Here is a 230,686-nt window from a genome sequence, read left to right as displayed (position 1 = left end):
GGTAACTGCATGAGAACTGATTTTAGCTGTGACGTCTTGCGCATTTAATGGTTTTCTGTGCGACCAATCAGTAAAGAAATGCTTTCGATTTTTGTAACTAATATCCTTATTAATATAACGCGTCCCGACAAGTTGCTGAACAAAGCTAGCACGGTCTGTCGACTTACGCAGTGAATTAACATAGTCAAGATAGGTAAAACAATCCAGCCCTCTGAAGTCTATAACCAATTTTTCAGGTTCAGTCGAAGAGCCGATCAGCGTATTCGCTTTATAAGGTGTCCCTAGAAACTCGGCTGAGACTTTATTGATCACCTCTCCAGAATTACCACTATTGGCAGTCTTTACTTGAGTTTCGATAATATAATTAATACGTTTTTCTGTGTAATTATCAATATCTATTGTTTTATGTGAACTATTACCGCAACCCACTAATACTGCAATGAAAACTAAAGATAAAGATTTATGCATAAGATCCCTCTGCTATTTATCATTCCATACACGCCAAGAATTGCTACTCTAGTATTCAAGTTTTAAACAGAGCATCAACAAAAGCACATTCCATTAAATTGTCTTAATTTTGAGGGTGCCAACATTAACTTGGTTTAATAAAACATCGACACATAAATATCCCGATAATTTTATAAATCCTCTTGTTTTTCAAAAAATTAAACTATTGTTAATTTGATTATGAATAGCTCGCCATCGGGTAACTCTGTGATCAATCTTGGATTTTTGCATTCTTATTGCTTCCCCCACTTGTACCTTTAACCTAATCGTGTTTATCTCTTAAGGCTTATTACACTTATTGATGAGATATCCCGTGAACTATTCCACTACTCATTTCGCCCTACTAAACACCGCGCATGTTGACGCGGTAGTCGTCGTGCGCGTGGTGGTGGTGGTCGGCAGCGCGCCGTAACGGGTACCGAATCCAGAAAGATTCCCAAACCCCGCCGGCGCCAGCCGAGCGGGGTTTCTTTTTTGCCCCACTCTGTTAGCCGCCGGCCCTGATGAAGGATATAACCATGCGTTATACAGGCGCCCAATTAATAGTTCGCTTGCTGGAACAGCAAGGCATAACCACAGTTGCAGGCATCCCCGGTGGGGCCGCATTACCGCTGTATGATGCTCTGGGGCAAAGTCGCACGATTCGCCATGTATTGGCGCGACATGAGCAAGGTGCTGGTTTTATGGCTCAAGGCATGGCCCGGGCAACGGGGCAAACTGCTGTTTGCTTAGCTTCCAGTGGCCCCGGTGCGACGAATCTGGTGACAGCGATTGCTGATGCCAAGCTTGACTCAATTCCACTGGTTTGCATTACCGGCCAAGTTTCGTCGTCCATGATTGGCACTGATGCTTTTCAAGAAGTTGATACCTACGGTATGTCGATTCCTATAACCAAACATAACTATTTAGTTCGTGATATCAGCGAACTGGCTCGCGTGATCCCAGCGGCATTTCGTATTGCGCAGTCTGGCCGCCCCGGTCCAGTATGGATTGATATTCCGAAAGATGTACAAACAGCCACGATTGAGCTTGATAGCCTGCCCGAACCAGGAATGGCAGATTCGCCTTGTCCAATTGATCCAGTGGCTATTGCACAGGCAGCTCAAATGATTAATCGTGCCATCCGACCGGTACTTTATCTGGGTGGCGGGATCGTGAGTTCTGAAGCTCATCAACAAGCAATACAGTTGGCGGAACAAGCCGGTTTACCAACCACCATGACATTAATGGCGCTAGGCACTATGCCAGTTGACCACCCACTATCCTTAGGAATGTTGGGAATGCATGCAGCACGCTCGACCAACTTAATTATGCAACAAGCAGACTTATTGATTGTGTTGGGGGCCAGATTTGATGATCGTGCCATCGGAAAAGCCGAGCAGTTTTGCCCGGATGCCAGCATTATTCATATCGATATCGATCCGGCCGAACTGGGCAAAATCCGCCGCCCACATCTGGCGATGAATGCAGATATTAAGCAGGTATTAACCCATTTGTTACCCTTGGTAGATACCCAAACTCGCAGTGAATGGCGTGCAACAGTCAGTGACATGCAGCGTGAATTTCCATTTAATCAACCCAATAGCGGAAATCCGCTGTGCCACTATGGTTTGATTCGTGCCGCCGCCGAAGCATTGGATGACGACACTATCATCACCACCGATGTGGGTCAGCATCAAATGTGGGTTGCGCAAGCTTATCCCCTGCACCGACCACGCCAATGGTTAACCTCTGGTGGACTCGGCACTATGGGCTTTGGCCTGCCCGCGGCTATTGGCGCAGCACTGGCAAAACCAGAGGCTAAAGTGGTGTGTTTCTCCGGTGATGGCAGTTTGATGATGAATATTCAGGAAATGGCGACGGCGGCAGAAGAGCAACTGAACGTTAAGATTATTTTGATGAATAACCAATCATTAGGATTGGTCCATCAACAACAGGAGTTGTTCTTCGGTAAACGAATTTTTGCTGCTGACTATCCTTATCGCACTAATTTTATTCATATTGCTGAAGGGTTTGGTTTCTCAACCTGTGATCTCAATACTGCAAATAATCCTTACGCTGCATTGCATGAAGCTTTAAACCGTCCAGGCCCAGTTCTGATCCACGCGCTGATTGATGTAGATGAAAAAGTATATCCGATGGTGCCTCCGGGCGCGGCAAATATCGATATGATTGGAGGTGAGTAATATGACAAATCAACAGATAGCAACTCAGCAAGCAATAACCCCACCCACTTCTGCACGGGTGACACTTTTGCTCACTGTACGCAACCACCCTGGCGTTATGTCCCACATCTGCGGTTTATTTGCTCGTCGCGCATTCAACGTAGAAGGGATTCTATGTATGCCGCTCGCAGGCGGTGAAGAAAGCCGTATTTGGTTACAGGTGTGGGATGATCAGCGCCTGCTACAAATGATAAGCCAGCTTGAGAAATTAGAGGATGTACTTCAGGTTCAGCGTTTTGGTCCTGAAATGCCTATTTTTGATCAAGTAGAAGATTTGGTCGCTAATCAACGTTGATACATTCAAGTTGACCGCATCTTTAAGACTAATACTGCCGCTTTTGGCGGTGGTGTTAGTAAAGATAAAGAGGCTAATAACTAAAGTGCCGATTAGATTGCGACTAAGAAATACGCATTGCATTACAATACGTCAAAATAAATTACATTTTAATATACAAAATCGCAACATACCGCACTCGCAGCTAAATCAAGAGCACGGTACCCGCATAAACTTGACTGGTATCTCCCCCGACAATTATTCGCCTGAGTGAGAGGATTCTGCCCTATGGCAGACAACGTATTTGCTACGAAATATGCAGGTATAATATGAACACTCAATTCAAATATGCTCTCGTCATTGCCATCATCACTGTAGCCAGTAGTCATATTGCCCAAGCGGTGGACTCACAGATCCCTTGGGCCGATAACAGTGGTGGAACTGAAAGCACACACATTGCAGCCGTTGGTCAGGACTTGAATTCACAACATCAGACCATGACCAAAACACAAGAAGGTGTTTGGGCAGCGAATAGCGGCAGCATCAGCCAAGATGAGCAGGCACTTCAGAGCAACAAGCCCGCCTTTGCCGGAACGCCATCATTAATGCCGCATCAGGGATAATATAACTTTTTTATTATTCTACAGGCATAAATAAGCGACCAGACAAATAAAAAATGCCGTTATCGAAAATATATCGTTAACGGCATTCTCTATTTAAATATGAATAAATTATGCTAATAATAATTTTTGTAGTTCTGCCAGTGAACTAACCTGGTAACGAGGCGCAATGTTATTATCTGCAATAGCGCCATGCATATTAAGCCAGCAGGTATCAATACCGGCATTGATTCCCCCTTGAATATCAGAATGGAGGTTATCGCCTACCATCAAAATATTTTCTTTCGCAGGATTATTCATTAAATTGAAAGCATGTTCGAATATTGCGACATCGGGTTTGGCTGCCCCCACTTGTTCAGAAATAATCAGTGGGGAAAAAACATTTTTTAATCCTGTGCGTTCCAAACGTACAGTTTGCAACTCAGTAAAACCATTCGTAATAATGCCCATATTAACTTTACCGCTCAGGGCGTCCACCAATTCGCGTGCACCGGGTAACAATGAACAGATATCGGCCATAGCGATTAGAAACTCACTGTTCAGTCGCGTAGCGGCAACACCCAACTTTTCAGCCCACATCTCAAAACGGGTATTCTGTAATTCAGTCGCTGATATTTTCCCATCTTGATAGTCAACCCACAGCGGCTTATTAACCAATTGATAATGGTCGAAATCCTGTACGGAGAAATCCACGTTAAAACGTGAAAACATCAGCTTTAACCCCTCATAGGCATCAAAGTGAAATAATGTTTCGTCCGCATCGAACAGTATCCATTGGTATTTCATTACTCTTATCTCTCAGACATTATTAGGCGCGTTATGGTAGCGATTATTGTGCATTGACTCAAGCAAGTAGTGCAGCTGATATCTCACGATTAATCGTCAGTGTCGCCTCTCCCGTGATCAGTGGTACATCAAATGCTGCTAATATTTTCCGGTTGATTTCAACCATAGCATCGTCAAGTTTTACCTCCATATCTGCCGCAATATCGGCTAATTTATCCCGTTCCCATGAATCCCGAGAAATAAGCAACTTCAAGAATGTCTTAATACTATCCGGTAACTGAGTGGTGACTGCAGCCATTGATTGCGGATTAATTTCTTCCGGGGTTGGAACAATGGCTGTTTCTATGACAAACAGATTTTCAAGTAATTTGACCAATTCTTGGCTTTCTTTTTTCAGCAGATTTACCCGGTCGGCATCAGTAATAATCTCAGTGGCTGGAGATGGCAGGCTTAATGTCATTGGGGTCGCGCGGCTATCTAGGTCGGAATAAACCAATTTGCTATCCAGAGCAAAGCGCTGGTATACCCGCTCAAGAAATTTCACTTCTTGCGGCGTTATTGTCCCCTCGACTTGAATGAGGTGAGCCAGAAAACGAGCAATAACGCGACGATTCTCTATTGAAAGTGGTTCCAGATTATTTTTGAGCGCCAACAGCGTATTACTTTTGCGAATCCCCGGTTGTAGATAGGCTTTTAGCCGCATACGTTGACCTGGACTTAAAAAGCCCCAAGCATCAATATGCCGGGTGAGTATGATGGATTCAGGTTCCCCAATACGACCATCGATCATCACCGCAGCACAGGCCAGTTCCACTGCAAGCATGGTCACACGGTAAATATCAAAAGTGGCTGACTCGGCAACCAACGATTCAATAGGGAATAACGCGACAGTATCTTGTAATACTGGCGTACGGTTATCAGCCCTTACATCAGGCTCAACCCCTACTTGCAAGGAAGCCAATGCATAGGTCAACGCCATCACATGGCTGCGTGATAAACGCTCTAATGGCTGAGTACCGCAAGCCGTGCTGAGTTGAGTAAATAATTCAGCTAATGTCACCATCAGCAAACCATAACCCACTCTAGCCTTAATACTTTCCAGCTCGGTTTTTAATTCCTTAGACCACAATATCATTGGCATTAATAACTGCCCTTCCAACGACATTTTCTTCTTAGGATTGACACTGGCAAAACGGTTATAGATATCGAGATCTTGCTGACAGGCTTCAAATATTGTCCGAAGTTTATCGCGGTGTGCCTTACACACAGCGACATTGGGTAGGTCAGCTATCTGCTGGAAAAACTCTTGCCCCATTAAACCCGCTGAGGCTGGGCGATAAAATATCTGTAACTTAGTTTTATTAATCGGTAATAGGAAACCCTCACCATACTGTTCTTGATATCGCTGTTGGAACAATGTGGCAAAAGCCTCTGCGCAATGAGCCATCGAAATATTCTGATTGATGGCAGGATCCGCTTCCCCCCAAGCAAGTGCCCATGCCGCGGGCAAAGGTTTCTGGTCTATAGCCAATTGCCCTAACCCAACCAAGAGCGCCAGAGGAAGTTCGGTCGAGGCTTCACGTGTGACAGGAGGGGGTGATAGATAGAGTTTCTCATCTATATTCACTCTGGATATATAAACTAATAAGTTCTGCGCATAATGATTGAATGCATTATTTTTGCCATAAATATTTAGCAGACGATTAATTTCAGTTTCGATAACGGGGAGTTCTTTTTTGGCCACGGGATCTATAGCTGCATCAATAAGTACGCGATGCTCTAGCCCATAGAAAAATAAGAACACATAGCCAATATCAGCCGTTGGGGATTTACGTCCCTCCGATAACCATTGCAAATAGGCTTTTCTCGCCTCTGGTGAACAAGTCGAATAATCCGGCGCACTGTCGATCAGCGGCAATGAAATATCGACATCTTCTGTTGCAACCTCCATGGAGGGATTAATAAATGCCGGTTCAGCACCGGTACGGTTACTTTTGTATTTATTACCGATGTAAACCATACCATCGGGTAAATTGATTCCAGCCACTACCGCCAGTTCTCCGGGGCGGAGCCAAGAAGCTCGGGCTAAAGAACCTCGGGATGCATCAGAGTGCTTGGGTTTGGGTTTTTTGTCCTCATCCACTTGTGGGTTTTTAGTTGATTCATCAGCTGCAACAGAATGTTCTGGATCTAATTGCGTAGGTGTCATTGGATAATCACCCAGATCAGGTATCGTCGCAGTTTTTTGCATATCAGTGTTGATAGATGGGACGGTGTGGGTCTTGGCACCTTTGAGATTTTGCCAGACAAAGTACATACATAAGATAGCTGCACTTAGTGCAATCCACGCCTCTCTTGGGATACCTGTTATCAGCCCTAAAACAACGATCAGTAGGATAACCCAGCCAGTACCGGTAGATTTTCTCTTAGCCACGATGGTTTATATGCCCCTATCTTAAAATAGTATTTTTTATTCTGCCTTTAATGGCAATTTTTAATAAATAATTCTTTTACACCGCTTTTTACATAAATAAAATGGTGTAAAAACCACAAAGGAAGCCAATAAATTAGACTTAAGCTAAATTTATCGGTTAAATAATAAGTCGCGTTTTATTTTAAATACTATCAGCTCCGCACTATTACCGAACTGAGTATGCAATAGATCAATTATGCCAGTTGATTATGCATTCAGCTAGCAAAGACTCAGGATCCACTGGATAAATTCTACGGCTTTAGGTTTGTCCAACGTGCGCTTAGGGTAAATTAAATAATAAGGTTTAGTGACGGGCAGTTTGTGTTGCGATAATTGAATTAAACGACCCTCTGCTAATTCTTTCTCAATCAAATGTTGCTGCCCTAGCAAAATGCCATTGCCTGCGATGGCTGAGTCAATCGCCATTGAGGTTAGATTGTAAATTGGCCCACGATTTGGCACGCAGTGCGCCCATTTAGCGGACAACAACCACTCATGCCAGTCGGGCAGAAACTGCCCTTCTTTACCCCAATCAACATGAATCATCGGGTAATTAATCTTGTGCTTCCCCTCTGACCACGGAGTGATTAATAAATTTGGACTGGCGACGGGGAAAACACAATCTTGAAATAACCTCTTTTTTTCTTGCTGAGGATAATGTTCGTCACCAAAGGCCAAATAAAAATCAGCAGAGGTTCGGTTGAAATCTACTGCTGAATGCGTTGCATGAATATGGATATCAATATCAGGATGTTGCGACAGCCATTGTTTAAGATGAGGATTGAGCCAACGGCTAGCCAGTGCAGGTAATGCAAAGATATTCAGTGATAAATCGCCTTTATCACGCTCAATACTGTGTTGTGCCATACGCAATGTTTCAAAAGCTTGCTGTACATAAGCTAAATAAGCACTGCCTTGCGGGGTCAACGCCACACCAGATTTTGATCGGGTAAAAAGTTGAAGCCCCAAGTGCTGCTCTAACTGGCGAATTTGCTGACTAATGGCCGCAGGCGTTAATGACAAATGCTCTGCCGCACTAGCCAGGCTACCTGTCTTGGCTGCGGTTTCAAAGGCTAAAATAGTGGTTAATTTCGGTAAGCGAACTGCTTTATGACTGTTCATTCATCGCTTCCTTACCCATCTTACTGTGTCGTTATCGATAGCCAAACTTAACTTATCAGTAACGTTTTATTGTTATTCCAGTTACACGTAATCCTATACCGTTAGAAAGATAAACCAAGCAACATTTAGCATGACTGTGGGGATATATGCAGAAACTCGCTGAAATCATTAATATGACCACCCATCCCATCAATGATGTGACATTCGTCGCGCAATGTAAAAACACCTTAGAAACTTACGGCGCATTAGTCTTATCGGATTTTTTATTACCGCTGGCCCTAGGTAGCATTAAGCAAGAGGGAGTTGAGAATCAGCACTTGGCTTATTATGCCGCGAATCAACACAATGTTTATCTGACAAAAACTGATGCAAATTTTCCCACTGACCATCCCAGAAATCGACTGGTAACGTCATCAAAAGGTTGTATTACTGACGAACAAATTCCTGCAAATTCAGCGCTCAGAGCCTTATATACCGCTAACGCTTTTCAAGATTTTCTATGTGCCGTATTAAATGAAGAACAGCTCTACCCCTATGCTGACTCGCTCTCTTCCATTAATTTGCACTATGCCAGTCAAGGTCAAGAGTTGGGCTGGCATTTTGATAACTCGTCATTTGCCATCACCTTATTAGTTCAAAAACCTCAGGCGGGAGGTGTTTTTGAATATATAGAAGAGATGAGAGATGCAGATAAAGGTGAAATGAATTATGCCGGGGTAGAAAAGTTGCTCAATCACCAAATTACCCCTAAAACATTACAGATTGAACCTGGTGACTTAGTGCTATTTAGAGGTAGAAATGCAATTCATCGAGTGACGCCAACCCAAGGTGATATCACCCGCATGCTGGTAGTGTTGGCGTATAATGCCCAGCCAAATATTTCATTATCTGAAACTGCCCGAATGACTTTCTATGGGCGTATCTAACTTTTATCTGGCATTACGAATAAACTTATTTCTGCTTGACGGATACACGGCCCGCCAAGCAGAAAATATCCGTCTTAAACAACCCCGGTTGTCACACTAAAATGGCGAGTTTCTCCCGGTGCCAACATCAATAACGTACCCTTTTCTTTTGCAGCTAAATACCCTTCAGGGCGGCAAGTCGCCGGTAAAATAAATGCGGCCACTTTTTGATCGCCATTATATAGGATCCAGCGAGTACCATAATTAAATTGCGTCGTTGAAAAACGAGTTACAAAACGATGTCCTTGTGGGGCCAACATAAAGAACTCGGCTTCATCAACGTATTGTGATAAATCATCAGCAAAGAAAACAATCTCCGGATCATAAAACTCCGGCTCATTTAAATCCGTTAACCCTGCCGGACGATCCCGTAATTGTTGGGTGTATTCCAACCATTGCGGTGTAGGGCGAACATGAGCAGGAACCGTCTCACGTAATTTTAAGGCTGATCCCGGTAAGTTTTGGCGGAATGTAGCTCCGGGAATATAGGTGTAATTCATATGACACATATATTGGAGAGGCATTGGGACACTGGCCAAGTTGGTGACATTCATTTCTATATCAAACTGCGTACTACCCGCTTTCAGTCTTACTAACGGTTGGGCGCAATAGTGATCACCAAATCCTTTTACATATTCCACACTGCCCGCCAATGCCAGTTGATCGCCATCAATAAGTAACCAAGCATAATCCATCTCAGCACAGGGCATTTCTCCATGCAGAACGTGATCATCTTCCGGTGAAGGGCAACCATTGCGACGTAAACCTGAATGGAAAGCAAAACAACCGTAGGTGTCCACAATATTCTCTCCCCGCTTGGGCTGAGAAAACATGTTATCCATTTTCAGATTATGGCCATCAAACTCTGCATCCCAAATCATCTGACCATAGTAAGGTAAAATTGTCACATAACCCCGGGAGTTGGTTATTTTTAATGCTTCAATACCAGATGCATACTTAAAACTGGTCACGGTAAAGTTGTCGCAACGGAAGATTTCCTGCTCATGGCGACTGAATTGTTCGCGAAACAGCGCTATTTTAGCGATCATTATAAATACTCCCCGCTTAACTAGGATTCGTTATTTGCCAATGTTGCCGCATTTGTCCGCTGTTTATTGCGCAGCTCACCCCAGAAATAGAAACCGACATAGGCGAAACACAATAAAGAGACAAAGAAAGCGTGCTGCATTGAACCCAAATGGTCAGAAACAAAGCCCTGTAACGCAGGAACTACCGCAGCACCAACAATTGACATAACAATAATGGCTCCTGCAACTTCGGTATATTTGTTGTCTACTGTATCCAAAGTACCCGCATAGATAGTGGCCCAGCACGGTCCAAATAACACACTAACAAACACTGCTGCATAAACAGCCGTAAAGTTAGGTACACAGACCACATATAACAGGGTTAACACCCCCAAGATGGAATAGGCAATTAATACTTTCTCGGCTTTAAAACGGGTCATCAGGAAATTGGCGACAAACTTACCGATGAAGAAACAAATAAAGCTGTAGATCATAAAATTTGAGGCATCTCGTTCATTAGATGCACCAAGATTCAACGCCAGACGGATGGTAAAAGACCATACAGCAACTTGCATACCAACATAGAGGAATTGAGCCACAATCCCTTTTTTGAAACGGCTGTTCCCTGCCAGATATTTCAGCGTCTCTTTTAATGAAGGTTGAGCAACTTTTTTATTACTGTCACCCTGAGGTTTACAATGGGGATAACGAGTAACAATAAACAACAACATTACCAGTAATAAAACAAAAATCAGGTATTTATATGGCTCTAATGTATGTTCTAACATACTAAGACGAAATTCATGGATCTGTTCCGGTGTCATCGATGCCATTTGAGTTTGTAAACTATCACCCTCTTGGAATACCAGATACTTCCCTAAAACAATTCCCATCAATGCGCCAATAGGATAAAACGTCTGGCTGATATTAAGGCGTAGAGTGGCATAATCTTTATGACCAATCATTGAGCTGTAGGTATTCGCCGCAGTTTCAAGGAAACTTAGTCCAATGGCAATGGCAAAAATAGCCGCCAGAAACATAGTGTAAGTTGCCATGTGGGACGCTGGATAAAACAACGTACAGCCAACAATATAAAGTGTTAACCCAATCAAGATGGCCACTTTATAACTACTTCTTTTAATAACTAATGATGCGGGGATTGCAATCAGGAAATAGCCACCGTAGAACGCACTTTGAACCAATGCACTCGCAAAATCACTAAGTGCAAAAACACTTTTGAATTGGGTAATTAAAATATCATTCAGGCTGGCTGCGCATCCCCAAAGCGGGAATAAGCATGAGAGTAAAATAAATTGGAACAGAGGTGTTTTATTTAAATAGCCATCTGGCAATTGAACGGTATTCAGGCGCATTTTATTTTCCTTGGTGTAGGGTATTTAAAAAATCAATAAATTGCGACGCGTCAGGGTAAGAACGTTGTGTTCCTTTGCCAGTGACACTGTATGCTGCAAAAGCAGAAGCGATTTCCATCGCTTTTAATACATTTCCGTGTTGAACATATTCATGAGCAAAACACCCAATGAATGCATCGCCAGCACCGCTAGTATCGATGGCGTGGACACTCACTGGGGGCACATGATGAATTTCTTCACCGTGCATCCATAATGAACCTCGGTGACCCAAGGTAATGATTAGATTATGCAAACCTTTATCAAGTAAGCTGCGCCCTGCCCGATAAATATTATCAAGGCTGTCTACGGGCATTCCGGTCAAAATAGCGAGTTCAGTTTCATTCGGCATAAAGAATTCACACTGACAGGCATAGCCAATATCGAGAGCTTTAGACGCAGGTGCAGGATTAAGAATGACTTTGATATGGTGCTGACGAGCAAAATCAATGGCGGCGTAGACAGTTTCCAGCGGTATTTCGAGTTGCAGTATGATTAATTGGCAGGCTTTTAAGGCATCGGCAGCAGCATCTATATCTGCTGGTAACAAGTGATTATTCGCCCCTTTGATAATTAGAATGCGATTTTGTGACGATTTATCGACAAAAATTGGCGCTACACCACTGGAGGTTCCTGCAACTGTTTGCACATATTGAGTATCTACCCCAGCTTTTTGCAGATTTTGTATCGTATTTTCAGCAAAAAGATCATCACCCACACGAGTGACCATCATAACGTTAGCACCTAATCTGGCTGCTGCTACCGCCTGATTAGCCCCTTTCCCACCACACCCAATTTCAAAATCCGGGGCCTCTAATGTTTCCCCAACTTGCGGCATTTCATCAATGTAGGTGATTAAATCAACCATGTTCGAACCAATGACTGCGATATCCATTGTCCCTTCCTTTATACTTTTTTTATCGTTTAATGTTAATGCAATAACATTATCAGGCGATAAATGTTATGTATGTGACAATGATCGCAGCATTGAAAGGGAGTTAATTCCACTAGGCCTTAACCAGGCAGTCATAAATGTTATTATTATAACAACTGGTAAGCAGCGATAATGTGAATGGAGGATATCGACGGGAAAAGGAATGTTGATGGGACAACAGCAATAAAAATCCCGGCCAAGACAGCACCGGGATGATTCTGCAGAAAGTGAGGAAACTTATTTAATCGCCATATTATTTAATCGCCATAGCATCACGCATGGTAAAGAACAGGTCCGTTTGATCTGTTAAACCCACAACATTTGCCGCATGTGGCCCGTAAGCGGCTATACGCAGCTGTGTACCAGTATGGCCTTGAGAATCATCTTCAGAATTACCGTAACTGATAGCCATTACCGCACCATCTTTTGTCGTTAATGCCTGAGTCAGGCCGGGTGCTTTCGCATCGGCTTCGATAATTTGGCTGGAATGTGCATGGTCTGCCGTTACGATAACTAAAGTGTTGCCATCTGCACGGGCGAATTCCAATGCTTTTTGTACTGCTTCGTCTAGATCAACTGTTTCGCCAAATTGGCCACACGGGTTAGCGGCGTGATCTTGCTTATCAATGGATGCTCCCTCGACTTGCAAGAAGAAACCATTTTTATTGGTTTTGAGCAAATCAATGGCTTTTTCCGTCATGACCGCCAGTGTTGGAATATCTTTAGTACGTTCAGCATTGTTTTCACAAACGACAGGCGGTTTATCAACATTGCCGTGGTAAGAGGCTTTTGGCCCCTGCCAACGCACAGGCATATTACCTGAGCTAAATAGCCCTAATAGCGGTTTTTGTTGGTCTGCTTGGTTGATTGCGTTCAAGTCATTAAGATTTTCAACAATCACATAACCGCGTGCTACAGCTTGATCACGCAAGGATTTATCTTTCCATTCACCGGCTTTAGCGAGTTGGCTGAATGATTTTGAGCCACCGCCTAAGGTGACATCAGCGCGTCCTTCAATCATTTGCTCAGTAATAGAACCTCGGCCGCCGTTTTCCAGCGCATTAGTACCGCATTTTTCACTGGTTTCTTCTGGACCGTAGCATTTACGCCCTGTGACATGCGCAAACTGTGCCGCTGGTGTGGCATCTTGTAATTCAGCCGTTGACACATTTCCAGTCGCTTTACCTGCTTTTTTAGCTAGCTCTAAAATAGTGACGTGATCTTTACCAAAAACATCAACACCCAGCGCGCCATTATAGGTTTTGACACCGGAAGACCAAGCCGTCGCTGAAGCAGCCGAGTCAGTGACATAATCGGGTTTCTGTGTTTTTTTATCTAATGAATAGTGAATGTATTGTCCAGTGAGTGGTAGAGCATCAATGCCTTTGAAGAATCCGCCCGCCCCCATCGCATAATTACGTGCTGAGGTAATTTCTGAATCACCCATACCGTCGCCAATCAGTAAAATGACATTTTTTACCGTCTTATTGGATAACGAGTCGCGAAGTGCCTGAGTTTGATCACTCGTCAAACGGCGAGCTCCGCCAAATTGCGTGACATCGCCGTGAGCACTGCGATCATATAAACCTGTGGCGGCAGCAACCGCATTAGGCACGAATATTGAACTGCTTAAGATCAAGGCGGATAAGGCTATGCCGGACAAAGTGGATACGCGATTCTGCATGAGTAGAATTCCTTGTTGTAAAACAGTAATACAATTTGTATTTATTGGTTACAACGGATACTAGAACAGGCGAATGACGCTTTTATGACAATCGCAATGAATTATTAACCCTTATCTTTCAAGATTATTCTCAGCCCTTTCGCTGCCAAACGACAAAGTAGCGTTAAATTAGCCCCCCATTGGCACGCAAAACTTGCCCATTGATCCAACGGCCATCCTTGCCAACCAAAAATGCCACTGCTGCGGCGATATCTTCTGGGGTTCCTAATCTTTCTAATGGTGCCATTTTAGCCATTTTTTCAATCAGTTCTGGCGATTTACCATCCAAGAATAGATCCGTAGCTGTTGGCCCAGGAGCTACCGCATTGACCGTAATATTTCGGCCTCGTAACTCTTTAGCCAGAATGGCCGTCATCGTTTCAACCGCCGCTTTAGTGGCGGCATAAACCGCATATTTTTCCAGTTTCAAACCCACCACACTGGTTGAGAAATTAACAATGTGCCCTCCCTCTCTGAGCCGTTTCGCGGCTTCACGCATCCCGTTAAAACTTCCTTTTAAATTAATCGCAATGAGGTGATCAAAGTGTTCATCATCACTATCAGCAATTGTACTGAGAGACATAATTCCGGCATTATTGACTAAGACATCAACCCCACCAAAAGCCGTTTCTGCTTTAGCAAATAGTTGCGCCACCGCGGCAGAGTCACTGATATCCCCTTTTGCTGCCAGTGCATATCCTCCCGCTTGTTGAATTTTGCGCACCAATGCCTCGGCTTCATCGTCAGCTCGTGAATAATTTATAAGCACAGCAAAGCCATCTTGTGCTAAACGCTCTGCGATTGCAGCGCCAATCCCACGAGAGGCCCCCGTGATAATGGCGACGGGCTGAGTTGTATTCGTCATAATCTTCCCCTAAAAGTGAGTTTAATTGTTCATCCACGTTCGTTGGCAGTGCGCCTGAAAGAGAGTTATTGCCAATGACATGAGTCAACAAAGAATGCCACTTTTGTCTATTCGGATAATCCACTATTATTCGATAACACTATCCGAATAAAGCGAACAATAAAGTGGACAGAATAGAGGCAATACGCGTGTTTATCAGAATAGTAGAGCAGCGCAGTTTTACCCAAACAGCCCAAGATTTAAATTTGCCACGATCTACAGTGACAGACGCAGTAAAACAACTTGAAAAACGCTTAAATGTCCGCCTATTGCAACGAACAACCCGACATGTCAGCCCAACACTGGATGGGGAAGCTTACTATCAGCGCTGCCTGCGAATTATTGCTGATATTGAAGATGCTGAAATGGCCTTTGCCAATGCGAAGCCTCGAGGTTTGCTGAGAATAGATGTACAAGGGACTCTGGCGCGCCATTTTGTTCTGCCACAATTACCTGATTTTATTGCTCGATATCCGGATATTGAATTATTTATCAGTGAAGGTGACCGACTGGTTGATTTAATTCGCGAAGGTATTGACGGGGTGTTACGTGTCGGCAACTTACAAGACAGCGATATGGTTGCCCGCCGAGTGGCCCTATTGCCGCAAGTCACCTGTGCTGCACCACGTTATTTGCAACAGCATGGCACACCCAATACGCTGAATGAACTTGCCGGGCATCAGATGGTTGGTTTTCGCTCCAGCGCAACAGGCAGTTTGATGCCGTTAGAGTTTGTAACTGGCGCTATAATGCTGCCTGTCGCCGAAAAAGATCATTCGCTTCAGCTCTCGATAACTCACGCAACACCTGAAGTTCATCAAGTAAAGTTACCGACAGTGCTATCAGTCAGTGGCGCAGAAAGTTTCGTGGCTGCTGCCCGGCTAGGGCTTGGGATTATCCAAGTACCGCGCTATCACCTTGAGCCAGACTTAATGGCTGGTACGTTGGTTGAGATATTGCCAGAATATGCTCCACCTCCCATGCCAGTCTCTTTTCTATATCCTCATAGCCGCCAACTTTCACCACGAGTACGTATTTTCAGTGACTGGTTAAAGCAATTGTTTCTTGTGACCGAGATATGAATGCCTCGATCTGTCATATACAAATTGATTGTGGTTTAAATCATGGCAGCCGAACGGATTAACCTGACTGCCGTGATGTATTATTGTACTTTCTCGACTGACTGATAAATATCAATATCAAAATAGCCATCAGTCATGCCGTCATTGAGGTAAACCTCATAACACGCACCTTCAACTGACCGATACCCACTTTGGGGCAGATGCTGGTTATATAATTCACCCCATGCTTTAGCGTAATCATCATCTATTACTCGAGTGTGATACACGGCATATAAACCACCGGGGATCACTTGTAATTGTAGTTGACCACTGAGTTGTGCGGGCAAGACATAATCATCAGCGACGGACAATGAGACATCAGCTCGCAATTGAGCCGGAGGGTTGGTATCTGGGTTATCCCAGTAAAGTGCTAGCCAATCTTTACCTGGAATTTGGTGCTGCGTATAAAGTGATGAAAGTTGCTCAAAGCCCCGGGGAATAGTCTCATGATACGGGCCTACGACCCGGATGCTGACGATCTGCTGCGGTTGTTTTTCAACTATCTTGAATGTCATATCGCGACCTCGACTTAATGGTTTCAATAAAAATTAAGTGACTATAGATACGATGTTACAGATACTGTTCATTTATACAGTATAGCGTGATTTTATGACATTTGATTAATTTTCGACCTTGATTTGTGAACGGCTTCGCAAAAAATCATCAGCCTGTTCAAGTTGAAGATGGCTGAAAACCATGATTCCGTGGCGGCGTAATAATGCAGTGGTTACCCCCGGACCAGTGCGTTGCGTTCCACTAAAATGGCCATCATAAATGCGACTACTGCCACACGATGGACTACCTTCAGTCAACACGGCCAAGAGACAGTGGTGTTTTTGTGCAACGTCTAATGCTTGATAAGCGCCTTGTAGAAACTCCCGGCTGACATCATTGCCCCACTGTTCAATCACCCGCGCCTGGCCTTGCAACACAGCTTCACCATTGCCCTGTTGAATTTCAGCCGGGGGACGTGGTACAGGCATTCCTGCTGCTAATTCAGGACAAGCCAACACTAGCCGCCCTTCATCCTGCCAACGCTGGATAATTTCATCATGGACAGACAAAGCTCTGCCATTATAACGGACGGGTTTCCCCATGAGACAGGCACTAATCAGGATACGCGCAGGTTTGGATTCCACGTGATTATCAACCTTACTATTATGAGTGTTATAAACTAAACATGACGATTAAGATCGATAATAACGAATTAATGGTTACCCGTCATAAATCCAGCTTGATGATTAGCACAAAACAGATATTTCCGGGGAAATAAATGAGCCAGCCACTTATTTTGAGTACCCAATATTCGCTAAAACTTGCGGTAACAATTGTGCTAGACGGCGAGCCCACGCTTTCTGACCATCGTGCTCAGTAATAAGATCTTGGCGAATTTCAATCCCCACATAGGGCAATTGCCGCTGTTCGGCGTGGAATGGCAACGTAAAATCGGTGGCATCCGTCATCGCATAAGGTTCATTAATACCGACATGCAATGAACTATCTTGTTGTAACAATGCAACTAATTGCAAAGCAAAATCTGGATTGCGGTTAAATAAAGTGCCAATTTGCCAAGGGCGGTCACTGTTTTTAAATGATGGTGTAAAACTGTGCATGGAGATAATAACACTGGGCTGACCGCTATCACGGCGTCTATCAAGTGTCTGTGTAATCAAATCATGATATGGCTGGAAGACTTCAATTCGACGGGCTTGTGCTTCTTCTACGGTAACACCTATATTGCGTACAATTCGTGTATGTTCCGAGATTTCGGGGATAGAACTGGCAATACCCGGTGTGCGGTTACAATCAATAACTAAACGCGAATAACGTTGGTGAATTAATGTCGCATCAAGATACTTACTGAGTAACTGCGCAGTCGCTAATGATCCAATATCCCAACCAATATGACGGTCAATCTCTCCTGCGGGTAAACCCAAATCGCCTAGCTGAGTTGGGATACGTTGCCCTGCATGGTCAGCTAGCAGAATAAAAGGTGAGCAACTCTCGGGGTTTTCAATGACGGCAGCCTGAGGATCGCCATCGCGTAATAAAGGATACGAAATCGTATTCGACATGAATTGAGCACCTGATTAGGAGTGGGTTTCACAAACAATACTGTCTATGAAGTCTGTTTAACAAACTCTCATCCTAGCGGCTAATACCCGCTTCGCCCACCTCAACCTTATAACTAAACGCTCTGCGTTATGCGATTGATGCCGCAATAAGAACAGTTTTTTGCTTTCATACCGGGATTGTGATCTATCGATGCTATCTTTCATGCAATAATTACCGCTAAAATTTTCATCAACCTCTCTTTTCATCAACCAATGGCAGCAAGGTAGCGGAAACTTATGGAAACGTTTTTGATTGATAGGATGGCAACCCCGCAAGGTGAACTGTTGCTAATTGCAGATGAGGAGCACCGGCTACGCGCTATTGATTGGACCGATCATTACGACCGTCTGATGAAATTACTGCACAATCATTACGGCAAAAATAGCTTTACGTTGGTTGAAAAACGTAATCCCGGTGGGTTAAGTGAAAGTATGCAACGCTATTTTGCCGGTGAACTTAGTATTATTGACACGTTGCCAGTGAAGACTGCCGGCACTGATTTTCAGCGTCAGGTCTGGGAGCAACTGCGAAAAATCCCTTGCGGTCAGACGATTACCTATGGCGAGTTAGCAAAACGTATTCATCGTCCAACTGCTTCGCGAGCGGTTGGGATGGCGAATGGCTTAAACCCAATTTCTATTGTTGTCCCCTGTCACAGGGTGATTGGCCAGCAAGGCGCATTGACGGGTTATGCTGGTGGTGTAGAGCGAAAACGGTGGCTATTAATGCACGAGGGTTATCTTTTAGCACGCTAACTATTCTTACTCTTATCAGAAGCAAGAAAAGATGTTAAAATTGACGCATATCAATATTAATGGGAATACCCTATGATCCCGGAAAAACGCGTAATCCGACGTATCCAGTCTGGTGGTTGTGCAATTCACTGTCAGGATTGCAGTATTAGCCAGCTCTGTATTCCGTTTACCTTAAATGAAAATGAGCTGGACCAGCTCGACAATATCATTGAAAGGAAAAAACCTATTCAGAAAGGACAGGCGCTGTTTAAAGCAGGTGATGAACTTAAATCCCTGTATGCCATCCGTTCCGGGACCATTAAAAGTTATACCATTACCGAAGAAGGTGATGAGCAGATTACCGGTTTTCATTTGGCTGGCGACTTAGTCGGCTTTGATGCTATCAGTAATTTACAACACCCAAGTTTTGCGCAAGCCTTGGAAACATCCATGGTGTGCGAAATCCCGTTTGACACACTGGATGACTTATCTGGCAAAATGCCAAATCTGCGCCAGCAGATGATGCGATTAATGAGTGGCGAGATAAAAGGTGATCAAGACATGATCTTACTGCTTTCTAAAAAGAATGCAGAAGAGCGTCTGGCTGCCTTTATTTATAATCTTTCCCGCCGCTTTGCACAGCGTGGTTTCTCCCCACGCGAGTTTCGTCTAACTATGACGCGCGGCGATATCGGCAATTATTTAGGTCTAACAGTAGAAACCATTAGCCGCCTATTGGGCCGTTTCCAGAAAAGCGATATTCTGAGTGTGAAAGGCAAGTATATCACTATCGAGAATACCGAAGCGCTGGCACAGCTAGCGGGTAATCCAAGACCCAGTCTTTAAACCGAATATCAGACCAGTAAATACTTCAGAGGATAACTCTTATTTATTGGTCTGATTAGCGCTCTCCCTGTCCTCTTTGACTTTCATGGTTTACTCTTTAACTAACATACTGTTAATTCACGGTTGTAAGGAGACTCTATGGCAAAGTATCAGAATATTCTGGTGGCTATTGACCCCAATCAGGATGATCAGCCTGCATTAAGACGTGCAGTTTATCTTGTGCAGCGCAATGGCGGCACAATTAAAGCATTTTTAGCTATTTATGACTTGTCCTATGACATGACCACCCTGCTATCTCCTGATGAGCGTACGGCTATGCGCAAAGGGGTTATCAGCCAGCGTTCAGCATGGATAGGCGAACAGTGTCGGTTTTACCTTGATGCTGGCGTCCCTATAGAAATAAAAGTGGTGTGGCACAACAAACCCTACGAAGCTATTATTCAGGAAGTGCTGAAGTTCAAGCACGATTTGCTGTTGAAAATGGCACATCAACACGATCGTCTAGAATCTATTATTTTCACACCAACTGATTGGCATCTATTACGTAAATGTCCGTGCCCGGTTTGGATGGTTAAAGACCAACCTTGGCCGGAGGGCGGGACAGCATTGGTCGCAGTCAACCTCTCTAGCGAAGACCCATTACATGACCCACTTAATTTACGCCTAGTGAAAGAAACCCAAGAGTTGGCCGAACATGTTAACCAAACTCAAGTTCACTTGATTAGCGCCTATCCAGTAACTCCGATTAATATCGCCATTGAATTGCCTGATTTTGACCCGAGCGTTTATAACGATGCTATTCGTGGTCAGCATTTGGTGGCCATGAAAGCATTACGTCAGCAGTTTGGTATTGATGAAAAATTCACCCATGTGGAGAAAGGGTTACCTGAAGAGGTTATTCCCGATCTGGCTGAGCACTTACGTGCGGGAGTGGTGGTTCTGGGGACATTGGGCCGCACTGGATTATCTGCCGCCTTTATTGGTAACACGACAGAACATGTGATCGACCATCTAAAATGTGATTTGTTGGCGATTAAGCCGGAAGGATTCACATGCCCAATTGAAAGTGATGAAGATCAAGAGGATGTAGAGTAACCGCCCTTTCACTTGATGTTCATGTTTACTCCAAAAAAGAAGGGCCACATCAGTGGCCCTTTTCAGTTATCGCGTTAACGATTACAACGCGCGTAAAATAGCTTCAACGCTATCTTTCGCATCGCCAAACAACATCTGAGTATTGTCTTTGAAGAATAACGGATTCTGCACGCCAGCATAGCCGGTGTTCATTGAGCGTTTAAAAGCGATAACGCTTTGCGCTTTCCACACTTCCAACACTGGCATCCCTGCAATCGGGCTACGCGGATCTTCAAGCGCGGCTGGGTTGACAGTATCGTTGGCACCAATCACCAACACGACATCAGTACTTGGGAAATCATCATTGATTTCGTCCATTTCCAGCACCACGTCGTAGGGTACTTTTGCTTCAGCCAATAACACGTTCATATGACCAGGCAAGCGCCCCGCTACCGGGTGAATACCAAAGCGAACTTTGACCCCACGAGCTTGTAATTTTGCAGTGATTTCCGCCACCGGATACTGTGCTTGCGCTACCGCCATACCATAGCCAGGGGTGATAATAACTGAACTTGAGTTTTTCAACAGCTCGGCCACTTCCTCCGCAGTAGTTTCGCGGTATTCACCCATCTCTTCAGCATCACCGGTAGAAGAACCGTCAGTACCAAAGCCGCCAGCGATAACGCTGATAAATGAGCGGTTCATCGCTTTACACATGATGTACGACAGAATGGCACCGGAAGAACCGACTAATGCCCCGGTGACGATCAACAGGTCGTTGCTCAACATAAAACCAGCGGCGGCTGCAGCCCAACCAGAGTATGAGTTCAGCATCGAAACCACAACCGGCATGTCTGCACCGCCAATAGACGCCACCAGATGCCAGCCGAAGCCCAGCGCAATTAACGTCATCAATAACAGTGCGACCACTTGAAGGGCCACGCTGTCGGTTTTGACGAACAGAATCATCAGCAGGAATGAAACAATCAGCGCGACCAAATTCAACTTATGGCGTTGTGGCAACATCAGCGGCTTGGATGAAATAATTCCGCGTAATTTACCGAAGGCAACAATAGAGCCAGTAAATGTTACCGCACCGATAAAGATACCGAGGAACACCTCTGTCAGGTGGATATTCACCATCACGGCATCCATGACTTCAGAGCCATGATCCAGATAGCTGTTAAAGCCAACCAGAACTGCCGCCAAGCCCACGAAGCTGTGCAGAATCGCCACCAATTCTGGCATTTCAGTCATTTCGACTTTCTTCGCCAGATAAATACCAATTGCCCCACCAATCACCATGGCAATGATAATCCAGGCAACGTTACCTGAGTCAGGCCCCAGGATGGTCGCAATAAGTGCGATGGCCATACCGGTGATACCGAAAGTATTACCTTGTTTGGATGTTTCGTGGCGCGACAGCCCAGCCAAACTGAAAATAAATAAAATCGCAGCAACTATGTACGCAGCTGTAACGAGACCACTAGACATCAGTTACCCCTTCATTTTTGTATGACATTGTTTTTATCAACATTTTTATATAAACCTAGTTTTATATAAGCTTAATTTTTACGGAACATTTTCAGCATGCGCTGGGTGACGGTAAAGCCACCAAAAATGTTGATACTGGCGATCAGCACGGCAATAAAGGATAAGAAGCTCACCCAGCCGCCATGACCAATCTGCAACAATGCACCAACCACAATAATACCTGAAATGGCGTTAGTTACTGACATCAAAGGGGTATGCAGTGCATGACTGACATTCCACACGACGTAGTATCCAACCACACACGCCAATGCAAAAACCGTAAAGTGGGATAAAAACTCTTTCGGAGCAACATTCGCTAACCAACCAAACAACACAATCGCCAGTGCCATAATGATATATTTCGGCCACGGCGATGATGGTTTAGCCTCTTCTTTCACCAGTGGTGCAGCTTTAGCCGCTTGAGGTTGTGCTGATACTTGAATAGGTGGTGCAGGCCAAGTAATTTCACCGGTTTTCACTACGGTAACGCCACGAATCACGGTATCTTCGAAATCAATATCAATCTCGCCATTTTTCTCTTTGCAGAGTAATTTCAGCAAGTTAACCAGGTTCGTACCATAAAGCTGGGAGGATTGAGTTGGTAAACGGCTTGGTAAGTCAGTGTAGCCGATGATTTTCACGCCATTCTCTGTGACTGTGACTTTATCAGCAACGGTGAGTTCACAGTTCCCTCCGGTTTGCGCGGCTAAATCGACAATCACGCTACCTGATTTCATTGATGCCACCATCTCTTTGGTGATCAAACGTGGCGCAGGTTTGCCAGGAATCAATGCCGTTGTGACGATAATATCGACTTCAGCCGCTTGCGCTGCAAACAGTTCCATCTCGGCTTTGATGAAAGCTTCAGACATCACTTTTGCGTAGCCATCACCGCTGCCTGCTTCCTCTTCAAAATCGAGTTCAAGGAATTCAGCGCCCATACTTTGGACTTGTTCTTTTACTTCCGGACGGGTGTCAAAAGCACGAACAATCGCCCCTAGACTCCCCGCGGCACCGATGGCAGCCAGCCCGGCGACACCAGCCCCGATGATCACCACTTTTGCCGGTGGCACTTTACCTGCGGCAGTAATTTGCCCGGTGAAGAAACGGCCAAATTCATGTGCGGCTTCAACAATGGCGCGATAACCTGCAATGTTAGCCATTGAGCTAAGTGCATCCATGGATTGCGCACGCGAGATACGTGGTACAGAATCCATTGCTAATACAGTGACTTGACGCTCTGCCAGCTTTTGCAGTAATTCAGGGTTCTGAGCCGGCCAGATAAAGCTGACTAAAGTGCTCCCCGCACGCATCAGAGCAATTTCATCCTCAAGGGGGGAATTCACTTTGAGAATAAGATCGGATTGCCACACATCGGTGGTATCCGTAATGGTGGCACCCGCTTCCTGGTACGCCGCATCGTCAAAACTGGCTAAATGGCCAGCTCCGCTTTCAATCGCCACGGTGAAACCTAATTTCAGCAATTGTTCCACCGTTTTCGGCGTTGCTGCAACACGGGCTTCATTGGCCAACCGCTCTCTTGGTACACCAATACGCATAATGTTCCCTTTTTACCTGTCTTTGATGATGAGTATTGTCATCCTGCCTATATACCCTACAATTTCAATTATTCTAGGGTGAGTCTCGGTTCTACCGAGCCACGGGCAAAACCTGCTTCGCTATAGCTCCCTATAACCTACTGAAAATGTGACCGATGATCCATATCTGTGTGTGCTGCAAATGCAGTTTTTGCACTAAAACTGGCAAGCGGAAAGAACTCTGTATAATTCACTATAAAAATATTATTTACTAGCGGCTTGTCCTGCAACTTTGCGCCAAAATAATGAGCGTTATCAAAATCACGCAACTCAGTAACGGCGCGGTTTCAGGTTAGCAAAATGTAAATAATCCGCACTTATGACGTTAAAGCTATTATTCGTAAAGCTTATTACCATTCTTAATGTAAAGTAACTCTAGGCTAAACTTCATAATTCACATGCTAAGTCATATAAATTGCGGAGACACTCGCCATTATTACATGTAATAATCATCTGCTAGTCTGTTACACATCAATTGTTCCGCACGTATCAACGTTAATGCGCAAGGCGAAAGGATTTTTTATGAAGCTGAAATACACGATCATCGCATCGGCATTGCTATCACTCACCGCGCTTTCTGCTGCACAAGCGGCAAAAGAACTCGCACCAGAGCAAGCAGCAGCCATCAAGCCCTTTGATCGCATTACTATTACTGGCCGGTTTAATGCAATCAATGAAGCAGCTGATGCGGTATCCCGCCGTGCTGACAAATTAGGCGCCGACTCCTTCTATATCCAAGATATCAACAGCAACAACAATGGCGGCAACTGGCGTGTAACGGCCGATGTTTATCATAATGATGCACCGGAAGTGAGCAAAGATACCCAGTATCGCGTCTTTAATGGTGTTAAAGAATTACCTAAGACTGAAGCCTACACCCTGCAACCTTATGACACCGTGTCTGTCAGTGGTTTCTTCCGTAGCCAGCCTGATATCAGTGAAGCTATCTCCAAAGCGGCCAAAGAGAAAGGTGCATACTCTTTCTTCATCGTTCGTCAGGTAGATGCAAACCAAGGTGGCAATCAGTTTGTGACGGCTTATATCTATAAAGAAGACGCCGCTAAACGTGTAGTACAAAGCCCAGATGTTATCCCTGCTGATTCTGATGCAGGTCGTGCGGCTCTTGCCGCCGGTGGCGCAGCCGCGGCTAACGTAGAAATTCCAGGTGTTGCTTCTTCCGGCACACCAAGTGCTGATGTTGGCCGTTTCTTTGAGACCCAATCATCAACAGGTAAGCGTTACACTGTAACTCTGCCTGATGGTACTCAAATTCAGGAATTGAATAACACCACGGCTGCACAGATGGTGCCGTTCGATTCTATTAGCTTTACTGGTCACTACAACAGCATGACGGACGTTTCTCACGAAGTCGCTAAACGTGCCGCGGCGAAAGGTGCGAAGTATTACCATGTGACTCGCCAATGGCAGAACAAAAGTGGCGGTAACTTGAGTGTTAGCGCAGATCTGTTCAAATAAGATTGTTTAAATATTCAGCGTAAGGGCAGCCATGAGCTGCCCTTTTGTTATTGACCCTCATTACAACATCCTTTTACTCATACTGATTGAATAATTTTTTATCTAAATCGCATAACCAATCATTGCATGATTGCCCCTCACTCCGTAAAATCTCCCGAAAATTTTAGGGCTATTATCTGTCAATTCTCGATGAATTAGCCTCATATAATGCTGCTTAATAGCCAGTAGCCACTCATTAATATTCTAAAAACCAGGATTCACAATTGGAAAGAAAACTCGGCCTGACTGCGCTAACTGCGCTGGTTCTTAGCTCAATGCTAGGCGCAGGTGTCTTCAGCTTGCCGCAAAATATGGCTGAAGTTGCCAGCCCGGCGGCATTACTTATTGGCTGGAGTATTACCGGCGTGGGGATTATTTTCCTGGCGTTTGCGATGTTACTACTAACCCGTCTACGCCCGGATCTAGATGGTGGGATATTCACCTATGCCAAAGAGGGATTTGGTGATCTCATCGGGTTTTTCTCCGCCTGGGGCTACTGGTTGTGCGCCGTGATTGCCAATGTCTCTTATTTAGTGATTGTGTTCGCCGCATTGAGCTTCTTTACCGATAAATCGGGCAGCATTATCTTTGGCGAAGGTAATACTTGGCAGGCGCTACTGGGTGCCTCTTTTCTGCTGTGGTTAGTGCATTGCCTAGTATTGCGTGGCGTACAGACTGCCGCCAGCATTAATCTGGCCGCAACGCTGGCAAAACTGCTCCCCATTGGCGGTTTTATTGTTCTGGCGGGGCTTGCTTTCAGCCTCGACACTTTCCGTTTTGATTTCACTGGTATCGCTCTGCACACCCCGGTTTGGCAGCAAGTAAAAGACACGATGCTTATCACTCTTTGGGTCTTTATTGGTGTTGAGGGGGCGGTGGTAGTTTCTGCTAGAGCACGCAATAAAAAAGATGTTGGTCGGGCCACCATGCTGGCGGTGGTTTCTGCTTTGTGCGTTTATCTATTGATTACATTATTGTCGCTCGGTGTGGTACCCCGTGCCGAATTGGCCGACATGCGTAACCCATCGATGGCTGGCATTATGGTTGAGATGATCGGGCCTTGGGGTGAAGTGATTATTGCTACTGGGCTGATTATTTCTGTTTGTGGTGCATATCTTAGCTGGACCATTATGGCCGCTGAAGTCCCGATGGTTGCCGCGAACCATGGTGCATTTCCTAAAATGTTCCGACAGCAAAATAAGCACAATGCCCCAGCAAAATCACTGTGGCTGACAAACAGCGCCGTACAAGTGGCACTGATTCTTATCTGGCTAACAGGCAGCAACTACAATACGTTGCTCACAATTGCATCTGAAATGATTCTAGTGCCTTACTTTTTGGTTGGCGCATTCTTATTCAAGGTAGCGATAAAACGTCAGGACTGGCGGTTAATTGTGGCGGCGAGTGGGGCTTGTCTATATGGCTTATGGCTGATTTATGCCGCCGGCTTGCTGTATTTGCTGTTATCTGCCCTCTTATATGCGCCGGGTTTATTGGTGTTTATTTATGCACGAAAAGGGCATGAAGGGCTTCGATTACTCAATACTGTGGAACGTGCGGCAATCTGTCTGGTATTAATGGCTACCATTCCAGCAACTTGGCTCGTTATGCATTGAGTGCCCTGGCGCGTTGATGTTAATAATTCTCATGGGCAGGCCGGTTAAACCTGTTTGCCCATACGAGCATGGTCTTAAAATAGCTCATGGTTTTCCGTGCCTAATATATCTACAGATAAACATTCGCCCTTCTGACTTAATCCCATTGAAAGCGGAAATCTTTGCTTAATCTCACCAAGCTGTGCCGTTTCCAAAGGATAAGGTAGCTGAATATCTAACGCAGTTATCCCCTGTTGCTCGGCCAATTTAATCAATCGAATAATATTCGTTTCGTCACTGAGCTGAGTGGATAATACCTGTAATGCCAAGGCAGTAAGCCGCTCTTGGGGGGTGTTCTCTAATTCAGCCTGTGTTTTTACAACCATACCAAAAATGGGCATAACACCATAAATGGCATCAAGAAAACTCCACCGCTTTTTGCACGACGCGGCCAGAAATTCCGTGTAATCGAAGCAGACTTTTTCGCTCTGTGCTGGCACACCAATGTGTTCGCCACTCATCCCTCAGTCCTCAGTTGATCGATACAGCTATTCATTAACCACAGATATTGATATATAAACGATGGACGCAACTAAATAGAGATGACGATATAATCACTTTCATTAATATAATGAAATAATTTGCCCGTTGTCTAGCAATCAGTCATTGGCATTAATGACAAACAGAATAAGTAACATGCATAGTATTGCTGACAACAGCGCGCTATGCTGAATTCCGGCATTTTTAAAAACTGAAAAACATGACCAAAATTGTTTTTGTTGAAGACGACCCGGAGGTCGGGAAACTGATAGCAGCCTATCTTGGCAAACATGACATTGATGTGTTTGTTGAGCCACGTGGTGATACCGCGCAAGCTGTTATTGAACATCAGCAACCTGACTTAGTGTTGCTTGATATCATGCTGCCGGGAAAAGATGGGATGACGCTTTGTCGTGATCTGCGGCCCCGCTATGAAGGCCCGATCGTGCTGTTAACTTCTCTAGACAGTGATATGAACCATATTCTCTCTTTAGAGATGGGCGCGAACGACTATATCCTGAAAACCACCCCGCCGGCGGTATTGTTAGCGCGTTTGCGTTTACATCTACGTCAACATAATCAACAGCAGACCAAAGAAACCATCAGCCCCCCACTCACAGGTCATAACGCAATTCATTTTGGCTTACTGTGCATCGACCCAGTTAATCGACAAGTTAATCTAAGTGATGAAGAGATTACCTTATCAACTTCAGATTTCGATCTGCTGTGGGAACTGGCAACTCATGCCGGAGTCATTATGGATCGAGAAGCGCTATTAAAAAACTTGCGTGGTGTCAGTTATGACGGGATGGACCGCAGTATCGATGTCGCAATTTCGCGCTTGCGCCGCAAACTCTATGACAATGCCCTAGAGCCTTTCCGTATCAAGACGGTACGCAATAAAGGCTATCTATTTGCGCCCAATGCTTGGGAGTTTGTGCAGCAATGAGGAAACTATTTATTCAGTTTTTCCTATTGCTATTCGTCTGCTTTTTGGTAATGGCGATGTTGGTCGGACTGGTTTATAAAGTCACAGCCGAACGTGCAGGCCGACAGTCATTAGATGACTTAATGAAAAGTTCGCTATCTCTCATGCGCAGCGAGCTACGTGAAATCCCGCTAAAGGACTGGAACAAAACCATTGCCACATTAGATTTAAATCTTTCTTTTCAATTGCATATTGAGCCACTAGATAAACGAGACCTTGGTGAGCGATTAAATAAACGCCTGCGAGCAGGTGAAATTATCGCTTTAGATGATGAATACACCTTCCTGCAACGGATACCGCGTAGTCACTACGTTCTTGCTGTCGGTCCGGTCCCCTATCTGTTTTATCTACATCAAATGCGTTTGCTTGATCTGGCCTTACTCATTCTGATTGGTATGTCTTTGGCTTTACCTGTATTTCTCTGGATGCGCCCTCATTGGAAAGATTTGCTTAAGTTGGAAAATGCAGCCCAACGCCTAGGGGCTGGGCACCTTGATGAGCGAACACATTTTGATCCTACATCCAGTTTGAGCCGCTTGGGAGTCGCCTTTAATCAGATGGCTGACAACATCAGCACATTGATTGTTAGCAAAAAACTCCTTATTGACGGCATTGCTCATGAGTTGCGGACCCCACTAGTTCGCTTACGTTATCGTTTAGCCATGAGCGATAATCTGACAGAAAGTGAACAACAAGCGTTAAATCATGATATTGGTCAGTTAGAAGCCTTGATTGACGAACTTCTCACCTATGCTCGTCTGGATCGCCCGCAGGTTTCCCTTAATCTGGAACCCATAGATCTACCGGGTTGGTTAACCACGAAAGTTATGGATATGCGCTTGATTCATAGTGAGCGTGAGATTGAACTTGATATCCCTCATCGCGGAGATTTTGGCGCTGTTGACTTGCGTTTAATGGAACGAGTTTTGGATAACCTGGTCAACAATGCGCTACGTTATTCCACTAAACGGCTGCGTATCGGGTTGTGGTTCGATGGTGATAATGCGTGTTTGCAAGTTGAAGATGACGGCCCAGGCATTCCATTGGATGAGCGAACCCGTATTTTTGAACCCTTTGTGCGCCTTGATCCCAGCCGAGATCGTGCAACAGGGGGATGCGGCTTGGGATTAGCGATTGTTCACTCCATCGCACAGGCATATCAAGGGAGTATCTCTGTCGATGCCAGTTCACTGGGAGGAGCCAGCTTCCGATTTTGTTGGCCAGTAAAAACGCTTTATGTGGTATCCACTGACCCAGATAGTGCCAAATAATCTAGTCCTATAAACAGCCACCAATAAAAACACGTTGGCATATCAGATTTTATGGAGTGTTCTATGACGACTGCCTATCATCACCTGCGCACCACCTTCACTCGCCTTTCTCGCTTCGAGCATTTATCCGCTATTGCGGGATGGGATATGCAGACCATGATGCCAGCAAAAGGGAACCTTGCGCGTTCCGAGGCCATGGCTGAACTGAATGTACTACAACATCAGATTCTAACGGCTAAACAGGTGGGTGAATGGCTCACACAAGCCGAGCAAGAAAGTCTCAACGAGATTGAGCTGGCGAATTTGCGCGAAATACGTCGTCATTACAATAATTCGGTGTTGCTACCAGAAGCGTTGGTTGAGGCTAAATCACTTGCTGGAGCCAAATGCGAGCATGCCTGGCGTCAACAACGTATCGCCAATGACTGGAACGGATTTGCAGAAAATCTGCGAGAAGTGGTCAAACTCAGTCGCGAAGAAGCATCAATTCGTGCTCGAGCGGCAGGTACCTCCCGCTATGACGCCTTGCTCAACTTATACGAGCCAGGGACAAACAGCGCCGATCTGGATCGTATTTTTGGTGACCTCAAACAATGGCTACCAACATTGCTGCAAAAAGTGACCACCAAACAAGCGAACGAGCCTTGCCTCATACCACAAGGGCCATTTGATGTAGAAAAACAGCGTCAATTAGGTTTGAGTGTCATGAAAGTGCTGGGCTTTGATTTTGACGGCGGGCGTGTTGATGTCAGTGTTCATCCATTCTGCGGCGGTGTGCCTCAAGATGTACGCATCACAACCCGCTATAATGAGCAAGAATTTCTCAGCTCATTAATGGGCATTGTGCATGAAACTGGGCATGCTCGTTATGAACAAAACTTACCGCGTGAATGGTTGGGTCAACCAATATCGCATGCACGCTCAACGGCCATTCACGAATCACAAAGTTTATTGTTTGAGATGCAATTAGCGCGCAGTAAAGAATTTTTGCACGTCATTCGGCCGCAAGTTATACACCAATTTGGGGAGCAGGCAGCCTTCGAGGAAAATAATTTCATTGCGTTAAATCAACGTGTTAAAACCGGCTTTATTCGAGTTGATGCTGATGAGGTCAGTTACCCTGCTCACGTCATTTTGCGCTATGAGATTGAAAAAGCGTTAATAAGTGGCGAGATTGAAGTCGATGATATTCCTGCCCTCTGGAATGAAAAAATGCAGCAATACCTCGGAATTAACACCGAAGGTAATTATTGTAATGGATGTATGCAAGACATTCACTGGACAGATGGTGCTTTTGGCTATTTCCCAACCTATACATTAGGTGCCATGTACGCAGCCCAACTCTTCCAAACGGCTCGTAACGCCATCCCAGAATTAGACAAGAATATTGCCAACGGCGACCTGAGTGCCCTATTCACTTGGTTGCAGCAAAATATCTGGCAACATGGCAGCCGTTATTCGACTGCGGAGTTGATCACCAAAGCGACGGGAGAACCGCTTAATCCGCGCTTTTTCCGCCAGCATCTAGAACAACGTTATCTGTAATATTCATCTCAACCCAAAGTACAATGTAAAATGCTGCCCTCGCCTTGAGTGGCAGTATTTTGCTCGTAAGCCAAAATGTCAGTTTAATTTCAGCTTTGCACGTAATGATAGAGAGCACCTTGTTGGCATAAATACTACTGTATGTTGTAACTAAAAATAGGTTTTTGACAAGTCGCATTGATCACTTGAGCCGTCGATTACTGATAGCAATCAACTCTGTACAATCGGTTACAAGCCGAAACCAATGACTTACGGAAGACATTTATCATTTCCTCTACTCTTTCTACAACGACCCAACGGGGCCGATTGACAAACAGAACACTGAGGAATAAATCATGAAAACAGTATTAGCTCTGATTGTTGCTGCAACTTTGGGGATCTCTTCTGTCGCATTCGCCGCAGATACCGTTGCACCACCTGCCGCACCAATGGCATCTGCGCCAGCAGCCCACAGTGCACCAGCTAAAACTATGCACCATAAAAAAGCTAAAAAATCGATGAAATCCGATTCGATGAAAAAAATGGATAAAGCGGCACCAGTACAGAAAGCTCAAGCCGCCCATAAACACCATAAAAAAGCGACACACAGCAAATCGGCTCCGGCAGCCGTACCTGCCGTAAAATAGCAGTAGCATTTAACGCGATAAAGCTGAAGCCAGCTCTCCACGATTGACTGTAACAGCTGATTGACTCAACACCCGGTTTACCGGGTGTTTTTTATCAGGAGTGCTGAAAATGCTGCGCCGTTATTTATTCGAAATAACTCTAGGTACATTGGTTATTTGCGGTCTGATCACATTATTTTTTTATTTATAGAGCAAGCGGCTTAAGTCGCGTAAAAATTATTGAAATATCAATTACTGACAACATACCCTCTGACTAATAATGTCTATAGTTAGCAATAGTAGAACTCGTGATGAGTCATTTAATTCGTCGTTATTGGGTATGTTCATAAATAACCTCTTGGTCAGTAAATAAAGGCAAGGTTAACTATTTATGCGTTTATCTTCATTATTACTATTGAGTCTATTCCCTCTTTCTAGCGCTCTTGCCCTTTCGCAGACTGACACACCAAATGCTGACAACAGTATTGCTGATCAAACTACACTGTTTTTTGGTAAAGATGATCGCACCGCGGTATCCGATAGTGCTGACTGGCCATGGCAAGCCATAGGACAGGTTGAGACCGCCAGCGGCAACCTTTGTACCGCAACCTTAATATCCCCTCACCTAGCGCTCACTGCCGGCCACTGTGTTCTGACGCCTCCGGGTAAAATTGATCATGCGGTAGCCCTGAGGTTTGTTTCGCATAATGGCCATTGGAAATATCAAGTGACTGACTTAGAAACACTGGTTGAAGCTAAGTTAGGCAAGAAACTGAAACCGGATGGTGAAGGCTGGATAGTGCCGCCTGCTGCTGCAGCATATGATTTTGCACTTATTCGATTAACTAATACCAAACCAATCCCAATAAAACCGTTGCCACTGTGGAGTGGTGCCGCAAATGAGCTGACACAGGTGCTGAAACAAAATAACCGTAAAATAACGCAAGCAGGTTATCCTCTTGATCACTTAGATTCGCTCTACAGCCATGAGAATTGTCTGGTTACCGGCTGGGCGCAGCAAGGCGTACTTTCCCATCAGTGTGACACGCTCCCCGGAGATAGTGGATCTCCTTTACTCTTGAAAAAGGGCGATAATTGGTCTCTGATTGCCATTCAAAGTTCAGCTCCTGCCGCCAAGGACCGTTATCTCGCAGATAACCGTGCATTAGCCGTGACTGCTATAAAAGACCGGTTAAAAGTATTGGCGAATAAAGTGGTCAAAAAATCCAAATAAAAACTCCGCGCCCAATGCCATTCAGCATCAAGCGCGGAGACATTATTAATTAGGCAGAAAGCTGTTCCATGGTTTGTAAAATACGCTTGTCGGAAATGGGATACGGTGTGCCTAATTGCTGGGCAAATAAGCTGACACGCAGTTCCTCAATCATCCAACGAACATCTTTAACATCATCATCTTGCTGGCGTTTCGGTGGCAATTTATTAAGCCATTGTTGCCACATCTGCTGTACATGCTCCACTCGCTGCATTTGCGCGCGATCACGGTGTGGGTCGACTGCCAACTTTTCCATTCGTCGTTCAATCGCCTGCAAATAACGTAGCGTATCCGGCAAACGTTTCCAGCCGTTATTGGTCACAAAACCACGGTAAATTAGGCCGCCAAGTTGTGCTTTGATGTCTGAGAGTGCTAAGGCCTGCGAGATATCTACCCGGCCTTTCAGTCGCTTATTAATACTGAAGACTGTAGTAAGGATCTGCTCAACTTGCTTGGCAATATCAACAACCGTTTCATTCAGTTCAGCACGAACTTTTTCTTGTAAACGGGCAAAATCTGCCTCTTGCCAGACTGGACCACCATATTGGGCCACGAGCTTATCGACCCCACAAGCGATGCAATCATCAATCAAATCCATCACTTTGCCATAAGTATTAAAATAGAGACCGAGCTTGGATTTATTCGGCAGCTTTTCATGTAAATACTTAATTGGAGATGGAATATTCAATAGCAATAGACGTCGAGTTCCCTGCCACATCGCTTGTTGCTGCTGAGATTCTGTATCAAACAAGCGAATGGCGACACTGTCTTTTTCGTCCACCAATGCTGGGTAGGCTTTTACTTCGTACCCACCACGGCGCTGTTCATAGCACTCAGGCAAAGAACCAAAACTCCAGATGTGTAGGCCACTTTGTTCAATGCCATCATCAGCAACAGCAGAGAGCGTTTCCTGCACTTTGTCTTGTAATTGCAATTTCAACGCGGCCAGATCTTTTCCTTCGCGGAGTGTCCGGTTCTTATCATCTACCACGCGGAACGTCATTTTCAGATGATCGGGGACTTGTTCCCACTGCCAACTTTCACGTGACACCGTCACGCCCGTCATGCGTCTTAACTCGCGCTCTAAGGCATCCAACAGACCGGTTGCCAGTGGCGTAGCACGGGCCAGAAATGCTTCGGCATAATTTGGTGCGGGGACAAAATTTCGCCGAACTGGTTTTGGCAATGACTTGATCAGTGCTATCACCAATTCACGGCGAATTCCTGGGATTTGCCAATCGAAGCCCTGCTCTTGAACCTGATTTAAAATAGGCAATGGAATATGTACCGTCACCCCATCAGCATCAGTACCCGGTTCAAATTGATAGGAAAGCCGCAGTTTCAGCGAGCCTTGATACCAAAAATTCGGGTAATCCAGCGGACTCACTTTGTTCGCACCATCCTTAATCAGCATGGTTTTTTCAAAATTCAACAATTCTGGCTGGGTTTGACTAGTTTTCTTCCACCAGCTATCAAAATGACGAGCAGAAATAACATCACGACCAATGCGCTGATCATAGAAGTTAAACAGTGTCTCATCATCAACCAGAATATCGCGGCGGCGAGATTTATGCTCCAGCTCTTCGACTTCAGCCAGTAACTTTAAATTGGCTCGGAAGAAAGCATGGCGTGTTTGCCAATCCCCTTCGACCAATCCGTGGCGGATGAACAATTCACGGCAAAGCGGCGGATCGATCGGGCCATAATTTATTTTGCGGTCAACCACCACTGGCAACCCGAATAGGGTCACTTTCTCGCTGGCCATCACCGCTCCTTGCGCTTTCTCCCAATGTGGATCGCTATAGTGATGTTTAACCAAATGCTGTGCTAAAGGTTCAATCCACTCGGGTTCAATACGTGCAGCAATACGGCCCCATAAACGGCTGGTTTCAACTAATTCTGCCACCATGCACCACTTGGGTGGTTTTTTGAATAAACCTGAGCCAGGGAAAATAGCAAATCGCGCATTCCGTGCGCCGGTATACTCTTGTTTATCCACATCTTTCTGGCCAATATGGGATAATAGCCCGGTCAGTATTGCTGTATGTACGCTACGATAATCGGCCGCCACGCTGTTAACCGGGATCCCCAGTTCTTTCACAACCTGACGTAGCTGGGTATAAATATCCTGCCATTCGCGTACCCGCAGATAATTCAAGAAATCACTGCGACACAATTTACGAAACTGCGCTGAAGACAGCTCTTTTTGTTGCTCTTTCAGGTAATCCCACAAGTTCACAAACGCGAGGAAATCAGAGTCTTTATCGGCAAAACGACGATGTTTTTCATCTGAGGCCTGTTGTTTGTCCATCGGGCGTTCGCGTGGATCCTGAATGGACAGAGCCGAAGTGATGATCATTAACTCCCGCACACTACCACTCTTCTGCGCTTCAAGTACCATGCGGGCTAGCCGTGGATCGACAGGCAGTTGCGCCAATTGACGACCCAACGGTGTTAATTGCTGATGACCATTACTCGCAGTCTGTATCGCGCCCAACTCTTCCAGCAACCGCACGCCATCTTGAATATTGCGTTTATCTGGGGCTTCAACAAATGGAAATGCCGCAATATCGCCCAGACCCAGTGAGGTCATTTGCAGAATAACTGACGCCAAGTTAGTACGTAGAATCTCAGGATCGGTAAATTCAGGGCGTGAAAGGAAATCCTGCTCAGAATAAAGACGAATACAAATACCGTCAGAGACACGGCCACAGCGACCTTTACGTTGATTAGCCGAGGCTTGAGAAACCGGCTCAATCGGTAGCCGCTGCACCTTGGTACGAAAACTGTAGCGGCTAATACGGGCCGTACCGGGATCGATAACATATTTGATCCCGGGTACTGTCAGTGACGTTTCCGCAACGTTCGTCGCCAGCACAATTCGCCGTCCGTGATGGGACTGAAACACTCTATTTTGCTCGCTATTTGATAGGCGGGCGTAAAGTGGCAGTACCTCGGTATGCGGTAAATTTTGTTTTATTAGCGCGTCGGCGGTGTCACGAATTTCACGTTCACCGCTCATAAAGATCAGAATATCACCGGGGCTTTCACGTCCTAACTCATCGACAGCATCGAAAATAGCCTGAAGTTGATCCCGCTCAACGTCGTCGGCATCATCCACTATAGGGCGATAACGCACTTCCACGGGATAAGTGCGACCAGACACTTCAATAATCGGTGCATTGTTGAAGTGCTTGGAGAAACGCTGCGGATCGATAGTTGCGGAGGTAATAATGACTTTTAAATCAGGGCGTTTTGGTAATAACTCACGCAAGTATCCTAAAATGAAATCGATATTTAGGCTGCGCTCATGCGCCTCATCAATAATTAAGGTGTCATATTGCATCAGCAGGCGATCTTGCTGGATTTCAGCCAGCAAAATACCGTCGGTCATTAACTTAACCAGCGTGTTCTCACCCACCTGATCATTAAAACGGACTTTATAACCAACACAGCCGCCAAGGGGGGTATCTAGCTCATCAGCAATACGGTTTGCCACTGTTCGAGCTGCCAAACGCCGCGGCTGAGTATGGCCAATCACACCTTTGACACCGCGCCCCAACTCCAAGCAGATCTTTGGCAACTGTGTGGTTTTACCCGATCCCGTTTCCCCCGCGACGATAACAACTTGATGGTCACGAATGGCATTATAAATATCTTGTTTCTTCTGGCTGACGGGTAAGTTTTCGGGATAAGTGATCGCTGGACAGGCTGCTCGACGGCTGATAACACGCTGCATCGCAGTGGCTATTTCAGTTTCTATTTCGCGAGAAATGGCCTCGATGGCCTCAGGATTATTGACTTTTCGTGCGCCTTGCAGCCGACGCCGCATGCGCTGTTGGTCACGAAGCATCAACTCACCGAGTTGGGAAGATAATGCTGCGAGTGAAGATTTCACGTTCAGTGTTCCTTGTTACGATGCGGCTGCCATCGACGGTTTCAGCCCAATGATTTTATGCTATGAAATTGATTAGCCGATATTTTTTATTAATAGGTAGTCATTTTTTACCGACGAACATGCGATGAGTAACCCATAGCTTTTAGTGATATAAATCTTGCCTAATATGGTAACACAGTCAGAGTTTGCGCCGTAACCCAGCCGATATTGGCTATCTGATTATCGTCATTCAATAAAATCGAACAAAGAACGCAAAATATTGCGCTATCACTGATAGAAAAAGATCAATAAAGTGTATTCCATTGAAAGGGCGTATCGCCTAAGTCTCTGTTACCTTTTAAGGAATTACGATGAGCAAAGTTCTGGTCCTGAAATCAAGCATCCTGGCAACTTATTCACAGTCTAACCAACTGGCTGATTTTTTTGTTGAACAATGGCAAGCCGCTCACCCTGATGATGAAATCACGGTACGTGATCTGGCAGCTCAACCGATTCCGGTATTAGATGGCGAGCTGGTTGGTGCTTTGCGCCCTTCAGATACAGCACTGACACCACGTCAACAAGAAGCTCTGGCGCTGTCTGATGAACTGATTGCCCAATTGCAGGCCAATGACGTGATTGTTATGGCCGCACCGATGTACAACTTCAACATCCCGACACAGTTGAAGAACTATTTTGACCTGATTGCTCGTGCTGGCGTAACTTTCCGTTACACCGAAAAAGGCCCTGAAGGTCTGATTACCGGCAAACGTGCCATTATTCTGACCAGCCGTGGTGGGATTCACAAAGATACCCCAACTGATCTGGTGGTCCCTTACCTGCGTCTGTTCTTAGGCTTTATCGGGATAACCGATGTTGAGTTCGTGTTCGCTGAAGGTATCGCTTATGGTCCTGAAGTGGCAACTAAAGCCCAAGCCGATGCCAAAGAGTTATTGACTCAGGTTGTTAGCGCTTAGTGGATAACTTTCGCGCACTGACGGGTGTCTCCGTTAATGCACGACTGAAGTAACCTTGTATTACCCTCGTTTTACCCAATGTTAAGAATTGCACGCTTTCGGGCGTGCTTTTTTATGTCCTGAAATCTCATACCTCAGCCAACAATGCCATTGCGCTCTCTTCATCGGTCACCAACCCATTTACCCAATGACCACTCAGCGCTGCTTTAATAGCATTGTGTTTCTCCTTGCCTCCCGCGATGGCAATTACCGGTTTTTCTGGCTGAATACGCAGGCTGACGCTGGTTAAACGACTATCTAATTCGTCACTAACACGCTGACCCTTGATATCGATAAAATTGCCTAACATTTCTGCCACCACATTTGATGCCATCAGCACATCCACATCCTGCTCAGAGATAAAACCATCTTTGTGCAGCGGACAGTGATACCCCATGGAGCCAATACCGATAAAGGTGACATCGGCCAGGGCGGCTTTTTCTGTCACTGTGCGATAAATACGGTGGTTGCACCACAAGTCGCGATCAGCCGCACTATCGGCAAACAGCGGTGCAGGCAAAATAAAATAGCGACCTTGTGTTTTCTCGGCCATCCACAGTGGGACGTCATAACGAGTACAAGAACCATCCGAGGCAATTGCCCCGATAAGTGAAACACAACTGTGCTGTGGGCGCTCAAAATCTGGCAACTCATCAATGGCGGCTTTCAGGCTACGCCCTGACCCCACGCCAATGACCAGCGGTTGCTCTTGTCGCAGAAATTGCGCCATCACCTCCGCTCCGACTACGGCAATCGCCCGCTGAATCCCCGCGCTGTCCATCCCTAAGCTGGGGACCACATGGCACTGATGCAAACCATACTGTTTTTGCAATTGATCAGCCAAAGCCATACAGCGACCAACGGGATGAGCAATGCTGACATTGACCAGGCCATTATCAATCGCACAAGCCACCAGCCGCTGTGCGACTTGGCGTGAAACCCCCAGTGCGTCAGCAATTTCATGTTGAGTCTGCCCGGCAACGTAATACATCCAAGCCGCTCTGGCCGCTTGATCCAATTTTTTATCACTTTTATGCATGGGATTATCTGCGTGGGTATCTGCGTGTGAAGTCATCATGTTAATCATTTTACGCTGCTCTTTGTCAGATTTTTACCTCTACTGTCAATTATGTGAGCTAAAGCCCATCTAAAGGGCAAAAGTTACACTAACCTAACGCAATCAGAGCAAATGCCCAATAAAAGGGCTTATGCTCAATTTTATATTAATGCCTACTGTGATTGCGGAGAACACATAATGAACACTGAGCTGAACTCATCCCCTGCTGTGTGGCTACATATTGGTGCTGGCTCTTTCCATCGCGCCCATCAGGCTTGGTATCTGCACCGCTTGCTGGCTATGGGTGATAACCGCTGGTCTATTGCACTGGCGAATATTCGTGATGATGCCGCCCCCTTACTTGCAGCACTTCAGGCCCAAAAGGGCGAGTACGTATTGGAAACTGTCACTCCTGCCGGTGAGCGTCAGTACGAGAAAATCACATCACTGCGTAACATCATTCCTTGGGATAAAGAACTCAACCATCTGGTTGAACAAGGTAGCCAGCCAGAAACCCGCGTTATTTCTTTTACCGTGACAGAAAGTGGCTACTACTTAGATAATCAATTTAATTTACAGCAAGATAATGCCGATATTCAGGCGGATCTCAAAGGGGATTGCCGGACGATTTACGGGGCCATTAGCCGTATTTTACTGCAACGCCAACAGAAACAGTGTGGCCCGGTAACGCTGCTCAACTGTGATAACCTGCGCCATAATGGTGAACGCTTCCGCCATTGTCTGCTGGAGTTTCTTGCCCTACGCGATCAGCAGAGTTTGCTCAGTTGGGCCAGCAGTCAAACTCGTAGCCCAAATACCATGGTTGACCGCATTACCCCCCGTCCTTCCGCCGACATCGCCCCGCGGGTGCTGGAGCAAACCGGTTTTGCCGATAAAGTCCCAGTGATGGGTGAATCATTCATCCAGTGGGTGATTGAAGATGATTTTATTGCTGGACGCCCAGCACTTGAGAACGTTGGCGTCGAAATGGTGGAGTCTGTCCTACCCTACGAAGAAGCAAAAATTCGTATTCTCAATGCCAGCCACAGCTGTATCGCCTGGGCAGGAACCTTGATCGGGCAAAATTATATTCATGAAAGCACTCAAACTGACGCTATTCGCCAGATGGCTTATGACTATGTCACTCAGGACGTGATCCCATCACTGTCACCCAGCCCCTTAGATTTAGCCAATTATCGTGATGTCGTATTGGACCGTTTCAGTAACCCGTATATCCGCGACACTAACCAACGCGTCGCTGCCGATGGTTTCTCCAAAATCCCGGGATTCATTACACCAACATTAATCGAGTGCTATCAGCGTGGCAGTCAACCCGCAGCGACAGCCATGTTACCCGCCCTGTTCTTTGTCTTTATGGAAAGTTGGCATCAAGGCACTCTGCCATATGAATACCAAGATGGCATTTTGGATGCGTCTGCCGTTCACGCCATGTTCCAATCAACTGACCCGGTCGGTTTGTTTGCCCGTGACAGCAAACTGTTTGGCCCGCTCGCTAGCGACAGTCAGTTTGAACAACTGTTACGTCAATCCATTGACCGGGTAAATGCCTGGGTTTTAGCTAACCGTTAATCATCGACAAGGAGTGGCTATGTATCTGGGACTTGATTTGGGCACATCAGAAATTAAAGCCATGGTTATTGATGACCAAGGGCAAATTATGGCCAGTGAGGGCGAATCTCTCACTGTTCAGCGCCCGCATCCGCTATGGTCAGAGCAAAATCCGATAGATTGGTGGCAAGCCACGCAACGCGTGATTGGTCGCCTTCGGCATAAAATACCGCAGCGCTGGGGAGAGATTCTTGCGATTGGTCTGTCAGGACAAATGCACGGTGCGGTCTTGCTCAACCGAGAAGATCGCATTTTACGCCCAGCTATTTTGTGGAATGACGCTCGCTGCGCACGAGAGTGTGAAGAGCTGACTCGCAATGCGCCACAGTTACATCAAATTGCTGGCAATCTGGCGATGCCCGGTTTTACCGCACCGAAGCTGCTGTGGGTTGCTCGTCATGAACCTGAAATTTTCTCTCAACTGGCAACCGTTCTCCTGCCCAAAGATTATCTGCGCTGGATGATGAGTGACGACAAAGTCAGCGACATGTCCGACTCAGCCGGTACATTGTGGCTAGATGTGGCCAAACGAGACTGGTCTGACACCTTGCTGGCAGCTTGCGGGCTGTCACGCGATATGATGCCGCGATTAATTGAGGGGAATGAGCCTAGCGGCTATCTGAAATCTGATATTGCCCGTGAGTGGGGCTTATCTGATAACGTGGTCATTGCGGGCGGTGGCGGCGATAACGCAGCCAGTGCTGTTGGGATTGGCGCTATCAATCCTGGTGATGGTTTTATCTCCTTAGGTACATCTGGAGTATTGTTCGCCGTCAATGATTGCTACCGTCCGAATCCGCAATCTGCCGTGCATGCCTTTTGTCATGCGTTGCCACATCGTTGGCATCAAATGAGCGTGATGTTAACGGCAGCCAGCGCCCTGCGCTGGTTATGCCAGTTGCTGGGGACCAATGAAACCACTCTGCTGTCAGAGATAGCCCAATTGAGCCGAGCAGAGCAACGACTCGCACCGATTTTCCTGCCATATCTGTCCGGTGAACGTACCCCCCATAACGATCCTTTAGCCACTGGGGCATTCCATGGCATGACCCATGCAACCGATCGTGCCGCACTCGGGTATGCGGTGCTTGAGGGCGTCACTTTCGGTATCGCCGATGGCTTGAAAGTATTGCAAGACGCAGGCACTCAGTTAACTCAAGCCTCTCTGATTGGAGGCGGTGCTCGCAGTGCATGGTGGGGGCAACTGATGGCGGACACCCTTAACTTACCGATTGTTACTCACAGTGGCGGTGAGGCTGGCGGGGCTTTAGGCGCAGCACGTTTAGGCTGGCTGGCGGCTGGCGGTAATGAAGAGCGAGTGTGCACTAAACCGCAAGTCGATCAGCGGTTTGTGCCTGACATTAACCGGCAGGATGCCTTATTTGTCCGCCTTGAGCGCTACCGATTGCTCTATCAACAGCAAAGGCAACTACGCCAATCATTATCAAAGTAAATACAGATTCGCTGTCCCTACAAACTCAATGTACTTATAAACAATAAGCTAGCGCTCATGCGCCAAAGGAACTTGCCATGCAAAAAAAACCTACCCATTGGTTTGGTTTGCCGATGAATTTGTTCTGGGGTTACATTGCCATTGCCATTTTTATGAGCGGCGATGGTTTTGAAATGGCCTTTTTATCTAAACATATTACCGATATGGGCTTTTCCCCAGCCCAATCGGCTTTTGTGTTTACTATTTATGGCTTAGCCGCCGCAATAGCGGCTTGGAGCTCTGGTGTAGTGGCCGAAATCATTACGCCGCAGCGCGCCATGCGGATTGGTTTTATCCTTTGGGTGGTGATGCATTGCCTGTTTATGGTGTTTGGCCTAGGCATCAAAAGCTACCCGCTGATGCTGCTGTTTTACGGTATTCGTGGTCTGGCTTATCCACTGTTTATTTATTCGTTTGTCATGCTTATCGTGCAAAACGTCCCCAAGCAACAGCTCTCTTCTGCCATGGGATGGTTCTGGGCAATGTATTCTATCGGGATTGGCGTAGTTGGCAGCTATTTGCCTAGCTTCACCATCCCAATGATTGGCGAAACAGGCACTCTGTGGTTTGCCATTGTTTGGGTCACAATTGGTGGCATGATGGCATTGATATTGCTGCGTAATGTTGGCACTGCCAGCCCGAAAGCTGCACTTTCCAATAAAGAGAAAATAAAAGAATTGTCACGGGCAGTAACAATTTTATTTACCAATAAAAATATTTTCTTATCTTGCCTGATCCGCATCATCAACACGTTATCGCTGTTTGGTTTCGCCGTTATCATGCCCATCCTGTTTGTTGGTCGTCTCGGTTTTACCATGTCCGAATGGCTGCAAATCTGGGCGGTATTCTTCTTCGTGACCATATTCACCAATATTATGTGGGGGATTTTAGGGGAAAAAATTGGTTGGATGCGGCAAGTGCGTTGGTTTGGTTGCATTGGCTGTGCCCTTTCCAGCCTGGCGTTCTACTATATTCCCGTTCACTTCGGGCATAATTTCTGGGCCGCACTGATCCCTGCGGTCATGTTAGGCATCACTGTTGCAGCCTTCGTCCCCATGACCGCCGTCTTCCCCGTGTTGGAGCCAGAACACAAAGGTGCGGCTATTTCGATTTATAACCTGTCTGCGGGACTGAGTAATTTTGCCGCTCCCGCCATAGCATCACTGGTGCTACCCTTCTTCGATATCGTCGGTGTCGTGTGGGTCTATACTGCCCTCTACTTGATTGCTGCAGTGCTGACCCTGATTGTCAAAGTCGAACAACCGGGCCACGAAGATACCTATTACCGCAAAGAGACGCTCAATAGCCTCAGCGGGCATCCCGCAGCAGCCAGCTTACAAGCTGAACGTTAAACCGTTATGTTGTGTTGGAACTGATCACTTTTGCCATAAAAAACGCCCGTATAAAACAGGCGTTTTTTATCAACTTGAAGCTATCGTCAACGTTTTATCCACTGCCCGTTAATACCACGCACATATTCCCCAGGCCCCGCGCGAGCAACCAATTTTTGCCCCGCCACCTTGGCTACATCCTCAATTGAAATATGATTTCTCTGCGCCACTTCCTGATATTTTTCGGTTCTGGCGATATTGATTTGCTCCACCAACGCCAGCGTTTCAGCATCTTTTTTCACTGGGGCCAAATACCCATTGAGTGTTTCACCCACTCGGCCCTGCTGCTTTGCCTGCTCTAAGGTGAGTGCAAAAGCCCCCATGCTAAACAGCAAACTGGTGCTTAACACAACGCCACTCAATATCGCCTTGAACCAACGTTGCTTGCCACCAATCCAACTTGAAGTATTCTTTTTCATTATGGCTCCTTAGAATAAATTGGATTGATTTTTAAGCAAATTTTCCACATCTTTATCCACTCGGATCTGGATTTCATGCTCAATCTTGACGTTCATATTAATCGTGATAGGTTTTTCAGGCGTCGCTACCTCAAGGCGTAAACAACCACTGAGCAGAAAAATACCCAGCACTATGGCGATACGTTCCCATGTTAAGATCTTCATTCCTTCGCCCTCGCAGGTATTACTGTTGGTTTTAACGAAATGTTTGGTTGTAACGAGATAGTTTGCTGTAACCATTCTTGTAAATTGTCACCAAACCTCAGACTACGCCAGAGTTGGAACACATTTTCCTCGTGTCGATAATTTAATACTATCTCTCGTTTTGAGTTTTTCTGCGTATTTACACCATGAATCTTTGAAAGTAATGTTAATTCCCCTAAGTTATCCAAATTCACGGTGGCATAAGATTGGTAAATCTCCATATAGCGCAACCAGTCAATCGCCGCTCCGGCGACAAAGTTGCTCTCACTAATTGAGTTTGCCAGCTCCTGATCCAGACGCAGCGTCACCATCCCATCATTAGCAATCCAGCCATTATGCACCAACCACTGCGGGTTATTGAGATACAAAGGCAACTCGCCGTTCACTTTACCCGACATGGCAAATTGCTTGGGCTTGAGCACAGTAAACAGCTCACTTAAGTCAATGCCGGTTAATTTCAACACGGCAGCATCATGTTGCGGTAAACGTAATGCAGATAAACTTAAGTGGCCTTTTAGAATATCCATACCCACGTGGCTTAAGGTCAATGGGGCTTTTTCTGAATAAGGGAAGGTCCCTTGCAGATTGGCGGTAATATTTTGCATTTCAAACAAATTAGTGACTGAGGCGATGCGTAACGTCACCGGCTCTTTCGCCCCTAGCTGCCAGTGACTATCCTGTAAACGGTACGACATAACGAAATCCAGCCCGCTCATTTCACCGTCTTTCAGCCACATCCCACCATGTTTCACTACCCAGTGTCCGCCCGCTTTAAATCCTTGCTCTCGGGCTGCGGAAAAAGCGGCCTGAGCATACAGTTCCCCATCACGCAGCTTAATACCCAAATCAGGTGAGATAAGTGGTTGGAATACAGTTAGTGACTGTTTTGGCCACCAGCCTTCACCACGTAACCGCTCACCATCCCAGCGACCGTTAAGTGATATTGGCCCGATCGCCTGAGCCTGTAATTTTCCTTGCCACAAGAAACTGTCGGGGTCTCGCCCATTGAATTGCAGTGATAATACTGTTGGTGGCAGATAGCCTCCACCATCACTAAACGCCACTTTTTTAGCACTCAGTTCAAATCCGGCAATGAAGGCTGGATGATGATGGTCACGCTGCCAGCTCAGTGGCTTCACTAAGGTGAGCCGCGGTGCCTCCACCTTAGCAACACCATACTCCAGACGGTCAAAACCGGTCGACAGTTTCTCCACTGTTATCAGTGACCCCTGCCAACGCCCATGCCCCCCCATATCCCAACGCGCCGCCAGTGGTGGTAGGCGGCCATTCCCCCAATACCGCCACTGCCAATCCCCTTTGTCTGGCCAAAATTCTTGCGCTCGCCCATCAAGGTGGACATTGAAGTTACCCCAATAACTGTCCTGCGCATCCACAATCGCCTGCAGGCGGCCCGTCACACCTGCGGCGGTCACCTTAACGCCAGCTAAAGGCCAACGAGCATCTCTGATACGCAATTCTGGGGTGACATTGCCATGAGCACGTAGTAGCGCGCCAGGATGCAGTACCCACGTCGGATTGAGTACCGAACCGCTAAGTAAACCTGGGATGGTGGCATTTAGCACCATCCTTTCCAAATTAGCCTGCCCACTTAGCTGGAACTTTAAATCACTGTTTGTCAGGCTCAAGTTACCCGGCCCCAAGGTCAGGACAGCATTGCCTTTACCACTAGCCCCTGAGGTAATCACATTAATGCGAGCATCAATCAATGTTTGGTCTAACCCCTGATCCCAGTCATGCAAAGTAAGATTAATGCCACCACTTAACGGTTGCAGGGTATACGGCCATTGCCATTGCCCCCCTGTAATCTGAATACTGTTGGGTGAAACGTGCCACGGTAGACGAGCAAGTGGCGAATCATCACCCCGCTCAGTTAATGTCAAAACACCCTGTTGTTGTTGCCAGCTTAAATTCAGCAAGAGGGGTTTAGACAAATACCCCGTTGTCAGTATTCCATTGAGTGCACCCTGCTCAGGCCAATCATCCATTGATAATGGAATTTTGATTTTCCCGCTCAGTTCGAAGGGTTGTGGTGTACCGGGCACCGCAATAGAGAGTTGATGCACACTAAGCTGTTGTGCTTGGTCCAGAGTGGCAGAAAAGCGCAATTGTTGGCCTTGATAATGCAGTTCTTGAATCAGCTTCTGCTTATCCGGTGAGGTCAGCGTCAATTTACCCGCATATTGCTGCCACGGCGTGATTTGCAGATTGGCGATATTCACATCCAGCATGGATAACTGCTGTTGCCAGTACGCCAAATCTTGCGGGGCACTCTCGTCGCTACGGGGCAATTGGCTCAAACAAGCTGTATCCAAAGCAACCTGATTTGCCCCAAGCTGCCAGCGGTCTTGATGATAACCTATACTCAATTGGTCAACATTCGCGAGGGTGCAGTCTTGCACTTGATAGCGCAGTTGTGGGATTAGCAAGGCCCGGGCTTTCCAGACCGGAGGGTGGGTTAAAATGAGCTGACTACCCGCAGGCAGCCAAAAATGTGCAACTTTCGGTAACCACTGCGGTAGAGTTTTCCAGAGTATCATCAGAGACACTGCGCTGATTAATAACAACCAACCCACTATTTTTGCGCATTTAGCCATGACTTGCCTTGTTTTATACCCACCATGATTTCCGGTGTGCTTTAATCACTGCAGCCTAAACTGCCGCGAGATACCATAATCAATATAGCTAACCTTGTAGCCCGAATAGACCTGTTGCCATTGAAAAACGGAATAAAAACCTTACCTCATTGGCATGAGAATGTTACAAGCCTTATTGAACTTATTATTGTCGCAAATTGTATGATTTATTCAAATCTGTTAGATTGATCACAATATTTTAGCGGAGTATTCATGATGAAATTAGCCGTTTACAGCACTAAACAGTATGACCGCAAATACCTCGAATTGGTCAACAAAGATTTTGGCTTTGAATTAGAGTTTTTCGATTTTCTGTTGACCCCCAAAACAGCAAAAATGGCTGCGGGTTGTGAAGCGGTCTGTATTTTCGTCAACGATGATGCTTGCCGTGAGACATTAACAGAATTGAAAGAAGCGGGTGTTACGATTCTGGCGCTACGCTGTGCTGGCTTTAATAATGTTGATTTGGACGCGGCCAAAGAATTGGGTATTCAAGTCGTTCGTGTCCCAGCGTACTCGCCAGAAGCGGTGGCTGAACATACCGTGGGTATGATGATGAGCCTTAACCGTCGAATTCATCGTGCTTATCAGCGTACTCGTGATGCCAACTTCTCGCTGGAAGGTCTGATTGGCTTCAATATGCATAACCGCACGGCGGGGATTATCGGCACCGGTAAAATTGGCGTGGCGACCATGCGGATTCTGAAAGGCTTTGGGATGCGTCTGCTGGCTTTTGACCCCTATCCAAGTGCACAAGCATTGGAATTGGGTGCTGAATATGTCGATCTTAAAACTTTGTATGCTGAATCTGATGTGATTTCTCTGCACTGCCCGATGACGCCGGAAAACCATCATTTGCTCAATAAACAAGCATTTGATCAAATGAAAGACGGTGTGATGATCATCAATACCAGTCGCGGTGGCTTGATTGATTCAACGGCAGCAATCGACGCCCTGAAGCAGCAAAAAATTGGCTCACTCGGTCTGGACGTTTATGAAAACGAGCGCAATTTGTTCTTTGAAGACAAATCTAATGACGTGATTCAGGATGACGTTTTCCGCCGTCTCTCTTCATGCCACAATGTGTTATTTACGGGTCACCAAGCATTCTTGACCGAAGAAGCGTTGACCAGCATTTCTGCTACAACAATGCAGAATATTGAGCAATTGATAAAGGGCGAACAATGCCCGAATATAATTACCGCTCAATAATCTATTAACGCATAAGCGATAGGGTGTTCTTATGAACGCTCTATCGCTTTTTAGCGTGCCGGACAAGCACCACGCATTAATGCCCACTCTTCACAACGCTTACCATCAGGTAATTGACACATCCCGATACTGCCACCATTAAGTTGCTTGGCAATCGTTAATACACCGCCCACATTGGCACAATTTACTGCTGCGGGATTAGACATATCGAGATTATGATGAACATTGGCACTAGTGCCCTGCTGCACCGGCTCATAAGCATCGTAATTCGCGGTATCTGTTGGATCATTGCTGCTACAAGCGGCTAAAAAGAACACAGCGCCGCCAACAAACCAAGATAATGCTTTCATTCTTTTGTTCCAACATGAGAATTATATAGCGTTATATAATATCTGTTATAATTAAAACACAACACAAATAAGCATAAATGTAATAATTTAATTTAGCGTCGTTCACAGCAAGTCGCCAAATTATCGTAATACTCCAGCACTCGCCTGTGATGACAATATTCAAATCAATATTGATTATATTAAAAATCAAATACCTATTGTCTGCATAAAAATAAAACAGGAATAATCATGATCACGGATTTACTACTACGAATTGCCTTAGCCGGAGCGCTCGGTGGGTTAATAGGTATAGAACGACAGTTGCGTTCTAAAGAAGCAGGATTGCGTACACACATATTGGTGGGTATTGGGAGTGCCATGTTTATGATTGTGTCTAAATATGGTTTTGAGGATTTATTGACGTTAGAACATGTCAGTTTTGACCCTAGCCGTGTCGCAGCACAAGTTGTTAGTGGTATGGGCTTTCTGGGTGCCGGGACCATTATGATTCAAAAACAGATGGTTAAGGGGCTAACAACCGCTGCGGGGATGTGGGTTACCGCCGCAATTGGTCTGGTGATTGGTAGCGGCCTGTACGAGATTGGGATTTATGGCACCTTAATGACGCTGGTGGTGTTGGAAATCTTCCGCCAGTTAAGTAACCGACTGCTGGGTCAGCATCATTATATTGCTATTACATTATTACCGCAGAGTGTACCGCGCATTCTGGTCGCCCTAGAAAAACTGCGTTTACGACCAATGAATCTTTCAGTAACACAGAAACGCGATGAGAATGAAACAGACTGTGAATTAACAATGGAAGTGACATTGTCACCAAGAAAAAGTTTGGACAAGATTTATGAGACATTATTGGCTATCGAAGGAATACATCGATTAGATATTAAATAACCGCAATCCTATCCACCCGCCCCAAGACTTACACCGCGTTATCGTTTTAGCTGCGATAACGCGGAAATCAGATAACTGCTCCCGCATCTGCCATAGAGGATTAATGCATCGGCGTTTTTGACAACAAATTAATGACCAATACTCCGGCAATAATCAACGTCATACCGACAATTGCGGCCCAATCCAGCTTTTGCTGATACATAAATGTGGCAGCAACTGATACTAAGACAATCCCCAGCCCCGACCAAATCGCATAAGCAATCCCCAATGGCATGGTTTTTACGACCTGTGATAATCCCCAAAATGCGATAGCGTAGCCAATCACGACCACAATAGAGGGCACCAAACGGGTAAAACCATCAGAGGCTTTTAACATTGTCGTTGCCACAACTTCAGCCACGATTGCCATCATTAAATACATGAAACCACTCATTATCACTCTCATATTTCAGTATTGGGTCGACATTATGCCCGTCAGTGATTAAATGTTCATTAAATCTATTTCCACTTCACAATTATTTCACAAACAAACTTAATCTAAGTGCATTAATTGTCCAGCTTGGTTGCCCGCGACATCTAATTACAATCATAAATAGTTTTCTAATTGTAATAATTATTATCTGATGACGGTGATATACCCCCAGACCAATGAGATTCCTTATTTTCTGCATAGTATGAGATACCCACCGTCACACAAATGCGATAACTGGCAAAAATACTCTCTGCTAGAATTTCATTATTAGTTCAAATAGCCAGATATACCCAATAAATTTCAATATGCAGAAAGGCACGATTCTCTGCATGACAAGCAATGTGAAGGTACAAATTAATGATTACTACTGACGGTAACAGTGCTGTCGCTTCTGTGGCCTATCGTGCCAGTGAAGTTATTGCTATCTACCCTATCACGCCAAGCTCCACCATGGCCGAGCAAGCAGATGCGTGGTCTGGTGATGGCAAAGTCAATATCTGGGGGGATGTCCCTCGTGTGGTTGAAATGCAGTCTGAAGGCGGTGCGATTGCTACCGTACATGGTGCACTACAAACCGGAGCGCTATCGACCTCCTTTACTTCATCGCAGGGATTGCTGTTGATGATCCCAACGCTGTATAAGCTGGCTGGCGAACTGACACCTTTTGTTCTTCATGTTGCCGCCCGGACCATCGCCACCCATGCGCTGTCTATTTTTGGCGACCACTCCGATGTTATGGCGGTTCGTCAAACCGGTTGTGCAATGCTTTGTGCTAGCAGTGTGCAGGAAGCGCAAGATTTTGCCCTCATTTCTCAGATGGCAACACTCAATAGCCGTATTCCATTTATTCATTTCTTTGATGGTTTTCGCACCTCCCATGAGATCAATAAAATTGTCTCGTTAAGTGATGACACTCTGCGTCAGTTACTGCCACAAAAAGCGATAGACGACCACCGCAGCCGAGCCCTTTCCCCTGATCATCCTGTGGTTCGGGGCACCTCAGCCAATCCTGATACTTATTTCCAATCTCGTGAGGCGACCAACCCTTGGTATAACGATACTTATCAACATGTTGCTGATGCGATGCAAGCGTTTGCCGAAGCAACTGGGCGTGAATATAAGCCATTTGAATATTACGGTCACCCGCAGGCTGAACGCGTTATTATCTTGATGGGTTCAGCAATAGGGACTTGTGAAGAAGTCATTGATAGCCTGCTAACCCGTGGTGAGAAAGTGGGCATGCTGAAAGTTCGGTTATTCCGGCCCTTCTCCGCCACCCATCTGCTGAGTGTCCTACCTCAATCTGTGATTAGCATTGCTGTGCTGGATCGCACCAAAGAGCCGGGCGCACTGGCCGAACCACTCTATCTTGATGTGATGACTGCACTGGCAGAGGCTTATAGCCGTGGCGAACGCGCGACATTGCCCAAAGTTATCGGTGGCCGCTATGGGCTATCTTCCAAAGAGTTTGGCCCAGATTGTGCTTTGGCTGTGTTCCGCGAATTGTCGCAAGATCAGCCACGTCCGCGCTTTACTGTGGGCATTTTTGACGATGTCACTGGCTTATCATTACCGTTGACTGACGAGAAAATTGAGCAACGCGCCACATTGGAAGCCCTATTTTATGGCCTAGGCAGTGATGGCTCGGTCTCTGCAACAAAGAATAATATCAAGATAATTGGTAACAGCACCTCGCTGTATGCACAGGGCTATTTTGTTTATGACTCCAAAAAGGCCGGTGGCCTGACGGTCTCACATTTGCGTGTCAGCGAGACACCCATTAACTCAGCCTATCTGGTCAGCCATGCCGATTTTGTTGGCTGCCACCAGTTGCAGTTTATCGATACCTACCAAATGGCTGAACGCCTAAAACCCGGCGGTATCTTTCTAATTAATACTCCTTTTAGTTCAGATGAAATGTGGCAGCGCCTGCCACAGGAAGTTCAAGCAGTTTTGCATCAGCGTGGAGCTCGCCTGTTTGTGATTAATGCGGCGAAAATTGCGCGCGAGTGCAAGTTAGGTGCGCGTATCAACACCGTCATGCAAATGGCCTTCTTCCATCTGACACAAATATTGCCAACGGCGATGGCGCAAGAGCAACTACGGGCTGCGATTGACCGCAGTTACAGTAATAAAGGGCCAGAGATTGTGGCTCGCAACTGGCAGGCACTTGACGCCACTTTGGATGCGTTAGTGGAAATTCCACTGCAACCCATTAATGAAAATAGCCCGATGCGCCCACCGATCGTCTCTGATCTCGCACCAAACTTCGTTAAAACCGTCACCGCCACGATGTTGGCTGGTTTAGGGGACGCTTTGCCTGTCTCCGCATTTCCACCGGATGGTACTTGGCCGGTGGGGACGACACAGTGGGAAAAACGTAACATTGCTGAAGATATTCCTATTTGGCAGCCTGATCTCTGTACTCAATGCAACCACTGTGTCGCTGCATGCCCGCACTCGGCCATTCGTGCCAAAGTAGTACAACCAGAGGCGATGTCGGGGGCACCTGATAGCTTGCAATCGCTGGATGTTAAAGCCCGCGATATGCGTGGTCAGAAATATGTGCTGCAAGTCGCACCAGAGGATTGTACCGGGTGCAATCTGTGCTATGAAGTTTGTCCGGCAAAAGATCGTCAACATCCAGAAATCAAAGCGATTAACATGAAACCGCGACTGGAGCATCTGGAAGAAGAGAAAGCACACTATGATTTCTTCCTGAAATTGCCAGAAATCGATAAAACCCAAATGGAACGCATCGATATCCGAACTTCGCAGCTTATTTCGCCACTGTTTGAGTACTCGGGTGCCTGTTCCGGCTGTGGTGAAACCCCGTATATTAAATTGTTGACCCAGTTATATGGCGACCGCTTATTAATTGCCAATGCCACCGGATGCTCTTCAATCTATGGCGGCAACCTCCCCACCACGCCTTATACCACCAATGCCGATGGCCGTGGCCCTGCATGGGCTAACTCGCTATTCGAGGATAATGCTGAATTCGGTTTGGGCTTTCGTCTGACGGTCGATCAACATCGTCAACGGATCATTCGTTTGATCAATCAACTGGCACCTCAACTCCCGCAAGATTTGGTGAGCCAATTACTTGAGCAAGAAGCAACACCAGAAGTACGTCGCGAACAGGTCACACAACTACGTCAGTTATTACGCGAAATCCCGGGAGATGATGCCCTGCAATTAGCCACTGATGCTGATTATCTGGTGGATAAATCTATCTGGTTGATTGGCGGTGATGGCTGGGCTTATGACATCGGTTTTGGTGGGCTTGACCACGTATTGAGTCTGACCGAAAACGTCAATGTGCTGGTACTCGACACTCAGTGTTACTCCAACACCGGTGGCCAGCAATCTAAAGCGACGCCTCTGGGCGCTGTGACCAAATTTGGCGAACACGGTAAGCGTAAAGCGCGCAAAGATTTGGGCGTCAGCATGATGATGTACGGTCATGTGTATGTGGCGCAAATTTCATTAGGCGCACAGTTGAATCAGACGGTGAAAGCCATTCAGGAAGCCGAGGCCTATCCTGGCCCATCTCTGATTATTGCTTACAGCCCTTGCGAAGAACATGGCTATGATCTGGCCTACAGCCATGATCAAATGAAACAATTAACTGCCACCGGTTTCTGGCCACTGTACCGCTTCGATCCGCGCCGTGCAGATGAAGGGAAAGCTGCTTTAGCACTGGACTCTCGCCCACCAAGCAGTAACTTAACGACCACATTGCTTAATGAGCAACGCTTCCGTCGGCTTAACACCCAAGAACCTGAGGTGGCGGCACAACTGTATGCTGCGGCCGAACAAGACCTGAAAAAACGCTATGACTTCTTGAGCCTGCTTGCGGGCAAAACGGAGAAAACTTCCGCAGAATAGTAGATGAGGTTAATGCGTTAACTCCACAGCCAGCCAGTGCCCTACTGACTGGCTTTTTATTTTGTACCTTATTCTATTGCGCACCACCCCAACGTTGAAATACCACCGTATTAAATTAGATGAAAACTTAGCGCAAATTCAGTATTTAATTTATTCGGCACGATACATATAGCAACATCTAATATAGTGCGGATTTCATTTCAATAATATGGACCGTTACGGACTTTGTTGATATTGATGGTGAGATAATTATTAATAACAGTAGTCAATTCAAATGGTTTCGTATAAGTCATCACTCAATATCTCACTCAAAATGAGTCACGTATAAATTAAAATACTAATACATGCACTTATTGAATGATAAACTTGTGCGCAACAATGCCCCGTTATGCTCCTAATTGGATATGAGTCACGAACAAATGCAAGAGAAACAAGTGGTTAATCAAAAAGAACAATACAATTTGAACAAATTGCAAAAGCGTCTGCGCCGTAACGTGGGTCAGGCGATTGCCGATTTTAATATGATTGAAGAAGGTGACCGTGTCATGGTCTGCCTGTCGGGCGGTAAAGACAGTTATACCATGCTCGATATTTTGCAAAACCTGCAAAAAAGCGCACCAATTAACTTCACCTTGATTGCTGTAAATCTCGATCAGAAACAGCCGGGTTTCCCTGAAGATATCCTGCCAGCGTATCTGGATAAGCAAGGTGTAGAGTACAAAATTGTTGAAGAAAATACCTACGGGATAGTGAAAGACATTATCCCTGAAGGGAAAACCACTTGCTCACTGTGTTCACGCCTGCGCCGTGGCATTTTGTACCGCACCGCCAGCGAACTTGGGGCAACAAAAATAGCGTTAGGTCACCATCGCGATGATATTTTGCAGACACTGTTTCTGAACATGTTTTATGGCGGGAAATTAAAGGGCATGCCGCCAAAACTGATGAGTGATGATGGCAAACATGTAGTGATCCGCCCACTGGCCTACTGCCGTGAAAAAGATATTGAACGTTTTGCCGTTGCCAGAGAGTACCCGATAATTCCTTGTAACCTGTGCGGCTCTCAGCCAAATCTGCAACGTCAGGTGATTAAAGACATGTTACGGGACTGGGATAAACAATATCCGGGGCGCATCGAAACCATGTTTAGTGCAATGCAAAATGTTGTACCTTCACATTTGAATGACCATAAATTATTTGATTTTAAAAGCATTACTCATAACAGCGACATTGTGGATGGTGGTGATTTGGCTTTTGACCGTGAAGAGTTACCACTGCAACCCGTTGGCTGGCAACCTGAAGATGATGAAGAGAGTGAAAAGCAGCCGTTGGTTCGTCTTGATGTGCTAGAAATAAAATAAGCGGCTAACTGATATCGCCTTGCCCATAGGATAGTGACGAGGCGAATCGTTTTTGGGTCTTATTGCTTGTTTGTACACAAAAAATGTATAAAAAAATGCCGATGTTGAGACAACATCGGCATCGTAACAATTATGTGCTATGCAGTAATTCAAAATAAAAGTATTACAAATATGGAGCGCAACGCCCATCGCTTGACGTTGCATTCACCTGCAAAGTGATAATGCCTGAGTCATAACCGTCAAATCTTGATATGGCTCAATTTTGCAGTGATTAGCCCCCCATCTGGCATACTCTTTTCCTCGTCGTCTTCTTACCCATTAGAGCCATTTACTGCGCTTTAACCCCCAGGCAACACCGAGCACCAAAACCACCAACATCATACAAAACGTCGCAAAACCAAAGGAATCAGTATTCCCCGGAATTCCCCCAAGGTTAACGCCAAATAATCCCGTCAAAAACGTAGTGGGTAAAAACACCATGGCTAAAAGTGACATGGTATAAGTTCTTCGGTTCATTGCGTCCGCCATTAATGAGCTAATCTCGTCGGACAAAACCGCTGTACGCGCAATGCTGGCGTCTAAATCCTCTAAACCGCGCCCCAGTCTCTCTGAGATTTCTTGCATACGACGCCGGTCATCATCATTCATCCACGGCAAGCGCTCACTGGCCAAGCGGGAAAAAACATCGCGTTGAGGTGCCATATAGCGGCGCAGTACAATCAATTGTTTACGTAGCAGTGCCATCTGCCCACGCTGGGGGATTTTTTGCTCCAGCAGGTCGTCTTCAAGATCGATAATCTTGTCATGCAAATCTTCAATAAACTCGCTGGTGTGGTCGGTCAGACCATCGACAATTTCCACCAGCCAATTGCCGCTGTCTGTTGGGCCTGTGCCACTTTGCAAATCATTCAGCACATCATCGATGGAGTACACCTTGCGATGTCGGGTTGAGATAATCAGTTTATCTGTCATATAAACCCGAATAGTGACTAGCTGATCAGGCCGGGCATCGTTGTTAAAGTTAATCCCGCGCAACGTTATCATCGTGCCATCACCCAAGCGAGTTACCTTGGGGCGAACACTTTCACCGGCAAGACCGTCACGAACAACTTCGGGAAGTAACGGCGTATTTTGCAGCCAGGCCGCACTTTCTGGATGTGTGTAATCCAGATGCAACCAACAAGGCTGCTCCGCAGTGGCAATGGCATCAGTGCTGATTGATGTCACCCCCCCTTTACCATCAAGCTGATAGGCATAAACGGCATCAGAAACCTGAAGTGCTTTTCCTTCGACTACATCCACGACAACATCCTCTATTTCGGCATTTATCATGCAATTAGCTCAGTGTAGCGCTAGCAACCTTATCTTTAAAGGTGGTGAACTCGGATAGCCTCAATCGCCAATAAAATTACAGGCAGCACCGTGAATGATTTTCTTGTAGTCACTCAATTTATTTGTCATGAGGTTTAGTATAAAAGCATTGATATTCAACGACTGGCTTAAGGATGCATAAGGATAAAGTCAGCGGGAGTAATGCGGACTTTGATGTACAATTTTGTGCAGTTACCACGTTGTATATTCAAGGAATATTGATTATGGAAATCAGCTTCATTACGTTAATGAAAGCATTAATTGGTGGCGCAGGGGCTGGGTTTGCACTGACCGGCGGTTTGTCATTTTTAGTGCCCACATTAACGGTCACTGCTTCCCTCGCATTGACATTTGCAGCCATTGGAGGCGCACTTATTGCGGGTGTCTATCTGAGACAAGTTTTGGTGAACTAAATTGGAACCACTTTCTTCCCACTGGTACTCACCACAAACGACAGATGAGTTGACTAAGTTTTACTGTATTATCTGTATTTCTTATATGTTGATACACATTATCTGGGATTGCATTTCAAAAAAGACACCGCCATTTTCATTAGAAAATTTGCAATATAAACTTAATGAGCTGTATTCATCATCAACTTTCGCGACCAGTTCATTCTTTTTTGTGATTATTATCGATATAAAAAATCCATTGAGGTCATCAGATGCGTTTATTTTCCCATTGATAGTCGCATCATTGAGTGGTTTCATGATTTCCATATCAGCCATTGTGCCAAAACGGCGAAATACAACATAACCTATTTTTTAATATGCGCAGTTCGATGTTAACAACTAAAATCCGCCGGTGATACCGGCGGTATTCTATTATCAATTCATCACAAAACGATATGACTAGTGCTTAATAATATACAGCATCTGGCTATATGCCACATCTTCAGGGTTAGTGATAGGGTAGCCTTTCACCCATGGTTTAATTAAACGCCCATTGGTAAATTGATATATTGGGGCAATTGGCACTTGCTCTGCAATAATCTGTTCAGCTTTATTATAATCATCACTTAATGCTTTAGGATTGGTTTGTTTCCCTGCTTCACTGAGTAAACGGTCATAATTCTCATTAGTAAATTTGGCAATATTACCGCTGTGAGTCGATGTCAGCAGTGAAAGGAAGGTAGAGGGTTCATTGTAATCCCCAACCCATGACGCACGGACAACATCAAAATTTCCGGTGTTGCGGCTATCAATATAGGTCTTCCACTCTTGATTAATCATTTTGACATCAACACCCAATGTCTTCTTCCACATTGACGCTATAGCAATAGCTAATTTCTGATTATTATCCGACGTATTGTATAGCAGTGATAATTTTAGCGGTTTATCAGGGCCATATCCTGCGGCATGCAACAACGCCTTGGCTTGCGCATTTAATTCATCCTGATCTTGTTGCTGTAATAAATTTGCGACCGGATGGTAACCAGCAGTGACATCAGGCGTAAAGTGATAAGCTGGCTTTTCCCCAGTACCTAACACTTTTTCAGCAATCACTTTACGATCGATTGCATAAGATAACGCTTTACGCACCCGTACATCATTGGTCGGTGCGCGCTGTGTATTAAATGCGTAATAGTAAGTCCCTAATTGGTCAGGTGTATACACTTGATCAGGGATATCTTTTAATAGCTTCTGATATAGATTCTTCGGGAAAGATTCTGTTATATCGATATCACCCGCCTGATAGCGCTTAGTCGCATTCGCTTCCTGATTAATTGGAATGAATGTCACTTTGGTTAGCACGGTTCGAGCATGATCCCAATAATGTTCATTAGGGACTAATACTAATTTTTCATTTACCACTCGGTCTTGTAATTTAAATGCACCGTTCCCAACCAGATTCCCTACTTTTGTCCAGTCACTGCCATATTTTTCAACTACCGAGGAAGGTACGGGAAATAAACTGAAATTTGCTGTCAGACTTGGGAAATAAGGAACGGGTTTACTGAGTTTTACTTTAAGTGTGTAATCATTAACAGCACTGACACCCAAAGTCTCCGGTGGCATTTTCCCTTCAATAATCTGCTGTGCATTCTCCATCCCTGCTAGCTCGGCAAACCAAGCAAAGGGAGATAAACTTTTAGGATCGACTAAACGACGCCAGCTATAAACAAAATCCTGTGCGGTCACTGGGTCGCCATTGGACCATTTCGCATCTTTACGCAACGTGAATATATAGGTTTGGTTATCGGCAGTTTGCCATTTAGTCGCAACCCCCGGGATTATCTGACCATGCGCATCTTGATTAACCAACCCTTCGAACAAATCTCGGGCAACCTGCGCCTCTATTAATCCTACGGCCTTCATCGGATCAAGAGAGGCTGGTTCATCTTTAATATGACGAACAATTTCTTGTTTTTCAGCCAGTACGGTGCCCGCAGGGACATCAGCAGCATTTGCCGCGCCCAGCGCTGTGCCAACCAATGCGGCACACAATGCATAACGGAAATAGCGCATAATTGATTAACCTTTTCGTTGTTGTTCCATTTCAGCGAAAGTAAAAAATCGAATAACCATAAACTAGCAGATTAAGTACCATCATGACGACGGTAAATATCGAATCGTTTCGAATGCATCCAGTACCTACCATGACAATCAAATCGCCATATACCCCTCATTTTTCTTAGAATCATTATCTTGTCTACTACAAAATAACTTATCTTATTGATTCAAAGTAATAATGTTAGATGCTATGTTAAATCTAATATGACTGTATTTGGAATAACAGAAAATACTATGAACCTATATCGCCCCCGCCCAGCACGGGGAAAACTGCTGACCCTAGGGCAACATTACGGCCAGTCTCTATTGGGTGCGCCACTGCTTTATTTCCCTGCCCCTCATCCGTCGATTGACACCGGGCTGATTATTGCAGGGACTCATGGTGATGAAAGTGCGGCAATTGTTGCGCTCTCTTGTGCGTTACGCAGCATCTCACCACAGCAGCAGCGCCACCATGTTATCTTGGCAGTTAACCCTGATGGTTGCCAACTGGGGTTGAGGGCAAATGCTAATGGCGTTGATCTTAACCGCAATTTCCCGACTCAAAATTGGCAAGGTGGGGAGACGGTATATCGCTGGAACAGTGCTGCGAATGCACGTGATGTGGTGCTATCAACAGGAGAGCACGCAGGATCCGAGCCTGAGACACAAGCGTTATGCACATTAATTACGCAGTTATCGCCCCGCTGGGTTGTTTCATTCCATGAGCCATTGGCTTGTATCGAAGACCCTGATAGCTCGGCATTGGGCGAACGGCTTGCACTAAACTTCGCATTACCGCTTGTCACCAGTGTGGGTTACGCCACACCGGGTTCATTTGGAAGTTGGTGTGCCGAGCGCGAACTGCCTTGTATTACTGCCGAGTTACCCGCGATTTCGGCAGATGAAGCCAGTGAATGTTACCTAAACGCATTGATTGATTTACTGACATTGGCAGATTAAACCGACAAATCGATAGCCCCCGTGGCGAAGTGCAGACCCTCGTCGACATCGCGTTCCAACCATGTTGGGCCATCGAGGTCAACAAAACGCGCCCCAGGCGCCAGTGGCAATGCCGCGCGGACAGCCCGTGACGTGCACAACATACAACCGAGCATAATGGCAAATCCCAGTGATTTTGCCTGCTCGGCCAATAATAGTGCCTCGGTTAATCCGCCACTTTTATCCAGTTTGATGTTAACCATGTCGTAGCGGCCCACCAGACCTGCTAAGTCAGCTCGCGTATGGCAGCTTTCATCGGCACAAATAGGCAGTGGATGAATAAAATTCTGCAAAGAATCATCCATCCCTGCCGGCAGAGGCTGCTCCAGCATTGCTACACCTAAGTCAGCCAGTAACTGACAACGCGCCGCCAAACCTTCTGGTTGCCAGGCTTCATTAGCATCGACAATTAATGTCACATCTGGCACGGCGCTGCGGATTGCCACCAAACGCTCGGCAATGAGATGATCATCGAGCTTTATTTTTAATAGGTTAGCTCCCAAACGTGCCAGCGCACTTGCGCTATAAGCCATCGTTTCCGGGGTGCCAATACTGACTGTCTGAGCCATGGATATATGAGAAACCGCAGGGATTTGAGTCCTCTGCCACAGAGTTTGCCGATTCTGTAAGCATTCCAACTGCCACAACGCACAATCCACTGCGTTTCTTGCCGCACCGGCGGGCAATAACTGCTGTAGGGCTTCGCGCGACACACCATATTCGATGGCACTCACCACCAAAGCCAACTGCGCCATCACAGAAGATTCACTTTCGCCATAATGAGGATATGGCGTACATTCACCAAATGCGCGGATTCCCCCTTCTTCAATTTCGACAACCACAACTTTGGCTTCAGTACGGCTTCCGCGGGAGATAACAAACGCAGAATGTAGAGGCCAAGCCTCAGGATAACAACGCATGGTTCTCATTAGGGGTCCTCGATAGAATTCAGGCGTTAACGTCAGGTGTCAGAACCCGACGTCAGTAAAATCTCAATTATTTGGCAAATTTCTCATATCCAAGCCGCCATTGTTACCTTAAACTGAACTTCGTGTTACACATCTGTAAAAGGGATCAAATAATGACACAGACAGTACATTTCCAAGGCAATCCAGTGACCGTTGCAGGTCAACTCCCGCAACCCGGTGATAAAGCTAAAGATTTTACATTAGTCGCGAAAGATTTATCTGATGTTGCACTGAGCAGCTTCATTGGTAAACGTAAGGTTCTGAACATCTTCCCAAGTATCGATACCGGCGTGTGTGCCGCATCCGTACGTAAATTCAATCAACTGGCTGGCGAACTTGAGAACACCGTCGTTCTTTGTATCTCCTCTGACCTGCCATTTGCTCAATCACGTTTTTGCGGTGCTGAAGGTCTGAGCAACGTTATTACACTGTCAACATTACGTGGTGCTGAATTCAAACAAGCATACGGCGTAGCCATCACTGAAGGCCCATTAGCCGGTTTGACCGCACGCGCTGTAGTGGTTCTGGATGGTCAAGATAATGTTATCTACAGTGAGTTGGTTAACGAAATCACGACCGAACCAAATTATGATGCTGCTCTGGCATCGTTGAAATAACCGCAAACTTCCGCTTTTAATGAAGACGCAAACGGCTGTCCCATCGGGTACAGCCGTTTTTTATCGCCGCCAACGTTAGCTTTTCTGACACGACGCTTCAGCCGCATCGCTTGCGTTAATCACTTATTCGTCTTCATTTTCATCATTGGCTACCCGCTTACTACTTAAGCCATATTCACGCAGCTTATTAGCAATAGCCGTGTGGGAGACACCCAGCCGCTTGGCCAGTTTACGAGTACTTGGATAATTACGATAAAGGCGCGTTAAAACAGAACGTTCAAACCGTTTACTGATGTCATCAAGTGAACCATCTAGCACTTCATCCCCTAGAGCAGCTTCAACCTCAAATTCCGGTAAAATGATGTCCTGTGGTCGCAGTTCAAACCCTTCTAGCTGAGTCAAAGCACGGTAGATAGCATTTTTAAGCTGCCGCACATTACCGGGCCAGCCATAACTGGTCAGGAAGTTGCTGAGTTCAGGAGCCAACTTCGGACGAGGTACACCTTGTTCGTCAGAGAAACGGGCAACGAACAGCGAGGTCAGTGGCATAATATCGGCCTGACGCTCTCGTAGCGGCGGCAAAGTGATCGTCAACACATTGAGGCGATAGTATAAATCCTCGCGAAATTCCCCGCGTTGAACCAACTCCACCAAATTCTTTTGAGTCGCACAGATAACCCGCACATCAACATGCACTTCATGCTCTTCCCCAACACGGCGGAAAGTACCATCATTAAGGAAACGTAACAGTTTTATCTGCATGCGAGGCGACATTTCGCCGATTTCATCCAAGAGAACCGAGCCACCATTGGCTTGTTCAAAGAAACCTTTTTTGCCCTCAATGGCATTCGGATAAGCCCCTGCGGCATAGCCAAATAATTCACTTTCAACGACATCATCAGGCATTGATGCACAGTTGAGACCGAGAAACGGCATTTTTCCTCGAGGGCTACGCAGATGACAAGCTCGTGCTAATAGATCCTTACCCGTGCCAGTTTCGCCCACTAATAACAAGGGGGCATCCAGCATTGCTAATTTCCGAGCTTGATCAAGAACATGGCGCATTTTCGCGCTGGTCGCAACAATCTGCTTAAATTCAGTATCATCATTAATCGATAAGATTTGCAGTTGTTTTCCCATGCGGGCGGTAGACTTCAGCATTACCACGGCCCCCACGGTTTGATTCTGTTGATTTTCATCTTCAAGCTGAATCGGCGTGATCTCCATCAGGTAATCCTGATTATTGATCAACACCCGTTCAGTATGAGGGGCAGTCTCTCCCCCATCAAACCACCTGGCGAAATTATACCCCCCAAGTAGGCTGCCTGCTGTTTTGTGGCGAACTTTCTCTTCATTGAGGGAAAAAAGTTCGCGAGCAGCTGGGTTAGCTAACTCAAGATTACCTTTCAAATCGATGGAAAATACTGGCTCAGGCATGGACTCAAGTAGCGCCCGCAATGAACGGTGTTCACGTTCTGATGGCATAAAGGAGACAGTTCGGACGTCAGTAACACCTTCAATACGCCGAATATCCATCATCAATGCACTAAATACGCTGAAGTCCAGTTGGGAGAAATTCAGGTAAATGCGACCAATCGGATCAATTTCGATCCCCCGTAAATCAATGCTGCGTAAAACCAAGAGATCGAGTAACTCTCTGGTGAGACCGAGTCGGTCTTCGCAAAAAACTTCCAAGCGCATCAGTATCGACCTTATCTATGGCAGGTGCGGAATATCTGTTAAAGATAATACCCTGTCCCCCCGCGCTGATGAAGCAGTCTGTCAGCAAAAGTTGACAGGAATCGGCTTTTTGCTGTTTTTTTTCCTCGATAAAGCACAGAAAGGCATGATCATCAACGCCAATCATTACTATATACAGCGAGTTATTAGTTTTAGTATTAATAATTCAGAATAATATAATGCCTAGTCGCGCCAATATCTTCGTCAATGACAAGTGACACTTTGCTTTATATCGGCCAAGTGGCTATAGTGGATGTAGCCAATTGACCGAGGAGGTTACATGAGAACATATCACCCTGCCCCAGCGACCAAAACAGGCGCGCTATGGCGTGAGATTGGCTTACCCGCCAGCCGTGGCACTGTATTGGTCGACAGTATCAAAATGGGATTCTCTGTTGATGTCATCGACAGCATCCATGTTTGGGCCTCCATACCTAAAGCAGAGATATTGCGCGCGACCGGTATTCCCAGCCGCAGTCTAACCCGTAGACGCACGCATGATGGCCGTTTTACACCAGAAGAGAGCGAGCGAATCGCCCGTTTCGTCCGTGTCATGGATGCCGCAGTCGATCTGTTTGGGGGAGATAAAGGCAAAGCCATCACTTGGATGTCTACCCCGATTAAGGGTCTTGGTCACCGCAGCCCGGACTCTCTGCTGGAAACCGAAACCGGCGCATTGGAAGTTTGTGATTTAATTGGGCGATTAGAGCATGGCGTATTTTCGTAGCTGAAAGCCAAAAGGAAATGAATCTTCAACCACCCATTACAGGGAAACGTAGTTTAAAGGGGTAAGCGTACGATGAAATACCGCCTGACAGGCCAATCTTTATGATGTTCTACCGCATTGTGATGCGTCACTATCTTGCATCAACCTGGACCGGCTATGGTGCAGAGATTTATGGGGGTCGTTGGAATCATAAAGGGCATGCCGCTATCTATTTGGCCAGCAGTGTATCTCTGGCCATGCTGGAAACCTTAGTGCATATCCAAGACAGCTCAACACTGAGTGAATTCGAATTATTTCAGATGGACGTTGATGACAGCAACATTATGCTGTTGCAACCACAAGATTGGCCGACAGATTGGCGCAGTGATCCCGCGCCAGCCGCTACGATGGATATCGGCACCGAGTGGCTGGAATCAGAAACATCACTTGGATTACTGGTTCCCTCCACACTGGTGCCATCAGAAAATAATTTGCTGATCAACCCCCGGCATAAAGATTTTCAAGCGTGTTTGAACAGCGTCAAGCCCCTCTCTTTTGCCTTTGATCCCCGCCTGAAATAATGCCTATGCCAAAGAATGGCTCCTCACGACTGATTGAGCTTATCTTTCTTTGGCAACGTATTCTTTAACTGGCTGATTAACTGCCGACGAAAATCACCTAATTTCGGTTTGTCATCACCCAACCACGGTAACGGGCGGCATAACTCCATCGTTTTAATACCTAACCGCGCCGTCAGTAAGCCAGCACCAATACCTTGTGCAGCACGAGCGGATAACCGCGCAGCCAAATCTTGTGATAGCCAATCCATGCCCACTTCCCGAACCAATTCTGAGGCCCCGGCAAAGGCAATGTTCAGCAGCACCAAACGGAACAAACGAATACGGCTAAAATATCCCAGCTCAATACCATACAAAGCAGCAATACGATTAATCAGGCGAATATTCCGCCAAGCGATAAAAGCCATATCTACCAGTGCCAATGGGCTGACCGCTATCATTAATGCGGATTCTGCCGCATAACGGCTTATTTCTGCCCTAGCTTGATTATCCAATGATGGTTGCACCAGCTTGGCATAGAGTTCAACAACTTCCCGATCATTATGGGTTTCATGTAGCGAGGCTTGCCAGCGCTGTAACGCCGGGTGCCCTTGATCCAGCCCCGCCTGACGCGCTAATTTTTCACAAAACGCGCGTCCCTGTCCAATGCCGTGGCTAACTAACAGTTCCCGTGCGATGTCTCGCTCTTCAGCCCGTTGCCGCAAGCGGTATAAACGCCGCCACTCCGTCACGACCGAACCTACCCCCGCCAGCACGATCAATCCACCAGCGGTCGTTGCACCTAATGCAATCCAATCTTGTTGCTGCCAGGCCTGATTAACCCATTGCACTGATTGCGCGAGCACACTGACACCAAAAAGTGCCACGCCTGCGGTCACCATTTTACGCCACAAGCTGCGTTTCGGTTTCAGCGCTGCGTTCACTAACCCCTCGACCCGACCTTCTTCATTTTCAGCATCCAGTTCTGGAGCTGCAGGATAGAAGTTCTCGGCCGCTTGTTGGCTGAAATCCTGTGCAGCTTTTAATACCGGTTCATCCAGCGGTTGCAGAGGTTGTTCAAAATCGATCCGTGGTTTTAAAGGCTCGCTCATCGCAATTTATCTCCCAATAAGAATTCCATCACCGCATCGAGGCGAATATGTGGCAATGGGCTGTCCACATTGACGGCCTGTGGACGGAATTCATCAAAATGGAATCCTTGCTGCTGCCAAAAAGCCGCTCCCGGCAAGCGAGCGGGTACATCACCGGGGAAGACCGTCAATGGCGCCCCATCACTCAAGCGATGCCCTCGCAATGCGGGTATTTTCTGCCCATGACTTTCAACAATGCCACTTTCCGTAGCTTGTACTGAGGCCAGCCCAACACAATCCATGCTAATACCTTCAAACGCCGCATTTTGCCACGCTTCCTGTACCAATTGCTGTAATAAGGAAACCAAATTGGCATGCTGATCCGCTGTCACGTGATCCGCTTTGGTGGCGGCAAACATCAGCTTATCAATACAGGGGGAGAATAAGCGGCGGAACAATGTGCGCTTTCCGTAATGGAAACTCTGCATCAATTGTGTCAACGCCAAACGCATATCGTTAAATGCTTGCGGCCCACTGTTTAGCGGTTGCAGACAATCTACCAACACTATTTGCCGATCAAAACGGACAAAATGCTCTTTATAGAAGCCTTTCACTACTGAGTTGCAATAATAGTTAAAGCGCGCGCGTAACATCCCTATATTCGAGTGTTTATCCGCCTGTGCCAGCCGTGACTCCCCCAAATCATTAACATCAGGCCACGGGAAAAACTGTAAAGCCGGCGCGCCTGCCATATCTCCGGGCAACACAAAACGCCCCGGCTGAATAAAATGCAGTCCTTCATTTTTGCAACGAATCAGATAATCGGTATAAGCCTGAGCAATGGCAGCTAGCTGATTCTCATCAGCTGGCGCTAATGGATCACACTGTTTGCACAGTGTCAGCCAAGGTTCGGCCCACTGAGCACGGTCCCCTTGTAGCAACCCCGCCATCTGGCGCGACCAACTTAAATAGTCCTGCTCCAACATAGGTAAATCTAACAACCATTCACCCGGGTAATCGACAATTTCTAGATACAGTGTCGATGTTTCCTTGAAATGGCGCAAAAGCGAATCACCGGAACGAAACCGCAAAGCTAAGCGAATTTCGCTAACCCCCCGCGTCGGTGTTGGCCAATTGGGTGGCGTCCCATAGAGCGAGGCTAAACCTTCATCGTAAGTAAAACGCTGAATACCCAGATCACGTTGCGGCACGCGCTTAACACCCAGTAACCGCTCTTCGCGCACAGCAGAAAACAGCGGCAAACGAGCACCACTGTGGACATGAAGCAATTGATTCACTAAAGATGTAATAAATGCGGTTTTCCCGCTACGGCTCAGGCCGGTTACCGCTAACCGCAGGTGGCGATCCATCCCGCGGTTAACCAATGAAGTAATCTCATTTTGCAGTCGTTTCATGCTTCTCCTTGGCAAATTGACCCGCGGCTGCCCCCATTGCCCGTTTTAGCATGGGTTCCAGCATCATCAACAGCAACCAGCGCAGGGGTTTGCGGCTGACATTTTTTACTATCAGACCTGCGGCACCGGCGGGGCCATAGGTTAATGCAACAGTAAAAATAATCTTAACTATTGTCGTTAATACTACACCTGCACGGGTGCGAGCAGAATGATTGTTCATATTGATACTCTCCGGCAGGCTAACTCATTGGATTACATTACAACTGACGAAAGCGACTCCGTACACCAAATGTCTCGGAGGTCACATAGCGTTCAACTTGGCGCAAACGCTGCTCTCCCGCCCCCAATTCATATTCAAGTTGATCCAGTAACTGCCTTGGTGTTGCTTCATGATGTTCGCTGAAACTGGCTGCGGGAGCCGGTTCCAGCATAAAAGTCAGTACGATATAGGCCACAATGGTAAACACGAACAGGCCAAAAAAGAGTGATAGCACCACCATCACACGGATCAATCGCACCGGAATATCAAAATAGTGTGCCAGACCTGCACAGACCCCTTTGATCATGCCCTCTTCAGGCACTCGGTACAGTTTTTTGCTACTCAACACATTATTTTTAAAAATATCGCCCATTATGACTGCCTCCAATCAGGGTGCTGCGCATCAAGAATTTCTTCCAATGTCTGGATACGTTCACGCATCCGGCGGGCATCATCCGTTAACTGTGATAAGCGCTGCATATCCTGATGGCTAAGTTGAGCACCACTTTGCTGGCGATTGCTGTAATGCAGCCATAACCAAATCGGTGCAACAAACAACACAAAAATCGTCAGCGGTATGGCAAGAAACAGGATACTCATTCATTCCCCTTAATCATCTTGATAGCGGGTTTCCGCATTTTTATCATTGCAGGCCGCCTTTTCCTGGCGGCCCGATAGCATTATAAAAACTTACTCAGCTGAATTCATTTTCGCTTTCAGCGCAGCCAGTTGCTTGCTAATTTCATCATCAGCTTTCAGTTCGGCAAATTGACTGTCTAACGACTTTTGTTTACCAACACCCACAGTTTCAGCTTCTGCTTCCATGTGGTCAATGCGGCGTTCAAACTGCTCAAAACGTGCCATGGCCTCATCTAACTTGCCACTATCAAGCTGACGGCGGACATCACGGGATGATGCAGCGGCCTGATGACGCAAGGTCAATGCTTGCTGTCTCGCGCGCGTTTCAGTCAGTTTACTTTCTAACTCCGTGATTTCCTGCTTCATGCGCTCTAGGGTCTCTTCTACAGCAGCCATTTCACCCGTCAGCACTTTAATCAGGTCCGCGACCTTCTGTTTTTCAATCAGTGCCGCACGAGCTAAGTCTTCTTTATCTTTGCGCAGAGCCAGCTCGGCTTTATCCTGCCATTCTTGCTGCAAGCTTTCGCTGTTTTCAATGCGGCGTAGCAGCTGCTTTTTCTCTGCCAACGCACGGGCTGATGTTGAGCGGATCTCAACCAGCGTATCTTCCATTTCCTGAATCATCAGCCGCACCAATTTCTGCGGATCTTCAGCTTTATCCAGTAATGTATTGATGTTGGCGTTCACGATATCGGCGAAACGAGAAAAAATACCCATAATTTACATCCTCTTTTAACTTATTGGCTCTTTGATATACCGGCGTCTGGTTATATCCATTCCGATAGCTTTGTGGAATAACACATCACATTCTTGGGATAACTATAATCAAGAGTCGTGCCAACTTTTCATAAAACTTAATGCACTGAAAAATAACAAAAAAATATTTTTGCTTGTTTTGAGATAAAATGTAGAGTGATTACTTTAACCAACTATTGGCGAATCTCATCATGAATGAGCAAGTAGAAAACCTGTTAGGTGAAGCAAACTCGTTTGTTGAAGTGCTGGAGCAAGTTTCTGGGCTGGCAAAACTGAATAAGCCCGTATTGGTGATTGGTGAGCGGGGAACCGGTAAAGAGCTGATTGCTCACCGTTTGCACTACTTATCTGACCGTTGGCAGGGGCCGTTCATTTCACTTAACTGCGCCGCACTGAATGAAAATTTACTCGATTCTGAACTGTTTGGTCATGAAGCGGGTGCTTTCACCGGGGCACAAAAGCGCCATCTGGGCCGTTTTGAACGAGCCGACGGCGGCACGCTGTTTTTAGATGAATTGGCCACTGCGCCCATGTTAGTGCAGGAAAAGTTACTGCGCGTCATTGAGTATGGTCATTTAGAACGTGTCGGTGGCAGTCAACCACTGCAAGTCGATGTTCGACTTGTGTGTGCGACCAATGACAATTTACCCGCTTTAGCTGCTGCCGGAAAATTCCGCGCCGATTTACTTGACCGCCTCGCCTTTGATGTGGTGCAGTTGCCCCCTTTACGTGAGCGACAGCAAGACATCATGTTGCTGGCGGAACACTTTGCCATTCAGATGTGCCGGGAGCTAGGTTTGCCACTTTTCCCCGGTTTTACACCACTGGCGAAATCGCAGCTATTGGAATACCCATGGCCCGGCAATGTACGTGAACTTAAAAATGTGGTCGAACGTTCAGTCTATCGCCATGGGGACAGCAATCAGCCGCTGGATAATATTATTATTAATCCTTTTGCCCCCCGGCTGACTACGAAAACCGCGATGGCCGAAAACCACAATGTCGATATGGCAGCGGCACCATTATCAACCCTGCCCGCACTCCCTCTCAACCTTAAACAATGGTTACATCACAGTGAACAACAGATGCTAAAGCATGCCCTTGAACAGGCACGATTTAATCAACGTAAGGCGGCGGATTTGCTGGGGCTAACCTACCATCAATTACGCGGCATGCTAAAAAAGCATGCCATGCTGACGGGGGATAGAGAGCAACCTTAATGGATTATATGAAGGGACATAGTTGCAGGCAAAAAAAAAGCCAGCACCCGAGCTGGCTTAAAAAAACACTGGAAGCAATGTGAGCAATGTCGTGCTTTTCTGTCAAAAGCCTGAAACAACTGGCTTTGTCCTGAAGAGCAAAGTGATGATAATGGTTATCAATAGCAGTTGCAAACACTTTGTTGAGAATTTTTCTCATTTCCATACTAACTCTGTTGGAATTATGTGCATTTCTGGCCGAGATCCCCTCATGCGGCTAATTGCGCCATCATTTCTTAGTGAATAAACAATAATTTACTGGTTACTCCAGTGAGTTGCTGCAATAACCAGCAAAGTGCGCTGATGTTCTGCGCAATAAAGAGTTGTTTTGCTCAATGGATTGGGGGGCGTGCCAGATTACGGTACACTAAGAGTATTGCTTACTTACTGCGAAAGCGTTTATGCGTGCTTTACTGATTTGGATGCTGTCGCTGGCTTGTCTTGCGACTCCGGCGCTGGCACAACCTGCCCCAGCCGCCGAACCTACCCAACCACTGCCGGATATCCGTCAGCGCGGTTTTGTCTATTGTGTCAGCGGGATACTTAATACCTTTAACCCGCAGATGGCGAGCAGCGGATTAACCATCGACACACTGGCCGCCCAACTTTATGACCGTTTGTTGGATGTCGACCCTTATACTTATCGGCTCATCCCTGAATTAGCGGAAAGTTGGCAAGTGCTGGATAACGGTGCCACTTACCGTTTTCATTTACGTAAAGATGTCCCATTCCAGACCACTGACTGGTTCAAACCCACCCGGATGATGAATGCCGATGATGTGGTATTCAGTTTCCAGCGGGTATTTGACTCACATCACCCTTACCATGATGTCAACGGCGGGGAGTATCCCTATTTTGATAGTTTACAATTTGCTGATGCGGTCCAGAGCGTCAAAAAACTGGATGACTATACCGTTGAATTTAAACTAAAAGCTCCTGACGCTTCCTTCCTTTGGCATCTGGCGACACATTATGCACCGGTACTTTCTGCCGAGTATGCTGACGTTTTAACTCAAAAGGGTCGCCAAGAACAAATTGACCGTGAACCTGTTGGCACCGGCCCGTTCTTGTTGAACGAATACCGTTCTGGGCAATATATCCGCCTGTTTAGAAATAGCGATTATTGGAAAGGCTTGCCACGCATGCCTCAGGTGGTGATTGATCTGGGGGCTGGCGGTACTGGCCGTCTATCTAAATTACTGACCGGCGAGTGCGATGTATTGGCTTATCCGGCAGCCAGCCAGTTATCTATTTTACGTGATGATCCACGCTTACGGCTGACACTGCGCCCAGGCATGAACGTGGCCTATCTGGCGTTCAATACCCGCAAACCTCCGCTAAATAATCCGCGAGTACGGCAGGCTATTGCTTTATCTATTAATAATCAGCGATTGATGCAATCAATTTATTATGGCACGGCGGAGACCGCAGCCTCTATTTTGCCAAGAGCATCATGGGCTTACGACAACCAAGCTCAAGTCACTGAATATAATCCGGAAAAAGCCAAAGAGATACTCAAAGAGTTGGGGATTACTAAGCTACAACTCAACTTATGGGTGCCTACAGCATCGCAATCCTATAACCCCAGCCCGTTAAAAACGGCGGAGTTAATACAAGCGGATTTAGCGCAAGTTGGGATTACCGTAAATATTGTGCCCGTCGAAGGACGCTTCCAGGAAGCACGTCTGATGGAAATGAATCACGATCTGACGCTCTCTGGCTGGTCAACCGACAGTAACGATCCCGACAGTTTCTTCCGACCATTATTAAGCTGTGCAGCAATTCGTTCGCAAACAAACTATGCTCACTGGTGTGATCCAGAATTTGATGAGTTGCTGCAAAAAGCATTACGTTCCCAGCAATTATCGGCACGTATTGAATATTATCAGCAAGCTCAACGCATTCTGGAGCAGCAATTACCTCTGCTACCACTGGCATCATCCTTACGGCTACAGGCTTACCGCTATGATATTAAAGGTTTGGTATTAAGCCCGTTTGGCAATTCTTCTTTTGCTGGCGTGTTCCGCGAGAGCGATGAGGGCAAAAAGCCATGATCATCTTCACCTTACGGCGCTTATTACTGCTGGTGATAACCTTGTTTATGCTATCACTGGTCAGTTTTAGCCTGAGCTACTTTACCCCTCACGCACCGCTAAATGGTGCTGCACTGTTGGATGCCTACCGTTTTTATTTCAGTAGCCTATTTCAGTGGGACTTTGGCGTTTCCAGCATTAATGGCCAACCGATCAGCGAGCAATTGCGCGAAGCTTTTCCTGCCACCATGGAACTGTGTGTTTTAGCCTTTACGCTGGCGCTATTTGTTGGTATCCCATTAGGGATTATTGCTGGTGTGATGCGCGGTAAATTTGCCGATATCGCGATCAGCTCCATTGCATTGCTCGGCTTCTCAATCCCGGTATTTTGGCTAGCTCTGTTGCTGATGTTGTTCTTTTCGTTGCATTTAGGCTGGTTGCCCGTCTCGGGCCGTTTTGATCTGTTATATCAGGTGAAACCTGTCACTGGGCTGGCGTTGGTTGACGCATGGTTATCACCCTCACCTTATCGTAAAGAGATGATGATAAGCGCACTTCAGCATATGATTTTGCCTATCACTGCGCTGGCCGTCGCCCCCACAACTGAAGTTATCCGCTTGATGCGCACCAGCACCGATGATGTTATCGGGCAAAACTATATTAAAGCCGCGGCCACCCGTGGCTTATCACGGTTTACTATTATTCGTCGCCATGTGCTGCATAATGCGCTGCCACCTATTATTCCTAAATTAGGGCTACAGTTTTCAACCATGCTGACGCTGGCGATGATAACCGAAGTGGTCTTTAACTGGCCGGGGTTGGGCCGCTGGCTGATTAATGCCATTCGTCAGCAAGATTACGCCGCAATCTCAGCGGGTGTGATGGTGGTCGGTTCGTTGGTCATCGTCATTAACGTACTGTCAGATATTCTGGGCGCAATGATGACGCCGTTAAAGCATAAGGAATGGTATGCCCTTCGATAATGTCTACCGCGAGAAGAAAATGCCCAGCCCGTTGCTCTATACTTGGCGGCTTTTCTATTCTGATGGCCTGGCGATGGTGGGTTTTTACGGCGTCCTCGGCTTACTATTGCTGTGTGTACTGGGTAGCACATTAGCGCCTTATGCTCTCGACCAACAATTTTTGGGTTATCAATTGCTCCCGCCCTCTTGGTCGCGTTATGGCAATGTCTCTTTCTTCCTCGGCACTGATGATTTAGGTCGAGATATTTTAAGCCGTTTATTGGCAGGAACGGCATCAACGTATGGCTCCGCGCTGTTGGTCACTCTTGCAGCCGCACTGTGTGGTGTAGTGCTCGGTGTTTTTGCCGGTATCACTCATGGTTTTCGTTCAGCCATTCTTAATCACGTACTCGATACATTGCTCTCCATTCCCTCATTGTTGCTCGCCATCATCGTCGTGGCCTTTGTCGGGCCAAGTTTAGAGCATGCTATGTTTGCCGTGTGGCTGGCGCTGCTGCCCCGAATGGTTCGAACTATTTATAGCGCAGTGCATGATGAGTTAGATAAAGAGTATGTGATTGCTGCTCGTTTGGACGGTGCTTCCACACCTCATATTTTGGCCTATGCCATTTTCCCTAATATCGCCGCCGTACTCGTGACAGAATTTACCCGTGCATTATCAATGGCCATTTTGGATATCGCTGCTTTAGGCTTTCTTGATCTTGGGGCGCAATTACCCTCTCCCGAATGGGGAGCAATGTTGGGTGATTCACTGGATTTAGTCTATGTTGCGCCGTGGACAGTCATGCTCCCCGGTGGGGCTATTTTGGTCAGTGTGCTACTGGTAAATCTATTGGGTGATGGGATGCGCCGAGCAATCAATGCGGGGGTGGAATAATGCCATTACTTGATATTCGTAACCTCACCATCGAATTTATGACCTCCGAGGGAATGGTAAAAGCGGTTGACCGTATTAGCATTACGCTGACGGAGGGGGAAGTTCGTGGTTTAGTGGGTGAATCCGGATCGGGTAAAAGTTTGATTGCCAAGGCCATTTGTGGGGTCAGCAAAGATAACTGGCGCATCACAGCTGACCGTTTTCGCTTTGATGACATTGATCTGCTGCAATTAACGCCACGCGAGCGGCGTAAAGTGATCGGCCATAATATCTCAATGATATTTCAGGAGCCGCAATCTTGTCTGGACCCTTCTGAGAGTATTGGTCGGCAACTGTTGCAAGCTATTCCCGGCTGGACTTACAAAGGCCGCTGGTGGCAACGATTTCATTGGCGTCAACGTCGAGCTATTGAGTTGTTACACCGTGTGGGTATCAAAGACCACAAAGATATTATGCGCAGCTACCCTTATGAACTGACTGAAGGGGAATGCCAGAAAGTGATGATAGCGATCGCCTTGGCAAACCAGCCACGACTACTGATCGCTGATGAACCGACCAATGCAATGGAACCGACCACTCAGGCGCAAATTTTCCGCCTGCTGGCCCGACTGAACCAAAACAACAACACCACTATTTTGCTGATCAGCCATGATTTGCAGATGATGAGTAAATGGGCGACACGGGTCAATGTGCTGTATTGTGGCCAAACTGTAGAAAGTGCCGTTTGCGAGGAGCTGCTGGCCTCCCCACACCACCCCTATACTCAAGCGCTGATCCGCGCGATGCCCGATTTTGGCCGTTCTTTACCCCATAAAAGCCGGCTGAATACTTTACCGGGGGCGATTCCATCACTGGAACATTTGCCGGTCGGCTGCCGTCTGGGGCCTCGCTGCCCTTATGCACAGAAAACCTGTATTGAAACACCACGCTTACGATCGGTTAAAAATCATGCCTTTGCCTGCCACTTCCCCTTAAACTTGGAGGAGCAATAATGGCTGAGACCCTGCTCGAAGTCCGTAACCTGAGCAAAACCTTCCGCTATCGTACGGGGTTATTCCGTCGTCAACATGTTGAAGCCGTTAAATCGGTCAGCTTTACTCTGCGTGAGGGGCAAACACTGGCCGTGATTGGCGAAAACGGTTCAGGTAAATCCACTTTAGCCAAAATGCTGTCTGGCATGATTGAACCCACTCAAGGCGAATTATTAATTGATGACCACCGTCTGGTCTACGGCGACTACGCTTATCGTAGCCAGCGCATTCGCATGATTTTCCAAGATCCCAGCACCTCACTGAATCCGCGCCAACGTATCGGCCAATTGCTGGATGCCCCACTAAAGCTGAATACCGATTTAGATGCCGCAGCACGCGAGCAACGCATCTACCAGACATTACGGCAAGTGGGGTTGTTACCCGATCACGCAAATTACTACCCACATATGTTAGCCTCCGGGCAGAAACAGCGTATTGCACTGGCGCGAGCATTAATACTGCAACCTAAAGTCATCGTTGCTGATGAAGCGCTAGCATCACTGGATATGTCCATGCGCTCACAGATTATTAATCTGATGTTAGAGCTACAGGAAAAGCACGGCATCTCTTACATTTATGTGACTCAGCATCTGGGGATGATGAAACATATCAGTGACCAGGTGATTGTGATGCATGAAGGAGAAGTGGTGGAGCGTGGCAGTACCGCAGAAGTGTTGGCCGCCCCACTGCACGACCTCACCAAGCGATTGATTTCCAGCCATTTTGGCGAAGCATTAACCGCAGATGCTTGGCGCCGGGACACGGGTAACTTTTAATGCTATCGCTACTGTGTTGACACATATCGCATGTTGAAAAATCTCGACCAGAGACAGAAACCATGACTCGTCTGGATAACTGACATAAAAGGATAATTAATATGGGTTTTCTTACCGGCAAACGCATTTTGATAACAGGTGTCGCCAGCAAATTGTCCATTGCCTATGGTATCGCGCAAGCCATGCATCGTGAGGGGGCCGAACTGGCCTTCACATACCAAAATGACAAATTAAAAGGCCGTGTTGAAGAATTTGCTGCGGCCTTAGGCTCTAAACTGATCTTCCCCTGTGACGTCGCACAAGATGAAAGTATCGCGCAATTATTTACTGATTTAGGCCAATCTTGGCCGAAATTTGATGGCTTCGTACACTCCATCGGTTTTGCGCCGGCTGACCAGTTAAAAGGCGATTATGTTGATGCCGTCACCCGCGAAGGTTTTGGTATTGCGCATGACATTAGCTCCTACAGTTTTGTTGCTATGGCGAAAGCCTGTCGAACTATGCTTAATCCGAATTCTGCCCTGCTGACTCTGACCTATTTGGGTGCTGAACGCGCCATTCCAAACTATAACGTAATGGGTTTAGCAAAAGCGTCTTTGGAAGCCAACGTGCGTTATATGGCGAATGCTCTCGGCCCGGAAGGTATCCGTGTCAACGGCATCTCTGCCGGGCCAATTCGCACACTGGCAGCTTCAGGCATTGATAGTTTCCGCAAGATGCTGGCACATTGCGAAGCCGTGACGCCGATCCGTCGCACCGTCACTATTGAGGATGTTGGTAACCCCGCTGCATTTTTGTGTTCTGATTTAGCCGCCGGTATTACGGGCGAAATCCTGCATGTAGATGGCGGTTTCAGTATTGCAGCAATGAATGAATTAAACCTGAAAAAACCAGAATAGCCGTTGATACCGAGCTAATCTACTGCACAAAATATCTCTTTCTCATCCGCGAGTTGCCCATCGCGGATCTTCTCTGTCACGCCAATTTCTATAATCAATTATTCGCTAACGTAACAACATTTTTGTTATATATAATAATATGTTATTACTTTTGGTTATGGATTATGGTTTAACATTATTTTATCTCGCCATGCCAATCAGCAATGATATCCACTGTGTTCATTCCATAAAACGACAGGATATCTTGCCGATGTTGATACCTCGCACTTTGTATTGCTCCTCATTTGATACCGCGTTAATCAATCATTCGCATCTGGCCTATCAGGCTACGGTAATTAACTCATCGTTACCTTTCACTTTGATGTGTTGCTGCCCTTAACGGAGGTCACTATGGTGCAATTTAGACGCCACGATAATGCCCATTGGTATCATGAGACTCAGCGCAGCGGCAGTCTGGAGATCGTTGCAGCACAAATTGCTGACGCAAGTGGAGCAGTGAATAGTAGTAACCTCGACTATTCGCTACCGGCTGAAAACGTCCCCGAAAAGGGTATTTTTCTACTTGGGTGTGTAGCCGGTATGCCAGACACATTTGATGACGCATTCACGCACCATACCCCTATATTATTGGCTTCAGAGGCCATGTATCACGCGCTTTTTCCAACGATTGTTGAACCAGACCATAACAGTACCTTTTCACTCTATGACCGCTTGAGTAGCGCATTAACTGTCGCACAAGTTACGGGGGTTCAGCGATTATGTAGCCACTATGCTGAGCGCCTTACCCCACTCCCTAGCCCGGATGCATCACGGGAAAGTAATATGCGGCTAACACAAATCACCCAATATGCCCGCCAGCTTGCCAGTCAGCCGACACTGATCGATCAACATGCGCTGCAACAGTTGGCCGATGTAGGTTTAACGCACACCGATATTATTGTTTTATCGCAGATAATTGGCTTTATAGGCTATCAGGCACGAGTCGTGGCGGGAGTTTCTGCACTGGCGGGTTATCCGACCGTCATGTTACCCGGCTTCCCGCGAATGGACGACGCCATAGCCGTTCAGTTACCCAACGCGAACGCCATATGGCAAGGCTGGTTACCCGGATGGGAAGAAAATACGACCTTAACAGAAGAAGAGCTTGATGATGCGGAACTGACGCTGGAACAATTGTTAGCATATCATCAGCAAAGTTTGCCTGCCTATCGCGAGATGGCCCTCCAGCTATATCACTCACAGCGAGAGCTATCCGATGCTGCTCTCACTGGTGGGCTGGAGTGGGTCTCATTGGTCAGTGCCCGTATCAATGGCAGTCGGTACTGTCAGGCCCAACATCAGCAGAAACTGCAACAAATTGCCGGAAATGCACCGTTATTAGCCGCGCTGCAGGTGGATGTTGATGGCGCGCTGGCTGCACAATCATCAGGGACAGTTACCCACTCACTGATTTCGGTTGCTGCCGAATTGACCCGCGCACCGGAGCGCTTTAGCTATCAGCATCTTAGCCCGTTATTGACACTTGGTATCAATTATAATCAAGTGCTTAGTCTCCTCTTCAACACGGCGGCGGCAGGATGGGCTAACCGCCTGAGGCAAACACTCGGCCACGTCGATTAAAGGCTTACCGACCATCAACTCGGCCATTAAACTTCGTGGGTGGACAGCCACTCTTTGGCCACATCAAAGAAATGCTGGGCCAGTGGTGTCACCCGCCCTGGTTCAGCCACCACTACCGCAGCATGTCGGTTCATTTTAGGGATATCGACTGGCCGCCGCTGTAGCGCAGGAGACATCGCGTCCAGCAAACTCCCTTGAGGGAATAAACCACAGCCTAATCCGACAAAAATGCCTTGCAGCAACTGAAAAATAGAGGTGCTTTCCATCCTAACGTGCAACGGCAAATCAGCGTCGCGAAAATGGTTGTCCAGATAACGGCGGAAGTATCGACTTGGTTCCGTCAGGCAGAGCGGTAATGCTGCCGTTTGCGCTAATGTCAGCGGTTCAGTTCCGATCAATTCAGGGAAATGGTCGGGATGAAAAACGACATCAATCCCTCTATCAACTAATGGTTGCGCCTGAAAATGTAATTCATTGAGCGTGTTAAGTTCAAAAAAACCAATGCCCACATCAACTGAGTGACCCGTCAGGGCCTCCAGTAATTGATCTGCACTTAATACGGCAACCCGAAAGTCCAGATGGGGGTAGCGTTCACTGGCATTTTTCAGCAACCGAGCTAGTGAAATGCTGCATTGTGGTACGACGCCAATACGCAGCGTACCATTCAGCCCATTTTTAAGTGACTCAACTTCCAGCTTTAATCCTTGATAGACAGAAACAATCTCTCTTGCCCAAGCCAAAACTCGCTCACCTTCAGCAGTAAATCCTTCAAAGTTATTACCGCGATTGATCAATGCAACCCCCAACTCGCGTTCCAGATTTTTCAAACGCATTGACAATGTGGGTTGGCTGACAAAACTGGCCTCAGCCGCACGGCCAAAATGCCGTTCGCGCTCTAGATTGCACAGATAGATAAGTTGTTTGATATCCATACAGATACTCAGTTTTTCATCATGGCAGGCAGTATATCACCGCACTTGCGCCACATGTTTTTACCTTATTGGCTTTTTTCGCCGAAAAATTTACACAACTCTTTGAGCCGAGTCTCAGTTTGCTATTCAATACAGATTTGCTACTGGTTAACATTCAACCTAATTTTGGATAGTTTCAGAGTTTTCCATATAAGCACAATATTGGTTTGGTTATTCACATACAGGTAACCATATGAACCGTAAATTAACGAAATAGCAGAATATATCACTAAATAAAATCAGTTCAGCTTTTAATCAAAACAAAAATTCGCCAAATCGCTAAAACATAAACGTTAATACTGCATAACATTTGCAACATGGTTATATTCTGATGACTAAGATATATGTAACAGAACATTACAAAACCCTTGTCTCGTTGACAAAGATAGTGAACATTAACCGCCGCTAAACATCTTATAACAACGCAAAAGGATGCCGTTATGGCATTCACTTTTGTATTTCCTGTCATTTATGACAGGTAGTGAAAACAGAGGTCCCCGTGTCAACAGCAAACAACAGTCAACAACCACCAAACAGTGAGCAACCTGAAAGCATCAGTATGAATGCTTTCAAACAACCGAAAGCGTTTTACCTGATCTTCTCGATAGAGCTTTGGGAGCGCTTTGGTTACTACGGCCTACAAGGGATCATGGCCGTTTATCTGGTAAAAATGCTCGGGATGAGCGAAGCCGATTCCATCACCTTATTCTCTTCTTTCAGCGCCTTGGTGTATGGCTTTGTTGCCATCGGCGGCTGGTTAGGTGATAAAGTTCTCGGTGCGAAACGCGTCATCGTGCTTGGTGCACTCACTCTGGCTGTCGGTTATGCCATGATAGCCTATTCAGGCCATGACATTTTCTGGGTTTATCTGGGTATGGCGACCATTGCAGTTGGTAATGGTTTGTTCAAAGCGAACCCATCCTCCCTGCTCTCAACCTGCTATAACAAAGATGATCCGCGTTTGGACGGTGCATTCACTATGTACTATATGTCCGTCAATATCGGTTCGTTCTTCTCTATGCTGGCAACACCATGGTTAGCCGCAAAATATGGCTGGAGTGTCGCGTTCTCTCTGAGCGTTGTTGGGATGCTGATTACCTTGGTGAACTTCTGGTTCTGCCGTAAATGGGTGAAAAACCAAGGTTCTAAACCTGACTTTGCACCATTACAGTTTAAGAAATTGCTGATGGTTCTGGTCGGTGTTGTCGCGCTGGTTACCCTGTCTAGCTGGTTGTTGCATAACCAAATCGTTGCACGTTGGGCGCTGGCGCTGGTTTCTCTAGGTATTATCTTTATCTTTGCCAAAGAAACGTTCTCTCTGCATGGGACTGCGCGCCGCAGAATGATTGTAGCCTTCCTGTTGATGTTAGAAGCGGTGGTATTCTTTGTGCTGTACAGCCAGATGCCAACTTCACTGAACTTCTTTGCTATCCACAACGTGGAACATTCAATCTTTGGCATTGCCTTTGAACCAGAACAATATCAGGCACTGAACCCATTCTGGATCATGGTTGCCAGCCCGATTTTGGCTGCAATCTATAACAAAATGGGCGACCGCCTACCGATGCCGCATAAGTTTGCTTTCGGCATGGTGCTCTGCTCTGCAGCATTCTTGGTCTTACCATGGGGTGCCAGCTTCGCCAACGAACACGGTATTGTCTCCGTTAACTGGCTGATTTTGAGCTACGCATTACAAAGTATTGGCGAGTTGATGATTTCAGGTCTGGGTCTGGCGATGGTCGCACAGTTGGTTCCTCAGCGTTTAATGGGCTTCATCATGGGGTCATGGTTCCTGACCACTGCGGCTGCAGCCCTGATCGCAGGTAAAGTCGCGGCATTAACTGCGGTACCAAGTGATATCACTGACGCTCATGCATCACTGGCTATCTACAGCCATGTGTTTATGCAAATTGGTATTGTCACCGCCATCATCGCCGTACTGATGATGCTGACTGCACCAAAACTGTACCGCATGACATTAGCACCAAGCGACAGCAAAAAAGCTACACCTGCCACTGCGGCATAACGAGCATATGACGACTGTCTGACATAAAAAAACCGCCATTTATTGGCGGTTTTTCTTTTTAGAATACTCTTTGATTGACTAGTTATCTGACCATACCGCCAACTGATAACCATCTGGATCAGTAAAGTGGAAACGTCGCCCACCCGGGAAAGCGAAAATGGGCAGCACTATCGTCGCCCCGGCCTCTTCCAGACGTTGTTGTGTCTGTTCCAAATTATCGGCATACAGAATAATTAGCGGCCCACCATTAGGTTGAACTTCACTCAGCGTGGTCAAGCCCCCTGTCAGTCGACCATCTGTAAATTCACAATATCTTGGCCCGTAATCGGTAAATTTCCAATTGAAGACCCCGCCATAAAAATCTTTCGACCGGGCAATATCACTGACGGCAAATTCTATATTGTCGATCCGACTATCATTTCCCTGAATCCCCATGTGCTGCTCCCGTGATTAAAATCTGCATCAAAGCTGATAAGTTATCTTATGCATTTACATCAGTGATACCACTGCGCCTGAATTCAACGTGAACACCATCACATTATGGGTGAACAAAAAACAAACTATACTGATCTTAGGCCGTGTGGTGTTCAACCCCATCCTGCAAATCCATGAGGATGATATTTGTCTGTTATCTGCGGTCGATGGCGGGCAAGGAGGTGACGTATGATCAACCATGTTTGGGGGCTTCTGACCCATCCCAGTCAGGAATTGCAGCAGATCAAACGTGAGGGCGAAAGTATTCAGCACTTATACGCTCATCATGTTCTATTGATGGCGGCTATTCCGGTGATTTGTGCTTTTATCGGCACCACTCAGGTAGGCTGGAATTTTGGTGATGGACAGACCATCAAGTTGTCCCCCTTTACCGCGCTCTATTCCGCCATTATTTTCTATGTGCTAATTCTGGCTGCTGTCGCCCTGATGGGGCGCGTGATTTACTGGATGGCTCGCCGCTATGAAAGCCGCCCCAGTTGGCAAAGTTGTACTTTATTCGCCGGTTATGCTGCAACCCCTCTATTTTTAGCCGGTATAGTGGCGCTCTACCCCATCATCTGGCTGTGTCTATTCGTTGGTATCGTCGCCCTATGCTATTCCGGTTATTTGATGTATCTAGGAATTCCAACCTTCCTGAATATTGACCGGCAGGAAGGTTTTATCTTTTCTGGCTCCACATTTGCCATCGGTGTGTTGGTATTAGAGTTACTCCTTGGTCTAACCGTCTTGCTGTGGGGCTACGGCTCGCGATTGCTCTAATACACATCATCTTCTCGACACGACAACGCCGCTTTGTCGGATATTCCGCAGAGCGGCGTTCGTTTCCTCATTTGGAAATGGCTAACAGGCTTTTATCGTGATTAATGTCGCCCAGATCGCAATCTCTTACATCCCCGCGCTGAATAAGGTTGTACACTGTGTAGGACTGATGCAAACAAGGCAAAAAAAATGAAAAAGCTGACATTAAAAGAAATGACCGAAAGTGAGCAACGTGACGTCAAAACACAACTTGATAAAGCCAGAATCAATTTAGGAAGAGCATTAACCAATTCAGAACAAAACAAAGTTAAAGACGAAGCCATAGAAAAAATAATGAACGCCAGAGAACAAATCGCCAAATTAACCCGCGTCGAAAGAAAAACCAAAAAAACAGCACCAAGCACCACCACTTTTAGCTGGTCTGCATCTATCAGCACTCGCCCACCACGGTAACTGATTTCTACTGACAGAAAATAACTGTCATGGATAACCTATGGCGGGGAAATATTCTCCGCCGTAACCTGATACTTTATTTCTTACACCACGTTAGCTTCTATACCACTCTCGCTTTCCACACAATTATATTACGCCACTAGCTGCATTTTTCTCTCGTCTGCCTTAGGATTAAGGAAGCGTTTTCCTTTCAATGCGAAACTCAAGGAGTTTGTGATGAAATTGTTCTATAAACCCGGCGCCTGTTCTTTATCTCCACATATCGTATTACGTGAAGCAGGATTAGATTTTAGTATTGAAAGTGTCGATCTGGCCACCAAAGTAACTGAAACGGGTAAAGACTATTTAAGCATCAACCCAAAAGGACAAGTCCCCGCACTACTGCTCGATGATGGCAGCCTATTAACTGAAGGTGTTGCTATCGTGCAATATCTGGCAGATCAAAAGCCGGATCGCCACCTGATAGCTCCTCCAGGCACCCTTTCCCGTTATCATGCCATCGAGTGGTTAAACTTCATTGCGACGGAACTGCATAAAGGTTTCAGCCCTCTGTTTAACCCTAAAACGCCTGACGAGTATAAAGCTATCGCGCGTGAACGGCTGGATAAGCAATTCAGTTATGTAGACAGCGTATTAGCGCAGCATAAGTATCTGCTGGGCACAAAATTCAGTGTGGCTGATGCTTATCTATTTACCGTTACCCGCTGGGCAAATGCACTGAAACTGGATATTAAACAGCGCAGCCATTTAGACCAATATATGGCTCATGTAGCTGAACGCCCTGCAGTAAAAGCGGCTTTAGCGGCAGAAGACCCAAAGAAATAAAACTGTAGATGATAACAGCGCCCTTATTAAAAGGGCGCTTGATATAAATGGCAGCTTAGATTTGGTGTTATCGCAGGCGCGAACTGAACTAATTTGCTGACGCTTAGTTCACTCGACCCCAGCGACATCAAACACTAAGAGGATTGGCAGTGAATTGGCAGGATGGGCTAACAATAGCATCCTGTGCTGCAACCACCTGAAGTTCATACTCCCCCATCATCTGAGTTTTCAGCATCACTTCATATACCGCGGCAGTCACATGCTCCAGTGCTTTATCTAAAGGCTCGCCTTTCAACAGATTGACCAGCAGTAAGCCACTGGTCAAATCGCCGACACCCACGGGTTGGCGCGCACCAAAGTCCACCAGCGGGCGGCTGATATGCCAGGCTTCATCAGCCGTTACCAATAACATCTCAAAACAGTCGGCATGATAACCGGCGCGGCTGAGGTGCTTAACCAAAACAATTTTCGGCCCTTTAGCACAAAGTTCACGTGCCACCTTAACCGCCTGATCAACATTTTCGACCCGCACACCACTGAGTTGCTCTAATTCAAGCAGATTAGGCGCAATAATATCGCTGGCTGGCAACGCTTCTTTGCAGAAGAATTCGGCAACACCGGGGGCGACGATGCAGCCTTTCTCGGGGTGCCCCATCACGGGATCACAAAAATACCAAGCATTTGGATTGGCCTGTTTTACCCGCGCCACGGCGGCCAGAATATGGTCCCCTTGTTCGGGGGAGCCAATATAGCCACTCAATACCGCATCACAATCTTTCAGCCGATCAATATCGGCAATGCCTTGCACAATGTCGGTCAGATGACTTGCTGGCATCACACACCCGGTCCAGTGACCATATTGGGTATGATTTGAAAACTGAACAGTATTCAACGGCCAGACGTTAACTCCCATCCGGCGCATAGGAAATTCAGCAGCACTATTCCCTGCGTGGCCAAAAACAACGTGTGACTGAATCGAAAGTATATTTTTCATTGGTACGGCCTAAAGTTAAGGGCGCTTATAAAAAAATAAGGGACATTTCTGCCCCTTATCTTATTTCATTCTTATAACCAGCTAATCAGGCAATAATGTTTTTTGCCACGGCGCAATAATGTGTAACGGCCAAATAGACGGTCAGCATCAGTGAAAGCATATTCTGGGTCTGATTGCTTCTCACCATTGATGGCCACCGCATTCGAGTTAATCATGGTACGAGCCTGACCACGGGAAGGAACCAACTCGGCATTTACCAGCGCTTGCTGTAAATCAGCATCGCGGTTCAATTCGATGGTTGGCATACCATCTTGTGCCAACTGAGCAAAGTCAGCTTCAGTCATGTCGTGTAGATTGCCGGAGAACAAGCTATCAGTGATACGTTTCGCTGCTGCAAGGCCTTCCGCGCCATGCACCATGCCGGTCACATTCTCTGCCAACACATACTGCGCTCGCGGTGCTTTGCCACTATTTTTATCTTCTTCTTCCAACGCATTGATCTCTTCCATGCTCATGAAAGTAAAGAATTTTAGGAAGCGATATACGTCAGCATCTGCAGTATTGATCCAGAACTGATAGAATTTGTAAGGGCTGGTTTTCTTAGGATCAAGCCACACCGCGCCACCTTCGGTCTTACCAAACTTGGTACCATCTGCTTTAGTTATCAATGGCACCGTCAGGCCGTAAACCTGTTGTTGGTGAAGACGGCGAGTCAAATCGATACCTGAGGTGATATTGCCCCATTGGTCTGAACCACCGATTTGCAGTGCAACACCGTAAGCTTTATTCAAGCAGGCAAAATCATATGCTTGTAATAAGTTGTACGAGAACTCAGTGAATGAAATACCACTGTCATCACGGTTCAAGCGCTGTTTCACCGCTTCTTTATTAATCATCTGATTCACAGAGAAGTGCTTGCCAATGTCACGCAGGAAAGTCAGCACATTCATGCCACCAAACCAATCGTAGTTATTCGCCGCAATTGCGCTGTTTTCACCGCAATCAAAATCCAGGAATGGCGAAACCTGTCGGCGAATTTTTTCAACCCACTCGTTGACGGTATCTTCGGTATTCAGCTTACGTTCGCTGGCTTTGAAACTTGGATCACCAATCATACCGGTAGCGCCGCCCACCAAGGCAACCGGACGATGCCCCGCCAACTGGAAACGTTTAAGGCATAACAACGGAACCAGATGGCCCAAATGCAAGCTGTCTGCGGTAGGGTCGAAACCGCAATACAGTGAAATTGGCCCTTGCGCCAGTCTCTCTGCTAACGCGTCTTCATCCGTCACCTGGGCAACGAGGCCCCGCTCTTGCAATTGTTTAATCAGGTTGCTGCTGGTCATCAACGACTCCATTGTCTTTTACGAAACATTGTCTGCTACAAAAATTCTCTGTGACAAACATTGTCTGGTACAAAAATTGTATTTTACGAGGGGTGCTCAAGGAAGGTATAGAATAAAGCGCTCGTGGGACGAGCGCTAGGTTTAACCACAATTATTTCGTCGTTCTCAAGGGGCTAAACGGTCAATTTTCCATACATCCGCATCCCGTTGATAAATAAAACGGTCATGCAGGCGATGTTCCCCGCCTTGCCAAAACTCGACAGAATCAAATTTGACGCGAAATCCCCCCCAAAAACTGGGCAGAGGGACATCGCCATGCTGAAATTTTTGTTTTAGTTCGAGAAATTTACTTTCCAGCACGCCACGGGCTGAAATTCGAGAAGATTGCTGGGATACCCACGCACCAATCTGGCTATCTTTAGGGCGGGAGCTGAAATACTTCAGCACCTCAAGGGAGAAAAGCCGTTCAGCTTTACCGAGGAAAATGACTTGCCTGTCCAACATATGCCAAGGGAATAACAAGCTGATATGTGGGTTTTCAGCTAATTGCTGTGCTTTACGACTACCTAAGTTGGTATAAAACACCATCCCCTTATCATCATAGTGTTTCAGTAGCACGATACGCTGGTAAGGCTGGCCGCTGGCATCTACCGTCGCCACACACATTGCCGTGGGATCCGGTAGACGAGCTTCACAGGCTTGTTTTAGCCAGCGTTCAAATAATTCCAAGGGGTTTTCAGTTAGATCGCTACGACGTAGACCGCCGCGAGTATATTCACGGCGCAAATCTGCAACATCAAATTCATTATTGTCAGTCATATAAGCTCTATAACGCGCAGGAAAGCAGTGATTATCATTCTGCCCGTGCTGGTGCAGAATCACAATCACCCTGAGCCGGCAACGACTAGATTACTTGATCAAAACACAGTCATTGATAATGATTTTGTCATCACGCTCAACAAAAGCACTGTTTCCTTTCGACCAAAATGTATAGTGACCATCACTGTATTTAGCACCAGATGCGGCGCGCACTTGCGGCAACGTCAGTTGGTTGCCATCCAAAACCAAGCTGACTTTATCGTGTTTGTTGTCCTGCATAACCGTCAGCTTGGTCGTGCCACATTGATAGTGCAACGTCTCATTCTTCGGCTGTACCAAGTTACATCCGGCCAGCATCAATACTGCGGTTACACCCGCTGTCATACCAAGAAAGCGTTTCATCATATCGTCCTCATTGAGTGGATAAGCTGCCTTAAACTATGGCAGCTTAACACCCTCACCATGACGATACAGGATAGACTGCTCCTAAAATGGTCTCACAACTGGCCCCAGTCACTGAAGGTAAATTGCCAGTTTTTCCTGATAAGGTACGAAATGCCAACCAGGCAAATGCCAGCGCTTCCATATCATCACCGCTGACACCAAAATCATCCGTCACGCACACTTCGGTGCCAGGCAGCAAAGCCGACATCCGCGACATCACCAATGGGTTGCGCGCACCACCGCCACAGACCAACAAACGATCGCAGCCTCCCGCTAATTGAACTTGCTCGGCTATGGATACTGCCGTTAATTCAGCCAGCGTCGCTTGCACATCTTCAGGTTTTATCCCCGGGATTTTAGCCAGTTGCTTATCTAACCACCCGGCATTGAAATACTCGCGCCCAGTACTTTTCGGAGCCGACAAGGCAAAATAGGGGTCGCCGTACATCAGCTCGAGCAGTGACCGATTAACCTGACCAGATGAGGCCCAAGCGGCGTCTTCGTCATAAGGCAACGCGCGATTACGCCAGATCCAAGCATCCATCAACATATTACCCGGCCCGGTGTCAAAACCGCGTACTGGCAAATCTGGTAACAGCATCGATAAATTCGCAATACCACCAATATTCAAGACCATGCGCCGCTCTGTGGGGTGGGCTAATAAGGCATGGTGGAAGGCGGGGACTAAAGGCGCGCCCTGCCCACCATAGGCCATATCTCGGCGACGGAAATCCCCAACAGTGGCAATTTTTGTCATTGCAGCAATGCGATTATTATCGCCCAGTTGCATGGTAAAAGCAGGCTCCCCCAGTGGCTCATGCCATACGGTTTGCCCATGACAGCCAATCGCCGTGATGTCTTGCGCGGTCAACCCCTCGTTGGCCAGCAGCGCCAGTACTGCTTCAGCAAATAAGATGCCAAGTTGGGCATCAAGTCTGCCAACGGCCGATAGCGTGGTTGACTGGCCTTGACACATACCAAGAATATCTTTTTTCAACTGCACTGGCATCGGGTGACAATAACTGGCCTGTTGTGCCACCATCCGCTCATCAATAGCGGCCAGTACGACATCAATTCCATCCAGGCTGGTTCCTGACATCACTCCAATAAAACGGCCTGATTTCATAGCAATGACCTTATTTCCCTTTAAGGGACAAAATAGCAACAAGACTTACCGTGAGCCAAGTCAGAATGATAAAAATAACACCATGAAAAGATATACTTTTTTAAGTGTATACCGCCATAGGGGCATGTCTTAAAGAATGCGTTTTATTTGCAATAAGGGTCACATAAAAGTGGCTCGTTCTTACATTTTCATTTACGTCAGTGATATTTCTTTCTTTAAGAAAGTTAAACCACCGTTTAATATTGGTTGAAGTGTAAACCGCTAAGCTGCGAATCCATTGGTGTGGTTGAAAAATTAAGCACATAGTCAAAAATCAGTTAAGTAGTGAAATAAATATTTGGGTAAGCCATACTTTATGCAAATACTAGGCCGTCAATGGACTGGATTTGGATATCCCCGGCATACTGAACCGTAATACGGTTATGCATTTTTAATAGGAGTTTTTATGATCAAGCCATTAATCGCCGTTGCTATTGCCGCAGTCACCCTGACTGGCTGTGCCAACAACAATACGTTGTCTGGCGATGTCTTCAGCGCTTCGCAAGCCAAACAAGTACAGACAGTGACTTACGGTACTTTGCTCTCTGTTCGTCCTGTGACTATCCAAGGCGGCGATGAAAACAATGTTATGGGCGCTATCGGTGGTGCGGTATTAGGTGGCTTCCTTGGGAATACTGTCGGCGGTGGTACAGGTCGTAGCTTGGCAACCGCAGCAGGCGCTGTCGCTGGTGGTATGGCTGGACAAGGTGTTCAAGGTGCAATGAACCGCACTGATGGCGTGCAACTAGAAGTCCGTAAAGACGATGGCACAACCATTTTGGTTGTTCAGAAACAAGGTCCAACTCGCTTTAGTGTTGGTCAGCGTGTCATGCTTGCTAGCAGTGGCAGCACTGTGACTGTAAGCCCGCGCTAATCACCTCGCCGGGTGACTCATAATTAAAAGTCAGGGTTCATTGCGAACCCTGACTTGTTCTGGTAACTAAAAATGTTCTTTCTGCTGTGAATAGAAGCGTAACATCTAATTATTACTTGCTTTGTAATTGAATAATATTTCTCTCGAGCTTATCAATCAAACCAGTTAGCAATTTAATTTCATCGGGTGATATTCCCCCAAGAATTTCTTTGCGAGTGGAACAGATGACTCCATCAACCTGCTCTATTATCGGTGAAGACTGTTCCGTCAGTTTTATTCTCTTTGCACGTCGATCATTTGCGCAGGTGTGACGCGTGATTAAACCTTTCTCCTCCAGTTGATCTAAGGTTCTAACCAATGATGGTTGTTCGATACCAATCGCTTTTGCCAGTTGAATCTGTGATTGCTCAGGTGGTAAACGATTAATGTTATGCAAGGTAACCCAATGCGTTTGGGTCAGTTCCAGCGGCTTCAACCGATGGTCGATAAGTGCGCGCCAAACGCGAACTAATCGTGCTAAATCAGATCCTAATGTCGATTCCAATTGCCCCTCCTTTTATTTAGCGTGCTAGCATAACTACCAGAGTCCAGTCTATTTTGGGTAATTAACATTAAAAACACAAATGTATATATACCGTCGATGCTTAGACAATAGCAATAAATACAAGGAATCCTTTAGCAAAAATGATGTATTTACTAAAATTACCTCTTAGGGATTAACCTTATGTATGTATCAATATTATCCGCAAATGCCCCACTTTCAGACTTGGTTTTAGGCGCCTCAATCTATTTCCCGCCGATATTTAAGGCAGTTATGCTAGGTTTGGTGTTATGGCTATTGATCCATCATGTGCTGCGGAATTGGATCTACTCTGGCGATATCTGGCATCCAATATTAATGGATCTGTCCATTTTTGTCATTGCAGTCAGTGTTTCTTTATGGATATTAGCCAGTTGGTAAATTGATATGAATAATCAGTCTTTTAAATATTTCACCTCAGTCATCGTATTCGCCCTCGCACTGTGTGCTGGTTGGTGGATGTGGAATTATTATATGCAGTCTCCCTGGACTCGCGATGGCAAAGTTCGGGCGGAATTAGTCAGCATCACCCCTGAAGTCTCTGGCAGATTGGTTAAAATATTAGTTCATGATAACCAGTTGGTAACCTCGGGTAGCTTATTATTTGTGATTGACCCGCAACCCTATCAGTTGGCGCTGGATAATGCGCAAGCCGCATTAATCAGGGCCCAGGCTGAATTGGCTAAAGCCAATCACGAAGCCGAGCGCCGGCGCAACTTGCCAAAAAATATCATTTCTGGCGAAGACCTTGATATTGCCAATTTAACCGCAGAGAGTATGAAAGCCGCTTATCAAGGGGCATTGGCCAATCTTGAACAAGCGAAATGGAACCTTAGCAAAACCCGAATTTATGCCCCTGCCAATGGATATATCACCAACCTTCAGACCCGCGTTGGTAACTATGCGACCGCCGGTACTCCTTTAGTCGCGCTAATCGATACCGACTCATTCTATGTGATGGGGTATTTCGAGGAAACTAAACTGCGACACATTAGAGAAGGTAATGAAGCCAAAATTGTTCTGTATAATGGCAACATTCCTTTACGCGGAGTGGTAGAGAGCATTGGTCGCGCAATTTATGATCAAAGTGTCGATACGGGCGGTGATCTTTTGGTTGATGTGAAGCCTAATGTTCCGTGGGTGCGCTTGGCACAACGCGTTCCCGTGCGCATTAAATTGTTGGATGTTCCTGCCGATGTCACGTTGATCGCCGGGACCACCTGTACAATTTCCTTGGTGCAGTAACTCATGCGGCTCACTTTCCCTTCATGGCAACAAACGCCTTGGGGTAAAGCTAATGCAAGTCAGTGGCGTTATGCTCTGCGTAATTCGCTGGCGATGTGTTTATCGTTGTGGATTGCGTTTGCTCTGAATTTAGATGAACCCTATTGGGCTATGACTTCGGCCGCAGTGGTCAGTTTCCCAACCGTCGGCGGTGTTATCAGTAAGAGTATTGGCCGAGTTATTGGTAGCCTTATTGGTGCCGCGGCTTCATTGGTGATCGCAGGCCATTGCTTGAACGACCCTTGGTTGTTTACCTTTGTGATTGCCACCTGGATTGGCTTATGTACTTTTGTCTCAAACCATTATCAGAATAACGTTTCTTATGCTTTTGCTTTAGCTGGCTACACCACCGCCATTATTGCCTTTTCAACCGTCAATACTACAGATACACAGCAAATATTTGATATTGCCCAAGCTCGGGTCTGTGAGGTCATTACCGGTATTCTCTGTGGTGGGCTGATGATGATGTTGCTGCCGAGCACTTCGGATGGTGAGGCATTACTCACATCATTACGTCGAATGCAATCGCGCTTGCTGGAACATGCCGAATTATTGTGGCAAACCGAACTTACCCCGCAGATTCGCACCTCACACGAAGGGCTGATAGGTCAAATTCTCACCATGAACCTGCTGCGGATTCAAGCCTTTTGGAGCCATTACCGTCTGCGGCGACAAAATAATGTATTGAACTTTATTCTGCATCGTCAGTTACGTATCACCAGTGTAATTACCAGCTTGCGCCGTATGTTAGTTAACTGGCCATCACCGCCAGAAAATCTGGCCACCGTCCTGACCCAATTACTGACGGCCTTGCAACAGCCAGACTGTGATAAATACCAACTTGCCAAAATACTGCAACAAATCGCTCCACATGATGAGTTTGATTATCGTCATCATGCTTTCTGGTTACGATTACGGCATTTTTGTTGGTTATATTTACAGGTTAATCGTTGGCTGGCACAACTGGATAGAGAACCTGAGGACGGGGTCCTATCGCCGCCACCGGTGACCGCTTTAGCCCGCCATACCGATACCTATGAAGCTGCCTACAATGGCCTGAGAACCTTCGTTTGTATCGTTATCGGCTGCGCGTTCTGGATAAATACGCAATGGATCTCTGGCAGCGCGGCGCTCGCATTAGCGGCGGTAAGCTGCGTGCTCTACTCCGCAACGCCGTCGCCCACCGACAGCATCGCGACCCTATTGAAAGCCATCGTTTTGCTCTCGATAAGCTGCTTTATTCTGAAATTTGGTGTGATGGTGCAAATGGATGATTTTTGGCAATTTGCTGCCCTGCTATTCCCTATCTTAATCACCATGCAAATGATGAAGCTCCAGCACCCGACGTATGCCTCACTGTGGGGACAACTTATTGTATTTATGGGTTCTTTCCTGAGTGTTACCAACCCTCCTAGCTATGACTATCAAGAATTTCTGAATGATAATATTGGTAAATTGGTCGGCGTGATGTTGGCCGGTGTTGCATTCCAAGTTCTGCGCCCCAGCTCTGACAAACGCAAAAGTCGACGTATTATCCGCGTATTACGCCGTGACTTTATCGATCAACTCAGTAGCCGACCACAGCAAAACCAAAATCAATTCGAGTCACTGATCTATCATCGTATAAATCAGCTTAATCTCAGCAAAGATCAACCCGCTCGCTTGTGGTTACTCCGTTGGGGGATGGTGCTGCTCAATTGCAGCCATGTAGTCTGGCAACTGCGTGATTGGCAAACAACGTCTGCACCATTATCAGCCGTGCGTGATGTCTGTATTCACTGTTTAAAAGGGTGTATGACAGAGAAAGGTGTTCAACCCGCGTCTTTGCAAGCGACGTTGCAAGAGTTGCAGCGGATGAGTGCGATTTTAGGCCAATATCCTGATGCTTCAGGCCGGGAGCTAGCCGGGCTTATCTGGCGGCTCTACTGCTCATTAACGCAGCTCCAATTGGCTGTACCGGGAGAGGAAAGCAAAACCGCGCCAGCCTAAACAGTGCTGGCGCAGAGGAAAGACTCAAGGCACATCGTAGCCCAAAGCTGCACGACGAATACGGAACCACTGCTGGCGAGTCATCGTCAAAGACAGCGATGCCCATGCCGCCTTGACCCGCTCAATTTTGCCAGAGCCGATTATCGGTAATGGTGCAGATGGCAGACGCAGAACCCACGCATAGACCACTTGCTCAATGCTGTCAGCACCCATTTCTTGCGCCACTGTCTGTAATTCATCACGTAATGTCTGGAATTCCGGGTCACTAAACAAGCGGCCGCCGCCTAAACAAGACCATGCCATTGGTTTAATACGGAGCTGCTGGCAAGCATCAAGTGTGCCATCAACAATCGCAGGTTGGTGCAGCGGCGAAATTTCCACCTGATTGGTGACCAATGAGAATGGCAGGCGTGATTGCAGCAAACTGAATTGTGCAGGGCTAAAGTTTGAAACACCAAAATGTTTTACTTTGCCGCTTTTGTGCAGTTGGGTGAATGCCTCAGCAACTTCATCAGCATCCATCAGGGGATCAGGACGATGAATCAGCAATAAATCAAGGTAATCGGTGTGCATGTGAGCCAGCGATTGTTCAGCGCTTTCAATGATATGTGAACGATCAGTAATATAGTGCCCCAGCGCATGTTCTGGTTTAGCTGTGGTGGCAATACCACATTTACTCACTAACTCCAGTTGACTACGCAATGACGGTTTAAGACGCAAAGCTTGCCCAAATGCCTGTTCGCATTGATAACCACCGTAAATGTCCGCATGATCAGCTGTGGTGATACCCAACTCAATATGTTGCTCAATGAAGGCCAACAATTCTTGAGGCGTCATTCCCCATTCCATCAGGCGCCAATAACCGCAAATCATACGGGAAAACTCAGGCCCTAGCGGAGCCAGTTGGCTACGTGTATCCATTATTAGCTACCTCATTTGTTTATTTGTTCACAAGCATACACAACCAACAAAAAGGATCATCCTCCCTGAACAAGGAATTCAAGGTCAATAGGCATCAGAAAGGTGAAATCGCCCGAAACGTTAAAAAATTCTGGGAAGCATTAGAATAAAGACGGTTGTTCCGGTAGCGGTTCGTCTGGCTGTTTGTTAGCGCGCTGTAAGCGCAATAGACGTTGGCGACACAGACGCAGCACATCCCGCTTTTGCGGGTCACTCAGTTTCATCCAATTAAAGCGCTCTTCCCGGCTGCGCATACAACCACGGCAAAAGCCACGGTCATCTGTTTGGCAGATACCGCGGCACGGGCTAGGGATGTCAAAAAACTCAAGTTGCTGAGACACTCTGCCTCCTGATGTTGATACCCTAATTGAAGACTGCTTCACCGCCGCTGGCAAGCTCCTATTCCTACCAACACGAAAATTCCTTCCCCGCAGTTTCACCCTGCGCTCAACCGCTAAGGTTTTCTTAAGTTTCATTCGATACCATTTCGGCAATTAGTGAACTGTAGGGTCTTATTTTCACAATGAATGCACGATATAAGTTACAGTGTAACGGATTGGTTTTTATTCTGGCTAGCGCACTGTTTTTTACACTCTTTCAAAATGCGCTGTTTATCCATAAAGCCTGGTCTTTGATTCACTTTGATAGCAGTGACAGTTATTTTTTTGCCGCGACTATTCCGCTCGTTATCTTCTGCGCACTCAATATCATTTTTAGCTTGCTGGCTGTCCCCTTGCTACGAAAACCCATCATTATCGTATTCCTACTAGGAAGTGCGGCTGCGAATTATTTCATGTTCAGCTACGGCGCCGTGATTGACGCCAACATGATGCAAAATGCTTTTGAGACTAACTCACAAGAAGCCACCGCCCTTTTCACTCCGCGCATGGCGGTATGGCTGCTGGTATTAGGCATTCTCCCCGCAATTGTTATCTGTTTTGTGCATATTCGTGCTGCCCGTCCGTGGTGGTATATGCTGGGGCTGCGCGCGGCAAATATTCTGATATCTGCCCTCATTATTCTTTTGGTCGCGGCGTTATTTTATAAAGATTACGCCTCATTGATTCGTAACAATAAAAGCATCGTTAAAATGCTAACACCGTCCAACTTTGTCAGCGGCAGTATTCAGTTTGCGAAACATAAATATTTTGCCAGTAATATGGCATTGGTAACGATAGGCGAAGATGCTCACAAAGGCCCACTCATTAGTGGGCAACAAAAGAAAACGCTGGTTATTTTAGTTGTAGGCGAAACAGCCAGGGCGGAGAACTTCTCACTGGGAGGCTACGGGCGGGAGACCAATCCACGTTTGCAAAAACAAAATGTGGCCTACTTTGAAAAAGCATCTTCATGTGGAACCGAAACTGCGGTTTCCGTACCTTGCATGTTCTCGAATATGCCGCGCAAAAATTATGATGCAACCCTAGCCAGTCATCAGGAAGGCTTAATGGATATTTTGGCGCGTGCTGGGTTGAATGTTTTGTGGCGGGAAAATGATGGTGGCTGTAAAGGTGCCTGTGATCGTGTCCCACACCAAGACGTGACTCAACTGCAATTGACGACCGATTGTGAGAATGGCGTCTGCTTAGATAACGCCTTACTCTACAAGTTGGATAATTATATCAATGGGCTACAAGGTGATGCAGTCATTGTATTGCACCAAATGGGCAGTCATGGTCCGGCTTATTACCGCCGTTCTTCCCCAGAGATACGCCAATTTTCCCCAACCTGTGATAGCAACCAAATTCAGGATTGCACTCCACAAGAGCTGGTGAATACCTACGACAATTCTATTCTTTATACCGATGCGATGTTGGATAGCACCATTAAGTTACTGCAACAACACAACAATAAGTTTAATACTGCACTGGTCTATCTCTCTGATCATGGCGAGTCTTTGGGCGAAAATGGCATGTATTTGCATGGCACACCTTATATGTTCGCTCCTAGTCAACAAACACACATACCTTTCTTAATGTGGTTGTCTCCTGAATACACAAAAAACTATGGCATTAACCGCCAATGCCTCTCCGACAGCGCGCAGCATGATGAGGTGTCTCATGACAATCTCTTCCACACGATATTGGGCATGCTGAATATTCAAACTACTGAATATCAGTCTGAAATGGATTTACTACAAAAATGTCGCATGCCAAATCAGTAAATAGGAAGTGCGTTTAAACCATCGATAACGTTTAATATTAATGCCAGCATGCTCCACTGCTGGCATTTTTTTCTTGACCTAGACCGATCGGTCTATTACGCTTCTGAGCATGAACAAAATACAGCACACACATGTAGACACCCGCGAGCATTTATTAGCAACTGGTGAGAGCCTTAGCCTACGCCTTGGTTTTAATGGCATGGGACTCAGTTTGTTATTGACAACCGCGGGTATCCCCAAAGGCTCGTTTTATCACTATTTCCGTTCAAAGGAAGTTTTCGGTGAGGCGATGCTACAGCGTTATTTTGATCGTTATGACGCGCAGATGGAGAGCCTACTAACCGGCTCACAAGGGGATAAGCGTCACCATTTACTGCACTATTTTGCTCAAGCTATTGCTAACTATTGTGGCAGTGAATGCCACAATGCTTGTCTGGCGGTTAAACTTTCAGCCGAAGTGAGTGATTTATCCGAACCTATGCGCCATGCGCTGGATATGGGTACTGCTCGCGTGATTGGTCGTTTGCAAGATGCCATCGAAGCCGGTATTGAAGAAGGCTCGCTACGCATTACGCTTTCCCCTGCTGCAACAGCGGAAACACTCTATGCCTTATGGCTTGGTGCTTCGCTACGCGCCAAAGTGAAACGATCGGTTGCTCCGCTGACCTGTGCGCTGGAAAGTATCGAACTGATTTTACAACCTGCTTAATAAGCTAATAACCCAATGATCTTGAAATGTATTTATTTTATATTCAGGATTTACCCAGTCACTAGTTGACTGGTCTATTAATATAGGACGCACCATGACAACTGCTAAACTGTTCTCCCCTTTGAAAGTTGGCGCGCTCACTTTGCCAAATCGCGTATTTATGGCACCACTGACTCGCTTACGCAGTATCGAGCCGGGTGATATCCCAACCCCTTTGATGGCTGAATACTATCGTCAACGGGCCAGCGCTGGTTTGATTATTACTGAAGCCACTCAGGTTTCTTTCCAAGCGAAAGGCTATGCCGGTGCTCCGGGGTTACACACGCAAGAACAGTTAAACGCGTGGAAAGAAATCACTCAAGCAGTGCATGAAGAAGGTGGACACATTGCCGTACAGTTATGGCATGTGGGTCGTATTTCACATAACAGCCTGCAACCGGGCCAACAAGCCCCCGTCGCCCCCTCGGCTATTGCCGCCGATACCCGTACCACCGTACGTGATGAAAACGGTGCTTGGGTACGTGTTCCCTGCTCGACTCCACGCGCACTGGAAACCGAAGAAATTCCTGGCATCATCAATGATTTCCGTCAGGCAACTGCCAATGCTCGTGAGGCAGGATTTGACTATGTAGAACTGCATGCCGCTCATGGCTACTTACTGCATCAATTTATGTCGCCAGCCTCAAACCAGCGTACCGACCAATACGGTGGCAGCATTGAAAACCGTACCCGTCTGACTCTGGAAGTGGTTGATGCCACTGCCGCTGAATGGGGAGCGGAACATATTGGTATTCGAATCTCACCACTCGGCCCGTTCAATGGTCTGGATAACGGTGAGGATCAAGAAGAGGCAGCACTATATCTGATTGACGAACTCAATAAACGTCACATTGCTTATCTACACATTTCCGAGCCAGATTGGGCCGGTGGTAAGCCTTACTCAGATGCATTCCGCGATGCCGTGCGTGCCCGTTTCAATGGTGTGATTGTCGGTGCTGGCGCATATACAGCAGAAAAAGCCGAAAATCTGATTGAGAAAGGCTTTATCGATGCTGTTGCTTTTGGTCGTAGCTATATTGCCAACCCTGATTTAGTGGCTCGCCTACAACAAAATGCACCACTGAATGAGCCTGATGGTGAGACTTTCTACGGTGGTGGTGCTAAGGGCTACACCGACTACCCAACACTGTAATCGTTAACTGATTTAAACTGATAACTAACAGCCAGTTAGATTAACACTCTCACTGGCTGTTTTGTTTTTTAGCTGTAAAAGATTGTCAGGGTAGTGAGTATGGCAATATTGCTATATGATAATAAATTAGTTTTGATTTATCATTACTTGTGAATTTAACTTATTGATTATAAGGGGCTTTGTAAATGCGCTTACTCCATACCATGATCCGCGTCGGGGACCTGCAACGCTCTATTGATTTCTACACCAAAGTATTAGGGATGCGTTTATTACGTACCAGCGAAAATACTGAGTATAAATACTCACTGGCATTCGTCGGTTACAGCGACGAGAGCGAAGGTTCAGTTATCGAACTGACTTATAACTGGGGTGTAGACAGCTACGAGATGGGGACAGCATTCGGTCACTTGGCGCTGGGTGTGGACGATGTTGCCGCTACTTGCGATCAAATTCGTCGTGCGGGTGGCAAAGTGACTCGCGAAGCAGGCCCCGTCAAAGGCGGTAATACTGTCATTGCATTTGTTGAAGATCCCGACGGCTACAAAATCGAGTTAATCGAGAATAAGAGTGCCGGACACGGCCTCGGAAACTGATTAACTGAAAGGCACCGGTAAGGTGCCTTTTTCTCATCGCGATATCCCCCTGCATCTCGCGCCAAAATTTGACATAATGCGCGCTGAATTCGATGAAGATAAGAAACTGATGGCAGATAAAAGTGACCTTAACGCCCTGAGTGGCCGTTTTCGTGGGTATTACCCAGTAGTAATTGATGTGGAAACTGCCGGTTTTAATGCTAAAACTGACGCATTGTTAGAAATTGCCGCCGTCACCTTGCAGATGAACAAGGATGGCTGGTTGTTGCCTGATGAAACATTGCATTTTCACGTAGAACCGTTTGAAGGTGCTAATTTACAGCCCGAAGCATTGGCATTTAACGGAATAGACCCCACCAATCCTTTGCGTGGTGCAGTCAGTGAATATGATGCTTTGCATGCCATTTTCAAAGCGGTACGTAAGGGTTTGAAAGACCAAGGCTGTAATCGGGCAATTATTGTCGCGCATAACGCCCATTTTGATCACAGCTTTGTCATGGCAGCGGCCGAGCGCGCCAGTCTGAAGCGCAATCCGTTCCATCCTTTCGCCACGTTTGACACCGCAGCCCTGAGTGGGCTTGTGCTGGGGCAAACCGTGCTGGCAAAAGCCTGTCTAACTGCAGGCATCCCGTTTGATAGCAGCCAGGCACACTCCGCCCTATACGACACCATGCAAACCGCAAAATTATTCTGTGAGTTGGTCAATCGTTGGAAAAAACTGGGTGGCTGGCCAGTACCTGCGGGCGAATCAGAGTAACTCTACAGATAGGTAGATATTTTTCGATAAAAAAAGGTGGCCGACAAGCCACCTTTTTTATTGCTGCATTCACCCGTAACACATTACTCTGCCGTTGGTTTTTCTTCTTCCGAACGGTATTTATCAGCAGTTTCTTTCAGCAACTGTTGCAGTTCACCGCGCTGATACATTTCCATCAGAATATCGCAACCGCCAACCAATTCACCATCAACCCACAGTTGCGGGAATGTTGGCCAATTGGCATATTTTGGCAGTTCAGCGCGAATGTCTGGGTTTTGCAGAATATCAACGTAAGCAAAACGTTCGCCGCACGCGGATAACGCCTGCACAGCCTGAGCAGAGAAACCGCAGTTTGGCAGCTTAGGTGAACCCTTCATATAAAGCAGGATTGGGTTTTCCGCTATCTGGCGCTGAATTTTATCAATCGTCGTCATTTCTTGCTTCCTCAAGCCCTGTGGCTACAATACTTATTACTCAATTTAATTATTGCGTACCGCCCATTGTAGCGACTGTCACGACAGGAATAAAACGCCATCTTTTGCAGGGGCTTTACTCTGTATCTAAATGGTTATATTGTCAGCTACAAATATGTGCATTTATAATAACATTTTTGATCCCATCACTTCATTATTATCTTCTGTATGGGATGTCTGAAATACGTGGCAGTTAACTCGTTGACGTATGGTTGATTTAAGGCCATTTGACGCGTGAAAAAACAACAATTGCGATGCCATTAACGTTTTCTCACAATATCGATTAAAAACCCATAGCTCTCTGCTTTTTTATATCCGGAGTTTCGGCAATACTGTGACTCTTCATATTCATCTCAGGGCCAAGGTTGGTAGCGTTATTATGCGTTTATTACTTACGCTGTTTGTGCTGCTGTTTACCCAGCTATTTCTAAATCTGGCGCATGCGTCGCCGCAGGCTCACGTCTCTGCTGAGCAAAAGAAGGGCCAAGTGAGTCAAGCCAGCCCTGATGATCGTAAAAAACGTAAAGCAGATAAAAGCATAAAGAAAGCCAAAGTTGCTAACAATAAAACTACCGCCAACAAAAATAGCGAGAATAAAACAGCAACCAATAATGATAAAAAGAAAATAGCGGCTTCCACTGGCAAAACTGCCAAGAAGAAAACACAAGAAGTCAGTAAACCGTCCGGTAATAAAGTCACTGCAAGCAAAAAAACAAACATTAAAACCGCAACCATAAAAAAAGTGGCGGTCAAAAAAACAGAAAAAGTCGCCTATGGCCGACATAGAAATAAAGCACAAGGTAAAGCAGGTACGGAATTAGCCGCAAATAATAAGATCAAACTCAGCCCCGCACATAAAAAGCGCTACCAACACGCCAAGCAGACCGCCATGAGTAAACTGATGAAACAAGTCGGTAAACCTTATCGCTGGGGCGGCTCCTCCCCTAATACGGGTTTTGATTGCAGTGGCCTAATTTATTACGCCTACAAAGATGTCATCAGAATAAAAATGCCTCGTACTGCCAATGAAATGTATCACTTGCGTGATGCTGCACCGGTTAAGCGCACTGAATTAGAAAGTGGCGATTTGGTGTTCTTCAATATTGCTAATCGCGGTGTAGCGGATCATGTTGGTGTTTATTTAGGTAATGGCAAGTTCATTCAGTCCCCACGGACAGGTGAAGAAATCCGTATCAGCATGATGAATAACGACTACTGGCAAGATCATTATGTAGGGGCGCGGCGTGTAGTGACCCCCAAAACCATCCGCTAACTTTTTCGCTGACACCCGGTAAATCTATCGGGTGTCCACATCTTTGTGCCCTCATCAATCACATTACATAATGTGTTTAACTTTCGTGCAATTACCCATTCAACAGTGTGGTTATTTCTGTCATTCCTGCCGAAAGTTGTTAAGATTAATACCCACAACAAAAGTATAACAATTACGTTTTTACCGCTCTTCGCCACATCATGGCTACTGCTAATGATCGGATTTGAGGAGCAAACACCCTGAGCAACCCCGAAAGGAGAGAGCTATGTCTTTTGAATTACCTGCATTACCTTATGCACAAAATGCGCTAGAGCCACATATTTCGGCTGAAACCCTGGAATACCATTACGGTAAGCACCACAACACCTATGTGGTTAACCTCAATAATCTGATTAAAGATACTGAATTTGCTGGTAAGACGTTGGAAGAGATCGTGAAAACTTCCAGTGGCGGTATCTTTAATAATGCGGCCCAAGTCTGGAACCACACCTTTTACTGGCATTGCCTATCCCCTAATGGTGGCGGTGAACCGACCGGCAAAGTGGCGGATGCCATTAATCAATCGTTTGGTTCTTTTGCTGAATTTAAGGCGCAGTTTACTGATGCGGCAGTGAAAAATTTTGGCGCAGGCTGGACATGGCTGGTAAAAAAAGCAGATGGTAAGCTGGCAATTGTCAGCACATCAAATGCTGCCACGCCACTGACAACTGCTGATAAACCATTGTTGACTGTTGATGTGTGGGAACACGCCTATTACATCGATTATCGCAACGCACGACCAAAATATCTGGAGAACTTCTGGGCACTGGTTAACTGGTCCTTCGTCGAGAAGAATTTAGCCTGATATTGTAAAAATAATTAAGGGCGGAATTATCCGCCCTACTTAGCACTTCACACCGGCAAGCGGTTTAATTAATTCATGACCGCCACGAAGCTAAAGACAATAATCATCGCCAGCGCGCCAACAGTCGTAATCAGCGACATTTTCAGATTGGTATCCATAAATACTCCTCAGCCGGTTAGTTTTAGTAGGGAAAAGGCACATAATTAGTGCGTTAAATTATTTTCCCACAGTTAGGAAAAAAAATCTTGTGCTCATTACGCACTTTATAACATTGATTAGCTCTTCCCCTTTTCCTCCAGATCAGACAAAATTCGCAGTTCATAACTGCATACCGACTAATAACGTCCAATAAATACTCTCAGACAATCAGCGGATTCAACTATCCAGCCTACTATCATGTTTCTGTCTGAGCGGTTTTCGAGTCATGCAGGCAAACGATTAACATAATACTTACCTGCTGTAACAGGTAAGCTTAGGAGTTATTTTTTTATGGCAACGATTAAAGATGTGGCCAAACATGCGGGTGTGTCCACCACCACCGTTTCGCACGTGATCAATAAAACTCGTTTCGTCGCCGAAAACACCAAGGCTGCCGTGTGGGCGGCAATTAAAGAATTGCATTATTCGCCCAGTGCTGTGGCTCGCAGTTTGAAAGTCAATCACACAAAGTCAATTGGTTTGCTGGCAACATCCAGTGAAGCGCCCTATTTTGCTGAAGTGATCGAAGCGGTTGAAAATAGCTGTTATAGCAAGGGCTATACCCTGATTTTATGTAACTCTCATAATAATCTGGATAAGCAAAAAGCGTATCTGGCCATGCTGGCGCAAAAACGTGTCGATGGCTTATTAGTAATGTGTTCTGAATATCCAGAACAACTATTAGGGATGCTGGAAGATTATCGCAATATCCCCATGGTGGTGATGGATTGGGGCACTGCGCGCGGTGATTTTACCGATTCAATTATTGATAATGCATTTGAAGGCGGCTATTTAGCAGGCCGTTATCTGATTGAGCGCGGTCATCGTGATATCGGAGCCATCCCCGGCCAACTGTCGCGAAATACCGGCGGGGGCCGCCATCAAGGTTTTCTGAAAGCTTTAGAGGAGGCCAACATCACGCTGCGTGATGAGTGGGTGGTTCAGGGCGATTTTGAACCCGAATCGGGCTATAAAGCCATGCATCAGATTCTAACGCAAAAACATCGCCCTACCGCCGTATTCTGTGGTGGAGATATTATGGCCATGGGCGCAATATGCGCAGCTGATGAACTGGGCTTGCGAGTGCCGCAAGATATTTCGGTGATCGGGTATGATAACGTGCGTAATGCCCGCTATTTCTCGCCAGCGCTCACAACGATTCACCAACCCAAAGAGCGATTAGGTGAAACTGCCTTTGCCATGTTGTTGGATCGTATTGTCAGCAAACGCGAAGATCCGCAGACCATTGAGGTGCATCCAAAATTGGTCGAACGCCGTTCTGTGGCTGACGGTCCATATCGCGACTATCGCCGTTAATCCTCTTTGGCCGGTAGCTTTCAATGCCACCGGCCACTACTGCTCAACTCCCTCGCCAAACTGAGCATTATCGTCTCTTAGCCACTCGTCATTTAGCGTGACACTGTCACCCAAATAATCTAGCAGCCAAGCCAAAGCGGGAGAATGGTTATTCTGCTCCCAAGTTAAACAGCATGGGCTATCGGGAAGTGGCTCCGCCAACGTTAATACCGTCAACTTTCCTTGCGCAATCAAAGGCGACACCATATGAGCAGGCACCATGCCAATGCACAATCCTTCACACAAACAATCAATTCCGGTCATCCAATCCGGTGCCACCAATCGCTGTTGATTATCCAATGTCCAAGTGTCCCGTTTTGGCAGGTTTCTCGCCGTGTCTTCTAAACACAACGAGGGGTAAGGCCGTAATTGATCGTCACTCAGTGACCCTGTCAAACGAGCAAGAGGATGGTCAATGCTGACCACACAGAGCCATGACAAGAATCCCATATCACGAAACACAAACCGCCCTCTCACCGGGATTGCACGTGTTGCACCAATAGCCATATCAGCCTGCCCATCCACCAGCGCATCCCAGACGCCATTAAACACTTCATAGCGTACCCGCAACTCAACATCAGGGAAATGACGATAAAAATCTAATACTAAGCGGCGGCTCCGCTGCGGTTTGACTATTTTATCCACCACAATATTGAGTTGGCCACGCCAGCCATTCGCCACTTGCTGGCACTGACGGCGTGTGTCATTCATTTTTTTGATAACATCTCGAGCTTCTTTAATAAAAACCAGCCCCGCAGGGGTCAACTCCACGTCTCTGTGGCGCCGTTCAAACAACGGAACTGCCAACCACTCTTCCAGTTGGCGTACGGTATAACTCACCGCAGACGGCACACGGTGCAATTCTTGGGCGGCTGCACTGAAGCTCCCCGTACGAGCTACGGCATCAACCACATCCAACGCATATTCCGACCACATTTTTTCTACCTCTTTTCACTCAATCGTTTGCTATCAATTTTTTTGATAGCATGTCGCAAATATTACCGGTTCACAACAGAATATCGCGCCGTATAGAATGCCCCCCGCAATAAATCCCTAATGATAAAATTTCTAAAAACAGCAAATTACCTGCAAAAAATATGATAAAGAGAAATAAAGAATGAAGACGTCATCAAGTTTCATGTTCTATCTGGCTGGTTTGAGCATGTTGGGTTATCTGGCTACAGATATGTATTTACCTGCCTTTGGCGCTATGCAACAAGAACTGCAAACCTCAGCCGGCTCCATTAGTGCCAGCCTAAGTATCTTTCTCGCTGGTTTCGCCATCGCTCAACTTATATGGGGGCCAATTTCCGATAAACTGGGTCGTAAACCTGTGCTACTCGCCGGGTTGGGGCTTTTTGCTATTGGTTGTTTGGGGATTTTGTGGGTTGAAACTGCAACCCAGTTATTGGTGCTGCGTTTTATCCAAGCCGTCGGCGTCTGTTCTGCCGCTGTTAGCTGGCAAGCATTAGTCATCGACCGCTATCGGGACGGTAAAGCCAACCGGGTTTTTGCCACTATTATGCCTTTAGTGGCGTTGTCTCCTGCTCTAGCCCCGTTGCTCGGTGCATGGCTCTTAAACCACTTTAGTTGGCGGTCAATTTTTGTCGTATTATTGGCCGTGACACTTCTATTGCTAATCCCGACCGCCTTGCTGAAAGAGCGGAAAAAAACCACCTCTGATAAGGCAGCACAAAATAAAAGTGCCATTAGTTTCTGGCAGTTGCTGAAATCACCGGTCTTTAGCGGAAACGTGATGATTTTTGCGGCATGTAGCGCAGGTTTTTTTGCTTGGTTGACCGGGTCACCCTTTATTCTGGGAGATATGGGGTATAGCCCAAACGCGATAGGTTTGAGTTATGTTCCACAAACATTAGCTTTTCTGCTGGGTGGTTTTGGTTGCCGTAGTGCACTAACACGGATGAAAGGCAATACACTGTTGCCTTGGTTGCTAAGTGGTTACGCCGCTAGCATGATAGCACTCTATCTGATCGCCACATTAACGACTCCGACATTAACAACCTTACTTATTCCCTTCTGCTTAATGGCACTAGTGAATGGTGCCTGCTACCCTATTATCGTAGCAAATGCTTTAACCCCTTTTCCGGCGAATACAGGAAAGGCAGCAGCGCTACAAAATACCCTTCAGCTCGGTTTGTGTTTTGTCGCCAGCATGATGGTTTCGGCTTATATCAGCCAACCCTTATTGGCCACAGTCACAGTGATGCTTTCAACCGTGCTTTTGGCGGCCCTAGGTTATGGCATTTATTGCTACGCTTTAGGTCAAGAGAGAAACTTGGCAGTGAGTGCGAATGCAAAGATTAAAGGTGTTGCTACACCAACGTGGCAGCAGCCGAATGATAAGTAAGAAGAAAATATTCACACTGAGTCATTATTACTAATAAAAATAGTCACTAACGAACATGCAAGCCGGGAACGATTTATTATTGAGAAAGCGTCCCGGCGAGCCTATACTCGATTTAACCGATAACAGTACCATTAAAAAAAAGTATTATCTTAAGCACTTTCTGTGCGCGTGGATTGCGTCACATTTACTCTTATGGATGAGTTACCCTAACTTAGCGTGTTATTAGGGTTTCTTCTTAATCTTCCTCTTTTACCCAACGTAATGGGAGCTGCAAGACCATTGCAACTTCAAATACCGTGGGTATGTCCGCCAAGGACATCAGACACCAAGGTCACGACAACCTCATTGGTATGTATCAGCGCATAAGACAATTTGCGCGGGTCATAAGTCAGAAGAAAGTGATGGAGAAGCTATGAGTTCATCCTGTATAGAAGACCAGAGTATTCAAGAAAATCCGTGGTTTCGCATTGTACAAGAAATGCTAAACCGGGCTGATATTGAAATCAATGGCTCACGCCCCTTCGACATTAGAGTTAATAACCCAGACTTTTTTAAACGGGTATTACAAGAAGGATCTTTGGCATTAGGTGAGAGTTATATGGACGGCTGGTGGGAATGTGACCGCCTGGATATTTTCTTCCAGCGAGTTCTCAGAGCGGGCCTAGAAAACCAACTTCCACACCATCTCAAAGATACTTTACGAATTGCCGCTGCACGCATTATCAATTTGCAATCAAAGAAAAGAGCCTGGATTGTCGGTAAAGAACATTACGATCTCGGTAATGACCTCTTTAGCCTTATGCTCGACCCTAATATGCAATACTCTTGCGGTTACTGGAAAAACGCCACAACACTTGAACAAGCGCAAGAAAATAAATTGCAGATGATTTGCGAGAAGCTGCAATTGGCTCCGGGAATGAAATTGCTCGATATCGGCTGTGGCTGGGGTGGGCTTGCCGCCTATGCTGCCCGGCATTTCGGTGTATCAGTTTCCGGTGTCACTATCTCAGCAGAGCAGCAAAAATTGGCCCAAAAACGCTGTGAAGGGTTGGATGTCACTATTTTGCTGCAAGATTATCGTGACTTGAATGAACAATTCGATCGCATCGTTTCTGTTGGGATGTTCGAACATGTTGGACCGAAGAATTATCACACCTATTTCGAGGTGGTAAACCGTAATTTAAAACCTGATGGTTTATTCTTGTTGCACACCATCGGTGCTAATCGCACTGATTTGAGCATTGATCCGTGGATCAATAAATATATCTTCCCTAATGGCTGTCTACCGTCAGTAAGGCATATAGCCCAAGCCAGTGAACCTTATTTCATTATGGAGGATTGGCATAATTTTGGTGCAGATTATGACCGGACGTTAATGGCATGGTATGAGCGTTTTCAAGCAGCATGGCCAAGTTTGGCAGAGAATTACTCTCCACGATTTGAAAGGATGTTTAGCTATTATCTGAATGCTTGTGCTGGCGCATTCCGTGCTAGAGACATTCAATTATGGCAGGTGTTATTTAGCCCCAATGGGGTAGAAGGTGGTATTCGGGTTCCTCGTTGATGCTTTAAAGCATTAAGTAACCAAGGCAGCGGGCATCAGCCCCCTGCCTTATTTTATTCGGTGTTATCCCCGAATAGCTTTTTCAGCCGCCGCTGCTGCATGAGCAATATCACGCTGTGCCAGAACCCGTTCGACCGTATCCACTACTGCCTGTGTTTGTGGGTCTATCTCTATATTTACTCTGTGCCCTAAACGTTTTTTACCCAATGTGGTACGCGCCAACGTTTCCGGAATTAAATGGACACAAAAACGGTTACCGACAACCTCACCAATGGTCAGACTGATACCATCAATACCGATGAAACCTTTATGTAGCACATATTTCATTAAATCGTCGCTCGGCATGCGAAACCAAATCTGACGATTATTTTCTGAGGTGTAAATCTTGGCTATTTCCGCAGTGCACATAATATGGCCGGACATAAGGTGCCCACCAATTTCATCACTGAATTTAGCAGCCCGCTCCAAATTAACAACATCCCCCTCTTTAATATCGCCAAGATTAGTAATGCGCAGCGTCTCTTTCATTAAATCAAAACTGACCCGATTTCCATTAACTTCTGTCACGGTTAGACAGCAGCCATTGTGGGCAACAGAAGCACCTAAAGCTAACTCTGGCAATAGCTCGCTTGGCATTTCCACCACATGGGTACGGAAGTTGGATTTTTCCTCGATGGCAACCACTGGCGCGGTGCCTTGAACAATACCAGTAAACATACGCCATGCCTCTTATCTGTTATCTATAAAAAGAAAATGCTTTGCCCTGATTTTGCCTCATAAGGTCAGGAAAACCAAACCACTTAAATGAAAAAGGCACTTCCGGGATTTTTAATGACAAAGATTGCTTAAGCTTGGCGAGCAGGTACAATCCTATATCGCTTTCCCGCTATTTTTATTTATCTCTCGATAAGTCGTCTCAGTATACTCAATTGATTTCAAAGTACAGGCAGGCGGCAAACAAGCGCATCTCGGTGAGCGGGCACAGGTCAGTCATCCGGGTCAGTGCGTGCGGACCGCACACCAGTCATTTGAAAAATGGGTATTAATTAGAAAGGTGCATACGTGCAGAAGTATATTATAGAAGCGCGTAGCTTATTGGCTCTCGCTATTCCTGTTGTCATCGCGCAATTGTCTCAAACTGCCATGGGTGTCGTGGATACCATCATGGCGGGTTCTGTGAGTGCAACGGATATGGCCGCAGTGGCAGTTGGGACCTCTATTTGGTTACCTGCGATTTTATTTGGCCATGGATTACTTTTGGCCCTGACGCCAACCGTGGCTCAACTCAACGGTTCCGGTCGACGTAGCCAAATCGCGCATCAAGTTAGACAAGGTTTTTGGCTGGCATTATGTGTTTCCCTGCTTATTATGGTGGTGCTCTATAATAGCGACCACGTTATTAAGCAAATGCATAATATTGATCCAGTGCTAGCCGATAAAGCAGTGAGATTCCTGCACGCTATTATGTGGGGAGCGCCCGGCTACCTGTTTTTCCAAGTTCTGCGTAATCAGTGCGAAGGGTTATCCAAAACCAAACCTGGGATGGTGATTGGCTTTATTGGTTTGCTCGTTAATATTCCGGTTAACTATATCTTCATCTACGGTAAGTTTGGTGCTCCCGCATTAGGGGGCGTGGGTTGCGGGGTGGCAACTGGAACTGTTTACTGGGTGATGTTCCTGATGATGCGTTGGTATGTCAGCCGCGCACGCTCACAGCAAGATATCAAACTAGAAAAAGGTTTTGCCGCACCTGACTGGCAAGTAATGAAACGCCTCGGTGCTCTGGGGCTACCGGTTGCATTAGCACTATTTTTCGAAGTCACGCTGTTCGCGGTGGTTGCCTTACTGGTCTCTCCGCTGGGTATTGTTGCCGTAGCTGGGCACCAGATTGCTCTCAACTTCAGCTCATTGATGTTTATGCTGCCGATGTCGTTAAGTGTCGCGGCAACGATTCGTGTCGGGTTTCGGCTCGGCCAAGGGTCTGTTGAGCAAGCCCGAGTCTCTGCCTATACCAGTATCGCAGTGGGCTTATTGTTAGCTTGCGTGACGGCAATATTTACCGTTATTTTCCGCGAGCACATCGCCCTGCTCTACAATAAAACCCCTGCTGTAGTGATGATGGCTTCCCACTTAATGCTGCTAGCAGCTATCTACCAATTATCTGATGCTGTGCAGGTGATCGGCAGCGGCGTGTTACGAGGGTATAAAGATACTCGTTCAATCTTCTTTATCACTTTTACCGCCTATTGGTTGCTCGGACTACCGAGTGGTTATTTGCTGGGGCTGACGGATTATATCGTCCCAGCTATGGGGCCAAGTGGTTTCTGGATAGGGTTTGTTATCGGCCTAACGTCAGCGGCAATTTTGATGGCCTTGCGTATCCGTTGGCTACAAAAACAGTCACCGGCGTTTATCCTGCAAAAAGCGGCCCATTAACGACATAAATTTTCAGGCGCTAATTGCCCGCCCGCAATTAGCGCGCCACCAAAGCCATAAAGATGGAGAAAAAAACAGCGCAATGGGCAAAAGCGCAGCAATTACGTGAGTTTGCGGTGAATATTGTGTTTTTCCCCTTGCCAGCAGACGGGCGGCTCGTTAATATTCGTCCCCGCTGTCAGTGTTGATGGCAGAGAGTCACGCTGTAAGAAATAGATGTTATTGCGCGTCCGTAGCTCAGTTGGTTAGAGCACCACCTTGACATGGTGGGGGTCGATGGTTCGAGTCCATTCGGACGCACCAAACATCGTTTTCGCAACACCAGAATTACTGTAAATAAAGAGTACAATGTGCGTCCGTAGCTCAGTTGGTTAGAGCACCACCTTGACATGGTGGGGGTCGATGGTTCGAGTCCATTCGGACGCACCAAACATCGTTTTCGCAACACCAGAATTACTGTAAATAAAGAGTACAATGTGCGTCCGTAGCTCAGTTGGTTAGAGCACCACCTTGACATGGTGGGGGTCGATGGTTCGAGTCCATTAGAACGCACCACTTCGCAATAATACCTTGCCTCCTAATGTTATTTCACTGCTCCCTATTGCATTGCGGCACTATCGTTATCACCTCTTATCGTGCTTCCATGCTTTCGCTATTTATTTTAAAAAGTTCGCAATAAATGTTAAAAACCACAGCAGTTGCGCAACAAACTAAGCATTATTCTCAGTGTTTGCGCGACAAAATCCCCCTTTTTATAAAAAACGGCAATGAGTTTCTGTTTTCTATTTCATTTCCCGCGACTTACCGCCTATAATACGAACCGTCGTTTCAGTTGAATGGTTTCAGCATCTTGATCTGTAGATACGCTAAAAAAATACAACTCGCATTTACGCCATCGTATTCCGATCATGCGTTTAGCCTCGTGCTAAAGTTTTCCGCTCAACTTCCGCAACTGTCATCTATTCTTAGTAATGTTTTGCTTCTTGGTCACGTTTCGCTACACCAGACACTAATCAGATCCCACTCCGTTGCAGTACGTAACGGAACTTTCGCTTTTTATCCATCACAACTTGTAGAAAAAATCCGTCATGAAAAAGACTAAAATTGTTTGTACTATCGGTCCAAAAACCGAATCTAAAGAAATGCTGACGAAACTGCTGAACGCTGGCATGAACGTTATGCGCTTAAACTTTTCACACGGTGACTATGAAGAACATGGTCAGCGTATCAAGAACATCCGTGCTGTTATGGCAGAAACTGGCCTGAAGGCCGGTATCTTGCTGGACACCAAAGGCCCAGAAATCCGCACCATGAAACTGGAAGGCGGTAAAGACGCAGCGCTGGTTGCCGGCCAAACTTTCACTTTCACCACTGACCAGAGCGTTATTGGTAACAACAGCATTGTGGCTGTGACCTATCCAGGTTTTGCTGCTGACCTGAAAATTGGTAACACAGTGCTGGTTGACGATGGTTTGATTGGCATGGAAGTGACCGAAGTCACTGAGAGCACCGTGGTATGTAAAGTACTGAACAACGGTGACCTGGGCGAGAATAAAGGCGTTAACCTGCCAGGCGTTTCTATCCAGCTGCCTGCATTAGCAGAAAAAGATAAAGCCGACCTGATCTTTGGTTGTGAGCAAGGTGTGGACTTCGTTGCCGCGTCCTTTATCCGTAAACGTTCAGATGTTTTGGAAATTCGCGAACACCTGAAAGCACACGGCGGCGAGCACATCCAGATCATCTCCAAAATTGAAAACCAGGAAGGTCTGAATAACTTCGACGAAATCCTGGAAGCCTCTGACGGTATCATGGTTGCTCGTGGTGACCTCGGCGTTGAGATCCCGGTTGAAGAAGTTATCTTCGCGCAGAAGATGATGATTGAGAAATGTAACCGCGCACGTAAAGTTGTTATTACTGCAACTCAAATGCTCGATTCCATGATCAAGAACCCACGCCCTACCCGTGCAGAAGCGGGTGACGTTGCTAACGCCATTTTGGACGGTACAGATGCCGTGATGCTGTCTGGTGAAAGTGCTAAGGGTAAGTACCCATTAGAGTCTGTTACCATCATGGCGACCATCTGTGAGCGTACAGACCGTATCATGCCTAGCCGCATCGAAACACTGAACGACAACCGCAAAATGCGTATCACTGAAGCAGTTTGCCGTGGCGCTGTAGAAACCGCAGAAAAACTGGAAGCCAAAGTCATTGTCGTGGCAACTGGCGGCGGTAAATCGGCTAAGTCAGTACGTAAATACTTCCCGACTGCGACTATCTTGGCACTGACCACCAACGAGACGACTGCTCGCCAGTTAATTCTGACTAAAGGTGTTGTCACTCAACTGGTCAACGAAATTGCTTCAACAGATGATTTCTATCGCATCGGTAAAGAAGCTGCGTTGGCAAGCGGCTTGGCACAGAAAGGTGACGTTGTTGTTATGGTTTCTGGTGCATTAGTTCCAAGCGGCACAACCAATACCTCTTCCGTGCACGTCTTATAATCTCAATCTGCACGACAGAACATTAATTAAAAACGCCGCTTTCAATAGCGGCGTTTTCTTTTTAGACCACCGCTAAATAAACTTTCCCAAAAATCCACTTTATCTTAAAAGCGCTAAAGTCTTTTTCAGGGTAAGACTTATCTGAAAGAATCCGGCTGTTTTGCCTCGTTTTTTTAACTTTTTTTTAAAACAAGATGCTTCTTTGAGCGAACGATCAAAATAAACCCCTCTAATACTAAAAATTTATTCTCTTTCGAAAAAACTTTGTGTAATACTTGTAACGCTACATGGAGATTAACTTAATCTAGAGGGTGTTAATAATGAATCGTACTAAACTTGTACTGGGCGCGGTAATTCTGGCTTCTACTATGCTGGCTGGTTGTTCAAGCAATGCTAAAATCGATCAGCTGTCTTCTGACGTTCAGACTCTGAACGCTAAAGTTGACCAACTGAGCAACGACGTGAACGCAATCCGTTCTGACGTTCAAGCAGCTAAAGACGATGCAGCACGTGCTAACCAACGTCTGGACAACCAAGCTCACGCTTACAAGAAGTAATATTACTTCCTGAATGAAAAATGGCGCACATTGTGCGCCATTTTTTTTACTTCGTAGAAACCTGTTTCTGATAGTGACCTTCCTTGAAGCCCTATCTCCTTTTTTACTCACTCATCAACATGCTTCACAATACGTTACGCTAGAAACTTTGCCATGGTAGACAAGCGACTACCACAGCAAAGGTGGGCCTGAAGATTAATTCGCGGCGGAGTAAACCGGGCCTGGCTGAACCAGCTTAGGAATAGCTTCTTCTGCCGGCTGCTGCTCTTCATTTTGCGGTTGTGGCTCGCTCTGAGGCGCTACAGCGGCCGGAGCTTCGATAGGTGCAGTTTCCCCTACTGTCACGATGACCGGCATACCAGAGCGGCGTACAATCGCTTCCTGAACCACTTGTGCATTAGTCTGGCTATCGTTGATAAACTTCTGCAAGCTGCTGCTGATAGCAATTGGCATTGTCTGCGGGTCATCACTGTCTACACGAGACAACGGCTGATGAACTTCCACATAACGTTTACCATCTGGCTCGACAGAATATTTGACCGGCTCATTGATGATTTGTACGCGAGTACCTTTAGGTACTGATTTAAACAGCGCTTCAATGTCATCCGGACGTAAACGAATACAGCCGGAGCTCACTCGCATACCAATACCGAAGTTAGCGTTAGTACCATGGATCAAGTACTCACCACGACCGGCAGCCAAACGCATAGCAAACAGACCCATAGGGTTTTCTGGGCCAGCAGGAACTACCGCTGGTAAGGTCACCCCCTCAGCCAGATAGTGCTTACGGATGTTCGCCGTTGGTGTCCAGGTTGGGTTCGGGATTTTCTGGCTGACAGAGGTCGTCATCGTTGGGGTGTTACGCCCTAACTGGCCAATACCGATAGGGTATACAACAACTTTGTCCTGACCTTTAGGGAAGTAATAAAGGCGCAATTCGGCCAGGTTGATGACAATACCTTCACGTGGGGTATCAGGCAGCAACATCTGAGTCGGGATAGTTAATACTGAACCCGGTAATGGCAGATACGGGTCAGCACCTGGGTTTGCTTCCAGCATCCCCAACAAGCCGATTTTGTAATCAGCAGCAATAGCCTCAAGTGGACGGCCATCATTTGGAACGGTATACGTCGTATTTTCGCCAATCAGACGGCTATTGGCAGGTGGCAGTGGATACTCGGTCGCATTGGCAGCGGTGATACTTCCCGCCACACAAGTTGCGAATAACATACCAATCAAAGTTAATGCACGTTTCATGCTTAGTTCCTACATCACTTCTTAAAATTCGGTTCGGCTATCTACGTTAATTTTAGCAGCCAATAATAAGGCCACCATATAGTAACAGCCCTTATTATAAAGGCAATTTATATCGCTAAAAATCAAGGCGTTACAATGTAATTTATTCTGCTTTTTCCAGCAGGGAGGCCGATTTAACCTGCTGAAATTCCACCATTTTAATACTGTGACCCGTGACGCAAAAATGCTCAGTCACCGATGAATAAAGCACGAAATGTTGGCGTAAATCAGTTGGTGGCCAAGGCTGCGGCTTTGGCTCGAATAGCGCGGATCATTGCTTCAAGCCCTTGGGAACGCGAAGGTGTCAAATGTTGACTCAGTGCTAAATCAGCAAAAAATGGCCGAACATCTAAATCGACGATCTGCTGTACAGTTAAACCCTGATAGAGAATAAAAACCACGGCGACTAAACCTTTAACGATCGCAGCATCACTGTCTCCGGCAAAAATCACTCGCCCTTCACCGGAAAGGGTCATGGCAATCCATACCTGACTTTGACAACCTGAGATAAGGTTCTTTGGTTGGCGCTGTTGCTCAGTTAACGGCGGCAACTGTGCACCCAACTCGATCACATACAGGTATTTCTCTTCCCAATTTAAGCAACGGGAAAAATTCCGAATCAATTTATCTTTATCTGGCAAACCCGCCATAACATGCTTCCTATTACAGAATAAACGCCAAAATAAAAGCCGACTGCTTAAAATGATAGTCGGCTTTAGGGGGCTGTGTCGCGAACTGTCAGTGTTTAGCCCAGCAACTTTTCGATACGTTGCAACCCGCGGACCAGCCGGTCGACTTCTTCGCGCGTATTATAAAGTGCCAACGACGCACGACACATGCTTGGCACCTGATAGTACGCCATTAGCGGCATCGCACAATGATGCCCGGTACGAATAGCAATACCGTACTGATCGAGAAAACTCCCCACATCATAAGCATGGTGTACCCCAAGATTGAAAGCAATAACCCCGGCTCGTTTTGTCGGACCATAGATTACCAGGCTCTGAATCTGGCTAAGTTGTTCTAATGCATACTGTATCAGCGACTGTTCATATTGTTGGATATGCTCCAGCCCCAACTCATTCACATAGCTGATTGCCGCTCCCAACCCCATAATCCCGGCTGTATTCGGTGAGCCTGCTTCAAAACGCCACGGTGCATCAGCAAAGGTAGTGCCTTGGGTTAAGCTCACGGTTTTTATCATCGAGCCGCCACCTTCCCATGGTGGCATTTGTGCTAATAATGCCTGCTTACCATATAAGATGCCGATGCCAGACGGCCCGTAGAGCTTATGGCCTGAGAAGGCATAGAAGTCACAATCTAAATCTTGCACATCGACGCTCTGATGCATGATAGCTTGCGCACCATCCACCAATACCACCAAACCTGCCGCTTTAGCCTGCGCGACAATCTCTTTGATTGGATTAACCGTTCCCAGCACATTGGAAACTTGGGTAATCGCCAACAGCCGAGTGGTTTCATCAATCAAACCCGCCAATGCGCTTAGCGCCAACTCCCCTGTTGCGGTTAACGGCCATACCCGAACGTCAACACCAAGATCCGTTGCCAGCATCTGCCAAGGCACAATATTGGCGTGATGCTCCATTTCGGTAATAATAATGCTGTCGCCCGCTTTCAATACACGGCGACCATAGCTGTTAGCCACCAGATTGATGGCCTCTGTCGTGCCTTTGACGAAAACAATTTCTTCAGCAGAAGCGGCATTAATAAACCCTGCTACCTGACTACGTACTGCTTCCATCTGTTCGGTTGCTTGCGCACTCAAGGTATGAATCCCCCGATGAACCGCCGCATAGCCCTCACGATAAAAGTTCAATTCCCGATCAATAACGATTTGGGGTTTTTGGGCACTGGCAGCGCTGTCCAAATATGCCAACGGCTGCCCATTAACCTGACGGTTAAGCAGTGGGAAATCAGCTCTTACCTGTTCGACAGAAAGACTCATAACGATTCCTCAGCCAATCGTGTAGCAATGCGCGCTAAGACCACTTTACGGATAGTTTCGTTATGGATGGCTTCGGTCAATTCAGCCGCAAATGCAAAAATGATCATTTGCTGTGCATCAGCCTGATGGATACCGCGTGATTGCAGATAAAATAGCTGCTCTGCATCAATTCGCCCCACTGTAGCACCGTGGCTGCACTTCACGTCATCGGCATAAATTTCCAACTGTGGCTTGGTGTCAACTTCCGCCAACCTACTCAGCAGCAAGTTATTGTTGGTCATCTGACCGTCAGTTTTTAGCGCGTGTTGGGCCACTTTAATCATGCCATTAAAGACCGCTTTACCCCGTTCACGAACAATGGTTTTGTGCAATTGGCGGCTTTCACAATAGCCTTTGTTATGCTCCAGATAGGTGCGTGTATCGCAAATTTCACGCCCTATCGGCAGTAATAGACTATTAATCGATAACGTTGCTCCCTCGCCATTTAACTGGGCACTGGTGTTATGACGAGTCAGCCCCGCACCAAGTAAGAAACTGTCGCTTTTGGCGCGCGCATCACGGCTTAACACTAAATCATTATGAGCAAAATGGTAACTTTGTGGGGTTTCAAACGCCAATTTGCAGTGACTTAACTCGGCATTGTCACCCACGGCAATAGTGAGCCGTGCGCCGGTAAAGTGTGGTTGATCATTGAGACTGACAAAATGTTCAATCACCTCAGCCTGTGCTGCTGTCTCAATAGCCAGATGGTGACGGTAATGGCTGGTGTTAACCGAACCAGAGTCATTACCCGAACTGATATGCAGCAGATAAAGGGGTTTGTCGCTGTGTTTCCCCGCAGGCAAACGGATATGTAACCCCTCCTGTGCCAGACTCTCAGTCAAATGCAAAAAGACTTCTGACTGGATAGGCGCAGGGAACTGTGCATTTTCCACCTCTTTTGTTAGTTGATACGGGCCACATTCATCGTCACTTAATTCAGGGGAATATCGCCCATCAATAAAGACTAAGCGGTGAGCATCTTGCACCAGAGACAAGACATCACGCTGAGCGGGCGTTACCGTCGGCGCAGGGGCAAAACCGAAATCATGGGCAAATAAACGCTCTAGTGGCGTGTATTTCCAGTCTTCGTGTTTAGCGGTAGGAAAGCCCAATTGTAGCACCTGTTGCCAATGCGCCGTTGCATCTGCGGAGTATCCACTCTGGCGCTGCTTAAATAATTGGCCAAAATGCTTTAATGCATCAATATGTTGCTGCTCCAGCATATTACTGTTGGTCGGTAAGCCAGCCATAGCCTTGCTCCTCCAACTGTTTCACCAATGTGAAATCACCAGACTTGATGATTCGCCCCTGATATAAGACATGAACAAAGTCGGGTTTGACATAATCAAGGATGCGTTGGTAATGGGTCACGATGATGAATGCGCGGTTTTCATCACGCAGCGAGTTAACCCCGTTGGCGACGATTTTGAGTGCGTCGATATCCAAACCTGAATCGGTTTCATCCAAAATGCATAAAGAAGGCTCCAGCGCTGCCATCTGCAAGATATCATTACGTTTTTTCTCGCCACCGGAAAAACCTACGTTAACTGAACGAGTTAGCAAGTCCGCAGGCATTTTGAGTAACTCAATTTTTTCTTCAATGAAATCTGAAAAATCAAAACGATCTAGCGGTTCCTGCTGGCGATATTTTCGCACTGCATTGACAGCAGTTTGCAGGAAGAAATGGTTACTCACACCAGGGATTTCTACCGGATATTGGAAGGCCAGAAACACACCTTCACCGGCACGATCTTCTGGGTCTAACTCAAGTAAATCTTTACCCTTGAATGTGACGCTGCCTTCAGTGACTTCATACTCTTCGCGCCCGGCCAAGGCTGCCGATAAGGTACTTTTTCCTGAGCCGTTCGGCCCCATAATGGCATGCACTTCACCGGGTTTGATCTCCAGATCTAACCCTTTAAGAATCTCATTACCTTCGACACTGACTTTTAAATTCTTGATGCTTAACATAGGTTTCCTTGGTGCGCAAAAGCGCAAAACTTTACATATGCAGCGAACGCTTAACCGACACTGTGTTCCAGGCTGATGGCTAACAATTTTTGTGCTTCGACGGCAAACTCCAGTGGTAATTCGGAGAATACATCCTTACAAAAACCATTAACGATCATTGAGATGGCATCGTCTTCACTGATGCCGCGCTGCAAGCAATAAAACAGTTGGTCATCACCAATTTTTGAGGTTGTTGCTTCGTGCTCCAATTGCGCAGAATTATTACGCACTTCCACATACGGGAAAGTATGCGCACCAGAATCTGGGCCAATCAGCATAGAATCACATTGAGTGAAATTACGCGCGTTCTCTGCACCTGGCAGAATTTTCACTAAACCTCGATAGGTATTTTGGCTGTGCCCCGCCGAGATCCCTTTGGCAATAATGGTTGATTTAGTGTTTTTGCCAATATGGATCATCTTAGTACCGGTATCGGCCTGCTGATGGCCGTTGGTCAGTGCTACCGAGAAAAACTCACCGATTGAGTTATCCCCTTGCAAAATAACACTGGGATATTTCCACGTAATCGCAGAGCCGGTTTCCGATTGGGTCCAAGACATTTTCGAACCCGCGCCCTCACACAATGCCCGCTTAGTCACAAAGTTGAGGATACCGCCAGTGCTATCTGCCCCAGCAAACCAGTTCTGAACCGTTGAATATTTCACTTCTGCATTTTTATGCAAAATGACTTCAACCACCGCGGCATGTAGCTGATAACTGTCACGCACCGGTGCAGAACACCCTTCGATATAGCTGACATAGCTGTCTTCGTCTGCAATCAAAATAGTGCGCTCAAACTGACCGGTTTTAGCTGCATTAATGCGGAAGTAAGTTGATAACTCCATGGGGCAGCGCACCCCTTTGGGGACATACACAAAAGTACCGTCGGAGGCCACTGCCGCGTTGAGGGCAGCAAAAAAGTTGTCTTTGGCTGGGACCACAGAACCCAGATATCGACGTACCAACTCGGGGTATTCCTGAATGGCTTCACCGAATGAACAAAAAATAATGCCCTGCTCTGCGAGCTTCCCGCGATACGTGGTCGCCACAGAAACCGAGTCAAAAATAGCATCTACCGCCACTTCCGCCCCTTCTCGTACCGGGACACCAAGCTGGGCGAAGGCAGACTCTACCTCTGCGGTAAGATATTCGTTGATATTATGCTGCGACATATCTTGCGACGTCGTGCCATCGGCTGACGATTGCTGCACCGCACCGGGCTGCGAATCACAGCTGTCATCACAACTGCCACAAGACGGGGCTGAATAATAACTATAATCTTGATAATCCAGACTTTTGTAGTGTGCTTTCAGCCAGTGCGGTTCTTCCATCTCCAACCAACTTCGATAAGCACCGAGGCGAAACTCCAGCATCCATTCAGGCTCATTGCGTTTCGCTGAAATAGCGCGAATCACATCTTCATTGATGCCTTTCGCCAACTCGTCTGTAGCAAGCTGGGTAAAAAAGCCTTCTTTATAGCGACCATCGCTGACCCAAGCCTGCACATCATCTGGGACTTCTACATTGCTTCGTGTCATTTCGTTTACATCGCTCAAACGCCAAAGCTCTCGCCACACCCGCAGGAATGTTGAGCTTTAGGATTATTAAATTTGAAAATCTGATTTAGCCCTTCACGGACGTAATCCACCTCGGTACCATCGATAAATGGCATCGCTTTGAGTGGCACGTAAAGTCTGGCGCTACCGTGTTCGAAAACCAGTGCGTCGCTGGCAGGCTCCTTCGCCATGTCCATTACGTAGGCAAACCCAGCGCAACCCGATTGCTTGACGCCAAGCTGCAACCCTTTTATTTCCGGGTCTTGCTGCATGAGCCGTGTAATCTGTGCGGCGGCGCTGTCAGTGATTGTCACGCCTTGCCAGACATTGTCGTCGAGTGAGAATGTCCCGACTGATTCCTGTTGCATATGCCCTACCTTTTTCTCGCTGATAATTGATGAATCAACACAGATTGTTCACAATGGTAGTGATAATAATTATCACTTCAACCGTTTGTTTTGCAGGGATATTAAGAAAAGTGTCGTTTAAACCCCGTATGAGGCGGCAACGAAGAGAACATGCTGCGATGGCCGAAGAGGTCGGGAAGAACAAGAACACTTTTATCGCCATGAAATAAAAGAATAATTTCCACAGCAACACTCGAATCCCTTGCTATCTCAAAGGCTAATCGCAGTCAGTCTCTGAGTTTTTTAAACATTCATAAAAAATACCTATTTCTCCATTAACTTTAGCTGAAAACCCCCGCTGGGGAAACCTATCATAGAGATTCGCCGCATTTATCGGATAAACAAAAGTTGCCATTAGGCGAGAGAGAGGAGCGTAATGAAAATTTAAATGACACAAGGCCAGCTAAGTGGCCCTGAGTAGGATAATGACTTGTATTGTGTGGGGTTATTGACGATTACCGTGTTAATACCGCGGTGGTTAAACGGGAAGTACAACACAACTGACCTTGCTCATCAAAAATCTCAATTTGCCAAACCTGATGGCTACGGCCAACATGAATGGCACGACAACAACCTCGGACTTTTCCAGAACGAGCCGCCTTAAGATGATTAGCATTGATTTCTAACCCCACCACTTGCTGCCCCTCAACGGTACATAAATAGCCCGCCATTGATCCTAGCGACTCGGCCAGTACCACTGATGCACCACCATGAAGCAGGCCAAAAGGTTGAGTAGTCCGTTTATCGACAGGCATCGTGGCCTCCAACTCATCATCTGTGAATCGGGTGAACTCAATTCCCAGATGCCCAACCATACAGTCCTGACTTTGCTGGTTTAGCTGTTCCAGCGTCGCGGTACGTTTCCACAGCATTGATTGTCTCCCTTTAGCCCTTGTACTCGAAATTGCAGCAGTGTTAGCTGCTATCTTTTACCCGAATCACTGACTCTACGATCTACACACTAAACCAGTTCAAGCAAAGCCTGTAGTGGGTGGCGTAAGCCATTACCTTCAACGCGCTTAACCTGGCTACGACAAGAATAACCGGTCGCTAAGCAACGTTTCCCTGGTAATTTTTGTAATGCTTGTTGCCAAGACAGTGCATAAATACCCAGTGAATTCTCGATGTTTTTTGCTTCATGACCGTAAGTTCCTGCCATTCCGCAACATCCCACACTGACGTTTTCCAGTTTGGCACCGTAACGGGAGAATATCGATGCCCAATGCTGACTACTGGCCGGCAGTGCTGTGGTTTCGGTGCAATGACCAAACAGATACCAAGACTCACCACTCAGTTGTTGCTCTGGTTGTTCCACCAAGGCCACCTGTAGCCATTCATGAACCAATTGCACATTAAAATCACCCCGATTATCGCCCAGAATCTCTTTATATTCATCGCGATAACAGAGCACCAATGCCGGATCAACTCCCACCATAGGTATGCCCAACAACGCGATACGATTGAGGAAATCTGCCGTTTTACGTGCTGTTTTAGCAAACCGTTGCAGGAATCCTTTGATATGTTGGGCTTTTCCATTGGGTGAAAATGGCAGCAATACGGGGTTAAAGCCTAACTTTTCCACCAACCGGACAAAATCAGCCACAACCTGAGCATCATAATAGCTGGTGAAGGGATCTTGCACGATCAGCACATGCTGGCTGCGTTCAGCAACAGGTAACGTTTCCAACTGCTCCAATGTCATGGTACTGGCGTAGTGACCAGACAATGATTGCTTCAGTGTTGGGCTGGAAAGCAGCGGTAAATCCACCATACCAATGCTTCTTCGGCTCAACTCACCGACCCAAGGTTGTTTTAGGAAGAAATTAAACAGTTTTGGCGTTTTCGCCATCAATGGAGCATAGCTTTCGACCCCCGCAACAACATAGTCACGCAGCGGTCGATGATAGCGAGTGTGATACAACTGGAGGAAACGAGAGCGGAAGCCAGGCACATCAATTTTTATTGGGCATTGTGTAGAGCAGGCTTTACACGCCAGACAGCCCGACATCGCCTCTTTAACTTCGTGAGAGAAGTCATAATCGCCTTGACGGGCATGCCAAGTATTACGGGTTTTTTCAATCAATCCACGCAAACTTGGGCGCTGAGACGCCAGCCCCTTTTCTAGCGCCACGGGGTCGACACCTTGGTCAGATAATAGCCGTAGCCACTCGCGCACCAACGTTGCTCGGCCTTTCGGTGAATGGATACGGTCGCCTGTTATTTTCATTGACGGACACATTGGGCTGCGAGCATCAAAGTTAAAGCAGAGTCCATTACCATTACACTCCATGGCACCACGGAAGGAAGTTCTGACCTCCAACGGAATACGCCGATCCAGCGTGCCGCGCTTATCGGATGTATCCACTTTCATCATCGGCGCATCACAGCCCAACGGTGAGCAAATCTTCCCTGGATTCAGACGATTATCGGGGTCAAACGCCGATTTGATGCGCCGTAGTTCGCTGTAAAGTACCTCGCCAAAAAACGCAGGACTGTATTCTGCTCGAAAACCTTTACCGTGCTCGCCCCACAACAAGCCACCATAGCGTGCAGTCAATTCCACCACTTGGTCAGAAATCTGCTTCATCAACATTTCTTGCTGTGGATCGCACATATCTAGCGCCGGACGCACGTGCAACACCCCTGCATCCACATGACCAAACATGCCGTAGGCCAAATTATGGTTATCGAGCAATTGACGGAACTCAACAATATAATCCGCTAAATGCTGTGGTGGCACACAGGTGTCTTCCGCAAATGGAATCGGCTTAGCCTGTCCCTTACTGTTACCGAGCAAACCCACGGCTTTTTTGCGCATGCCATAAATGCGCTCAATGCCAGCCAAATCGCTGCAAATCTGATAACCAATCACGCCGCCTTCTCGGGCGGACATCAAATCATCCAAACGCTGGCAAAGTGCCTCCATTTGGGCGTCGATCAAGGTTTTATCATCGCCAGCGAACTCGACGATGTTCAGCCCTAGCATCTCTTTATCGGGGACGTCAGTAATGAGTTCTTTGACTGAGTGCCAAACAATATCCTCTTTCGCCAAATTAAGGACTTTTGAATCCACCGTCTCGACGGAGAGCGCTTTGGCTTCCACCATGAAAGGGGCATTACGCAACGCGGAATCAAAAGAGTCATATTTTACATTCACCAAACGGCGAACTTTAGGCAGCGGTGTGATATCCAGCGTGGCTTCGGTAATAAAGGCCAACGTACCTTCAGCTCCGGTTAAAATCCGCGTGAGGTCAAAGGTTTGTAAATCATCACTGAAAACATGGCGCAAATCATAGCCAGTGAGAAAGCGATTTAATTTTGGGAATTTGTCTAGAATCAGCGCCCGCTGGTCACGGCAACGATTTAACACTGTATGGTAGATACGACCAGTGACGGAATCTTCCTGCGCAATCGTTTCCGCCAGTGACGTCGGCATGGCACGAGTGTCCAGCATCTCACCGCCAAGCAAAATGGCGCGCAAGCCCAAAACATGATCAGATGTTTTACCGTAGACCAGTGACCCTTGACCGGAGGCATCGGTGTTAATCATGCCGCCCAATGTCGCACGGTTACTGGTTGATAATTCCGGCGAGAAAAAATAACCCAATGGGCGCAGGTATTGATTAAGCTGGTCTTTAATGACCCCTGCCTCAACCTTTACCCACCCCTGCTCTGGGTTAATGTCCAAAATACGGTTCATGTGACGCGACATATCCACCACAATACCGGTATTTAGCGCCTGACCGTTGGTTCCTGTTCCGCCGCCGCGTGGCGTAAAGACCAATGATTTAAAACTGTCTTGCCCGGCTAAACGGCAAATCAGCGCCACGTCCGCCGTTGAACGCGGAAAAACCACCGCATCGGGTAGCAGTTGGTAAATACTGTTATCCGTTGCCATTGTCAGGCGATCGGCATAATCAGTGGCAGTATCGCCGGTAAATCCGTTTTGCTTCAAAGCATCCAAAAAATCCAGCACCAACTGAACGACACCCGGTGCCTGAGAAATCTGTGGGATCATTAGTGTGACCCTATCTATATGTGTGTTTGTTTTAAGGACTGTCCATTGAAAGATTATCCGGTAGCAGCAACCTTTGTCGAATAATTTATGTCAATTCAGAATGATGGGAAAGTGATGGGTATCGACCAAGGATAAATACGGCAATAAACCATTGAGTATCAAAATTTTATATTGCACAAATAACACTCAAGTTCAGCCGAAACCACATTATTTCAACTCGTTTTTCGTTATCAGATTTCTATTATTCCAAGGACATTGCCCTTTTTTGATAAAATCATGGATGTAAAATCCTGGAGTCTCTGTTAAAAACTGAGGAAATACACCATGATTACTACTGATGCTTAATGAGATGGCGCAAATATCTTATTAAGGCAAGATTTAATGAGTAACAGTGTAATGGCCACCTTGCCATGATTTCCGAACTGAGAACCCACAGATGAGTTACCCGCAGCTACGTCGTTTCGATTTACCTAAACTGATGTTTGGGGTGATATTCATTATGATAATGATTATCGCCAGTTTCTGGGTGGTACAACCCTTTGTCATGGGCTTTGCCTGGGCTGGCATGGTCGTTATTGCCACTTGGCCATTGCTAATAAGGCTGCAAAAACTCCTTTGGGGTAAGCGCTGGCTGGCCGCTATTGTGATGACGGTTCTGCTGATTTTACTGTTCGTTATCCCGATAGCCCTTCTAGTGAGCAGTCTGGTTGAAAGCAGTGGCCCTCTTATCCAATGGGCCTCCACCCCATCTAATTTACGCATGCCGGATGTCGAGTGGTTGAAATCAATCCCAATGGTGGGTGACAAGCTGTATAGCGGTTGGCATAACTTGATAGCCGGGGGCGGCAATGTCATTATCGCTAAAATTCAGCCTTATGTTGGCGCGGCTGCAACGTGGTTGGTGGCACAAGCAGCCCATGTCGGCTACTTCTTAATTCATCTGGCGCTGATGCTATTGTTCAGTATCTTGCTCTATTTCCATGGTGAGCAGGTGGGTTTAGCTATCCGCCATTTTGCCGTGCGGGCCGCAGATAAACGCGGTGATGCTGTGGTTGTACTGGCGGCTAAAGCGATTCGTGCGGTCGCTCTGGGCGTCGTGGTCACGGCATTGGTTCAATCGATACTTGGTGGTATTGGTCTGGCCATCGCTGGAATTCAATATGCCACGTTATTTACGGTATTAATGTTTATCTGCTGTGTTGCCCAGCTTGGGCCACTGTTGATACTGATCCCCGCTGTCATTTGGGTATACTGGACGGGCGACTCAACGTGGGGCACCATTTTATTAGTATGGAGTTGTATCGTTGGAACAATGGATAACGTGTTACGGCCTTATTTGATTCGAATGGAAGCAGATATGCCCATGATTCTCATCCTATCGGGTGTTATTGGTGGTTTGCTGTCATTTGGTATGATTGGGCTGTTTATTGGCCCGGTCGTATTGGCTATTTCCTACCGTCTGACTGCTGCCTGGGTCAGCGAAGCCCCTGAGCCAGAAGAGAGTATTCAAGAAGTCGCCAAGCATTTAGAAGAGCTTTAGTATCCAAGGGGTTGAGTAGTTATGCTGCCGGCCCCCGATTATCCAGCAATATCCGCTATTAAAAATAAATAATGGTTCTTTAAATTCCCCGTATTTATATTTCTGACAACCAATTATATCAATTATTAAATAAGATGATTATTAATAACCGGATGAAATTACTTTCATTATAAGTATTTATTTATTCTATTTTATTCAGACAATTCTCAATGACTAACTCGCGGAATTTACTTACTATTATGGTGTATTAATGACTTCCCCATCATGGCATTTAAATAATTCATTTTATAATGGCTTATTTAAATATCTGTAATCGAATATACGTATTGCTGTGTGTAGTCTTTGCCTATCACCTAAGATGGGCTTTTTTTTTACTATTACCTTTTAATTATCATTCTATCGGATTTTTATTTCCCTTTTCTTCTGTAAATCAAGCCCCCGCATTATGCACTCTCCCTTGTGATATTTATGCGTAATAGAAAAAATCCGCAACCTAAGCTGCGGATTAATCAATGTATCACGGTATAGGGATAACCCCGGATCAATGTTTAGTTTGTTGCGCCAAACTTAACCAGGTTTGCACTACGGTATCAGGATTCAGGGACAAGCTATCGATCCCTTGCTCCATCAACCATGAGGCAAAGTCTTCATGATCAGATGGGCCTTGACCACAAATACCGACATATTTCCCTTGTCGTTTAGCCGCCTGAATCGCCATTGATAACAGGGCCTTGACTGCCTCGTTGCGCTCATCAAACAGCTCGGAAACCACACCAGAATCGCGATCCAACCCCAACGTTAACTGGGTCATATCATTGGAGCCAATGGAGAAACCATCAAAGTGAGCAAGGAATTGATCAGCCAGCAAAGCATTCGATGGGATTTCACACATCATAATGATCTTCAAGCCATTCTCGCCACGCTTTAACCCTTGTTTCGCCAACTCGGCAACCACTGCCTCGGCTTGCGCGACGGTTCGCACGAAAGGAACCATTACTTCGACGTTAGTCAGCCCCATGTCATTACGCACCCGCTTAACCGCTTCACACTCTAATGCGAAGCAATCACGGAAGCTATCTGCAACGTAGCGCCCCGCCCCACGAAAGCCCAACATCGGGTTCTCTTCGTGTGGTTCATAAGCTTCCCCTCCCACCAAATTGGCGTACTCGTTAGATTTAAAATCAGACAAGCGCACAATCACGCGTTTAGGCCAAAATGCGGCGCCCAGCGTAGAAATGCCTTCGGTTAAGCGACCCACATAAAACTCAACCGGATCGTCATAGCCATTCATCAGCGCCTTAATTTCGGCTTGAATAGCGGGTGGCTGAGTATCGAACTCCAGCAACGCTTTAGGATGCACACCAATCATGCGGTTAATGATAAATTCCAGACGTGCCAACCCGACGCCTTCATTTGGCAGGCGTGCAAAATCAAAAGCTCGGTCTGGGTTACCCACATTCATCATGATTTTCAAAGGCAAATCCGGTAATTCTGTTACCTGTGAGCTTTGAATCGAGAAATCGAGCAACTCATGGTAAACGTAGCCAGTGTCTCCTTCGGCGCAGGAAACCGTGACATTTTGGCCTTCTTTCAAAATATCCGTCGCATTGCCACAACCCACTACCGCGGGGATTCCTAATTCACGAGCAATAATGGCCGCATGACAGGTTCTCCCACCACGGTTGGTCACAATAGCTGATGCTTTCTTCATGATCGGTTCCCAATCAGGATCAGTCATGTCTGTAACCAGAACATCACCAGCCTGAATGCGATCCATTTCGCTGATATCATGAATCACTTTAACCGGCCCCGCACCAATACGATGCCCGATAGCACGGCCTTCGACCAGCACATTGCTTTGGTTATTCAGTTGGTAGCGTTCCATCACCTGCTCGTTGGAGCGCACGGTTTCTGGCCGCGCTTGCACGATAAACAGCTTGCCAGTATGGCCGTCTTTCGCCCACTCGATATCCATCGGGCGGCCATAATGCTCTTCAATCAGTAATGCTTGATGGGCCAGTGCTTCAACCTCATCATCACTGAGAGCGAAACGATTGCGTTGCTCGTCTGGCACATCTTCGATTTGGACTTGTTTGCCATGCTCCTGACTTTCACCGTAGACCATACGAATCTTTTTTGAACCCATATTACGTCGCACAATAGCAGGTCTGCCATTACGCAATGTCGGCTTATGAACATAGAATTCATCTGGATTCACTGCACCCTGTACCACCATCTCCCCCAAACCATGAGCTGCGGTGATAAAGACCACTTGATCAAAACCTGACTCGGTATCAATGGTAAACATAACCCCCGAGGACGCGAGGTCGGAACGCACCATGCGCTGTACCCCCGCAGACAATGCGACGCCACGGTGGTCATACCCTTGATGCACCCGGTAAGAAATAGCCCGATCATTAAACAGTGAAGCGAATACATGCTTGATGGCTACCATCACCGCATCAATTCCCTGCACGTTAAGGAAGGTTTCCTGCTGACCAGCAAAGGAAGCATCCGGCATATCTTCTGCCGTTGCCGAAGAACGAACCGCAAAAGAAGCTTCTGGTTCCTCAGCCAACTGCTTATAAGCATCATGAATTGATTGTTCGAACTCAGGATGGAATGGCGTCTCAATCACCCATTGACGAATCTGCGCGCCGGCTTTTGCTAACGCCGCAATATCGTCCACATTGGTTTGATCCAATAATTGGTAGATACGCTGGTTGACGCCGCTTTGCTCCAGAAAATCGTTAAACGCCTGAGCCGTGGTAGCAAAACCATTGGGGACCGAAACACCCAGCCCAGACAGATTGGTTATCATTTCACCCAGGGAGGCATTCTTACCGCCAACCCGATCAACATCGTGCATGCCAAGCTGGTTGTACCAAAGCACATTACACAGATTTAGGCCATTGTTGGACATCGAAACAATCCTTTTTACATTTTCATTAGTTACGGACATGTCATCAATTACGGACATTCAGTAGGGTACAACAAGAGGTTTTCGGGGCTGACGAATCAGCAACACCAGAATCAGACTAGCACAATGATCCATAGCCCATGGACAGGTGAATCGATCAACCCAACAAGAAAAATTATTTTCAGGTGATTCTGACAGCAAACACTTTACCGATAAGGCCAATCAGGCACACTGGCTACGCTAAACTTACACCATCAGCAGTTAGCCAGTGATATGAATCAGCCCGTCAATATTCAGGAGTCAGCGTGGAAAGAAGTGTGTTTTATATTTCGGATGGCACCGCCATCACTGCGGAAGTCCTCGGCCATGCCGTTTTATCTCAGTTCCCCATTAAAGCAACCACTTATACGCTACCCTTTGTGGAAAGTGCGGCTCGCGCTCAAGAGGTTTGCGAGAAAATCAATGAAATATATCGAGAAACCGGAGTTAGGCCCTTGGTGTTCTATTCGATAATCAGTGCCGAAGTCCGCGAACTCATTCAACACAGTGAAGGATTCTGCCAAGACATCGTACAAGCGCTGGTCGCTCCACTTCAGGGCGAACTGGGCGTTTCTCCGCAACCGGTGCTCAATCGTACTCATGGTTTAACCGAAAGTAATCTGGGTAAATACGATGCGCGCATTGCCGCCATCGACTATGCTCTGGCCCACGATGACGGCATTTCTTTGCGCAATCTGGATCAAGCCCAGGTGATTTTATTGGGCGTTTCTCGCTGCGGCAAAACCCCCACCAGCCTGTACTTAGCCATGCAATTTGGTATTCGTGCGGCGAACTATCCTTTTATCGCTGATGATATGGACAATTTGCAGCTCCCCGCCGCACTAAAACCCTTTCAACATAAGCTGTTTGGCCTAACCATTAATCCGGAACGGCTGGCGGCCATTCGCGAAGAGCGGCGTGAAAACAGCCGCTATGCCTCACTGCGCCAATGCCGTATGGAGGTCGGCGAAGTGGAAGCGTTGTTCCGAAAAAATCAGATTCGCTATCTCAACTCCACCAACTACTCCGTAGAAGAAATTTCCACTAAAATTCTGGATATTTTAGGAATGAGTCGCCGGATGTTCTGATCGGAAATATTTCGCAAGGATATTATTTTCAGTTTATTTCATCAGAATTTCTATGAATCATGATGATGGCGGTTGAATTCATTTAGTTTTGGTTTATTGTGATCGCCATCACTTCCCGGTATTCCTGCCGTAGAGAAGAACAGATTTAGAGAATCTTCATGCACAAAACTGATGAACTGCGGACCGCGCGCATCGATAGCTTAGTCACGCCACAACAACTGGCAGAAAAGTTACCGATTTCGGCAGCGGTAGCCGATAACGTGACAGCGTCACGTAAACGAATTGAAAAAATACTGACCGGTGAAGACCCTCGCCTGCTGGTTGTTGTAGGTCCCTGCTCAATCCATGACCTTGATGCCGCAATCGATTATGCAACCAAGCTGAATGTTTTACGTGAGCGTTATCAAGACCGCCTTGAAATCGTCATGCGCACTTATTTCGAAAAACCGCGTACCGTGGTTGGCTGGAAGGGGTTGATCTCTGATCCTGAACTTGATGGTTCGTGCAAAGTCAATCAAGGTATTGAAATGGCCCGGCGACTGCTGTTGGCCGTCAATGAGTTAGGGCTACCAACAGCTACAGAATTCCTTGATATGGTAACCGGTCAGTATATTGCAGACCTGATTAGCTGGGGCGCCATTGGCGCACGGACAACAGAAAGCCAGATTCACCGGGAAATGGCATCAGCCCTATCCTGCCCGGTAGGTTTCAAAAACGGCACTGACGGAAACACCCGGATTGCAATTGATGCTATCCGTGCTGCACAAGCCAGTCATATGTTTTTATCACCAGACAAAACGGGGCAAATGACAATTTACCAAACCAGCGGTAACCCATACGGACATATTATTATGCGCGGTGGTAAGACCCCTAATTATGGCGCGTCTGATATTGCTGCTGCCTGTGATAGCTTGCGGGAATTTGATTTACCTGAACATCTGGTGGTGGATTTTAGTCATGGTAATTGCCAAAAGATGCACCGTCGTCAGCTAGAAGTTGCCGCAGATATCGGCCAGCAAATTCGCGCAGGATCCACGGCGATTGTGGGTGTCATGGCGGAGAGCTTCCTAGTTGAAGGCACACAGAAAATTATTGCGGGTACGCCGCTGACTTATGGGCAATCTATTACTGACCCTTGTTTAAACTGGGCAGATACAGAGCAGCTATTAAGCTTATTAGCCGACGCTGTCAGTAGCCGCTTTAATTAATTTCAATTTGCGTTCATCAATTCAGTGTTTGGGTAGCATTCTTCCACTAGCAACATCGCTATTCAATCACTGAATTCAATACCTCTTCCACTTCTATTCGCTTAACCCCCGTTTTGACATATCAATTCCTTCTGAAGAAGGTGTAACACCAATGTCTAATGAAAAACAAGGCATTAAAATGGTTACTAATAGAGTTTTAGCTTGAAGCAACACACAAATGCATATGATAATCATTATCAAATAAATACTAATACATACTTGATAAAATCACCTTATGCACAATAGAACCTATCGAACTCAAACTGTAGATACCCCTTCAAATCAAAGTGAATCTCTTTTGCTATGCTCATGTATTAACAGCCAAAAACTACTGGGGCAGCATGACGTTGTAGCAATTAATCACCAAGGTCAACTCTACTATTTGCGTCAAACTAAAGCAGGAAAACTCATACTCACTAAATGACTTTTAGTTGTCCTTTATTTCAAATTAACATTTCGCCAGCCACCTAATATTCACCACGAAGGCAGCCAGCAATCCATTGATTAAATTAAACAATACATGGAGAGTTGCTTGTGCCTTATTTCTTCCGTTTGTCATCATGCTGCTTGAGCGTGACCTTAGCACTATCTTCAACTGCAGCAGCCAACCCTACAGTGGAACCGAATAATCCCCCCCTCATTGTCAGAGGAGTCAAACCATCTACGGACAGTTTTAACACCCCCAGCATTTTAACCGTCATTAATGCCTCACAACCGCAAAAACAGACTGCAACCACTGCGACAGAAATGCTCAAGAATGTACCGGGAGTCAGTGTTACCGGCATAGGGCGAACCAACGGACAGAACGTTAGCATCCGAGGTTATGATCAATATGGGGTATTGGTATTAATTGATGGTATTCGCCAAAGAATTAACGGTGCACATTTCAATGGTACGTTTCTTGACCCCGCCCTCATCAAACAAGTGAGCATCACCCGTAGCCCATCAACATCACTCGTGAGTAGTGGTGCCATGGGGGGCGTTATTGCCTACCAAACAGTCAATCCAACCGATTTACTGGATAAAGAGAGAAACCTCGGTTTTCGCATCAGTAGTTATGGCGCAAGCGCTCACCATAGCCTAGGTGTCGGGATGTCTGCTTTTGGTCGTACAGAGAATCTGGATGGCATTATTGCCCTAAATACGCGCAAGGTCGGTAATATACGCCAAAGTAATGGTTACGATGCCCCCAATGATGAAGCCATTAATAGCCTGATGCTCAAGGGCACTGCCCGCCTTTCTTTTAGCCAGTCACTGACCACCGCGCTGCGCTATTACAACAACCGAGCGCTAGAACCCAGAATGGCCAACCAGAGCGTGCCAGACTCATTGAAAAGCCCAATGATGAAACGTTCGACCATCCAACGTGATGTTGAGCTAATTTATCGTTTACACCCTCAGCACCTGAGTTGGCTGGATATGACTACCCAACTCTACTCTTCCGAGGTCAATGTCAACGACGATGTACGCAACGAAGGTTACGGTAGTCGCAAGCAAATTACCCAAGGCTTAAAGCTAGAAAATAGCAGCTTGTTGTTTTCGCACAGCCCTGCATCACATCTCTTGACTTACGGTGTTGAAACTTATCATCAAAAACAAATTCCAAAGGGGGTTATCCGCAGCTTTCCACCCGCTGCAATTCAATTTTCATCGGGTTGGTTACAAAATGAAGTGACCATGCGTGACCTGCCAGTCACCTTACGGGTAGGCACTCGTTTTGACCGTTATGAAAATAGCCGATCAGGGTTTGCTGATAGAGAAGCCAAGCAACAATCAACTCAAGGTGCAGTGACAATCACCCCCACAGACTGGCTGATGATATTTGGTGCCTATAGTCAGGCCTTCCGTACTCCTACACTGACCGAACTTTATAATGATTCAAAGCATTTTATGCGAAACTACTGGAGGCCCAACCCTAATTTAAAATCCGAAACTAACGTCACTCGAGAAGCCGGTTTTGGGTTGTATTTTGACGACTTATTGGCAGACAGTGACACACTTCAACTGAAAACCAGTTACTTCCATATCAATGCCAAAGACCGTATTACCAATGATGTCTCTTTTTCAAAATCTGTCTATCTCAACATACCTCGAAGCAAAACCTGGGGCTGGGATGTCTCACTGAACTATCAAAATAGCTTGTTTAGCTGGGACCTAGCCTATAACCGTACTCGTGGTATTAATCTTGATACTCGTCGTTTTATTGACAGTATCAACCCGGACACAGTCACCAGTAACCTAAATATCCCTATTGCTAACAGTGGTTTTAGCACCGGCTGGGTCATGACAATGGCTGAAAACACCAAGTTCATGAAAAAAAATGGGGCCTTGAGCCTCCTTCATCGTGCATACAAACCTCAAGCAGGTTATGCCGTACATGACATTTACCTAAGTTATCGCGGGCAAGGCACATTCAAAAATGCCACAGCAGCAGTTGTGCTGGGTAATGCCTTTGACAAAAAGTATTACTCGCCACAAGAAATCCCCCAAGATGGGCGTAATGCCAAATTTCTAGTCAGTTATCAGTGGTGATATTTCACTCGAGTTATCTATAGCCCCACATTTAGCCCGCCATCCTGAAATGGCCTAATGGAACCCTGCCGCAAAAATCATCACGATGACGGCACAATATTAAAAGGAATGGATAGATGAAAATGCCATTATTTCAGCGTTATCAAGCAACTCAGCAACAAAACCCGACAATGCAGGCTTGTGACATCGCGCAAATGTTGAATGTCAGTGAGGCGGAGTTAGTCTATGCCCGCGTTGGCAATGATGCACAGCACCTGAATATTGACGCCAGTACATTACTTACCGAGTTGGAGAAGGTTGGGAGAACTTGCTCAGTCACCGCGAACCACTATGCCAGACATGCGTTGATGGGTGAATATCAGAATTTGCGTTTACATGGGCATCTGGGCTTGGTTCTCAATCCCCGAGCACTAGATTTAAGGTTGTTTTTCAGCCACTGGAATACTGTTTTTAGTTTGCGCGAAACTACCCCGCAAGGTGAACAACTTAGTATTCAGTGTTTTGATTTTCAAGGTAACGCAATCCATAAGATATATTGTAGCAATGAAACAAACATCAATGCTTGGCATACCTTGGTCGCGCAATTTCATACATCGACTCATTCTCCCTTGATATTACAACCTGCCCCTGTCGAACCCTATACCGAGTCCCCCATCAACAACGCAACTATTGATGCTGAATGGCGAAAAATGAATGATATCCATCAATTCTTTATGCTATTGAAACGCAATAAAATCACACGTAGACAGGCGTTTCGAGCCGTCAGTGACGACTTGGCTTATCGAGTAGATAACAGTGCCTTGATGCAAATAGTTAAGGCTGCGCAAAATAATCAAAATGAAATTATGCTCTTTGTCGGCAATAACGGATGCATGCAAATATTCACCGGTGTTATTGAGCAATTTATAATTTCTCAGGATGAGAACCCTTCTGGCAATTATGATATACAGGTGCTCAGTCAAGGATTTCATTTACAAATAAATGCTAGTGCCATCGCTGAAAGTTGGGTAACACGCAAGCCGACTAAAGAGGGATTTGTCTCAAGTTTAGAATTACTTGATAGTCAGGGAAAACATATTTTACAGGTCTTTGGTCAGCGTTCAGAAGGCCAACCAGAGCAAAATCAATGGCATCAGCAACTGGCTCAATTGACTGCATCTGGTTCGTTGAATGACTAAATGGATTGTTGTTACTCTCATATTCATTACTTCAATAAACTGCACAGCCACCCCGCGCATCGTCACAATTGGCGGCGATGTCTCTGAGATCACTTACGCACTAGGCGCAAGTGATAACATTGTGGCGCGCGACAGTACTAGCCTTAATCCTGAGGCGCTAAAAACACGCCCTGATGTTGGCTATATGCGCCTACTTAATATTGAAGGTATTCTTGCCATCAAACCTACACTGATTCTGAGTACAGCACGAGCTTCCCCCTCGATGGCATTAAAACAGATTGCCGATCTCGGAGTTAAACTTATCTATGTTCCCGCGGAGAAATCACCGGAAGGTGTAATTGATAAAATACGAATGATTGCCACCACATTGAATAAAGAAGAAAAAGGCCAACAGCTGATACAACATTATCAACAACAGTTAGACACTGTGGTATCAACTCCTTTGCCGGTGAAAGTGCTATTTGTTATGAGTCACGCGGGGATTCCTCCGTTAGCCGCGGGTTTAAATACCGCTGCCGATAGCATGTTCAGTGCTGTAGGACTTAAAAATGCCATTCAGGGATTTAGTGGTTACCGCCCTTTATCACAAGAGGGGATCATCGCCAGTGCGCCAGACTTGTTAGTTATCACCACCCACGGCGTAAAATCTCTTAATGGTGCGGAAAACGTTTGGCGCTTACCCGGTATTGCACTGACACCTGCTGGTAAACAAAAGCGGTTATTAGTGCTTGATGATATGGCATTATTGGGTTTTGGTTTACAAACACCTGATATCCTCAAACAACTTCGTACTGCGGCAGAATTAAATTAAGCGAGAAAATATAAAGAGAAACGGTGGTAGAGAGAACCTCTACCACCGTTATTTGTCTCATTATAGCCGTCTCATTAGCTGGAGCAGGAAATTTCCAAGTGTTTTCCCCAGTCTGGCGGTAATTGCGCCAACTCACTGAATTCTGGTTGTTCGGCAAAAGGCTGCTGCAAGGCCAAATGTAAACGTTGCAATGGCTCGATATCATCCTTCTCAGCGTGGTCGATGACCAACTGAGCCAAATAGTTACGTAATATATAATTAGGATTTGCCGCTTTCATCGACTGCTGACGCTGCGCATCATCAATAGGCTCTTGTTGCAAACGGGCGCGATATTGATGATACCAACTGTCAAAGCTTGCTCTATCAATAAAATCATCACGTAATAATGATTGCGCGGAGTTCACTTCAACATCACTCAGCAAACGGAATGTACGAGTATAATCTCGCCCCTCTTTACTCATCAGACTCAGTAACCCAGTCAATAACTCGTTATCCTGAGTATCACTTTGAGAGAAGCCTAATTTGGCTCGCATCTGTTGGCCGTAAACCGCCATTAACTCTGGTTCATAGGCCTCCAGCGCCATTTGCAATTGTTCCACAGTCATCAAACCAGACAATGCTTGTCCCAGCCGATGTAGGTTCCATAGGGCAACTGCCGGTTGATTATCAAATGAATAGCGCCCTTGATGATCAGAATGGTTACAGATATAGCCGGGAGCATAATCATCAAGAAAACCAAATGGGCCATAATCCATGGTAATACCAAGAATAGACATATTATCGGTATTCATTACACCATGCGCAAAACCGATAGTTTGCCAGTGAGCCATTAGACGGGCTGTTCGCTTAACGACATCAGTAAACCACAGTAGGTAGCCGTCTTCTTGTCCGACAAACTGCGGCCAGTGCCGTGCGATAACATAGTCGGCGAGCTGTTTGACTTGAGCCGGTTGCTGTCGGTAGTAAAAATGCTCGAAGTGACCAAAACGCACATGACTCTCAGCCACCCGCAATAGCATGGCTCCCCGCTCAGGTTGCTCGCGATAAACCGGATGGTCACTGGTCACGATTGTCAGTGCTCGGCTAGTTGGTACGCCTAAATGATGCAATGCTTCAGAGGCTAAAAACTCTCTAACCACAGAGCGCAATACTGCCCGACCATCTCCCATACGGGAATAAGGCGTTAACCCTGCCCCTTTCAGATGCCAATCCATGCTGCGACCGTCGCTGAGTTGCTGCTCTCCGAGCAAGATTCCGCGACCATCACCAAGCTGCCCTGCCCAAACACCAAACTGATGCCCACTATAAACTTGCGCCAGCGGTTCCATGCCAGGTAACAGTGCCTCACCGGCCCAGATCGCCGATTTCGGTGCACTAAACCAACTAGCATCAAGTTCTAATTCCCGAGCCAATGGCTCGCTGTGATACAACAAGCGCGCCCCTTTTAACGGTGTTGGCTGCAAATGCGTATAAAAACCAGGCAACTGCTGCCCATAGCTGCTGTTAAATTGAAGAGCATTATCAAACTCAGACGTATTATCAACCTCAAATCTTGGCGCAGATTTATCAGTATTAAAAGAAGACATCAGCGTAGTACCTCCGTGAGCCAATGGCGAACTTGTAATAATTCAGCTTGCGATTCAGGAAACTCATCACTTATCTGCTGGCAGGTGGTAGTAATGGCATCAGTTCGATAAGGCACACCTTGAAGACGCTCAGCTAATGCCTCCAGTGGTGCTGGATTTAAGCTATCAGTAAATATTTGGCAACGGTCAATTGCGCCATGTAAAACGTCAAAATGTAGTTCAATTCCGCCCCAAACAAAGCGAGTATCGACCAAATGGCTAAATGCCGGAGCCTGACCAAAGTTCCATTCCCAGCTACTCTGTTTAGCAAATTGTTCCGTGAAACCGGGCAAGTCGGGTAATGCCTGTGGTGAGATAACTTCTGCAGAAACTGTCTCATCATAATAATTGAAGAAAGCCTGCTCAATGGCTGTACAAATTTTCTCGTGGTCAATGCCAGGCAATAGCTCAACCAAATTCGTCACCCGCGAACGTACCGATGTTATGCCTTTGGCCTGTAATTTTTTGGGGTCGGGGTTAAGGTAGTCCGCCAGACGGTTAAGATCAGCATTGAGTAATAATGTGCCGTGATGAAAACCGCGGTCTTTCGTTTCTTTATAAGCAGAGCCAGAAACCTTGCGTTCACCATCATCTTTAACTACCACCAAATCATTGCGACCAGAGGCTGTGGCCTGAACACCCAAAGAGGCCAAGGCATTCAGAATGATTTGGGTAGATATGGTTTTATCGTATTCAGGTTTACCGGCCATAAAAGTAAAACAGGTATTCCCCAAGTCATGGAAAACCGCGCCGCCGCCGCTACTGCGTCGAGCCAACTTTACACCGTCTTGTTCCATGCGCCGCGTATTACACTCTTTCCACGGATTCTGGGCTCGTCCAATAACCACAGTATTGGAATTTCTCCACAAAAATAGCACCCGTTGATCTGGGGACATTTGGCGGAAAATACATTCTTCTACTGCCAGATTAAACCAGGGATCATAAGAGTCAGAAATGAGTAACCGAAGGGATGACATAAACGCGGCTCCGAACCAAAATAAGCAGCCACTAAGATAACATAACCCACAAAGATAGTTTTAGGTTCAGCCTATCGATTCAATACCATATTTAGATACGGCGCGCTTGCCAATAAACCCGCTTCCAATAGACATTTTCCAACGATGAACGAATAACACCTTTACTCGTAGAGGCGTGAATGAATTCATCGTTGGTGTCATAAATTCCAACATGCAATCCATTTTGTCCACTACCCGTTTTAAAGAAAACTAAATCACCAGGCATCAAATCATCACGGGAAACTTCAGTCCCTAGCGTAGTCTGCGCAACTGTCGTGCGAGGCAGTTGCATGTCGAAACGATCACGGAATGTGCGGTAAACAAAGCCAGAACAATCAACTCCACTTTGATCCAGTCCGCCATTACGATATGGCGTACCTTCCCATTGGCGCAGTTGTTCATTGAGTTTCGCGACCACCACAATGGAATCTGACAAGTGGCCACTTGGCGTCGGGGCATGGCTGCTACAGCCAGCAAGAATCATACTGATCAGAAAGATCCAGAAACGTATCCGCATCGATAATTCACCAAAGGTCAGGCTTGGTCTATTCACCAGACAATAAGCTAATGAAAGACATCATTATGGCTAATTTAGCTATCGAGTTTGGAAAAAACAAGTTATATGAATGAGATAATATATTTAATCGTTTTTTGTCGGTTTTGTATGTATCAACCATATACCCAAAAGTATAAAACCTGACCCAATAGTTTTTAATAAAGTCACTGGCTCATTGTACCAAGGTAGTAATACGGCGGCTAAATAGACCAAAGCATAACTAAGGCTCAATAATGGATAAGCCCGATTAAGTGGTAAATATTTTAGTGCAAAAAACCAGCATAACATAGATAAAGCATAACCAAACAACCCACAGATTACGGCAATTAACTGTGTCAGATGATGTATTAAAAATTGCCCATTAATATCTGCCAATGACATTAATGGCATATTCATCATGCCCCATTTCAACATTAATTGGGCAACAGTCACCAAGACCACACTACCTAAGCCCCAGCCATAACCTTTCATAAGTGCCAACTAATCAATAGGATGCCAAACATAATAGCAGCAATCCCCAACCAATGCCGAGACGTCGCTTTCTCGCCATAAACCAGTTGTGCGGCCAGGGTCACCAATACGAAATTAAAACTAAGCATGGGATAAGCCACACTCAGCGGCAGATGTTGTAATAAACCTAACCACAACAACATCCCAACACCAAGGAACAGCACAGCCAAGGCTAACCAACGCAGTGTCGGCGCTCGTCGCTTTTCTGGCGATAGCCCCCAACACTGCGCAGCTTGTTTCTGACATAATTGCCCAGCACAGGTCAATAAACTGACCATTACTAATAGCAAATAACTCATCATGGTGTTTTTTGATACCACAAAAGTGCCAGACGGTTCATTAGATTAACCTTGTCCGCTGGCGGTAAATAGGTTGGAAGTTCCTCATTACGAGATAATTGCACAACCAGCGATACATCTCCTTGTTTCCTTGCATTGGCGAGCCATTCGCTGAATTCTGTTTCATTGATGTACCTATTTCCGCTGTCAGTGTAGTTCAACCCATAGGCCAGTTCACCTTTCTCATTGAACATCAGAATATCACTGCGTTTTAACTCCCAAGCAAGTCCAGCGGCAACACCTACACTGTCTGCCAACACGTAACGGCTACTATTAAGCTCATCAAAGTTTTGCTGGATAAAGTTTTGTGGTTGTTTGGAGTCAATGACTTGCTGTGGAATGAGATAACCTACAAGCAATATAAACAGTAATGGGCTAGCTGCCGCCCAACGCCAATGACGGGCGTTATTACGCAATGTTATAAAGCCCACCAACCCCCATCCAGCAAAAGCAAGTGTCGCCAGAATAACTTTCAGATGTTCGTGCGGTTCGTAGGCAACCAGATGCGCCACCAGCCCCATACCAATAACCAACACCGCCAGTGCACAAACCAAACCAAAAATAAGATTTATTGCACCGTTAATCTTCAATGCGCGCATGCGCATATTATTGGCGCAGTCCGTTGCATAGGCGGCCATCAGTAGGGACAGCGGAGCCATGCAAGGCAGGATATAAGTCGGTAGCTTCCCTTTTGCCACACTGAAGAATAGCAATGGCATTAATACCCAACTGAGTAAAAAGAATAACTCAGGTCTTGCCACCCGCTCGCGCCACCCTTTTAGTAAGGCACCTGGTAATAACCCCAACCACGGTAATACCCCCAAACACAGCACTGGCAAGTAATACCACATAGGGGCTTTATGCTGAGCATCTTTCTCTGCAAACCGCTGAATATGTTCAACCCAGAAGAAGTAATGCCAAAAATCTGGCTCCCGTTGAGCAATGGCTAATGCCCACGGCAAACTGATTATTACTGCACTCACTATCGCTAGCGGACCAAAAATAATAAGTTCTTTTACCCTTTTTTGCTGTATGACAATCGGCAAGACTGAAATAACCGGCACGGCCAAGGCCAGAAAACCTTTAGTCATAAAGCCCATACCGCAAGCTAAACCGAGCAAGAGGTAAGCCTCTATTTTCTGTTTCGTGGTTTCAGCTCGCAGAGTGAGGTAGAAACAGAACATCGACGCAGTTAGCCACAATGAAATCATCGGGTCTAGCACAGCATAAGAACCAATACTAAATACCAACAACATTGAGAGGTAAATTAACGTTGCCAATACTGATGTTGAGCGGTTGCGCCACAATAAGGTCGCTAGCCAATAAACTAATACTGCACTCAACGCCGTACTGAAAATTGAGCCAAATCGCACGGCGAAGTTAGTGTCGCCGAATATCCACTGGCTAATATTATTAAACCAATATCCCGCAATGGGTTTTTCAAAATAGCGAATACCCAATAGGTGGGGCACAATCCAGTCGCCACGTTGCAGCATTTCCCGGCTAATTTCCGCATATCGTGTTTCATCCGGTTGCCACAGTAGGCGGCTATTAACAGGTAATAAATAGACTAAAGCAAAGAACAACGCCAGTAGGGCTGCCCCACTTCCTTTTAACAGCCTCATTGCGCATCCTTTATATCTGACTGACACCCCAACCAGCCTTCTCGCCCCGGGAAAGCAGCCCGAATAACTTTACCCACCGGCAGTGAATCTGGATTTTCAGGCAATAGAGCCCCAAGGGGACAAAACTGTATCTCGTATTTCTTTGCCATAATCAATAATTGTTCAAACATTACGGCTTGCGACATCCCTTCAACCTCAGCATGGATGGTATAAACCGGTGTTCCGCTGTCATGCAATATGGCATTCATAATAAAATCATTAAAATCCTCAGCGCGAACTTCGCTACCCACCACTTCATCATAAGTGGGTAAAGTCACTGGGATTTGTACCGTACCAATGTTGCCATCAGGTAATAATGGGCGGAAAGGATGAGTGCCACGACAGTCACTGTTATAGAGGAAAGGAAACGACTGTTTTATGGCTAAAACACGTTCATCAGCACGCCAACCCGCAGCTGCTGAGCAAGTAATTGGTTGCTGAATGCTATGTTGTAATGCATCAACCCCCAATTGTACCTGTTCAGCCAGTTGCTGTTTTGACCATGACGCAACTTTTGCTTGCCAGCCCTGATGATCCCAAGCGTGCAAGCCAACTTCATGCCCCGCCTGCAAAGTTTCTTTCATCAGTGGGCCAAAATCTTGCGCAATCCTTTTACCCGGCCAGGCCGTACCCGCCAGCAAAATATCCCAGCCATACAATGAGGCGGCATTCGAGCGCAGCATTTTCCACAAGAAACGAGGACGGAAAAGGCGCCACAAATGGCGCCCCATGTTATCCGGACCAACACTGAAGAAAAAGCTGGCACTAATATCGTACTTATCCAATACCGTAAGCAACGATGGTACGCCCTCCTTGGTTCCCCGGTAGGTATCTACATCAATTCTCAAACCAACTTGCTTCATACTTGATGCTCGTCCTTTGAGGTTTCATGCTGTTCGAGGACTACCCCACGTAGGAAGAAATCCAATGTGTCAGCAACCGTTTGTTGCAAGGCAATTTCTGGCTGCCAGTGCAACAGACGGTGCGCATTACGAATACTTGGCGTGCGATATTCAACATCTTGATATCCTTTGCCGTAATATGCACTGCTTTCAATGTCTTTAAATCCAGCAAACGGCGGGAAATGGTCACGCAATTCATGTTTTTCAAAACTACTTAGCAACATTTCCGCCAACTCGCGAATACTGGCTTCATTGGTTGGGTTACCAATATTGATTATTTGACCGTCACAAACACCATCACGGTTTTCAATAATACGGAATAACGCCTCAATACCATCATGAATATCCGTAAAACAGCGTTTTTGCGCCCCACCATCAACGAGCTTAATTGGAGAACCTTCAACCAGATTTAAAATTAATTGTGTAATAGCGCGCGAGCTACCAATACGCGCAGCATCAAGATTATCTAACCGTGGCCCCATCCAGTTAAATGGACGGAATAAGGTAAATTTGAGGTTTTCTTTTGCGCCATAGGCCCAAATAACGCGGTCCAGTAATTGCTTCGATACTGAGTAAATCCAACGCTGCTTATTAATTGGCCCAACAATTAGGCGTGAACTGTCTTCATCAAATTCTTTATCATCACACATGCCATAAACTTCAGACGTGGATGGGAAAATAATGCGTTTATTGTATTTAACACAATCACGCACAATCTTGAGATTTTCTTCAAAATCTAATTCAAATACGCGTAACGGATTACGGGTATATTCAATCGGCGTAGCAATAGCAACCAAGGGTAAAATAACGTCACATTTCTTAATGTGATATTCAATCCATTCGGAATGAATACTGATATCACCCTCGACAAAATGGAAACGAGGATTACCCAAGAAGCGGCTGATAGCATCAGAGCCAATATCTAAACCATAGACGTCATAATTATTATCACGTAATAAACGCTCGGTTAAATGGTTCCCAATAAAACCGTTTACACCGAGTATTAATACTCGAGTGCGCCTTTTCTGAGTTTTGCTGGGTTTATTACCTAAACGGACATCAGTGACAATGCCCATATCCTGTGCCAGACGGCAGCCCTGAACATACAAACCGGCCTCCCCCTGTCCCGCGATGATCTCCAGCGCCCCTTCACCACAAGCAATAATCAGTGGAGAGGTTGATAACACAGTACCAGGAGCCTTCCCATGTGTGATATCCAGAGGCTGCGAACGCCAAACTATCAGTTTGCGCTGCCCAAGATAAGTAAAGGCACCAGGATATGGTTCGGTTACTGCACGCACTAAATTATTAATGTCAGATGCGGATTTTTGCCACGGAATTTCCCCATCGGCTGCGGTACGACGACCAAAATAAGTGGCTTCAGATTCTTTTTGTGGCACCAACTGCAACGGCGTATCGTTCATCTTTGGTAAGAGATCGCGTAGCAGTTCATCGGCAGCATCACGCATTTTTGCATGCAAGGTGAGTGCTGTATCAGCATCACTGATAATAACTTTATGCTGTCCAACAATCGCGCCAGCATCCGCTTTTTTTACCATTTTATGAAGCGTGACGCCCGTCTCTTTCTCTCCATTGACCAGTGCCCAGTTAATAGGTGCCCGTCCACGGTATTTCGGTAATAGGGAACCATGCAAATTGAAACCGCCACGCGGAGCTGATGACAGTATTTCATCACTGAGCATATTGCGATAATAAAAAGAGAAAATAATATCAGGCTGTAATTGCTGAATCCTCTCAATCCATAATGGATGATTAACATCTTCCGGTGCATAGACAGAGAGATCTAAATCGGCAGCAACTCTGGCCACTGAAGAGAAAAAGCGATTCTCATTGGGCGAGTCAGTATGGGTAAATACCGCCTGAATATCATAGCCAGCGTCAACCAAGGCTTTCAGACCGACACAACCAATATCATGATAGGCAAATACAATCGCTTTCATTTTTCTACTTCCTGATTATTTTCGGTCTGCTCCACGCCGACCACTTTCTGTATGAAATAACGAGGACGCGCACGTACATCGTTATAAATACGACCGATATATTCTCCGAGTAACCCCATACCAACAAATTGGGCACCGATGAACATGAACAACACAGCGAATAGTGTAAAGACACCACCGCCCGCCCATTCAGGGCCAAATATCAAACGCAAAACCACTAATAGCACTGCAAAAGTGAAACCAGAAAGAGCAATAACACTGCCTACCAGACTTAATAAACGCAGTGGCGTTGTTGTCAGACAAGTAATCAGGTCATACATCAGATTGATGAGCTTCATCAGGCTGTATTTGGAATCACCAAACTCACGCTCTGCGTGATGAACTGTAATTTCGGTTGTGCGACGGGCAAAGGTGTTCGCCAAGATGGGAATAAATGTACTGCGCTCGTGACAGTGTAACATTGCTTCAACAATATGACGGCGATAGGCTCGTAACATACAGCCATAGTCGCCCATTGATTTCCCCGTGGCGCGCTGAATCATCAAATTGATCATGCGGGAAGCAGTTTTACGAAATAGCGAGTCTTGACGGTTGGCTCGCACCGTCCCCACCACGTCATAGCCCTCTTCTGCAACACTCACTAACCGTGGGATTTCTTCCGGCGGATTTTGCAGATCCGCATCAAGAGTAATCACCAAATCACCACTGACCTGATTGAATCCAGCCATAATGGCTGAGTGCTGGCCATAATTACGGTTTAGCAAAACGGCAATAATGCAACTTCCGGGTTCGTTTGCCGCTGCCGTCAATAATTCAGCGGAGTTATCACTGCTACCGTCATCAACCAAAATAATTTCATAGGGTTGGGTCAGCAATTTACAAGCAGCCGACGTTCTCTCTATTAACGCGGGTAAGCTCTCTTGCTCGTTATAAACAGGGATAACAATAGAGACTTTTTTGATTTGTTCATTTTGTGACACGGCGCGGCCCTATAATAGTTGCTAATGCATCAACTACCCGCTCAACATCGCTATCCACCATGTCGGGGAAAAGAGGCAAAGTGCATAATCTGGCGGAATTCCACTCGGTATTAGGCAAGTGCAAAGTGGGATAGCGTTCGCGATAGTATTTTTGGGTATGTGCAGCACGAAAATGCAGGCCCGTACCAATCCCAAACTCTTTAAGCCGCTCCATCAGCACATCTCGGTCAATACCACAACGCGCTTCATCAACTCGCACCATAAAAAGATGCCATGCATGCTGATGAGCATAATCAGGGACAGCTAATGGCTGTAAGGGGGAATCAATTAAGGCTGCATGATAGTGCGCAACCAACGCTTGACGGCGGGCGTTGATTTCAGGTAACCGTTGGAGTTGCACAACCGCAATAGCCGCGTGAATATCAGATAAGTTGTATTTATAACCCGGCTCTATGACTTCAGCCTGTGGACTACGCCCTTGAATTTGGCGGTCAAAAGCGTCCACACCCAAGCCATGGAACTTTAAGCGGCGAACTTTGGCGGCAAATTCATCATCATCCGTAGCAATTATTCCCCCCTCAGCGCAGGTTATATTCTTGATAGCGTGAAAAGAGAAAATAGCCGTACCCTTCTCACCAACCCATTCATCGCCATAGCGAGTACCCACCGCATGGGCAGCATCTTCAATCAATGAAATACCGCGTTGTTGGGCAATGAAGCGCAACGCATTAAGGTCACACGGTGCCCCTGCATAATGAACAGGAATAATTGCTTTGGTTTTCGGAGTGATTGCCGCTTCAACATCAGCCGCGTTAACCATTAATGTGTCGCGATCAACATCAACCATCACTGGTTCAGCACCCAGCAACACAATCATATTTAGTGTTGAAACCCACGTCTGGGACGGTGTAATAACTTCATCGCCTGGACCAATCCCTAAGGCCATCAGCGCAATATGCATCCCTGCAGTTGCAGAGCAAACAGCGATAGCATGTTTGCATCCAAATGCCGTACAAAAATCAGTCTCGAGCTGCTGATTCTGTGGGCCAGTAGTAATCCAACCAGAACCTAGCACATTGACTACCGCATTAATTTCATCGGCGCCAATTGCTGGGCGAGAAAAAGGCAAGAAAGTCTGCATTAATAAAAATTCCTAGGGTACTTTAAACTTTGGGCAACTATATGCCCGTCTAAGTTAACGAAATCTAAACGTTATTCAGATAGGTTCCGAGTTTTCTAGGAATAACTGTAGTCCATCAACCTTAAATAAACCTTAAGATAGACTTTTTTTATCGATATATTTCGCACAAAAACTTCACATTGAAATAATTGTATTTACAATTAAAATCAAGCAAATAGCGCAGATGACTGGATTGGTTTGATAATGATTTAATTGACTCTATTACTCAAAATATGCTGTAGAGGGGCAGATGATGATAATGAGCGAAAATATCCTAAATAAGGAATATTGATTTGATAAAATCGATGCAGGTTAATAAAAAATGTAACTATTAAATATTCTTTGTAATGAGCCAATTCTGCTGATTAAAGCTGTGAATTTGAAAATCGACTTCAAATACCTCCGATAAAAGGTTCATTTCCATTACCTGCTTAGCCTTACCTTGCGCAAGGATATTTCCTCGAGCCATCAACCAAACTTGGTCAGCCTGTTGTAAAGTATGGTTCAGATCATGGGCACTAATTATTGCGCTGCGCCCCGCAGAGCAAAAATCACGTAGCAAACCATCCAACGCCACTTTTTGTGCAACATCCAGCCCCGTGTATGGCTCATCAAGCAACAACAATTTACTCTCTGGATTGATATCGGGCCAAGCCTGCAAAAATATGGCAGCAAGACGTACACGTTGCCACTCTCCGCCGGAAAGTTGAGATAGCATCCGTGATAATTTATCAGTTAATCTTAATCTTTTGCACAGATAACCAATTGTCGCGGCTACTGCGTCTTGGGTAACACCTGCAGGCTGATAAAGAGAAAGGTATTGGAAAACCGGCATCATTGTCAGAGCAGACTGCTGCTGACACAAATAAGCCCTCAACCGCGCCAATTCATGACCCGAATAAGTGGATAATGACTTCCCCGCCAGAACAATGTCTCCCCCCGCGGGTAGCAACCCAGCCAATGAGGCTAATAGCGTGCTTTTCCCCGCACCGTTTGGGCCGATTAAATGAATTTGCAACCCAGCATTCACCTGTGTTGAGAACGGCGCCAGACGGGCTTCTACAGTCACTTCGCTGAGTTGCAATAACATCAAAATAAATCTTTCATCCGTAATTAGTGAGCCGCTAACGCGTGTGTAATTGCATTGATTAAAATAGGGTCTTCTGGGGTCATATCTGGGGAAAAACGCTCTAGCACCACACCATCACGGCTAATCAGAAACTTTTCAAAATTCCACAGAATATCACCCTCGTGTTTTGGCTCACGCCCCTTACTCGCTAAACGTTGATAAAATTCGCTACCTTCCGGTTTCACTGCGACGGGCTTTGCCGCGACTAAATGCTGATATAAAGGATGGCGTTGTGCGCCATTGACTTCAATTTTGCTGAACATTGGGAAATCGACGCCAAATGTCCCTCGACAGAATGCCTGAATTTCTTCGTCGCTGCCTGGCTCTTGCCCTGCGAACTCGTTACTCGGGAACCCCAGCACCTCAAAACCTTGCTGCTGGTATGTCTTATACAGACTTTCCAAGCCTTCATACTGTTTGGTTAATCCACACTGAGAAGCCACATTGACCACTAACAAAACTGAACCTTTATACTTTTCCAGCTTAACTGATTGACTATCAATGGTTTTCAATGGAATGGAGTAAATTGAATGACTCATTTAGGAAGAATCCTTATTCAGCATGATAAGCAGGTAAACCTGCCGGAGTGTAAATCGACGTAAGACAGATCACTTTACACTTTTCACTCTTGTCAGCAACCAGATAAATAATGGCGAGCCTAATGTCGCAGTCACAACACCAATCGGCAATTCTGCAGAGAATAGAGCAATACGCGCAACAACATCAGCCAGTAACAATATTCCACCGCCGGCTAAAGCACATCCGGTCAATAATCGACGTTGGTCCGTTAAACCAGTCAACCGCAGAATATGGGGAATAACCAAGCCGATAAAACTAATGACGCCCGCCAAAGCAACACTAATTCCCACAAGTAAACCAATCGCGAGCACTAATAAGTTGCGCCATAAATGAAGAGGAATCCCTAATTGTCTGGCTTGCTGTTCTCCAAGAGACATAAAGTTGAGCACGCGCCCTTGGCAACAGAGCCAAACCACAATGGGTAAGAGTGCTAATACTAACCCCTGCTGCCGCCAGTCAATACCGCTAAACCCGCCCATCATCCAATACATTAATTGTCGTAAATCTAGGCTGGTACTGAAATAGACCGCCCACGTCATAATGGCACTGCATACAATTCCCAAAGCAACGCCAACCAATAATAGGCGGGCATTGGTTAATAAGCGCCGGCGGGCAAAACCGAGTAATAGGGCTGTCATAAATAAAGCGCCGGCAATCGCGCAGGTGCTTAAAAACCAGATTGGTAATAATCCATGTCCAAGCAATACCGCCATAACCAGCGCAACACCTGCACCATTAGCGACACCTAACAGGCCCGGTTCCGCCAATGGATTCTCAAATAAAGCCTGCATAACGGCCCCTGAGACGGCAAGACTTGCTCCTACCATCATGACGGCCAAAGCCCTGGGTAGACGCAATTGCCAAACAAATAATTGCCCTGTTTCACTGGCCCATTGTGCAGGCCAAATCCAAATATCACCGGCACATAAACTGATGACCAGAGCTAACAACAATATGACAACCAACCCCTTCAGGTAGCGGCTATCACGCTGTTGCTGTCGCTGCTGAAGTGAGGTAAATAATTGACTGGTCTGCATTACATCCTCAGAGATGAGCTCAGGGTTGACCTTAAGATACCTGATAAAAATCAGTAATCGATACCCACTAGGCCCAGAGATTAGGATGTTAACGTAATCTGGAAAAGATTTGCATGAAAAATATGACTTTTTATTAATGGAAAACGCTAATCTTGCCACCGATTCTCAAGGCAAAATTAGCGTTTATTCAATGACAAGTGATGCCTGATTAGTATTGAGTTATGGCAACATGATTGTCATCACCCAACCTATCAAAAAATGGCGAATATATCAGCGATAGCCATTTTTTTGTGGTGGATAAACCTGCTGCCCTCCCCGGCCACTATTGTTACTTTGCCCACCATGATTATTTGGGCCGCCTTGTTTACCACTGTTTCCCTGTCCATTATTATTGCCAGGTTTACCATGCCCATTATTATCGTTGTGCTGTGGTGAATGATTTTGGTCATCACGGTTATTATGCTGCGGCTCCCCATGGTTCTGGCCTTTAAATGGATTATGGCCATCCTGTTCTGATGGGCGCTGCCAACGGCCTCCATCCCAATAATAACCACGCTCATTGCGATCGCCAATATGACCACCACGATGCTCATGCCACCATTGTGGTGGACGCCAATCATAGCCATCCCAGTAGTAGCCACGGTTATCTTGATCACCTAAATGCAAACTAACACCGGGGATATTAATATCAAGTGAGACATCTGCCTGCGCAATCAGTGGCATTAATGACAGAACACCCAGTAGGAATAGATATTTTTTCATATACATCCGAATATATTATTAACAGTTGATAAATTTATATCAACGAAAATAACCAGCTTCTATCAGATAAATTCCCATTTTCTATTTCATTTCAGAATATTTACGAAATCCATACAATCGTTTCTTATTAGATATAACTACCTGCTACTGTTCCTAACATGTCTTAACACTGAACTTACAGCTGCGGTTTTTATATTGAATTATAATTACCTTTCATATCCATATAATTTTAATATGAGAAAATTATAATGCGTCGGATAATATCAATAGTAGGCGTGCTCTTATTGAGCTTTTCACTCTCGGCTTGCTGTCTCCTCCCACCACCAGGCGGTGGACATGGAGGTGGTCATCACAGAGGCTCTAGTATGCAATATAATAATCATTCGCCACTTTAATAAAAACGCTTAACATGTGCTCACCTTATTTCAATAGGAAATTTCTAATTTTTTATTATTCTATAAATCACAAAATTTAATTTTTAATCAAAAAAATATTTCACGACTAACTGTTATCGTATTTTTCCGTAAGTCAGAAAGGTAAATATCAATTATTGATTCTAGACACACAGGTCCTATACTCGAAGAATAATCAGAGTACCCATCACTTAAATTTTCCTACCATATTAAAGTGAGACAAACGACACCAAAGAAAAAGGCCGCTTGCGCGGCCTTTTGTTCGGGAAACACTCACTCTTTTGGAGTGGCACTCTCTACCCGGCTTTTTAGCTTTTGCCCTGGACGGAAAGTCACCACACGGCGCGCCGTAATAGGAATGTCCTCACCCGTCTTCGGATTACGGCCCGGACGTTGGTTCTTGTCTCGCAGATCAAAATTGCCAAAGCCAGACAGTTTGACCTGTTCGCCATTCTCAAGAGCACGACGTACCTCTTCAAAGAATAACTCAACCAGATCTTTGGCATCTCGTTTGCTAAGCCCTAGCTTTTCAAATAGATGTTCTGACATTTCAGCTTTAGTAAGCGCCATAGGTTCAATCCCTCAAGGATGCTTGGAATCGCTGTTTTAACGCCTCTACACATCTTGCGACAGTAGCGGCGATCTCCTCTTCTTCCAGTGTACGGGCGGTATCCTGCAACACCAGACTAATAGCTAGACTCTTATAGCCTTCTGCTACGCCCTTGCCACGGTACACATCAAACAAGTTTACGCCAACTGCCTGATTTGCGCCAACTTTCTTACACTCCGCCAAAATATCTTCTGCGGGAACGTTTTCAGCTACCACAACAGCGATGTCGCGACGGTTTGCCGGGAAGCGAGAAATCTCGCTAGCATGAGGCACGGCGCGGTCTGCAAGCTTGTTCCACTGAACTTCAAACACCACAGTACGGCCGTTTAGATCCAGCTGACGTTCCAGTTCAGGATGAACTACACCAATGAAACCAATGTGTTCCCCTGATAAATAAATTGCAGCACTCTGCCCAGGATGTAGTGCAGGATGCGCTTGCGCACGGAACTGAACATCAGATAATTTGCCGGTAAGTTCCAGAATTGCTTCCAGATCACCCTTCAAATCATAGAAGTCGATTGGCTGACGCGCCAGATCCCAATGTTCCTCATAACGGTGCCCTGCAATCACGCCTGCTAGCATGACATCCTGTCGGACCCCGAGATCTGCAGTAGTATCAGGCACAAAGCGCAAACCACTTTCAAATAGCCGTAAACGAGATTGCTGGCGATTCTGGTTGTAAACTACCGCCGACAGCAAACCTGTCAGCAATGACAGCCGCATAGCAGACATATCGACCGAAATCGGGCTTGGTAAAATTAATGCGTCTTGTTGTGGGTGCAATAGCGCCTGCACTTTAGGGTCAACAAAACTGTAAGTAATTGCTTCTTGATAGCCGCGATCGACCAACGCAGTCTTAACACGCTTAAGTGGTAAGTCTGCTTCGCGATGTTTCGTCATCACTAAGTCAGCTTTAATAGGCACATCTGGAATATTGTTATAGCCGTAGATACGTGCAACTTCTTCTACCAGATCCTCTTCGATTTCCATATCGAAACGCCAGCTTGGTGCTACTGCCTGCCAATCAGGACCGAGTTCTGTTACCTGACAGCCAAGGCGGCGCAGAATGTCACTGACTTGCTCTGAAGGCACATGGTGCCCTATCAGACGATCCAGCTTTTCACGACGCAAGGTAATAGTGGCACGTTTTGGCAATTCTGCCGTTGCAGTCACATCAATGACAGGGCCAGCTTCACCGCCACAGATATCAATTAATAACCGTGTAGCACGTTCAATGGCTTTATGTTGTAACGCGGGATCAACACCACGTTCATAACGATGAGAAGCATCGGTATGCAGACCATGCCGACGCGCGCGCCCTGTGATTGAAAGTGGGCTAAAGAATGCCGACTCCAACAATACATTGCGGGTTTCTTCGTTAACACCTGAATGCTCACCACCGAAAATACCGGCCATCGCCAAAGGTTTTTGCTGATCGGCAATAACCAGAGTGTCTGCGTTTAATTTGGCTTTAGTGCCATCCAGTAGAGTGAGTTCTTCACCTTCGCTCGCTAAGCGGACAATAATCTCACCGTCGATACGGTCCAGATCAAACGCATGCATCGGCTGGCCTAACTCAAGCAACACGAAGTTTGTGACATCCACAACGGGATCAATAGAGCGGATACCACAGCGACGCAGTTTTTCACGCATCCATAATGGTGTCGCAGCCTTGACGTTAATACCTTTAACAACTCGCCCCAGATAGCGTGGGCAAGCTTGCGGCGCATCAACGCGAATCGGGAAAGTATCCGCAATAGATGCGGCAACCGGACTCATATCCGGTTCGGTGAGGGGTAGCTGATTGACCACAGCAACATCACGTGCAACACCAATAATACCTAAGCAATCAGCACGGTTTGGCGTGACGCTAATTTCGATGGTTTTGTCGTTCAACTGCAAATATTCACGCAGATCGACGCCAATCGGCGCATCAGCAGGAAGCTCAATAATACCGTCGTGATCTTCTGAAATAGCCAGCTCAGAGAACGAGCACAACATGCCCTCTGATGGTTCGCCGCGCAATTTCGCTGCTTTAATTTTGAAATCACCCGGCAGCACAGCACCCACAGTCGCAACCGCTACTTTCAAACCCTGGCGACAATTAGGAGCACCGCACACGATGTCCAACAAGCGGTCACCACCTACATCGACTTTCGTGACACGCAGTTTATCTGCATTTGGATGTTGTCCACATTCAACAACGTGGCCGACAACGACACCATTAAATTCACCAGCAACAGCATCTATGCCATCAACTTCTAAACCGGCCATCGTAATTTGATGGGCTAAATCATCACTGCTAATGGCTGGGTTTACCCATTCGCGTAACCAAAGTTCACTGAATTTCATGAGATATTCCCGCCTTACTTAAACTGTTTGAGGAAACGCAGATCATTTTCGAAGAATGCACGCAGATCGGTGACGCCGTAACGTAACATTGTTAAGCGCTCCATTCCCATGCCAAATGCAAACCCTGAATAAACCTCAGGATCAATGCCTACGTTTCGTAATACATTTGGATGTACCATGCCGCAACCCAACACTTCAAGCCACTTACCATTTTTCCCCATTACATCCACTTCAGCGGAAGGTTCAGTGAATGGGAAATATGATGGGCGGAAACGAATTTGCAAGTCTTCTTCAAAGAAGTTACGCAAGAAATCGTGCAACGTCCCTTTCAAATTAGTGAAGCTGATATCACGGTCAACAATCAGCCCTTCCATTTGATGGAACATTGGTGTGTGTGTTTGGTCATAATCGTTACGGTAAACACGGCCTGGCACGATAATCCGAATCGGTGGCTGTTGGCCTTGCATAGTACGTATCTGCACACCTGATGTCTGAGTACGCAACAAGCGAGTCGCATCAAACCAGAAGGTATCGTGGTCAGCGCGAGCTGGGTGATGAGCCGGAATATTCAATGCATCAAAGTTATGATAGTCATCTTCAATTTCAGGGCCAGACTCAACGGAAAAGCCTAATTCACCAAAGAAGGTTTCGATACGATCGATAGTACGGGTTACAGGATGCAACCCACCATTTTCCATACGGCGCCCCGGCAAAGAGACATCAATGGTTTCTGCCGCTAATCGAGCATTCAGAATCGCTGATTCTAGCTTATCCTTACGCGCATTAAGTGCTTCTTGTACTTCTTGTTTGGCCTGATTAATGACAGCGCCAGCCGCTGGACGCTCTTCTGCTGGTAGCTCACGCAGCGATGTCATTTGAAGGGTCAAATGGCCTTTTTTGCCTAAATATTCGACGCGCACCAAATCCAACGCGGCAACATCTTGGGCATCTTCTATGGCTGCTTTAGCTTTGGCAACCAGCTCTGCGAGATGTGGCATTGTTTCCTCTTCCTCTGGCCGGTATGGCCCGCTTGTAGTTATATAAATTAATGTTATAGAAATTGATAACTATGTAGAAATGCAGCTATATAAATTTGTTAATACAACCCTGATAACTAACAATCTAATATTCAACACGTTGACAAAAAATCTGCTGGATTACCTAAAAAATTGGGTTCAATCAACACTCCGAAATAGCCCACGAGTAATACCAGCTTAAAGGGTCGAACAGCGCCCTAAAACACAAATAAAAAAGCCTCCACTATGGGAGGCTTAGGCGCTATTTTTCGTTTCTATTCTTACGCGCAAGCCTCCTGAAATCAGGCGCTAAAGTAAAAAAAGAAGCGAAAAGTAACTGCATGCATCATTGAGATGACCTTCTTACGAAGAAGATAAAGATTAAAAGAGGGAGACAAGCTCCCTCTTCAATTCTGACTTACGCCAGAGCTACTTTCGCTTTTTCGACCAGTGCAGAGAATGCCACTTTATCGAATACTGCGATGTCAGCCAGAATCTTACGGTCGATTTCAACAGAAGCCTTTTTCAGACCATTGATGAAACGGCTGTAAGACAGACCATTCTGACGAGCAGCTGCGTTGATACGTGCAATCCACAATTGGCGGAATTGACGCTTCCGTTGACGGCGGTCACGGTAGGCATATTGGCCTGCCTTGATTACTGCCTGGAAAGCAACACGATAAACGCGCGAACGGGCACCGTAGTAACCTTTCGCCTGCTTTAAGATTTTTTTGTGACGTGCACGTGCTACCACACCACGTTTTACGCGAGCCATTTACTTCTCCTATCGTCTTAATTCAAACCAAAATTACTTATGCGTACGGCAGACATGCCACGACCAGACCCAGATCGTTCTTAGATACCAGGCCTTTTGGACGTAAATGACGTTTACGCTTAGTAGCTTTTTTGGTCAAAATATGACGCAGGTTAGCATGCTTACGCTTAAAACCACCATTAGCGGTCTTTTTGAAGCGCTTAGCGGCGCCGCGTACTGTCTTAATTTTTGGCATTGAATATATCCACTTCGCATTGTTAATTACAACGAGCTAGCTAGGCGAACAGACTTCCGCTGCGCAAGCGCAAAGAAGCCTGTTACTTGTATGCCTTACTGTCTCTTCTTAGGTGCGAGCACCATGATCATCTGACGACCTTCGATACGAGTCGGGAAAGACTCCACAACGGCCAAATCAGAATCTTCAGTCAGATCTTTTTTGACACGGTTAAGAACTTCCATGCCGATCTGTTGGTGCGCCATTTCACGTCCACGGAATCGCAGAGTGATTTTGGCTTTATCGCCATCTTCCAGAAAGCGAATCAGGTTGCGTAGTTTGACCTGATAGTCGCCATCATCGGTACCAGGACGGAATTTGATTTCCTTGACCTGAATGACTTTTTGCTTCTTCTTCTGTTCTTTTGTCGACTTGCTCTTCTCATAGAGGAATTTGCCGTAATCCATGATACGGCAAACCGGCGGCTCGGCATTCGGACTGATTTCTACTAAATCAACACCAGCTTCCTCAGCTTTTTCAAGAGCTTCATTCAGACTGACAATGCCAATCTGCTCACCATCGACGCCTGTTAAGCGAACTTCTGTGGCGCGAATCTCTTTGTTGATGCGATTAGGACGCGCCGGTTGAACTCGTTTTCCGCCTTTAATACTTTATTCCTCCAGTTGATGAAGACTACGGCTGCGAATTTCTGCTAGCAGCTGGTCTACGACCACGTTGACGTCCAAGCTTCCCAAGTCTTTTCCGCGGCGGGTACGAACGGCAATCTTGCCTGATTCGACCTCTTTATCGCCACAGACCAACATATATGGAACCCGACGCAACGTATGTTCACGAATTTTAAAGCCAATCTTCTCATTTCTCAAGTCCGCTTTTGCCCGAATCCCTGCATCTTGCAGTTTTTTGGTCACTTGTTGGACATAATCAGACTGGCTATCGGTGATATTCATCACCACGACTTGTACCGGTGCTAACCAAGTTGGGAAGAAGCCTGCATATTCTTCGGTTAAAATGCCGATGAAGCGCTCCATTGACCCCAAAATAGCCCGGTGAATCATTACTGGCACCTGACGATCGTTATTCTCGCCGATGTAAGACGCACTTAAGCGGCCCGGTAATGAGAAATCGAGCTGTACGGTACCACACTGCCACGCACGATCCAAACAATCATGCAAGGTAAATTCAATTTTCGGTCCATAGAAGGCACCTTCACCCGGCTGATAATCAAACGGAATACCGTTTTCAGTCAGCGCCGCGGCTAAATCCTCCTCAGCACGAGTCCATAAATCGTCACTGCCAATACGTTTTTCAGGGCGCGTGGACAACTTGACCACAATCTTTTCGAAGCCAAAAGTGCTGTACATGTCGTACACCATCTTAATGCAGCTGTTCACTTCATCGCGAACCTGCTCTTCGGTACAAAAGATGTGTGCATCGTCCTGAGTAAAGCCACGCACTCGCATTAAGCCGTGCAGCGCACCTGATGGCTCGTTACGGTGACAACTACCAAACTCAGCCATACGTAATGGCAGGTCACGATACGACTTCAACCCTTGGTTGAAGATCTGTACGTGTCCTGGGCAGTTCATTGGCTTGATACAGTACTCACGGTTTTCCGAAGAGGTTGTAAACATATGCTCCGCATAGTTTTCCCAATGTCCGGTTTTTTCCCACAGTACGCGGTCCATCATAAACGGCCCTTTTACTTCCTGATACTGGTACTCTTTGAGCTTCATACGCACAAAAGTTTCCAGTTCACGGAAGATAGTCCAGCCGTCATTATGCCAGAACACCATACCTGGCGCTTCTTCCTGCATGTGGTAAAGGTCCAATTGCTTACCAATCTTACGATGGTCGCGTTTGGCCGCTTCTTCCAAGCGTTGCAGATAAGCATTCAGTTGCTTTTTATCACCCCAAGCCGTGCCGTAAATGCGTTGCAGCATTTTATTTTTGCTGTCACCACGCCAATAAGCGCCGGATGTTTTCTGCAATTTAAAGTGATGGCAGAAACGCATATTAGGCACATGTGGGCCGCGGCACATATCAACGTATTCTTCATGGTGATACAAACCAGGATGATCATCGCGGCTGATATTCTCATCAAGAATAGCCACTTTATAATCTTCACCACGAGCAGCAAAAGTATCGCGGGCTTCTTGCCAGCTCACTTTTTTCTTGATGACATCGTAATCTTTATCGGCAAGTTCGTGCATCCGCTTTTCTAGCAGATCCAAATCTTCCTGCGTCAAGGTACGGTCAATATCAACATCATAATAGAAACCGTTGTCGATAACTGGGCCAATAGCCATCTTAGTATCAGGCCAAAGTTGCTTAATCGCGTGCCCCAAAAGGTGAGCACATGAGTGACGGAGAATCTCCAGCCCCTCAGCATCTTTAGCGGTGATAATGGCCAATTGCGCATCAGATTCGATCAGATCACTGGCATCGACCAGTTCACCATTAACACGTCCAGCAATACAGGCTTTTGCCAAACCGGGGCCGATGTCTAAAGCCACATCAAGAACAGAAACGGCGTGATCGTATTGACGCTGGCTACCGTCAGGAAGGGTAATAACGGGCATTCTAATTCCTTATCTACAGTGGTGACCCACACGACAGATCACATGCAAGACGTAATTATTGTTTAATTTCGAAAAGTTGCGACATCAATTTAACCCACGTTTGTTATATTGGTCCGCAACTGTGTGCAAAATTCAGTTTGTGACATAGATCATGCCACAAAGGGGTCTCATATTATCACTACTTAATACAATGACAAACACTATCACGACTCCCCTGCACCATGGTTTCTCTATCACCAGACGTCAGTTCAGAATAAAATGAAGTGCCCATGAAAATACATCGGCGATACTCGCACTAAACAGTGATAATGATCGCCGACAAAGTTATCATGCTTAAATTGCTCTACGATCACCATGATATCAACACCGTATAACTGAGGGTCAACTATTGCAGCGACAACCTGTTACGTCCTCCAGAATTTTGTCGATTGGTTATGATCCCGAAAATCGCATGCTGGAGATACAGTTCCGTGAACAAGGTATTTATCAATATCTTGGTGTCCCTGAACGTGTTCATCAGAATTTTATGTCTGTAGTTTCAAAAGGTCGTTTTTTTGATGGCGTGATTAAAGGTAAGTTTTTGTGCCGAAAAATTGGCTAAATAAAAAATAATCAAAATAAAAACATATCATTACACCACACTGAAACGGTTACTTCGATGATAGATATTGGCAAAGAAGTTCACCGTTTCAGACGAGAACAGTACTATTTACTAAAATTCTCACCCCATAAAATAGCGCCATAAATAAGATATAGGGACGACAAACAACAACGCTGGCAAGAAATTCACTACCGCAAATATTTTAATCTGAGCAATTCGTAACCCCACCGCAATCATAATAATCCCACCACAGGCCGAAAAATCAGCAAAGGCGATATCATCCATATAAGGCATAATAAGCTTTGCCAACAAAACCAAAGCAATCTGAATGAGCAATTGGGGAATAGCAATCGCCACCAGCGCAATGCCCAGAGAGATAGAAAAAATGAGTGCGGTGAAAAAGTCCATCAGGGCTTTTACAAATAGCAGCTGAAAATCACCGGTGATCCCTTCAGTTAAAGAACCAACCACCCCTAGCCCGCTTGCACAAAACAGTACAATCATTGCCGTGAAGCTTTGTGCAAATTCTTGCGGTGGCAGTGTACTACGCGATGGGATTACTCGCTCTAATAAGCCGCGGGTCTTATTTGCCCCCCATTTTACACCCTGCTCCAGTGACAATAACTCTCCTACTGCTGTCCCGATAATCAATGCCAAAATCACCGCTGGCATAAAATGCACTTTTATAACCATCACGATGCCGATGGAAATTGAGGCCAACGCGAATGTTGCAGGCAGCCCCTCTTGCAAACGTTTGGGTACATGGCGGGCAAGTAAGACACCAACAATACCGCCGAGAATTATCCCCGCGCTGTTAATAAATGGCCCAACCATAGCATGCTCCTAATCGCTAAAACGCGTACTGAGAATTAAAATTGTGTCTGTTTTAGAATTAGAAAATTTCGATAATAGCTAAAGACAAACAAGCAAAGCGCCGAGGTAATTCTTTGACATATCACTTTTGGCGAAGCAAATGAATTTTATCATACATACCATCGGTGTCAGCCGCATAAAGGCAAATATCCCCGCCTACAATGATTTACATTATGATCTATTGCTTTTGAGTAACACTGGGTGTATTGCTATTTCAACAGGAAGTGCCCATAATAAATTTCCGTTTCCGTGTAGCAATGGTTACTGGAACGCCGCCCCGATTGTTTACGCAGTCGGGGCGTTTTATTTGGTCAGTCCCCTCTTACACCAAAATTAACATCCCACTGTTATCCCCTCATAGATGAATGCTGTAACTGGTTTGCGATAAATACTGAACAATAAAATAGATTCCATCCGTTTTTCTTCCGTATTTTGTTGTTTATCATTTGTTCACTGGTCAACAAAGGGGAGATATGTGATGAAAAGAGTCGCCGAGGTTCTGTCAGGTCTCGAACTTTACTTTCGCCAAACACATCAACAATGCTCTGAGAAAACATCTTGGTTTGTGCGCTGGCTGTATATTCCGATAGAGGAAAGAATGCAGATACTGGATGACCTATTAATGCCTTATTCCGCCAAGCCGCAAGAAAATAAACGTGCTGTGCAAGATAAGACAGATAGTTAAAGAAGAGAACTGACTGACAATGCTAATAGCTGAAAAGCATTCACTCAATTGAATGTGTTTTAGCCAAATTTATTGCCGCTTGAATTGCCGAGCGCGCTTGAGGGCTGTTTTTCCAACATGTTGACCCCACCATTGCGGCAGCGCTGCTGACCACCTCATTCATATCGGCCTGGCTTAGTTGACTCAATGAAGTAAAACCAAGTTGTTCCAGTCGCTTAATCACCGTGGGACCAACCCCTTTTACGGCCAACAATGCCTTACGTTCACAGTCTGAAAATGCCATGCTGGCCCCGAGTTAAAATAGCATCATCACAAATCAAAACATGATTCATTTGATATAGAACCATGCTTTCTATTCGTTGTTACTTAATCTATAAATTTTTCTAGCACACTGAGTTAATGAGATATCAAAGCCGTTTCCGAGACGCATTTTCCGCACTGAAAAACCAGAGTTCGGGTAAGCGATTAGGATAAAAGCGAATCTCATAGGTATCTTTGAGTGGCGCTAAGCGCCAACGTGGACGAGCTTCGCGTTTAGGTTTTAAAAAACGCAAACGACCCCGGGTTCGTGCCGCTTGTGTATCAAGCACCCACGCAACCGAAGCCGATAATGGTTGGCGAATATATTCATCTTCAACGCTAATATCACAAATACACAAAGCCATATTCCTTACAGAAATTGATGCTGACATGATTATTCTGGATCTAAAGTATTGAACCAACAGTTGCCCGTCAGAGATTTGATCTGCGTCACATATCCCTTTTGGTCTTGAAATGGCCGAACCCTGACTTCTCCAAGTGATAGGAATCAACAAAAGTATGACGGCTCTGCAGCTACACTCATGTTTTTGGCTATAGCCTTTTATCCAACGTATCGCGTAGAGTGGCAAGGCAAGTAATCATTTCGTCTATGGGTATATTGACCCACTATGCGGCTAATTACCTGATTGGTTTTCTTTTCATCGGGTACGTTTGAAGTTATTTTTTGGAGCCAGATTGATGCATGAAATTTTCGAATTATTTAAAGCCATTGGTTTAGGGTTGGTGTTACTCCTCCCTTTGGCAAACCCATTAACGACAGTTGCTCTACTGCTCGGCTTATCCGGCAATATGACTAGCGAAGAGCGCAATCACCAGTCAAAGATGGCATCAATCTACGTCTTCTTTATCATGACCATTGCTTATTATGCCGGGCAGGTCGTTATGAGTACTTTCGGTATCTCAATTCCCGGTTTACGAATTGCTGGCGGGCTGATTGTGGCATTTATTGGTTTTCGTATGCTTTTCCCCCAGCAATCAGCTGAAGATACTCAGTTAGAAGCAAAATCACAGGATTTAAAGAAGCGGAAATCTATTAATATTGCCTTCGTGCCATTAGCTATGCCTAGCACTGCGGGGCCGGGGACCATTGCCATGATTATCAGTTCCGCCGCCTCAGTAAAAGGCCATGCTATGTTCAGCCCGTGGATTGTTACGGTGGCACCGGTACTGATTTTCCTAAGTGTATCGCTAATTTTGTGGGGATCGCTACTCAGCTCTGGAGCTATTATGCGCTGGGTTGGAAAAGGTGGCATTGAAGCGATTTCACGTCTGATGGGGTTCTTATTAGTGTGCATGGGAGTGCAATTTATTATTAATGGGGTACTGGATATTATTGCAAACTACCACCCACCGATAGCATGACAAATAACGAGAACTAAGAAAGAAACGCTAGCCGATGTTTATACTTATTAATACAAGTTACAGCGTCCATGGACTACATCGGTTAGCGTTTTAATATTACTCTGACATCGCTCGGTAAGCAGTATCCACTTTCCACAAATATCGTGGTGCTTGTGCCGCTGGGTGTTTCTTCTGTATATGCTGATAAAATTCGTTCGGGCTAAGGCTATTTATTTTATTCACTGCTAGACGTTTATCTGATGAGAATGTCCGCAACATGGCACCCGCACCATTAGCATAAGAAACGATAGTGGCATAACGCAAAGTCTGCGGGTCACTGATTCCCGCTAACTGCTGGTTTTGCAAAATATTGATATAAGCGGCGCCAATATCAATATTCTTCACCGGATCTTTTAATTCGCCAGAACTCGGTTGTCCATTGCGCCCTTTCATCCGGTACGCATCACGGCCTGCGGTAGAAGCTTTAATCTGCATTAAACCCACAGCATTTGAAGTACTCACCACATTAGGATTGTAACCAGACTCCACTTGGATAATGGCTTTAATTAAAGTTTCATCAACACCATAATGGCTGGCCGCTTGTTTAATTACATCGCTATACGCAACTGTACTTGAACCTGAGCTGCTTTTTGGTGCATTAAGGAAACCACCTTGTGGCGCATTCTTCAGCCACCCATTATTTGCTTGCGGTGGAGGGGTTGGTTTGGCACACCCCGCCAGCAATAAAATTGCCATTAGGCAACCGACTTTTGGATTCACAGTATTCCCCGTGCTATTAAGCCGTTTTGTAGCATATACAAGTTGTCACCTCGTCCAAATAGATTTTTTGGGCTAGTTTGACCATTATCAACATAATGATCAGGCTATATTCGGTAACTATCGGTAAGTTTTAGTTTATTGTATGGCAAGGCTTGACTTCATCGCTAATGATATTGATAATCATTTTCATTTAAAGAAAGAGAACATCGCCATGTTTACTAAACAAAAAATACCTCACCTGCACCCCATGAGCCCTTTCACACCGCGTTTTTTCCACGCCATTGCTTTATTTATACTTGTTGCAATTTCATCATTAGTTAGCACTTCAGCGATGGCTGAAAAAAAATCTGTCGAACCCGATAAAAAATTCAAAATTGTGACAACATTCACAATTATTCAGGATATTGCGCAAAATGTCGCCGGGGATGCCGCAGTGGTTGAGTCAATAACCAAACCCGGTGCCGAGATTCATGACTATCAACCAACTCCACGAGACATTGTGAAAGCCCAGTCTGCCGATCTGATCCTCTGGAATGGCATGAATCTGGAGCGTTGGTTTGAGCGTTTCTTTGAAAATATTAAAGATGTCCCTTCTGCTGTAGTCACCGATGGCATTGCACCATTGCCTATCCGTGAAGGGCCATATAAAGGCATTCCTAATCCGCATGCTTGGATGTCACCGTCAAATGCACTGATATATATTGAGAACATTCGTAAGGCATTGGTAGAACACGACCCCGCTCATGCTGAAACCTATAATCAAAATGCTAAAGCCTATGCAGAAAAAATTGCCGCATTGGATGCCCCGCTTCGTGAGCGCTTATCTCGCATCCCAGCAGAACAACGTTGGTTGGTTACCAGTGAAGGGGCTTTCAGCTATCTAGCTAAAGATTATGGTTTTAAAGAAGTTTACTTATGGCCAATCAATGCTGAAGAGCAAGGTTCTCCGCAGCAAGTTCGTCGTGTCATTGATACCATGCGCGCGAATAAAATCCCGGTGATATTCAGCGAAAGCACCATTTCTGATAAGCCGGCCAAACAAGTCAGCAAAGAAACCGGTGCGCAATATGGTGGGGTGTTATATGTTGATTCCTTATCGAATGAAACTGGGCCGGTTCCCACCTACATCGACCTGATTAACACCACAGTGCAAACTATCGCGAAAGGATTTGGTCAATGAGCCATGCTGTTTTTGTCCGCCCAGAGCTGATAGTGGATAACGTCACTGTCACCTATAACAATGGGCATACTGCTATTTATGACGCCAGCTTCTCTCTCACTGGTGGGACTATCTGCGCACTGGTTGGCGTGAATGGCAGTGGCAAGTCGACTCTGTTCAAAAGCATTATGGGCTTGGTGAAACCGAGTGTCGGTAAAGTAGAGTTAAGCAACAAGCCGATTAGCCACGCATTGAAACAAAATACTATCGCCTATGTTCCGCAAACAGAGGATGTAGACTGGAACTTCCCGGTGTTAGTGGAAGACGTGGTGATGATGGGCCGCTACGGGAAAATGAATTTTCTGCGGATCCCAAGCCGTGAAGATAAAGCTATCGTTGATAAAGCTATCGAAAGAGTCGGTTTAACCGCATTACGGTCACGTCAAATTGGCGAACTTTCCGGTGGGCAGAAAAAGCGCGTGTTTCTGGCACGGGCGCTGGCCCAGCAGGGGTCCGTTCTACTACTGGATGAGCCATTTACCGGTGTTGACGTCAAAACAGAAAATGCCATTATTGATTTATTGCGCGCACTGCGTGACGAAGGCCACCTTATTTTGGTTTCAACACATAATCTTGGCAGTGTGCCTGAATTTTGCGACCACGTGATTTTGATTAACCAAACCGTGCTAGCCGCGGGGCCAACAGAAACAACGTTTACCCAAAAGAACCTCGAAATCACCTTTGGTGGCGTACTGCGCCATATCAACTTGTCCGGTAACACGCTGCATGACGATAATGACCCACGAACCGTAACGGTCATCACCGATGATGAGCGCCCTGCAGTCTTTTATGGTCATACCAAAAACGATCCACCGGCACAAAGCCAGTCGAAGGAGAAAAATTCCTGATGCTGGACATTTTACTGCAACCCTTTAATTACAACTACATGGTCAAGGCCATTTGGGTTAGTGCGATAGTGGGTGCTGTCTGCGCTTTCTTATCGGCTTATTTGATGCTCAAAGGCTGGTCACTGATGGGGGATGCACTTTCGCACTCCGTCGTTCCTGGCGTGGCAGGTGCTTATGCTCTTGGGCTACCCTATGCCGCGGGGGCATTTTTTACCGGTATGCTTGCTGCATTAGCCATGACGTTGGTTCGTCACGTAACCCGGCTGCGTGAGGATGCCATTATCGGCTTTATTTTCTCTACGTTTTTTGCCGTCGGGCTTTTAATTGTTTCTCTCAACCCAACATCAGTCAACGTGCAGTCGATCATCTTCGGCAATATTTTGGGTATAGCAGATGAAGACGTATTGCAGGTCGAAATCATTATTTTGGTTTCTTTTGTGATTTTATGCCTGATTTGGAAAGACTTACTGGCCGTATTTTTCGATGAAAGCCATGCCATGTCGATAGGCCTATCACCGCTAAAGTTAAAGATTCTGTTTTTCACCCTATTAAGTGCCTGCACTGTCGCTGCTTTACAGACCGTTGGGGCAATACTGGTGATTGCCATGGTAGTGACTCCGGGCGCAACAGCCTATTTGCTGACTGACCGTTTCAGCCGTTTATTGGTGATAGCTATCAGCATCGGTGCTTTTACCAGTGCTTTTGGTGCCTACCTGAGCTTCTATCTTGATGGTGCAACGGGCGGCGTGATTGTGACGTTACAAACTCTGGTATTCCTGCTGGCCTTTTTCTTCGCGCCTAAACACGGTTTGCTGGCAACTCGTTATCAAACTCGCCAAAAGCGCCGTCATCCTATAGCCCCGCGCCCGGAGGATAATGTATGAATGCATTGTTCAGTCTGGTCAGTGAACCTTTTGCCTATCCCTTTATGCAACGGGCAATTGTCGCGGCTATCGTGACTGGCGTGGTGTGCGCAGTCTTGTCTTGCTATCTGGTACTCAAAGGCTGGTCGTTGATGGGTGATGCTATCTCCCATGCCGTTTTACCGGGGATAGTGTTGGCCTTTTGGCTTGGCATTCCATTGGTGATTGGTGCGTTTGTCTCTGGGATCTTTTGCGCCGTTGCCACCGGTTATTTGAAAGAAAACAGTAGAGTCAAAGAAGATACCGTGATGGGGATTGTGTTCTCTGGCATGTTCGCCTTCGGCCTTGTGCTGTTTTCTCGCATGGATACTGACCAACATCTCAGCCATATTTTATTCGGTAACATGTTGGGCATTTCACTGGCAGAACTGAAGCAAACCTTATGGATAGCTGGCTTTACCCTATTGGTGGTGCTGCTCAAGCGCAAAGATTTTATGTTGTACTGCTTTGACCCAAATCATGCCCGCGTCATTGGGTTGCCAGTGAAGTTACTGCACTATGGCTTACTGTGTCTGTTGGCATTAACTATCGTTGCTTCACTGCAGGCTGTTGGGGTTATTTTAGTTATCGCCATGCTAATCGCTCCCGGCATCATTGCCTTTTTAGTGTGCCGTAGTTTTGATCAGATGTTAGTGGTTGCGACCCTAGTTTCCGTCACTGCCTGTGTTTTAGGTACTTTGATAAGTTTCCATATTGATGGCGCGACTGGCCCCTGCATTGTCATCATTCAGGCATTATTCTTTGTGGTAGCTCTGATTTACAACCATATAAAACCGGTAAAAGGTCGGCCAATAACCGTAAAAGCCAAGGATGATAGGGCAAAAAACACACCAAAGGGTAAGCTGCTATAATCAATTGAGTCGCTATTTTTAATAAACTTAAAAATGCGGGTATATTTGTAGGCCGTATTGTATTCATACTTTACGGCTTATTTATTACGATTTGTCATTCATTCGACCTATTTCCTATAAGATTGCTTTCGTCGCCACTGTTCATTAATTTTATCGATAATATGTAACGGATGAGTACAGAATCTGTCGTTTGTTTGATCCGGCACGGGTATCCCTGTGCATCAGCGCTTGTCCTTAACAGGACAAAGACGCTAACCTAATGATCTATACCTAAAGAAACTAGATTTGCAGGTGGGTAGCTAATAGGGGGTGAATCATGTGGCAAGCAGTGAATCGTCTGTTAGGTGAACATCTCGGCCCCGCAGAGATTCGGGAAAGAACCGAATTGCCGGGTGGAGATATTCACGAGGCCTGGCGTCTCAGTTATGGTGACACTGAGGTTTTCGTCAAATGTGATACCCGTGAGATGCTGCCAATATTTACCGCCGAGGCAGACCAACTCTCTTTATTAGCCCGCAGCAAAACTGTCCAGGTGCCTGAAGTTTATGGTGTCGGCAGTGATCGTGATTACAGCTTTCTGCTACTTGAATATATTCCGTTAAAACCACTCGATGCACACAATGCTTATTGCCTGGGTCAACAATTGGCACATTTACATCAATGGAGTGAACAACTGCAATTCGGGCTGGATTTTGATAATGACTTGGCCACTACGGTGCAGCCAAATAGTTGGCAACGCCGTTGGGCACAATTCTTTGCTGAACAACGTATCGGTTGGCAATTACAATTGGCAGCTGAAAAAGGCATGTCATTTGGGGATATCGACCAGATAACTCATCTTGTTCAAGAGCGGTTACAAAGCCACCAGCCGCAACCGTCTTTATTACACGGTGACTTATGGCCAGCTAATTGCGCCGCCAGTGCCAATGGACCAGTTATTTTTGATCCCGCCTGTTATTGGGGAGATCGAGAATGTGACCTTTCCATGTTGCCACTCTACCCTGCTTTGCCAGCTCAAATTTATGATGGTTACCAAAGTGTCTGGCCGCTTCCTGCCAGTTTTATTGAGCGCCAACCCATTTATCAACTTTATTATTTATTGAACCGCAGTAATTTATTTGGTGGGCAACATTGGATTAATGCGCAGAAAGCCGTCGAGCAGTTATTACACCCGGAAAGATTTTAAGCGCGCCAGCCCGGTTGAATTGATATGGAATAAATAGCACCCCAAAAGTTGGATGACCAACTAGTCAGGGTGCTTTTTTATGTCCCAATATCTTGTTATGAAATCGACTTTTTCTAAAAAAGTATGAACCAAACCACAAATTAGAGGCATTCCTACCGTCGAATAATGACAGTCAACCCTGTTCTTTTTTGCCAGCGACAATTCCCGTGAAAAAGCGCTTACTTAAATAAAATCAAGAGCCTTCGTTGAGGAGTATTGACTCTCCTCGATAGGAATTCTATTGCTGAAAATTGGGAGTATGTCAAATGGTGGATATTCGCGAATGGGAAAGCATCGCTAATAAAGAACTCAGTAGGCGCGGTAAAAGTGTTGAAGACTTAATCATCAGGACCGCGGAAGGTATCGCCGTAAAACCGTTGTATACCGCCAGAGATCTTGAGGGACTTGAGGTTACCGACTCACTCCCCGGTATTGCCCCTTATGTCAGAGGGCCGCGGGCTACAATGTACGCGGCCCAGCCCTGGACTATTCGTCAATATGCTGGATTTTCAACAGCTAAAGAGTCAAATGCCTTTTATCGTAAAAATTTGGCCGCAGGACAAAAGGGTCTTTCTGTGGCGTTTGATCTGGCAACACATCGAGGTTATGACTCCGATAATCCGCGTGTGTCTGGCGATGTAGGTAAAGCAGGCGTAGCGATTGATAGCGTCGAAGATATGAAAGTTTTGTTCGACCAAATCCCACTAGACAAAATGTCGGTCTCAATGACGATGAATGGGGCTGTATTACCCATTATGGCGTTTTATATTGTCGCAGCTGAAGAGCAAGGTGTTACCCCGGCACAACTGACCGGCACTATCCAGAACGACATATTAAAAGAGTATCTGTGCCGTAATACCTATATTTACCCTCCCAAACCCTCCATGCGCATTATTTCAGACATTATCGCTTGGAGTTCCAAAAATATGCCGCGCTTTAACACCATTAGCATCAGCGGCTACCATATGGGTGAAGCTGGGGCGAATTGTGTACAGCAAGTGGCTTTTACCATCGCTGACGGCATTGAGTACATCAAAGCGGCACTGAATGCCGGTTTAAATATTGATAACTTTGCCCCCCGCCTCTCATTTTTCTTTGGCATTGGCATGGACTTGTTCATGAATATCGCCATGTTACGGGCTGCACGCTATCTCTGGAGTGAAGCAGTCAGTCAATTTGGTGCTGTCGACCCTAAATCATTAGCCTTGCGCACCCACTGCCAAACTTCCGGCTGGAGTTTGACTGAGCAAGATCCTTACAACAATATTATTCGCACCACCATCGAAGCCCTTGGTGCAACGCTTGGTGGAACGCAATCTTTGCACACCAACGCCTTTGACGAAGCGCTCGGCTTACCAACTGATTTTTCGGCACGTATTGCGCGTAATACGCAAATTATCATTCAAGAAGAATCAGAAATTTGCCGCACCATTGACCCACTGGCTGGCTCTTATTTTGTTGAATCGCTTACAGACCAAATGGTCAAACAGGCCCGAACCATTATCAAGCAAATTGATGATGTGGGGGGGATGGCAAAAGCTATCGAAGTCGGGCTGCCCAAACGTATGATTGAAGAAGCGTCAGCGGGCGAACAATCACTGATAGACCAAGGCAAGCGCGTCATTGTTGGAGTAAACAAATATAAGTTAGATAAAGAAACTGAAACCCCAGTATTAGAAATTGACAATGTTAAAGTGCGCAATGAACAAATTGCACAATTAAAACGTATCCGTGCTGAACGAGATAACGATGCTGTACAGCAAGCATTGAGCAATCTACGCCATGCCGCAGGACATAATGAAAACTTGCTGGAAGCCGCCGTGCACGCTGCCCGGCTACGGGCCACATTAGGCGAAATTTCCGATGCCATGGAAATAGAATTTAATCGCTATTTGGTGCCAAGCGAGTGTGTCACCGGCGTCATTGCACGCAGTTACCATCAAAGCGAAAAAGACGCACAAGAATTTGATCAAATACTGGCACAAACGCAGCACTTCCTCGCTGAGAATGGCCGTCATCCACGCATTCTGATTGCCAAGATGGGCCAAGATGGCCACGACCGGGGCGCTAAAGTCATTGCCAGTGCCTATTCTGATCTGGGTTTTGATGTTGATCTCAGCCCAATGTTCTCGACGCCAGATGAAATCGCCCGATTGGCTGTCGAGAATGATGTCCACGTCATCGGTGCATCTTCACTGGCGGCTGGCCATAAAACATTGATTCCTGAATTAGTTGACGCTTTGCGCCAATACCATCGGCAAGATATTTGCGTCGTTGCCGGAGGCGTGATCCCACCACAAGATTATGCCTTCTTACGTGAACGCGGTGTTGCGGCTATTTATGGGCCGGGTACCCCCATGTTAGCCAGTGTACGTGACGTTTTACAGCTCATCAGTACTCATCATGATTAACATCGACAATCTTGGCGACTATATCCATCGCCTGCGCCAAGGCGAACGGGCCGCATTGGCGCAAGCCATGACACTCGCAGAAAGCAGCCATCCCCAGCACCAAGAACTTAGCGCCTTACTGCTAGACCACATCATGCCATATACCGGGCAGGCCAAACGCCTGGGAGTGACGGGGACACCCGGTGCAGGGAAAAGCACTTTTCTTGAAGCGCTGGGGGAAGAGCTATTGTCACAAGGGCATAAAGTGGCCGTAATTGCCGTTGACCCCAGCAGCCCGGTCAGTGGCGGCAGCATCTTGGGTGACAAAACTCGCATGCTGAATTTGTCTCGTGCCGAGCATGCCTTCGTGCGCCCGGTTCCCTCAAGAGGCTATCTTGGGGGGATAAGTCAAACCACCCGAGAATTGATTTTGCTCTGTGAAGCAGCCGGTTACGACATCGTGATTGTTGAAACTGTCGGTGTCGGCCAGTCAGAAACAGAAGTCGCGGCCATGGTGGATTGCTTTATTTCACTACAAATTGCCGGGGCTGGTGATGACCTGCAAGGCATCAAGAAGGGCATTATGGAAATGGCCGATTTTATTGTCATCAATAAAGATGATGGCGAAAACCATATAAATGTCGATATTGCCCGCCATATGTACCACAGCGCGCTACATATTATCCGCCGCAAGCACCCTCTCTGGCAGCCCCGCGTCCTCACCTGTAGCGCTCTGGAAAAACGCGGTATTCGTGATATTTGGCAAGCCGTCGAAACCTTTTGGTCTGTCATGGCACCGAGTGGGCAATTAGCTGCTTTACGTGAACGGCAAAATTTAGGCTGGGTTCGTCAGCAAACCGAAGCCAATGCGCTGGCAGCGCTGTTTACTCGCCCAGATTTGCACCAACACTGTCTGCAAATTGAAGCGCTGCTACAGCAAAACCACATCTCACCACGAGCCGGGATTCGCGCTATCACTGATTTTATTACGCAAAAAATCTTCAGTTAAAGGGAAACAATCATGTCTTATCAGTATGTCAAAGTGTTGATTGCCAATCGAGTTGGCATTATTGAGTTCAACTATGCCCGCAAGCTAAATGCATTAAGCAAAGTTTTTATGGATGATTTAATGCAGGCGCTACATGACCTTAATAACACCGATATTCGCTGTATTATTTTGCGTGCGGCGGAAGGTTCCAAAGTATTTTCAGCCGGGCATGACATCCACGAATTACCCACTGGCCGGCGTGACCCTCTCTCCTATGATGACCCACTACGTCAAATTACCCGTGTGATTCAAAAATACCCTAAACCAATCATTTCCATGGTGGAAGGCAGTGTATGGGGCGGTGCATTCGAGATGATCATGAGTTCAGATATCATTGTGGCCTGCAGTAACTCAACTTTCTCAATGACACCCGTCAATCTCGGGGTGCCCTATAATTTGGTTGGTATCCACAACCTGATCCGTGATGCTGGTTTTCATATTGTCAAAGAGCTGATTTTCACCGCCGCGCCTATCACCGCTCAGCGTGCCCTATCGGTGGGTATTCTCAATCATGTGGTTGAACCTAGCGAACTGGAGGATTTCACACTCAAATTGGCCCATGTCATTTCAGAAAAAGCTCCGCTGGCCATTGCCGTCATTAAAGAGGAACTCCGTGTTCTGGGTGAAGCCCATACCATGAATTCCGATGAATTTGAGCGCATCCAAGGTATGCGGCGTGCAGTTTACGACAGCGATGATTATCACGAAGGCATGAGTGCTTTCATGGAGAAACGTAAACCTAACTTTCTTGGGCGTTAACCCTTATCAGATAAAGGATTTCTCTATGAAACGGTCATTTTGCATCATGAACGCAGATACTGCCGCCGAGTGTATTGAACATGGAAATATGGTGGTTTTTAGCGGTTTTACCCCTGCGGGCGCGCCTAAGGTGCTGCCTGCCGCCATCGCCAAACGCGCAATAGCCCAACACCAACAGCAAAAAGAGTTTCAAATTCGTTTGTTAACGGGTGCATCAATCAGCGCTCAAGCCGATGATGAACTGGCGCAAGCGGATGCTATCGCCTGGCGTGCCCCTTATCAAACAGCCTCGTTACTGCGTGAGAAAATCAACCAAGGGGCAGTCAGTTTTGTTGATCTGCACCTTAGTGAAGTCGCTCAAATGGTCAATTATGGTTTCTTTGGTGATATTGATGTGGCGGTGATTGAAGCGTCAGCAATCACCGCCGATGGGAAAGTCTATCTCACCAGCGGCATTGGTAATTCCCCAGCTTTTTTGCATAAAGCCAAAAAAATCATTATTGAACTCAATCATTATCACAGCCCACGGGTGGCAGAACTGGCAGATATTATCATGCTCGGTGCGCCACCTCGGCGCAATACTCTGCCCATCTATCACACATTAGATAAAGTGGGTGAACCTTATGTACAGATAGACCCCAGCAAAGTGATTGGCATCGTAGAAACAGAATTGCCAGATGCCAGCAACAGCCTTGATCGCGAAAATCCATTATGTGAGCAAATAGCTGACAATGTAGTCAATTTCTTACTGAATGAACTCAGGTTAGGCCGCATCCCACCGGAGTTTCTTCCGCTACAAAGCGGCGTAGGAAATATTAATAATGCGGTGATGAAGCGCTTAGGTGAAAACCCCCTGATCCCCCCCTTTATGATGTATTCTGAGGTATTGCAGGAGTCGGTTGTCCAACTGGTCGAAACAGAGAAAGTGCTGGGTGTCAGTGCCTCTAGCTTGACTATCTCCTCCGCCTCATTAAAAAAAATCTATGACAACATGGATTTCTTCGCCAACAGAATTGTGTTGCGTCCACAGGAAATCTCTAACCATCCAGAGATCATTCGCCGTCTTGGTGTCATTGCGCTCAATGTGGGGCTGGAATTCGATATTTACGGCCACGCCAACTCCACCCATGTTGCGGGCACCGAACTGGTCAACGGTATTGGTGGCAGCGCAGATTTTGAGCGTAATGCCTATTTATCTATTTTTATGGCCCCGTCGATTGTCAAAGGCGGCAAAGTCTCTACCATCGTCCCGATGTGTACCCATGTTGATCACAGCGAGCACAGTGTAAAAGTGATCGTCACAGAACAAGGGGTTGCTGATTTGCGTGGATTATCCCCCATGCAACGCGCAGTCGCTATCATCAATAACTGCGCACATCCCATGTACCGTGACTACCTCCACCAGTATCTGGCGCAGGCTAAAGGGGGACATTTGCACCACAATCTAACGCAAGCCTTTCAACTGCATCAAAATCTGTTCGAGTACGGCTCAATGTTAGCGCCTTAATCACCATCACGATCCGAATGTATATAGCCCATGACTTGTTTAATATGGTGATTATTTTTGAGCGAATAAAGATACTCACGCATATACATGGGCTGATTCGGAGCATCAAAATATTTTAGCTTCGCTGGATTAACTAGCCGGTATGCAAATTGAGGGACGACAGTAAGAAATTGCCCCTGCTCTACTGCACTAATTTTTGCCATAAAACTGTAAGGGCGATAAATGATGGTTGGGTTAATCCCAATAGATCGGAAATGCCCATCCAACAAGGATTCAAAATTGGCCCGATTCTGAAAACGCATTTGTAACCATGGCAGCGTATTCAATAATTCGAGCGACTGACAATTTTCAAAGCGGCGTGAGACTAAAAAACCGAGCCGTAATAAAGGAAGCTCCGTTGTCTGTAAGCTATCGATATGTGTCACACGCGGTGAAGCTTGCTGTGGGGAGATAATAAAATCTACCCGACGATCCAATAAGTCATCGATGACGCTGTTTTCGCTAAACTCAAAAGGCTGCGCGGTAATACCGTCATACTTGTCACTGAGACTGAATAGCTGATCGAAAATTATCGTGGGATAAGTGTTATCAATACCAATCACAATATTTTTCTGCCGATGCGACATAGAGACAATGGTATTGTCGATAGCCGAAAGCCGTTGATAAATAGGAAATAACTCTTGATAAAGTTCCTGTCCCGCTTTATTCAAGCTGATACTTTTTTCATTACGGGTAAAGAGTGAGTATCCCACCAGTTCTTCTAACGCCGCTATGCTTTTACCAAAAGGTGAGGCTGTCATGTGCAACTTTTCAGCCGCTTTCGCCATGCTGTTTGTTTGAGCCAAAATAATAAAATTACGCATCTTCTTAGAGATGAAAACGTTCATGACTTGACTGATATAACAAAGAAAAGAGACTGACAGCATAAGGGAATTGGTTGCTCAATATTGTGAGAGCAAGATAAGTATCGAACCTCTACTGTCAGAAAATTCTTTCAAGAGATTAATTTGTTTATATATCATGATGATAAATAGAAAAAGGCCCTCATTTGTGGGCCAATTTATTATTCATGCTTTTAATCAGATTCAGATAGCCACGTTATCCCTGCGCCATCAAGCCCAATAACTTAATAACAAAATAGCCTGCTACACCTATCACTAATGGAAGAATGTATAAGGTAAAAAACTGCAAAAATATTGTGTGGTGCGGTAAGACTATCTTTTCTTCCAACTGTTCCCGAGTACGCCCTTCACTGCCTTTTGCTTGCTCTAAAATCATTTGGTCTTCAATGCCCTCACGAATATGACGCACTTGTCGTGACATACGGGCACCTGACGCCTGCAATGACAACCCCACAAAGATAAGCATATAAATGATAAAGAACATAATGTTCGAGGCCGAAAAACCCTGTTCGAAATCCGGCACGGGTGAGTTAAACCAGAAGATATCCAGAAAAGTCGTATTAAAACGGATCATATCGGTCATGACGTGGATAAAATCCAGCATAACCGCATTAATTCCGGTGCTTTTTTGACTATATTGATAGGCAAAATTGATAATTGAAATCAATGTTGACAGCAGTGCTGGAATAAAAACGAGCCACCCGGCGATCCGTTTGATAACAGCGACACGCCCAGCCTGTTGATAGGTCATGACTTCTCCTTGTAAATACCACAACTTATGTGGCCTTAGTTTACCCGCTACATCCCATTTTTGGGCAGAGTTTTTATTGAATCACTGACGATTAGCCCAAATTCAAGCCTAGCTCATCCAACGAAATATCATTAAGTTAATAAATTAAATTGTCAGAAAGAGAAAGAATGGTGTTCTCCCCGTTCAATCATTATGAACCAATGATAAAGTGTTAAACCCGTAGCTAAAAACCAACAGGAGTGATGATAAATGGCGACCCAGCACACAATTAAGGCCGCAATTTTCGATATGGACGGCTTGCTCATTGATTCGGAGCCTTTATGGCTACAGGCTGAACTGGATATTTTTACCAAACTGGGTCTGGACACTACGTCACGAGATACCCTGCCCGATACGCTGGGCTTGCGTATCGATTTAGTGGTAAAAATGTGGTATCAGGCCATGCCTTGGCAAGGGCCAAGTCAAGCAGATGTATGCAAACTCATTATTGCCAGAGCGATAGAGTTGGTTGAAGAGAAACGTCCAGTGTTGCCAGGAGTGGAATACGCCTTAGACCTTTGTCGTCAGCAAGGGCTGAAAATCGGGCTGGCCTCCGCTTCGCCACTGCATATGCAAAAGCGTGTTTTGGCTTTATTAGGCATTGAAAAATACTTTGACCGCTTGGTTTCCGCAGAATACCTGCCCTACAGCAAACCGCATCCAGAAGTCTATTTAAATGCCGCATCTGACTTGGGTGTTGATCCGTTGCACTGCGTCACCCTAGAAGATTCAGTGAATGGGATGATTGCGACTAAAGCAGCACGTATGCGCTCTATCGTTATTCCATCAGAAGAGTACCGCGCAGACCCTCGCTGGGCATTAGCCGATATTCAATTAGACTCGTTAGAACAATTACGTAAAGAGGATATCTCGTAACTGGCTGTGTTGATCACAAGGAGTGTTGGTCACGATGAGATTTCGAAGTGGTTTACCTCATTCGTGATCAATTCGATGATAACAATATAAGGCGGCTGAGGTTGAACTCTGCCGCCCAAAGTCTTTCTTAGAGGAAATCATCTCGCTTAGGGGTAAAAGTGTCGATCAGAATACTGTTATCTTCCAGTGAGACCGCACCGTGCATTTCATTTTTAACCGCACGATAGGCATCCCCGGCTTTCAAAATACGTTTCTGCCCTTCAATTTCCACTTCAAAGCTACCTGCCGCGACATAAGCAATCTGGTCATGAATGTCATGTTTGTGTGCAGTACCAATGGCACCTTTATCAAAGTGAACACAAACCATCATCAACTCATCACTCCAGGTCATAACCTTGCGCTTGATGCCGTTGCCCAGTTCTTCCCATGGCGCTTCGTCATTAATAAAAAACATCTTCATCATTTCTCCTCATTATTATGCAGAATTGTCTGTAGCGTAGTCACAGTTTCACACCGAATTCAGCTCATTCTACGGGCAAATCCGGCAGTTTGAACATAATTAATCCAAAAATCATGACATCCCTCAAAAAATAATAAAACATCATTTCATTTTTATTGAATTAACTTCCCGCAAATACTATCATCATCGCATTAAAGAAACACTCGGTCAGGATCAAACCTACGCACGTTGTCTGCGCTATTTAAGATTTCATGCGAACTTTCTGAATCTGGCCCGCTATCTGACTTGGGCTATCCCCATCCAAGATATTGTTCTGAAAGAGAGGCACCTACATGCAAGTCCGTCAAAGCATCCACAGTGACCACGCAAAACAACTTGATACTGCAGGTCTGCGCCGTGAGTTTCTGATTGAAAAGATTTTTGTCGCAGATGAATACACCATGACCTATAGCCACATAGACAGAATCATTGTTGGCGGTATTTTGCCAGTCGCGAAGGCGGTCAGTATTGGTGATGAAGTGGGTAAGCAATTAGGTGTTAGCTACTTTCTGGAACGGCGTGAGCTAGGCGTCATCAATATTGGTGGACCGGGTCTTATCAGTGTTGATGGGCAGTGTTATGAAATAGGTAATGAAGAAGCCTTATATGTCGGTAAAGGCGCAAAAGAAGTGCAGTTCAGCAGTATCGACGGTGCAAAACCCGCCAAGTTTTATTACAACAGCGCTCCCGCACATACCACATATCCAAATAAAAAAATTACGCTGGCAGAGGCCTCACCGCAAACTTTGGGTGATGACGCTACTAGCAATCGTCGCACTATCAATAAATACATCGTCCCTGATGTGTTGCAGACCTGCCAATTGACCATGGGCCTGACCAAGCTGGCACCCGGTAATCTCTGGAATACCATGCCTTGCCATACCCATGATCGCCGCATGGAAGTGTATTTCTACTTTGATATGGACGAAGAAACAGCAGTCTTTCACATGATGGGCCAGGCACAAGAAACGCGCCATTTGTTGGTTCACAACGAGCAGGCTGTTATTTCACCGAGTTGGTCTATCCATTCTGGTGTAGGCACAAAACGTTACACCTTCATCTGGGGCATGGTGGGTGAAAACCAAGTCTTCGGTGATATGGACCACATCGCCGTAAGCGAACTGCGCTAAATGTTTGCAAACAGCGTTAAGCGTCACCTACCAAAGCCGTCTTTTGGGCGGTTTTCTCCCCAATATTATAATCGCGGTAAATCTTTGACCGCCTAGAGAGAGATGTTAGCTATGATCTTAGATTCCTTTGAGTTAAAGGGTAAAGTTGCTCTGGTTACCGGTTGTGACACAGGTTTGGGCCAAGGTATGGCGATTGGTTTAGCCGAAGCGGGTTGCGATATCGTTGGTATAAACATCGTTGAGCCACTTGAAACTATCGAAAAAGTGACTGCATTAGGCCGCCGCTTCTTGAGCCTGACTGCTGACCTGAGCAAAATTGATGGTATCCCTTCCTTATTAGAGCGCGCCGTTAAGGAATTTGGTCAAATCGATATTCTGGTCAACAACGCCGGTATCATTCGCCGTGAAGATGCTATCAACTTCAGCGAAAAGGACTGGGACGATGTCATGAACGTTAACATCAAGACTGTGTTCTTTATGTCTCAGGCTGTTGCGAAACAATTCATCAAACAAGGTCATGGCGGCAAAATCATCAACGTTGCCTCAATGTTGTCTTACCAAGGCGGTATCCGTGTCCCTTCTTACACTGCATCAAAAAGCGCAGTGATGGGTGTTACTCGTTTGTTAGCGAATGAATGGGCAAAACACGGTATCAATGTGAATGCTGTTGCTCCAGGTTATATGGCAACGAATAACACGCAACAGTTGCGTAAAGATGAAGAACGCAGCAAAGAGATTCTTGACCGTATCCCAGCAGGCCGTTGGGGTTTACCGGATGACCTGAAAGGTCCAGTAGTCTTCTTGGCATCAAAAGCATCTGATTATATTAGCGGTTACACCATCGCAGTTGATGGCGGTTGGTTGGCGCGCTAAACATATAATCCTAACTAATTTGAGTTAAGGTCTATTTTCGACGGTTATCCGCCATATTTAGACTCAAATCACCTTAAGGCACAACTTCAGTTGTGCCTTTTTTATTACTTATTTATCAAATGGTTAACAAATAAATTTCGCTTAAAAAACCCGCCAGAACTGCAAAAATAAAAAATTCAAAACAACGTTCCGACTTCGATCACACTTTTGTCATTCGCCCAATGACTCGCCAGTAAATACAAATATAATGGATTGAAACGATGTTTCTATTTATAAGGAACCTTAAACCGGTTCCGAGCTGATGTTCAGATGATGGGGTTACGGTGATGGATTTTGCAGGCAACATTAAAGGCAGCGACGCAATGATGATTAACTGGCTCAGCGCTATACGCAGCTATGTTGATTTAGTCCAGTCTGTTGGCCATAGCACTCAAAACCCTACCCCTTTGATGGCCGATGGCTTTGATGTTTTGACCCACCAACCAGTAGTCTGGGTATTCCCAGATGGCCGTAATACTCCGATATCTAACTTTGCGAGTCAACAAAACTGGTTACGAACCTTAGATGCACTCAGCTTGGTCACACAAGACCCGCAATATCACCAACAAGCACGAGTGCAAACCAGCTATTTCATGCAGCACGCCGTTCATGACCAAAGCGGATTGTTTTACTGGGGTGGGCATCGTTTTCTGAATCTGGATACATTGAAAACCGAAGGACCAGAATCCAAAGCACAAGTGCATGAACTGAAACATCACCTACCCTACTACAATCTACTGGCCAATGTTGACCGTGAGAAAACACTTAATTTCTTCCAAGGTTTTTGGCACGCCCATGTAGAAGACTGGGAGGCACTGGATCTGGGTCGCCACGGTAGCTATGACAAAAAACGTGATCCCCATGTTTTCACGCATATGCGCAATGATGTGGTTAAGCCAGAAGCATTACCGCAACTGCCTGAGACTAAAGGGCTAACTTTTGTCAATGCTGGCACAGATTTGATTTATACGGCTTATAAATATGCCGAATATACAGGTGACCTTGCTGCCGCTGCTTGGGGTAAACATTTATATCGCCAATATGTTTTGGCCCGTAATCCTGAAACCGGTTTACCGGTTTATCAATTCAGCTCGCCACAGCAGCGCCGGCCAATACCGACAGATGATAACCAGACCCAATCTTGGTATGGCGACCGGGCCAAGCGCCAGTTCGGCCCTGAGTTTGGTGAAATCGCACGTGAAGCTAATGTCCTGTTTCGCGATATGCGCCCACTGTTAATTGATAACCCATTGGCGATGTTGGATATTCTGCGCCAACAGCCGGATGCTGAAGTCATGCAGTGGGTTATTGATGGATTAAAAAATTACTATCGTTTCGCTTATGACGTCGAAAGCAATACATTGCGCCCGTTATGGAATGATGGACAAGACATGAGCGGTTATGTTTTACAACGTGATGGCTATTATGGTGCCAAGGGGACTGTCATTTCTCCTTTCGCCTTAGACGTCGATTACCTACTACCACTGGTTCGTGCCTGGCGCTTAAGCCATGATGAAGAACTATTGGATTTGATTGCAGTATTACTACACCGTTGGCAGTTAGCTGAATTAAACAAACAAAAGCAACGTGCCACACTGCTGGTAGGTAAGAAGCCCACTGCAACACCGTATCTATTGCTGGCCCTAGTCGAGCTGGCTGAACATTGCCAATGCGCACAATTATTTGAATTAGCTTGGCAAACTGGAAATGAGTTATTTAAACAACATTATCATCGCGGTCTGTTTGTCGAGTCAGCGGAGCACCGTTATTTCCGCATCGATAATCCAATTGCATTAGCATTATTAACCTTAATTGCTGCTAAGCAAAATAAGTCGGCCGCAATACCTCAATTTATTACCAATGGTGGTTACATCCATGGAGATTATCAGGTGAACGGGGAAAGCCGCACTCTGTATGATATCGATTTTATTTATCCGTCGCTTTTGAATCAGTAGTTTTATTTATCTTTCATGTTATTAAAAATAGGTAAGCATTATGAATGAAAACAGAATGCTGGGGTTAGCCTATATATCACCTTATATATTAGGGTTGATAATATTTACGGCTTTCCCCTTTGTATCATCTTTCTTTCTCAGTTTTACTGAGTATGACTTAATGAACCCTCCTGTTTACAACGGGATCGAGAATTACCGTCATATGTTTCTTGAAGATGATTTATTCTGGAAATCCATGGGCGTAACTTTCGCTTATGTGTTTCTTACTATTCCATTAAAATTGGCATTTGCTCTGGGGATCGCTTTTGTACTGAACTTTAAATTACGTGGTATCGGTTTCTTCCGTACCGCATTCTATATTCCATCAATTCTCGGCAGTAGCGTAGCAATTGCCGTTTTGTGGCGTGCCTTGTTTGCTATTGATGGCTTGCTGAATGGTTTCATCGGTGTATTTGGACTTGATCCAGTCAACTGGCTGGGAGAGCCAGCACTGGCATTGACATCTGTCACGTTACTGCGTGTTTGGCAGTTTGGTTCTGCCATGGTCATCTTCTTGGCCGCATTGCAAAACGTTCCTCAGTCACAGTATGAAGCGGCCATGATTGATGGTGCCTCTAAATGGCAAATGTTTATGAAAGTTACCGTGCCACTGATTACGCCGGTTATTTTCTTCAACTTTATTATGCAAACTACTCAGGCATTCCAAGAGTTTACTGCGCCATATGTCATTACTGGTGGTGGGCCAACCCATTACACCTATTTATTCTCGCTTTATATATATGATACGGCGTTTAAATACTTTGACATGGGCTACGGTGCTGCACTGGCCTGGGTATTATTCCTGGTAGTCGCCCTCTTTGCCTCTATTGCATTTAAATCTTCCAAATATTGGGTCTTCTACTCCGCCGATAAAGGAGGAAAAAATGACTGACGTACAAAATTCCAACCAGAAAAAATTAGATCTGGCGCAGGATATTGCTGATGCGGAAATTAGCCGCACATTACGTAAAGCGAAAGTCAGTGCTGCCATCCGCTATATTGTGTTGATTATTGTCGGACTGATGATGCTTTATCCGTTGCTGTGGATGTTCTCTGCAGCCTTTAAACCTAATAATGAAATTTTCACCACATTAGGATTATGGCCAGAGCATCCGACACGGGATGGTTTTGTTAACGGTTGGAGAACAGGTACGGAATATAATTTCGGTCATTACATGCTTAACACCTTTAAGTTTGTTATTCCGAAAGTTATTTTGACCATTATCTCTTCGACTATCGTGGCGTATGGTTTTGCGCGCTTTGAGATCCCTTGGAAGAAATTCTGGTTCGCAACATTAATTACCACCATGTTGCTGCCAAGCACTGTGTTATTGATTCCGCAATACATCATGTTCCGTGAAATGGGCATGCTGAATAGTTACATGCCATTGTATCTGCCACTGGCATTCGCAACACAAGGGTTCTTCGTCTTCATGCTTATTCAGTTCTTGCGCGGTGTACCACGCGATATGGAAGAAGCAGCACAAATCGACGGATGTAACTCTTTCCAAGTGTTGTGGTATGTGGTCGTGCCAATCTTGAAGCCAGCCATTATCTCTGTGGCACTGTTCCAGTTCATGTGGTCAATGAACGACTTTATCGGCCCACTGATTTATGTCTACAGCGTAGATAAGTACCCGATAGCACTGGCGCTGAAGATGTCAATTGACGTGACCGAAGGCGCACCGTGGAACGAAATTCTGGCAATGGCAAGCATCTCCATTCTGCCGTCCATCATTGTTTTCTTCCTGGCTCAACGCTACTTCGTTCAGGGCGTAACCAGCAGCGGAATTAAAGGTTAATAGAGGATTTATCATGGCTGAAGTTATTTTCAACAAATTAGGCAAAGTTTACTCCAACGGTTTCCGCGCGGTTCATGGCATTGATCTGAAAATCCATGATGGCGAATTTATGGTGATTGTTGGCCCATCTGGCTGTGCTAAATCCACTACCCTGCGTATGTTGGCAGGCCTGGAAACCATCAGTGATGGTGAGGTGCGAATTGGTGATCGGGTTGTGAATAATCTGGCACCGAAATCTCGTGGTATTGCCATGGTGTTCCAGAACTATGCGTTATACCCACACATGACAGTGAAAGAAAATCTGGCTTTTGGCCTGAAGTTGAGCAAGCTGCCAAAAGAGCAAATTGAAACACAAGTTGCTGAAGCTGCAAAGATTTTGGAACTAGAAGACTTACTGGATCGCTTACCGCGTCAGCTGTCTGGTGGTCAGGCACAGCGTGTTGCTGTAGGCCGCGCTATTGTCAAAAAACCAGATGTCTTCTTGTTCGATGAACCGTTATCAAACCTGGATGCCAAACTGCGTGCATCAATGCGTATTCGCATCTCTGATTTGCATAAGCAATTGAAAAAAAGCGGAAAAGCAGCGACTACTGTTTACGTTACTCATGACCAAACAGAAGCCATGACCATGGGTGACCGTATCTGTGTGATGAAGCTGGGCCACATCATGCAAGTGGATACGCCGGATAACCTCTATCACTACCCTACCAATATGTTTGTTGCCGGTTTTATCGGCGCGCCGGAAATGAATATTAAACCGAGCACGCTGGTAGAAAAAGACGGGAAAATTGGCCTGACCGTCGGCCAATACACCCTGGTATTGAATGAAAGACAGCAGGCTAAAGTTGCCGCCCACGCCGGAGAAAAAGTGTTCTTCGGTGTACGTCCTGAATTCGTCAGCATGTCTATGCAGCCGTTTACTGACAATCACTCACAGGGTGAATTGGTGCGGGTGGAAAACATGGGTCATGAATTCTTCATGTATATCAAGGTTGACGACTTTGAATTGACCTGCCGCTTACCGTCTGACGAAGCACGACCAATTATTGAAAATGGTCTGAATCGCACCGTGTATTTCCAGTTTGATATGGATAAATGCCATATCTTTGATGCAAAAACAGAAAAAAATATCTCTCTTTAACAGGAGCAGTACCCAATGAAAAAAGCGATTTTACACACGCTGATAGCATCCACTCTGGCGTTATTATCACACCAAGCTTTTGCCGCTCAGGACGAAGTGAATTTACGTATGTCATGGTGGGGGGGCAATGGCCGCCATCAGGTAACTTTGAAAGCGATCGAAGAATTTCACAAACAACATCCGAATATTAATGTTAAATCGGAGTATACCGGCTGGGATGGTCACTTATCTCGTCTGACGACACAAATTGCGGGCGGTACTGAGCCTGATGTTATGCAAACCAACTGGAACTGGCTGCCTATTTTCTCTAAAGACGGTACTGGCTTCTACAATTTGTTTAACGTCAAAGAACAATTAGATTTGGCGCAATTTGATCCGAAAGAACTGCAACAAACTACCGTCAATGGCAAGTTAAACGGTATTCCAATTTCTGTGACTGCACGTATCTTCTATTTTAATGATGCGACATGGGCAAAAGCAGGTTTAGAATATCCTAAGACTTGGGATGAATTACTTGCTGCCGGTAAAGTATTTAAAGAAAAACTGGGTGATCAATATTATCCAGTGGTATTAGAGCACCAAGATACATTAGCACTCATCCGCTCTTATATGACTCAAAAATACAACATTCCTACCATTGATGAAGCAGGTAAGAAATTTGCCTACTCACCAGAACAATGGGTTGAATTCTTTACCATGTATAAAACCATGGTAGATAGTCATGTTATGCCATCCACTAAATACTATGCTTCATTCGGCAAGAGTAATATGTACGAAATGAAACCATGGATTAATGGTGAGTGGGCGGGTACTTATATGTGGAACTCCACAATAACCAAGTATTCCGATAACTTGACCAAACCTGCAAAACTGGTTCTTGGCCCATACCCAATGTTGCCAGATGCGAAAGATGCCGGTTTATTCTTCAAGCCAGCGCAAATGCTTTCAATTGGTAAATCAACTAAATATCCAAAAGAAAGTGCGATGCTAATCAACTTCTTATTGAACAGTAAAGAAGGGGTTGAGGCATTAGGTCTGGAGCGTGGCGTGCCATTGAGCGCAACAGCTGTAACCCAATTGCGTGCTAGTGGTGTGATTAAAGATGAAGATCCTTCAGTTGCGGGTTTGAATATGGCGCTAGAGTTGCCACATAAAATGACAACTTCACCATACTTTGATGACCCACAAATTGTTTCCCTGTTCGGTGATGCAATTCAATATATCGATTATGGTCAGAAAACCGTACAAGAAACAGCAGAATACTTTAATAAACAAGGTGACCGTATTCTGAAACGCGCAATGCGTTAATTAATTAGTTTAAATTAATTTAAGTTTCTATTAAACCCTGCCATTAATTTGGCGGGGTTATTTCGTTATATGAATGAAAATAAAATAGCCAATTAGACCGACATCACAAATTAATATTTGTTTAAAAAATTAATCGACAACAAAGATCTGGATCACACAATTATTTATCAATACAAATAGAATATGCATTCACAACAAATGAAACGTTGTTTCTTTATTCGTGAACTTGTTTTTCAATCGTATGTTGATTCTTTATAAATTTGTTAATAAAAATTGATTTAAATAACCATAACCCTGGGATTATATAAAAATGAAATTTAAATTACTGACTCTGGCAGTGGCATCTGTAATTAGTTTTAGCTCTGTAGCAACAACTATTGACTATCGGCATGAAATGAAAGACACCAGTAAATCTGATCATAAAGACCGTTTACTGATCTCCAACCGCTTTGCTAATGGTTTTGGTCTATCTTTAGAAGGGAAATGGGGCCAGCACAGCTCCGATACTACCCCGAATAAACCATTCAATGAGCAAGTCAGTAACGGTACTGAAGTCGTTGCCAGCTATGTTTACCAATTTAATAAAACATTCTCATTGGAACCAGGTTTCTCATTAGAGTCTTCTTCCGACTCTAACAACTACCGCCCTTACCTGCGTGGTAAAGTCTCCTTCACTGATGATTTCTCAACATCACTGCGTTATCGCCCATATTACAAGCGTAACCAGCCAGCTCAGACTAAAAATACAGAAAAAGGCCATGAGTTCACTATGCTGTTCGCCTATAACTTCTTGAAAAACTATTCAGCTGAATATGAATTGAACTACAAGAAATCCGAAGACGAAATTCTAGCAAACAAAGAGAAAGAAGAATGGAGCCATGATCTGAAAGTGGCTTACAAATGGGATAAAAACTGGAAACCTTATGTTGCTATCGGCAACGTGGCAGGGAGCAAAACAACTGACGAGCGTCAAACTCGTTACCGTGTAGGTGTGCAGTACAGCTTCTAATTATTCAGGCGTTATGAGTACCCTCATCATTATTTGTTAGATTATGCCCATACCCGTATTATTTTGGGGAAAAGTTGACTCCCAGTCGCTTTTCCCCTTTTTTTAGTCTCATCATCCCCCCCTAATGCATCGCGTAGTGCCGAATTATTCAGCCCCAACATTTTCGCCAAAGAACAAACATTGCGCAGCTCAATACCCACGTGGGATTGACCACTCATCACCAGAGAAAAATGAGACATTTAGTTACAGCGTAACGGCTATCTATAGCGAGATAAATCTCATATACTGGATATATCAACAGCTACAGATTCGGAATTCAAGTATGACAGGGGAAGGACACCTTATTTTTTCTGTCGCCTGCGTTATTTTTGCCAAAAAAGTCGGCCTTACGCCTGAACTGGCACATGGCGATTGGTGGCATATCATCCCTGGCGCCCTGTTAACTTCCCTGCTACCCGATATTGATCATCCAAAATCAATCTTGGGCCAGAGGCTAAAGTGGATCTCGACGCCTATTGCTCGCGCATTTGGCCATCGTGGCTTTACACATAGTTTGCTGGCAGTAGTAGGCGGTATTGCACTATTTCAAATGGATATTTCACGAGACTGGATTGTCCCCGCGGACGCATTTCATGCAATGATTATTGGTTATTTCAGTCACCTATTAGCAGACATGATAACACCCGCAGGAGTCCCTCTCTTATGGCCATGTCGCTGGCGTTTTTCTATTCCAGTTTTGCGGCCGCAGAAAGGTAATCAATTGGAACGAGTGCTATGCGTGCTATTAGTTTGTTTTTCCATCTATTGGCAAACCGATACCACTATTCCACTGCTATCCTATATGGAGCAATTGAAAAATTTTAGACTGTGATCACACTTTTATGGGCAAATAATAACCAATACGAATGCATTCCATACAAATAATTGCAAAAATTTATAAACAATTCTTTTTGGATATAAGTAGGTCACAGAGTAGCTGCTACCATACGCGGCTAGCTGCACAATTGACTGTGCCTGGCTGTGTTTTCTATAAAAATAGAAACAGAATGCGCAGCCAGTATTTAAAATAATTATTTGGAGATTTGGGGATGAACCTACCGCTTGTGATTAATGTGCTGCTCTTTGTGGCACTGCTATTACTCTTGGCACAAACCCGGCATAAAAATTGGAGTCTGGCCAAAAAAGTTTTGGTAGGCCTAGGGTTGGGCGTGTTATTTGGTCTGGGGCTGCAATGGTTTTATGGTGCGGAAAATCCAGTACTGAAAGAATCTATCACTTGGTTCAATATCGTCGGCAATGGTTATGTGCAACTGCTGCAGATGATCGTTATGCCGCTGGTATTTGCCTCAATCTTAAGTGCGGTTTCTAAACTACATAACGCCTCTTCGCTTGGCAAAATCAGTGTATTAACCATTGGGACCTTGCTGTTTACCACATTGATAGCAGCGCTCGTCGGTGTATTCGTTACTAATCTCTTTGGCTTAACAGCCGATGGTTTGGTACAAGGAACACAAGAGTCGGCCCGATTAAGTGCTATCGAAAGCAATTATCTTGGTAAAGTGACTGATCTGACAGTTCCTCAGTTGATTCTGTCCTTTATTCCCAAAAATCCATTTGCTGATTTAACCGGGGCAAGCCCAACCTCAATTATCAGTGTGGTTATTTTTGCGACTTTCTTAGGCATCGCATCCCTGCAATTGCTGAAAGATGATGTAGCGAAAGGTCAGCGCGTACAAGTGGCTATCGATACATTGCAAGCTTGGGTGATGAAGCTCGTGCGTCTGGTCATGAAACTGACCCCTTATGGTGTATTAGCATTAATGACCAAAGTGGTTGCGGGTTCTAATATTCAGGACATTATCAAGCTAGGCAGCTTTGTTGTGGCCTCGTACCTCGGTCTGGCCATCATGTTTGTTGTGCATGCAGTGCTATTGTCTTTCACCGGTGTTAATCCGTTGAAATTCTTCCGCAAAGTATGGCCTGTGCTGACGTTCGCTTTTACCAGCCGTTCCAGTGCTGCCAGTATTCCGCTGAATGTCGAAGCACAAACCCGCCGCTTGGGCGTACCTGAATCTATCGCCAGCTTCTCAGCCTCTTTTGGTGCAACTATCGGACAAAATGGCTGTGCCGGGCTTTATCCTGCGATGCTAGCTGTTATGGTCGCACCGACTGTCGGCATTAACCCGCTAGATCCGGTATGGATTGCTACACTGGTGGGTATTGTTACCATTAGCTCCGCGGGGGTTGCCGGTGTCGGCGGTGGTGCAACTTTCGCAGCACTGATTGTGCTGCCAGCATTAGGGTTGCCTGTCACACTTGTTGCATTACTTATCTCTGTTGAACCATTGATTGATATGGGCCGTACGGCATTGAACGTCAGTGGCTCGATGACCGCCGGTACGATTACCAGCCAATTAATGAAACAAACAGATAAAAACATTCTTAACAGTGATGATGATGGTGATTTAGCTCATCAATAAACACTGCGATATTGTCATATAGAGAAAGCCAGTCTTCACGACTGGCTTTTTTATTTTTGGCCGCTGATGGGCTTATTTATGTAAATGGAACGAATAAATGGAGGCCACTATCACCCTTTTTTTAAGTTCGCGAAGGACGATATTTCTCAACCAATGCTAACGCAATGGCTTCTGTTTCTACATCAGGCACTCCACTGAAATCCTGCGCTCTAAAATGCATCTGGAATGCTTTAATGACTTGTTGCGTTTCATTATCCAGTTCGCCACTTTGTGGGATTTGATAACCATAGCGAGCTAATGCCTGCTGAATAATACTGACTGAGGCACTATCTTGCTTATTACGGCCATCAATATACTTTGTGACTGTCGCGTCATCTGGCCAGGCACCCACACCAAGTTGGGCCAAACGTTTCCATGGGAATAACGGACCGGGATCGGATTTTCTCAGAGGAGCAATATCGCTATGAGCTACAACATCTGTTGGGTCAATACCATAACGCTCAACAATGTCCTTCGTTAGCCGCTCAATCAATTTAATCTGTGATTCATTGTATGGGTACCACTCCCTACCCAACATCTTCTCTGTGAAGCCCTTATTGACGATTTCAATGCCTATCGAAGTATCATTGAGGCTAGAGCGCCCGTGCCAATTGCTAACACCTGCGTGCCACGCCCGCTGAGATTCAGGAACCAGCTGCAATACAATAGGTTTGCCATCAATACTGTCAGGGTGGGTTTTGACCAAATAATGTGCGCTAACTTCACCCTGTGTGAGTATTTTCAACGAGGTAGCATCATCTGTCGCTGTATAGTGAAGCACCAAAAAACGCACTCGCTCATTTTGAGCAACTGAAGGCATACTGGTATCAACTTTATACTCGCCACGGTCGATCAATTTATGCGGTTTGCCGTTATAAGGGCTACTACACCCCGCCAGCAGTAATAATAGCCCCGCGCTTAATAACTTCCTCATCATCCTTCTCCCTATAATATGCTTAAGCACGGTTATAGTGACTCAACTAAATTAAATGGGCAGTAAACAGTACATTTAAATAATAACTAATAAACACGAATAATACTTACGCACGAGAAGATGCTAACGCTGCCGAAGATGTTATACGCCAACCAATAAAAAACGGCCCCTAAAAAGGGGCCGTTTAAGATGGAAAGGAATAAATAGTTATAATTAACAGCTGATTACACGTATCCAATAATTATACAGTATTTACCCTAAATAGAGATTTCCTTAGAAAGGATAATCGCGATAGCCCATCTGTTCTGAAATATTACGTGCCGCGCGGTGTAAAGATTTTACAATGTCACTCTTGTTGTCTTCAGAGAAACGTAATGTTGGGTATGAAATACTTAACCCCGCAATCACGACACCGAAACGGTCGAAGACAGGAACAGCGATACAACGTAAACCTTCTTCTTGCTCTTCGATATCTTCACCAAAGCCTTGCTCACGTACCTGATCTAACACGGGTAACAGTTCTGCTGCGCTGCCCAAAGTATGTTGAGTACTGCGGGTGAATTCGATATGAGACAAGATTTCTTCTACTTCTGCTCGGTCACGCCATGCCAGCAACACTTTACCAATTGCAGTACTGTGCAGTGGGTTACGACGCCCAATACGAGAATGCATCCGCAGGTTATACATAGAATCAATTTTATGTATATAAACGATGCTGTCTTCATCCAAAGCACCCAAGTGAATAGTTTCACGAGTTTCATTGGATAATTCACGCATTTGTATATCAGCGCTACGAATCAAATCGACATTCTGTAACGCTTTGGCCCCTAACTCAAACAACTTCAACGTCAGGGAGTATTTCTCTGATTCGCCTTCCTGTGCAACATAGCCCAAGGATTTCATGGTCTGGAGGAAGCGGTACACTGTACTCTTAGGCATCATTACACGTTGAGAAAGTTCGGTAATACCAATTTCCCGCTCTTCACCCAATGCCTGTAAGATGCCAAAAACTTTCAGAACCGACGAAACAGAGTCGGGTTGTTTATCTAGATCTGCAATAGCCATTTTTTGGTTACCCTACTCAGTTTTCTGTGTTTCATAAAACAATACGTTTTAAAAAAAATAGAACAGTGGTTTTATTATAAAGGGAAGTCGCGAGACTGTGCAATAAACCAATGTGAATAATCGGATAAAAGCCTTGCAGACAGCAAATTAGCCTCTTTCCATGAAAGAGGCTAGTGCAAAATTTAACTATTTCCAGACAGATTCAGGCAATGTAGCCAAATATAATGCTGGTTTACCGTGAACATCCGAGGTGAACAGCACTTGTTTATCATCAGGAGTAAAAGAAGGATGCGGATGTGTTACCTGGCGGTCACCTTCGAATACTTTCCATGAAGTGTCATGACGCGCAACCCGATGTTGAGTACCGTTCTTCATGTTGAAGACATACAAGAAAGGATCATTTTCAATCTTATAGCCACTGTCATCTTGGACATCGACTGGGGCATCAGAACCGTCACCAACCATCAGAGTGCCATCATAATTACTCATAAGATGGGAACACGCTGGCATAGAAGTTAATTGGCGGTTCTCTAACGTTTCTGGATCAGCACTGCAAATAAAGCGATCTGTGCTGCCTTTCATGTAAGAAACATACACCAAGGCTGAACCATCTGGCACCCAGAATTCATGGGTGCAACTCTCGCCTTCTGCGTGAGTTTTTACCTTACGCATATTGGTGCCATCTTCATTGATTAGCCACATACGAGCATCAACCAAATCATGCGGGCCTTCGTGGCAGAAAGCGACCGTATTGTCATCGTATGGGCGATAGATTGGATGACCAAGCCACTGGTTTTCTTGTAAAATCACCGTTGACTCGCCAGTTTTCAGATCAACACGCATCAGACGGCAGCACGGTTTAGTGAAATAGAATTCGTGGAATTTCTTCCAGTCAGTCAATGGCTGCCAATCTTCACGTTTAATTTCAATCCCCACAAGTTTGGTGCAATCTGAGTTTGCTACCCAAGTGCCGTACCCGACCCATTCTTCTGGAACCTGATAAACCACGTTCTCTTCCAAAGAGACCAAATCAACACGCATTAGATTACGGCCATCTTTGACATAAAACAGCGCATCATCATCAGGTGACAAGAAACCACCAAAAGTATTGTCGCCACGCCCTTCTGTCAGTTGTGTTGCCACCTGAGTATTAAGGTCCAACAAGTAGTAATTCCACGGACCATCAAAAGCACCGCCAAACAACAACTTGCTGCCATCACGGGTGAAACATTTTTGATAGAAATAGTTACGGTGGCAAGTAACATCTGGAGGCGTCAGACGAGTCACTTGTGCACCAGTAGAGGCATCCTGATAAGTATCAAATGTCAGGGGGATTTGTTTACCTTTGGCCATCCGGAAAGTCCTTAAAATCATCAGAGAATTAAAATTTGCCCACTGGGGGGAGCCTGTTCGGCTAATACTATCTCACATTATAGAAACGATGTTTCATTTTTCCGTGATCATGGTTCTGTTTTTACTGATTTACACAAATTACTGACCTTATCAGGCGGTTAATCTGGTTTGGAAAGGAGCTTCTATATCCTAGGTTACAAATAACCCAAATCTCAGGGATGCATTCAAGCGCAATAATCGTTAGCATAGAAAAAATCCCCTACCTTATTATTTTTACAGATAAAACCTATGAACCCATCAGCAACAGATGGAATGCCGGTTCCTCAGCGCTATGCAGCAATACTGGTCATTGCTTTAGGTATTACCATTGCAGTGCTGGACGGCACTATTGCTAACGTCGCATTGCCAACCATCGCCCGCGACCTCAATGCCAGCCCAGCGACATCTATCTGGGTAGTGAATGCTTATCAGCTGGCAATTACTGTATCTTTGCTTTCCATGGCTTCTCTGGGCGATATCATTGGTTATCGGCGGGTCTATCAGGCCGGCTTACTGGTATTCAGCGTGACCTCACTCTTTTGCGCTCTGTCAGACTCGTTATGGACGCTAACATTTGCCCGAGTACTGCAAGGGCTTGGCGCTGCGGCATTGATGAGTGTTAATACCGCTCTGATTCGTATTATTTATCCTCGGGCGCAGTTGGGTCGGGGGATTGGTATTAACTCATTGATTGTGGCAGTTTCTGCTGCAGCCGGGCCAACTATCGCCTCCGCGATATTATCCGTTGCATCCTGGCAGTGGTTGTTTGCAGTTAACGTGCCCATAGGATTACTGGCATGGGGGCTGGGCATGAAGTATTTGCCTGCCAATAATATGAAAAGTAATGGTAATCGCTTCGATGTCACCAGTTGCATAATGAATGCGCTGACATTTGGCTTACTGATCACGGCTATCAGCGGTTTTGCTCAAGGACAAAGCCCGACACTGATTGCTGCCGAAGTCATTGCGTTACTGTTTATCGGCTTCTTCTTTGTGCGCCGCCAACTTAACCAGTCTTTCCCTTTGTTGCCGGTGGACTTACTCCGTATTCCTATTTTTGCACTCTCAATAGGATCATCAATTTGTTCATTCACCGCACAAATGCTGGCGATGGTTTCGTTGCCCTTCTTCTTACAAAGCGTATTGGGCCGTGATGAAGTCGCCACCGGACTGCTACTAACACCATGGCCACTCGCCACCATGGTTGTTGCGCCCATCGCCGGGCGTTTAGTTGAGCGTTATCATGCCGGGTTACTGGGTGGGATCGGGCTGGCTGTTTTTGCCAGTGGTTTATTCCTATTAGCGATTTTACCTGCCGACCCCAGTGACATAGATATTATCTGGCGGATGGTGCTGTGTGGCGCTGGCTTTGGCCTATTTCAGTCACCTAATAACCACACCATTATTTCCGCAGCCCCCCAACAGCGCAGTGGTGGTGCCAGCGGCATGTTGGGTACAGCAAGACTATTGGGACAAACTACAGGGGCTGCGCTAGTTGCGCTGATGTTTAATCTGTTTTCCACCAGCGGAACCCATGCATCACTGGTCTTAGCGGGGTGCTTTGCCAGCATTGCTGCGTTGGTCAGTTTGCTTCGCGTGAGCCAAAAACGTAGTTAAGTTACTGATGATGAGATTGCCCCATTCTGATGGGGCTTTTTTATTTTCGAACATGACTAATTTTTATTCTTTATGTTGTAAAAGGCAATCTAACTTAACTGATATTAATATCCTTGTTATATTCATTAAATTAGTATTCTTATATTTTATTTTGCATTAGTTTTAATACTTTTCCGAAGCTAATCGTTTTTCTTCCAATGTGACTCATTCCCTCCTCGGGTAAATAACTGAATTTCACATACAGTATTTCCCCGTTTTCCTTTTGCTTGGTGTCTAACTTATGCAATGCCTCATACAAACTTTTGAGATCACTAGGAATACCTGCTGTGTCAGTAATAATTTTACCAAAAGGTAAAAATTTTTGTACCTGCTCAACAGAGGCTATCAACAGATCGTTTAGAGGAAATAATCCGGTGAACCTCTCCTTGATAACATAAGGAGCGATACCCATGTAAATATCGGGCAGTTCAATAATATGATTTTCAATTCCGCTGGTTTCATTGTTTAACAAAAACTCTGTGACTTCAGCCGCAGTGCCAATCAGTACCAGCGGCTTGACTCCTGCTCCTTGCTCAGAAAAAACATATTCATTGTTGGAGTCTTTGACGGCTTTTTGCAGTTCGCCACGATCAACAATCACACTGTAATACTTCCCTTCCTTCACTTTTGGGACTGGCTCCCGCCACATATTAATTGTTGCCGCATAAGATGCATGAGTACCTAAAATACCGACTATTAATAATAGTGATGATGACATGAGTTTTTTCATAATTAATCCATATAAAGTAATGTTACTTATTGAGTGTTAGCGAAATATAATGGTTAAGGAATTTAGATTTAGCACAGCTTCTTGCATGGTGATGACATTTTTCTTAATGACGTATTATGGCATAAGGATAATAAAGCGTATTTTTCCATTCAATGATGGAGAGATACAATCGTCATGATATGATTTTCCATTACCTCCATCTTATTTTTCATTATATATAATGATGAAAATCTTAATTTTAGCGCCAGAGCGAGTACGCAGATTATGAATTGGCACTTTGAATTTGAAGGAAATAAAGACGAAGAATAGTGGGATATGTTTGACGTATCAAACCTATAGCCCTGAATCTGGGGGGAACAGCTATAACGTAAAGGAGAGCCTCTCGCGAGACTCTCCTTTAATAGTATTATTGCTCTACCGGCATGTAGGTTATTTCAGATATTGACCAGAACGCAGAGCTTCAATACGTTTATCCAACGGTGGATGTGACATAAACAACTCACTGAAAGATTTAGATTTACCGTTAATGCAGAAGGCCATCATACTGCCCGCCTCTTGCGGCTCATAACTGGTTTTCAAACGTTGCAATGCGGCAATCATTTTCTCACGACCAACCAATCTTGCTGAACCTGCATCGGCATGGAATTCGCGATGACGCGAGAACCACATGGTGATAATGCTAGCAAGGATACCGAACACTAACTCCAATACCATTGATACCGCAAAGTAAACCATCGGATTGCCAGAACTACTCCCCTCATTATCACGATCACCAGACAAGAAGCCGGCAGCGACTTGTGCAATCAGACGTGAAATGAAGATAACAAAGGTGTTCACAATCCCTTGAATCAAGGTCATGGTGACCATATCACCATTGGCCACATGACTAATTTCATGGGCAATAACAGCTTCAGCTTCATCGCGGCTCATGTTTTGCAGCAGGCCAGTACTGACCGCAACCAAGGAAGCATCGCGGCGAGCGCCAGTCGCAAAAGCGTTGATATCCGGTGCCTGATAAATAGCTACTTGTGGCATGGCAATGCCTGCCTGCTGAGACTGACGACGAACAGTTTCTAGCAACCAGCGCTCAGTTTCGTTACGGGGTTGTTCAATAACTTCGCCACCCACAGAACGCAGAGCCATCCATTTGGACATCAGCAACGAAACGAATGCGCCGCCGAAACCAAACAGACCGGCCATAATCATCAGCCCTTGCACACTGCTGGACTGAATACCTGTCAGGCTAAGTACCAACCCGAACACCAACATAACGGCCAGGTTGGTGAGAAGGAACAGAGCGATACGCATCATAGAAATTTATTTCCTTATTGTGTTAATTGACGATCTTATTAAATCGACACGGCATTTAAGTCAAACTAGCCATAAACATGAATGATGACTTAGCCAAATTCTACTGAGATATGCTGATCGTATGGGCATCTGATAAATTTTCAAGGCTTGTTAAGTTCTAACAGAGTAAATCAACATAACTTTACAAATTTGGATACTTTTTATTACATATCAAGCTATTTTTTCGCCAATCTTTCCGCCTTGTCATGGAAAAAAAGTAAAAAAAATCCGGACTCTATTGAGCCCGGATGATTCTTCACACCTGAAACTACTTCACTGGTGTTGCTGTCGCTGTTGCCAATTGAGGCTCCACTTGCGGTTGCGCTTTTTCTTTATGAGCTAAATCCAGCGCGATATGCACAGTTTCATCCAGATAAGGGTCAGGTTCCTGATAGTCTTTTGGCAAATCCTCCAATGACTTCAGTGGCTTTTTCCCTTCACGTTTGAAGCGTTCATTCAAGCGGTTCAAACGCGTAGCATCATCATCATGATTCTCTTTTTCACGTTGTGCATAATTAAGAGAAATAATGTTTTTCTTATCTTTCAGTGCTTTATATCGCTCAATATCCTGTTGGATATGTTGAAACTCAGGATCTGCGGCAATACGCGCAGCATGAGATTTGAGCAACTCAGACTCAATAGGTTTCAGATCACCCGTTTTGGTATAACTGGCTGCATTGATGCTATCCCAAGGCAAGGCATTATCTTCGAAACTTTCACCTGTTTCTGCCGGATCTACACCTGTAGGCATCACAATATCTGGAGTGACCCCTTTACGTTGAGTACTGCCACCATCAACCCGATAGAATTTCTGAATGGTGTATTGCAAAGAACCCAATGCCGGCCATTCAGGACGTAGCATCTGATCGTAAATACGATTCAGCGAACGATACTGTTGAACCGTGCCTTTGCCGAAAGTTGGCTCCCCGACAATCAATGCACGCCCATAGTCTTGCATTGCCGCAGCAAAGATTTCAGAAGCAGATGCACTGTAGCGGTCAACTAAAACCACGAGCGGGCCTTTGTAGTACACTACACCGTCGGTATCACTGTCTTCGCGCACTTTGCCGTTGTTATCCCGCACCTGAACCACTGGACCACTTGGAATAAACAAACCAGACAACGAAACCGCCTCGGTCAGTGCTCCACCACCATTGCTACGTAAGTCAATGATAATGCTGCTGACATTCTGTTTTTCCAGCTTCTGTAATTGCACCTTAACGTCTTCCGTCAGGCCAACATAGAAACCCGGAATATCCAGTACGCCGACGCGCTCTTTACCGATGGTTTTCACCGACATTTTCACTGCACGGTCTTCCAGACGAATGCGCTCACGGGTCAGTGTCACCGTGCGTGGCTTGGTCCCTTTACCGGCAGGTAAGATTTCCAGACGCACTTTACTGCCCTTCGGTCCTTTGATTAAGGCGACAACATCGTCCAGACGCCAGCCAATGACATCAACCATTGGTTTACCGGTCTGACCGACACCAATCACCCGATCACCCACCGCAATAGTTTTACTTTTCGCCGCTGGACCACCTGGAACCATGGAGTTGATTAATGTGTAATCATCATCCATTTGCAGGACAGCACCAATACCTTCCAGAGACAAGCTCATCTCAGTATTGAACTGTTCAGTATTACGTGGGGATAAATAGTTAGTATGCGGGTCAATTTCGTGGGCAAACGCATTCATGATCAGTTGGAAGACATCTTCGCTATTACTTTGCGTCAAACGTTTGATGGCTGCCTGATAGCGCTTTGTCAGCGTTTCTTTGATTTCTTTATCCGTTTTACCGGTTAGCTTCAAATTAAGCTGATCGTATTTAACTTTTGCGTCCCAAAGCTTATTTAGCTCGGCTTCGCTGGTCGGCCACGGGGCTTTGCTGCGGTCAATATCAATGGTGTCATTGCCGGTAAAGACCATTGGTCTGTCCAACACTGACAACGCATATTGATAGCGCTCAAAACGGCGTTTTTGCGCCAAATTGAATAATGCAAACGGTGTATCTAGCTGACCTGATTTTAATTCATCGTCCAGCGAATGTTTTTTATCCGCGAACTGAGCCACATCTGATGCCAACAACACGTTATGGCTGTAATCCAGCATGTTGAGGAAGCGATCAAATATTTTGGCGGAAAACTGATCGTCCAATGCAAACTGACGATAGTGAGAGCGAGTGAAGCGCGATGTTACGCGCTCACTCACGGTTGCATGCTCTGGTTCCTGACGCAGTTGAGGAAGTTGATCAATACGATACGTTGTATCGGCCGCGTAACTCATCCCCGCCAGTAACAAGCCTGCGATTGCTGTTAGTCTGACAAAATTGTTCATGCCTAGGTTGGCCTCCGTATCAGAACTGCAAGTGTTCTGCGCGCACAATCATCGCCAGACCGGAAGATAGCTGCACCCGTACGCCATCTTTAGCGATTTCTAATACGGTTGCGTCCATCGCACTCTTACCTGCTCTGACTTTGATTTCTTGACCAATTTGCAGTTTAGAGATATCTGTGACCGGCACAGGGCGTGGCTGGTTTTCCTCAGCCTGTGGACGAGGTGGCCGAGCTTGTTGCGGGCGAGGTGACTGACGAGGCTTGCGGTTTTCCACAGCCGCACCCGCTTCACGACGCGGTGCAGGTTTTTTACCTGCCGGACGTGGGCGACGTGGCTCTGGGGTTTCACCCGCAGCAATGGCAGCTTCGCGCTTTTTAGCTTGTTGTTCAGCACGTTGTGCTTGAACACGGGCTTTCGCCTCTTCCAGCTGTTTACGGGCATGTTCAACATGCTGTTCTTCCAGCACACCACAAGGGTTGCCATCCAAATCAACACGCTCAGCTCCGACTTTGATCCCATAAAGATAGCGCCAGCTTGAGGTGTAGAGACGCAGCGCAGAACGCAATTGCGTTTTGCTTAAATTCTCTTCCCCCTGAACACGTTCGACCAGATCTTGAAAAATACCGATCTTTAATGGACGTGCTTCGCCTTCGGCGGTAAAACATAGCGGGAACCGCTCAGCCAAAAAGGCTATGACTTCTTTACTACTGTTCAACTTAGGTTGATTTTCCATGAAATTTCCTGATTACAACGGGTTGCCAACAAGCCGCAGGCATGAACAGGCGTCATTATAATGACGCTATCAGCAATTGCCACGTTATCCGTATATCAACTTGCAGTCTGTGTAACATATTTTGTACTGTCACAAAGCTCAAGATGCTCGCAAAGCCCCGCCACAACTGAGATTAAGCCCAATTCGTCGTCTTTATCAAAGCGATCATAAACTATGCTGTCGATATCCAAAACGCCGATAACTTTCCCCTGAACCGTGATTGGCAGCACAATTTCAGCATTGCTGGCCGTGTCACAAGCAATATGTCCGGGGAATGCATGCACATCACCGACTCGCTGAACGCGGTTTTCTGCCACCGCCGTCCCACAGACGCCTTTCCCGACAGGAATGCGCACACAAGCGATTTTCCCCTGAAAAGGACCGAGCACCAATTGATGACCATCGAGCAAGTAGAAACCCGCCCAATTTAACCCCTCAAGGCGTTCATAAAGTAAGGCGCTGGTATTGGCCAATGTGGCGATGAAATTGGTTTCACCCGCAATCAGAGCACTCAAGTCACGTTTTAATTCCGCGTAGAATTCTGCTTTTTTCATGTAATGACCGTTAGAAACCTAAGGATAGCCAGAGGCAATAGTTATGCGTAGCTTATATAAAATAATCATTAAATGCGCCTGCCGACAAGGTTATTCCGCGCTAATGAAGCAAAAGAGTTAGCAACATTGGCAGTTTGACCCTTTTTGCCCCTTGTTTTGAGTGATTGCTCTGCTACCATCCGCGCTATTCTTTATAAACCGGTGTCGGTGTCTGGGTTCTACACGATGAAGATACATGCGATTCAACGCCCCTTATCCACTGCACGGGTTCAACGATGCTGCGAGTGTGATGCGCTGTTTACCTTGCCACCACTCAATGGCAGGCAAACCGCGTATTGCCCACGTTGCAGTGCAAAAATTGCCAGTGGGCGCGATTGGTCACTGACCCGCCTAACCGCCATTGCGGTTGCCATGCTGTTATTGATGCCATTTGCGTTTACCGAGCCACTTATTACTATCCGTCTGCTTGGAACTCGCATTGATGCCAGTTTACTGGAAGGTATTTGGCAGATGAGCCGCCAAGGGGACCCCATCACAGCCAGTATGGTGGCTTTTTGTATTCTGGGCGCCCCTATCACTCTCACCATCTCAATTCTCTATTTGCGCATTGGTAGCCGGATTGGCATGAATCTGCGCCCCATATTATTGATGTTGGAGCGGCTAAAAGAGTGGGTCATGCTGGATATCTATCTGATTGGTATGGTGGTGGCCTGTATTAAAGTTAAAGAATACGCTGACGTGATGGCCGGTACGGGGTTAATCGCTTATCTGACACTCACCTTGCTCAGTATTCTGGCACTCGTGCACTTGAATCTGGAGCAGCTATGGGAGCGATTTTACCCCCAAGAGCAGCCCCCAGGCCCGAGAGAGACACTGCGCGTTTGCCTGTCTTGCCACTATACTGGGCATCCCGACGCGCTGGGCCGCTGCCCACGTTGCCATACCCCGTTACGTCATCGGCGTCGCCACAGTATCCAAAAAACGTGGGCGGCATTAATTGCCTCGATAGTCCTGCTGCTGCCGGCGAACTTGTTGCCAATATCCATTGTTTACGCCAATGGCACTCGTCTGGAGGATACTATTTTCTCTGGCGTGGTTTCACTGGCGTCATCGGGGAACCTGCCTATCGCGGCGGTTGTTTTTATTGCCAGTGTATTGGTGCCGTTTACTAAAGTTATTGTCTTAATAACATTGCTGCTCAGTATCCATCTGAAAACACAGCACAGCCTGAAAACCCGCATGCGATTGTTGCGTCTTATTACTTGGATTGGCCGCTGGTCGATGCTGGATCTCTTTGTTATTGCGCTAATGATGTCGCTGATTAATCGTGATCAGCTTCTTTCCTTCACGATGGGGCCTGCAGCCTTCTACTTTGGGTCTGCGGTTATTTTGACTATCCTTGCTGTTGAGTGGCTGGATAGCCGATTGATTTGGGATGCACATGCAACAGGAAACGCCGAGTACACCGACTGAGGCACAAATTAAACACAAACGCCGGATATCGCCGTTCTGGTTGCTGCCTTTTATTGCACTGCTGATCGCCGGTTGGCTGGTTTACAACAATTGGCAAGAGCGTGGCACCGAGGTCACGATTGATTTTCAATCTGCCGCCGGGATTGTGGCTGGGCGTACCCCTATTCGTTATCAAGGTGTCGAAGTCGGGATGGTGCAATCCATCAGTCTGGATGATGACCTACGTAACATTAAAGTCACCGCCAGTATCAAAAATGATATGGAAGATTCACTGCGTGAAGGCACACAGTTTTGGCTGGTCACCCCCAAAGCCTCGCTAGCAGGTGTTTCAGGGTTGGACGCATTGGTAGGCGGTAACTATATCGGAATGATGCCGGGTGAAGGTAAGCCCCAAAACCACTTTACAGCATTAGATACCCAACCAAAATTTCGTATGAATACCGGTGAGTTGATGATTCACTTACATGCGCCAGATTTGGGTTCCCTCAACAATGGCTCACTGGTCTACTACCGTAAAATTCCAGTGGGTAAAGTCTATGATTACAATATTGCGCCTGATAATAGCGGCGTGGTCATTGACGTACTGATTGATCGCCGTTTTGCCAAGCTAGTCAAAAATGATACTCGCTTTTGGAATGTGTCCGGTTTCAAAGGCGATTTCAGCTTGAGTGGTGTCTCTGTGCAAATGGAAAGCCTGGCGGCATTGGTGAATGGTGCTATTGCCTTTGACTCCCCACAGAACAGCCAAGATGCGAAACCAGACCGACCTTTCCAGCTTTATTCTGATTTGGCACACAGTCAACGGGGGGTGGCCATCACACTGGATCTTCCGAGCGGCAATAATTTGAGTGAAGGCCGCACGCCGTTAATTTACCAAGGTTTGCAAGTGGGTACGCTGACCAAAATGACGCTCCAGCCTGATAGCAAAGTTGTTGGTGAGCTGACCATTGACCCCTCGGTGGTTGATTTAATGCGGGCTGGTACGCGTATCGAAATGAATAGCCCCCGCATTAGTCTTAATGATACCAATCTCAGCACGCTGTTGACCGGCAATACTTTAGAACTTATCCCCGGAGAAGGCGAGCCGCAGCAACGTTTTACTGTCCTGCCCAGCAGTAAGAGTCTGCTACAGCAACCTAATGTACTGGAGTTACATTTAACCGCGCCACAAAGCTACGGTATCGATGTGGGTCAGCCTATCTCCTTGCATGGCATTAAAATTGGTCAGGTGCTAACCCGTGAGTTGTCTGCTACTGGCGTCAGTTTTACCGCTGCCATTGAAGCGAAATACCGGGATTTGGTGCATAAAGACAGTAAATTTGTGGTGAACAGCCGTATTGATGTGAAACTGGGGATTGACGGCATTGAAGTGCAAGGAGCCAGCGCACAGGAGTGGGTTGATGGCGGTATTTTGATTCTGCCGGGCAGTAAAGGCGAGCCTCTGAGCCAGTATCCGCTCTACAGCAGTGTGGATAAAGCCACTGATGGGATTTTAGGCAATGGCCCAGCCACCACTCTCTCCTTAACTGCGAGCAGCTTGCCAGATGTCCAAGCCGGTTCTGTCGTGCTGTATCGTAAGTTTCAAGTCGGTGAAATTACTCGCATCAGACCGAAAGCCAATGAGTTTGAGGTGGATGTTTACATCCAGCCGGCGTATCGCAACCTGCTCACTGATAAGAGTATTTTCTGGGCTGAAGGTGGGGCGAAAGTGCAGTTGAACGGCAGCGGACTGACCGTGCAAGCCTCGCCTCTGAATCGAGCATTAAAAGGTGCGATCAGCTTCGATAATCTTGAAGGTGTCACACTGGACAAAGGCGCTAAACGAACGCTTTATAGTAACGAAACCGCGGCACGCGCTGTTGGTAGCCAGATTGTATTGCGCACCTTCGATGCCAGCAAACTGGCAACAGGGATGCCAATTCGCTATCTGGGCATCAATATTGGTCAGGTTGAATCACTAAAACTGGCACCTGAGCGCAATGAAGTGTTAGCTAAAGCAGTGCTCTACCCTGAATATGTGCAAAGTTTTGCCCGTGCTGGGACGCGCTTCTCCATAGTTTCACCAGAGATCTCTGCCGCAGGGGTCAATAATCTCGATACCTTGTTCCAGCCCTACATTAATGTTGAGCCCGGTAAAGGTGGAGTATTGCGAACCTTTGAGTTGCAAACAGCTACGATTACTGACTCCCGCTATCTTGATGGGTTGAGCATTATTCTTGATACCGCAGAAGCAGGATCACTACAAATTGGCACGCCGGTATTGTTCCGGGGGCTTGAAGTAGGCACGGTCACTGGCTTTAATCTGGGAGCGATGTCTGATCGGGTACAAGTCTCTTTACGCATCAGCCAAAAGTTCCAGCAGTTGGTACGGCAGAATACCGTTTTCTGGCTGGCATCGGGCTATAACCTTGAGTTTGGCCTGACGGGCGGAGTGGTAAAAAGTGGCACCTTCCAGCAATTCATCCGTGGTGGGATTGCTTTTGCCACTCCTCCTTCCACGCCACTGGCCCCGAAAGCCAGCGTGAATCAACACTTCTTACTGAACGCCGAAGAACCTAAAGACTGGCGAAATTGGGGAACCGCGATACCACGCTTCTAGCTCAGAGGGTTACTCAGGGCCGTATATCTGGCCCTGAGTATCATTCCCACAAACGTCTAACACACACTGACGTAGCCACCGATGAGCAAGGTCGGCATCCATTCGTGGGTGCCATAACATAGAGACGGTAATCGAAGGGAGGGTGAGAGGCAGCGGAAAGCTGTACAGACCATCACGTAAATTCAGGGTATGCCGTTTAGGAACCGTTGCCACTAAGTCGGAACCTCTCACTAACGCCAACGCCGTTGATATGCCATCAACATACGTCACCCCATGTCTCTCCAGCCCCAATAAGTGTAATGCATCGTCAATCGGCCCCTTATGGCCCTGACGCCGCGAAATAATAATATGCCGTTGAGTTGCATAGCCTTCAGGCGTTATCTCTTTATCAATTAAGGGGTGCCCCGCCCTGACAACACCAATAAAACCGTCACGAAAGAGCGCTCGGGTGCGTAGTTCAGGACTCGCTGAAGAGCCGACAACACCGGTTTCTAAATCGACGATGCCATCACGGAGTAATGCACTGTCTTTATTCAGTTTTTGCATAAATCGTAACTGCACACCCGCGGCATCTTGGTGAATTCGCGCTAATAGTGCGGCCCCAAAATTTTCGACAAACCCATCGCTGGTCCTTAATGTAAAAACACGGGTTAACTGGGTAAGGTCCAGTTTCTCCGCCGGGCGCAGTACCGATGTGGCGTCTTGCACCAACTGACTGACCTGTTCACGTAACTCAAGCGCTCTGGGGGTTGCAACCAATGAGCGCCCGGCCCTGACCAACAAAGGATCGCCTGTTGTCTTTCGTAACCTTGCTAACGCGCGGCTCATCGCAGAAGGACTCAGCCCTAAGCGCTGGGCTGCACGCGCCACACTGCCCTCTGCAAGCAGCACATTGAGTGTGATTAATAAGTTGAGATCAGGTTTTGTCATGCTCTGACTTTAGCACACACTTATATGACATGGCGTTTAACGCATGAATAAACTGCAACTGGTGCGTCTTCCGCCCTATCTAACAATGAAATAGTCTCCTGCCTAGGTCTTTCAGGAGCAACCCCTAATGAAAATCGACACCAATAGCACAAATTTACACAGCGCCGAAAATACGGGTCTACAAAAGACCGTTATCAGTCTCTCTTTACCAATGCTGCTTTCATCATTAGCCACCAGTATTGCCAATGTTGGATTACCCACATTAACCCAAGCTTTTAATGCCTCTTTTCAACATGTGCAGTGGGTAGTTTTGGCTTATTTACTGGCCATCACCACATCAGCCATTAGCATTGGCCGTCTTGGAGATATCATCGACAAGCGCTTGCTGCTAAAAATCGGAATCGGCGTATTCTCGCTGGCATCTCTGGGTTGCGCATTGGCTCCTACGCTCGGAGTATTAATTACCGCTCGCATCCTACAAGGATTGGGGGCTGCGGCAATGATGACACTCACATTGGCGTTGGTGGGTGAAACAGTCGCTCAGGATAAAATTGGGCGCACAATGGGCATGCTCGGTACGGTATCGGCCATCGGCACTGCGCTTGGGCCATCGCTCGGCGGCATGTTAATTGCTGGGTTTGGCTGGCAGTCCATATTCCTGACAACCCTTCCTTTCGGGCTTTTAGCTCTGTGGTTGGCATCACGTTATTTGCCAAAAAGCAGCACGCCTTCCAGTAGACCGCCGTCTGGTTTAGACCCTTTAGGCATGCTGTTGTTAGGATTCACTCTCGCGCTATACGCGCTTTCAATGACACTGGGGCACGGCACATTCAATCTATTGAATTTTGCGCTACTCATCGGGGCGGTGGCTGGCGCCGGGTTATTTCGCTGGGCCGAAAAGAGAGCTGCATTTCCCCTCATTCAGACAACGATGCTGCACCACACTGTACTGCGCAATGGGCTAATCATGAGTACATTAGTCACCACCATCATGATGACCACACTTATTGTTGGACCGTTCTATCTAACATCAGCATTAGGTTTAGGGACACAATGGGTTGGGTTGGTAATGTCTGCTGGCCCGCTGGTTGCGGCACTGAGTGGTATACCCGCCGGGTATTTGGTCGATAAATTAGGTGCCAACATTATGGTGACACTTGGGCTGACGGGGCTAACTTGCGGCGCTATGGTGTTATCAATCGTCACGCCTACCGTCGGCATTTTGGGTTACCTCATACCAGCCTGCCTAATTACTGCAAGTTACGCTCTCTTTCAGACGGCCAACAACACCCTAATTATTCAATCAGTGAGTGCCGAACAACGGGGCGTGGCCTCTGGCATGTTAAACCTTTCACGTAATCTGGGGCTGATTACAGGAGCATCTGTCATGGGGGCTATTTTCTCCTTCGCCTCTGCTCCACAGAATCGGGTGTTAGCAACCGCCATAGATATGACTCGTGGAATGCAATTTACGTATAAGGTCGCCACGCTATTTGCTCTCATAGCTTTAGGAATAGCGGTAATCCATATGAAAAATAAATTTAAACAATAGGGACAGCTCTGCAACGAATCGCCATTATATATTTCTTGGCTGAATGGATTCAGATCAAAGGTTACAGCCCCTTAAACATAAATTTACCTTGAATGTATGGATTATATCATTATCGGATTTATTCCAGCGAAATTAGTAATAAATGATAAATATGAGATGGATAAGTAAATTTTTAATTAATGTTGGACACTTTCTGAATCTTGCTGCTATTACTTAAATGTCTAGAATTTTTAATGATTAGTATCATAAATATCGATTGCGCTACGTTATTGGCGCAACTCAGTTCTAGATTAGCTGGCTGCATATTATATGATTAAGGAAGCAATAATGAAGAAACCCTTACTTATTCTAGGTGCAATGGTTTTATTACAGTCTGCTCCGCCAGTGGAAAGTGCAGGCACGGCAACAGGAACGTTGAACGCCACATTAACGATTATCAGTGGGTGCTATATCAATGATGGCACCGCGGCTGGCGGACTGACAAATTTAGGTACGGTGAACTTTGGTACAGTGTCTACGCTGAATACCCGAATAAGAGTCCCCTATAGCAGCACTGGGGCTGGTGCGTTGAATTTATACTGTAGTGCCAATACCGCTTACAGTATCGGAATAGACAATGGCGCACATGCGTTGGTTAATCAGCGTCGCTTGTTAGGCGGAACGACCGAGTATGTAAGCTATAATTTATATAAAGACAGTGGTTACAGTCAGGCATGGGGAACTACAGGTTCGGACCTTCTCACTGGCACCGCCACGGCTATCAGCACACCTATCCCTCTGACTATCTACAGTGAAGTCCCGACACAGGCCACCCCCACCGTCAGCACCTATATCGATACAGTCAATGTGACTGTCACTTGGTAGTGGCATGACTTTGGATATGACTCCGGGTCGTTCGTTGATAATCGACGATAAAGTGGCCTTTTTATGGCTACTCGTCGGTCTGCTGTTACTGCGAGCTTACCCGGCTTACGCTGTGTCAAAAACTGCCAATATTACGGTCAGTGCCACTCTATTACCCACCTGTATCGCAGGGACGGTCGTCGGAGGATCCACCAGCTTTGGTACATTAAACTTCGGACAAGCCAGCGTGCTCAATATCCCGATAGCCGTTACCGGTCAGGCCAACACTGGGGCCATCTCGGTACAATGCAGTAAAAACACCAGCTTTACCGTGCTACTCAGTGCAGGGCAAAGCGGCAACGTCAGTAACCGCTATCTGGCAGGTGGGCCAGCAAGCCAACATGTGAATTACAACCTGTATACCGACGCGGCACATAGCCATATTTGGGATAATGTTGTGGGCGTTTCACAAGTGGCCACTGGTCAAACAGTCACCCTCCCCGTCTATGGGTTAATTCCCATACAAAGCACACCTGCGGTGGGTGTTTACACCGATACCATTCAAGTTACGGTCAATTGGTAGGGAGGCAGCAATATGGCACAGCGCTGTTTCTATCCCACCCTAACTCAATTATTGCTACTCGCGGTGTTGGGTTTACCCGTGGCAGGAAGCTATGGAGACACATTGAGCAGCCCCTTTACTGTAAAAGCAACCATATTACCCGGTTGTATTTTAGGGAGTGGCACCGCAGATAGCAGCAGTTTTGGCACGCTGAATTTTGGCAATGTATCGTCCCTCGCTACGCCGATTAATATCGTATCCAGCCAGAATGCTGGTTCAATCGTTATTCAGTGTAGCGGCACGCCTAGCCTAACATTGGCGCTCAATAGCGGTGCGAATACCGCTGGCAACATTGCCTCTGGCCGACGGTTACTTAATAGCAGCACTGGTGAATATCTGTCCTATCAAATATTCCAAGACAGCGCCCGCAGTATTATTTGGGGCGATGGTAGTAATGGCGGGGCAACACAAATCATTAGTGGCAACAGCACGCTGCAACAAATTGTTTTATATGCGCAGTTGTTTGCCAGTAGCACACTGCCCACCGCAGGGAATTATACCGATACGCTATTAGTGACCATCACTTATTAGATTGCCATTTATTTAATGTGAGTACTTATCGACAAGGAGTTCACCATGACCAAATTAACATCGCTCTCATCGATGGTTGTACTGGCAACTGCATTAACCAGTGGCTCTCTTTATGCCGCCTCTTCGGTACTTATTTGGCCGATTGATCCGGTGATAAATAATAGCGAGAAAGCCACTGCGCTGTGGTTGGAGAATAAAGATAGTCAGCCAGTTTATATGCAAATCCGAGTATTAGGGTGGCAACAAAAAGAAGGGGTGGATGATTACAGTCATCAGTCTGCTATCCTTGCCAGCCCACCCGTTGCCACTATTTTACCGGGCAAACGTCAACTGATTCGTCTGATTAAAAATACACAAGTCCCCGCAGGGCAGGAACAGGCATTCCGCGTGCTGATTGATGAGATTCCGCGTAAAGATGGCGATGACACCCCCACCCCCTCTCTGAATATGGGGCTGAAGTTTCAGATGCGTTACTCCATCCCGCTATTTATCTATGGTGAAGGTTTAAAATCTGAAGATGCAAATAATCCGGCGTCATTCTTCCCTCTGAATCTCAGTTACAAACTCACGTCAGATAGCGGTAAACAGTGGTTGGCTATCCGCAATCAAGGACACACGCACGCACGAATATCTCAGGTCAATTTGCAAAATAAAAGTCTCAATAAGGGGCTGATGGGTTATGTGCTGCCGGGGAGTGAAATGTACTTTCAAATCCCCACACCGGCTAACGCAGGACAACTAACCGCGTTAGTAAACAGTCATGCCAAACCTGTCGTTATTCCTCATCAATAGCCTGTTCTGATTTAAGAATATCTATTGGTTGATGCATGGCTAATGCATTAATAAACAGGAACATAAGGTTGGGATGATAATCAAAATCAGGCTGTCACCTTTTTTGACATTGATGTATGCCTCAATGATATCCCCCATTTTAATACCACTAACGGTAAGGGGGGATGATTTGCCACCTCCGCCATCTGCCGCTGTGATGCCGGACACCACACTCTATCTTGAATTGGTAGTCAATGGCCGTAACTTTGGCGAGGCAGTACCCGTGATATTTCGTGGTGGGCATTATTATCTGACGCCTGAACAATTGAATGCCGTTGGCTTACCCACGCCACAATCGAATACGCCAGAAATCGCAATTGATGCTATGGATAAAGTAAAAGTCGCCTATCAAGGGGATAGCCAGCGATTACTCATTGATATCCCCAGCGAATGGCTCCCTCAGCAACGAGTCAATGCCAGTACACCAGAGGATTTTAATCTGGCTCAGAGTAGCCTTGGTCTGTTATTTAACTACGATGTCTACGCCAACCAAGGCGACAATAATAGCCAGCCGAGCAACGTTTCAGCGTGGGCAGAACAGCGCCTATTTGACCGTTTTGGTGTCATCAGCAACACCGGTATCTACCGCACCAATCTGACAGACACGGACAACGTGACCGTCGATAAAGGGTACGTTCGCTACGATACCCAGTGGCGGTCAAATGATGAAAATCATATGTTGAGTTACACCGCGGGGGATCTGATAACCGGTTCTCTGGCGTGGAGCAGCTCAGTACGTCTTGGCGGAATCCAGATATCACGCAATTTCGCCATTCGCCCAGACTTGGTAACCTACCCGCTGCCTCAATTTGCCGGCCAAGCCGCAATTCCCAGCACCGTCGACCTCTATATTGATAACTTTCGCATGCAATCGACCACGGTTAATCCCGGACCTTTCGTGATAGATAACGGCCCTCGAATCAACGGTGCAGGACAAGCTACGGTGGTCACCACCGATGCATTGGGGCGGCAAGTCAGTACCTCTATTCCCTTTTATGTTGCCAGTGATCTGTTAAAACCCGGCTTATGGGATTTTAGTGTGTCAAGTGGCATGTTGCGTCAAAACTATGGGATTCGCTCTGCTGATTATGGCGACCCTGTGGCCACCGGCGTGCTCCGCTACGGCGCCACCTCTTGGCTGACACTCGAAGGCCGGACGGATATCGCCAAACAACTGAATGTGGCGGGTGGCGGTATCAGCCTGCGAGCCGGCAATTACGGTGTGCTAAACGGATCTTACAGTCTCAGTCACGCAGGTGACGATGTGTTGGGAAGTGGCGTCGCCCCTACGAACCTCAATGCTGATTCCGCCACCTTACTGCCCTCCCAGCGATATGGTGGGCGTGGCAATCAGTATTCATTCGGTTACAGCTATAGCAATGCTTTTTTTAGCCTAAATGCTCAACGCATCACACGTAGTGAAGATTATGGAGACTTGGCAAATTATAAAAGCGCGTATCGGCCCAGCCGCCGCACTGACCAAATCACCGGCAGTCTGGGGTTGGGAGAATATGGGTCTATTGGCTCCGGCTATTTTGATGTTCAGGATGCACTAGGAGAGCGAACCCGTCTGGTCAACCTAAGCTACAGCACCACCGTTTTTGGTAATACCAGCTTTTATCTCTCGGTCAACCGTGAGCTTGGCACGAAAGGCTATAACGCACAGATGGTCTTCAGTATCCCCCTCGGCGATTGGGGTGCTGGTAGCATCAGCAGCATGCGTGATGCCAATAACGTCTGGAGTCAGAGAGTCAACTATAGCCGCTCCACCCCGACCAATGGCGGGTTTGGCTGGAATATGGCTTATGCCAATGGCTCCGGTGAAAACAGTAGCTACCAACAGGCAGACCTTATCTGGCGGACTCGGATGATGGAAAGTCGGGTCGGTGTCTATGGTAGTGACAATGATTACCGTACTTGGGGGGAAGTCAGTGGTTCAGTGGTGATGATGAATCGGGGAATTTATGCCAGTAATACGATTAATGATGCATTTGCACTGGTTTCTACTCATGGTTTTGGCCAAATTCCTGTCAGTTATGAAAATCAACTCATCGGCACAACTGACGACGATGGCTATCTATTAATTCCGAATGTCACCTCTTATTACCAAGCGAAATTTCAGATTGACCCTATGAGCCTACCAGCAGATGTCTCGATGCCTGAAGTGGAGCGCCGCTTGGCCATCCGTGAACGCAGCGGATATTTAATCGACTTCCCATTGGAACAAGTGACCGCAGCGACACTACATATCATTGATATATTGGGCAAAGAGTTACCTAAAGGCAGCCCTATATTCAATTCTGATGTCAAACCCACCAGTTATGTTGGCTGGGATGGCATCGCTTATATCGAGCAAATCAAGCCACAAAATAAACTGAAAATAACCCGCGCGGATAATGGCGCGAGTTGCTATGTACACTTCACACAGAAAGCCCGTGCGGGGATACAAGATATCGGCACAGTGACGTGTCTATGAGTGGAAATAACATAACGGAGGCAAAGTGATACACCATAAATTTGCAATAGGCCACCGCAGTACCTTCGCCGGTTTTATCACTTTGCTGATAATCCTGCTGTGTTTTATTGCGCCTCCGACTCAGGCGGATTCCTGCACATTCTCACCCGGTACAGTTACCCTGCCACCCAGTTCTTCTGTTGCGGCGAATACCACGACCGTCAATGCACAAGGTGCAACGCCCATGGCCTGCAGCGGATTGGGGGTTAGCTTATTATCCACCTATGCATTGACAGCAAGAATCGTCAGCACAACCAATAACCTTATGTTGAAAAATGCTGCGGGTGACCTTATCCCCTATTCTATATATCGCAATGGAACATTTAGCCCAGCATTGGGTATCAATGGAGTATTAGACTATAGCAGCTCAAATTTACTGCTCGTCGGTCTGGGCGGAATTAGTGCCAACCTACCCATTTATATTCGAACCGGCACCAATGGTGCGATTAATGTCAATATCAGCGCAGGGACTTATACTGACGTCATCAATCTGGCCTGGAGTTATAATATCTGCAAAGTCGCCGCTGCAGGGATCTGTATCGGGGGAACATGGTCGGGAACCGGCATCGGAACCGACGTGTCTACCGTGACGGTGACTCTCGTGGTCAGCAAGAATTGCGCGATTAACAGTGCTCAAGATGTAAACTTCGGCAGTTTTGCCTTGGTAGGGCAATTTAATCCTATCAGTCAAAATATTACGCTCACCTGCACCAAAGGATCGACCTTTAACACCTACGTTACTGCCGGTGATAACCCGTTGGCAAATTGGCGGCAAATGAAACTGACCTCCTCAACTGTCACTGACTATTTGCAATATCAGCTTTACCAAAATACCGCAGGGACCACGTTATGGAATGCAACCTCAATGCAGCCTGGCACGGGCACTGGCGCGCAACAATTAGTTCCTTTTCATGCGGTCATTAATCCTAATCAGAATCAACGCACTCCGGGTAACTATCAGGATAATGTGAGTCTGGTGCTTGAGTATTAACAGCTAATTTTGACCAAGGAATACATTGGCAAAACAGTGAAATTAACTATTTCTATTTTCGTCTTATTTCTCAGCGAAGTAGAAATGAAGAAATAATTAGTAGATAAGAATATTCCGATTGAGCTGTACTAAATCTATCCCTGTTATACAATCTGCGGGCTTAAATATTAGCCGACAGAACTCTACCTAAGGAAAGCCGCGATTAAACATGACTGATTATGATAATCGGGAAAAACCAGCTGACATTGCTCTGTTGAAGGAAATGAACAGCTTACGGGACATCATCGAAAACAATTCAGATTGGATTTGGGAAGTTGATGCTGCGGGTTGTTATACCTTCTCATCAGCAAAATCTGTCGAGCTATTGGGCCGCCTTCCTCAGGAAGTGATCGGTAAAACCCCGTTTGATTTTATGCCTAAAGATGAGGCCAGTCGGGTAGGAAAGATATTTGCTGAGATTGCCGCGGCACGCATTCCTTTCGCTGGATTACAAAACCGCAGTATTCGCGCAGATGGTAGTGAAGTCTTGCTTGAAACCAGTGGGATCCCGCTGTTTGATGATAATGGCGAGTTCAAAGGTTATCGGGGTATTGACCGTAATCTGAGCAATTTGACTTATGATGCCGGCCGGCGATTATTTGAGCTGGAATCAATTTATGCCAATGCCCCAGCAGGGCTGTGCTTCATTGACACGACACTACGTTACCTGACAGTAAATGATTATCTTGCTCAATTGCTCGGTAAAAATACAGTAGAGATCAATGGGCGCAAAGTGGCTGATTTTTTACCCAGTATTGTTCCTATTGTGCAAAATGCCCTATTAAAGGCGTATTGTGACGATAGCATTCCTGATGCAGAATTTCAGATGCCGGATAAAAAACGTGTTTTCTTCATGCGAATGAAAGCCGCCAGATATCCCACAGGTCAGGTCAGTGGCCTATCTGTTGCTATGATTGATATCTCGCCGCTGAAAGAGATGGAAGAAAAACTGCGCAGTAGCCAGCAGCATTATCGCAATATGGTCGAACTAAACCCGCAAATTCCCTGGACGGCATCCCCCGACGGCATGATTACGCATGTCAGTTCCCGCTTTGAAAAAATTACCGGGCTCACCCGTGAAGAAGCATTGGCGGATAAATGGCTCCGCACTATTCATACCGATGATCGCCATCCTACACTGATAAGCTGGGAACACTCGCTTCAAACGAAGGAACCACTCGACGTTGAAATTCGCTTTTGTCATGTGGAGAAAGGCTGGAATTGGATGCGTATCCGTGCAGTCCCCAGCGTAGATGAACAGGGTAATGTCTTGTGTTGGTATGGAACAGCCGAAGATATACATGAGCGTAAGCTACTGGAACTTAAGTTAATTAAGGCAAATCGCCGCTTGGAGATCCAAGCGAGAACTGATTCGCTAACAAAATTACCCAATCGACGGGAATTCAAAAAAGTTCTGGCTCATGAATTTATGCGTGCGAGACGTTCAGACTCTCCATTGGCAGTCTTAATGATTGATATCGATTATTTTAAGAATTTCAATGATTGTTATGGTCATATCTCTGGCGATGCCTGTCTGCGTTTGGTGGCCAGAGCATTACGCAAATCATTAAAACGCAGCACCGATATCGTGGCTCGCTACGGCGGAGAAGAATTTGCGGCTATTTTGCCAGATACCGATAAAAAGGGTGCCAGTCTGGTGGCTGAGCATATCTTGCAGTCAATCCGCGCGATGGGGATTAAGCACAGCGACAGTAAATTCCGTAAAGTGACCATTAGCCTTGGCGTTACCGTATACCAAGCACATGATCACACCCACATTACTGATCAAGCTGACTTAATGTTGGCGGCAGATCAGGCACTTTATTACTCGAAAAAGAACGGACGCAACCAATTTAACTTGGCTGAACTCCCCAGCTAAAATTTGCGACAATTTTTTACCGGCAACGTCTGGCACTTTTTTCTAGCTCAGCTATTCTCAATAAGGCGACCAATCTGGTCATACCTCATACCACTGAGTAGACAGGAGTCTTTATGGGAAAAACTGTGGTGAAAATCCGAGATTTTGAAGTTGATGACGCCGTGTTATCCGCCCCTCAGGCTAAGGGTGAAAATACGCTCAGTATCCCTTGCAAATCGGATCCTGAATTGTGTATGCAACTCGATGGGTGGGATGAGCAAACCAGTATTCCAGCAACATTAGACGGTAAAGATCGGCTGCTATATAAGAAGCATTATGACCGACATCAGGATGCCTGGATAATGAGGGTAACCTGATTGCACCTTCAGAAGATCCGTCAACCCATAGCTAAACCTTATGAGTGACGGCATCTTCTTTTACTCGCTGATGGTGCTGCCAAATGAGAAGCCTAGTTGGCAAAAATACGTTATCAGAACTTTTCCAGCACTTTGAATTGCATGCAAATGAGCATCATATCCGGGGAAAACATATCGTACTCCTCGAAAAAACGCTGTTGTGTTTTGCGCCAGTATGCCAGCGTCCGATCGCCCTCACCTTCAGCTAAAGCATGAGCCTCATCAACTTGATCAAAGGTTTTCAGCTCCACATCCGTCAATTCGACAGCACATGCTGGTTCATTGCGGCCATTTACTACCACAAACACATCCCCAGCCTGGGGAACGCCATCTTCATCTAATGCCGCACAGGTCGCTGTTTTCGTGCCATTCAGGACCAGTGCCAATAAATCATCTGCCACTTTTTCAGTATCACCAAAAGCCCAACGCTCTGCGTTTTCATATTTTTGTGGAATTGTCGCCATGGTTTCATTATTCCTATTTGTAATCTTATTGATGCAACGCATATTACACTTTATCGCTATAAACTAACTCTCGCATCAATATAAATTTTCGCTACTATACCCAAGTTGCGGTAAACAAATAAACGTCGTCATGCAGTCTCAAGTCAAACTGCCATGTTGAGATAAAAATAGGGACCCTATGGTGACCAAGCGCTTGCATACAAAGCATTGGAAGATGATTTTGGTGTTACTTTGCATCTGTGGTGCATTAATGCTGCTGCGATGGGCAGCCATGATCTTTGGCTGATTGTGCCGCTACTCGTGTTTGTCTTTGGGCAAAAATAAGCAGCCACATCTTGTGCAAACTAATGCTTTGTTTTTCTGTACCTTTTCTGTGCTCTGTTCAGAAGTCTCGCCACAATCCGGGCACTTGATTTTGACTTTATCACGACTAACCCACTTTCTGACGTTATCAAGAAATGACATAACTCGTCCCTCTGTTGTACAACCCTACTAGATTACGTTAACCACCAGAACTAAACCGTGGCATAGTCAGCGTTACTCAGATTATCTGTGTCGGATCAGATTTCACTTGTTGAAAATAACCGGTTTTGCAGGAGAAATTGGAAAGAAACACGCAGAGAGTAGAAGGAGATGAGGAAAAACATTCACCACGCAGCATGACATGCATGCTTGGCGTAGTGAAGTGGTAGGCAGGTTATTGAAAAACCGTAGTCTGGGATCAGTGATTCCATAATTCTTGGATCAACCCTCTGACCCGAACCTTGGAAGCACCAGCAACCAGGCTGATAATACGGTTAGCGCTCAACGTTGAGACATCGGTATTCCATTCATCAAAAGAGTGATCGGCATAACTGTCGTTGAACACCTTTTTTATCGAGGATTCAGCTTCAGACATCTCACTGAAACTCTTAGCGTTTATTAAGCACTGAGCAATGATTGAGACTTTTTTCATGTTTTATCCTTGATTATCGGTCGCATAGTGTAGCACAATTACTCCTTCTCTGCTCATATGCTGCTTAAATTGTTTTCAATTTACGCTAATGGATTGATAAAGCTATAGATTTATGAATTTCTTCTCCGCAGACTCTCACTCCAATTCAGCTTAATTTTAATACTTTCTCGCATCAAGATTTGGCCTATTCACGACCAATATGCTTTAAAAAGGCCTCTCGCGTCACAATATTGCAACATAATCTTCATTAGTTATTCATTTATTGTGCGCTTTTTATTCAATTAGCGTGCTATAGTGTAATTGCTTTGTCATGACCAAAAGTTTTCCCCTGTCGGTAACCGAGGTGTCAAATGATCAGCAATTTCTTTCTCTATTCACTTTTTATTATTTATATCACTGCCGCTGTTGTTGATGGATCACTCCCACTACTTGATCTGATGTAACCCACCGATAACTGACCCAACTGATATAATTCTCGCCGTCATCTCACCCAGCCATACTATCGGTCATACCATTGTTCTCGTGATATACGATACCAACAGTGCTCACTTAATGGGCTATCTGAGTTGACATTGGGATGTGGAAAACTTCCCGGTACTCGCGCCATACCGATTCGTTTCATGACCGCTTGTGAGCGTAAATTGATTAACGCCGTAAATGAGACTATCTCCGCCAGCTTCAATTGTTCAAAACCAACTGCTAATGCCGCAAATGCTGCCTCTGTTGCTAAACCTTGCCCCCAGAATGAATAAGCCAGACGCCAACCTATCTCGACACAAGGTGAAAACGGTAATTTAGCCGTGGGGATATGTAATCCCAATGCCCCCACAAATTGCCCTGTCGCTTTAAGCTCAACAGCCCACAACCCCCATCCTCGCTGCGCAATCAATTGCTGACAACGATCAGCCATTGCATCACTTTCCGAGCGGGTTAGCGTTGTCGGGAAGAATTCCATCACTCGCTTATCAGCATTCAACGCAGCAAAAGGGGCCCTGTCAGAAAGACACCATTGCCGCAGACACAGACGTGCAGTATCAATTTCAATCACATTCTTCATGGGAGATTAATTTTGTGACAATATGCGCCATTGCTGCACTGACGGTCGCTGCCATTGATAGCTCGCATACTTGCGCAGGTATTCCGGCAGTGCATCACCATTGAGTGCAAGTCGGTTAAGCATCAGCGCCAAATCGGTATCGGCAATACACCATTCGCTAAAGAGATATTTTCTTCCATCGGCCAGCATGCGCTCCAGCCCAGAAATAAGCTTATTCGCTGACTGTTGACCACTGTCTGATAGCGGGGGGAATTTCAATCCGGCAAAAACGACTTCAGTAGGACGTTCTGTACGAATGGGCATAAAATCACTACGTAACCAAGCCTGAATTTCGCGGGCCTTAGCACGCTCTTGCCTGTCTTGTGGATAAATTCGTGCGTATTCCGGTGAAGAGAAGCGATCTTCTAAATATTCGGAAATTGCCGAGGATTCAGATAATTGAAAATCATTAATCACCAATGTCGGTACTCGGTGAGTCACCGAGATCTGACTAAATTCCGCCTTCATATTCTCGCCAGCAGACAGATCAATGGGGCTTAATGTGAATGGAAGTGCCTTTTCTGTCAGAGATACAAAAACAGACATCACATAAGGACTAAAAAAATCCGCATCGCTGTACAATGTTATGGTTTGATGGCTCATTGTGACTCCGACTGATTATTATTGGCAGATTTACGTTAATCGGTTTTATGCTGGCTGAATAGCACCTTTTATAAAAAATTAATGATAGACAAATACATCTTATTTTCTCGGTTGGAAGCTGCGTTATCTTTATATCGCAGCTCCTCTCACACAACCGAGGTTGATAGGTTGAAGCTTAATCTATAGATTCGGGATCATCTAAAATCGTCAACAGAATATCTGCATCAGGTGTCGTTATATGTTTCCCTTCAAGGAAACCGGCCAATTTAGCCTCTGCATTATGTTCAAACACCTCATAACCCGCGATGCGATAGCCAGGAATACCATCCTGACCACGGATATACTCATCACCATCGATATAGTATCCAACAGTGCCGCTAGCATCTTCAATCTCATAACGTTTATCAAATGGAAACTGTTTCATCACTCATCCTAAAAATCCAACATGCCTATATCATGCCAATTTATGGCTATTTTAGGAAGTCGCAGCGACACAGTACCTATCTAGCGCATGCAATAAAACTCAACGCGGAAAGATAAAGATTGCCATAGTACTGATGGCAACCTTTATTACTGCTTATCTATTTAGGCGAGAAGCAGCCAGACTTGCTTGTAATTATTTCTTAAATTTTAATGAAAGCAGTGCATTCTTACCAACTTCCATATATTTATCCGCTAAAGCCTCAGTGCTATTAAATGTAGCAATAGCTAAATTCCCGTTAATTGTTGTGAGTAACATCACATTCTTAACTGTGCCATCTGGAACCGGTGTATCCATGCTCAGGATATAAGTTTTACGCCCATCAACATCCTTCTCTTCCAGAGTAGGTTTAAATGCAGCGAATTGCTTTTTCATCATATTAACAACATCACCGAGCTTACCTTCAGGTATTGCATTGCTGGTATCGCTGAATGCAAAAGATACACTGCCGTTTTCAACAGAATAAGCTTCTTGCGGGGCATTAGCCTGAGGATATTTAGACGCCAACATTTCCTTAGACATTAATGTGAATTCAGCAGGCATCTCAATATAAGCCTTACCCCCAAAAACTTTTGTGCCTGTTGGCTCAGTTTCAGAACAACCGGTAAGAGCAATTACCATCGCAAATAATAAAAAAATACTTTTCTTTAACAAGATAGATACCCCAAAATAAAATTTAGTATATATGTCTTAACGTATTCGCCAGACACTGGTTTGATAGTGATTTATTGCTTATAAATTATATCCAACTATATTCTTTTTAGTCCATTTAGATCATCCAAGATATATCCTAATTAACTATTACTCTTCATAAAGTATTAAATTAATAATTTCATTTATTTTCAATGATAAAGAAAACTCAATCAGTGATTACACGGAATAAATATCATTCACACGTTTTATGCTCTGCACACGTGAAATTAAATACAGTTGCGGTAAACTATGCTGCCTAAATAAGGAGATAGGATGAGCAGCGAAATTTTTATTGCAGTCTTAGGGGCGGCACTGCTGCATGCCAGCTGGAATGCATTAGTCAAATTCGGTAGTGATCGTTTGGTGGCTATTTCATTGATGGCCATATTCTCTGGTGTCATTTCATTTTTTGGTGTTTTTTTTGTTGGCATTCCCTCCCTCAGTGCACTCCCATGGTTACTGCTCTCTGTTGCTTTTCATACTGGTTATTGCCTATTTCTGAGCAAAGCTTACGAACAAGCCGAATTTGGTCAAATCTATCCCATTGCCCGTGGCGTAGCACCGCTATTAAGTGCGCTACTCTCGTGGTTAATTTTGTCAGAAATTCCACGAGCAATGGCCTTATTGGGTGCAGTCATTCTGGTTTCAGGGGTTATTATGATGACATTTGATGGTCGCCATGGCCCTAAAAAGCTTGATTTAAAATCGATAGTTTATGCCCTTATTACTGCGACATTTACTGCCTGTTATACACTTTCCGATGGTGCAGGGAGCCGTGCCAGCATTGAACCCCTCAGCTATATTCTTTGGCTATTTATGTGTAATGGTATAGCCATGTTTGCCCTGCTTTGGGTAATGCATCGTAATAGGGTTTTTCGTGAAATCCGACAACATTGGCGTCAGGGGATTATCGGTGGAGCAATGCAGTTACTTGCATACGGTATTGTCATCTGGGCAATGAAGAGCACCCCCATCGCGTTAGTCGCTGCGCTACGCGAGACTAGCGTACTGTTCGCCATGGTTATTTCTATCTGGATGCTAAAAGAGAAACCCTCAGCATTACGTCTTATCGCCAGCGCCATTATCATGGTCGGTGTTGTCATTACAAAATTTGGTTAACACTCAACTAGATAATGGATTCCCCTATTGCTTAGATAAAAAACGAGACAACATTCTTTGTGATAAATAAGCTATACTCATATAAATCCTATAAATAAGGAGAATATATGCTCATAGGATTTGTTTTATTGGTAAGTACCTGCGGAATGGATGCTTGCGAGGCCCTGCCCGTAACTGATGATATCTATGCAACACGCCATGAATGTATGGCTGTCGCGGCGCGTCTTCATGAAAGAAGACCTGACGTCGTATTACTTTGTGGTGAAGTCTACCGTGATAAATCTTACTGATATCTTTAGGATTTTATTGCTCTAATTTAACATCCTCATTCCTCCGTTATCTAACTCATCTTGCAGTGAATGATAAACATGTCTCCAACCCAGTATATTTTTTCTAATCCCCCACTCTCACGCGGACTGTATTCTTTATTGTGTAAACAATATGTTATGAATAAAAATTATGACTTTCAGGACAATGAAGCGCAAAGTAATGCTACGCTTTAATAAAGTGTCCATGATGACTGGTTTGCAAATAAATGATAGCCATCAAACTTGAGTTATAGCCTCATTACTCTCATAAGTTACCCACCCTATTGTTGTTTGGAGCGTGGCAATGAATCCTCCTATATATGGCCTTTGAACGTACATAAAAAATAACGTAAATAGCGGTCGTTTCTTTTATAGAGGGGATGTCAAAATGACCCAATTTGATGCCTATGGCACACTCGTTGCTGCAAGTCTGGTTCTATTGCTTGGGAGGCAATGTGTTCAGCACATTCCTTTATTGCAAAAATATGCAATTCCAGACCCTATCGCTGGCGGCCTATTAGTTGCATTAATTCTTCTTCTTATTCATCAGACAACAGGTTGGGAAGCCAGTTTTGATTCATCATTACGTGATCCCTTAATGCTAACCTTCTTTGCTTCTATTGGACTTAACGCAAATTTGGCCAGTTTAAGAGCTGGGGGCAAAGTCTTAGTTAAATTTATCATCATCGTTATTGGTTTATTGTTATTACAAAATACGGTTGGTATCGGCATGGCTAAAATGTTGGGGCTGGAACCGTTAATGGGATTACTGGTAGGGACGATTACATTATCGGGTGGGCATGGTACTGGCGCCGCCTGGAGCAGTGTATTTGTTGATAATTATGGTTTAATAAATGCCACTGAAGTCGCCATGGCATGTGCCACATTCGGCTTGGTATTAGGAGGATTGATAGCCGGCCCTGTCGCTCTTTATTTGATTAAACATTCAGCGACCCCCAATGGTAGACCAGAAGATACCTTGCAACCAACAACATTCGAAAAACCTCAATCTGGACGAATGATCACCGCACTGGTCTTAATTGAAACCATCGCTATGATTACTATTTGTTTGATGATCGGGGGTTATATTAAGAAATGGCTTGCAGGATCGGTATTTGAATTACCCATCTTTGTTTATGTCCTGTTTGTTGGGGTTATTCTTAGCAATATACTCACCTATACTGGGTTTTATCAGGTTTTTGACCGCGCGGTGTCTATCGTGGGTAACGTGAGTCTTTCTCTTTTCCTCGCAATCGCTTTGATGAGTTTAAAACTGTGGGAGTTAGCATCTTTAGCCTTACCTATGCTGGCTATTTTATTGGTACAAACCCTGCTAATGGCCTTGTACGCAATATTTGTCACTTATCGGGTAATGGGGAAAAATTATGATGCCGCTGTTCTTGCTGCTGGGCATTGTGGTTTAGGGCTAGGAGCAACACCCACCGCAATTGCCAATATGCAGGCAATAACAGATCGTTTCGGGCCATCCCATATTGCATTTTTAATTGTTCCGATGGTCGGCGCTTTCTTCTTGGATATAGCCAATGCTATCGTGATCAAGTTGTCTTTATTATTACCGATGTTTACTCAATTAGGTTAACTCAGTGTTTCGGCAAATGATGAAAAAACAGGGTGTCCATAAATTTACGGGCACCCTGTTTCTACGATGAACACCGCTTATATTATGAATACTCTCTTACTAAATTAGCCAGTTTCTGCAAACCTATATCCGCCTGCTCGGCAGTAGCATGACTAAAATTAAGCCGTAGCTGGCCACATCCAGTTGAAGAATGAGGGAAGAATGGCTCACCCGGCATAAACGCAATATTACTTTCAAGTGCTTTCGGTAATAGCTCGCGAGTATCTATGCAGCGATTTAGCTTCAACCAGAAAAATAATCCCCCTGCTGGTTTATCCCAAGACGCAAGAGAACCGAAATACCGTTGTAAGGATATTTCGAAGGAATCACGGCGTTTTTTGTAATAAGCCGCCAATGCACTCATCTGACTGGAGTAATTAGGATCACCTAGTTGCTGTAATACCAGCCATTGGCTGATTCGGCTACTATGCAAATCCGCAGCCTGTTTTAATCGTGTCAAGTAAGGAATTAACTCAGGCGAAGCGACCAAATAGCCTAGTCGAAATCCTGGAGATAAGCTTTTGGAAAATGACCCCTGATAAATCCATGATGCGTGCTGGAGTAAGGCACATACCGGCTTTCTCTCGCAAGGATCATAAACCAAGTCACTGTAAGGATCGTCTTCAAAAAGAGGTAGCATCAGCTCATCACATACTTTCGCTAAAGTTGTACGCTGATTAAGACTGAGGCAATGACCACTTGGGTTCTGAAATGTGGGAATACTGTAGGCAAAAGCGGGCTTTTCTATTTTAAGTTTATTTATATCAGGTTGAGCCGAATCATAGGCAACAAACTGCGCTCCAAAAAAACGGAACACTTGTAATGCGGCCAAATAAGTGGGTGACTCCACTGCAACAGGTGTTCCTGCATCGATAAACAACTTGGCGACCAGATCAATCCCTTGTTGTGAACCTGAAATAATCAGTACTTGTTCCTGACTGCAAGATAAACCACGCCCACACAAATTCTGTGCAATTCGCTCGCGTAGTTCACTCTCCCCTTCACTGGCTCCGTATTGCAACATCGATTGAGGCATTCCCTCAAGATGGAGATGCGGGAAACTTTCTATTGCAGGTAGTCCACCAGCAAATGAAATCATGCCAGGTCTATCAATTACAGAGAGAATTTCCCGTATAGGTGATGGGTGAAGATCGTGCAGCCGTGAGGAAAATCGATTATTCTGGCTTACTACAGTCTTATTCATGGCAGTCCTTCCATAAAGGTCAACCTATTTGACCTTTATGGAAAATAAAATGGACTCCCAGTTACGTCAATACTATTGACCTAATTATTTTTTATTTGTGATAAAAATCCGATGGCAACCACTAAGAAATATCCACAACAGGAAGACCTATCACTTCATCAAGCTATCGAACAATTCTATTTTGGTTACCGTTCCTTTACCGAACTGCCCGATAAATTATTGGCAGAACAGGGATTAGGACGGGTTCATCACCGTATTTTGTACTTTGTTGGGCACAATCCTGATATTGCCATCAATGCACTATTGGGAATTTTGAAAATCAGCAAGCAAGCGCTCAATGGTCCCTTAAGGCAATTGGTTAAAATGGGGCTAATTACGGTCACAACGGCTGAACATGATCAACGTGTGCGGCAACTATCGCTCTCCCCAGCGGGTAAAAAACTGGAGTCACAATTAACAAATACCCAAATGCAGCAACTGCGACAAGTATTCCAGAAGCTGGGGAAAGAAACGCAAATGGCCTGGATGCAAGTGATGCTTCACTTGAATAACGATCCCGCCGAGTAAACATTCTGTAGCCGATGATATTTGTACCAGTAATGTACTGGTAGATACTTTTGAGTATGTTCACTGTGTTACTTATCGTTATATAATTACAAATATAACGATAAGGAGGACACTATGGACAATCACTTTGGCAAGGGGCTGATGGCCGGATTAAAAGCTGAATATACAAAACCCGCAACTGAGATTGCTAAATTCTGTTCCGACTATAAACGTGGCTTTGTGTTGGGGTATGCCTACCACCTCGCAGAAAGCACCGGGGATGAAAATCAAGCGGCATACCAAGCCGGTCTTCTTTGTCGTGAATATGGTCTGGATAAAGCATTAACGAGCGAATTCTTTTCAGGTGGAGAGAGTCGGCTTACTGTAAAATTTTTCAGCGCAGGTTATGACCAAAACCTGCATGACTAGGATTATCATCTTATATTGATCTATTTATGCACCGCCGCATCTTCAAGGCGGTATATTCATTGTTGCTCGTTGCGCACTTTATAGACATGATTAGAATAAAGGACGACAGCAGCGCCAATCAGCATCGCGACTACCACCAGAGGAATCTTATCTTCTTCCGTTCCCCCAATCCCACCCGCAGTCAGGAAGTACCAACCGGCAAAAATAGATTTCCCAATCTTCTTTTCAGTACTTTGCTGTTTAATACAAATGCTACGTACTGCCCAAGCGCCTAAAATTAATCCCAACAGCGCCAATACTGTTCCCATCGCCCTATCTCCTAAACGTTATAATCTATCGCCAGCATTGGAAATAACACAACGATGAGAGTTTATCTATATTAAAGTGAATTATCTGCATGAAATATCAATAGAATACCCCCTCAGGTTTTTTCCTGAGAGGGTATTATTAATAATAATTGATGAGAAATACAACTTTCGCGTTTGCTTTGCCCGGTGTGACCGTTGTGCTAGTTTGAATATAGCGTGCTGACAAGGGGACATTGATGGTAGTACTGCCATCTTTAGGGAGTGATAAGGATTTTTCTTGCGATAAATCAAACAACACTGATGGAGGGGTTCCCCACCCAATTTGTATTCCCACACCTGATGCCGCATCTGGAAGCGACGAATCCAACCCAATGATCCCATTGGTGGAATCAATAATGCTAGTCACGGGCGTTAAACGTACACCAATACTATTATTGGTTGAATTAGCCACACTCCCTTGTCCGGTACTGTAATCAAACATTAATGTGTTATTTGCAGCGTTGTAAAAACCGTAGAACGTGGGGCAATTAGTCAATTTAATCGAAGAATCTATCCAAGGTGTGGTCGAGTTTATTCCAGTGAAATATTGGCTTTTTTCAAATTTACCCAAATAGACATCCACATCGGGTGTGGTACAGGTTTGTGTCGAGATATTCAACTGTCCCTGAAACTGAATGGTATAAACCTTGATAGGCAGCCCTGCTGTCGCAGCATGAGATATCGGGTTGGTGATAGAAATGCTGGCGGTCGGGAGGCTGGATGCATTCAGTGTATAGTTCCCCGGTGCAATCGTGCCCGTTTTAATCAATGTGACATAAAGGGTTCGAGTCCCCAGAGGGGGTTCATAGGAACCTCCGGTCACCAAATTTTCGGTGTCGTTAGGATGCTGATAATTGGGTTGGCCCAAAATGGCGGCATCGCTGTTATTGTTACGAGATATGGCAATACCAATTCCGGGGATATTGGTTTGATATACCGCTCCTCCGAAGGGGCTACCAGCCCAACTGGAAAGCGGTAAAGGTGCACTTTCAATGCTCCAGGCAATGTTGTACCACATAGAGGTATCCACCGGAGACAGGCAGATCATGACTGCTGTGCCAGTAGAAGGCGTCACCCATCGGCCTTGATAGATAACGGTCCCCACAGGAATATCCGCCCCCGCAGAAATATTGGCAGGAGACAATTGAACCGTATCAGTGCGGGGAAGTCCGGGGCCAACAGAACATACCACTGCTGCCCAAGCACTGTAACTCATGGCAGCCAACAGTAGCGCCCCCACTATTTGAGTCATTCTTTTTATTAATAATTTCATATGATGTTCTCCAGCATGGCAGCGGAATTTGATTTATAGCTGCCCTTGAGGCACACACGTCGAGGTAAACTGCATCATTCCAGTGATTTTTGTATTCGGCTGTTGTGGTGGCAAAATGTAGCTGAGATAGCATTGTTGCTCTGCCCCCTCACCCCAATTCACTTGCAAACGCCCGCGCTCTTCACTGACTCGCGCATAAATCTGCCCGCCTTGTCCGACAGAACCCACAACATGGCCTTTCATATCCAACACATCAGCGCCAAACGGCACTGGCTCACCATCAGACTGCGTGGCATTGACCAATATTGGATAGCCTGTCGTACTGTTATATTTCACCATCACCACCGCGCCCGCATGGGGTGCAACTTTCTGGCTGGTCGACTCCAGTTCAACGTCATAAGAAGTGCCTTTGGGGTCGATAGTAATTTCATTCATTTGATACGCATTCAGATACGGCACCACCGCATAGCCCCGTGAGTCTATTTTTACTCCAGAGTAAGACGATACTTCAGCGCCCTCAGCACCTTTCGCTTCCACCACGGCAAAAGTTTCACTGCTATATGGCGTTAACGTAACCCCGCCGGGGTGAGCAATTACGCTGCCGGAAATACCGACGGAGCCACTCTGGTAACTACTCCCACCGCCATAAGATGCCATGCTGGTAGCTCTAGCCCCTCGATATTGACCATTTACACTGCCACTGGCACCCGAACCACCGTTACTGTTCATGGCTGTCGCACCATAGCTGAACTGGCTTTGCTCACCGGCACTGCCTGAAACTGTCGCCTGCTCACCCCAACTCCCCTCACCATTACGGTTCATTTCCAGACGCATCTGCGGCACATTCCGCTGATCATTACGCCCTAATGGGAAGCTCATACTAACCAGATAGGTATTCTGCATATCCCCCATGCCGGTGCGGCTACGGTTAATACTGAGTCCATAGGTCATGCTTTTATAGCTGTTGCTGTAACCCATCTGATACTGTTGGTCACTGCCATCTTTATTCCAATAATCCTGTACTGAACCACTGATATACATCTGGCCCCAGCCTTCCGGTAATCCCTGAGCCGCAGTCACAGTTAGGCGATTTTTAGCCCGATAAATGCGGTCTGCATCGTAGCCTTGACGTTCAGCATCCATCGTTTGCATCGCCGTGGAAAAATCCAGATAACCCTGAGTCGCAAAGCGGTGCGCCGCAATACTCAGATTACTGTTGGTTTCAGTGACAACCTTGCTGTAACTGACCTGATAACTCTGGCCACTTTCTGTTCCTTCCCGCAGATGGGTATTGGCTTGTGTTACATCAAAGGCGACTGCGCCAATTGGGGTACTAAACGCTGTCCCTAGTTGAAGGGCATAATAGTCATCACTGGCTTGTACGCCGGTATAACCGGTAAAACGGTTACTTAAACCACGTTGATAAGTTCCTTGATAAAATCCTGGGGTAAAAGACAACGAATCGTTGCGGACTTTACCGGCGGTCAAGCTGTAGCGCTGCGAACCGGGACGAAGTAACTGCGCCACCGCCGCAAAAGGCACCTGAAAATTCTGCGTGCTACCATCGGCTTCACGCACAGTCACATCCAGATTGCCGCCATAGCCGGTTGGATAGAGGTCATCAATGATAAATTCGCCCGGAGAGACGGTGGTTTCATATAACACTTGTCCACTCTGGCGGATGGTCACCAGTGCATTGGTTCGCGCAATGCCGCGAACTTCTGGCGCATAACCGCGCAAAGACTCCGGCAACATGCGGTCATCAGTACTAAATTGCACACCGGTAAATGGCACCGTGTCAAATAACTGCCCGGGTGTATTGGACTCCCCCAACAGAACACGCCCTTGCGCCGCCGGAATATCCCGTTGCACATAACTGTTAATGCTGGTGTACTCACTCTCGCCATTTTCTTGCCAGTTATACGACCCATTATGACGAAAATACCATGCGCCCAAATTCAGCCCGGCATTAACTCCCGCAAAAGCTGAGTTAAACCGCTGCCCGTTTGATGAACTGCTATAGCCATTGAGTGAATAACCCAACATCCCTGAAGTCACGCCGCTGTCCCACAATGCAGGGCTTACCGTGCCGCGTGCGGTGCGCAATAACAGCGCCTGCGGAATAACAATATTCAGATGTTGTTCACCACTATCAAAGGTCACTGAGGCATCAGGGATCAGTGTTTGAAGGTCAACACAACCCCCCTCTTTTTTCAGTGGTGCCAATGATGTTGATGGCAACGCTTCTGGCTTGAGATTAAGACTGGCAATAAGGGATGAAGATAAACAGGCATAGGTACTTTTATCATCATGGGCCTTAAATTCCACATTCTCATTACCAATAAGCGTATTGTTTAAATAAATATCGGCACGGTATACCCCTGGCAGGACGTTGTTACCGGTCGAAAAACGGCTTAAATCAACGCCTGCACCACTATGGGCAGTATTGAGAAATGCACTATCAAATTCAGCAACTTGTGATTTATTAGCATTAGGGGTGACTTTAGTTTCAGTTTCTTCAGGATTATCGGCAGCAAAAACCACAGGCGACAAAAACGCTAAAATAAGCGCCACCGCCAAAGGAGACAAAAAATAAACATGATCTGGCAGATCCGCAGAAGAAAGCATTGCAGAACGTTTCATTATTCATTTATTCCGTAGAGTATATTCATATTCTGACACCCACGATATAAACGCGGTCATCTGCTGATGCTTTTATCATTTAATAAAAAAGCATATATCAAGGTTTGATAGCCTGACTCAATTTATTAAGTGCGCCATAGTCATTAACAAATTCAATATCAACAGTGGAGCCTGAACTGTTTCCCGGCAATGCAAATGTTAGCGAATCTTTAGGGCTGATCATTTGTCCTTCAACTTGGGATCTCTTCCCACCAGCATTAACTGCCACCGTCACCAGAGAAACATGGAAAGGTGTTGGGTTAGTGACTTTAAGTCCACCGGGGGCTTTCGTCCAAACTAATGATTTTGCAGCCTCATTCGGATTACCAGTTAACCCTTGAGGACGGAAAAATAATTTAATACGTGAGCGATAAGCCATCTGTAAATAATTTTGGTTACTGCCCGCATCGGCCTTAGCCGGTATTTCTAATACATTAAGCCAAAAAACAGATTCTTTATCTTTTGGTAACGTCGCACCGGTATAACTGATTCGCAGTGTCTGACTTTTATTCGGTTCGACTCGATTAATTGGAGGAGTAAGTACAAAAGGTACTTTTAATGTTTCTGGGCGAGCATTGACATCACCACTATCGATCCAGCTTTGTACTACCACTGGACCTTTCCCCATATTACTGACTTTTACAGTGACTTCTTTTTGGTTCTCTGGGTAAATAACCCGAGTACCACTGATCACTACACTGGCTTGGACAGAACGTCCAACCAATAAAATCAATAACAAAGCTGAAAAGGCTGTGAATAAAATACGGTGAGTTCTGGTCATAACAACCTCAACACTTAATGAATGAGTGCATAATTCAATTTTAGTTCTTATAGTCAAAAAGGGCAGATATCTGCCCTTTAAATTTCAGTTTTACTTGTTAATACTTATTTGTATTGGATAGAGTAGACAACGTTGCTGATAACAGTACCTGGTGTGGTTTCACCGTTAGCATAATATTGAACAGCATACGGCAGTGTTGCAGAGCCAGACGATGCATCAATATACGTGGTGTTCGTTGCCTGGCTGGTATCACCCGCCTTGATCGGAGTCATGTTAGACCCATCCAGTAATTCAAGACTGACCTGGCCTGCAGAACCACTGACATTTTTCAAGTGACCAGTAACGATATCGACACTCGAACCCGCTTCAAAGAAAGCAGAAACTGTTTTAAGTGCACCGGTGCAATTGCTCAGGGCCATATTAAAGCCGGTATTACCTGCTACTTGGTCCGCTGAAGCCAATTGACTCGTACTGACAGTAGGCAGTACGACGGTTGCATCTGCACCCTGCCCATCTACGGATACATTACAGGTAGACGCTGTTAATTCGCCTGTAAAGTTGATAGTTCCGGTAGATGCAGCTTGAGCGGTGCTAACACCAACGAATGCAGCAACGACTGAGGCAATAATAGCTAAGTTTTTCATTTGTAATTCCACTAATTAATAAATGCATGAGTTAAATAACTCAATACTATTGTGTGTCAATCCGATCGTGAGTCGCCTCACAATAACCATTAGATATTTATTTATCGCTGCTGAACAATAAGGTCAGTTCAATGAGTTTTTCAAAAAACTCAATCAATTTTAAAAAAATTAATGTTGCCAAGTAAGCACAAACGATATCTTAAATATCATTTATAGATATGAGAAATGCGGGGGTAACTAATATTATAAACAAATGAATCTTGTGTTTAGTGCATTAGAATTCCAAATATCCTTATAACCGACCTCAATAACTATGATCCGGAGTATACGCGATCAAATTCACTAGTAAATGGACACATAAAAGATCTTTGGTCCAATCTGTAGTGGTTAATTAGATTATTACTTCACGATACCACCCATTACGCCAAATTATATGTCGACTGAAATTTGAAAGATAAGTGTTAATGTCGGTTGAGATTGTTTTAGTAGCGTATTATGTTATAACCCGCAAATAATAAAAAAATACTTTTCTTCTTTTAAGGGGGAAAAATCATCTTACTTAATGGATTTCACCTACACTTATATATGAAATTTCCTATAAATACGTAGGAAAGTGTTAAATTAAAATCATCTACTTATCTCAATATAGTAATATAAATACACTTATTTCTTAACAAATAAAAATCAATATGTTGATTTAATTGAATTTAATTCAAACAGCATTGTTATTTTTTAAACCATAGCGTATATCGATCAAAATACATACAAAGTTATCGTGCGGAACTCTAGATATCCTAAAATGGTCATTAAACACACAGATGATAACACTTAACTCTATGACCAGATTGGTATAATGCATCAATGAATAGATGATTTACAGATTTAAACACCCGTTATGAAATTCTGAAGTTATCACGTAGTGAAAATAGTAATTATTATTATTTATCGTACGATTCTCAAATATTAATGCCTAGAGA

Annotated in this window: 214 protein-coding genes, 3 tRNA genes, 1 other RNA gene and 1 other annotated feature (1 of these 219 cut by a window edge); of the genes, 111 read left to right on the top strand and 107 right to left on the bottom strand. The window is 45.9% G+C overall.

Annotated elements, in window-relative coordinates:
* On the bottom strand, positions 1 to 468 hold the 5' portion of the coding sequence (locus tag HUZ92_RS07900) for a DUF1460 domain-containing protein (protein WP_050097668.1). Its footprint begins 321 nt before the window's first position; 468 of the gene's 789 nt are visible here — the first part of the coding sequence; it begins with the start codon at positions 466 to 468; the stop codon falls past the left edge of the window.
* Positions 469 to 808: 340 nt separating this feature from the next.
* On the opposite strand from HUZ92_RS07900, the gene ivbL reads away from it, so the two are divergent.
* The 4 genes from ivbL to HUZ92_RS07880 all read left to right on the top strand — a co-directional run bounded on the left by ivbL (position 809) and on the right by HUZ92_RS07880 (position 3,629).
* A complete protein-coding gene (ivbL, locus tag HUZ92_RS07895; protein WP_072086476.1) occupies positions 809 to 919 on the top strand; it encodes an ilvB operon leader peptide IvbL in 111 nt (36 codons plus the stop codon).
* Positions 920 to 1,025: 106 nt separating this feature from the next.
* The gene (ilvB, locus tag HUZ92_RS07890; RefSeq protein WP_050097667.1) at positions 1,026 to 2,693 is read left to right on the top strand and encodes an acetolactate synthase large subunit; all 1,668 of its coding nucleotides are present in this window, start codon (positions 1,026 to 1,028) and stop codon (positions 2,691 to 2,693) included.
* Between the two features lies 1 nt (position 2,694).
* Positions 2,695 to 3,027, top strand: a complete 333-nt coding sequence (gene ilvN, locus HUZ92_RS07885; RefSeq protein WP_050097666.1) for an acetolactate synthase small subunit — start codon at positions 2,695 to 2,697, stop codon at positions 3,025 to 3,027.
* Between the two features lie 308 nt (positions 3,028 to 3,335).
* Positions 3,336 to 3,629: a hypothetical protein gene (locus HUZ92_RS07880; protein ID WP_050097665.1), complete on the top strand. Its 294-nt coding sequence runs from the start codon at positions 3,336 to 3,338 to the stop codon at positions 3,627 to 3,629.
* A 108-nt stretch (positions 3,630 to 3,737) separates the two neighbouring features.
* Here the strand turns inward: HUZ92_RS07880 and yjjG are convergent, their stop codons facing one another.
* The 3 genes from yjjG to HUZ92_RS07865 form a co-directional block, all read right to left on the bottom strand.
* Entirely contained in the window at positions 3,738 to 4,412 is a 675-nt protein-coding gene (gene yjjG / locus HUZ92_RS07875; protein ID WP_128451679.1) for a pyrimidine 5'-nucleotidase, read from the bottom strand.
* A 58-nt stretch (positions 4,413 to 4,470) separates the two neighbouring features.
* Positions 4,471 to 6,846 carry a tellurite resistance TerB family protein gene (locus tag HUZ92_RS07870; protein WP_145579954.1) on the bottom strand — a complete coding sequence of 792 codons (2,376 nt, stop codon included), beginning with the start codon at positions 6,844 to 6,846 and terminating at the stop codon, positions 4,471 to 4,473.
* A gap of 258 nt (positions 6,847 to 7,104) precedes the next feature.
* Complete coding sequence (locus HUZ92_RS07865; protein ID WP_050140648.1) at positions 7,105 to 8,007, bottom strand: LysR substrate-binding domain-containing protein; 903 nt, start codon at positions 8,005 to 8,007, stop codon at positions 7,105 to 7,107.
* A gap of 146 nt (positions 8,008 to 8,153) precedes the next feature.
* On the opposite strand from HUZ92_RS07865, the gene HUZ92_RS07860 reads away from it, so the two are divergent.
* Complete coding sequence (locus HUZ92_RS07860) at positions 8,154 to 8,933, top strand: HalD/BesD family halogenase (protein ID WP_050140649.1); 780 nt, start codon at positions 8,154 to 8,156, stop codon at positions 8,931 to 8,933.
* A gap of 74 nt (positions 8,934 to 9,007) precedes the next feature.
* Here HUZ92_RS07860 and HUZ92_RS07855 read toward each other — a convergent pair whose 3' ends face one another.
* From HUZ92_RS07855 to HUZ92_RS07835, 5 genes are all read right to left on the bottom strand, one after another.
* Positions 9,008 to 10,021, bottom strand: coding sequence for an aldose 1-epimerase family protein (locus tag HUZ92_RS07855; protein ID WP_050097660.1), 1,014 nt, complete (start codon positions 10,019 to 10,021; stop codon positions 9,008 to 9,010).
* 20 nt (positions 10,022 to 10,041) lie between these two features.
* Positions 10,042 to 11,373 (bottom strand): L-fucose:H+ symporter permease, encoded by a 1,332-nt coding sequence (gene fucP, locus HUZ92_RS07850; RefSeq protein ID WP_050097659.1) that lies wholly within the window; start codon positions 11,371 to 11,373, stop codon positions 10,042 to 10,044.
* 1 nt (position 11,374) lies between these two features.
* Positions 11,375 to 12,304: a ribokinase gene (rbsK, locus tag HUZ92_RS07845; protein WP_050097658.1), complete on the bottom strand. Its 930-nt coding sequence runs from the start codon at positions 12,302 to 12,304 to the stop codon at positions 11,375 to 11,377.
* A gap of 292 nt (positions 12,305 to 12,596) precedes the next feature.
* The gene (gene phoA, locus HUZ92_RS07840) at positions 12,597 to 14,027 is read right to left on the bottom strand and encodes an alkaline phosphatase (RefSeq protein ID WP_145579953.1); all 1,431 of its coding nucleotides are present in this window, start codon (positions 14,025 to 14,027) and stop codon (positions 12,597 to 12,599) included.
* Positions 14,028 to 14,190: 163 nt separating this feature from the next.
* Positions 14,191 to 14,931: an SDR family oxidoreductase gene (locus HUZ92_RS07835; protein ID WP_050097656.1), complete on the bottom strand. Its 741-nt coding sequence runs from the start codon at positions 14,929 to 14,931 to the stop codon at positions 14,191 to 14,193.
* 164 nt (positions 14,932 to 15,095) lie between these two features.
* Between HUZ92_RS07835 and HUZ92_RS07830 the strand changes: the two genes are divergently transcribed.
* On the top strand, positions 15,096 to 16,052 hold the full coding sequence (locus HUZ92_RS07830; RefSeq protein ID WP_145579952.1) for a LysR family transcriptional regulator: 957 nt from the start codon (positions 15,096 to 15,098) through the stop codon (positions 16,050 to 16,052).
* Positions 16,053 to 16,132: 80 nt separating this feature from the next.
* On the opposite strand, the gene sbmC is transcribed toward HUZ92_RS07830, so the two are convergent.
* The 3 genes from sbmC to HUZ92_RS07815 form a co-directional block, all read right to left on the bottom strand.
* A complete protein-coding gene (gene sbmC / locus HUZ92_RS07825; protein ID WP_050097654.1) occupies positions 16,133 to 16,606 on the bottom strand; it encodes a DNA gyrase inhibitor SbmC in 474 nt (157 codons plus the stop codon).
* Positions 16,607 to 16,711: 105 nt separating this feature from the next.
* Entirely contained in the window at positions 16,712 to 17,230 is a 519-nt protein-coding gene (locus HUZ92_RS07820) for a 2-thiouracil desulfurase family protein (RefSeq protein ID WP_050097653.1), read from the bottom strand.
* A 147-nt stretch (positions 17,231 to 17,377) separates the two neighbouring features.
* A complete protein-coding gene (locus tag HUZ92_RS07815; protein WP_145579951.1) occupies positions 17,378 to 18,166 on the bottom strand; it encodes an N-formylglutamate amidohydrolase in 789 nt (262 codons plus the stop codon).
* Positions 18,167 to 18,442: 276 nt separating this feature from the next.
* On the opposite strand from HUZ92_RS07815, the gene ogt reads away from it, so the two are divergent.
* The 3 genes from ogt to uspE all read left to right on the top strand — a co-directional run bounded on the left by ogt (position 18,443) and on the right by uspE (position 20,881).
* Complete coding sequence (gene ogt, locus HUZ92_RS07810) at positions 18,443 to 18,961, top strand: methylated-DNA--[protein]-cysteine S-methyltransferase (protein WP_050139552.1); 519 nt, start codon at positions 18,443 to 18,445, stop codon at positions 18,959 to 18,961.
* Between the two features lie 72 nt (positions 18,962 to 19,033).
* Positions 19,034 to 19,786, top strand: coding sequence for an FNR family transcription factor (locus tag HUZ92_RS07805; protein WP_050097651.1), 753 nt, complete (start codon positions 19,034 to 19,036; stop codon positions 19,784 to 19,786).
* 138 nt (positions 19,787 to 19,924) lie between these two features.
* Complete coding sequence (uspE, locus tag HUZ92_RS07800; RefSeq protein WP_050097650.1) at positions 19,925 to 20,881, top strand: universal stress protein UspE; 957 nt, start codon at positions 19,925 to 19,927, stop codon at positions 20,879 to 20,881.
* An 81-nt stretch (positions 20,882 to 20,962) separates the two neighbouring features.
* Here the strand turns inward: uspE and pntB are convergent, their stop codons facing one another.
* A complete protein-coding gene (gene pntB, locus HUZ92_RS07795) occupies positions 20,963 to 22,354 on the bottom strand; it encodes a Re/Si-specific NAD(P)(+) transhydrogenase subunit beta (RefSeq protein ID WP_050139554.1) in 1,392 nt (463 codons plus the stop codon).
* 71 nt (positions 22,355 to 22,425) lie between these two features.
* A complete protein-coding gene (gene pntA, locus HUZ92_RS07790) occupies positions 22,426 to 23,952 on the bottom strand; it encodes a Re/Si-specific NAD(P)(+) transhydrogenase subunit alpha (protein ID WP_050097648.1) in 1,527 nt (508 codons plus the stop codon).
* 561 nt (positions 23,953 to 24,513) lie between these two features.
* On the opposite strand from pntA, the gene ydgH reads away from it, so the two are divergent.
* Both ydgH and HUZ92_RS07780 read left to right on the top strand, forming a co-directional pair.
* Positions 24,514 to 25,467 carry a DUF1471 family protein YdgH gene (gene ydgH / locus HUZ92_RS07785; RefSeq protein WP_050097646.1) on the top strand — a complete coding sequence of 318 codons (954 nt, stop codon included), beginning with the start codon at positions 24,514 to 24,516 and terminating at the stop codon, positions 25,465 to 25,467.
* A gap of 263 nt (positions 25,468 to 25,730) precedes the next feature.
* Positions 25,731 to 27,122 carry an amino acid permease gene (locus HUZ92_RS07780; RefSeq protein WP_050097645.1) on the top strand — a complete coding sequence of 464 codons (1,392 nt, stop codon included), beginning with the start codon at positions 25,731 to 25,733 and terminating at the stop codon, positions 27,120 to 27,122.
* A gap of 74 nt (positions 27,123 to 27,196) precedes the next feature.
* On the opposite strand, the gene HUZ92_RS07775 is transcribed toward HUZ92_RS07780, so the two are convergent.
* A complete protein-coding gene (locus HUZ92_RS07775) occupies positions 27,197 to 27,622 on the bottom strand; it encodes a hypothetical protein (RefSeq protein WP_050139555.1) in 426 nt (141 codons plus the stop codon).
* 239 nt (positions 27,623 to 27,861) lie between these two features.
* Between HUZ92_RS07775 and rstA the strand changes: the two genes are divergently transcribed.
* From rstA to HUZ92_RS07750, 6 genes are all read left to right on the top strand, one after another.
* The gene (rstA, locus tag HUZ92_RS07770; RefSeq protein ID WP_050097643.1) at positions 27,862 to 28,590 is read left to right on the top strand and encodes a two-component system response regulator RstA; all 729 of its coding nucleotides are present in this window, start codon (positions 27,862 to 27,864) and stop codon (positions 28,588 to 28,590) included.
* Complete coding sequence (gene rstB / locus HUZ92_RS07765) at positions 28,587 to 29,900, top strand: two-component system sensor histidine kinase RstB (protein ID WP_050097642.1); 1,314 nt, start codon at positions 28,587 to 28,589, stop codon at positions 29,898 to 29,900. Before rstA ends, rstB begins: the two co-directional genes overlap by 4 nt.
* Before the next feature lie 63 nt (positions 29,901 to 29,963).
* Positions 29,964 to 31,445: a carboxypeptidase M32 gene (locus HUZ92_RS07760; RefSeq protein WP_174846804.1), complete on the top strand. Its 1,482-nt coding sequence runs from the start codon at positions 29,964 to 29,966 to the stop codon at positions 31,443 to 31,445.
* Positions 31,446 to 31,780: 335 nt separating this feature from the next.
* Complete coding sequence (gene asr / locus HUZ92_RS07755; protein ID WP_050097640.1) at positions 31,781 to 32,071, top strand: acid resistance repetitive basic protein Asr; 291 nt, start codon at positions 31,781 to 31,783, stop codon at positions 32,069 to 32,071.
* A gap of 109 nt (positions 32,072 to 32,180) precedes the next feature.
* Complete coding sequence (ydgU, locus tag HUZ92_RS21095) at positions 32,181 to 32,261, top strand: small membrane protein YdgU (RefSeq protein WP_457853267.1); 81 nt, start codon at positions 32,181 to 32,183, stop codon at positions 32,259 to 32,261.
* A 180-nt stretch (positions 32,262 to 32,441) separates the two neighbouring features.
* Positions 32,442 to 33,284 (top strand): trypsin-like serine peptidase, encoded by an 843-nt coding sequence (locus HUZ92_RS07750; RefSeq protein WP_050097639.1) that lies wholly within the window; start codon positions 32,442 to 32,444, stop codon positions 33,282 to 33,284.
* Positions 33,285 to 33,333: 49 nt separating this feature from the next.
* Here the strand turns inward: HUZ92_RS07750 and hrpA are convergent, their stop codons facing one another.
* Entirely contained in the window at positions 33,334 to 37,221 is a 3,888-nt protein-coding gene (gene hrpA / locus HUZ92_RS07745; RefSeq protein WP_145579949.1) for an ATP-dependent RNA helicase HrpA, read from the bottom strand.
* Between the two features lie 350 nt (positions 37,222 to 37,571).
* Between hrpA and azoR the strand changes: the two genes are divergently transcribed.
* Complete coding sequence (azoR, locus tag HUZ92_RS07740) at positions 37,572 to 38,177, top strand: FMN-dependent NADH-azoreductase (RefSeq protein WP_050097638.1); 606 nt, start codon at positions 37,572 to 37,574, stop codon at positions 38,175 to 38,177.
* A gap of 127 nt (positions 38,178 to 38,304) precedes the next feature.
* Here azoR and HUZ92_RS07735 read toward each other — a convergent pair whose 3' ends face one another.
* Positions 38,305 to 39,255, bottom strand: coding sequence for a sugar-binding transcriptional regulator (locus HUZ92_RS07735; RefSeq protein ID WP_145579976.1), 951 nt, complete (start codon positions 39,253 to 39,255; stop codon positions 38,305 to 38,307).
* A 216-nt stretch (positions 39,256 to 39,471) separates the two neighbouring features.
* Between HUZ92_RS07735 and dalD the strand changes: the two genes are divergently transcribed.
* From dalD to HUZ92_RS07720, 3 genes are all read left to right on the top strand, one after another.
* A complete protein-coding gene (gene dalD / locus HUZ92_RS07730) occupies positions 39,472 to 40,863 on the top strand; it encodes a D-arabinitol 4-dehydrogenase (protein ID WP_050097637.1) in 1,392 nt (463 codons plus the stop codon).
* Between the two features lie 19 nt (positions 40,864 to 40,882).
* Entirely contained in the window at positions 40,883 to 42,355 is a 1,473-nt protein-coding gene (gene xylB, locus HUZ92_RS07725) for a xylulokinase (RefSeq protein WP_145579948.1), read from the top strand.
* A 77-nt stretch (positions 42,356 to 42,432) separates the two neighbouring features.
* On the top strand, positions 42,433 to 43,746 hold the full coding sequence (locus HUZ92_RS07720; protein ID WP_145579947.1) for an MFS transporter: 1,314 nt from the start codon (positions 42,433 to 42,435) through the stop codon (positions 43,744 to 43,746).
* Between the two features lie 86 nt (positions 43,747 to 43,832).
* On the opposite strand, the gene HUZ92_RS07715 is transcribed toward HUZ92_RS07720, so the two are convergent.
* The 3 genes from HUZ92_RS07715 to HUZ92_RS07705 are packed head-to-tail and all read right to left on the bottom strand — an operon-like array spanning position 43,833 to position 47,062.
* A complete protein-coding gene (locus HUZ92_RS07715) occupies positions 43,833 to 44,204 on the bottom strand; it encodes a YdbL family probable chaperone protein (RefSeq protein WP_050097634.1) in 372 nt (123 codons plus the stop codon).
* Between the two features lie 9 nt (positions 44,205 to 44,213).
* On the bottom strand, positions 44,214 to 44,408 hold the full coding sequence (locus HUZ92_RS07710) for a YnbE family lipoprotein (protein WP_050097633.1): 195 nt from the start codon (positions 44,406 to 44,408) through the stop codon (positions 44,214 to 44,216).
* A complete protein-coding gene (locus HUZ92_RS07705; protein ID WP_145579946.1) occupies positions 44,405 to 47,062 on the bottom strand; it encodes a YdbH family protein in 2,658 nt (885 codons plus the stop codon). Before HUZ92_RS07705 ends, HUZ92_RS07710 begins: the two co-directional genes overlap by 4 nt.
* A 255-nt stretch (positions 47,063 to 47,317) precedes the next feature.
* Between HUZ92_RS07705 and HUZ92_RS07700 the strand changes: the two genes are divergently transcribed.
* Positions 47,318 to 48,313, top strand: coding sequence for a 2-hydroxyacid dehydrogenase (locus tag HUZ92_RS07700; protein WP_050097760.1), 996 nt, complete (start codon positions 47,318 to 47,320; stop codon positions 48,311 to 48,313).
* A 50-nt stretch (positions 48,314 to 48,363) separates the two neighbouring features.
* Here the strand turns inward: HUZ92_RS07700 and HUZ92_RS07695 are convergent, their stop codons facing one another.
* Positions 48,364 to 48,663 (bottom strand): putative hemolysin, encoded by a 300-nt coding sequence (locus tag HUZ92_RS07695; RefSeq protein ID WP_050097631.1) that lies wholly within the window; start codon positions 48,661 to 48,663, stop codon positions 48,364 to 48,366.
* A 228-nt stretch (positions 48,664 to 48,891) separates the two neighbouring features.
* On the opposite strand from HUZ92_RS07695, the gene HUZ92_RS07690 reads away from it, so the two are divergent.
* Positions 48,892 to 49,551: an MgtC/SapB family protein gene (locus HUZ92_RS07690; RefSeq protein WP_050097630.1), complete on the top strand. Its 660-nt coding sequence runs from the start codon at positions 48,892 to 48,894 to the stop codon at positions 49,549 to 49,551.
* Between the two features lie 100 nt (positions 49,552 to 49,651).
* Here HUZ92_RS07690 and HUZ92_RS07685 read toward each other — a convergent pair whose 3' ends face one another.
* The gene (locus HUZ92_RS07685) at positions 49,652 to 49,984 is read right to left on the bottom strand and encodes a DMT family transporter (RefSeq protein WP_050097629.1); all 333 of its coding nucleotides are present in this window, start codon (positions 49,982 to 49,984) and stop codon (positions 49,652 to 49,654) included.
* A 396-nt stretch (positions 49,985 to 50,380) separates the two neighbouring features.
* Between HUZ92_RS07685 and nifJ the strand changes: the two genes are divergently transcribed.
* Both nifJ and ttcA read left to right on the top strand, forming a co-directional pair.
* Entirely contained in the window at positions 50,381 to 53,914 is a 3,534-nt protein-coding gene (gene nifJ / locus HUZ92_RS07680) for a pyruvate:ferredoxin (flavodoxin) oxidoreductase (protein ID WP_145579945.1), read from the top strand.
* Between the two features lie 419 nt (positions 53,915 to 54,333).
* Entirely contained in the window at positions 54,334 to 55,275 is a 942-nt protein-coding gene (gene ttcA / locus HUZ92_RS07675; protein WP_145524360.1) for a tRNA 2-thiocytidine(32) synthetase TtcA, read from the top strand.
* A gap of 318 nt (positions 55,276 to 55,593) precedes the next feature.
* Here the strand turns inward: ttcA and zntB are convergent, their stop codons facing one another.
* Positions 55,594 to 56,577, bottom strand: a complete 984-nt coding sequence (zntB, locus tag HUZ92_RS07670) for a zinc transporter ZntB (RefSeq protein ID WP_050097759.1) — start codon at positions 56,575 to 56,577, stop codon at positions 55,594 to 55,596.
* A 293-nt stretch (positions 56,578 to 56,870) separates the two neighbouring features.
* Between zntB and HUZ92_RS07665 the strand changes: the two genes are divergently transcribed.
* Positions 56,871 to 57,059 (top strand): hypothetical protein, encoded by a 189-nt coding sequence (locus HUZ92_RS07665; protein ID WP_050097758.1) that lies wholly within the window; start codon positions 56,871 to 56,873, stop codon positions 57,057 to 57,059.
* Between the two features lie 438 nt (positions 57,060 to 57,497).
* On the opposite strand, the gene HUZ92_RS07660 is transcribed toward HUZ92_RS07665, so the two are convergent.
* A complete protein-coding gene (locus HUZ92_RS07660) occupies positions 57,498 to 59,114 on the bottom strand; it encodes a peptide ABC transporter substrate-binding protein (protein ID WP_050097625.1) in 1,617 nt (538 codons plus the stop codon).
* Positions 59,115 to 59,393: 279 nt separating this feature from the next.
* On the opposite strand from HUZ92_RS07660, the gene mpaA reads away from it, so the two are divergent.
* The gene (gene mpaA / locus HUZ92_RS07655) at positions 59,394 to 60,101 is read left to right on the top strand and encodes a murein tripeptide amidase MpaA (RefSeq protein WP_050097624.1); all 708 of its coding nucleotides are present in this window, start codon (positions 59,394 to 59,396) and stop codon (positions 60,099 to 60,101) included.
* Here the strand turns inward: mpaA and ycjG are convergent.
* On the bottom strand, positions 60,098 to 61,069 hold the full coding sequence (gene ycjG / locus HUZ92_RS07650) for an L-Ala-D/L-Glu epimerase (RefSeq protein ID WP_050097623.1): 972 nt from the start codon (positions 61,067 to 61,069) through the stop codon (positions 60,098 to 60,100). The genes mpaA and ycjG overlap by 4 nt on opposite strands.
* Before the next feature lie 152 nt (positions 61,070 to 61,221).
* Here ycjG and tpx point away from each other — a divergent pair, with 152 nt between their 5' ends.
* Positions 61,222 to 61,725: a thiol peroxidase gene (gene tpx / locus HUZ92_RS07645; protein WP_050097622.1), complete on the top strand. Its 504-nt coding sequence runs from the start codon at positions 61,222 to 61,224 to the stop codon at positions 61,723 to 61,725.
* A 123-nt stretch (positions 61,726 to 61,848) separates the two neighbouring features.
* Here tpx and tyrR read toward each other — a convergent pair whose 3' ends face one another.
* Entirely contained in the window at positions 61,849 to 63,426 is a 1,578-nt protein-coding gene (gene tyrR / locus HUZ92_RS07640; protein WP_050139565.1) for a transcriptional regulator TyrR, read from the bottom strand.
* Between the two features lie 319 nt (positions 63,427 to 63,745).
* On the opposite strand from tyrR, the gene xre reads away from it, so the two are divergent.
* Both xre and HUZ92_RS07630 read left to right on the top strand, forming a co-directional pair.
* Positions 63,746 to 64,192, top strand: coding sequence for a type II toxin-antitoxin system antitoxin Xre (gene xre / locus HUZ92_RS07635; RefSeq protein ID WP_050097620.1), 447 nt, complete (start codon positions 63,746 to 63,748; stop codon positions 64,190 to 64,192).
* Positions 64,193 to 64,293: 101 nt separating this feature from the next.
* A complete protein-coding gene (locus HUZ92_RS07630) occupies positions 64,294 to 64,752 on the top strand; it encodes an RES family NAD+ phosphorylase (protein ID WP_050139567.1) in 459 nt (152 codons plus the stop codon).
* A 23-nt stretch (positions 64,753 to 64,775) separates the two neighbouring features.
* Here the strand turns inward: HUZ92_RS07630 and HUZ92_RS07625 are convergent, their stop codons facing one another.
* The 6 genes from HUZ92_RS07625 to pspA form a co-directional block, all read right to left on the bottom strand.
* Positions 64,776 to 65,840, bottom strand: coding sequence for a YcjF family protein (locus HUZ92_RS07625; RefSeq protein ID WP_145579944.1), 1,065 nt, complete (start codon positions 65,838 to 65,840; stop codon positions 64,776 to 64,778).
* On the bottom strand, positions 65,837 to 67,234 hold the full coding sequence (locus HUZ92_RS07620) for a YcjX family GTP-binding protein (RefSeq protein ID WP_050097617.1): 1,398 nt from the start codon (positions 67,232 to 67,234) through the stop codon (positions 65,837 to 65,839). The genes HUZ92_RS07625 and HUZ92_RS07620 overlap by 4 nt, the downstream gene beginning before the upstream one ends.
* Complete coding sequence (gene pspD, locus HUZ92_RS07615; protein WP_050097616.1) at positions 67,215 to 67,454, bottom strand: phage shock protein PspD; 240 nt, start codon at positions 67,452 to 67,454, stop codon at positions 67,215 to 67,217. The genes HUZ92_RS07620 and pspD overlap by 20 nt, the downstream gene beginning before the upstream one ends.
* Before the next feature lie 37 nt (positions 67,455 to 67,491).
* Entirely contained in the window at positions 67,492 to 67,866 is a 375-nt protein-coding gene (gene pspC, locus HUZ92_RS07610; RefSeq protein ID WP_050097615.1) for an envelope stress response membrane protein PspC, read from the bottom strand.
* The gene (pspB, locus tag HUZ92_RS07605; protein ID WP_032910193.1) at positions 67,866 to 68,093 is read right to left on the bottom strand and encodes an envelope stress response membrane protein PspB; all 228 of its coding nucleotides are present in this window, start codon (positions 68,091 to 68,093) and stop codon (positions 67,866 to 67,868) included. Before pspB ends, pspC begins: the two co-directional genes overlap by 1 nt.
* A gap of 90 nt (positions 68,094 to 68,183) precedes the next feature.
* Entirely contained in the window at positions 68,184 to 68,849 is a 666-nt protein-coding gene (gene pspA / locus HUZ92_RS07600; protein WP_050097614.1) for a phage shock protein PspA, read from the bottom strand.
* Positions 68,850 to 69,079: 230 nt separating this feature from the next.
* Between pspA and pspF the strand changes: the two genes are divergently transcribed.
* The 8 genes from pspF (at position 69,080) to HUZ92_RS07560 (ending at position 78,366) form a co-directional block, all read left to right on the top strand.
* On the top strand, positions 69,080 to 70,108 hold the full coding sequence (gene pspF / locus HUZ92_RS07595; protein WP_050097613.1) for a phage shock protein operon transcriptional activator: 1,029 nt from the start codon (positions 69,080 to 69,082) through the stop codon (positions 70,106 to 70,108).
* Between the two features lie 440 nt (positions 70,109 to 70,548).
* On the top strand, positions 70,549 to 72,201 hold the full coding sequence (gene sapA / locus HUZ92_RS07590; protein WP_050097612.1) for an ABC transporter substrate-binding protein SapA: 1,653 nt from the start codon (positions 70,549 to 70,551) through the stop codon (positions 72,199 to 72,201).
* Positions 72,198 to 73,163 (top strand): putrescine export ABC transporter permease SapB, encoded by a 966-nt coding sequence (gene sapB, locus HUZ92_RS07585; RefSeq protein WP_050139570.1) that lies wholly within the window; start codon positions 72,198 to 72,200, stop codon positions 73,161 to 73,163. The genes sapA and sapB overlap by 4 nt, the downstream gene beginning before the upstream one ends.
* Positions 73,150 to 74,040, top strand: a complete 891-nt coding sequence (sapC, locus tag HUZ92_RS07580; RefSeq protein WP_050097610.1) for a putrescine export ABC transporter permease SapC — start codon at positions 73,150 to 73,152, stop codon at positions 74,038 to 74,040. Before sapB ends, sapC begins: the two co-directional genes overlap by 14 nt.
* Positions 74,040 to 75,032: a putrescine export ABC transporter ATP-binding protein SapD gene (sapD, locus tag HUZ92_RS07575; protein ID WP_050097609.1), complete on the top strand. Its 993-nt coding sequence runs from the start codon at positions 74,040 to 74,042 to the stop codon at positions 75,030 to 75,032. The genes sapC and sapD overlap by 1 nt, the downstream gene beginning before the upstream one ends.
* Positions 75,032 to 75,847, top strand: a complete 816-nt coding sequence (gene sapF, locus HUZ92_RS07570) for a putrescine export ABC transporter ATP-binding protein SapF (RefSeq protein WP_050097608.1) — start codon at positions 75,032 to 75,034, stop codon at positions 75,845 to 75,847. Before sapD ends, sapF begins: the two co-directional genes overlap by 1 nt.
* A 101-nt stretch (positions 75,848 to 75,948) precedes the next feature.
* A complete protein-coding gene (fabI, locus tag HUZ92_RS07565) occupies positions 75,949 to 76,746 on the top strand; it encodes an enoyl-ACP reductase FabI (RefSeq protein WP_145525146.1) in 798 nt (265 codons plus the stop codon).
* A gap of 390 nt (positions 76,747 to 77,136) precedes the next feature.
* Positions 77,137 to 78,366 (top strand): CMD domain-containing protein, encoded by a 1,230-nt coding sequence (locus tag HUZ92_RS07560; RefSeq protein WP_128451689.1) that lies wholly within the window; start codon positions 77,137 to 77,139, stop codon positions 78,364 to 78,366.
* A gap of 26 nt (positions 78,367 to 78,392) precedes the next feature.
* Here the strand turns inward: HUZ92_RS07560 and HUZ92_RS07555 are convergent, their stop codons facing one another.
* On the bottom strand, positions 78,393 to 79,298 hold the full coding sequence (locus HUZ92_RS07555; RefSeq protein WP_050097605.1) for a LysR family transcriptional regulator: 906 nt from the start codon (positions 79,296 to 79,298) through the stop codon (positions 78,393 to 78,395).
* 538 nt (positions 79,299 to 79,836) lie between these two features.
* Here HUZ92_RS07555 and dtpA point away from each other — a divergent pair.
* The gene (gene dtpA / locus HUZ92_RS07550; RefSeq protein WP_050097604.1) at positions 79,837 to 81,363 is read left to right on the top strand and encodes a dipeptide/tripeptide permease DtpA; all 1,527 of its coding nucleotides are present in this window, start codon (positions 79,837 to 79,839) and stop codon (positions 81,361 to 81,363) included.
* Positions 81,364 to 81,441: 78 nt separating this feature from the next.
* On the opposite strand, the gene HUZ92_RS07545 is transcribed toward dtpA, so the two are convergent.
* Positions 81,442 to 81,798 carry a VOC family protein gene (locus tag HUZ92_RS07545; RefSeq protein ID WP_050097603.1) on the bottom strand — a complete coding sequence of 119 codons (357 nt, stop codon included), beginning with the start codon at positions 81,796 to 81,798 and terminating at the stop codon, positions 81,442 to 81,444.
* Between the two features lie 228 nt (positions 81,799 to 82,026).
* On the opposite strand from HUZ92_RS07545, the gene HUZ92_RS07540 reads away from it, so the two are divergent.
* The 3 genes from HUZ92_RS07540 (at position 82,027) to gstA (ending at position 83,895) form a co-directional block, all read left to right on the top strand.
* Positions 82,027 to 82,617, top strand: a complete 591-nt coding sequence (locus tag HUZ92_RS07540; RefSeq protein WP_072087773.1) for a Yip1 family protein — start codon at positions 82,027 to 82,029, stop codon at positions 82,615 to 82,617.
* Positions 82,618 to 82,806: 189 nt separating this feature from the next.
* The gene (locus HUZ92_RS07535; protein WP_004706625.1) at positions 82,807 to 83,070 is read left to right on the top strand and encodes a YjbD family protein; all 264 of its coding nucleotides are present in this window, start codon (positions 82,807 to 82,809) and stop codon (positions 83,068 to 83,070) included.
* 216 nt (positions 83,071 to 83,286) lie between these two features.
* On the top strand, positions 83,287 to 83,895 hold the full coding sequence (gene gstA, locus HUZ92_RS07530) for a glutathione transferase GstA (protein ID WP_050097602.1): 609 nt from the start codon (positions 83,287 to 83,289) through the stop codon (positions 83,893 to 83,895).
* A 127-nt stretch (positions 83,896 to 84,022) separates the two neighbouring features.
* Here gstA and pdxY read toward each other — a convergent pair whose 3' ends face one another.
* From pdxY to anmK, 5 genes are all read right to left on the bottom strand, one after another.
* Entirely contained in the window at positions 84,023 to 84,889 is an 867-nt protein-coding gene (gene pdxY / locus HUZ92_RS07525) for a pyridoxal kinase PdxY (RefSeq protein ID WP_050097601.1), read from the bottom strand.
* A gap of 71 nt (positions 84,890 to 84,960) precedes the next feature.
* Positions 84,961 to 86,235 carry a tyrosine--tRNA ligase gene (tyrS, locus tag HUZ92_RS07520; RefSeq protein ID WP_128451691.1) on the bottom strand — a complete coding sequence of 425 codons (1,275 nt, stop codon included), beginning with the start codon at positions 86,233 to 86,235 and terminating at the stop codon, positions 84,961 to 84,963.
* Between the two features lie 165 nt (positions 86,236 to 86,400).
* Positions 86,401 to 87,054: a pyridoxamine 5'-phosphate oxidase gene (pdxH, locus tag HUZ92_RS07515; protein WP_145579943.1), complete on the bottom strand. Its 654-nt coding sequence runs from the start codon at positions 87,052 to 87,054 to the stop codon at positions 86,401 to 86,403.
* Positions 87,055 to 87,144: 90 nt separating this feature from the next.
* A complete protein-coding gene (locus HUZ92_RS07510; protein ID WP_050097755.1) occupies positions 87,145 to 87,456 on the bottom strand; it encodes an MliC family protein in 312 nt (103 codons plus the stop codon).
* A 55-nt stretch (positions 87,457 to 87,511) separates the two neighbouring features.
* On the bottom strand, positions 87,512 to 88,624 hold the full coding sequence (gene anmK / locus HUZ92_RS07505; RefSeq protein WP_050296256.1) for an anhydro-N-acetylmuramic acid kinase: 1,113 nt from the start codon (positions 88,622 to 88,624) through the stop codon (positions 87,512 to 87,514).
* A 445-nt stretch (positions 88,625 to 89,069) separates the two neighbouring features.
* Here anmK and HUZ92_RS07500 point away from each other — a divergent pair, with 445 nt between their 5' ends.
* The gene (locus HUZ92_RS07500) at positions 89,070 to 89,537 is read left to right on the top strand and encodes an outer membrane lipoprotein (protein WP_050097597.1); all 468 of its coding nucleotides are present in this window, start codon (positions 89,070 to 89,072) and stop codon (positions 89,535 to 89,537) included.
* 112 nt (positions 89,538 to 89,649) lie between these two features.
* Here the strand turns inward: HUZ92_RS07500 and rovA are convergent, their stop codons facing one another.
* A complete protein-coding gene (gene rovA / locus HUZ92_RS07495) occupies positions 89,650 to 90,081 on the bottom strand; it encodes a virulence master transcriptional regulator RovA (RefSeq protein ID WP_050097596.1) in 432 nt (143 codons plus the stop codon).
* A 180-nt stretch (positions 90,082 to 90,261) separates the two neighbouring features.
* Here rovA and HUZ92_RS07490 point away from each other — a divergent pair, with 180 nt between their 5' ends.
* The 3 genes from HUZ92_RS07490 to HUZ92_RS07480 are packed head-to-tail and all read left to right on the top strand — an operon-like array spanning position 90,262 to position 93,390.
* Positions 90,262 to 90,498 (top strand): DUF1656 domain-containing protein, encoded by a 237-nt coding sequence (locus HUZ92_RS07490; RefSeq protein WP_050097595.1) that lies wholly within the window; start codon positions 90,262 to 90,264, stop codon positions 90,496 to 90,498.
* Positions 90,499 to 90,504: 6 nt separating this feature from the next.
* Complete coding sequence (locus tag HUZ92_RS07485; protein ID WP_050097594.1) at positions 90,505 to 91,362, top strand: efflux RND transporter periplasmic adaptor subunit; 858 nt, start codon at positions 90,505 to 90,507, stop codon at positions 91,360 to 91,362.
* Between the two features lie 3 nt (positions 91,363 to 91,365).
* Positions 91,366 to 93,390 (top strand): FUSC family protein, encoded by a 2,025-nt coding sequence (locus HUZ92_RS07480; protein ID WP_145579942.1) that lies wholly within the window; start codon positions 91,366 to 91,368, stop codon positions 93,388 to 93,390.
* Positions 93,391 to 93,414: 24 nt separating this feature from the next.
* On the opposite strand, the gene HUZ92_RS07475 is transcribed toward HUZ92_RS07480, so the two are convergent.
* Together HUZ92_RS07475 and HUZ92_RS07470 are read right to left on the bottom strand one after the other, a co-directional pair.
* Positions 93,415 to 94,311: an aldo/keto reductase gene (locus HUZ92_RS07475; protein WP_050097592.1), complete on the bottom strand. Its 897-nt coding sequence runs from the start codon at positions 94,309 to 94,311 to the stop codon at positions 93,415 to 93,417.
* Positions 94,312 to 94,451: 140 nt separating this feature from the next.
* Complete coding sequence (locus HUZ92_RS07470) at positions 94,452 to 94,691, bottom strand: DUF1289 domain-containing protein (RefSeq protein ID WP_050097591.1); 240 nt, start codon at positions 94,689 to 94,691, stop codon at positions 94,452 to 94,454.
* 182 nt (positions 94,692 to 94,873) lie between these two features.
* On the opposite strand from HUZ92_RS07470, the gene eptA reads away from it, so the two are divergent.
* From eptA to rnt, 5 genes are all read left to right on the top strand, one after another.
* Positions 94,874 to 96,514 carry a phosphoethanolamine transferase EptA gene (gene eptA / locus HUZ92_RS07465; RefSeq protein ID WP_145579941.1) on the top strand — a complete coding sequence of 547 codons (1,641 nt, stop codon included), beginning with the start codon at positions 94,874 to 94,876 and terminating at the stop codon, positions 96,512 to 96,514.
* A 109-nt stretch (positions 96,515 to 96,623) separates the two neighbouring features.
* Positions 96,624 to 97,223, top strand: a complete 600-nt coding sequence (locus HUZ92_RS07460; protein WP_050097589.1) for a TetR/AcrR family transcriptional regulator — start codon at positions 96,624 to 96,626, stop codon at positions 97,221 to 97,223.
* 94 nt (positions 97,224 to 97,317) lie between these two features.
* Positions 97,318 to 98,415: an alkene reductase gene (nemA, locus tag HUZ92_RS07455; RefSeq protein WP_050097588.1), complete on the top strand. Its 1,098-nt coding sequence runs from the start codon at positions 97,318 to 97,320 to the stop codon at positions 98,413 to 98,415.
* Positions 98,416 to 98,600: 185 nt separating this feature from the next.
* Positions 98,601 to 99,008, top strand: coding sequence for a lactoylglutathione lyase (gene gloA, locus HUZ92_RS07450; RefSeq protein ID WP_050097587.1), 408 nt, complete (start codon positions 98,601 to 98,603; stop codon positions 99,006 to 99,008).
* A 76-nt stretch (positions 99,009 to 99,084) separates the two neighbouring features.
* Positions 99,085 to 99,765 carry a ribonuclease T gene (rnt, locus tag HUZ92_RS07445; protein WP_050097754.1) on the top strand — a complete coding sequence of 227 codons (681 nt, stop codon included), beginning with the start codon at positions 99,085 to 99,087 and terminating at the stop codon, positions 99,763 to 99,765.
* Between the two features lie 83 nt (positions 99,766 to 99,848).
* On the opposite strand, the gene HUZ92_RS07440 is transcribed toward rnt, so the two are convergent.
* Positions 99,849 to 100,199, bottom strand: a complete 351-nt coding sequence (locus HUZ92_RS07440; RefSeq protein WP_050097586.1) for a Grx4 family monothiol glutaredoxin — start codon at positions 100,197 to 100,199, stop codon at positions 99,849 to 99,851.
* Positions 100,200 to 100,617: 418 nt separating this feature from the next.
* Between HUZ92_RS07440 and HUZ92_RS07435 the strand changes: the two genes are divergently transcribed.
* Both HUZ92_RS07435 and sodB read left to right on the top strand, forming a co-directional pair.
* On the top strand, positions 100,618 to 101,511 hold the full coding sequence (locus HUZ92_RS07435; RefSeq protein WP_145579940.1) for a C40 family peptidase: 894 nt from the start codon (positions 100,618 to 100,620) through the stop codon (positions 101,509 to 101,511).
* 265 nt (positions 101,512 to 101,776) lie between these two features.
* The gene (gene sodB / locus HUZ92_RS07430) at positions 101,777 to 102,355 is read left to right on the top strand and encodes a superoxide dismutase [Fe] (RefSeq protein ID WP_050097584.1); all 579 of its coding nucleotides are present in this window, start codon (positions 101,777 to 101,779) and stop codon (positions 102,353 to 102,355) included.
* A gap of 68 nt (positions 102,356 to 102,423) precedes the next feature.
* Here the strand turns inward: sodB and cydH are convergent, their stop codons facing one another.
* Complete coding sequence (cydH, locus tag HUZ92_RS07425; protein ID WP_019079325.1) at positions 102,424 to 102,513, bottom strand: cytochrome bd-I oxidase subunit CydH; 90 nt, start codon at positions 102,511 to 102,513, stop codon at positions 102,424 to 102,426.
* A gap of 331 nt (positions 102,514 to 102,844) precedes the next feature.
* Here cydH and purR point away from each other — a divergent pair, with 331 nt between their 5' ends.
* Complete coding sequence (purR, locus tag HUZ92_RS07420; RefSeq protein WP_050097583.1) at positions 102,845 to 103,870, top strand: HTH-type transcriptional repressor PurR; 1,026 nt, start codon at positions 102,845 to 102,847, stop codon at positions 103,868 to 103,870.
* Between the two features lie 36 nt (positions 103,871 to 103,906).
* Here the strand turns inward: purR and punR are convergent, their stop codons facing one another.
* On the bottom strand, positions 103,907 to 104,845 hold the full coding sequence (punR, locus tag HUZ92_RS07415; protein ID WP_050097582.1) for a DNA-binding transcriptional activator PunR: 939 nt from the start codon (positions 104,843 to 104,845) through the stop codon (positions 103,907 to 103,909).
* 181 nt (positions 104,846 to 105,026) lie between these two features.
* Here punR and punC point away from each other — a divergent pair, with 181 nt between their 5' ends.
* Both punC and cfa read left to right on the top strand, forming a co-directional pair.
* On the top strand, positions 105,027 to 106,277 hold the full coding sequence (gene punC / locus HUZ92_RS07410; protein ID WP_235895133.1) for a purine nucleoside transporter PunC: 1,251 nt from the start codon (positions 105,027 to 105,029) through the stop codon (positions 106,275 to 106,277).
* 412 nt (positions 106,278 to 106,689) lie between these two features.
* Entirely contained in the window at positions 106,690 to 107,841 is a 1,152-nt protein-coding gene (cfa, locus tag HUZ92_RS07405) for a cyclopropane fatty acyl phospholipid synthase (protein WP_050139579.1), read from the top strand.
* A 63-nt stretch (positions 107,842 to 107,904) separates the two neighbouring features.
* Here cfa and HUZ92_RS07400 read toward each other — a convergent pair whose 3' ends face one another.
* Complete coding sequence (locus HUZ92_RS07400) at positions 107,905 to 108,558, bottom strand: riboflavin synthase (RefSeq protein WP_050097579.1); 654 nt, start codon at positions 108,556 to 108,558, stop codon at positions 107,905 to 107,907.
* A 345-nt stretch (positions 108,559 to 108,903) separates the two neighbouring features.
* Here HUZ92_RS07400 and HUZ92_RS07395 point away from each other — a divergent pair, with 345 nt between their 5' ends.
* The 6 genes from HUZ92_RS07395 (at position 108,904) to HUZ92_RS07370 (ending at position 113,335) form a co-directional block, all read left to right on the top strand.
* Positions 108,904 to 110,277, top strand: a complete 1,374-nt coding sequence (locus HUZ92_RS07395) for an MATE family efflux transporter (RefSeq protein WP_050097578.1) — start codon at positions 108,904 to 108,906, stop codon at positions 110,275 to 110,277.
* A gap of 226 nt (positions 110,278 to 110,503) precedes the next feature.
* A tRNA-Val gene (locus HUZ92_RS07390) sits at positions 110,504 to 110,580 on the top strand.
* A 49-nt stretch (positions 110,581 to 110,629) separates the two neighbouring features.
* A tRNA-Val gene (locus tag HUZ92_RS07385) sits at positions 110,630 to 110,706 on the top strand.
* 49 nt (positions 110,707 to 110,755) lie between these two features.
* Positions 110,756 to 110,832 (top strand) — tRNA-Val (locus HUZ92_RS07380).
* A 533-nt stretch (positions 110,833 to 111,365) separates the two neighbouring features.
* On the top strand, positions 111,366 to 112,778 hold the full coding sequence (gene pykF / locus HUZ92_RS07375) for a pyruvate kinase PykF (RefSeq protein WP_050097577.1): 1,413 nt from the start codon (positions 111,366 to 111,368) through the stop codon (positions 112,776 to 112,778).
* Positions 112,779 to 113,098: 320 nt separating this feature from the next.
* Entirely contained in the window at positions 113,099 to 113,335 is a 237-nt protein-coding gene (locus tag HUZ92_RS07370) for a major outer membrane lipoprotein (protein WP_005165631.1), read from the top strand.
* A gap of 195 nt (positions 113,336 to 113,530) precedes the next feature.
* On the opposite strand, the gene HUZ92_RS07365 is transcribed toward HUZ92_RS07370, so the two are convergent.
* The 9 genes from HUZ92_RS07365 to ydiJ form a co-directional block, all read right to left on the bottom strand.
* Positions 113,531 to 114,592, bottom strand: coding sequence for a L,D-transpeptidase family protein (locus HUZ92_RS07365; RefSeq protein WP_050097576.1), 1,062 nt, complete (start codon positions 114,590 to 114,592; stop codon positions 113,531 to 113,533).
* Between the two features lie 266 nt (positions 114,593 to 114,858).
* Positions 114,859 to 115,281, bottom strand: a complete 423-nt coding sequence (sufE, locus tag HUZ92_RS07360) for a cysteine desulfuration protein SufE (RefSeq protein ID WP_050097575.1) — start codon at positions 115,279 to 115,281, stop codon at positions 114,859 to 114,861.
* Positions 115,282 to 115,376: 95 nt separating this feature from the next.
* Complete coding sequence (sufS, locus tag HUZ92_RS07355) at positions 115,377 to 116,597, bottom strand: cysteine desulfurase SufS (protein WP_050097574.1); 1,221 nt, start codon at positions 116,595 to 116,597, stop codon at positions 115,377 to 115,379.
* Entirely contained in the window at positions 116,594 to 117,889 is a 1,296-nt protein-coding gene (sufD, locus tag HUZ92_RS07350; RefSeq protein ID WP_145579939.1) for a Fe-S cluster assembly protein SufD, read from the bottom strand. The genes sufS and sufD overlap by 4 nt, the downstream gene beginning before the upstream one ends.
* Entirely contained in the window at positions 117,864 to 118,610 is a 747-nt protein-coding gene (gene sufC / locus HUZ92_RS07345; RefSeq protein WP_050097572.1) for a Fe-S cluster assembly ATPase SufC, read from the bottom strand. The genes sufD and sufC overlap by 26 nt, the downstream gene beginning before the upstream one ends.
* A 50-nt stretch (positions 118,611 to 118,660) precedes the next feature.
* Positions 118,661 to 120,187, bottom strand: a complete 1,527-nt coding sequence (gene sufB, locus HUZ92_RS07340; RefSeq protein WP_050139582.1) for a Fe-S cluster assembly protein SufB — start codon at positions 120,185 to 120,187, stop codon at positions 118,661 to 118,663.
* A gap of 14 nt (positions 120,188 to 120,201) precedes the next feature.
* On the bottom strand, positions 120,202 to 120,573 hold the full coding sequence (sufA, locus tag HUZ92_RS07335) for a Fe-S cluster assembly scaffold SufA (RefSeq protein WP_050097570.1): 372 nt from the start codon (positions 120,571 to 120,573) through the stop codon (positions 120,202 to 120,204).
* A 494-nt stretch (positions 120,574 to 121,067) separates the two neighbouring features.
* Positions 121,068 to 121,484 carry a hotdog fold thioesterase gene (locus HUZ92_RS07330; RefSeq protein WP_050296261.1) on the bottom strand — a complete coding sequence of 139 codons (417 nt, stop codon included), beginning with the start codon at positions 121,482 to 121,484 and terminating at the stop codon, positions 121,068 to 121,070.
* A gap of 89 nt (positions 121,485 to 121,573) precedes the next feature.
* Positions 121,574 to 124,630: a D-2-hydroxyglutarate dehydrogenase YdiJ gene (gene ydiJ, locus HUZ92_RS07325; protein ID WP_050296262.1), complete on the bottom strand. Its 3,057-nt coding sequence runs from the start codon at positions 124,628 to 124,630 to the stop codon at positions 121,574 to 121,576.
* 436 nt (positions 124,631 to 125,066) lie between these two features.
* On the opposite strand from ydiJ, the gene ydiK reads away from it, so the two are divergent.
* Positions 125,067 to 126,170: an AI-2E family transporter YdiK gene (gene ydiK, locus HUZ92_RS07320; RefSeq protein WP_050097567.1), complete on the top strand. Its 1,104-nt coding sequence runs from the start codon at positions 125,067 to 125,069 to the stop codon at positions 126,168 to 126,170.
* Positions 126,171 to 126,435: 265 nt separating this feature from the next.
* An RNA gene (gene rprA, locus HUZ92_RS07315) (antisense sRNA RprA) lies at positions 126,436 to 126,544 on the top strand.
* Between the two features lie 167 nt (positions 126,545 to 126,711).
* Here the strand turns inward: rprA and ppsA are convergent.
* On the bottom strand, positions 126,712 to 129,093 hold the full coding sequence (gene ppsA / locus HUZ92_RS07310; RefSeq protein ID WP_050139585.1) for a phosphoenolpyruvate synthase: 2,382 nt from the start codon (positions 129,091 to 129,093) through the stop codon (positions 126,712 to 126,714).
* 302 nt (positions 129,094 to 129,395) lie between these two features.
* Here ppsA and ppsR point away from each other — a divergent pair, with 302 nt between their 5' ends.
* The 6 genes from ppsR to HUZ92_RS07280 all read left to right on the top strand — a co-directional run bounded on the left by ppsR (position 129,396) and on the right by HUZ92_RS07280 (position 135,985).
* Complete coding sequence (gene ppsR / locus HUZ92_RS07305) at positions 129,396 to 130,217, top strand: posphoenolpyruvate synthetase regulatory kinase/phosphorylase PpsR (protein ID WP_050097565.1); 822 nt, start codon at positions 129,396 to 129,398, stop codon at positions 130,215 to 130,217.
* 158 nt (positions 130,218 to 130,375) lie between these two features.
* Positions 130,376 to 131,425, top strand: a complete 1,050-nt coding sequence (locus HUZ92_RS07300) for a 3-deoxy-7-phosphoheptulonate synthase (protein WP_050097564.1) — start codon at positions 130,376 to 130,378, stop codon at positions 131,423 to 131,425.
* Between the two features lie 274 nt (positions 131,426 to 131,699).
* Positions 131,700 to 131,888, top strand: coding sequence for a hemin uptake protein HemP (hemP, locus tag HUZ92_RS07295; RefSeq protein WP_072086471.1), 189 nt, complete (start codon positions 131,700 to 131,702; stop codon positions 131,886 to 131,888).
* A 110-nt stretch (positions 131,889 to 131,998) separates the two neighbouring features.
* A complete protein-coding gene (locus tag HUZ92_RS07290; RefSeq protein WP_145579938.1) occupies positions 131,999 to 133,996 on the top strand; it encodes a TonB-dependent hemoglobin/transferrin/lactoferrin family receptor in 1,998 nt (665 codons plus the stop codon).
* A gap of 116 nt (positions 133,997 to 134,112) precedes the next feature.
* Positions 134,113 to 135,174 (top strand): hemin-degrading factor, encoded by a 1,062-nt coding sequence (locus HUZ92_RS07285; protein WP_050097562.1) that lies wholly within the window; start codon positions 134,113 to 134,115, stop codon positions 135,172 to 135,174.
* A complete protein-coding gene (locus HUZ92_RS07280) occupies positions 135,167 to 135,985 on the top strand; it encodes a heme/hemin ABC transporter substrate-binding protein (RefSeq protein ID WP_145579937.1) in 819 nt (272 codons plus the stop codon). The genes HUZ92_RS07285 and HUZ92_RS07280 overlap by 8 nt, the downstream gene beginning before the upstream one ends.
* 74 nt (positions 135,986 to 136,059) lie before the next feature.
* On the opposite strand, the gene HUZ92_RS07275 is transcribed toward HUZ92_RS07280, so the two are convergent.
* The 22 genes from HUZ92_RS07275 to thrS all read right to left on the bottom strand — a co-directional run bounded on the left by HUZ92_RS07275 (position 136,060) and on the right by thrS (position 158,204).
* Positions 136,060 to 137,571, bottom strand: coding sequence for a protein adenylyltransferase SelO (locus HUZ92_RS07275; protein ID WP_050296267.1), 1,512 nt, complete (start codon positions 137,569 to 137,571; stop codon positions 136,060 to 136,062).
* Positions 137,571 to 138,587, bottom strand: coding sequence for a lipoate--protein ligase A (locus HUZ92_RS07270; RefSeq protein ID WP_050097559.1), 1,017 nt, complete (start codon positions 138,585 to 138,587; stop codon positions 137,571 to 137,573). The genes HUZ92_RS07275 and HUZ92_RS07270 overlap by 1 nt, the downstream gene beginning before the upstream one ends.
* A gap of 91 nt (positions 138,588 to 138,678) precedes the next feature.
* The gene (locus tag HUZ92_RS07265; RefSeq protein ID WP_050139589.1) at positions 138,679 to 139,143 is read right to left on the bottom strand and encodes an NlpC/P60 family protein; all 465 of its coding nucleotides are present in this window, start codon (positions 139,141 to 139,143) and stop codon (positions 138,679 to 138,681) included.
* A gap of 123 nt (positions 139,144 to 139,266) precedes the next feature.
* A complete protein-coding gene (arnF, locus tag HUZ92_RS07260; protein WP_050097557.1) occupies positions 139,267 to 139,653 on the bottom strand; it encodes a 4-amino-4-deoxy-L-arabinose-phosphoundecaprenol flippase subunit ArnF in 387 nt (128 codons plus the stop codon).
* Positions 139,650 to 139,994 carry a 4-amino-4-deoxy-L-arabinose-phosphoundecaprenol flippase subunit ArnE gene (arnE, locus tag HUZ92_RS07255; protein ID WP_050097556.1) on the bottom strand — a complete coding sequence of 115 codons (345 nt, stop codon included), beginning with the start codon at positions 139,992 to 139,994 and terminating at the stop codon, positions 139,650 to 139,652. Before arnE ends, arnF begins: the two co-directional genes overlap by 4 nt.
* Positions 139,991 to 141,655 carry a lipid IV(A) 4-amino-4-deoxy-L-arabinosyltransferase gene (gene arnT / locus HUZ92_RS07250; RefSeq protein WP_050296268.1) on the bottom strand — a complete coding sequence of 555 codons (1,665 nt, stop codon included), beginning with the start codon at positions 141,653 to 141,655 and terminating at the stop codon, positions 139,991 to 139,993. The genes arnE and arnT overlap by 4 nt, the downstream gene beginning before the upstream one ends.
* On the bottom strand, positions 141,652 to 142,557 hold the full coding sequence (arnD, locus tag HUZ92_RS07245) for a 4-deoxy-4-formamido-L-arabinose-phosphoundecaprenol deformylase (protein WP_050097554.1): 906 nt from the start codon (positions 142,555 to 142,557) through the stop codon (positions 141,652 to 141,654). Before arnD ends, arnT begins: the two co-directional genes overlap by 4 nt.
* The gene (gene arnA / locus HUZ92_RS07240; protein ID WP_145579936.1) at positions 142,554 to 144,557 is read right to left on the bottom strand and encodes a bifunctional UDP-4-amino-4-deoxy-L-arabinose formyltransferase/UDP-glucuronic acid oxidase ArnA; all 2,004 of its coding nucleotides are present in this window, start codon (positions 144,555 to 144,557) and stop codon (positions 142,554 to 142,556) included. The genes arnD and arnA overlap by 4 nt, the downstream gene beginning before the upstream one ends.
* Positions 144,554 to 145,537, bottom strand: coding sequence for an undecaprenyl-phosphate 4-deoxy-4-formamido-L-arabinose transferase (arnC, locus tag HUZ92_RS07235; protein WP_050097552.1), 984 nt, complete (start codon positions 145,535 to 145,537; stop codon positions 144,554 to 144,556). The genes arnA and arnC overlap by 4 nt, the downstream gene beginning before the upstream one ends.
* Positions 145,524 to 146,678, bottom strand: coding sequence for a UDP-4-amino-4-deoxy-L-arabinose aminotransferase (arnB, locus tag HUZ92_RS07230; protein ID WP_145579935.1), 1,155 nt, complete (start codon positions 146,676 to 146,678; stop codon positions 145,524 to 145,526). Before arnB ends, arnC begins: the two co-directional genes overlap by 14 nt.
* A 370-nt stretch (positions 146,679 to 147,048) precedes the next feature.
* Positions 147,049 to 147,807, bottom strand: a complete 759-nt coding sequence (btuD, locus tag HUZ92_RS07225; protein WP_164908420.1) for a vitamin B12 ABC transporter ATP-binding protein BtuD — start codon at positions 147,805 to 147,807, stop codon at positions 147,049 to 147,051.
* A 23-nt stretch (positions 147,808 to 147,830) separates the two neighbouring features.
* Complete coding sequence (locus HUZ92_RS07220; protein ID WP_145579934.1) at positions 147,831 to 148,385, bottom strand: glutathione peroxidase; 555 nt, start codon at positions 148,383 to 148,385, stop codon at positions 147,831 to 147,833.
* 69 nt (positions 148,386 to 148,454) lie between these two features.
* The gene (gene btuC / locus HUZ92_RS07215; protein WP_050097548.1) at positions 148,455 to 149,462 is read right to left on the bottom strand and encodes a vitamin B12 ABC transporter permease BtuC; all 1,008 of its coding nucleotides are present in this window, start codon (positions 149,460 to 149,462) and stop codon (positions 148,455 to 148,457) included.
* 270 nt (positions 149,463 to 149,732) lie between these two features.
* The gene (locus HUZ92_RS07210) at positions 149,733 to 150,224 is read right to left on the bottom strand and encodes a DUF2502 domain-containing protein (RefSeq protein WP_050097547.1); all 492 of its coding nucleotides are present in this window, start codon (positions 150,222 to 150,224) and stop codon (positions 149,733 to 149,735) included.
* Positions 150,225 to 150,910: 686 nt separating this feature from the next.
* Positions 150,911 to 151,207, bottom strand: coding sequence for an integration host factor subunit alpha (gene ihfA, locus HUZ92_RS07205; RefSeq protein ID WP_002211830.1), 297 nt, complete (start codon positions 151,205 to 151,207; stop codon positions 150,911 to 150,913).
* 4 nt (positions 151,208 to 151,211) lie between these two features.
* On the bottom strand, positions 151,212 to 153,599 hold the full coding sequence (pheT, locus tag HUZ92_RS07200) for a phenylalanine--tRNA ligase subunit beta (RefSeq protein ID WP_145579933.1): 2,388 nt from the start codon (positions 153,597 to 153,599) through the stop codon (positions 151,212 to 151,214).
* Between the two features lie 14 nt (positions 153,600 to 153,613).
* Entirely contained in the window at positions 153,614 to 154,597 is a 984-nt protein-coding gene (gene pheS, locus HUZ92_RS07195; protein ID WP_050097545.1) for a phenylalanine--tRNA ligase subunit alpha, read from the bottom strand.
* Between the two features lie 246 nt (positions 154,598 to 154,843).
* Positions 154,844 to 154,966: a sequence feature (Phe leader region), on the bottom strand.
* Positions 154,918 to 154,962: a pheST operon leader peptide PheM gene (gene pheM / locus HUZ92_RS21020; protein WP_223300610.1), complete on the bottom strand. Its 45-nt coding sequence runs from the start codon at positions 154,960 to 154,962 to the stop codon at positions 154,918 to 154,920. Its footprint overlaps the feature before it by 45 nt.
* Positions 154,967 to 155,033: 67 nt before the next feature.
* Positions 155,034 to 155,390 (bottom strand): 50S ribosomal protein L20, encoded by a 357-nt coding sequence (gene rplT, locus HUZ92_RS07185; RefSeq protein WP_004706556.1) that lies wholly within the window; start codon positions 155,388 to 155,390, stop codon positions 155,034 to 155,036.
* Positions 155,391 to 155,427: 37 nt separating this feature from the next.
* Positions 155,428 to 155,625 carry a 50S ribosomal protein L35 gene (gene rpmI / locus HUZ92_RS07180; protein ID WP_002211834.1) on the bottom strand — a complete coding sequence of 66 codons (198 nt, stop codon included), beginning with the start codon at positions 155,623 to 155,625 and terminating at the stop codon, positions 155,428 to 155,430.
* A 95-nt stretch (positions 155,626 to 155,720) separates the two neighbouring features.
* Positions 155,721 to 156,272 carry a translation initiation factor IF-3 gene (gene infC, locus HUZ92_RS07175; protein ID WP_011816226.1) on the bottom strand — a complete coding sequence of 184 codons (552 nt, stop codon included), beginning with the start codon at positions 156,270 to 156,272 and terminating at the stop codon, positions 155,721 to 155,723.
* A 3-nt stretch (positions 156,273 to 156,275) separates the two neighbouring features.
* Positions 156,276 to 158,204, bottom strand: a complete 1,929-nt coding sequence (thrS, locus tag HUZ92_RS07170) for a threonine--tRNA ligase (protein ID WP_050097544.1) — start codon at positions 158,202 to 158,204, stop codon at positions 156,276 to 156,278.
* Between the two features lie 388 nt (positions 158,205 to 158,592).
* On the opposite strand from thrS, the gene HUZ92_RS07165 reads away from it, so the two are divergent.
* Positions 158,593 to 158,805: a KTSC domain-containing protein gene (locus HUZ92_RS07165; protein ID WP_005161573.1), complete on the top strand. Its 213-nt coding sequence runs from the start codon at positions 158,593 to 158,595 to the stop codon at positions 158,803 to 158,805.
* A 120-nt stretch (positions 158,806 to 158,925) separates the two neighbouring features.
* On the opposite strand, the gene HUZ92_RS07160 is transcribed toward HUZ92_RS07165, so the two are convergent.
* Positions 158,926 to 159,639 (bottom strand): DUF554 domain-containing protein, encoded by a 714-nt coding sequence (locus HUZ92_RS07160; protein WP_128450810.1) that lies wholly within the window; start codon positions 159,637 to 159,639, stop codon positions 158,926 to 158,928.
* 517 nt (positions 159,640 to 160,156) lie between these two features.
* Here HUZ92_RS07160 and HUZ92_RS07155 point away from each other — a divergent pair.
* Positions 160,157 to 160,363 (top strand): hypothetical protein, encoded by a 207-nt coding sequence (locus tag HUZ92_RS07155; RefSeq protein ID WP_050097542.1) that lies wholly within the window; start codon positions 160,157 to 160,159, stop codon positions 160,361 to 160,363.
* A gap of 40 nt (positions 160,364 to 160,403) precedes the next feature.
* Here HUZ92_RS07155 and HUZ92_RS07150 read toward each other — a convergent pair whose 3' ends face one another.
* Together HUZ92_RS07150 and HUZ92_RS07145 are read right to left on the bottom strand one after the other, a co-directional pair.
* Complete coding sequence (locus HUZ92_RS07150) at positions 160,404 to 160,646, bottom strand: Pathogenicity locus (protein WP_050097541.1); 243 nt, start codon at positions 160,644 to 160,646, stop codon at positions 160,404 to 160,406.
* Between the two features lie 124 nt (positions 160,647 to 160,770).
* A complete protein-coding gene (locus HUZ92_RS07145; protein ID WP_050097753.1) occupies positions 160,771 to 161,022 on the bottom strand; it encodes a hypothetical protein in 252 nt (83 codons plus the stop codon).
* Positions 161,023 to 161,362: 340 nt separating this feature from the next.
* Between HUZ92_RS07145 and HUZ92_RS07140 the strand changes: the two genes are divergently transcribed.
* Positions 161,363 to 162,046: a MarC family NAAT transporter gene (locus tag HUZ92_RS07140; RefSeq protein WP_050097540.1), complete on the top strand. Its 684-nt coding sequence runs from the start codon at positions 161,363 to 161,365 to the stop codon at positions 162,044 to 162,046.
* Positions 162,047 to 162,142: 96 nt separating this feature from the next.
* On the opposite strand, the gene HUZ92_RS07135 is transcribed toward HUZ92_RS07140, so the two are convergent.
* Positions 162,143 to 162,805, bottom strand: a complete 663-nt coding sequence (locus HUZ92_RS07135; protein ID WP_050097539.1) for a transglycosylase SLT domain-containing protein — start codon at positions 162,803 to 162,805, stop codon at positions 162,143 to 162,145.
* A 211-nt stretch (positions 162,806 to 163,016) separates the two neighbouring features.
* On the opposite strand from HUZ92_RS07135, the gene yfeA reads away from it, so the two are divergent.
* The 9 genes from yfeA (at position 163,017) to HUZ92_RS07090 (ending at position 173,575) form a co-directional block, all read left to right on the top strand.
* Positions 163,017 to 163,985, top strand: coding sequence for an iron/manganese ABC transporter substrate-binding protein YfeA (gene yfeA, locus HUZ92_RS07130; protein ID WP_050097538.1), 969 nt, complete (start codon positions 163,017 to 163,019; stop codon positions 163,983 to 163,985).
* The gene (gene yfeB / locus HUZ92_RS07125; RefSeq protein WP_050097537.1) at positions 163,982 to 164,872 is read left to right on the top strand and encodes an iron/manganese ABC transporter ATP-binding protein YfeB; all 891 of its coding nucleotides are present in this window, start codon (positions 163,982 to 163,984) and stop codon (positions 164,870 to 164,872) included. Before yfeA ends, yfeB begins: the two co-directional genes overlap by 4 nt.
* Positions 164,872 to 165,756, top strand: coding sequence for an iron/manganese ABC transporter permease subunit YfeC (gene yfeC, locus HUZ92_RS07120; protein ID WP_050097536.1), 885 nt, complete (start codon positions 164,872 to 164,874; stop codon positions 165,754 to 165,756). The genes yfeB and yfeC overlap by 1 nt, the downstream gene beginning before the upstream one ends.
* Positions 165,753 to 166,646: an iron/manganese ABC transporter permease subunit YfeD gene (gene yfeD / locus HUZ92_RS07115; RefSeq protein WP_050097535.1), complete on the top strand. Its 894-nt coding sequence runs from the start codon at positions 165,753 to 165,755 to the stop codon at positions 166,644 to 166,646. The genes yfeC and yfeD overlap by 4 nt, the downstream gene beginning before the upstream one ends.
* A 316-nt stretch (positions 166,647 to 166,962) precedes the next feature.
* Entirely contained in the window at positions 166,963 to 167,832 is an 870-nt protein-coding gene (locus HUZ92_RS07110) for a fructosamine kinase family protein (RefSeq protein WP_050097534.1), read from the top strand.
* 305 nt (positions 167,833 to 168,137) lie between these two features.
* Positions 168,138 to 170,282, top strand: coding sequence for a methylmalonyl-CoA mutase (gene scpA / locus HUZ92_RS07105; protein ID WP_050295385.1), 2,145 nt, complete (start codon positions 168,138 to 168,140; stop codon positions 170,280 to 170,282).
* Positions 170,275 to 171,270, top strand: coding sequence for a methylmalonyl Co-A mutase-associated GTPase MeaB (meaB, locus tag HUZ92_RS07100; protein WP_050097532.1), 996 nt, complete (start codon positions 170,275 to 170,277; stop codon positions 171,268 to 171,270). The genes scpA and meaB overlap by 8 nt, the downstream gene beginning before the upstream one ends.
* A 12-nt stretch (positions 171,271 to 171,282) precedes the next feature.
* Positions 171,283 to 172,068: a methylmalonyl-CoA decarboxylase gene (gene scpB, locus HUZ92_RS07095; RefSeq protein WP_050097531.1), complete on the top strand. Its 786-nt coding sequence runs from the start codon at positions 171,283 to 171,285 to the stop codon at positions 172,066 to 172,068.
* A 25-nt stretch (positions 172,069 to 172,093) separates the two neighbouring features.
* Positions 172,094 to 173,575, top strand: coding sequence for a succinate CoA transferase (locus HUZ92_RS07090; protein WP_050097530.1), 1,482 nt, complete (start codon positions 172,094 to 172,096; stop codon positions 173,573 to 173,575).
* Here the strand turns inward: HUZ92_RS07090 and srsR are convergent.
* Together srsR and HUZ92_RS07080 are read right to left on the bottom strand one after the other, a co-directional pair.
* Positions 173,572 to 174,462: a LysR family transcriptional regulator SrsR gene (srsR, locus tag HUZ92_RS07085; protein ID WP_050097752.1), complete on the bottom strand. Its 891-nt coding sequence runs from the start codon at positions 174,460 to 174,462 to the stop codon at positions 173,572 to 173,574. The genes HUZ92_RS07090 and srsR overlap by 4 nt on opposite strands.
* Positions 174,463 to 174,673: 211 nt before the next feature.
* Positions 174,674 to 175,228, bottom strand: coding sequence for a YniB family protein (locus HUZ92_RS07080; protein ID WP_050097529.1), 555 nt, complete (start codon positions 175,226 to 175,228; stop codon positions 174,674 to 174,676).
* Positions 175,229 to 175,477: 249 nt separating this feature from the next.
* Between HUZ92_RS07080 and hxpB the strand changes: the two genes are divergently transcribed.
* Positions 175,478 to 176,143, top strand: coding sequence for a hexitol phosphatase HxpB (gene hxpB, locus HUZ92_RS07075; RefSeq protein ID WP_050097528.1), 666 nt, complete (start codon positions 175,478 to 175,480; stop codon positions 176,141 to 176,143).
* A 127-nt stretch (positions 176,144 to 176,270) separates the two neighbouring features.
* On the opposite strand, the gene HUZ92_RS07070 is transcribed toward hxpB, so the two are convergent.
* A complete protein-coding gene (locus HUZ92_RS07070) occupies positions 176,271 to 176,603 on the bottom strand; it encodes a cupin domain-containing protein (RefSeq protein ID WP_032815897.1) in 333 nt (110 codons plus the stop codon).
* 332 nt (positions 176,604 to 176,935) lie between these two features.
* On the opposite strand from HUZ92_RS07070, the gene kduI reads away from it, so the two are divergent.
* From kduI to HUZ92_RS07020, 10 genes are all read left to right on the top strand, one after another.
* Entirely contained in the window at positions 176,936 to 177,772 is an 837-nt protein-coding gene (kduI, locus tag HUZ92_RS07065; protein ID WP_145524431.1) for a 5-dehydro-4-deoxy-D-glucuronate isomerase, read from the top strand.
* Positions 177,773 to 177,883: 111 nt separating this feature from the next.
* Positions 177,884 to 178,645, top strand: a complete 762-nt coding sequence (gene kduD, locus HUZ92_RS07060; RefSeq protein WP_004706534.1) for a 2-dehydro-3-deoxy-D-gluconate 5-dehydrogenase KduD — start codon at positions 177,884 to 177,886, stop codon at positions 178,643 to 178,645.
* A 326-nt stretch (positions 178,646 to 178,971) separates the two neighbouring features.
* Positions 178,972 to 180,639, top strand: a complete 1,668-nt coding sequence (locus tag HUZ92_RS07055) for a pectate lyase (protein ID WP_145579975.1) — start codon at positions 178,972 to 178,974, stop codon at positions 180,637 to 180,639.
* A 40-nt stretch (positions 180,640 to 180,679) separates the two neighbouring features.
* Entirely contained in the window at positions 180,680 to 181,570 is an 891-nt protein-coding gene (locus tag HUZ92_RS07050) for a carbohydrate ABC transporter permease (RefSeq protein WP_050097521.1), read from the top strand.
* Entirely contained in the window at positions 181,563 to 182,480 is a 918-nt protein-coding gene (locus tag HUZ92_RS07045) for a carbohydrate ABC transporter permease (protein WP_050097519.1), read from the top strand. The genes HUZ92_RS07050 and HUZ92_RS07045 overlap by 8 nt, the downstream gene beginning before the upstream one ends.
* Before the next feature lie 13 nt (positions 182,481 to 182,493).
* Positions 182,494 to 183,621, top strand: coding sequence for an ABC transporter ATP-binding protein (locus HUZ92_RS07040; RefSeq protein ID WP_050097516.1), 1,128 nt, complete (start codon positions 182,494 to 182,496; stop codon positions 183,619 to 183,621).
* Between the two features lie 15 nt (positions 183,622 to 183,636).
* The gene (locus tag HUZ92_RS07035) at positions 183,637 to 184,929 is read left to right on the top strand and encodes an ABC transporter substrate-binding protein (protein ID WP_050097515.1); all 1,293 of its coding nucleotides are present in this window, start codon (positions 183,637 to 183,639) and stop codon (positions 184,927 to 184,929) included.
* Positions 184,930 to 185,239: 310 nt separating this feature from the next.
* Positions 185,240 to 185,938 carry an oligogalacturonate-specific porin KdgM family protein gene (locus HUZ92_RS07030; protein WP_050097512.1) on the top strand — a complete coding sequence of 233 codons (699 nt, stop codon included), beginning with the start codon at positions 185,240 to 185,242 and terminating at the stop codon, positions 185,936 to 185,938.
* A 322-nt stretch (positions 185,939 to 186,260) separates the two neighbouring features.
* The gene (locus tag HUZ92_RS07025; protein ID WP_050097510.1) at positions 186,261 to 186,809 is read left to right on the top strand and encodes a metal-dependent hydrolase; all 549 of its coding nucleotides are present in this window, start codon (positions 186,261 to 186,263) and stop codon (positions 186,807 to 186,809) included.
* 217 nt (positions 186,810 to 187,026) lie between these two features.
* Entirely contained in the window at positions 187,027 to 188,418 is a 1,392-nt protein-coding gene (locus HUZ92_RS07020) for an L-cystine transporter (protein ID WP_050097507.1), read from the top strand.
* 121 nt (positions 188,419 to 188,539) lie between these two features.
* Here the strand turns inward: HUZ92_RS07020 and HUZ92_RS07015 are convergent, their stop codons facing one another.
* The 3 genes from HUZ92_RS07015 to ogl all read right to left on the bottom strand — a co-directional run bounded on the left by HUZ92_RS07015 (position 188,540) and on the right by ogl (position 191,809).
* Positions 188,540 to 189,391, bottom strand: a complete 852-nt coding sequence (locus tag HUZ92_RS07015) for an N-acetylmuramoyl-L-alanine amidase (protein ID WP_050097505.1) — start codon at positions 189,389 to 189,391, stop codon at positions 188,540 to 188,542.
* Between the two features lie 273 nt (positions 189,392 to 189,664).
* Positions 189,665 to 190,456 carry a DNA-binding transcriptional regulator KdgR gene (kdgR, locus tag HUZ92_RS07010; protein ID WP_050097504.1) on the bottom strand — a complete coding sequence of 264 codons (792 nt, stop codon included), beginning with the start codon at positions 190,454 to 190,456 and terminating at the stop codon, positions 189,665 to 189,667.
* 186 nt (positions 190,457 to 190,642) lie between these two features.
* A complete protein-coding gene (gene ogl / locus HUZ92_RS07005; RefSeq protein WP_050295384.1) occupies positions 190,643 to 191,809 on the bottom strand; it encodes an oligogalacturonate lyase in 1,167 nt (388 codons plus the stop codon).
* A gap of 288 nt (positions 191,810 to 192,097) precedes the next feature.
* Here ogl and HUZ92_RS07000 point away from each other — a divergent pair, with 288 nt between their 5' ends.
* Positions 192,098 to 193,465, top strand: coding sequence for an MFS transporter (locus HUZ92_RS07000; RefSeq protein WP_050097501.1), 1,368 nt, complete (start codon positions 192,098 to 192,100; stop codon positions 193,463 to 193,465).
* A gap of 139 nt (positions 193,466 to 193,604) precedes the next feature.
* On the opposite strand, the gene HUZ92_RS06995 is transcribed toward HUZ92_RS07000, so the two are convergent.
* From HUZ92_RS06995 to HUZ92_RS06975, 5 genes are all read right to left on the bottom strand, one after another.
* The gene (locus HUZ92_RS06995) at positions 193,605 to 194,234 is read right to left on the bottom strand and encodes a hypothetical protein (protein WP_050097499.1); all 630 of its coding nucleotides are present in this window, start codon (positions 194,232 to 194,234) and stop codon (positions 193,605 to 193,607) included.
* Positions 194,235 to 194,663: 429 nt separating this feature from the next.
* The gene (gene htpX, locus HUZ92_RS06990; protein ID WP_050097497.1) at positions 194,664 to 195,545 is read right to left on the bottom strand and encodes a protease HtpX; all 882 of its coding nucleotides are present in this window, start codon (positions 195,543 to 195,545) and stop codon (positions 194,664 to 194,666) included.
* A 307-nt stretch (positions 195,546 to 195,852) separates the two neighbouring features.
* A complete protein-coding gene (gene prc, locus HUZ92_RS06985; RefSeq protein ID WP_050097494.1) occupies positions 195,853 to 197,919 on the bottom strand; it encodes a carboxy terminal-processing peptidase in 2,067 nt (688 codons plus the stop codon).
* Between the two features lie 19 nt (positions 197,920 to 197,938).
* Positions 197,939 to 198,652, bottom strand: coding sequence for an RNA chaperone ProQ (gene proQ, locus HUZ92_RS06980; RefSeq protein WP_050097492.1), 714 nt, complete (start codon positions 198,650 to 198,652; stop codon positions 197,939 to 197,941).
* A gap of 95 nt (positions 198,653 to 198,747) precedes the next feature.
* Positions 198,748 to 199,245 (bottom strand): GAF domain-containing protein, encoded by a 498-nt coding sequence (locus tag HUZ92_RS06975; protein WP_128450815.1) that lies wholly within the window; start codon positions 199,243 to 199,245, stop codon positions 198,748 to 198,750.
* A 225-nt stretch (positions 199,246 to 199,470) separates the two neighbouring features.
* On the opposite strand from HUZ92_RS06975, the gene yebS reads away from it, so the two are divergent.
* Positions 199,471 to 200,718, top strand: a complete 1,248-nt coding sequence (gene yebS / locus HUZ92_RS06970; protein ID WP_050097488.1) for a membrane integrity lipid transport subunit YebS — start codon at positions 199,471 to 199,473, stop codon at positions 200,716 to 200,718.
* Positions 200,687 to 203,317: a PqiB family protein gene (locus HUZ92_RS06965; protein ID WP_050097486.1), complete on the top strand. Its 2,631-nt coding sequence runs from the start codon at positions 200,687 to 200,689 to the stop codon at positions 203,315 to 203,317. Before yebS ends, HUZ92_RS06965 begins: the two co-directional genes overlap by 32 nt.
* Positions 203,318 to 203,326: 9 nt before the next feature.
* Here the strand turns inward: HUZ92_RS06965 and HUZ92_RS06960 are convergent, their stop codons facing one another.
* Positions 203,327 to 204,247 carry a LysR family transcriptional regulator gene (locus HUZ92_RS06960; RefSeq protein ID WP_050097484.1) on the bottom strand — a complete coding sequence of 307 codons (921 nt, stop codon included), beginning with the start codon at positions 204,245 to 204,247 and terminating at the stop codon, positions 203,327 to 203,329.
* A gap of 127 nt (positions 204,248 to 204,374) precedes the next feature.
* Here HUZ92_RS06960 and HUZ92_RS06955 point away from each other — a divergent pair, with 127 nt between their 5' ends.
* From HUZ92_RS06955 to HUZ92_RS06915, 9 genes are all read left to right on the top strand, one after another.
* Complete coding sequence (locus HUZ92_RS06955) at positions 204,375 to 205,799, top strand: MFS transporter (protein ID WP_050097483.1); 1,425 nt, start codon at positions 204,375 to 204,377, stop codon at positions 205,797 to 205,799.
* A gap of 327 nt (positions 205,800 to 206,126) precedes the next feature.
* Positions 206,127 to 206,663: a Csu type fimbrial protein gene (locus tag HUZ92_RS06950; RefSeq protein WP_050097481.1), complete on the top strand. Its 537-nt coding sequence runs from the start codon at positions 206,127 to 206,129 to the stop codon at positions 206,661 to 206,663.
* Between the two features lie 4 nt (positions 206,664 to 206,667).
* Complete coding sequence (locus HUZ92_RS06945; RefSeq protein ID WP_050295380.1) at positions 206,668 to 207,225, top strand: Csu type fimbrial protein; 558 nt, start codon at positions 206,668 to 206,670, stop codon at positions 207,223 to 207,225.
* Between the two features lie 12 nt (positions 207,226 to 207,237).
* Positions 207,238 to 207,795 carry a Csu type fimbrial protein gene (locus HUZ92_RS06940; RefSeq protein WP_050295379.1) on the top strand — a complete coding sequence of 186 codons (558 nt, stop codon included), beginning with the start codon at positions 207,238 to 207,240 and terminating at the stop codon, positions 207,793 to 207,795.
* A 45-nt stretch (positions 207,796 to 207,840) separates the two neighbouring features.
* A complete protein-coding gene (locus tag HUZ92_RS06935) occupies positions 207,841 to 208,587 on the top strand; it encodes a fimbrial biogenesis chaperone (protein ID WP_145579932.1) in 747 nt (248 codons plus the stop codon).
* Between the two features lie 73 nt (positions 208,588 to 208,660).
* A complete protein-coding gene (locus tag HUZ92_RS06930) occupies positions 208,661 to 211,102 on the top strand; it encodes a fimbria/pilus outer membrane usher protein (protein ID WP_145579931.1) in 2,442 nt (813 codons plus the stop codon).
* A 25-nt stretch (positions 211,103 to 211,127) separates the two neighbouring features.
* Positions 211,128 to 212,132 carry a Csu type fimbrial protein gene (locus HUZ92_RS06925; RefSeq protein ID WP_050295377.1) on the top strand — a complete coding sequence of 335 codons (1,005 nt, stop codon included), beginning with the start codon at positions 211,128 to 211,130 and terminating at the stop codon, positions 212,130 to 212,132.
* Between the two features lie 208 nt (positions 212,133 to 212,340).
* Positions 212,341 to 214,050 (top strand): sensor domain-containing diguanylate cyclase, encoded by a 1,710-nt coding sequence (locus HUZ92_RS06920; RefSeq protein WP_050097470.1) that lies wholly within the window; start codon positions 212,341 to 212,343, stop codon positions 214,048 to 214,050.
* Between the two features lie 113 nt (positions 214,051 to 214,163).
* Positions 214,164 to 214,406: a DUF1480 family protein gene (locus HUZ92_RS06915; RefSeq protein ID WP_050097468.1), complete on the top strand. Its 243-nt coding sequence runs from the start codon at positions 214,164 to 214,166 to the stop codon at positions 214,404 to 214,406.
* A 113-nt stretch (positions 214,407 to 214,519) separates the two neighbouring features.
* Here the strand turns inward: HUZ92_RS06915 and HUZ92_RS06910 are convergent, their stop codons facing one another.
* Positions 214,520 to 214,909: an ASCH domain-containing protein gene (locus tag HUZ92_RS06910; RefSeq protein ID WP_050097466.1), complete on the bottom strand. Its 390-nt coding sequence runs from the start codon at positions 214,907 to 214,909 to the stop codon at positions 214,520 to 214,522.
* 178 nt (positions 214,910 to 215,087) lie between these two features.
* Here HUZ92_RS06910 and yniD point away from each other — a divergent pair, with 178 nt between their 5' ends.
* Positions 215,088 to 215,195, top strand: coding sequence for a small membrane protein YniD (yniD, locus tag HUZ92_RS20870; RefSeq protein ID WP_087770237.1), 108 nt, complete (start codon positions 215,088 to 215,090; stop codon positions 215,193 to 215,195).
* Between the two features lie 8 nt (positions 215,196 to 215,203).
* On the opposite strand, the gene HUZ92_RS20775 is transcribed toward yniD, so the two are convergent.
* The 6 genes from HUZ92_RS20775 to HUZ92_RS06885 form a co-directional block, all read right to left on the bottom strand.
* Positions 215,204 to 215,374 (bottom strand): YnfU family zinc-binding protein, encoded by a 171-nt coding sequence (locus HUZ92_RS20775; protein WP_217450619.1) that lies wholly within the window; start codon positions 215,372 to 215,374, stop codon positions 215,204 to 215,206.
* Positions 215,375 to 215,630: 256 nt separating this feature from the next.
* Positions 215,631 to 215,864, bottom strand: a complete 234-nt coding sequence (locus HUZ92_RS06905) for a hypothetical protein (protein ID WP_005272441.1) — start codon at positions 215,862 to 215,864, stop codon at positions 215,631 to 215,633.
* 499 nt (positions 215,865 to 216,363) lie between these two features.
* Entirely contained in the window at positions 216,364 to 216,921 is a 558-nt protein-coding gene (locus HUZ92_RS06900; protein WP_050097464.1) for a GNAT family N-acetyltransferase, read from the bottom strand.
* 6 nt (positions 216,922 to 216,927) lie between these two features.
* Complete coding sequence (gene yfcF / locus HUZ92_RS06895) at positions 216,928 to 217,563, bottom strand: glutathione transferase (RefSeq protein WP_145579930.1); 636 nt, start codon at positions 217,561 to 217,563, stop codon at positions 216,928 to 216,930.
* Between the two features lie 175 nt (positions 217,564 to 217,738).
* Positions 217,739 to 217,987, bottom strand: a complete 249-nt coding sequence (locus tag HUZ92_RS06890; protein ID WP_050097460.1) for a hypothetical protein — start codon at positions 217,985 to 217,987, stop codon at positions 217,739 to 217,741.
* Positions 217,988 to 218,179: 192 nt separating this feature from the next.
* Positions 218,180 to 218,698, bottom strand: a complete 519-nt coding sequence (locus tag HUZ92_RS06885) for a hypothetical protein (protein ID WP_050139619.1) — start codon at positions 218,696 to 218,698, stop codon at positions 218,180 to 218,182.
* A gap of 312 nt (positions 218,699 to 219,010) precedes the next feature.
* Here HUZ92_RS06885 and HUZ92_RS06880 point away from each other — a divergent pair, with 312 nt between their 5' ends.
* The 3 genes from HUZ92_RS06880 to gltS all read left to right on the top strand — a co-directional run bounded on the left by HUZ92_RS06880 (position 219,011) and on the right by gltS (position 221,764).
* Positions 219,011 to 219,856, top strand: a complete 846-nt coding sequence (locus HUZ92_RS06880; protein WP_145524446.1) for a DMT family transporter — start codon at positions 219,011 to 219,013, stop codon at positions 219,854 to 219,856.
* Between the two features lie 107 nt (positions 219,857 to 219,963).
* Positions 219,964 to 220,146 (top strand): hypothetical protein, encoded by a 183-nt coding sequence (locus HUZ92_RS06875; RefSeq protein ID WP_050097455.1) that lies wholly within the window; start codon positions 219,964 to 219,966, stop codon positions 220,144 to 220,146.
* A gap of 406 nt (positions 220,147 to 220,552) precedes the next feature.
* Positions 220,553 to 221,764 (top strand): sodium/glutamate symporter, encoded by a 1,212-nt coding sequence (gene gltS / locus HUZ92_RS06870; RefSeq protein ID WP_050097453.1) that lies wholly within the window; start codon positions 220,553 to 220,555, stop codon positions 221,762 to 221,764.
* Positions 221,765 to 221,846: 82 nt separating this feature from the next.
* Here gltS and HUZ92_RS06865 read toward each other — a convergent pair whose 3' ends face one another.
* Positions 221,847 to 222,902, bottom strand: coding sequence for an aminotransferase-like domain-containing protein (locus HUZ92_RS06865; RefSeq protein WP_409350112.1), 1,056 nt, complete (start codon positions 222,900 to 222,902; stop codon positions 221,847 to 221,849).
* Between the two features lie 216 nt (positions 222,903 to 223,118).
* On the opposite strand from HUZ92_RS06865, the gene HUZ92_RS06860 reads away from it, so the two are divergent.
* Together HUZ92_RS06860 and HUZ92_RS06855 are read left to right on the top strand one after the other, a co-directional pair.
* Positions 223,119 to 223,574 carry a MarR family winged helix-turn-helix transcriptional regulator gene (locus HUZ92_RS06860; RefSeq protein ID WP_050097449.1) on the top strand — a complete coding sequence of 152 codons (456 nt, stop codon included), beginning with the start codon at positions 223,119 to 223,121 and terminating at the stop codon, positions 223,572 to 223,574.
* A 114-nt stretch (positions 223,575 to 223,688) separates the two neighbouring features.
* Positions 223,689 to 223,982: a DUF2623 family protein gene (locus HUZ92_RS06855; protein ID WP_050097447.1), complete on the top strand. Its 294-nt coding sequence runs from the start codon at positions 223,689 to 223,691 to the stop codon at positions 223,980 to 223,982.
* 56 nt (positions 223,983 to 224,038) lie between these two features.
* Here HUZ92_RS06855 and HUZ92_RS06850 read toward each other — a convergent pair whose 3' ends face one another.
* The 5 genes from HUZ92_RS06850 to HUZ92_RS06830 form a co-directional block, all read right to left on the bottom strand.
* Positions 224,039 to 224,290 (bottom strand): hypothetical protein, encoded by a 252-nt coding sequence (locus HUZ92_RS06850; protein WP_050139622.1) that lies wholly within the window; start codon positions 224,288 to 224,290, stop codon positions 224,039 to 224,041.
* A 139-nt stretch (positions 224,291 to 224,429) separates the two neighbouring features.
* Positions 224,430 to 225,602 (bottom strand): fimbrial protein, encoded by a 1,173-nt coding sequence (locus HUZ92_RS06845; protein WP_050097443.1) that lies wholly within the window; start codon positions 225,600 to 225,602, stop codon positions 224,430 to 224,432.
* Positions 225,603 to 225,635: 33 nt separating this feature from the next.
* Complete coding sequence (locus HUZ92_RS06840) at positions 225,636 to 228,245, bottom strand: fimbria/pilus outer membrane usher protein (RefSeq protein ID WP_145524450.1); 2,610 nt, start codon at positions 228,243 to 228,245, stop codon at positions 225,636 to 225,638.
* A 97-nt stretch (positions 228,246 to 228,342) separates the two neighbouring features.
* Complete coding sequence (locus tag HUZ92_RS06835) at positions 228,343 to 229,065, bottom strand: fimbrial biogenesis chaperone (protein ID WP_050097439.1); 723 nt, start codon at positions 229,063 to 229,065, stop codon at positions 228,343 to 228,345.
* Between the two features lie 104 nt (positions 229,066 to 229,169).
* Positions 229,170 to 229,709: a fimbrial protein gene (locus HUZ92_RS06830; RefSeq protein ID WP_050097438.1), complete on the bottom strand. Its 540-nt coding sequence runs from the start codon at positions 229,707 to 229,709 to the stop codon at positions 229,170 to 229,172.
* Positions 229,710 to 230,686 lie beyond the last annotated feature (977 nt).

Source organism: Yersinia vastinensis (genome assembly GCF_902726565.1).
Classification (GTDB): Bacteria; Pseudomonadota; Gammaproteobacteria; order Enterobacterales; family Enterobacteriaceae; genus Yersinia; species Yersinia vastinensis.
The sequence above is the reverse complement of the archived record's forward strand: the minus strand, read 5'-3'. Positions and strand labels throughout refer to the sequence as shown.

Coding starts and splice junctions, on each gene's coding strand:
- ivbL (WP_072086476.1), top strand. CDS start 809: ATGAGATATCCCGTGAACTATTCCACTACTCATTTCGCCCTACTAAAC.
- ilvB (WP_050097667.1), top strand. CDS start 1,026: ATGCGTTATACAGGCGCCCAATTAATAGTTCGCTTGCTGGAACAGCAA.
- ilvN (WP_050097666.1), top strand. CDS start 2,695: ATGACAAATCAACAGATAGCAACTCAGCAAGCAATAACCCCACCCACT.
- HUZ92_RS07880 (WP_050097665.1), top strand. CDS start 3,336: ATGAACACTCAATTCAAATATGCTCTCGTCATTGCCATCATCACTGTA.
- yjjG (WP_128451679.1), bottom strand. CDS start 4,412: ATGAAATACCAATGGATACTGTTCGATGCGGACGAAACATTATTTCAC.
- HUZ92_RS07865 (WP_050140648.1), bottom strand. CDS start 8,007: ATGAACAGTCATAAAGCAGTTCGCTTACCGAAATTAACCACTATTTTA.
- HUZ92_RS07860 (WP_050140649.1), top strand. CDS start 8,154: ATGCAGAAACTCGCTGAAATCATTAATATGACCACCCATCCCATCAAT.
- HUZ92_RS07855 (WP_050097660.1), bottom strand. CDS start 10,021: ATGATCGCTAAAATAGCGCTGTTTCGCGAACAATTCAGTCGCCATGAG.
- fucP (WP_050097659.1), bottom strand. CDS start 11,373: ATGCGCCTGAATACCGTTCAATTGCCAGATGGCTATTTAAATAAAACA.
- rbsK (WP_050097658.1), bottom strand. CDS start 12,304: ATGGATATCGCAGTCATTGGTTCGAACATGGTTGATTTAATCACCTAC.
- phoA (WP_145579953.1), bottom strand. CDS start 14,027: ATGCAGAATCGCGTATCCACTTTGTCCGGCATAGCCTTATCCGCCTTG.
- HUZ92_RS07835 (WP_050097656.1), bottom strand. CDS start 14,931: ATGACGAATACAACTCAGCCCGTCGCCATTATCACGGGGGCCTCTCGT.
- sbmC (WP_050097654.1), bottom strand. CDS start 16,606: ATGACATTCAAGATAGTTGAAAAACAACCGCAGCAGATCGTCAGCATC.
- HUZ92_RS07815 (WP_145579951.1), bottom strand. CDS start 18,166: ATGTCGAATACGATTTCGTATCCTTTATTACGCGATGGCGATCCTCAG.
- ogt (WP_050139552.1), top strand. CDS start 18,443: ATGGAAACGTTTTTGATTGATAGGATGGCAACCCCGCAAGGTGAACTG.
- HUZ92_RS07805 (WP_050097651.1), top strand. CDS start 19,034: ATGATCCCGGAAAAACGCGTAATCCGACGTATCCAGTCTGGTGGTTGT.
- uspE (WP_050097650.1), top strand. CDS start 19,925: ATGGCAAAGTATCAGAATATTCTGGTGGCTATTGACCCCAATCAGGAT.
- pntB (WP_050139554.1), bottom strand. CDS start 22,354: ATGTCTAGTGGTCTCGTTACAGCTGCGTACATAGTTGCTGCGATTTTA.
- pntA (WP_050097648.1), bottom strand. CDS start 23,952: ATGCGTATTGGTGTACCAAGAGAGCGGTTGGCCAATGAAGCCCGTGTT.
- ydgH (WP_050097646.1), top strand. CDS start 24,514: ATGAAGCTGAAATACACGATCATCGCATCGGCATTGCTATCACTCACC.
- HUZ92_RS07775 (WP_050139555.1), bottom strand. CDS start 27,622: ATGAGTGGCGAACACATTGGTGTGCCAGCACAGAGCGAAAAAGTCTGC.
- rstA (WP_050097643.1), top strand. CDS start 27,862: ATGACCAAAATTGTTTTTGTTGAAGACGACCCGGAGGTCGGGAAACTG.
- rstB (WP_050097642.1), top strand. CDS start 28,587: ATGAGGAAACTATTTATTCAGTTTTTCCTATTGCTATTCGTCTGCTTT.
- HUZ92_RS07760 (WP_174846804.1), top strand. CDS start 29,964: ATGACGACTGCCTATCATCACCTGCGCACCACCTTCACTCGCCTTTCT.
- asr (WP_050097640.1), top strand. CDS start 31,781: ATGAAAACAGTATTAGCTCTGATTGTTGCTGCAACTTTGGGGATCTCT.
- ydgU (WP_457853267.1), top strand. CDS start 32,181: ATGCTGCGCCGTTATTTATTCGAAATAACTCTAGGTACATTGGTTATT.
- HUZ92_RS07750 (WP_050097639.1), top strand. CDS start 32,442: ATGCGTTTATCTTCATTATTACTATTGAGTCTATTCCCTCTTTCTAGC.
- azoR (WP_050097638.1), top strand. CDS start 37,572: ATGAGCAAAGTTCTGGTCCTGAAATCAAGCATCCTGGCAACTTATTCA.
- HUZ92_RS07735 (WP_145579976.1), bottom strand. CDS start 39,255: ATGCATAAAAGTGATAAAAAATTGGATCAAGCGGCCAGAGCGGCTTGG.
- dalD (WP_050097637.1), top strand. CDS start 39,472: ATGAACACTGAGCTGAACTCATCCCCTGCTGTGTGGCTACATATTGGT.
- xylB (WP_145579948.1), top strand. CDS start 40,883: ATGTATCTGGGACTTGATTTGGGCACATCAGAAATTAAAGCCATGGTT.
- HUZ92_RS07720 (WP_145579947.1), top strand. CDS start 42,433: ATGCAAAAAAAACCTACCCATTGGTTTGGTTTGCCGATGAATTTGTTC.
- HUZ92_RS07715 (WP_050097634.1), bottom strand. CDS start 44,204: ATGAAAAAGAATACTTCAAGTTGGATTGGTGGCAAGCAACGTTGGTTC.
- HUZ92_RS07710 (WP_050097633.1), bottom strand. CDS start 44,408: ATGAAGATCTTAACATGGGAACGTATCGCCATAGTGCTGGGTATTTTT.
- HUZ92_RS07705 (WP_145579946.1), bottom strand. CDS start 47,062: ATGGCTAAATGCGCAAAAATAGTGGGTTGGTTGTTATTAATCAGCGCA.
- HUZ92_RS07700 (WP_050097760.1), top strand. CDS start 47,318: ATGAAATTAGCCGTTTACAGCACTAAACAGTATGACCGCAAATACCTC.
- HUZ92_RS07695 (WP_050097631.1), bottom strand. CDS start 48,663: ATGAAAGCATTATCTTGGTTTGTTGGCGGCGCTGTGTTCTTTTTAGCC.
- HUZ92_RS07690 (WP_050097630.1), top strand. CDS start 48,892: ATGATCACGGATTTACTACTACGAATTGCCTTAGCCGGAGCGCTCGGT.
- HUZ92_RS07685 (WP_050097629.1), bottom strand. CDS start 49,984: ATGAGTGGTTTCATGTATTTAATGATGGCAATCGTGGCTGAAGTTGTG.
- nifJ (WP_145579945.1), top strand. CDS start 50,381: ATGATTACTACTGACGGTAACAGTGCTGTCGCTTCTGTGGCCTATCGT.
- ttcA (WP_145524360.1), top strand. CDS start 54,334: ATGCAAGAGAAACAAGTGGTTAATCAAAAAGAACAATACAATTTGAAC.
- HUZ92_RS07665 (WP_050097758.1), top strand. CDS start 56,871: ATGGAAATCAGCTTCATTACGTTAATGAAAGCATTAATTGGTGGCGCA.
- HUZ92_RS07660 (WP_050097625.1), bottom strand. CDS start 59,114: ATGCGCTATTTCCGTTATGCATTGTGTGCCGCATTGGTTGGCACAGCG.
- mpaA (WP_050097624.1), top strand. CDS start 59,394: ATGAACCTATATCGCCCCCGCCCAGCACGGGGAAAACTGCTGACCCTA.
- ycjG (WP_050097623.1), bottom strand. CDS start 61,069: ATGAGAACCATGCGTTGTTATCCTGAGGCTTGGCCTCTACATTCTGCG.
- tpx (WP_050097622.1), top strand. CDS start 61,222: ATGACACAGACAGTACATTTCCAAGGCAATCCAGTGACCGTTGCAGGT.
- tyrR (WP_050139565.1), bottom strand. CDS start 63,426: ATGCGCTTGGAAGTTTTTTGCGAAGACCGACTCGGTCTCACCAGAGAG.
- xre (WP_050097620.1), top strand. CDS start 63,746: ATGAGAACATATCACCCTGCCCCAGCGACCAAAACAGGCGCGCTATGG.
- HUZ92_RS07630 (WP_050139567.1), top strand. CDS start 64,294: ATGATGTTCTACCGCATTGTGATGCGTCACTATCTTGCATCAACCTGG.
- HUZ92_RS07625 (WP_145579944.1), bottom strand. CDS start 65,840: ATGAGCGAGCCTTTAAAACCACGGATCGATTTTGAACAACCTCTGCAA.
- HUZ92_RS07620 (WP_050097617.1), bottom strand. CDS start 67,234: ATGAAACGACTGCAAAATGAGATTACTTCATTGGTTAACCGCGGGATG.
- pspD (WP_050097616.1), bottom strand. CDS start 67,454: ATGAACAATCATTCTGCTCGCACCCGTGCAGGTGTAGTATTAACGACA.
- pspC (WP_050097615.1), bottom strand. CDS start 67,866: ATGGGCGATATTTTTAAAAATAATGTGTTGAGTAGCAAAAAACTGTAC.
- pspB (WP_032910193.1), bottom strand. CDS start 68,093: ATGAGTATCCTGTTTCTTGCCATACCGCTGACGATTTTTGTGTTGTTT.
- pspA (WP_050097614.1), bottom strand. CDS start 68,849: ATGGGTATTTTTTCTCGTTTCGCCGATATCGTGAACGCCAACATCAAT.
- pspF (WP_050097613.1), top strand. CDS start 69,080: ATGAATGAGCAAGTAGAAAACCTGTTAGGTGAAGCAAACTCGTTTGTT.
- sapA (WP_050097612.1), top strand. CDS start 70,549: ATGCGTGCTTTACTGATTTGGATGCTGTCGCTGGCTTGTCTTGCGACT.
- sapB (WP_050139570.1), top strand. CDS start 72,198: ATGATCATCTTCACCTTACGGCGCTTATTACTGCTGGTGATAACCTTG.
- sapC (WP_050097610.1), top strand. CDS start 73,150: ATGCCCTTCGATAATGTCTACCGCGAGAAGAAAATGCCCAGCCCGTTG.
- sapD (WP_050097609.1), top strand. CDS start 74,040: ATGCCATTACTTGATATTCGTAACCTCACCATCGAATTTATGACCTCC.
- sapF (WP_050097608.1), top strand. CDS start 75,032: ATGGCTGAGACCCTGCTCGAAGTCCGTAACCTGAGCAAAACCTTCCGC.
- fabI (WP_145525146.1), top strand. CDS start 75,949: ATGGGTTTTCTTACCGGCAAACGCATTTTGATAACAGGTGTCGCCAGC.
- HUZ92_RS07560 (WP_128451689.1), top strand. CDS start 77,137: ATGGTGCAATTTAGACGCCACGATAATGCCCATTGGTATCATGAGACT.
- HUZ92_RS07555 (WP_050097605.1), bottom strand. CDS start 79,298: ATGGATATCAAACAACTTATCTATCTGTGCAATCTAGAGCGCGAACGG.
- HUZ92_RS07545 (WP_050097603.1), bottom strand. CDS start 81,798: ATGGGGATTCAGGGAAATGATAGTCGGATCGACAATATAGAATTTGCC.
- HUZ92_RS07540 (WP_072087773.1), top strand. CDS start 82,027: ATGATCAACCATGTTTGGGGGCTTCTGACCCATCCCAGTCAGGAATTG.
- HUZ92_RS07535 (WP_004706625.1), top strand. CDS start 82,807: ATGAAAAAGCTGACATTAAAAGAAATGACCGAAAGTGAGCAACGTGAC.
- gstA (WP_050097602.1), top strand. CDS start 83,287: ATGAAATTGTTCTATAAACCCGGCGCCTGTTCTTTATCTCCACATATC.
- pdxY (WP_050097601.1), bottom strand. CDS start 84,889: ATGAAAAATATACTTTCGATTCAGTCACACGTTGTTTTTGGCCACGCA.
- tyrS (WP_128451691.1), bottom strand. CDS start 86,235: ATGACCAGCAGCAACCTGATTAAACAATTGCAAGAGCGGGGCCTCGTT.
- pdxH (WP_145579943.1), bottom strand. CDS start 87,054: ATGACTGACAATAATGAATTTGATGTTGCAGATTTGCGCCGTGAATAT.
- HUZ92_RS07510 (WP_050097755.1), bottom strand. CDS start 87,456: ATGAAACGCTTTCTTGGTATGACAGCGGGTGTAACCGCAGTATTGATG.
- anmK (WP_050296256.1), bottom strand. CDS start 88,624: ATGAAATCAGGCCGTTTTATTGGAGTGATGTCAGGAACCAGCCTGGAT.
- HUZ92_RS07500 (WP_050097597.1), top strand. CDS start 89,070: ATGATCAAGCCATTAATCGCCGTTGCTATTGCCGCAGTCACCCTGACT.
- HUZ92_RS07490 (WP_050097595.1), top strand. CDS start 90,262: ATGTATGTATCAATATTATCCGCAAATGCCCCACTTTCAGACTTGGTT.
- HUZ92_RS07485 (WP_050097594.1), top strand. CDS start 90,505: ATGAATAATCAGTCTTTTAAATATTTCACCTCAGTCATCGTATTCGCC.
- HUZ92_RS07480 (WP_145579942.1), top strand. CDS start 91,366: ATGCGGCTCACTTTCCCTTCATGGCAACAAACGCCTTGGGGTAAAGCT.
- HUZ92_RS07475 (WP_050097592.1), bottom strand. CDS start 94,311: ATGGATACACGTAGCCAACTGGCTCCGCTAGGGCCTGAGTTTTCCCGT.
- eptA (WP_145579941.1), top strand. CDS start 94,874: ATGAATGCACGATATAAGTTACAGTGTAACGGATTGGTTTTTATTCTG.
- HUZ92_RS07460 (WP_050097589.1), top strand. CDS start 96,624: ATGAACAAAATACAGCACACACATGTAGACACCCGCGAGCATTTATTA.
- nemA (WP_050097588.1), top strand. CDS start 97,318: ATGACAACTGCTAAACTGTTCTCCCCTTTGAAAGTTGGCGCGCTCACT.
- gloA (WP_050097587.1), top strand. CDS start 98,601: ATGCGCTTACTCCATACCATGATCCGCGTCGGGGACCTGCAACGCTCT.
- rnt (WP_050097754.1), top strand. CDS start 99,085: ATGCGCGCTGAATTCGATGAAGATAAGAAACTGATGGCAGATAAAAGT.
- HUZ92_RS07440 (WP_050097586.1), bottom strand. CDS start 100,199: ATGACGACGATTGATAAAATTCAGCGCCAGATAGCGGAAAACCCAATC.
- HUZ92_RS07435 (WP_145579940.1), top strand. CDS start 100,618: ATGCGTTTATTACTTACGCTGTTTGTGCTGCTGTTTACCCAGCTATTT.
- sodB (WP_050097584.1), top strand. CDS start 101,777: ATGTCTTTTGAATTACCTGCATTACCTTATGCACAAAATGCGCTAGAG.
- cydH (WP_019079325.1), bottom strand. CDS start 102,513: ATGGATACCAATCTGAAAATGTCGCTGATTACGACTGTTGGCGCGCTG.
- purR (WP_050097583.1), top strand. CDS start 102,845: ATGGCAACGATTAAAGATGTGGCCAAACATGCGGGTGTGTCCACCACC.
- punR (WP_050097582.1), bottom strand. CDS start 104,845: ATGTGGTCGGAATATGCGTTGGATGTGGTTGATGCCGTAGCTCGTACG.
- punC (WP_235895133.1), top strand. CDS start 105,027: ATGAAGACGTCATCAAGTTTCATGTTCTATCTGGCTGGTTTGAGCATG.
- cfa (WP_050139579.1), top strand. CDS start 106,690: ATGAGTTCATCCTGTATAGAAGACCAGAGTATTCAAGAAAATCCGTGG.
- HUZ92_RS07400 (WP_050097579.1), bottom strand. CDS start 108,558: ATGTTTACTGGTATTGTTCAAGGCACCGCGCCAGTGGTTGCCATCGAG.
- pykF (WP_050097577.1), top strand. CDS start 111,366: ATGAAAAAGACTAAAATTGTTTGTACTATCGGTCCAAAAACCGAATCT.
- HUZ92_RS07370 (WP_005165631.1), top strand. CDS start 113,099: ATGAATCGTACTAAACTTGTACTGGGCGCGGTAATTCTGGCTTCTACT.
- HUZ92_RS07365 (WP_050097576.1), bottom strand. CDS start 114,592: ATGAAACGTGCATTAACTTTGATTGGTATGTTATTCGCAACTTGTGTG.
- sufE (WP_050097575.1), bottom strand. CDS start 115,281: ATGGCGGGTTTGCCAGATAAAGATAAATTGATTCGGAATTTTTCCCGT.
- sufS (WP_050097574.1), bottom strand. CDS start 116,597: ATGAGTCTTTCTGTCGAACAGGTAAGAGCTGATTTCCCACTGCTTAAC.
- sufD (WP_145579939.1), bottom strand. CDS start 117,889: ATGGCTGGCTTACCGACCAACAGTAATATGCTGGAGCAGCAACATATT.
- sufC (WP_050097572.1), bottom strand. CDS start 118,610: ATGTTAAGCATCAAGAATTTAAAAGTCAGTGTCGAAGGTAATGAGATT.
- sufB (WP_050139582.1), bottom strand. CDS start 120,187: ATGACACGAAGCAATGTAGAAGTCCCAGATGATGTGCAGGCTTGGGTC.
- sufA (WP_050097570.1), bottom strand. CDS start 120,573: ATGCAACAGGAATCAGTCGGGACATTCTCACTCGACGACAATGTCTGG.
- HUZ92_RS07330 (WP_050296261.1), bottom strand. CDS start 121,484: ATGCTGTGGAAACGTACCGCGACGCTGGAACAGCTAAACCAGCAAAGT.
- ydiJ (WP_050296262.1), bottom strand. CDS start 124,630: ATGATCCCACAGATTTCTCAGGCACCGGGTGTCGTTCAGTTGGTGCTG.
- ydiK (WP_050097567.1), top strand. CDS start 125,067: ATGAGTTACCCGCAGCTACGTCGTTTCGATTTACCTAAACTGATGTTT.
- ppsA (WP_050139585.1), bottom strand. CDS start 129,093: ATGTCCAACAATGGCCTAAATCTGTGTAATGTGCTTTGGTACAACCAG.
- HUZ92_RS07300 (WP_050097564.1), top strand. CDS start 130,376: ATGCACAAAACTGATGAACTGCGGACCGCGCGCATCGATAGCTTAGTC.
- hemP (WP_072086471.1), top strand. CDS start 131,700: ATGCACAATAGAACCTATCGAACTCAAACTGTAGATACCCCTTCAAAT.
- HUZ92_RS07285 (WP_050097562.1), top strand. CDS start 134,113: ATGAAAATGCCATTATTTCAGCGTTATCAAGCAACTCAGCAACAAAAC.
- HUZ92_RS07280 (WP_145579937.1), top strand. CDS start 135,167: ATGACTAAATGGATTGTTGTTACTCTCATATTCATTACTTCAATAAAC.
- HUZ92_RS07275 (WP_050296267.1), bottom strand. CDS start 137,571: ATGTCTTCTTTTAATACTGATAAATCTGCGCCAAGATTTGAGGTTGAT.
- HUZ92_RS07270 (WP_050097559.1), bottom strand. CDS start 138,587: ATGTCATCCCTTCGGTTACTCATTTCTGACTCTTATGATCCCTGGTTT.
- HUZ92_RS07265 (WP_050139589.1), bottom strand. CDS start 139,143: ATGCGGATACGTTTCTGGATCTTTCTGATCAGTATGATTCTTGCTGGC.
- arnF (WP_050097557.1), bottom strand. CDS start 139,653: ATGAAAGGTTATGGCTGGGGCTTAGGTAGTGTGGTCTTGGTGACTGTT.
- arnE (WP_050097556.1), bottom strand. CDS start 139,994: ATGATGAGTTATTTGCTATTAGTAATGGTCAGTTTATTGACCTGTGCT.
- arnT (WP_050296268.1), bottom strand. CDS start 141,655: ATGAGGCTGTTAAAAGGAAGTGGGGCAGCCCTACTGGCGTTGTTCTTT.
- arnD (WP_050097554.1), bottom strand. CDS start 142,557: ATGAAGCAAGTTGGTTTGAGAATTGATGTAGATACCTACCGGGGAACC.
- arnA (WP_145579936.1), bottom strand. CDS start 144,557: ATGAAAGCGATTGTATTTGCCTATCATGATATTGGTTGTGTCGGTCTG.
- arnB (WP_145579935.1), bottom strand. CDS start 146,678: ATGCAGACTTTCTTGCCTTTTTCTCGCCCAGCAATTGGCGCCGATGAA.
- btuD (WP_164908420.1), bottom strand. CDS start 147,807: ATGTTATTGCAACTCAGCGAAGTGACTGTAGAAGCCCGTCTGGCGCCG.
- HUZ92_RS07220 (WP_145579934.1), bottom strand. CDS start 148,385: ATGAGTCATTCAATTTACTCCATTCCATTGAAAACCATTGATAGTCAA.
- btuC (WP_050097548.1), bottom strand. CDS start 149,462: ATGCAGACCAGTCAATTATTTACCTCACTTCAGCAGCGACAGCAACAG.
- HUZ92_RS07210 (WP_050097547.1), bottom strand. CDS start 150,224: ATGAAAAAATATCTATTCCTACTGGGTGTTCTGTCATTAATGCCACTG.
- ihfA (WP_002211830.1), bottom strand. CDS start 151,207: ATGGCGCTTACTAAAGCTGAAATGTCAGAACATCTATTTGAAAAGCTA.
- pheT (WP_145579933.1), bottom strand. CDS start 153,599: ATGAAATTCAGTGAACTTTGGTTACGCGAATGGGTAAACCCAGCCATT.
- pheS (WP_050097545.1), bottom strand. CDS start 154,597: ATGCCACATCTCGCAGAGCTGGTTGCCAAAGCTAAAGCAGCCATAGAA.
- rplT (WP_004706556.1), bottom strand. CDS start 155,390: ATGGCTCGCGTAAAACGTGGTGTGGTAGCACGTGCACGTCACAAAAAA.
- rpmI (WP_002211834.1), bottom strand. CDS start 155,625: ATGCCAAAAATTAAGACAGTACGCGGCGCCGCTAAGCGCTTCAAAAAG.
- thrS (WP_050097544.1), bottom strand. CDS start 158,204: ATGCCCGTTATTACCCTTCCTGACGGTAGCCAGCGTCAATACGATCAC.
- HUZ92_RS07160 (WP_128450810.1), bottom strand. CDS start 159,639: ATGGTTGGGCCATTTATTAACAGCGCGGGGATAATTCTCGGCGGTATT.
- HUZ92_RS07155 (WP_050097542.1), top strand. CDS start 160,157: ATGAAAAGAGTCGCCGAGGTTCTGTCAGGTCTCGAACTTTACTTTCGC.
- HUZ92_RS07150 (WP_050097541.1), bottom strand. CDS start 160,646: ATGGCATTTTCAGACTGTGAACGTAAGGCATTGTTGGCCGTAAAAGGG.
- HUZ92_RS07140 (WP_050097540.1), top strand. CDS start 161,363: ATGCATGAAATTTTCGAATTATTTAAAGCCATTGGTTTAGGGTTGGTG.
- yfeA (WP_050097538.1), top strand. CDS start 163,017: ATGTTTACTAAACAAAAAATACCTCACCTGCACCCCATGAGCCCTTTC.
- yfeB (WP_050097537.1), top strand. CDS start 163,982: ATGAGCCATGCTGTTTTTGTCCGCCCAGAGCTGATAGTGGATAACGTC.
- yfeC (WP_050097536.1), top strand. CDS start 164,872: ATGCTGGACATTTTACTGCAACCCTTTAATTACAACTACATGGTCAAG.
- yfeD (WP_050097535.1), top strand. CDS start 165,753: ATGAATGCATTGTTCAGTCTGGTCAGTGAACCTTTTGCCTATCCCTTT.
- HUZ92_RS07110 (WP_050097534.1), top strand. CDS start 166,963: ATGTGGCAAGCAGTGAATCGTCTGTTAGGTGAACATCTCGGCCCCGCA.
- scpA (WP_050295385.1), top strand. CDS start 168,138: ATGGTGGATATTCGCGAATGGGAAAGCATCGCTAATAAAGAACTCAGT.
- meaB (WP_050097532.1), top strand. CDS start 170,275: ATGATTAACATCGACAATCTTGGCGACTATATCCATCGCCTGCGCCAA.
- scpB (WP_050097531.1), top strand. CDS start 171,283: ATGTCTTATCAGTATGTCAAAGTGTTGATTGCCAATCGAGTTGGCATT.
- HUZ92_RS07090 (WP_050097530.1), top strand. CDS start 172,094: ATGAAACGGTCATTTTGCATCATGAACGCAGATACTGCCGCCGAGTGT.
- srsR (WP_050097752.1), bottom strand. CDS start 174,462: ATGAACGTTTTCATCTCTAAGAAGATGCGTAATTTTATTATTTTGGCT.
- HUZ92_RS07080 (WP_050097529.1), bottom strand. CDS start 175,228: ATGACCTATCAACAGGCTGGGCGTGTCGCTGTTATCAAACGGATCGCC.
- hxpB (WP_050097528.1), top strand. CDS start 175,478: ATGGCGACCCAGCACACAATTAAGGCCGCAATTTTCGATATGGACGGC.
- HUZ92_RS07070 (WP_032815897.1), bottom strand. CDS start 176,603: ATGAAGATGTTTTTTATTAATGACGAAGCGCCATGGGAAGAACTGGGC.
- kduI (WP_145524431.1), top strand. CDS start 176,936: ATGCAAGTCCGTCAAAGCATCCACAGTGACCACGCAAAACAACTTGAT.
- kduD (WP_004706534.1), top strand. CDS start 177,884: ATGATCTTAGATTCCTTTGAGTTAAAGGGTAAAGTTGCTCTGGTTACC.
- HUZ92_RS07055 (WP_145579975.1), top strand. CDS start 178,972: ATGGATTTTGCAGGCAACATTAAAGGCAGCGACGCAATGATGATTAAC.
- HUZ92_RS07050 (WP_050097521.1), top strand. CDS start 180,680: ATGAATGAAAACAGAATGCTGGGGTTAGCCTATATATCACCTTATATA.
- HUZ92_RS07045 (WP_050097519.1), top strand. CDS start 181,563: ATGACTGACGTACAAAATTCCAACCAGAAAAAATTAGATCTGGCGCAG.
- HUZ92_RS07040 (WP_050097516.1), top strand. CDS start 182,494: ATGGCTGAAGTTATTTTCAACAAATTAGGCAAAGTTTACTCCAACGGT.
- HUZ92_RS07035 (WP_050097515.1), top strand. CDS start 183,637: ATGAAAAAAGCGATTTTACACACGCTGATAGCATCCACTCTGGCGTTA.
- HUZ92_RS07030 (WP_050097512.1), top strand. CDS start 185,240: ATGAAATTTAAATTACTGACTCTGGCAGTGGCATCTGTAATTAGTTTT.
- HUZ92_RS07025 (WP_050097510.1), top strand. CDS start 186,261: ATGACAGGGGAAGGACACCTTATTTTTTCTGTCGCCTGCGTTATTTTT.
- HUZ92_RS07020 (WP_050097507.1), top strand. CDS start 187,027: ATGAACCTACCGCTTGTGATTAATGTGCTGCTCTTTGTGGCACTGCTA.
- HUZ92_RS07015 (WP_050097505.1), bottom strand. CDS start 189,391: ATGAGGAAGTTATTAAGCGCGGGGCTATTATTACTGCTGGCGGGGTGT.
- kdgR (WP_050097504.1), bottom strand. CDS start 190,456: ATGGCTATTGCAGATCTAGATAAACAACCCGACTCTGTTTCGTCGGTT.
- ogl (WP_050295384.1), bottom strand. CDS start 191,809: ATGGCCAAAGGTAAACAAATCCCCCTGACATTTGATACTTATCAGGAT.
- HUZ92_RS07000 (WP_050097501.1), top strand. CDS start 192,098: ATGAACCCATCAGCAACAGATGGAATGCCGGTTCCTCAGCGCTATGCA.
- HUZ92_RS06995 (WP_050097499.1), bottom strand. CDS start 194,234: ATGAAAAAACTCATGTCATCATCACTATTATTAATAGTCGGTATTTTA.
- htpX (WP_050097497.1), bottom strand. CDS start 195,545: ATGATGCGTATCGCTCTGTTCCTTCTCACCAACCTGGCCGTTATGTTG.
- prc (WP_050097494.1), bottom strand. CDS start 197,919: ATGAACAATTTTGTCAGACTAACAGCAATCGCAGGCTTGTTACTGGCG.
- proQ (WP_050097492.1), bottom strand. CDS start 198,652: ATGGAAAATCAACCTAAGTTGAACAGTAGTAAAGAAGTCATAGCCTTT.
- HUZ92_RS06975 (WP_128450815.1), bottom strand. CDS start 199,245: ATGAAAAAAGCAGAATTCTACGCGGAATTAAAACGTGACTTGAGTGCT.
- yebS (WP_050097488.1), top strand. CDS start 199,471: ATGAAGATACATGCGATTCAACGCCCCTTATCCACTGCACGGGTTCAA.
- HUZ92_RS06965 (WP_050097486.1), top strand. CDS start 200,687: ATGCAACAGGAAACGCCGAGTACACCGACTGAGGCACAAATTAAACAC.
- HUZ92_RS06960 (WP_050097484.1), bottom strand. CDS start 204,247: ATGACAAAACCTGATCTCAACTTATTAATCACACTCAATGTGCTGCTT.
- HUZ92_RS06955 (WP_050097483.1), top strand. CDS start 204,375: ATGAAAATCGACACCAATAGCACAAATTTACACAGCGCCGAAAATACG.
- HUZ92_RS06950 (WP_050097481.1), top strand. CDS start 206,127: ATGAAGAAACCCTTACTTATTCTAGGTGCAATGGTTTTATTACAGTCT.
- HUZ92_RS06945 (WP_050295380.1), top strand. CDS start 206,668: ATGACTTTGGATATGACTCCGGGTCGTTCGTTGATAATCGACGATAAA.
- HUZ92_RS06940 (WP_050295379.1), top strand. CDS start 207,238: ATGGCACAGCGCTGTTTCTATCCCACCCTAACTCAATTATTGCTACTC.
- HUZ92_RS06935 (WP_145579932.1), top strand. CDS start 207,841: ATGACCAAATTAACATCGCTCTCATCGATGGTTGTACTGGCAACTGCA.
- HUZ92_RS06930 (WP_145579931.1), top strand. CDS start 208,661: ATGATAATCAAAATCAGGCTGTCACCTTTTTTGACATTGATGTATGCC.
- HUZ92_RS06920 (WP_050097470.1), top strand. CDS start 212,341: ATGACTGATTATGATAATCGGGAAAAACCAGCTGACATTGCTCTGTTG.
- HUZ92_RS06915 (WP_050097468.1), top strand. CDS start 214,164: ATGGGAAAAACTGTGGTGAAAATCCGAGATTTTGAAGTTGATGACGCC.
- HUZ92_RS06910 (WP_050097466.1), bottom strand. CDS start 214,909: ATGGCGACAATTCCACAAAAATATGAAAACGCAGAGCGTTGGGCTTTT.
- yniD (WP_087770237.1), top strand. CDS start 215,088: ATGGTGACCAAGCGCTTGCATACAAAGCATTGGAAGATGATTTTGGTG.
- HUZ92_RS20775 (WP_217450619.1), bottom strand. CDS start 215,374: ATGTCATTTCTTGATAACGTCAGAAAGTGGGTTAGTCGTGATAAAGTC.
- HUZ92_RS06905 (WP_005272441.1), bottom strand. CDS start 215,864: ATGAAAAAAGTCTCAATCATTGCTCAGTGCTTAATAAACGCTAAGAGT.
- HUZ92_RS06900 (WP_050097464.1), bottom strand. CDS start 216,921: ATGAAGAATGTGATTGAAATTGATACTGCACGTCTGTGTCTGCGGCAA.
- yfcF (WP_145579930.1), bottom strand. CDS start 217,563: ATGAGCCATCAAACCATAACATTGTACAGCGATGCGGATTTTTTTAGT.
- HUZ92_RS06890 (WP_050097460.1), bottom strand. CDS start 217,987: ATGAAACAGTTTCCATTTGATAAACGTTATGAGATTGAAGATGCTAGC.
- HUZ92_RS06880 (WP_145524446.1), top strand. CDS start 219,011: ATGAGCAGCGAAATTTTTATTGCAGTCTTAGGGGCGGCACTGCTGCAT.
- HUZ92_RS06875 (WP_050097455.1), top strand. CDS start 219,964: ATGCTCATAGGATTTGTTTTATTGGTAAGTACCTGCGGAATGGATGCT.
- gltS (WP_050097453.1), top strand. CDS start 220,553: ATGACCCAATTTGATGCCTATGGCACACTCGTTGCTGCAAGTCTGGTT.
- HUZ92_RS06865 (WP_409350112.1), bottom strand. CDS start 222,902: ATGATTTCATTTGCTGGTGGACTACCTGCAATAGAAAGTTTCCCGCAT.
- HUZ92_RS06860 (WP_050097449.1), top strand. CDS start 223,119: ATGGCAACCACTAAGAAATATCCACAACAGGAAGACCTATCACTTCAT.
- HUZ92_RS06855 (WP_050097447.1), top strand. CDS start 223,689: ATGGACAATCACTTTGGCAAGGGGCTGATGGCCGGATTAAAAGCTGAA.
- HUZ92_RS06850 (WP_050139622.1), bottom strand. CDS start 224,290: ATGGGAACAGTATTGGCGCTGTTGGGATTAATTTTAGGCGCTTGGGCA.
- HUZ92_RS06845 (WP_050097443.1), bottom strand. CDS start 225,602: ATGAAATTATTAATAAAAAGAATGACTCAAATAGTGGGGGCGCTACTG.
- HUZ92_RS06840 (WP_145524450.1), bottom strand. CDS start 228,245: ATGAAACGTTCTGCAATGCTTTCTTCTGCGGATCTGCCAGATCATGTT.
- HUZ92_RS06835 (WP_050097439.1), bottom strand. CDS start 229,065: ATGACCAGAACTCACCGTATTTTATTCACAGCCTTTTCAGCTTTGTTA.
- HUZ92_RS06830 (WP_050097438.1), bottom strand. CDS start 229,709: ATGAAAAACTTAGCTATTATTGCCTCAGTCGTTGCTGCATTCGTTGGT.